Source organism: Streptomyces stoeckheimensis (assembly GCF_045822005.1).
GTDB lineage: Bacteria > Actinomycetota > Actinomycetes > Streptomycetales > Streptomycetaceae > Streptomyces > Streptomyces stoeckheimensis.
The window spans coordinates 5,429,839-5,660,524 of the sequence record NZ_CP169550.1; the positions used below are offsets into that span (position 1 = coordinate 5,429,839).

A 230,686-nucleotide genomic window follows, 5' to 3' on the forward strand; every position below is an offset into this window, starting at 1 on the left:
GCCCGAGTCGCAGGGCCGTCGTCCCGCCTGGTGACACAGGGACCTGGTCACCGGTACGGGCCACCTATCCTGGTGTCGTCGGACAGCGCGGTCCGCACGGGCAGCCCGAGCTGCGCATCAGGAGCGGTGGCTCCGCCGGACCCAGGTCCGGGCGGGCACCACCGCGCGTATCCGGGGCCCACCTCCCAGTAGCGCTCGAAACACTGCAAGGAGCCGCACCTGTGAGCAGTGCCGACCAGGCCCACTCGACCACCGCCCCGGCGACGACCCCCGCCGGCGCGGCCAACGCCGAGCTGCGCGCGGACATCCGCCGCCTCGGCGACCTCCTCGGCGAGACCCTCGTACGCCAGGAGGGCCAGGACCTCCTCGACCTAGTCGAAAAGGTGCGCGCCCTGACCCGCACGGACGGCGAAGCCGCCGCCGAGCTGCTCGGCGACACCGACCTGGAGACCGCCGCCAAGCTGGTGCGCGCCTTCTCCACGTACTTCCACCTCGCCAACGTCACCGAGCAGGTGCACCGCGGCAAGGAGCTGCGCGCCCACCGCGCCGCCGAGGGGGGCCTGCTGGCCCGCACGGCCGACATGCTCAAGGACGCGGACCCCGAGCACCTGCGCGAGACGGTCAAGAACCTCAACGTCCGCCCCGTCTTCACCGCGCACCCGACCGAGGCCGCCCGCCGCAGCGTCCTGAACAAGCTGCGCCGCATCGCGGCCCTCCTGGAGGAGCCCGTAGCGGGCGCCGGCGAGCGCCGCCGCCACGACCTGCGCCTCGCGGAGAACATCGACCTCGTCTGGCAGACCGACGAACTGCGCGTGGTCCGTCCCGAGCCCGCCGACGAGGCCCGCAACGCGATCTACTACCTCGACGAGCTGCACGCCGGCGCCGTCGGCGACGTCCTCGAGGACCTCGCCGCCGAGCTCCAGCGCGTCGGCATCGAGATCCCGGCCGGCACCCGCCCGCTCACCTTCGGCACCTGGATCGGCGGCGACCGCGACGGCAACCCCAACGTCACCCCCGACGTGACCCGGGACGTGCTGATCCTCCAGCACGAGCACGGCATCACCGACGCCCTGGAACTCATCGACTTCCTGCGCGGACTGCTGTCGAACTCCATCCGCTACACCGGTGCCACCGAGGAACTCCTCACCTCCCTCCAGGCCGACCTGGAGCGCCTCCCCGAGATCAGCCCGCGCTACAAGCGGCTGAACGCCGAGGAGCCGTACCGCCTCAAGGCCACCTGCATCCGGCAGAAGCTCCTCAACACCCGCGAGCGCCTCGCCAAGGGCACCCCGCACGAGGAAGGCCGCGACTACCTCGGCACCGCCGAGCTGCTCACCGACCTCACCCTCATCCAGACCTCCCTGCGCGAGCACCGCGGCGCGCTCTTCGCCGACGGCCGCATGGACCGCACCATCCGCACGCTGGCCGCCTTCGGCCTCCAGCTCGCCACGATGGACGTGCGCGAGCACGCGGACGCCCACCACCACGCGCTGGGCCAGCTCTTCGACCGGCTCGGCGAGGAGTCCTGGCGCTACGCGGACATGCCCCGCGACTACCGCGGCCGCCTCCTGGCCAAGGAGCTCCGCTCGCGGCGCCCGCTGGCGCCCACCCCGGCCCCGCTCGACGCGGCCGGCCAGAAGACGCTCGGCGTGTTCGGCGCGATCAAGGACGCCTTCGAGAAGTTCGGCCCCGAGGTCATCGAGTCCTACATCATCTCGATGTGCCAGGGCGCCGACGACGTCTTCGCCGCGGCCGTCCTCGCCCGCGAGGCCGGCCTCATCGACCTGCACGGCGGCTGGGCCAAGATCGGCATCGTGCCGCTCCTGGAGACCACCGACGAGCTCAAGGCCGCCGACGTCATCCTCGACGAGATGCTCGCGGACCCCTCCTACCGGCGCCTCGTCTCGCTGCGCGGCGACGTCCAGGAGGTCATGCTCGGCTACTCCGACTCCTCCAAGTTCGGCGGCATCACCACCTCCCAGTGGGAGATCCACCGCGCCCAGCGCCGGCTGCGCGACGTGGCCCACCGCTACGGCGTGCGCCTGCGCCTCTTCCACGGCCGCGGCGGCACCGTCGGCCGCGGCGGCGGCCCCTCGCACGACGCGATCCTCGCGCAGCCCTGGGGCACCCTGGAGGGCGAGATCAAGGTCACCGAGCAGGGCGAGGTCATCTCCGACAAGTACCTCGTACCGTCGCTGGCCCGCGAGAACCTGGAGCTGACCGTCGCGGCCACCCTCCAGGCCTCCGCCCTGCACACCGCCCCGCGCCAGTCCGACGAGGACCTGGCCCGCTGGGACGCGGCCATGGACACGGTCTCGGACGCCGCGCACGACGCGTACCGCGAGCTCGTCGAGGACCCGGACCTGCCGGCGTACTTCTTCGCCGCCACCCCCGTGGACCAGCTCGCCGACCTGCACCTGGGCTCGCGCCCCTCGCGCCGTCCCGACTCCGGCGCCGGCCTCGACGGCCTGCGCGCCATCCCGTGGGTCTTCGGCTGGACCCAGTCCCGCCAGATCGTCCCGGGCTGGTACGGGGTCGGCTCGGGCCTGAAGGCCCTGCGCGAGGCCGGCCAGGGCGACGCGCTGGCCGAGATGGGCGAGCGCTGGCACTTCTTCCGCAACTTCCTGTCCAACGTCGAGATGACGCTGGCCAAGACGGACCTGCGGATCGCCCGCCACTACGTCGACACCCTGGTGCCCGACGAGCTCAAGCACGTCTTCGCCCGCATCGAGGCCGAGCACGAGCTCACCGTCCGCGAGGTCCTGCGGATCACCGGGGGCGAGAAGCTCCTCGACTCCAACCCGGTCCTCCAGCAGACCTTCTCGGTCCGCGACGCCTACCTGGACCCGATCTCCTACCTCCAGGTCTCCCTGCTGGCCCGCCAGCGGGCGGCCGCCGAGCGCGGCGAGGAGGCGGACCCGATCCTGTCCCGGGCCCTGCTCCTCACCGTCAACGGCGTGGCGGCCGGCCTGCGCAACACCGGCTGAGGTTTCGTACGGCACGGCAGAGGGCCCGCACACCGCAAGGCGTGCGGGCCCTCTGCCCGTACCGGCCGTGGCAGCCGTCGGCCGTGTCAGCTGTTGTAGGTGGACTGCGCGCGCTCCAGGCCCTCCTGGATCAGGCACTCCACGGCATCCGCCGAACGGTCGACGAACCAGTCCAGCTCCTTGCGCTCCGTTGAGGAGAAGTCCTTCAGCACGAAGTCCGCGACCTGCATCCGGCCCGGCGGCCGGCCGATGCCGCAGCGCACGCGGTGGTAGTCCGGCCCCATCGCCTTGGTCATCGACTTCAGCCCGTTGTGGCCGTTGTCCCCGCCGCCCAGCTTCAGCCGCAGCGTCGGGTAGTCGATGTCCAGCTCGTCGTGGACGGCGATGATCCGGTCCAGGGGCGCCTTGTAGAAGTCCCGCAGCGCCGTCACCGGGCCGCCGGAGAGGTTCATGAACGACATGGGCTTGGCCAGCACCACGCGCCGGTTCAGCGGTCCCGGCGGGCCCATCCGGCCCTCGACCACCTGGGCGCGGGCCTTGTGCGCCTTGAACTTGCCGCGCATCCGCTCCGCCAGCAGGTCGGCGACCATGAAACCGATGTTGTGGCGGTTGCCCGCGTACTCCGCACCCGGGTTCCCGAGACCCACGATCAGCCAGGGCGCCGCGTCGTCCGACATCAAAAGCTCCTTATACGAAGACGACCGCCGTCCCGCTCCAGTGGAGCCGGACGGCGGTCGTTCAGCAAGTGCTGAAGGTGAGCGGTGAGGCTCAGGCCTCGGTGCTCTCGGCGGCCGGCTCCTCGGCGCCCGCGCCGATGACCTGCAGGACGGCGATGTCGCCGTCGACGGCCAGGGTGGTGCCGGCCGGGAGGACCAGGTCGGAGGCGGTGATGGTGGCACCGGCCTCCAGGCCCGCGATCGAGACGGTGACCTCGGTCGGGATGTGCGTGGCCTCGGCCTCGACGGAGATGGTGTTCTGGAGGGTCTCCAGCATGTTGCCGCCCGGGGCCAGCTCGCCCTCGGTGACGATCGCGACGTCGACGGTGACCTTCTCGCCCTTCTTGACGATCAGGAAGTCGACGTGGGAGATCGAACGCTTCAGCGGGTGCTTCTGAACGGCCTTCGGGATGACCAGCTCGGTGCCGGCGCCCGCGATATCCAGGGAGATCAGGACGTTCGGGGTGCGCAGCGCCAGCTGGAGCGCGTGGGCGTCCACGTTGACGTGCTTCGGGTCGGTGCCGTGGCCGTAGATGACCGCGGGGGTCAGGGCGTCACGACGCGCCTGACGGGCGGAACCCTTGCCGAAGTTCTCGCGGACCTTCGCGGAAAGCTTGATCTCGGACATGCTCACTCCTCGTGGGGTGACGGAAATGGACGACAGTCACCCGGCCGGAACACGGCCTGCTACGAAGAGCGCGTCGATAACGGAGCATCCCTACCCGCCTGAAAACGGGTACGGCCTCCCTCGCCGAGCAACTCAAGGAGTGTACCCGGCGGGGAGGCCGTACCCAAAAACGATCTAACGTGCTGCGGGCGTGCTTACTGCTGCTCTTCGAACAGGCTGGTGACCGAGCCGTCCTCGAAGACCTCGCGCACGGCGCGGGCGATCATCGGGGCGATGGACAGCACCGTGATCTTGTCGAGCTCCAGGTCGGACGGGTCCGGCAGGGTGTTCGTGAACACGAACTCGCTGACCTTGGAGTTCTTCAGGCGGTCGGCGGCCGGGCCCGACAGGATGCCGTGCGTGGCCGTCACGATGACGTCCTCGGCGCCGTGCGCGAAGAGCGCGTCGGCGGCGGCGCAGATGGTGCCACCCGTGTCGATCATGTCGTCGACCAGGACGCAGACGCGGCCCTTGACCTCACCGACGACCTCGTGGACGGTCACCTGGTTGGCGACGTCCTTGTCGCGGCGCTTGTGCACGATCGCCAGGGGGGCGTCCAGGCGGTCGCACCAGCGGTCGGCGACGCGTACGCGGCCGGCGTCCGGGGAGACGATCGTCAGCTTGGAGCGGTCGACCTTGGCGCCGACGTAGTCCGCGAGGACCGACAGGGCCGAAAGGTGGTCGACCGGGCCGTCGAAGAAGCCCTGGATCTGGTCGGTGTGCAGATCGACCGTGAGGATGCGGTCGGCACCCGCGGTCTTCAGCAGGTCGGCGACCAGGCGGGCCGAGATCGGCTCGCGGCCCTTGTGCTTCTTGTCCTGGCGGGCGTACCCGTAGGACGGGACGATCACGGTGATGGAGCGTGCCGACGCGCGCTTGAGCGCGTCGATCATGATCAGCTGCTCCATGATCCACTTGTTGATCGGAGCCGTGTGGCTCTGGATCAGGAAGCAGTCCGCGCCACGCGCCGACTCCTGGAAGCGGACGTAGATCTCGCCGTTCGCGAAGTCGAAAGCCTTGGTCGGCACGAGGCCGACACCGAGCTGGTGCGCGACCTCCTCGGCCAGCTCGGGGTGGGCGCGGCCGGAGAAGAGCATCAGCTTCTTCTCGCCGGTCGTCTTGATCCCGGTCACAGCACTGTCTCCTCAGACGTGGGAAAGCTGCTCGCCCCCATGTGCGTCCGTCCCGCACACGGTGAGCCAGCCGAATTGCGTTCACCTATCACGGTACGCCGTCTCGGGCGTAGCCGTTTCCGGTCAGTTCACCTCAGCGTTCGTCGGAGTCCTCGTGGACCGCCGACTGAGCCGCCGTTGCGGCGGCACTTCCCGGACGCTTGCGGGCCACCCAGCCCTCGATATTCCGCTGCTGGCCACGGGCCACGGCCAGGGCGCCGGGCGGCACGTCCTTCGTGATCACGGAGCCGGCGGCCGTGTAGGCACCGTCCCCGATGGTGACGGGAGCCACAAACATGTTGTCCGAGCCCGTCTTGCAGTGTGAGCCGACGGTGGTGTGGTGCTTGTGCTCACCGTCGTAGTTCACGAACACGCTGGCGGCGCCGATGTTCGTGTACTCGCCGATCGTCGCGTCGCCGACGTAGGACAGGTGCGGGACCTTGGTGCCCTCGCCGATCGTGGCGTTCTTCATCTCCACGTACGTACCGGCCTTGGCCTTCGCGCCCAGGTTCGTGCCCGGACGCAGGTACGCGAAGGGGCCGACGCTCGCCGAGGCGCCGACGACGGCGGTGTCCGCCACGGTGTTGTCCACCCGGGCGCCCGCACCGACGTGCGTGTCCTTCAGGCGGGTGTTGGGGCCGACCTCGGCCTGCTCGGCGATGTGCGTGGTGCCGAGCAGCTGGGTGCCGGGGTGCACGATCGCGTCCTGGCCGAAAGTCACCGTCACGTCGACGAGCGTGCTCGCCGGGTCGACGATGGTCACGCCGGCGAGCATGGCGCGCTCCAGCAGGCGGGCGTTCAGCAGGGCGCGGGCCTCGGCGAGCTGGACCCGGTTGTTGATCCCGAGGATCTGCCGGTGGTCCGCGCCCACGGCCGCGCCGACGCGGTGGCCGGCCTCGCGCAGGATGCCGAGCACGTCGGTGAGGTACTCCTCGCCCTGGCTGTTGTCGGTGCGGACCTTGCCGAGGGCGTCCGAGAGGAGGGCGCCGTCGAAGGCGAAGACCCCGGAGTTGATCTCGCGGATGGCGCGCTGGGCGTCGGTCGCATCCTTGTGCTCGACGATGGCGGTGACCGCCCCGTCGGTGCCGCGGATGATCCGGCCGTAGCCGGTGGAGTCGGGCACCTCGGCGGTCAGCACGGTGACGGCGTTGCCGTCGGCCTCGTGCGTGGCCGTCAGTGCGGCCAGGGTCTCGCCGGTCAGCAGCGGGGTGTCGCCGCAGACGACGACCACGGTGCCGGTCGGCCGGTCGCCGAGCTCTTCGAGGGCCATCCGGACGGCGTGCCCGGTGCCGTTCTGCTCGTACTGGACCGCGGTGCGGACGTCGGCGTCGATCGTGGCGAGGTGCGCGACGACCTGCTCGCGGGCGTGGCCGACGACGACGACGAGGTGGGTGGGGTCCAGCTCGCGGGAGGCGGCGACGACGTGACCGACGAGCGAGCGCCCGCTGATCTCGTGCAGAACCTTGGGTGTGGCCGACTTCATGCGGGTGCCTTCACCCGCTGCGAGTACGACGACGGCTGCCGGGCGGTTGGCGCTCACGGGTGTGCCCTTCGGCTTCGGGTGGTGGACCCGTGAAGGATACCGGTGGGTTTAAGGCCCTAAACGAGGGTGGGTCCCGACTGCGAAGTCAGGACCCGGACCGTGGGCTCCCCTGTCAGGACTCGAACCCGAACATAAGGCACCAAAAGCCTCAGTGCTGCCAATTACACCACAGGGGATTAATCGACTGAACCGGACATTAAGCCCTGGTGGTCGAGCCGACGGGACCTACTATGCCGCACCAGGCGCCCTGAATGCGACGGTACAAATCCGAGCCCTTCAGCGGGATTTCCGGTCGCCTCCGGACCGGGGCCGCTGCGTAGGCTGGACCGCATGACCAGTACGGGGGAAGAGCAGGGAGAGGCGGGGGCCGGGCGGGACGGGCCCCTGTGGTGGGAGCGGCGCAGGTCGGCCGTGTTGGACGTGGGGCTCGGCGCGGTCTCGGCCGTCGAGTGCGGGGTGGAGGGCGTCGGGTTCGCCCGCGAGGCCGGGATCCCGGTCTTCGCCGGAGTGCTGTTCGGGTTGCTGATCGGGTCGGTGCTCGTACTGCGGCAGCGCTGGCCGATCGTGGTGGTGCTCGTCGGCATCGCCGTGTCGCCGGCGGCCATGGGCTTCCTGCTCGGGGTGGTCGGGCTGTACACGCTGGCCGCCTCCGAGGTGCCCCGGCGGATCACCGCGACGCTGGCGTCGATGTCGCTGGCCGCGACCTTCGTGGTGATGTACGTGCGGACCCCGGTGGACGGTGAGGTCAGCCGCACCCTCGTGATCACCCTGTCCGTGTTCGTGGCGGTGGCGCTGACCGTGCCGCCGGTGCTGCTGGGGTTGTACACGGCGGCCCGCAGACGGCTGATGGAGAGCCTGCAGGAGCGGGCGGACTCGCTGGAGCGGGAGCTGTCGCTGCTCGCGGACCGGGCCGAGGAGCGGGCCGAGTGGGCCCGTACGGAGGAGCGGACCCGGATCGCGCGGGAGATGCACGACGTCGTGGCGCACCGGGTGTCCCTCATGGTGGTGCACGCGGCGGCGCTCCAGGCGATCGCCGCCAAGGACCCGGCGAAGGCGGCGAAGAACGCCGCGCTGGTCGGGGACATGGGACGGCAGGCGCTGACGGAGCTGCGCGAGATGCTCGGCGTGCTGCGGGCGGAGGCGCCGAAGCCGGCGGCCGTGACGGCGCCGGTGGCACTGGTGGGGAGCTTCGACGACGGGCCGACGCTGGCCGAGCTGGAGGTGCTGGTCGGGCAGTCGCGGGCGGCCGGGATGATCGTGGAGCTCGACGTGCGCGGCGAGTGCTCCGCGTACGTGGCGGAGGTGGAGCAGACCGCCTACCGCGTGGTGCAGGAGGCGCTGACCAACTGCCACAAGCACGCTCCGGGCGCACGGGTCGTCGTACGGCTGGCGCACCGGGAGGGCGAGGTGGCCATGCAGGTGGAGAACGGCCCCTGCGACGGCAAGGCGGCCGAGCCGGGGCTGCCGAGCGGCGGGAACGGCCTGGTCGGCATGCGCGAGCGGGTGCTCGGCCTGGGCGGGGTGTTCGTGTCCGGCCCGACGGACGAGGGTGGCTTCAAGGTCTCGGCGGTCCTGCCGAGCGGACGGGGGTAGCGGGGATGGCCTGGGATCCGGTGGCGGCGCTGACGGACGAGGACCGGAAGAGGTTCGTGAGGCCCGGGGAAGAGGCCGAGCGGCTGTGGCTGAACGTGCCCGGGCCGTTCTACACGGGCGAGACGGACAACTGCTGGACGGGCCGGATGGAGGCCCCGGACAACGTGCTGTACGCGGCGGATAGCGCGTACTGCAGGGAGTACGTGTTCCGGCAGCCGCGCGATCCTGCGGAGGTCCGGGCGGTGGCCAAGGCGGCCTGGGCCGATCCCTACGGGGAGTACTACTGCGACGGCGACCTGCGCTGGACTCCGGCCGGCGTGCGCGCGTGGTGGGCGGACCGGGGGCGGGTCGCCCTGCATCTGACCGAGTCGCTCGTGGACTTCGGGGAGGGCGGCTCGGTTGCCGACGCCGATGCGGCCGCCGGCGTACGGGACTTCCGGTCGTATCTGGACGGTGGCCTCGCCGTCGATCTGCGGGCGTATCTTTTCCGGCTGGAGGAAGGCCGGTACCCGGAGGCCGGGGAGCGGCTGCCGCAGCTGTGAGGCGCGGCGGAGAGGGGGAGAGCGGGATGACGGTGGGCTGGGATCCGGTGGCGGAGCTGACGGACGAGGACCGGAAGCTGTTTCAGGGGCGGTGGGAGAAGCGGCTCTGGCTGAACGTGCCGGGGCCCTTCTACACGGGCGAGACGGACACGTGCTGGACCGGGCGGCTGAACGCGCCCGGCAACGTGATGTACGCGGCGAGCACCGAGGGCACCCTCGAGTACGTCTTCCGACAGCCGCGGAACCCGGCCGAGGTGCGCGAGGTGGTGAACGCGGCGGACGAGGAGCCCTTCCAGGAGTACGCGTACGACGGGGACCGCTGGTGGACCCCGGAGACGGTGCGCCGGTGGTGGGCCGGGCGCGGCCGGGTCCAGGAGCACCTGGCGCTCACGCTGGCCGAGTACGGGGACAGCGTCCATCCCGCCGACCGGGACGCCGCCGTGGGGGCGCGCGAGTTCCGGGCCTACCTGGAGGGCGGGCTCGCCGCCGATCTGCGGGCCTACCTCTTCCGGCTGGAGGAGGGCCGCTACCCGGTGGCCGGGGAGCGGCTCCCCGAGCTCGGTTAGGACCCCCTAGCCCGTCGTCAGGCGGGTCGGCTGGAGGCCGGTCAGGAGGAGGGTGAGGGCCTCGTCGAGGCTCGCACCGAGGTACCAGTCGCCGGTGTGGTCCACGCAGTAGACGCGGCCCTCGCGGTCGAGGGCGAGGTGCGAGCCCCCGCCGGCCAGGTGCGTGTCCGCCTCGACGCCGAGCGGGCAGAGCTGCGTGGAGAGGGCGCGGCCGAGGTCCGCGAAGGTCCGGGCGAGGTGGAGGCCCGTGAGGGGGTCCATGCGGACCGCGGTGGGCGCGATCTGGCGCCCGGGCCCCGGGGCGGTGACGGTGAGGTTCCCGAACTCCGCCCAGGCCTCGACGGCGGCCGGGAAGACGGTGTGCCGGTGCCCGGCGGGGGTGGTGTGGTCGCGCAGGGCGTCGGCCCAGTACTCGGCCTGCTTGATGTCCCAGCGGCCCGGCTCCCAGCCTGCGGTGCGCAGGGCGGAGTCCACGGCGACGGGGAAACGGGTGGCCGAGGAGCGGGCGTACGAAGCGGATGCGGTGGTCATGGCGGCTACTCGGGGGGGGAGAGGTCGACGGGGCGTACGCCGAAGTGGGTGAGGAGGGCCTCGCAGGATCGGCAGGGCGGTGCGTAGCTGCCGTGGAGCGGGTCGCCGTCCTCGCGGATGCGGCGGGCGGTGATCTTGGAGTGCTTCAGCGAGCGGCGGGCCTCGCTGGGGGTGAGGGGCTTGCGCGAGGCACGCTTGCTGCGGGCGCCCTCCACGGTGGCGAGGTGGCGGGAGAGCAGGATCGCCTCCGGACACCGGCCGGTGAAACGTTCGCGCTGGCCGCTCGTGAGGGTGTCGAGGAAATCCTGTACGAGGGCGTGCAGTACGGGGGGCTGGTCGGCCTTGCCGGCGGTGCCGGTGAGGGTTTCGCCGCGTACGGACAGGGCGGCGGCCACGGTGGGCAGGATCCCGTCCCGGCGGAAGCGCAGCGTGGGCACGGCGGGGCGGCCGTCCCCGCCGCCGCCCCAGCGCAGGCGGGGATCGCCCGCACCCTGGTCGGCAGCAGCGCCCGGCTGCGCCGGGACGGCCTCCGGGCCGCCGGTTCCGGCGGCGTCGCCGGACCCCGCAGGGCCCGCGGGGTTCGCGGATCCCCGGGCTCCCGCGCCTCCTGAGTGGGCGTCGGCCGCTGCTGTGCGTGTTGCCGTGTTCTGCATGGTTGCGCTTTCCCTCCCGTGGCCGCGGTGCTGACCGCTGTCGCGCACGCCCCCGTGCTGTGGGGACAGCCTGTCAAATGTCTCCTCGCCTGTGGAAGCGGGGTCGAATATTCGTATCAATTCGGATCTTCCCGGCCGTCCCGCGGGGTCCCCGCACACGTGCGGGTGACGTCCTCGCCGGAGCACATAGGCTGTGGTGAACCAGCCAGATCCAGCAGGGGGCTACCGCCATGACGACAGGTCGGCTCGGGCATCAGGCCGCGCCACCCAACGCCGCTTACTCGGGGCAGGTCGTGCATTTCCCGGACCCCGTCCGGGCCGCGCGCCATCCCCACGGAGTCCGCATCGACGCGAACGGACATCCCGACCTCGCGCCGTACGCGCGCGCGGCCGTCGAGATCGCCGAACCCCCGGAGGGCTTCGGCGTGGACGAGCTGCGCCTGACCGACTGCGTGTCCGCGAACGCGGCCATGCGGGCGACCGGCCACGAACTGTGGGACACGGTCGGCCCGGTGTCGACCCCGCACGGCTGGACCTGGCACCACGTGTCCGGCACGCGCCGGATGGAGCTGGTCCCCGTCGAGGTGAAGTGCCTGCTGAGGCATCACGCCGGTCTGGCCACGGCGGCGGTGGACCACGGCAAGCGCGGCACGCGGCCGTTGCAGGAAGTGCGCCCGGTGCACCTGGGACTGCCCAAGACGGTGGTCTCGGTGTCCGAGCAGCAGGTCCAGGGCGTCGAGGAGGACCTCGGCTACCGGCTCCCGGAGGCGTACCGCTCCTTCCTGAAGGCGGCGGGCGGCTGCGCGCCGGTGGGCACGGGGCTCGACGTGGAGCTGGGACTGCTGGTGGACCAGCCGTTCTTCACGGTGCGCGAGGAGGCGGCGGTCAACGACCTCGTCTACGTCAACAAGTGCCTGCGGGACCACCTGACGAAGGACTACCTGTGCGTGGCCTTCGCCCAGGGCGGGCTGCTCGCGGTGAAGGTGCGCGGGGACGCCGTCGGTTCGGTCTGGTTCTCTCCGTACGACGATGCGCGCGACCAGGACGGCTGGTCGGTGCAGGAACGCGTGGAGCGGTTGCTGCTGCCGTGCGGTACGGATTTCGACGCCTTCCTGGAGCGGCTGGCGGGCAATCCGCCGGAGCTGGAAACGGTGGCCGGTCTGATGGTGGACGGCGGATTCGCGCGCTCGGTTCCCGTGACGGGGCAGGGCTCGGGTCCGGGTTCGAGTGCGGGTTCGGCGGAGCGTTCGGTTCCGGGTGCCGGGCCGGCAGCGGCACCGGTGGAAGGGTGACGGCGCGATGGTGACGTTTGCGCAGGCGCAGGAGCGCGCCGAGGAATGGATCAACGGGGACGTGCCCGCGTACCAGCACCGCGAGGTGCGCGTACGGGAGTTCGGACTCGGTTTCGTGGTGTGGGCGGAAGACCGCCCCGCGGGCCCGGTGTCCGGGGGCGGCCGGCAGCGGCTCGTCATCGCGCGGGACAGCGGGGAGGTGACGCTCTGGCCCGGCCTGCCGGTGGGTGAGGTGATCCGCCGATACGAGGAGGAGTACGGGGCGTCGGCCGCGCAGGCCGAGGCTTCGGTGCCGGTGCCGCGCATCGACTCGGAGCAGACCTCGTTCATGCTGAGTCCGCCCGAGTGGCTCCAGGAGGCGGCGGACCGGGCCGGGATCCCGGCTGCGCCGGCGGCTTCGGCTGCTCCCGCGAACCCGGTGGCTCCGGTGGTTCCGGCGGCTTCTTCGGCGCCGGTCGGGCAGGCGGCTCCGGCCGCTTCCGGGGCGGGCTCTTCGGAGCCGGATCCGGAGCCCGTGCCGCTGCGGCGCGGGGGAGAGGTCCCCTACGAGCCGACCGCCAACGACGGGGTGCCCGCCGCGGTCCCGACCGGGGCCACGCCCTGGGCCGGGACCGACGTGAACCCCGGTGCGGACTCCGTGTCCGTACCGCTGCCCGCGACGGTGTTCGCGCCGCCGCTCTCCGGGTCGGACCTGGACGACGCCCCGGCGCCGTCGGGGCCGGGGCCGGAGGCGCGCACGACCCTGATGCCCAGGGGCAGTGAACTGCCGAAGACCGCCGTCGTGCCCGCGCTGGACCCGCAGTCGGGGTCGGGGCGGGGTCAGGCGTCCGGTCCCGGGCCGGCGTCCGGTCAGGGCCCGTCGTCCGGTTCCGCTTCCGGTTCGGTGTCCGGCGGGGACATCGCCGACGCGCCGACGAGCAAGGCCCGGGTCAACCGGCCCGGGGCCCCCGCACCCGTGACCCCGCCGGGTCCGCCCGGTGCGCCGGGCGGCGGCGCGGAGTCGCCTTCGTACGCCGCCACCATGCTGGCCGGTCCGGGCGGGCCGCAGCAGCCGGGTCCGCCCGGTCCGCCCGGAGCTCCGGGTGCGCCCGGCGTTCCCGGTGGCGGGCTGGACCACGCCGCGACGATGCTGGCGGGTCCGGCCGTGTCGGGGCAGCCCGCGCCTCCCGGTCCGCCGGGGGCTCCCGGGGCGTCCGGTGGGCGCGGAGACGCGTACGCGGCCACGATGCTGGCCGGTCCCGGCGTACCCCAGCCGCCCGGTCCGCCCGGCCCGCCCGGTGTTCCGGGTGCGGGGCAGCCGCCCGCGCCGCCCGGTCCCCCCGGCGTTCCCGGTGGCGGGCTGGACCACGCCGCGACGATGCTGGCGGGTCCGGCCGTGTCGGGGCAGCCCGCGCCTCCCGGTCCGCCGGGGGCTCCCGGGGCGTCCGGTGGGCGCGGAGACGCGTACGCGGCCACCATGCTGGCCGGTCCCGGCGGGCCGCAGCAGCCGGGTCCGCCCGGTCCGCCCGGTGTTCCGGGTGCGGGGCAGCCGCCCGCGCCTCCCGGTCCCGCGCCGCAGTCACCCGTACACGCGCCGCAGGCACCCGCGCCGCAGGCCTCCGCCCCCGGGGTCCCCACGGTCGGCCCCGGCTACCAGGCCGTGCTGCGCTACCGCGCGCCCGACGGCTCCGAGCAGCAGCTCATCCGCCGTTCCGCGCCCGGCACCCCGCACCCGGAGTGGCAGATCCTGTACGAGCTGCGGGCGATGAACGTGCCCCCGCAGCAGGTACTGGAGCTGCACACCGAGCTGGCCTCGTGCGAGCTGCCCGGCGGCTACTGCGCGCGCATGATCCGCGAGACCTGGCCGCAGGTCCGGATCACCAGCGTGGCCCCGTACGGGACGGACCACGCGGGCCGGCAGCAGGGCATGCGGCACCTGCTGACCCACCAGGGCGAACTGCACCAGGTGGCGGACGGACCGGCGCGCCCCGCGCCGGTGCGCGCACCGCTGCCGCAGGTGCCCTTGCAGCCGGCGATCCCGCTGGACGCGATCGCGCAGGAGCTGGCGGGGGCGTTCGGTCCGCAGGGGGTGTTCCGCTTCGAGCAGCGCGCCGTGTCCCGGCAGGGCGTGCCGGAGATCGTGGCGCAGACGCTGATGTGGTCCGGACTGCCGGTCGATTTCGGGCCGTTCTTCTGGGCCCAGGCCGTACCGGGTGCCCCGCTGCCGACGCTGGCCGAACTGGCGGCGCAGCGACAGGTGCAGCCGGCCTCGGACGCGGGCTCGTACCTGGTGGTGGGCAGCGATTTCGGCAAGGCGCTGTGCGTGCAGTACGGGACCGCGCACATCGTGGCGGTGCCGGTGGAGAGCGGACCGGGCGGGGCGCCGGTGCCCCCGCAGTTCGTGAACTCCTCGCTGCCGCAGTTCGTACGCTCCCTGGCGATGCTGGGTCACATGTGGCGGCTGCGCCAGCATCTGACGCCGGAGCAGGCGGGCCGCTGGACCGTCGATTTCCAGGCGAATCTGGCAGGGCTGGACAGTGCGGCGCTCGCGTCGCCGGAGAACTGGTGGTCGGTGCTGCTGGAGCAGATGTGGGACGGGCTCCTCTGACCGGATTCTGCTGATCTCGCGCGGATCTTCCGCTGATCCGGATGGCCGGGTCGCGACCCTCGAACAGGGTCTCGGCCCGGCCATTCGGGCTTCTGTGAGCAAATGACGCATCCTTGGCAGGAACCCCCGCGAGAGAGGCGCTTCCAGGATGAGTGCACCCTTTACGACCGTGCGTGGCCGTGGCTACCGGGCGGAAGAGGTGGACCGGTACCTCGCCCGGCTGTCGGGGAGCCGGGACGAGGCCTGGGAGCGGGTGGCCCGGCTGACCGTGCTGGCCAAGCAGATGGAGGCGGAGGCGGAGCGGCTGCGCGTGGAGGTCTCCGGACTGGCCCCGCAGACGTACGAGGAGCTCGGCGAGCGCGCCCGCCGGATCCTGCTGCTGGCCGAGGAGGAGTCCGAGACCCTACGGGGCGACGCGCGGGCGGACGCGCTGGCGGCGGCGGGCGCCGCCGAGGCGCACGCCGACCGGGTGGCGGAGCTGGCGCGCGGCGACGCGGCGGCGGTGCGCGACCAGACCGAGGTCAGGGCCCGGCAGGCACTGCTGCGGGCGGGGCGCGAGGCGGACGACGCGCGGACCGAGGCGCGGGACGACGCGGCGGCCTGGCGGGCGGAGGCGCAGGCGGTGCTGGCGGACACGGCCCGCAGGGCGGACGCGCTGCTCGCGGAGCGCGAGCAGGAACACGCGGAGCGCTGGGATGCGGCGGAGCGGGAGCTGGCGGCGCGGGAGGCGGAGCTGGCGTCCCGGCACGCGGAGCTGGAGCGGTACGCGGAATCCCGGCTGGCGGAGGCGAAGCGGGCCTTCGCGCAGGCCCAGGAGACCGCCCGGCACGGTCAGGAGGACGCGGAGGCGAGGGCGGCGGAGCTGATCGCGGAGGCGCGGGTCCGGGAGGAGCGGGTCGGGCGGGAGACGGAGCGGATCCTCCGGGAGCACGGGGAGTCCCAGGACGAGATGCGGGCCCACATGAACCACGTCCGCTCCAGCCTGGCCGCCCTGACGGGCCGCGCCCCGGCGGAGGGCTGACCCGGCCGGATCCGCGCGCCGCCGCTGCCGGGGACCAGTCCCCGGACCCCTGCTCCTCAAACGCCGGAGGGGCTGGATTTTCGCTGGCGTCCGGCTGGATTTTGTACGTGCCCGCACATGCAGGCTGCGCCCGGCCACATCCAGCCCCTCCGGCGTTTGAGGAGCGGGGTCTGGGGCGGAGCCCCAGGAGGGGTCCGGGCGCAGCCCGGGGAACGGGCGAAGGGCGGGTAGGGGAACTCCGCCCCGCGCAGCGGACCCGTCAGGACGGCTGCTCGGGCAGCGGGGCGGACGGCTGCTCGGGCAGCGGGGCGTACGGCGCCGGGTCGCTGCGGAGGCCGTGGGCGGTGACCACCACCGCGAAGGCGGGCGGCGCCGTCGCGGGGAGGGCCACGGTCAGGGCCCCGGACGGGGTGACGGTCGTCGGGAGGGCCGTGCCGTCGACCTCGACCCGCGGGTTGTCCCCGAAGCCGCCGCCCTCGACCGTCAGGAGACCGTCCGTCACGGACACCCTCGTGATCACGGGATTCCCCCGCACCGCCATCTTGTTCAGGAGGTAGGCCCCGGCCGGCGCCCCGGTCAGCGCCCACATCTCCGCCGGCAGCTTCGGCAGCCCGCCGCCCACGTCCGTCAGGAAGAACGCCACCACGTACAGCATCGTGACCGCGCTGAGGGCGACGTACTGCAGGTCGACCAGGTCGGTCCGCCCGCCGTCGTTCGAGATCAGGTCGTGCACCGGGCGCCGCTCCGTGCCCTTCGGCGCCGGTTTGGCCATGGAGCCCCGCTCCACCCGCATGCCGACCACCGCCTTCGCCGCGATGAGGGCGGCGTACGGGCCTCCGAGCAGCGGGAGGTAGACGGTCGTCAGGGCGGACAGGGGCCCCTCGGGGCCCTGGAACCAGTCGACGCCGCCGCCCGCGGTGAGTCCGTAGCCGAGGGTCGCCAGGAGCAGCCAGACCAGGATCACCGTCCAGGCCAGGGCGAGCGTGGTCGAGGTGGAGAGGCGCCCGTCGCGGCCGGTGACGAAGCCGGGGTGGCGGAGCAGGCGCAGGACGATCGGGCCCGCCAGGGCGGCGAGTAAGGCGAGTGCGAAGAGCGCGGACGTCATGTGTGGTCCCCCCGGAAGTGCGGCGTCTCCGCAGAGGGTTACCGACTCAGCCCGAGCATGACAAGTTCCCGGCCCCTCCGCGGCAGCGACTTCGCGCCAACCCGGCCGCACCCGCCCGCACCGCCGCCCTCAGCCCTCCCGCTGCTCCGGCAGCACCGGGAACCGGCGCGGCGCCACCAGCAGCAGCACCAGCGCCGACGCGGCCGCCGCCAGGCTCGCGCCGAGGAAGATGTGGTCCCCGGCGGCGGCCACCGCCCGGCGCAGGTACTCGGCGGCCTCCGGGGGGAGGAGGCCGGGGTGGCTCAGGGCCCTGGACACGTCGTCCAGGTTCGAGGGGAGCCCGGGCACCGGTGCCTGCGACAGCCGGGAGGCGATGGTGGCGTTGGCGACGGCCCCGAGCAGCGCCGCTCCGACGCTCTGCCCGACGTTGCGGCAGAACAGCACCGAGGCCGTCGTGGTTCCGCGCTCCTCCCAGCCCACCGTGGACTGGACCCCCACGATCAGCGGGAGCTGGAAGAGGCCGAGGGCGGCGCCCAGCAGCAGCATGATCAGAACCGGCTGCCAGGCCGCGGCGGGGTAGGGGAGCAGGGCGAAGGAGCCGAGGATCAGGGCGGCCAGCCCGACCCCGGTGGCGGCGGTGTTGCGGAAGCCGATGCGCCGGTAGACGTGCTGCGCGAGGGCGGCGCTGATGGGCCAGCTCAGGGTCATCGCGGAGGCGACCAGGCCGGCGCCGGTGGGGCCGAGGCCCAGTACGGACTGGGCGTACGTCGGCATGAACAGCATCGGGGCGACCATCAGCAGGCCGAGCCCGGCCATGGCCAGGTTGACGGCGGCGATGGTGCGCCGGCGCCACACCCAGCCGGGCAGGATGGGCTGTTCGGCCCGGCGTTCGATCCGGACGACGAGCACGCCCAGCGCCGCGGCGGCTCCGAGCAGGACCAGCGAGGGCGCCGACAGCCAGGGCCAGGCGACCCCGCCCTGCACGAGCGCGAAGAGCAGCAGCCCCCCGCAGGCGAAGACGGCCACGGCTCCGGGCCAGTCGACGGGGCCGGTGCGGCCGGGGGGCCGGGTGGGCTCGACCAGGTGGCGGCTGATGATCCACAGGGCGGCGGCGGCCAGCGGCAGGTTGAGCAGGAAGATCCAGCGCCAGTCGGTGTACGAGGCGATCAGCCCGCCGAGCGCGGGGCCGGCCAGCGCCGAGCCGGCCCAGACCACGGACATCCGGGACTGGATGCGCGGCCGGTCCTTGAGGGGGTACAGATCGGCGGCCAGGGTCTGCACGGTGCCCTGAAGGGCACCGCCGCCCAGGCCCTGGAGGATCCGGAAGGCGATGAGGGCGGCCATGTTCCAGGCGGCCGCGCACAGCAGGGAGCCGAGGAGGAAGAGGCTGATGCCGAGGAGCAGGACGGGCTTGCGGCCGTAGGTGTCGGAGAGCTTGCCGTAGACGGGCAGGGTGACCGTTCCGGCCAGGATGTAGCCGGAGAAGATCCAGGAGAAGACGGCGAAGCCGCCGAGGTCGCCGACGATCTGCGGGACGGCGGTGGCGACGATGGCGCCGTCGAGGGCGACGAGGCCCATGGTCAGCATCAGGGCGGCGACGACGGCCTTGCGGGGCCGCCCGGGCGGGGATGCCGCCTGCGGACCCGTTCCCGTACCCGCGCCCGTGCGGGTACCCGTACCCGTACCCGCGCCCGTGCCGGTATCCGCGCCCGCCTTGGCGGAGGCTTGGTTTCCGGATCCGGCCCGGTCGGCCCGGTCGGCCCGGTCATCCTCGGGTATGCCACCGGCACTGTCGTCAGTACTCGCGCCCGTGCTCTCCCCTGAGCCCATGAAAAACCCTTCACCCCGTGCTTACCTGCGCGGACACCTTCTCACTGCGGCATTACGGGGTGGTATCCCCCGAGGGCGCCTCGTCCCAACGGGCGAGATCCCCTAGGGGTTGGTCCTCATAAGGGTCCAGGGGCGCTTCGTCCCGGGGGAGGACGAGGAAAGGCGGTGGCCGTCCTTAACTGGTCACTACAGGGCGGGAGTCCGGGGGGTAGGGCTAGCACCCCTATGGATACGGCGATTGGCACCAGCGCGCCGCGGCACCCCTCCCGACAGACTTCGAATGAAGCGCATCACAGCGCACGCACCGACGACCAGACGCATCAGAACGAGGGGAAACACCGTGACAACGGCTATGACCGAAACCAGGCACGGGGGTACTGGAGGGCATGAGGCCGTCGCGGCGCGGGCACGGAAGGTCGTCAAGGCCTACGGCTCCGGCGAGACGCGGGTCGTCGCCCTCGACGCGGTGGACGTGGACATCCACCGCGGCCAGTTCACCGCGATCATGGGGCCCTCGGGCTCCGGCAAGTCCACGCTCATGCACTGCCTGGCCGGTCTGGACACGGTCACGAGCGGCCAGATCTTCCTGGACGACACCGAGATCACCGGTCTGAAGGACAAGAAGCTCACGCAGCTCCGCCGCGACCGGATCGGCTTCATCTTCCAGGCCTTCAACCTGCTGCCGACGCTCAACGCCCTGGAGAACATCACGCTCCCCATGGACATCGCCGGCCGCAAGGCCGACGCGGAGTGGCTGAACCGGGTCGTGGAGACCGTGGGTCTGGCGGGTCGCCTCAAGCACCGGCCGACCGAGCTCTCCGGAGGCCAGCAGCAGCGCGTGGCGGTCGCCCGCGCCCTGGCCTCCCGGCCCCAGATCATCTTCGGCGACGAGCCCACCGGAAACCTCGACTCCCGGGCCGGCGCGGAGGTCCTCGGCTTCCTGCGCCGTTCGGTGAACGAGCTGGGCCAGACCATCGTCATGGTCACCCACGACCCGGTCGCCGCCTCCTACGCGGACCGCGTCATCTTCCTCGCGGACGGCCGGATCGTGGACGAGATGTACACGCCCACCGCCGACCAGGTCCTGGACCGCATGAAGGACTTCGACGCCCGTGGGCGGACGTCATGACCGTCATGAAGACCGCGCGGCGCAACTTCTTCGCGCACAAGGGACGCATGGCGCTCTCCGCCGTGGCCGTCCTGCTCTCCGTCGCCTTCGTCTGCGGGACGCTGGTGTTCACGGACACCATGAACACCACCTTCGACAAGCTGTTCGCGGTCACCAACTCCAATGTCACGATCACCCCGAAGGAGGCCGAGGACACCGGGGAGACCCCCGACACCGGCAAGCCGCAGGCGCTGCCCGCCTCGGTCGTCGAGCAGGTGAAGAAGACCGAGGGCGTACGGTCCGCCGAGGGCGGCGTGTCCTCGATGGCGGTCACCGTCGTCAACTCCAAGAACGAGAACCTCGGCTCGACCACGGGAGCCCCGACCTTCGCGGGCAACTGGACCGAGAACGAGCTGCGGTCGATGAAGATCATCGAGGGGCAGGCCCCGCGCGGCCCCACCGACGTGATGATCGACAGCGACACGGCGAAGAAGCACCACCTCAACCTCGGCGACGACATCCGCACCATCGCCGTCACCGGTGACATCCGCTCCAAGATCACCGGCATCGCCGCCTTCACCGTGACCAACCCGGGTGCGACCGTCGTCTACTTCGACACCGCCACCGCGCAGCAGAAGCTGATCGGCGCCCCGAGCACCTTCACCCACGTGAACGTCACCGCCAAGGACGGGGTGAGCGACGCGCAGCTGAAGCAGAACGTCGCCTCCGCGCTCGGCGCCGACACCTACAAGCTGCAGACCGCCAAGGAAGCCGCGGACGACAACCGCAAGAACATGGACTTCCTCGACATCATGAAGTGGGTGATGCTCGGCTTCGCCGCGATCGCCTTCCTCGTCGGGATCTTCCTGATCTTCAACACCTTCTCGATGCTGGTCGCCCAGCGCACCCGGGAGATCGGCCTGATGCGGGCCATCGGCGCCGACAGCGGCCAGGTCCTCAAGTCGGTGGTCATCGAGGCCTTCCTGCTCGGTGTGGTCGGCTCGATCCTCGGCGTCGCCGCCGGCATCGGACTGGCCGTCGGCCTGATGCAGCTCATGAGCCAGCTCGGCATGAGCCTGTCCACCGAGGACCTGACCATCGCCTGGACCACCCCGGTCATCGGCATTGTCCTCGGCGTCGTCGTCACCGTCGTCTCCGCCTTCATACCGGCCCGCCGGGCCGGCAAGGTCTCCCCGATGGCCGCCCTGCGCGAGTCCGGCACCCCCGGCGACAAGAAGGCGGGCCGGATCCGTGCCGCCCTGGGCCTGGGCCTCACCGGCATCGGCGCCGCGGCCCTGTACCTCGCCGGTACCGCTGACGCCGCCGGGACCGGAGCGCAGTGGCTGGGTCTGGGCGTGCTGTTCACCCTCATCGGGTTCATCGTGATCGGCCCGCTCCTCGCGAGCGTCGTGGTCCGGGCCCTGTCCGCCCCGGTGCTTCGGCCCTTCGGCTCCATAGGCCGCCTCGCCGAGCGCAACGCGCTGCGCAACCCGCGCCGCACCGGCGCCACCGCCGCCGCGCTGATGATCGGCCTCGCGCTGGTCGCCTGCCTGTCGGTGGTCGGCTCCTCGATGGTGGCCTCGGCCACCGACGAGCTCGACAAGTCGGTCGGCGCGGACTTCATCGTCCAGTCCCAGACCGGGCAGCCGGTCGTACCGCAGGCCGAGCAGGCGCTGCGGGCCACGCCGGGCCTGGCACACGTCACCGCCTACCGGGAGGTCGACGCCAAGATCACGGCCCCCGACGGCAGCACCGAGTCCGACGGCCTCGGGGTCCAGGACCCCACCTACGCCCAGGACGTCCGCCGCAAGACCACCGCCGGCCAGCACGCCGACGCGTACAAGCCGGGCTCGATGTCGGTGGGTTCCGAATACGCCACCAAGCACCAGGTCAAGCTCGGTGACGAGCTGACGGTCGCCTTCACCGGCGGCAAGACCGCCAAGCTCAAGGTCGCGGCGATCACCAGCGACGAGGGCAACCTCGACAAGGGCATGAAGTACGTCAGCACCGCCGTCGCCGAGGCGAACCTGCCGGCCGACAAGATGCCCCGGCCCTTCATGGTGCTGGCCACCGCGAAGGACGGCCAGGACGACGCCGCCTACGCGGCCGTCAAGTCGACGCTGGCCGAGTACCCGCAGTACCAGGTGCTCAACCAGACGGACTACAAGCAGGCGCTGAAGGACCAGGTCGGCCAGCTCCTGAACGTGGTCTACGCCCTCCTCGCCCTCGCGATCATCGTCGCGGTCCTGGGCGTGGTGAACACCCTGGCCCTCTCGGTGGTCGAGCGGACCCGCGAGATCGGCCTGATGCGCGCCATCGGCCTCTCCCGCCGCCAGCTCCGCCGCATGATCCGCCTGGAGTCCGTGGTCATCGCCCTCTTCGGCGCCCTGCTGGGCCTCGGTCTGGGCATGGGCTGGGGCGCCACCGCCCACCAGCTCCTCGCACTGGAGGGCATGAAGATCCTCGAGATCCCGTGGCCCACCATCCTCGGCGTGTTCGCCGGATCCGCCCTGGTCGGCCTGCTGGCCGCCCTGGTCCCCGCCTTCCGGGCGGGCCGGATGAACGTACTGAACGCGATCGCCAGCGAGTAGCCGCCGCCGGTCGTACGGGGGAAGACCCGGCCCCGCCTCACCCGTTCGGGTGGGGCGGGGCCGGGGTCGTTTCGGTCGGAGGGTCCCTGTCCGCCGGACCTTCCCCGCGAGCGGGACGACCTCGGCCACCGGCTCTCCGGCCTTGCTGATGATGACCCCTTTGCCGGTGGCGACGGGACTCGAATCCCACGCGCGGGTGTCGGACCCGCGTCGTAGGGTGGGAACCCCCGGCCCGTTCGACGTGTCGGGTCCTTCGCGTTGCCGCCTCGCGGGGACGCACCGCACCTCATCGGATGGAAAGCCGCCTTCATGAGCCTGCACGGACTGCTCGACGCCGTCACCCGGGACCCCGCACTCGCCGAGGCGGTCACCGCGGCCGGGGACGGCAACCGCATGCACGTGGACCTCGTCGGCCCGGCTGCCGCGCGGCCCTTCGCCATCGCCGCGCTGGCCGCCCGTACCGGGCGCACCGTGCTCGCCGTCACCGCCACCGGGCGGGAGGCGGAGGACCTGGCCGCCGCACTGCGCTCGATGCTCAACCCCGACGAGGTCGCCGAGTACCCGTCCTGGGAGACGCTCCCGCACGAACGGCTGAGCCCGCGCAGCGACACCGTGGGCCGCCGGATCGCGGTGCTGCGCCGGCTCGCGCACCCGAGCAAGGACGACCCCGCCGCGGGACCGGTCTCCGTGGTCGTCGCCCCGATCCGCTCCGTGCTCCAGCCGCAGGTCAAGGGGCTCGGGGACCTGGTGCCGGTGAGCCTTCGGCAGGGCGAGAGCGTGGACCTCGGGGCGGTGACGCAGGCACTCGCCGCGGCCGCGTACGCCCGCGTGGAGCTCGTCGAGAAGCGCGGCGAGTTCGCGGTGCGCGGCGGCATCCTCGACGTGTTCCCGCCCACCGAGGAACACCCGCTGCGCGTGGAGTTCTGGGGCGACGAGGTCGAGGAGATCCGCTACTTCAAGGTCGCCGACCAGCGCTCCCTGGAGATCGCCGAGCACGGCCTGTGGGCCCCGCCCTGCCGGGAACTGCTCCTCACCGACCAGGTGCGCGAACGCGCCGCGGCCCTCGCCGAGCTCCACCCCGAGCTCGGCGAACTGCTGCACAAGATCGCCGAAGGGATCGCCGTCGAGGGCATGGAGTCCCTGGCCCCGGTCCTGGTCGACGACATGGAGCTGCTGATCGACGTCCTGCCCGCCGGGTCGATGGCCGTCGTGTGCGACCCGGAGCGGGTGCGGACGCGCGCCTCGGACCTGGTGGCGACCTCCCAGGAGTTCCTGATGGCCTCCTGGGCCGCCACCGCCGGCGGCGGAGAGGCCCCCATCGACGTGGGCGCGGCCTCGCTGCGCGGGATCGCCGACGTACGGGAGCACGCGCGCGAGCTCGGCATGATGTGGTGGTCGGTGTCCCCGTTCGCGGCGGACGAGGACGCTGCGGTCCACGGAGACACCCTCACCCTCGGCATGCACGCCCCCGAGGCCTACCGCGGCGACACCGCCCGGGCGCTCGCCGACACCAAGGCCTGGATCGCCGACGGCTGGCGCACCGTCTTCCTGACCGAGGGCCACGGCCCGGCCGCCCGTACCGTCGAGGTGCTCGGCGGCGAGGGCATCGCGGCCCGCCTGGAGGCGGACGTCACCGTCCTGGAGCCCTCGCTGGTCCACGTCTCGTGCGGCTCCCTCGACAACGGCTTCGTCGACCCGGTCCTCAAGCTCGCCGTCCTCACCGAGACCGACCTGACCGGCCAGCGCACCGCCACCAAGGACCTCGGCCGGATGCCGACCCGGCGCCGCAAGACGATCGACCCCCTCACCCTGGAGGTCGGCGACTACATCGTCCACGAGCAGCACGGCGTCGGCCGCTACATCGAGATGGTGCAGCGCACCGTGCAGGGCGCCACCCGCGAGTACCTGCTCGTCGAGTACGCGCCGGCCAAGCGCGGCCAGCCCGGCGACCGCCTCTACATCCCCACCGACCAGCTGGAGCAGGTCACCAAGTACGTCGGCGGCGAGGCCCCGACCCTGCACCGGCTCGGCGGCGCCGACTGGACCAAGACCAAGGCGCGCGCGAAGAAGGCGGTCAAGGAGATCGCCGCCGACCTGATCAAGCTCTACAGCGCCCGCATGGCGGCCCCCGGCCACACCTTCGGCCCGGACACCCCCTGGCAGCGCGAGCTGGAGGACGCCTTCCCGTACGCGGAGACCCCCGACCAGCTCACCACCATCGCCGAGGTGAAGGAGGACATGGAGAAGTCGGTCCCCATGGACCGCCTGATCTGTGGCGACGTCGGCTACGGCAAAACCGAGATCGCGGTGCGTGCGGCCTTCAAGGCCGTCCAGGACGGCAAGCAGGTCGCCGTCCTCGTCCCGACCACGCTGCTGGTGCAGCAGCACTTCGGCACCTTCTCCGAGCGGTACGCACAGTTCCCGGTCAAGGTGAAGGCGCTGTCGCGCTTCCAGAGCGACACCGAGTCCAAGGCGACGCTGGAGGGCCTGCGCGAGGGCTCCGTCGACATCGTCATCGGCACGCACCGGCTGTTCTCGCAGGAGACCAAGTTCAAGGACCTGGGCCTGGTCATCGTCGACGAGGAGCAGCGGTTCGGCGTCGAGCACAAGGAGCAGCTCAAGAAGCTGCGCGCCAACGTCGACGTGCTGACGATGTCCGCGACCCCCATCCCGCGCACCCTGGAGATGGCGGTGACCGGCATCCGCGAGATGTCCACGATCACCACCCCGCCCGAGGAGCGCCACCCGGTCCTGACCTTCGTCGGCCCCTACGAGGAGAAGCAGATCGGCGCCGCGATCCGCCGCGAGCTGCTCCGCGAGGGCCAGTGCTTCTACATCCACAACCGGGTCGAGTCCATCGACCGGGCGGCCGCCAAGCTCCGCGAGATCGTGCCCGAGGCGCGCATCGCGACGGCGCACGGCCAGATGTCGGAACAGGCCCTGGAACAGGTCGTGGTGGACTTCTGGGAGAAGAAGTTCGACGTCCTGGTCTCGACGACGATCGTCGAGTCGGGCATCGACATCTCCAACGCCAACACCCTCATCGTCGAGCGCGGCGACAACTTCGGCCTCTCCCAGCTCCACCAGCTGCGCGGCCGCGTGGGCCGTGGCCGCGAGCGCGGGTACGCGTACTTCCTGTACCCGCCGGAGAAGCCGCTGACCGAGACCGCGCACGAGCGGCTCGCGACGATCGCCCAGCACACCGAGATGGGCGCGGGCATGTACGTGGCGATGAAGGACCTGGAGATCCGCGGCGCGGGCAACCTGCTCGGCGGCGAGCAGTCCGGCCACATCGCGGGCGTCGGCTTCGACCTCTACATCCGGATGGTCGGCGAGGCCGTTGCCGACTACCGGTCGGCCGTGGACGGAGGGGTCGAGGAGGAGCCGCCGCTGGAGGTCAAGATCGAGCTGCCGGTCGACGCGCACGTTCCGCACGACTACGCGCCGGGCGAGCGGCTGCGCCTCCAGGCGTACCGGTCCATCGCGGCGGCCAACTCCGAGGAGGACGTCAAGGCGGTCCGCGAGGAGCTCACCGACCGCTACGGCAAGCTGCCGGAGCCGGTGGAGAACCTGCTGCTGGTGGCCGGACTGCGGATGCTCGCCCGTGCCTGCGGGGTCGGCGACATCACCCTCCAGGGGCCCAACATCCGCTTCGGGCCGGTGGAGTTGCGCGAATCGCAGGAACTGCGGCTGAAGCGGCTCTACCCGGGCTCGGTGATCAAGCCGGCCGCCTCGCAGGTGCTGGTGCCGCGACCGAAGACCGCCCGGGTGGGTGGGAAGCCGCTGGTCGGACGGGAACTGCTGGGCTGGACCGGGGAGTTCCTCGCCACGATCCTCGGCTCGTAGGCGTGTAGGCGTGTAGGCGTGTACTGACGCCCCGACACGGCGACGGCCGCGGCGGTGACCTTCCGGTCCCCGGTCGCGGCCGTTCGCGTTCCCGCTGGGGTTACTTGTTCGGGTCGTCGTCGATGCCGAGCTTCTCTTCCATCTGCTGCTGTGCCTTGTCGACTTGGTCGGCGTACTTGTTGCCGGTCTTCTCGTTGACCTCTTGCTCGAGGTTGTCCGAGATGTCCTTGCCCTTGTCCTTGAACCTGTCGAAAATCCCCATGCTCCGGCTCCTTCCGTAATCCCGTTTGCGACGCTACGCCCGTTTGAGGTGGTTCGCTCGCTGGAGAGTCGGAACGTCCCGTAAAGGGATGGAGTTTATGATCTTGTCCTATGCGTCCCCACCTGCTGTTTCCCGCCCTGCTGCTCGCCTCCGCCGTCGCGCTCTCCGGCTGCACGGTGCTCCCCGGGCCGGGCGCCGGTGCGGGTGCGAACGCCCCAGGCCCGGCCAACGGCCCGGTGGCCCTGGCCTCGGTGGACGGGCTCGCGGTCAAGGGGCGGGCGCCGAAGACGGGGTACGCGCGCGAGCAGTTCGGCAAGGGCTGGCTGGACACGGACGGCAGCGGCTGCGGGACCCGCGAGGACATCCTCAAGCGGGACCTCGCCCGGACCACGTTCAAGGACGGCTGCAAGGTGCTGACCGGGGTGCTGGAGAAGGACCCCTACACCGGGGCCCGCATCACGCACGAACGGGGCCGCACCGGCGTGGACATCGACCACATCGTGGCCCTCTCCGACGCCTGGCAGAAGGGGGCCGGCGGCTGGGACAAGGGCAAGCGGATCGCCTTCGCCAACGATCCGCTGAACCTCCTGGCGGTCGACGCCGCGGCCAACCGCAAGAAGGGGGACGGCGACGCGGCCACCTGGCTCCCGCCCGACCGCGGGTACCGCTGCCGTTACGTCGCTGCCCAGATCGCGGTCAAGCGGAAGTACGGTCTGTGGGTCACGGCCGGTGAGCGCGATGCGATGAAGCGCGTGCTGACCGGCTGCCCCGGGGAGCGCCTGCCGACCGGGGGCAACCCCACCCGCCCGCCGGAACGGCTGCGCTGATCCACCCCCGGGTCGGGTCCAGGGCCGCCCTGTGGGTCGGGCCCGGACCACCCCCCTGCATCAGGTCCTGGGCCACCCCGTGGGTCGGGCCCGGACCACCCCCTGCATCAGGCCTGTGATCAGGCCTTCTTCCAGTCCTGGCAGTCGACGGTCGTGAAGAAGCCGTCCCCGGCCTCGATCGTCACGACGGCCTGGCCCTCGGGGTTCTCGTTCGCGATGATCGTGTCGACGCTGCCGGACGCGTCCTTGGTGCGCTCCCAGTAGCAGCCGGTGCCGTCCTCGGTGGAGCCCGCGGACTTGTAGGTGCCCGGGGCGACGTCGACGCCGACCTTGAGCATGCCGGCCTTGCCGGACATCTCGGCCTTCGGGGTGCCCGTGGCCTTCGGGTCCACGAGCTCCCAGCCCTTGCAGCCCTCGGTCTTGAAGATCTTGTCGGTGGCGGCGATGGCCACGTACGTGGAGCCCACGGCGTTGGCGTTGTCGATGAGCGACTCCGCCTCGCCCTTGGAGTCCTTGGCGCGCTCCCAGTAGCAGTTGTCGTCGGCCTTGTTGCCCGTCGAGCGGTAGAGGCCCGGCTGGACGTCGGAGCCGACCTGGAAGGTGCCGCTGCCCTTGATGGCCGACTTGGCCTTGCCCGCGTCGGGGGCCGGGGCGCTGCTCGCCGCCGCCGGCTTCGAGGCGGCCGCGTCGGCGCCCTTGTCGGCAGTGGTGTCCGCGCCGCTGCACGCGCTGAGCGTCACGAGGGCGATGGCCGCGCCGCAGCTCGTCAGGACCTTGGTGCGGGTGGTGCGGGCGATCCAACTGGTGCGCGTGGTCTGGGACATGCGTGTGGCTCCTACCTGATCTGACGGCCTGTTCGGTGTGATCATCACAGCAGAGCCTGTGAACCGAGTCAACGAGTTTTTGAGGGGCTGTTAAATTCACGCTGTGAATGGGTCTCTCCTCTTTGCAGCGGTATGCTCGCGCACATGCCGGAGCAGAAGCCCCCCACCGCGGCCCCAGCCACCCCCACAGCCCCTACCGCCCCCGAAGCCCGCGAATCACCCGAAGTCGCCACCCCCGAAGTCGCCCCCGAGGTGACCGCCGCGGAGATCGCCCGCCTCGCCGGAGTCGGCCGCGCCGCCGTGAGCAACTGGCGCCGCCGCCACGCCGACTTCCCCCGCCCCGTCGGCGGCACCGAGACCAGTCCCTCCTTCGCGCTCGCGCAGGTCACCGACTGGCTCCGGGCCCAGGGAAAGCTCGCCGAAGTCCCGCTGCGCGAGCGCGTCTGGCAGTACGTGACCGCCCACCCCGGCGGCTCCGTGGCCGCGCTCGTCAAAGCCGGGAGCGCGCTGCTCCTCGTACGCGACCGGCCCAGGGAGTGGTTGGAGGCCGCGGCCGTCTCCGACGAGCGGATGGCCACCCTGCTGGCGCCCGCCCTCGACCGGGTGCTCGCCCTGCGGTTCGGGCCCGCGCACCCGCTCGGAGCCACCGCCCCGCTGCCGGCCGCCTCGGTGCCCTTCCTGCGGGCCGCGGCCGAGCTCGCCGCCGAACTCGGCACCAGGGGAGCCTTCGAGTTCCTGCTCGGCCGCCATCTCGAAGCCAACCCCCGCCAGTACACGCTCACTCCGGACGGCCTCGCCCTCCTCATGGCCGCCCTCGCCGGCCCCGTCTCCGGCGCGAGCCCCGGCTCCTCCGGAGCGGCCGGCGCCGTGCCCTTCACGGTCCTGGACCCGGCCTGCGGCACCGGCACCCTGCTGCGGGCCCTCCCCGGGGCCACCATCCGCTACGCGCAGGACAGTTCGCCCGAGCTCGCCTCCCTCGCCGCCCTGCGCCTCGCCCTGCAGTCGGACGCCCCGGTCCGCGCCGCCGCCGCCGACAGCCTGCGCGCCGACGCCTTCGCGCGGCCCGCCGCCGAACCGGTCGACGCCGTGCTCTGCCACCCGCCGTTCAACGAACGCAACTGGGGCCACGAGGAGCTGGCCTACGACCCGCGCTGGGAGTACGGACTGCCGGCCCGCGCGGAATCCGAACTCGCCTGGGTCCAGCACGCCCTGGCCCACCTGCGCGAGGGCGGCACCGCCGTCCTGCTCATGCCGCCCGCCGCCGCAGCCCGCCGCTCCGGCCGCCGGATCCGGGCCGACCTGCTCCGCCGGGGCGCGCTGCGGGCCGTCGTCGCCCTCCCGGCCGGCGCCGCGCCCCCGTACGGGATCCCGCTGCACCTGTGGGTGCTGCGCAGGCCTGCCCCGCAGGCGGCGCCCCCCGCGGGGCTGCTCCTCGTGGACACCGCCGCACTCGCCGACGGGCCCGGGCAGGGCCCGGGGCGGGCCGGGTGGGCCGCCGTGCACAGTGCGGTGGAGGAGGCCTGGACGGCGTACGAGCGCGGCGGACCGGCCCCGGACGTCCCGGGCGTGCGCCGCGTGGTGCCCGTCGTGGACCTGCTCGACGACGATGTGGACCTGACCCCGGCCCGCCACCTGCCGCCGCCCGCCGCGGGCGGCGGCCTGGCCGAGCTGACCGCCGTACGGGACCGGCTGGACTCGACGCTGACCCGTGCGGCCCGGCTCACCCCGCCCGCCCCGCCCGCCGACGCGAAGGACCGGCCCGCCGCCGCGCCCGCCCGGCTGCCGCTGACCACCGTCGGCGAACTCGCCCGCGCCGGAGCCCTGCTCCTGTACACGGGCACGGGCAGCGGAGCGGGCCGGGCCCCCGTCCTGACCGAGTACGACGTGAGCGCCGGCACCGGGCCGTCCGGCACCCTGGCCGCCGCCGCCGAGCAGCCCCTGCTGACCGCACCCGGTGACGTGGTGGTCCCCCTCACCGGAGGCGCCGGCGTGGCCCGCGTGGTCGACGCGGCCACCGCCGGGGCGGCGCTCGGCCGGGGCCTGCAGCTGCTGCGGCCCGATCAGGCCGCGCTGGACCCCTGGTTCCTGGCCGGGTTCCTGCGCGCCACCGCCAACAACCGCCGCGCCAGCAGCCACGCCTCCACCACGACCCGGCTCGACGTGCGCCGCCTCGAACTGCCCCGGCTGCCACGGACCGAGCAGGAGGTCTACGGGGCGCGGTTCCGGGCGCTGGCCGAGTTCGAGGACGCCCTGAGGCTGGCCGCCCGGCTCGGGGAGCAGCTCGTCCAGGGCCTGTACGACGGACTGTCGGACGGCACGGTCCGGCCCGAATGAGCCTGCGGGGCCCGGCCGGGCTGCGACCGTACAACGGTTGAGTGCATCCCCTCACTCCCGGCCGGGAACGCTGTATACCCTCATACCCCCAAACACTGAATCCTTCACCCTCCCTCCGCACGGCCCGTCAGGAGCAGCGATGCACGGCCCCGGCACCCCGCCGCCCCACGGTCACCAGCCCAGCACCGGGGGCGTGGTGGCGCTCCGCGTGCTGTTCGCGCTGCTGCCGATCCTGAGCTGCGGGTTCCTCGCCTGGGGGACGATGCTGCGGCTCGCCCTGGTCACCCGCAAGAGCCGGGACTGGTGGCTGCTCGCGGCCTCCGGCGTGGCCGAGGTCGCGTTCCTGGCGCTGATCGGTGAGGACCCGACCCCGGACGCCAGCGGCTGGCAGGGCAACACGGGGGCCTTCGGCACGCTCCTGAACGGCCTCGCGGTGTGCATCTACTACCTCGTCGCCGAGATCCGGCACTTCGAGGCGCTCAAGGCCGGGCCCGCCGCGGCCGGCTGGTACCCGCCGCCCGCCTCCCCCTACGTACCGCCCCAGCAGCAGGCCGGGCCCGCCTACGGATACCCGCCGGTGGCCCAGACCGGCCCGCAGCAGCACGCGCAGCCGCACCAGCACCAGCACCACCAGCCCGCGCCGCAGCAGGCCCCCGAGCCCGCGCCCGCCCCGACGCCGCCCCCGCGCATCGGGCAGGTCCGCGCCGAACTCGACGAGCTCAGCGAACTCCTGCGCCGCCAGCAGCCGCCCCAGGGCGAGGACCCCCGCCCGTGACGGACCGGCTCATCGGGGACCGCTACCAGCTCGCCACCATCCTGGGCCAAGGTGGCATGGGCCAGGTGTGGACGGCGTACGACCGGCGCCTGGACCGCCGCGTCGCGGTCAAACTGCTGCGCCCCGACAAGGTGGCCGGCCCCGGCTCCGTGGCCGAGGAGCTGCGCCGCCGCTTCGTGCGCGAATGCCGGGTCACCGCTCAGGTCGACCACCCCGGGCTGGTCACCGTGCACGACGCGGGCAGCGACGGGGACGAGCTGTACCTCGTCATGCAGTACGTGGAGGGCGCCGACCTCGCGGACCACCTCGCCGAGCACGACCCCTACCCGTGGCCGTGGGCGGTCTCGGTGATCGCGCAGCTGTGCTCGGTGCTCTCGGCCGTGCACGCGGTGCCGATCGTGCACCGGGACCTGAAGCCGCGCAACGTCATGGTCCGCCCCGACGGGACCGTGCTGGTCCTCGACCTCGGTGTCGCCTCCGTGATGGACACCGACACCACCCGCCTCACCAGCACCGGTTCGCCGATCGGCAGCCCCGCGTACATGGCCCCCGAACAGGCCATGGGCGGGGCCGTCGGCCCGCACACCGACCTCTACGCGCTCGGCGTGGTCCTGTACGAGCTGCTGTCCGGCAACGTCCCCTTCGCCGGCTCCACGGCGCTCGGGGTGCTCCACCGGCACCTGTACGAACCCCCGCTCCCGGTGCGCCAGTTGCGCCCCGAGGTCCCGCAGCAGCTGGAAGCCGTACTCCTGAAGCTGCTGGCCAAGGACCCGCAGGACCGGCCCGCCTCCGCGCAGGCGGTGTACGCGGCCCTCGCGCCGCTGCTGCCCCACCACGGCTCGGGCGCCCCCACCGGCCCCCTCGACCCGACCCGCCCCTTCCTGCGCCCGCAGGCCCCCTGGCCCGACCGCGCCACCGTGATCCCGCCCCGGCCCGCGACCCCGCCCCCGCCGCCCAGGCCGGACGTCCCGGCAGCCGTCGAGGAGGCCAAGAAGCTCCTCGACCAGGGCATGCTCACCCAGGCCGTGGACATCCTCGGCGGCATCCTCCCGGCGGCGGCCGAGCAGCACGGCGCGCACTCGCCGGTGGTCCGCTCCCTGCGCAAGCAGTACGCGGCCACGCTGATGGACGACGGTCAGTACCGCCGGGCCCTGCCCGAACTTCGCCGGCTCGCGGAGGAGTTCCCGGCCGGCGACCCGCAGTCCCTGCGCTTCCGCTACGACGCGGCCCAGTGCCTGGAACAGCTCGGCGAACCGGCGGCCGCCCTCGCCGAGTACCGGGCGCTCCTGCCGCTCTTCGAGAACCACTACGCGAACCCGGACCCGGGCCTCCCGCTGGAGGTCCGCCGCCGCATAGCGCACCTGCTGCTCTCGCTCGGCGACCGCCCGGCGGCCCACGACACCCTGGCCCGCCTCCTCTTCGACGCGGAACGCCTGCACGGCCCGAACCACCCCTTCACCGAGGAGGTCCGCCGCACCCTGCTCTGGCTGGGTCAGGTCCGCTGACGCCGCCGGCCGGCCGCGAGCGCGCCGGGCCGGCCCGGCAGTCCCAGCAGGACCGCCAGGACCAGCAGGGCCGCCCCCGCGACCGCCGCCCCCGGGATGAGGCCCGGGGGTCGGAAGGTGCAGCCGATGCTGGTGGTGCGGCCGTCCAGCGGGACCGCGACCAGGCCCAGCCGGCCCGCTGCCGGGCGGCCGTTGCAGGTCCAGCCCGCGATCGCGGGGGCGGCGAGCACCGCCGTGCCCGTGCTGCCCGGCGGGAGCACGGCGCGGACGCCCGAGGAGCCGACCCGTACGGACACCGCCGCCGTGGCGCGCAGTCGGGCGACGGCCGCGGTCAGCAGGGAGCGGTCCAGGCAGGACAGCTGCCAGTGCGCCGGAGCCGCCTGCTCGAAGACCAGCGCCGAGACCGGGCCGCGGGAGACCCCCAAGGGTTGGAGGGCGGCCCTGTTGCGCGGCGGGTTGGCGTTCAGCCGGAAGGCCGGTCCGTCCGCGAGGCGGGCCGTCCCGTTGTACTCCGGGGCCGACAGGAAGGCCTCCGTCCCCGCCCGGCAGACCCCGGGGGAGAGCGGATCCTCGTACACCCGAGCGCCCAGCAGGAGCTCCTGGTTGGCGAAGGGCGAGGCCCCGTACGCCGGCTGCGCGCCGGGCGGGCGGACGGTGACCAGCGGCGGGACCTCGGCCCGCGCGACCGTGCCGTCGGGCCGCAGCCGGGCGCCGACGGAGAACACGGCGTCCGTCACCGGGTTGTCGAGGCTCTGCACGTTGCGGCCGCGCGAGGTCCAGCCCGCCCCGAGGGCCACCATGGTCCGCGTGAACAGGTCCGGGGTGTGGCTGCTGTAGTACGCGCCGCCCTCCCCGCCCAGCAGCATCGGGTCGTTGCCGGTCAGCGCGGGCCGCCCGGCGTCCGTGCGGTACGCGGGCCAGCCCTCGGCGCCCTTCAGTGCATCGGCCCGCGCGGTGTGCGCCGCCCCCCACACCGGGTAGTCGTCCAGGCCCGCCAGCTTGCCCCGCTCCCCGTGGGCGGTGGTCGCCGCCGCCTGCGCCAGCAGGACCAACGCCAGCACGGCCGCCGCCGGCAGCACCAGGCGCCGGTGGCGCAGGGCCCACCAGGCGGCGCCCGCCAGGGCCAGCCCGCCGCCGAAGAGGGCGAGTCCCCACGGGGTCGCGAGCCGGCTCCCGCTCGCCGCGAGCAGGACGGCCGCCAGCACCGCCGCACCGCCCGCCAGCGCCCACGGCCGGGGCGGGCCGGCCGACAGCCCCGCCCAGGCGGCCATCACCACGATCCCGGCCAGCACGAAGGTCTGCCGGTACGGGCTGCCGTTGGGCGTCGCGAAGAGGTGCCAGGCCAGGTGCGTCGGCATCCACTGGAAGGACAGCAGCACCAGCAGGACGAGCCCCGTCCACACCAGCCGCTCCCGCCCCGGCACGGCCCGGTGGAAGGGCAGGGCCGCCACGAGCAGCAGGGTCCCGGTGCCGACGAACAGGGCGGGGGAGGAGAAGGAGTAGGTGGCGGGCAGCAGCCGGGCCAGCAGATCCTCGGTGGCCACCGGCACGAAGGGCTTGAACCACCCCGGGTAGGCCTGCTCCGAGCTGAGGAAGAGGGGCAGGAGCACCGGCATCGACAGGGCGACGCCCAGGACGGTGGTCAGGGCCGCCCGCGCGAGGACCCGTACCCGTGCTCCCGCTCCCTCCCGGGTGAGGAGCAGCCGGACCAGCAGCACCAGGACCGCGCCCAGCGTCGCCATGTAGGCGGTGTAGAAGTTCGCCGTCCAGCAGAGCGCCACCACCACGACGGCCGCCGCCGGCCGGCGCGAGCGCAGCGCCCACTCACCCGTCAGACACAGGAGCGGGAAGGCGATCAGCCCGTCCAGCCACATCGGGTTGTACGAGGCCTCGATCACCGACCAGCCGCACAGGGCGTACGAGGCCCCGAGCAGCCCCGCCGCCCACACCGGCCCGCGCCGCTGGGTGCGCAGCAGCCAGGCCATCGCCGCCGCCGCGGCCGCCGTCTTGAGCACGGTGACCACGTACACCGCGAGGTCGATGTCCTGCCGCGGGAACAGCCCGACCAGGACCGCGAACGGGCTGGTCAGGTAGGTCCCGAAGTCGGGCAGGAAGCTGGTGCCGTAGCCGGACTGCCAGTTCAGCAGCAGCCCGCCCCCGGCGCGTCCGTGCAGCAGGTCCCACAGGTGCGCGTGGAAGGGCACGAACTGATTGCCGAGGTCGTTGACGCTGCGGTGGCGGGGCCCGTACGGGAAGACGCGCGCCACGGCGTCTCCAGCGCCCACGGCCACCACCGTGACCAGGGCGGCGAGCGCCGAGCCGAGCAGACCGGGGCGACGCGGGGAGCGGTGCGGTGTCGACATGGTGGGCCGACCCTGGCACTCCCGGTGGGCCGAAGGATGGCCATCGGTGGACGCGAACCCCAACACCCCCGGAATCGTTGGTCGAACCAGTGGCTCTGATCACCTCGACTGCATAACATCGATCACCGCACGGCCCTTGTGCACCGAAGCACAATCTCCCGGCCCTGGAGGCTCCTTTGCACCGTCGCACAGCGCTCTCCGTTTCCGCCGCCCTGCTCCTGGCGGCCCCTCTGCTGTCCGCGTGCTCGGGCGAAGCCCGCCCCGGCACCGCGGCCGTGATCGGCGGCGAACGGATCACCACCTCCGCGCTCCAGGCCCAGGTGAACGACGTCCGCACCGCACAGAACCGCTCCGAACACGCGGCCGAGCTCATCGCGGCCGTCCCCCAGCTCGACCGGGTCAAGCTCAGCACGATGCTGCAGAGCCGCATCCTCGACCGGATGGCGAAGGACGCCGGGATCACCGTCACCCCCAAGGAGCTCCAGGACGCCCGCAAGGCCTACGACGAGGGCAACCGCGGGGCCGCCGCCTTCGAGGAGGCGATCCTGCAGAAGGCCGCCGTCGCCCCCGACCAGATCGAGCGCTGGGTGCGGGACCAGGTGCTCTTCGAGAAGCTGAACGCCAAGTACGGCGAGGGCAAGCTCGCCGAACCCGCCGCGAAGGCCGCGGCCGGGCTCGGCATCGAGGTCAACCCGCGGTACGGCGTCTGGGACCCCCAGCGGGTCACCCTCGGCGAGCACTCCACCCCGTGGATCACCCAGGTCACCCGGCCCGAGCAGCCCCCCACCGGCGCCTAGGCCGTCCCCCGGGGGAGGTAGGTTCGGAGGGTGACTGACGACGTGTCCTCCGAGCCCACCGGCCGCATCGTGCTGCTGACCACGAGCCACCGGGTGGCCCCCGGCGTGCTGTCCTGGCCTGCCTGGCAGACCCTGCGGACCGCCGACCGGGTGCTGTGCGCCGACCCGGCACACGTCCAGCTCCCCTACCTCCGCGAGGCGGGCGTAGAGGTGGCCCTGGAGGCCCCCGACGCCCAGGCGCTGATCGAGGAGTGCGCCGGCGGGCACACGGTCGTCGTCCTGCTCGGCGGTGAGGGGGACCGGCGGCTCACCGACGGGCTGGCCCGGTTCGCCGGCTCCGGCCGGTTCGCCGTACCGGACCTGGAGCTGCTGCCGGGCTCGTACGACCTGCCCGGCGCACGCCTGCTCGACCTCGTCCAGGTCATGGACCGGGTCCGGCGCGAATGCCCCTGGACCTCGGAGCAGACCCACGAGGGACTGGCGAAGTACGCCATCGAAGAGGCCTACGAGCTGGTCGAGGCCATCGAGGCCGGGGACCGCGAGGAACTGCGCGAGGAACTCGGGGACGTCCTGCTCCAGGTGGTCTTCCACGCGCGCATCGCGGAGGAAGGCGGTCCCGGTGAAGAGGACGAGCCGTTCTCCATCGACGACGTGGCCGGGGCCCTCGTCGAGAAGCTGATCCACCGGCACCCGCACGTCTTCGGCGACGCCACGGCAAAGACCCCGGAGGACGTGAACGCACACTGGCAGCGCACCAAGCAGGTGGAGAAGCAGCGGGAGTCGGTGACCGACGGGATCCCGCTCGGCCAGCCCGGTCTCGCGCTCGCGTCCAAGCTGGCGGGCCGCGCCCGTGCGGGGGCGGTGCCCGTGGAACTGCCCCGCGGAGAGGGCGTCGGGTACGAACTGCTGGAGCTGGCGGCGCGCGCCGAGGCGGCGGGGACCGACCCCGAGACCGCGCTGCGCGCTGCGGCCCGGACCTACCGGGACGCGATCCGTGCGGCCGAGGGCGTCGGCGAGTAGCCCTCAGCAGCGGGAGGTCCCGCAACGGCGTCAGGCAGCGATGTTCTCAATACTCCCGGGGCGCGCGGCCGGACGGGTTGTGCCAGTGCGGGTCGGGGCGGTTCAGGAACCACTCGCCGAAGCCCATCGGGCGGCTTCCGTCGTCCTGGCTCTTGCCACTGGCAGGTACGGAGTCGTAGAAAATCCGGTCGGGGCGCGCGCCGAGCTCCTCCAGGAGGTACGAGGTCTCCCGGATGAACTGCGGCGGACCGCTCAGGTAGACGTCCTGGTCGGGCCAGAGCCCTCGGTTGCTGAGCGCGGTGGCCAGCCGGTCGGTTGCCTGGTTGCGGTGCTGGCCGGGGGCTGGGGTGATGTAGGTGACGCTCAGCCAGCCGAGTGAGTCCGCGTACGCGTCGATGAGCGGGCGGTCGTAGAGGTGCGCGGCGTCCCGTGCGACCACGAAGAGCCGCACGTCCTGATCGGGAGGGTGTTCCGCCAGGTCCTCCAGCATGGCGCGGACCGGGGCCCAGCCGGTGCCGGCGGCTATGAAGCTGACCGGGCGGTCCTCGCGGCGGAAGGTCATCTGTCCGCCGGCCGCGCCGAGCCGCAGTACGTCCCCGGGCTGCGTCTCGCGGATCAGGGCGGTGCTGAGGCGGCCGCCCTCGATCCGGCTGACGTGCAGGTCGAGCGTCCCGTCGGCGCGGGGGGCGTTCCCCAGGGAGTACGTGCGCCAGGTGGTCGGCACCCGGTCGCTGCTCACGCTCGTGTACTGGCCGGGGAGGTGGGGGAAGTGCTGGTGCGGGCGGAGGGTGAGGACGCCGATGTCCTCCCCGTACAGCAGGTGGCGTACGACTTCCGCGTCCCACCAAGGTGGATCGTCGCTGGCGGCGGCGCCCGCCATCATCGCGTCGGCGATCACCTGATACGCCTCTGACCAGGCCTTTTCCGCCTGGGGGTGCCAGGCGGACCCGGAGGCCTCGGCGAGCGCGGCGATGAGGCTGGTGCCCACGGCCGCGTAGTGCTCGGGCCCCGCCAGGAACTTGCGGTGGTCGCGGCCGAGGTCGCGCAGATAGGGGACGAGCGTCTCGTTCTCCAGGTGGGCGATCACATGGGTGAGCGCGGCGAAGAGCCGGTCCCGCTGTCGCTCCATGTCTTCGAAGGAGGCCGGGAAGAGATCACGGACTCCGGGGTTGTGCCAGAAGAGGTGGGAGTAGAAGAACTTGACCGCGTGCTCGGCCCGTCTCTCCACCACCGCGAAGCTGCTTTTCAAGATCCTCACATCCACAAAACCGAAAGTAGGAACGCCGGGCAACGTGAGGTCAAGCCAGAGACGATCTACGGACAGCCGCGACAACCGACCCATATGGGGTGACGGGTGGAGGGCGGGATACGGTCTCCGGGTGCACGAGCAGACCCCCGCAGTCCCCGAAGAGCCCGCCGCCGACCAGTCCGTGGACGCATCCGCGGGCGGATCCGCAGACCCCGCGGACGGATCCGCCCCACCGCCGACCCTGTTCGACTGGGAGTTCGCGACCGACCCGTACCCGGCGTACGCCTGGCTGCGCGAGCACGCGCCCGTGCACCGCACCACGCTCCCCAGCGGGGTCGAGGCCTGGCTCGTCACCCGGTACTCCGACGCCCGCCAGGCCCTCGCCGACCAGCGGCTCAGCAAGAACCCGGCCCACCACGAGGGCTCCGCACACGCCAAGGGCCGGACCGGGATCCCGGGGGAGCGCAAGGCGGAGCTGATGACCCACCTCCTCAACATCGACCCGCCGGACCACACCCGGCTGCGCCGGCTGGTGTCGAAGGCGTTCACCCCGCGCAGGGTCGCCGAGTTCACCCCGAGGGTGCAGGAACTGACCGACCACCTCATCGATCAGTTCTGTGAGAAGGGGGAGGCCGACCTCATCCACGAGTTCGCCTTCCCGCTCCCCATCTACGCCATCTGCGAGATGCTCGGAGTACCGCGAGAGGACCAGGACGACTTCCGCGACTGGGCGGGCATGATGATCCGGCACGCGGGTGGCCCGCGCGGCGGCGTGGCTCGCGCGGTCAAGCAGATCCGCAGCTACCTCGTCGAACTGATCCGCCGCAAGCGCGACGACCTGGGCGACGACCTGATCTCTGGACTGATCCGGGCGAGCGACCACGGCGAGCACCTCACCGAGAACGAGGCCGCCGCCATGTGCTTCGTGCTACTTTTCGCCGGGTTTGAGACAACGATCAACCTCATCGGCAACGGGACCTACGCCCTGCTGCAGAACCCGGACCAGCGTGAACGCCTCCAGGCTTCCCTCGCTGCGGGAGAGACCGACCTGCTCGAAACCGGTATCGAGGAGCTGTTGCGCTACGACGGCCCCGTGGAAATGGCCACCTGGCGGTACGCGACGGAGCCGCTGACTCTGGGCGGCCAGGACATCCCGGTCGGCGACCCCGTTCTCGTCGTTCTCGCGGCAGCCGACCGCGACCCGGAGCGGTTCAGTGAACCGGACACGCTCGACCTTGCCAGGAGCGACAACCAGCATCTGGGGTACGGCCACGGCATTCACTACTGCCTGGGAGCACCCTTGGCTCGTCTCGAAGGCCAAACAGCCCTCGCTGAGCTGCTGACCCGGCTGCCGGACCTGGAACTCGCCGAGGACCCGTCAGAACTGCGCTGGCGTGGTGGGCTCATCATGCGCGGCCTGCGCGCCCTGCCGGTCCGCTTCACGCCCAGCCCTGTCCTGGAGGCGCGAAAGGCCCGCTGACGGGCTCTTGCTGAGGCGGTGGTCGGCAGCGGCCTGGAAGTCATCGCCTTCCCGGACGGGCGAAGCGCCGGGTTTCCCCCACGGGCAGCTTCCGAGGCGCCTACGCTTTGGAAACGCCAAGACCCCGGAGCGTCCCGCTAAGAAGGCTCCAGGGTCTGACTTGCCAGTCGGGAAGGACTGACCGTGCGTGATTCAACCCTGCCCAAGAAGAGCAAAGCAAGTGGAGTCAGGACCGGCAAGGCCAGGAACGGCGCCCTCCAGGTCGATCAGCAGGTCCGGACTCAAGCAGCAAGAGAAGGACTGCCGGTCGTGGCTCGACAGCCATCTGCGAGACGCCCCCTACGAGATCGTCGGCGTCTTCGCGGACGGTGTCTCCGGAAAGCTCGATCAGCGCGATGACAAGGCGCTCATCGAAGGTCTCGTCCGGGCCGGAAAGGTCGATCTGGCCATCGCGCAGAAGCTGGACCGTTACGGCCGCACCGCCCGGGTCATCCGTGACTGGGTCCGGGAGATGGTCGACAAGGGCACCCGCGTAGTCACCTCGGACGGCCGGATCGATTCGGACGACGCACTCGAGTTCCAGGTCGCCATGCCGACATGGCGCACCTCGCCGAGCTGGAACACGAGCTGATCTTCTCGAGGACCTGGAGCGGCAGGGAATGGAAGCTACAGGCGGGCGGCTGGGCAGGTGGGCCACCGCCGTACGGCTTCGAGTTGTTGAACAAGGGGCGGCGCGGATCGACCATCGTTCTGTGCGAGGAGGAAGTCCGGACTCTGGGCATGGCAGCGCACTGCCTGATCGATCTCGAGCTGAACTACTCCGAGACTTGCGCGCACCTCAATGGCAACAACAGGGTCACCCGTAGCGGGCGTCCCTGGACCGTCGCAAACCTCATCAAGCGTCTCGGCAGTGAGCCCGTCCTTGACCTCTGCGTCACCTACCGGAAGGAAGGCGGCAAGACAGCGGTCGGTGAGGACGGACAGCGCAAGTACGGAGATGCCGTCAAGATCCCCATGCCGGAGGTCTTCGACGCGGCACGTCGCGCGCAGCTCCGTTCCGCCGTGGAAGGACTTAGCCTCGAGTCCCGTCGTGAGAACTCCCTGTACCCCCTGTCCACGCGGATCAAGGGCAACTGCGGTGAGGTCTACACCGGCGGAGGGGGCCGAGGCCGAGAGACACGCCTGTACCGCTGCAAGGGAAACGTCCGTGGATGTGACGACGTTTACCTGAACGCGGACGAGGTCGAGAGCGAGGTCTGGGAACAGCTCGCTGAGTCCCTTGGCGAGGAGCGCTTCCAGGAGTGGCCTTCCGGCAGGCGGCTGAGCCCGGGGGCTCCCGGCTTGGAGGAGAAGGCGGAACTGTTCAGCCTGTTCGATGTGCAGGTCGAGGCCGAGAATCACCGCTTCAAGAAGAAGTCAGGCCCGGCTGATGTGGCGGAGGAGGAGTGGGCCGGCGTGCGGAGCGTCCTGGAAGCGATCTACCCGCCTGCGTCGTTCACCAAGACCAAGATCGACCTGCGGTTGGCGCTGAACGGCATGCTGCACCGGTTGCGTACGGGGATCACCTGGACGGAGATCCCCGCGAAATTCGGGCCGGCGCAGCGCGTCCGTGAGCGACAGCTGTCGTGGTGGCAGCGCGGGGCATGGCCGCTGCTGGTGGCGTGGCTGAACGAGCGGTGTGCGGGGACGCCCGTGTACGTCCGCCCCACCATCCCGCCGTTGCGCGTGACGGTGCGCGGCGCCGAGACCATGGGACCGCTTTCCGGCTCGCGACCCCGCTGACGCGGCTGCCCGACCTGGAACTGGCAGTGCCTCCCGAGGAGCTGAGGTGGCGCGGTGGGCTCATCATGCGGGGGCTGCGGACGCTCCCGGTCCGCTTCACTGCCGAATCCACCGCCCAAAACGCCTGAAACCGGCCTGACCTGAAGTCAGTTGACTGCCCAAACTTGTGACAGGCGTTCGAAGGCGGCTAGGTTCTGCCGTTACCCCGCCGTTATGCGAAAGGTGCAGCCTCATGCGTTCCGGGAACGGCCGCCACAGACGCCCCCGACAAGTGCCCGCACTTGTCGTCACCGCCGGAGTCACCGGCACCGCACTCGCCCTGCCGCTGCTCGCGGCCACCGGCGCGAGCGCTGCGGAGACCTCCACATGGGACAAGGTCGCCGAGTGCGAGAGCGGTGGCACGTGGAGTGCCAACTTCGGCGGCGGCACCTATGGCGGGCTGCAGTTCAGCCAGGAGCAGTGGAAGAACGCGGGCGGGCTCGACTTCGCCGAGCGCGCCGACCTCGCCAGCCGCTCCCAGCAGATCGCCGTGGCCGAACGGGTCCTGGCTTCCCAGGGCCCCCAGGCGTGGCCGCTGTGCGGCGTGCCGGCCGGGCTGACGCAGGACGCGCCCGCCGCCGTGGTCGACCCGGGTCTGCCCGGCGGTTCCGGATCCGCCACCCCCGCCCCGTCCCGCCCGGACGACTCCGTGCCCCACGCCGGCTCGGGCGAGCCGTCCACGGACTTCGGGGCCCCGACGCCGAAGAGCCCGGCTCCGTCGGAATCGCCGCTGCCCGACTACCCGATCGGCGTGCCCGGCGAACTGCCCGTCATGCCCGCGCCGGACCTCCAGACGCCGCCTCCCGGACTCCCGGGCGACCCGACGGCTCCCACGAGCCCCCTGGACCCCACCGCCCCGGTGGGCCCCGTCGCCCCGGTGGACCCCACGACTCCGGCGCCGCCGTCCGTGGACCCGACCGTGCCGGTGGACCCGACGGCTCCCGTGCCCCCGTCCGGCCCGGGGGACGCCACGAACCCGATAAACCCGGGCAATCCAGTGATCCCCGGCGATTCGGCGAACCCGGTCATTCCGGTCAACCCGCTTGACCCCACGGCCCCGACGACTCCGGCCGCACCCGGCGATTCCGCCGCCCCGAGCGCTCCGGCGACCCCCGGCTCGACCGAGGGCGGCGGCAAGCACCGCGGCCAGGCCGCGGTCGAAACGCCCGCCGCATCTGATGCCGCGTCGGAGCCGACGTACACCGTGAAGGCGGGCGACAGCCTCGCCGAGATCGCGGACGCCAATGGCGTGAAGGGCGGCTGGAAGGGGCTCTACGAGGCCAACGAGCAGGTCATCGGCGGAGATGCGGACCTGATCAAGCCCGGCCAGAACCTGGATCTAACGCACCAATAAGGGCACTTAAGGCGTCCGGAACCAGCTGATTGTCCGTTTTCTGTAAGTGAGACATGTGTCTCTTCAGGTCAACTGGCGTGTCTGGCCCGGACGGTTCCGCAAACCCCGCCCTCACCTGCGCAAACGTCCTTCCGGAGGGCGCAAGTAGGCACCGTTTCCTCCCGATGTCCCTCGTTGAACATCGGGGGGAGACCTGTCTACCTTCTGAATCGCTCGCCACCGCGGGCTCCTTCGACCGCATCGCCGAATCCTGCCGGCGGACGGAGGGAACACTCGTCGCGTAAAGCGCCGAAGGCAGGAGCGGGGGAACCAAGGTAGGCGCCGGAACCGGCCGTTGAGAGACGGTCACGGAACCGGCTAGGGGTTAAGCCAAGCGCTAGGTCGCTCGGCCGGGCACTCACTCGCCCGAACCCGACAGCTCACCTCGTAGGCGTCGGTGAGGAGAACTCCATGCTGCTTTCGGGCAAGGGCAAGCACCGTCGCGGCTCCAAGGCCGTCCGCATCGTCACGCTCGCAGGTGTCGCAGGTGTCGCCGTGGCCGCGCCGCTGATGGCCGCGGGCACCGCTTCCGCCGCGACCGCCGGTGAATGGGACCGCGTCGCCGCGTGCGAGTCCGGCGGCAACTGGTCCATCAACACGGGCAACGGCTACTACGGCGGCCTGCAGTTCTCGTCCTCCACGTGGGCCGCGTACGGCGGCAAGGCGTACGCCGCGCAGGCCAACCAGGCCTCCAAGTCGCAGCAGATAGCCATCGCCGAGAAGGTCCTCAAGGGCCAGGGCAAGGGCGCCTGGCCGTCCTGCGGCGTCGGCCTGTCGAACTCCTCCTACACCGGTGGCTCGGCGGAGACCCCCTCCAAGCCGAAGACCCAGCCGAAGCCGGCGCCGAAGCAGGAGAAGAAGGCCGAGTCGAAGAAGGAGACCAAGCGCGTCGAGGCTCCGACCACTCGCTCCGAGCGTCCGGCCGCCGCTGCCGCGCCGAAGACCGAGGCCCCCAAGACGGGCAACGGCTCGTACGAGGTCAAGTCCGGCGACACGCTGGGTGCGATCGCCGACGCGAACAAGGTGTCCGGTGGCTGGGAGAAGCTCTTCGAGCTGAACAAGGACATCGTCTCGGACGCCGACCTGATCTACCCGGGTCAGAAGCTGAACCTCGGCTGAACCCCCGTCGAAAGCTCTGAGAACGGCCGCGGCCGTTTTCGCGACGCGCAGTAATTCCGGCGCGTAGATCCACCACGCAATTCCACCGCCCGGCGCGCAACCCCCTTCGCGCCGGGCGGTGCTGTGCGCGGGCGCATCTGGCCTGACTGACCCTCCGGAATCCCGATGATCAAGGGTCCTATGTCCTGTAAGAGGGGCATTCAGGCCCTTTTTCGTCCCAGGGACCGGGCGGTCGGCTGGCCGAGTGCCCGGAGGCGGTTAGGCTCTAAGCGGCAAGGCCATCCCACGGCCTGACACGCCACCGCACACCCAGCGTCACATCCCAGAAGGAGATGCTCGTGCCGTCCATCGACGTCGTCGTAGCCCGGGAAATCCTGGACTCCCGAGGCAATCCCACGGTCGAGGTCGAGGTGGGCCTCGACGATGGCAGCACCGGCCGTGCTGCAGTCCCGTCCGGCGCCTCCACCGGAGCGTTCGAAGCCGTAGAGCTCCGCGACGGTGACCCCAACCGCTACATGGGCAAGGGCGTCGAGAAGGCGGTCCTCGCCGTCATCGAGCAGCTCGGCCCGGAGCTCGTCGGCTACGACGCCACCGAGCAGCGCCTGATCGACCAGGCGATGATCGACCTGGACGCCACCGAGAACAAGGGCTCCCTCGGCGCCAACGCCATCCTCGGTGTCTCCCTCGCCGTCGCGCACGCCGCGTCCGAGGCCTCCGACCTCCCGCTCTTCCGCTACCTCGGCGGTCCGAACGCGCACCTGCTGCCCGTTCCGATGATGAACATCCTGAACGGTGGGTCGCACGCCGACTCCAACGTCGACATCCAGGAGTTCATGATCGCCCCGATCGGCGCGGAGTCCTTCTCCGAGGCCCTCCGCTGGGGTGCCGAGGTCTACCACACCCTCAAGAAGGTCCTGCACACCAAGGGCCTCTCCACCGGTCTGGGCGACGAGGGCGGCTTCGCGCCGAACCTCGAGTCGAACCGCGCCGCGCTCGACCTCATCGTCGAGGCCATCAAGCAGGCCGGTTACGTCCCGGGCACCCAGATCGCGCTCGCGCTCGACGTCGCCGCGTCCGAGTTCTACAAGGACGGCAACTACGAGTTCGAGGGCAAGTCCCGCTCGGCCGCCGAGATGACCGACTACTACGCCGAGCTCGTCGAGGCGTACCCGCTGGTCTCCATCGAGGACCCGCTGTTCGAGGACGACTGGGACGGCTGGAAGACCCTCACCGACCGCCTGGGCTCCAAGGTCCAGATCGTCGGCGACGACCTCTTCGTCACCAACCCCGAGCGTCTCGCCCGCGGCATCGAAGAGGGCTCGGCGAACGCCCTGCTCGTCAAGGTGAACCAGATCGGTTCGCTGACCGAGACCCTGGACGCCGTCGAGATGGCCCAGCGCAACGGCTTCAAGTGCATGATGTCGCACCGCTCCGGTGAGACCGAGGACGTCACCATCGCCGACCTCGCGGTCGCCGTGAACTGCGGCCAGATCAAGACCGGCGCCCCGGCCCGCTCGGACCGCGTCGCCAAGTACAACCAGCTGCTGCGCATCGAGGAGATCCTCGACGACGCCGCGGTGTACGCGGGCCGCAGCGCGTTCCCGCGCTTCAAGGGCTGATCAGTCCTTTAGGGCGCAAGCCTCCCTACGTCCCCGCACTCGGTCCCGTACCGTGTGCGGGGACGTAGTGCGTCGTGCGCATATAGGGGAGGCGGATCAATGGCCGGGAACCGGGACCGGTTCGCCACGTTCTCGACCGCGACCAGGCTCAAGCAGCTCGGCGAGCGGACCGCGGCGCACGTGTACCGCTCGCAGTCCCGCCGGCAGGTCCGCCGCAGCCGGCTCACCGGCCGGGCCGCCCTGCTCGTCCTCGTCCTCTGTACCCTGGTCGTCGCGCTCGCGTATCCGATGCGCCAGTACGTCTCCCAGCGCTCGGAGATCGCGAAGCAGCAGAAGGACGCCGTCTCCGCGCGGGACCGGCTGGAGCGGCTGCGCGACGAGAAGGCCCGCTGGCAGGACAACGCGTACGCCGAGCAGCAGGCGCGCAAGCACCTGCACTTCGTCCGGCCGGGGGAGATCAGCTACATCATGACCGACCCCGGAGCCGCCGCGGGAGAGCAGCGCCGCAGCGGACAGGCCGCCACCGACCGGCCCTGGTACTCCAACGTCTGGGACGGCGTCGACAAGGCCGACCGCCCGGGCGACTGAGTCCCACCCATCCACGAGAACGAAAAGACTTCCTCCAGGCATGCAGACGCCCCCGCCCCAGACCGACCGGACCGAGCCGACCGCCGCCGACATCGAGGCGTTCGAACAGCAGCTCGGCCGCCCCCCGCGCGGGCTCCGCGCCATCGCGCACCGCTGCCCCTGCGGGCAGCCGGACGTGGTGGAGACCGCACCGCGGCTCCCCGACGGCACCCCCTTCCCGACGCTGTACTACCTGACCTGCCCGCGGGCCGCCGGTGCGATCGGCACGCTGGAGGCCAACGGCGTGATGAAGGAGATGCAGGCCCGTCTCGCCGTGGACCCGGAGCTGGCCGCCGCCTACCGGGCCGCGCACGAGGACTACATCACCCGCCGCGACGCCATCGAGGTGCTCCAGGGCTTCCCGAGCGCCGGCGGCATGCCGGACCGGGTGAAGTGCCTGCACGTGCTGGTCGGCCACTCCCTGGCCGCGGGCCCGGGCGTGAACCCGTTCGGCGACGAGGCCCTGGCGATGCTGCCCGAGTGGTGGGCCAAGGGCGCCTGCGTCACCCCGTGCGGCGAGAAGAAGGCCGAGGAGAAGAAGGCCGAGGAGACGAAGACCGAAGAGACCTCCGCGGCGGAGGCGGGCGCGTGACCCGCGTCGCGGCCGTCGACTGCGGTACGAACTCCATCCGGCTCCTCGTCGCCGACCTCGACCCCGCCACCGGCGAGCTGATCGAGCTGGACCGCCGGATGATCGTCGTCCGGCTCGGCCAGGGCGTCGACAAGACCGGCCGGCTGGCCCCGGAGGCGCTGGAGCGCACTTTCGCGGCCTGCCGCGAGTACGCGGCGGTCATCAAGGAGCTCGGAGCCGAGCGGGTGCGCTTCGTGGCGACCTCGGCCTCCCGGGACGCCGAGAACCGCGACGACTTCGTCCGGGGGGTCCTGGACATCCTGGGCGTCGAGCCCGAGGTGATCAGCGGGGACCAGGAGGCCGAGTTCTCCTTCACCGGTGCCACCGGCGAGCTGACCGGCCGCACCGACCTGGAGCGGCCCTTCCTGGTCGTGGACATCGGCGGCGGCTCCACGGAGTTCGTGGTCGGCACCGAACACGTGCGGGCGGCCCGCTCCGTCGACGTGGGCTGTGTCCGGATGACGGAGCGCCACCTGACGGTGGACGGGGTCGTCACCGACCCGCCGACCGCGGAGCAGATCGCCGCGATACGGGCCGACATCGAGGCCGGGCTGGACCTGGCCTCCGAGACGGTTCCGCTGGCCGAGGCGCGCACCCTGGTGGGCCTGGCCGGGTCGGTGACCACGGTCGCCGCGATCGCGCTGGGCCTGGAGGCGTACGACTCGGCGCGGATCCACCACTCCCGGATCCCGTACGAGACGGTCCGCGAGGTCAGCGAGCGGATGCTGACGCTGACGCACGCCGAGCGCGCGGCCATCCCCGTGATGCACCCGGGACGGGTCGACGTGATCGGCGCGGGCGCCCTGGTCTTGCTGGCGATCATGGAGCGGGTCGGCGCCTCGGAGGTCGTGGTCTCGGAGCACGACATCCTCGACGGAATCGCCTGGTCCATCGCCTGACGCCCGTCGCACACGCACGGCCCGGTGCCCCCGGCGGATCCATCCCGCCGGGGGCACCATCGTGTGCGGGGGCGCCTACGCGTCCAGCCGGACCGGCATCAGGAGCGAGAAGGTCTCCTCGTCGTCGGGGCGGCGGACCACCACGGGGGCCTTGGGGGCGCCGAGCTCCAGAATCAGCCGGTCGCGGTCCCCGGCGGCGAGGGCGTCCAGCAGGAACGCGCGGTTCAGGCCGACGTTGGTCGGGTCGTCGTCCTCGTCGCCGCAGAGGGCCACCTGCGACGCCTGCGACACCTCGTCCCCGTCGGTCACCTTGAGCACGCTGACGTCGCCGGTCGCGCCGTCCTGCTCGCGTTCGGCCGGGCGGACGGGACCCGTTTCCAGGGCCTCGCGGAAGGCCGGCACGTCGACGAGGACCCGGCGCCCCGCGGGCAGGCTGACGAGGCGGCGGTAGTCGGGGAACTCGTGGCCCAGGCAGCGGCCGGCCGCCTGGCGGTCCGCCGTCTCCGTCTCCAGGGCCACGCGGTCTCCGTCCACGGTGAGCAGGACCGGGGCGTCCTCGCTCAGCAGCGCCCGCATCGCGTCCGCGAGCGGGGCGGGTACGAGGAGCTGCAGGCGGGGGCCGGTGTGTCCGGTGGCCCCGGCGCGTGCGACGGCCAGGCGGTACCGGTCGGTGGCCACCACGCGCAGCGCCCCGCCCTCGATGTCGAACAGGATGCCGCCGAGGACCGGCAGCTCGGGGTCGGAGCCGACGGCGAACCGGACGGCGTCCAGGGCGGCGGCCAGTTCGGGCGCCGCCAGGGTGAGCCGGGCGGTCGTGGCGGCGGTGGCGAGGGGCGTGCTCATGGGGTTCTCCCTGTGTTCGAGGAGTGCGTGGACCGCGGAGAGCTCGCTGCGCGCATCGGACAGGCCCCGTTCGAGCCGGAGCAGGTGCGCCCGGAGCAGGCGCGCACCAGATCGGTATCCGCGCCGGCCCAGCCGGCCAGGACGAGCCGGATGTCCGCCAGGGGCATGCCGGCCCTCCGGAGCCGGGCCAGCAGCCGGGCCTCCTCGACCTGCTCGGGCCCGTACCAGCGGTACCCGCTCGCCGGGTCGACCAGGACGGGCACCAGTACGCCGGCCCCGTCGTAGAACCGCAGGGCACTCACGCTCAGGCCGCTGTCGCGGGCGGTCTCGCCGATACTGCGCATCTCGTTCTCCACGCCCCGCACACTGCTCCCTCGACCAGGTCGAGGGTCAACAGCAGGGGTCGGCGGTAGGGGTCCCCAGGGCTCTCGGAGGGTCGTTCGGGGGCCTTAGGTCCCGTCGTCCACATGAACTTCGTGAAGTTCTTCACAAGGAAAAGGTGCCTGTGAGGGCTCTGGAGGAGCCTTTTGGGCGAGTCCGGAGCCTCCTGGGCCTTCTTTTTGCTCGCGTTCGTGCGATTGCCGGACCTCGCGCACCTCTGGCGGTAGGTATCCACGAAGGCGGTGGTCTACTCCGCTTGAGGGCTTGGAGGCCAGTTCAGGACTGGTGTTCAACGACTCCCGTTACACCCTGGTTCCCGCCCCGCGCCATGACCTCGGTCACGTGGGCGGCGGAGTGTAGCAGAGGGGCCCGAGGTCCTTGTGAAGGGGCTCACGAGCGTCACCCCTGAGGGTGCTGGATACTCGTTCCATGAGCACCACGGAGCGTCCCAGGATCCTCGTTGTAGGAGGTGGGTACGTAGGCCTGTACGCAGCCAAGCGCATCATGAAGAAGATGCGTTACGGCGAGGCGACCGTCACGGTCGTCGACCCGCGCTCGTACATGACCTACCAGCCCTTCCTCCCCGAAGTGGCCGCAGGCAGCATCTCGCCTCGGCACGTAGTCGTACCTCTGCGACGCGTGCTTCCGAAGGCTGAGGTCCTCACCGGCCGGGTCACGAACATCGACCAGGACCGCAAGGTCGCCGTCGTCACGCCGCTGGTCGGCGAGGCGTACGAGCTGCCCTTCGACTACCTGGTGATCGCGCTCGGCGCCATCTCCCGCACCTTCCCGATCCCCGGCCTCGCCGAACAGGGCATCGGCATGAAGGGCGTGGAAGAGGGCATCGGCCTGCGCAACCACGTACTCGAGCAGCTCGACAAGGCCGAGTCCACGACGGACGAGGACGTCCGCCGCAAGGCGCTCACCTTCGTCTTCGTCGGCGGCGGCTTCGCCGGCGCCGAGACGATCGGCGAGGTCGAGGACATGGCCCGCGACGCCGCGAAGTACTACACCAGCATCAAGCGCGAGGACATGCGCTTCATCCTGGTCGACGCGGCCGACAAGATCCTTCCCGAGGTCGGGCCCAAGCTCGGCACCTGGGGCAAGGAGCACCTCGAGTCGCGCGGCATCGAGATCTACCTGAACACCTCCATGGACTCCTGCGTGGACGGCCACGTGGTGCTGAAGAACGGCCTCGAGGTCGACTCCAACACCCTGGTGTGGACCGCGGGCGTCAAGCCCAACCCGGTGCTGGCCCGCTACGGCCTGCCGCTGGGCCCCCGCGGCCACGTGGACGCCGAGCCGACCCTCCAGGTCAAGGGCACGGACTACATCTGGACCGCCGGCGACAACGCCCAGGTGCCCGACCTCGCCGCCCGCAAGGCCGGCGTGGAGAACGCCTGGTGCCCGCCGAACGCCCAGCACGCGCTGCGCCAGGCCAAGGTCCTCGGCGACAACGTCATCTCGGGCATGCGCGGCTTCCCGCAGACCGAGTACTCGCACTCCAACAAGGGTGCGGTGGCGGGCCTCGGCCTCCACAAGGGCGTGGCGATGATCGTCATGGGCGGGATGAAGATCAAGCTCAAGGGCCGGCTCGCCTGGTACATGCACCGTGGCTACCACGGCATGGCCATGCCGACCTGGAACCGCAAGATCCGCGTCTTCGCCGACTGGACCCTCGGCATGTTCCTCAAGCGCGAGGTCGTCTCCCTCGGTGCGCTGGAGACCCCCCGCGAGGAGTTCTACGAGGCCGCCAAGCCGGCGCCGGCTCCGGCCGTCGCGGCCCCGGCCGAGAAGGCCAAGGCCTCCTGACCCCGTAGGGGCCGACAGGACCAGCGATACCGGCAGGACCAGTTCGGCCAGTAGGACCAGTTCGACCCAGCGTGTCCCGAAGGGGCCGCCCGCCATCCGTGGTGCGGGCGGTCCCTTCGGCATATTCGGGACCGGATCCGGGTATGCCGTGCGGTCGGAACTTATCGGAGCTCGTCGGAGCCTGTTGGAGGGTCCCGCATGAACGACGCCGCGCCGCGGCTGGCCGCTTTAGCCGAAACCCTGTTGGGAGCCCCTCTCCCCGTCCGGATCCGGGCCTGGGACGGCAGCGAGGCCGGCCCGCTCGGCGGTCCCATCCTGGTCCTGAACAACCGCCGCGCCCTGCGCCGGATCCTGTGGAAGCCGGGCGAGCTCGGCCTGGCCCGCGCCTGGGTGGCCGGGGACCTCACCGTCGACGGTGACCTGTTCGAGCTGCTGGACCGGGTCGGCGGGCTGCTCTGGGAGCGGGACCGCGAGCCCGCCGCGGAGGAGGCCGCCAAGGCAGCCAAGGCAGCCAAGACCGCCAAGACCAAGGCCGCCGGTCCCGCCGCCCGGCTGCGCGATCCGCGCGCCCGGGCCGCCGTACGGGGCCTCGTGGGCCTGGCGCGGCCGTGGACCAAGCCGGCCCCGCCGCCCGAGGAGGCCCACCGCCGCGGCGGTGGCCCCCGGCACACCAAGGGGAGCGACCGGCAGGCCATCAGCCACCACTACGACGTGGGCAACACCTTCTACGAGCGGGTGCTCGGCCCGTCGATGGTGTACTCCTGCGCCTACTGGACCCCCGGCGGGAGCCTGGAGGACGCCCAGCGGGACAAGCTGGACCTGGTCTGCCGCAAGCTCGCCCTGGGCCCGGGGGACCGGCTCCTGGACGTCGGCTGCGGCTGGGGCTCGATGGCCCTGCACGCGGCCCGGGAGTACGGGGCGAAGGTCACCGGGATCACGCTCTCGCGCGAACAGGCCGCCTACGCCCGCAAGCGGGTCGCGGACGAGGGCCTGGCCGACCTCGTCGAGATCCGGGTCCAGGACTACCGGGACGTCAAGGACGGCCCGTACGACGCCGTTTCCTCCATCGGGATGGCCGAACACGTGGGCGCCGACCGCTACCGCACGTACGCCCGCACGCTGTACGGCCTGCTGCGACCGGGCGGGCGGCTGCTGAACCACCAGATCGCGCGGCGCCCCGAGCCGGATGAGGAGGCGTACCGGATCAACGCGTTCATAGACGCCTACGTCTTCCCCGACGGGGAGCTGTCCCCGCTGGGCACCACCGTCGGCGAGCTGGAACGGGCCGGCTTCGAGGTCCGCGACGTGGAGGCGCTGCGCGAGCACTACGCGCTCACCCTGCGGGCCTGGGTGGCCCGGCTGGAGGAGCACTGGGAGGAGGCGCAGCGGCTCACCTCGCCCGGGCGGGCCCGGGTCTGGCAGCTGTACATGGCCGCCTCGGCGCTCGCCTTCGAGCACAACCGGCTCGGCGTCAACCAGGTGCTCGCGGTGCACACGGGGACCCGCTCGGCCTCCGGGATGCCGCTGCGCGCCCGGGAGTGGCCGGTGTAGCCCGTACGGGCCGGGAAACGCCGCAGGGCCCCGCGACGGGATGTCGCGGGGCCCTGCGGCTTCGTGCGGGTGTGCTCGTACGGCTGCTACTCCGTCTTGATCGCGGTCAGCATGTTCAGCCGGGCCGCGCTGCGGGCGGGCCACATGGCCGCCAGGGCGCCGACGATGCCGGCCAGCAGCATGAAGATCGCGATCCGGTCGAAGGGGATCACCAGGGCGTAGTTCGGGATCGAGCCCTTGATGGTCTCGCCCACGGCCCAGGCGATGAAGGTGCCGAGGGCCACGCCGATCACCGCGCCGAAGAGCGAGATCACGATGGCTTCCAGCCGGATCATGTTCTTGACCCGGCCGCGGTCCAGGCCGATGGCCCGCAGCATGCCGATCTCCTGCGTCCGCTCGTACACGGACATCGCCAGGGTGTTGACGACGCCGAGGACCGAGATGATCAGTGCCATGGCGAGCAGGCCGTACATGATGTTCAGGGCGGTGTTGATCATGCCGCCCATCTCGTTGCGGATGTCCTGCTGGGTGGCGAAGGTGATCGCCGGGTTCTTGCCGAGGGCGTCGACGAGGGCCTTCTCGCCCTTCTCGGAGGCGCCGCCGTCCACCTTGACGAAGACCTCGCGGATGTACGGCTCCTCGCTGTGCTCGGTGAGGATCTTGTAGTCGATCACGTAGGGGGAGAGCATGCCCTCCATGTCCTTGTAGATCGCGCCGACCTTCAGGTCCGCCTTCTTGTTGTCGCCGAAGGTGGCGTTGAGGGGGGAACCGACCGACAGCCCCTGCTCCTTCGCGGTCTTCTCGGCGACGGCCACCTCGCCCTTGGCGAGGCTGGTGAGCTGACCGCTGACCACGTCGAAGTTGAGGAGCTGCCCGATGGTGGCGGGGTTGACTCCGGAGACGGAGCGGTAGTCGTCGCCGACCCGGATGCTGCCGGCCTGCTGCGGGGAGACGGCCTTGACGCCCGGGGCCTTCTCCAGCGCGGGGAGCACGGAGGGGTCCATGCTGCCGAAGGCTTCGCCCATGGAGACCTTGTAGTCGGCCTTGAGGTTGTCCGTCGTCATCCGGTCGATGGCCTTGCCCATCGTGATGCCGAGTACCGACAGGGCGGTGACCAGGGTCAGGCCGATGGCCAGCGAGGCGGCGGTGACGGCGGTGCGGCGCGGGTTGCGGACCGCGTTCTGCGCGGCCAGCTTGCCGGCGACGCCGAAGACCTTCTCCAGCAGCGGGCGGACCGCCGCGATGACCGGGCGGGAGAGGGCCGGCAGCAGGATGATGATGCCGATCATCGTGAGGAAGGCGCCGGCACCGATGAGCATCTTGCCGTCCTTCCCGCTCATCGCTCCGCCGAGGATGCCCAGCAGACCGAGGAGGGTGACGGCGCCGCCGATGCTGTTGCGCAGCACCAGGGACTTCGAGGAGGCCGGCAGGTGGGCGCTGCCCATGGCGGCGACCGGGGAGATCTTGGCGGTGCGGCGCGCGGGCAGCCAGGCGGCGAGCATCGTGACGACGACGCCGATGACGATCGCGGCGGCGATGGTGACGGGGGCGACGACCAGCGGGCCGGCCGGGATCTTGACGTCGAAGGCGTTCATCGCGGAGCGCATGCCGACGGCGAGCCCGACGCCGACGATCAGGCCGATGGCGGAGGAGATCACGCCGACGACCAGGGCCTCGGCCAGGACCGAGCGCTTGACCTGGCCGCGGTTGGCGCCGACGGCGCGCAGCAGGGCCAGCTCCTTCGTGCGCTGGGCGACCAGCATGGTGAAGGTGTTGTAGATCAGGAAGATGCCCACGAAGAGGGAGATCAGCGCGAAGGTCAGCAGCATCTGGTTCATGCTGTTCATGCCGGCTTCGATGTCCTTGGCCTGCTGGGCGGCGAGCGCCGCGCCGGTCTGGGCCTTGGCGTCCTTGCCGACGAGCGGCTTGATCTCGGTGAGCAGCTGGTCGGCGGAGGTGCCGGCCTTCGCGCTGACCGCGAGCTCGTCGTAGTAGCCCGGCTCCAGGTAGAGCTGCTGGGCGGTCGGGGTGTCGAACAGGACGAGCGAGCCGCCCGCGTTGACCGCGCCGTCCTCGGTGGTGAAGACGCCGGTGAGCGTGTACTCCTTGGCCGGGCCGTTGTCGGCCACCCGGACCTTGTCGCCCACCTCGTACTTGCCGCGCTTGGCCGTCTCCTGGTCGAGGGCGATCTCGCCGGCCTTGGCCGGGCCGTTGCCCTCGGTGAAGGCGTAGCGGGGGTCCTTGCCGTCCTTGAGGGGGACGAAGTTGGCGCCGGTGTTGGACCAGCCGTTGCCGATCAGCTTGCCGTCCTGGTCGCCCACGGCGGCGAAGCCGTGGACGCGGCCGGACGCGGAGTCGACGCCGCCGAGGGCCTTGACCTTGTCCAGGGTCTGCTGGCTGATGCCCGGCTCGCCCTCCTTGACGCCCTCGTCGTTGCGGGGGGCGCCGTAGGAGGTGACCGAGACGGCCACGCCGTCGAAGCTCTTGGCGGACTGGTTCGACATCGCCTTGCCGACGGTGTCGGTGAAGACGAGCGTGCCGGAGACGAAGGCGACGCCGAGGACGACGGCGAGCACCGTCATCAGCAGCCGGGCCTTGTGCGCGAGCACGTTGCGCAGGGCGGTACGGAACATGGTGGAGGAATCCCAGGGGTGTTCGGGGGTCAGCGGGGACGGGGAGGGTGCGTCCCTCAGCTGGTGCGGCCCTTGGCGTCGAAGGCCTTCATGCGGTCGAGCACGCCGTCCGCGGTGGGCTGGATCATCTCGTCGACGATGCGGCCGTCGGCGAGGAAGATGACGCGGTCCGCGTAGGAGGCGGCGACCGGGTCGTGGGTGACCATGACGACGGTCTGGCCGAGCTCGCGCACGGAGTTGCGCAGGAAGCCGAGGACCTCGGCGCCGGAGCGCGAGTCGAGGTTTCCGGTGGGCTCGTCGCCGAAGATGATCTCGGGGCGGGAGGCCAGGGCGCGGGCCACGGCCACGCGCTGCTGCTGGCCGCCGGAGAGCTGGGTGGGGCGGTGGGAGAGGCGGTCGGAGAGGCCGACCATGTTGATCACCGCGTCCAGCCACTGCCGGTCGGGCTTGCGGCCGGCGATGTCCATGGGGAGCGTGATGTTCTCCAGGGCCGTCAGGGTCGGCAGCAGGTTGAAGGCCTGGAAGATGAAGCCGATCTTGTCCCGGCGCAGCTGCGTGAGCTGCTTGTCCTTCAGCGTGGACAGCTCGGTCTCGCCGATGCGGACGGACCCGGCGGAGAAGGTGTCCAGGCCGGCGACGCAGTGCATCAGCGTGGACTTGCCGGAGCCCGAGGGGCCCATGATCGCGGTGAACTGGCCCGCCGCGAAGTCCACGGAGACGTTGTCCAGAGCGACCACCTGGGTCTCGCCCTGGCCGTACACCTTGGAGAGGCCGGTGGCGCGCGCGGCGACGGCCTGGGAGGTGTGCGGGGCGTAGTTCATGGTGGTCACGGAGGCGACTCCTCAAGGGGCGGACCGGGCTCACGGTCCGCGGTTGGCGGGACTCCTCCATCGTCGCGGCGCCCACCCCCGCTCCGGATCAGCCGTGATGCCCGTTCTCCGGTCCACCGGAGACTGACCACGGAGGGCCGCGCCTCCTCCTTTGGTATGACGGCAGCCCGGGGGAGGGGCGGGGGAGGCCGCCGGGCGGGCGGCGCGGGAGCGGGGAGCGGAAGCCGGGGCGCGCGGCGGAGCGGAGCCGGAGACGGAGCCGGAAACGGGGTGGAACCGGAGGTGGAAACGGCCCGGAAGCGGAGCCGGGCCGAGGGGGTGGCGCACGGGGTGGCGTGCGGGGTGGCGCGGGCCATCGAAATCCCGTCAATCCCGTGGCGGCCATGATCGACGCCCGGAACGTACCGACCGTGGCTTCTGTCCCCTGACGAGCCATCAAGCGCCAATAAAATCAGACAACATCGGCGAGACGCCCAGGTGGGGGCGTAAGCGTTCCGGATAGGCTCGGCGTAGCGTTCAAGGCTTTTCCTACGGGGCCGCTACGCCCTGCCCGGATGGTGGAATGCAGACACGGCGAGCTTAAACCTCGCTGACCCTCGGGTCGTGCCGGTTCAAGTCCGGCTTCGGGCACGCTGATGGTGAGGATGTTCCGTTTCAGGCCGGAACACGCGGAGGGCGGGGGCGCCACGAGTGCCCCCGCCCGTCCCGCGGAGCGGGGCCCGTACCAGTCCCGTACCAGTGGGGAAAGATCCTCCTCCAGCAGTAGGGCGATTTCTTTGCGTTCGCATTACTCTTGATTCCAAGGCCGCGCACGGTGGCCATGGAGGAGTGAGATGAGGAGCAGCAACCCGGTCTTCTCGCGACGGGGGTTCAGCCGCGACAACGGTGCTTATGCGGGCTTCGGCACGCAGCAGCCCCAGGCCCAGGCCGGGACCGCCACCAACCCGTACGCGACCAACCCCTACGCGACCGACCCGGCCACGGGCATGCCGCAGGCTCCGGTCCGCGGCAACGCGATGACCATCGACGACGTCGTGAGCCGTACGGCTCTGACGCTCGGCACGGTCATCCTGACGGCGGCCGTCTCCTGGATCGCGCTTCCGGTCGACCCGGCCAACATCAACAAGTCGTACGGCATCGCCATCGGCGCCGCGCTCATCGCGTTCGTCTTCGCGATGGTCCAGTCGTTCAAGGCCAAGCCCGTCCCGGCGCTGATCCTGGCGTACGCGGCCTTCGAGGGCGTCTTCCTCGGCGTCATCAGCTCGGCCGTCAGCACCTACGTCGGTCCCGGCACGGTCGTCCAGGCCGTCATGGGCACGATGTGCGTCTTCGCCGGCGTGCTGATCGCGTACAAGATGCGCTGGATCACCGTGAACCGGCGCTTCGTCGGCTTCGTGACGGCGGCCGCCATCGGCTTCATGCTCCTGATGGTCGTCAACCTGCTGTTCTCGGTCTTCGCGGGCGGCGACGGCCTCGGCTTCCGCAGCGGCGGCCTCGGCATCCTCTTCGGTGTCATCGGCATCATCCTCGGTGCCGCCTTCCTCGCCATGGACTTCAAGATGGTCGAGGACGGCGTGACCTACGGCGCCCCCCGCGAGGAGTCCTGGCTGGCGGCCTTCGGCCTCACCATGACCCTGGTGTGGATCTACATGGAGATGCTGCGCCTGATCTCCATCCTCAAGGGCGACTAGTACGCACTGCTTGAGCTGAGGAAGGCCCCGCGAGCAAGCGCTCGCGGGGCCTTCCCGCATGTCGGGGGCTACGGACGGGGGCGGGGGCCGGGTCAGCCGAACTTGCGGGCGGCCCTGCGCAGGTCGTACTCGTGGATGATCGCCTTGGCCTGGCCGTACGACAGCTCGTGCGCGCCGAGCAGCCAGCTGACCTTCTCTTCGAACCGGACGAGGGAGGGGCCGTCGTCCACGGCCCGGAGCCAGTCGGAGAGTTCACGACCGGTGGTCTGAGGGATTCTGTCGATCATGTTGCGGTGGGTCTGTTCGGAGAACTCGACGGACATGGGCGCCTCCGGGGGTATCGCCGTGCTGTGCTGTTCTCTTCACGCCACCGTGCCGGAGAGTTCGCCCGTTGGCAATGGCGCCGCGGCGGCGCGTAAGGTCGGCCGGGTGCTCGATACCTCACCCCTGACCGCCGCCGTGGAACGTTTCGCCGACCGGCTGCGGGCGGCGCCGCAGAGCCGGCTCCAGCAGGGCGCCGCCGAGGTGGCGCTGGACCTGGCCCGGGAGCTCTCGCTGAGGGCGCAGCGGCTGGAGGCGGCCTCCTCGGGCGCCGGGGACGCGGCGGGGGCGGCTCCGGCGCGGACGATGCCCGACGCCGGGATCTTCGTCGTCGGCGACCAGCTGGCCGTGGCCGGGCTGGACCTCGCCGAGGCCCTGCACGCCGCGGTGGCGGGCCCCGCGGGTGCCCCGGGTCCGGATGCGGCGAAGGCCCCGTCCGAGGAGCTGGACGAGGCCGTTCGGCTGGTGGATCAGGCGGAAGCCAGGGCGCTGCGGTGACGCGGAGCGATGCGGGGACTCAGAGCGAGGCGATGACGCGGTCGGCGAGGATGTAGACGTTGCTGTCCGGGTCCTCGGAGTCGCCGCAGGAGAAGGTCAGGGCGTAGGCGCCGGAGATGCCCGAGCCGCCCAGCAGGACCGGTGCGCTGCCCGAACGCAGGGCGTCGGCGAGCCGCTCGGCGGTCTCCCGGTGGCCCGGGGTCATGCAGAGCGTGGTGCCGTCGGTGAAGACGTACACGTCCAGGGTGCCCAGCGGGCCGGGGCGGACGTCCGCGAGGGCCGTACGGGCCTCCGCGAGCTCCTCCAGGCGGTTGACCGTGCGCTCGTGGTCGGCGCCGGGGTGCGAGGCCTGCACGGGGACGAAGTCCGGGTGCGAGGGGTGGCGCCGGCGGGCGGCGGCCAGCTCGGGCGAGTCCTCCGGGTAGCTCTGGTAGTCCTCGGCGTCGTCGCCCGGGAGCGGCTCCAGGCCGACCATGTCCGCCTGCCGGGGCAGGAAGACGGGGCTCTCCTCGCCGAGGCCGGACAGGCCGCCCAGCAGCGAGGGGGCGTCGGCGGCGTCACGGGCCTCCTGGGCGGCCCAGAAGGCGCGCGCCTCGGCGAGCTCGCGCTCGCGCTCCTCGGCCAGGGCCTCGGCGACGGCGGCTCGTATCTCGGCGGCGGGGGACTCCACGGCGCTGCGGGCGTGCGGGACGGTGGCGCCACGGGGGTGCGAAACCGTCAGCTCACCGCGCAGTGCGGTGACCTGCTTGCGCAGGCCGTGGACGGCGTGCAGCGCAGCAGCGCCGACGGCCGTGGCAGCGGCCGTGGTCAGCAGTAGGGCAAGAGACATGGCGCTCACTGACTAACTCCTGATTGATTCGATCCCCCGACTTCCTACATCAGCTTGTCCTGCCCTGGGAATGGCTTGCAGTGCATTACGTCATGAATTGGACAGGCCTTTCGTCCCGAGAGCCCCACCCGAACCAGGCCTGACCTGCGAAAACAAGGATCCCCCAGGACTAAGGTCACATCCTGGGGGACATTTGGTCACAGAATGGCCGCGAGAGGATTAGATTTGGTGTCAGTACGCCGTATGGGATCAAGCGGATCCCTTACGGCGTCTGGCCTCGGCTCTTGATCCCGACGGCCCTGCTAGCCGCGGACTAGCTGAGACGCTCGATGATCATGGCCATGCCCTGGCCGCCGCCGACGCACATGGTTTCGAGGCCGAACTGCTTGTCGTGGAACTGCAGGCTGTTGATCAGCGTGCCCGTGATGCGCGCGCCGGTCATCCCGAAGGGGTGACCGATGGCGATGGCCCCGCCGTTGACGTTCAGCTTCTCCAGCGGGATCTCGAGGTCCCGGTAGGAGGGGATCACCTGGGCCGCGAAGGCCTCGTTGATCTCGAAGAGGTCGATGTCGCCGACGGTCAGACCCGCCCGCTTCAGCGCCTGCTTGGAGGCCTCGACCGGGCCCAGGCCCATGATCTCGGGGGAGAGGCCGGTCACGCCGGTGGAGACGATCCGGGCCAGCGGGGTCAGGCCCAGCTCGCGCGCCTTGGTGTCGCTCATGACGACCAGCGCCGCGGCGCCGTCGTTCAGCGGGCAGCAGTTGCCGGCCGTGATCAGACCGTCGGGGCGGAAGACGGGCTTGAGGCCCTGGACGGCCTCCAGGGTGACCCCGGCGCGCGGGCCGTCGTCCTGCGAGACGACCGTGCCGTCCGGGGTGGTGACCGGGGTGATCTCGCGGGCCCAGAAGCCGTTCTTGATGGCTTCCTCGGCCAGGTTCTGCGAGCGCACGCCGAACTCGTCCATGTCGGCGCGGGTCACGCCCTTGAGGCGGGCCAGGTTCTCCGCGGTCTGCCCCATCCCGATGTACGCGTCGGGGGTGCGGCCGTCCTCGCGCGGGTCGTGCCAGGTGGAGCCGGTGGACTCGGCCACCTCCTTGGTACGGGCCTCGGACTCGGCGAAGAGCGGGTTGTGGGTGCCCGGGATGCCGTCGGAGGAGCCGTTCACGGACCGGGAGACCATCTCCACGCCCGCGGAGATGAAGACGTCGCCCTCGCCCGCCTTGATGGCGTGCAGCGCCATCCGGGAGGTCTGGAGCGAGGAGGCGCAGTAGCGGGTGATCGTCGTGGCGGGCAGGTGGTCCATGCCCATCTGCACCGCGACGATCCGGCCCAGGTTGTGGCCCTGCTCGCCGCCCGGGAGGCCGCAGCCCAGCATCAGGTCGTCGATCTCGCGCGGGTCCAGCCCGGGAACCTTGGCGAGGGCGGCCTGGATGACCGTGGCGGTCAGGTCGTCCGGGCGGACGTCCTTGAGGGATCCCTTGAAGGCGCGACCGATCGGCGAACGGGCGGTGGAAACGATGACGGCTTCGGGCATCGGGGCTCCAAGGGAGGTGGTGTCGTACCGGGACCGCATGCGAAGTTACCGCCCCGTACCGTCGAGGTCACTGCCCTTGCGATGTGACTCCGGTCGCTCTGGGCGCATCCGCCGCACCGCCCGCCGGGGCGTCCGGCGCGCCGTCCGGCCCGGCTCCTCCAGTCTGCTCCGTTCCGGTCCGCTCCGTGAGGTCCTCGCCCGGCACCCGGCGCCTGCGCCGGTACTTGAGCAGCGCCCACGCGCCGCGGGCCCCGGTCACCTCGGTGCCGGCCTGGCCCGCCGCGGCCGAGGCGGCCTTGGCCAGCGGGAGCATGTCCTCGTTGCGCGAGACGTCCAGCCGGTCCGACTCGGGCCAGACGCCCAGGGCCGCGCACAGGGTCGGCAGTATGGCCATCGCCGCGGTCGCGTACCCCTCCGCCGACGGGTGGTAGGAGTCCGGTCCGAACATCTCGCGGGGGTTCGCCGCGAACTCCGTCCCCATCAGGTCGCCGATCGAGACGGTACGGGCGCCCAGTGCGAGCACTCCGATCGTCTGGGCGGCCGCGAGCTGGCGCGAGACCCGGCGGGCCAGCCACCGCAGCGGCTGGTAGACCGGCTCGATGGTGCCGAGGTCCGGGCAGGTGCCGACCACCACCTCGGAGCCCGCGAGCCGCAGCCGGCGTACGGCCGCGGTCAGCAGCCGCACCGACTGGGTGGGCGGCATCCGGCGGGTCACGTCGTTGGCGCCGATCATGATCACGCACACGTCGGGGGGCGGGCCGTCGCCGTCCAGCAGCAGCCCCGTCTGGCGGTCCAGGTCGTCCGACATGGCACCCGAGAGCGCCACGTTGCGCAGCTCGACCGGCCGCTCGGCCACCGCCGCCAGCCCCGAGGCCAGCAGGGCTCCCGGAGTCTGCCGGGCCCGCCGCACCCCCAGCCCGGCGGCCGTGGAATCACCCAGTACGCCGAACCGCAGCGGGCCCGGACTCAGCTCCGGGCCGCCGAACTCGCTCCCGTACAGCCCGTCCGCGCGCGGCGGATCCGGCAGGCCGGTGCCGACCGTCCGCTTCGCGAACTGCATCTCCGCGACCACCAGCCCGACCGCGGCGGCTCCTACGAGCCCGAGCCCGCCACCGCCGTACGCCGCTCCCGCCGCGATGCGGCGGGCCGTCCTCGCCCTGGACACCCTTCAAGCCACCTTCTCGGTCCCTTTGGCCGGATCCCTGCGCCGTCCCTGCAGACCCCGCCGTCCTGTTGACCTACCTGCCCCGTACGGACGGTCGGCCAATCCCTTTCCGCATAGTCTGGCGGTGCCTCCCGGAGAACCCGTGGAGTCCCCTCCTTGGAGAACATGGTGCAATTCCACGACTCGATGATCAGCCTCGTCGGCAACACCCCGCTGGTGAAGCTCAACCGTGTGACCGAAGGCCTCCAGGCCACCGTCCTTGCCAAGGTCGAGTACTTCAATCCCGGCGGATCCGTGAAGGACCGGATCGCCGTCAGGATGATCGAGGCCGCCGAACAGAGCGGAGCACTCAAGCCCGGCGGCACCATCGTGGAGCCCACGAGCGGCAACACGGGTGTAGGACTCGCCATCGTGGCCCAGCAGAAGGGCTACAAGTGCATCTTCGTCTGCCCCGACAAGGTCTCGGCTGACAAGATCAACGTCATGCGCGCGTACGGCGCCGAGGTCGTGGTCTGCCCGACCGCCGTCGACCCCGAGCACCCGGACTCGTACTACAACGTGTCCGACCGCCTCGTGCGCGAGACCCCGGGCGCCTGGAAGCCCGACCAGTACAGCAACCCGAACAACTCGCGCTCGCACTACGAGACCACCGGCCCCGAGCTCTGGGAGCAGACGGCCGGGAAGATCACCCACTTCGTCGCCGGCGTCGGCACGGGCGGCACGATCTCGGGCACCGGCCGGTACCTCAAGGAGGCCTCCGACGGCCGCGTGAAGATCATCGGCGCGGACCCCGAGGGCTCGGTCTACTCCGGCGGCTCGGGCCGCCCGTACCTCGTCGAGGGCGTCGGCGAGGACTTCTGGCCCACCGCCTACGACCCGAACGTGACCGACGAGATCATCGCGGTGTCCGACAAGGACTCCTTCCAGATGACCCGCCGCCTCGCCAAGGAGGAGGGCCTGCTCGTCGGCGGCTCCTGCGGCATGGCGGTCGTCGCGGCGCTGCGGGCGGCCGAGGGCCTCGGCCCGGACGACGTGGTCGTCGTCCTGCTCCCGGACAGCGGGCGCGGCTACATCAGCAAGATCTTCAACGACGAGTGGATGGCCGGACACGGCTTCCTGGAGGACACGGGCCCCTCCGCCCGCATCCGGGACGTGCTCGCGGACAAGGCGGGCGGCATCCCCTCCCTGGTCCACATGCACCCCGAGGAGACCGTCGGCGAGGCCATCGAGGTGCTGCGCGAGTACGGCGTCTCGCAGATGCCGATCGTCAAGCCGGGCGCCGGTCACCCCGACGTGATGGCCGCCGAGGTCATCGGCTCGGTGGTCGAGAAGGAGCTGCTGGCGGCGCTGTTCGCCGGCGGCGCCTCGCTCGGCGACCCGCTGGAGAAGCACATGAGCGCGCCGCTGCCGCAGGTCGGATCGGGCGAGCCCGTCTCCGAGCTGATGGCGGTGCTCGGCGAGGCCGACGCGGCGATCGTGCTGGTCGAGGGCAAGCCGACCGGTGTGGTGAGCCGTCAGGACCTGCTGGCGTTCCTGGCCAAGGGCGCCAAGTAGTCCGTGGCCGAGTAGGCCGTACGGGTGCGTGCGCGCGGACGACGCGCAAACGGTACGGGCCCGACACGTGACGGCAGCACCCGCTTAACAAGGCTCCGGCACAGTGGTGGTTGTCGGCAGGGAAGCCCGGGAAACCGGGACCCGGCCGGCACCACGAACGGCGTCGGCGCACCTCCGGAGCGGCTCCCGGACCGCGTTGGACGCCATGGACGCGCGGACGGCCCTGACCCGGCCCGTGTCCTGCGCGGGGACCGCCGTCGTCCCGCCCCCGGGAAACCGGGGTGCGGCGGTCCCCGCGCATAAACATGTGCGCGGGGACCCAGGGCGTGTCTTCGGGCCCTTCCGGCCGCCGCCCCTGCTGCCTGCCCGTCAGTCCAGCGCGTCGGTACCGCGCTCGCCGAGGTGGCGGCGGCGGAACTTCGCCGCGTGGACGTAGTTGACGCCCAGGATGCCGAGCCAGGCGACGATCAGACCGCTGAGATGGGCCTGGGCGGCGCCGATCGCGGAGAGCGGGATCGCCAGCACCAGGGTGATGATCGCGAAGCCGAAGCGCTCGCCGAAGTTGCCCTCGAGGGAGTCCGCCGCGCCCGGATGGGGGCCGCGGGCCGCGGAGAGCCGCTCCTCCGCGAGGCGCCGGCGCACCTGCGTGTCGACCTTCTCCACGAACGAATCCACCAGCGCGGCCTCGTACTCCGACCCCAGCTCCCGCCGGGCGTCGAGCGTGGCGGAGAGTTCCTTCTTCAGCTCCTGCGACTCCATCCCGTCACCCTAGGAGCCGCCGTCCTCGCAGGCACTGGGGCTAGCCCCCGTATCGCGGGACGGCCCCGCATCGCGCCGCACGAGCCCGCGGACGGGACGGACGACGACGAGGGCCAGGGCGCAGCCGAGGCTGATCGCGGCGCCGGCCAGCAGGAGCGGGCGGACGCCGACGAGGCTGCTCGCCGGGCCCGAGAGGACCTGGCCGAGCGGGATGGCGAGGATGGAACCGCCCACCTCGTACGCCGTCACGCGGTTGAGCCGGTCCTCGGGGATCTGGGTCTGCACCGTGGTGGACCACTGCACGCCCCAGAACGCCCAGCCCACACCGCTGATCGCGTAGCCGAGCATGAGCAGCGGCAGGGCCGGGACCAGAGCCGCGGCCAGCGGCATCATCGGGAACAGGAACATCGCGAAGCCGCCGCCGAGCAGCGGGCGGACCGGGCGGATGCGGATCGCGACGAGCCCGCCGAGGACGCAGCCGGCCCCGAAGGCGCCCTCCGCGTACCCGAAGGCGGCCTTGCCGTGCTCGGCGATGATCGAGGCCGCGCCGAGCGGGGTGAGCGGCCCCCAGACGAAGACCCCGAGCACCCACCAGATCAGGATCACCGCCCACAGCCAGGACCTGGAGCGGAACTCGTCCCAGCCCTCCCGCAGGTTCGTGAGGGTGGACTGCGAGCGGTCGGGTGCGAAGCGGGGGAGCCGCAGCGCCAGCAGGCAGACCCCGCTGATCGCGAAGGTGGCGGCGTCGATCACGAAGACCCAGGCCGTCGAGGTGGCGGCGACCAGCACGCCGGCGAGCGCCGGCCCGGCCATCGTGGCCATCCCCTGGCTCACCCGCAGCACCCCGTTGGCCTGGGTGGGGTCGGTGGAGACCTGGGGGACGAGGCTGGAGGTGCCCGGCTGGAACATCGCGGTCGCGATGCCGCCGAGGACCGATCCGCCGATGACGAACCACAGGGTGGGTTGGCCGAGCCAGAGGTAGACGGCGAGGGAGCCCTGCGCCACGCACCGGACCGCGTCGGCGCCGATCATCTGCGGCAGGGGGTGGAAACGGTCCGCGATCACCCCGCCGAAGACGATGAAGAGGGCGAAGGACCCCATCCAGGCGCCCAGCGCGTACCCGATGCCGCTCACCCCGTAGCCGAGCGAGATCATGGCGACGGCCAGGGCGACCGGCATCATCGTGTCGCCCAGCATCGACACGATGCGGGCGGTGAAGAACAGGCCGAAGTTCCTGGTCCACAGGCGGGTTGCGGGCAGCGGTGGGGCGGAGACGGACGAAGACACCATGGGGGCCAATTCGCTTGAATTCGGTGGGGGGTTGACCGGGTGGATCTCGGCGGCCGGCCCTTGAGGATCAAGCGCCTTCGGCGGGCCGGTCAAGCGAATTGCCCAGGGGCCGCGGCGGCGCCGGGAGGTCTCGGATGACGGGATCGGGTTGCCGTCCTGCATAGCCGCATGCAGAGTGCTCGGTGACTGAATATCCCGTCGGTGGCCGCCCGGCCGCCGGGTGGACGGGACGGAGGGGAACGGGATGAGCGAGAGCCCTGCGGCTCGGCTGCAGAAGCTGTTCGAAGGGCACCGGCTGACGCCGACCCAGCGGCGGATCGCGCACTGCATGGTGCGCGGCGCGGCGGAGGTGCCGTTCCTGTCGAGCGTGGAGCTCGCCGAGCTGGCCGGGGTGAGCCAGCCGTCGGTGACCCGGTTCGCGGTGGCGCTGGGCTTCGACGGCTATCCCGCGCTGCGCCGGCACCTGCGCGAAGTGGCCCCCGCGGAGCGGGCCGGGGGCGGGGAAGAGGACGCGTACAACGAGTACCAGCAGGCCGTACAGGGCGAGATCGAGAACCTGCGGCAGCTCTCCGCGATGCTCGCCGACCCGGCGCCGGTGCGGGAGGCGGGGCGGCTGCTGGCAGGGTCGAGCCCGCTGCCCGTACTGGGGCTGCGCGCGGCCTCCTCGCAGGCGCGCGGGTTCGCGTACTTCGCCGCGAAGGTCCATCCGGACGTCCGGCTGCTCGACGAGGGCGGCTCGATGCTCGCCGACCGGATCGACGCGGCCGCGGGCGCCGGGGCCTCGGCCCTGCTGTGCTTCGCGCTGCCGCGCCATCCGAAGGAGGTCGCCGAGGCGCTGGCGCACGCGCGGGGGGCCGGGCTGACGGTGGTCACCGTCGCCGATTCGGCCTTCGCGCCGGTGGCCCGCCACTCCGACCTGCTGATCCCGGCACCCGTCGGCACCGGCCTGGCCTTCGACACGGCGTGCGCGCCGATGCTGCTGGGGCGGGTGCTGCTGGAGGCCATGGCCGACGCCCTCCCGGACGCCCAGGCCCGCCTGGAGGCCTTCGACGCGAGGGCTGCGGCGCGGGGGCTGTTCGTGGAGTAGGGCTGGGGTCGGCGTCTGCCTGTACGTGGTGGGGGTCTGCGGGCTGCGTCGGGTGGGTCGGTGCCGGGGCCGGGGTGGGGTGTCGGCCTGGACTGCATGATTTAGGCGCCCTGTCCTCTACTCCGACAGGGCGAAGGGTGTTCTCGCGCCACAAATCACGCTCTACGTCCAGGCCGACACCCCACCCCGTCCCCGTCCCCGCCCCGGGCCGCCGCCCTCCGACCCCGGCCGGGCGGCGAGTCTTTCAGCCGCCCGGGCGCAGCAAGTTCAGCCGTCCGGCGTTTGGGGACCGGGTCAGGGCAGCGCCCGGGGACACTCCCAGCCTCGCCGGCGTTTGAGGCGCGGGTCCGGGCGGAGCCCGGGGAACGGTGGAAGGGCGGGTAGGGGACTTCGCCCCGCGCAGCGGGTTCCCGGGGGCGCAGCTCCCGGGCGCAGCCGCCGGGTCGGGCTCCCGGGCGTAGCCCCAGGGGCGGGCTCCCGGGCGTAGCCCCAGGGTCGGGTCCCCGGGTGGGCCCGCCGGGGTGGGTTCGGGCGGCCACGGGGGTTAGAGGAGGGCGTCCGGGGTGGATGCGCCCGCTTCTGGGGGGATGGAGGGGATGGGCTGGGCTGGGCGGGCCAGGGTGAAGCGGACCCCCGAGGGGGTCACCGTGTAGCCGTGTACCGCCGGGCGGGGCAGGCTGTTGTAGCCGTAGTGCGCGGTGAAGGCGTATGCCCCCGTGTCGGGGACGCAGACCAGGTCTCCCGGGGCCAGGAGCGGGAGCTCCCGCGCGGCCGCCAGCAGGTCACCCGCGAAGCACGCCGGTCCGGCGATGTCCTGGGCGACCGGGGGTCCGGTCAGCGGAGTCCCCTTCGGGGAGTAGGGGAGGATGCGTAGCGGCCAGGCCGCGGGGGCGTAGACCGTACGGGTCGCCAGCTGGACCCCCGCGTGCGTGAGCGCGATCGCCCGGCCGCCCGCGGTCTTCGTGTACTCCACCCGTGAGAGCACCAGCCCGTGTTTGGCCGTCAGCGACCGCCCGAACTCCGTGACCAGCCCGTACGCCCCCGAGAAGAGCCCGGGGACGGCCGAGCGCAGCGCGCTCACGTAGTCCTCGTAGGTGGGGGTGGCCGCGTCCGAGGCGAAGTTCACCGGCAGCCCGCCGCCGATGTCCAGGGTGTCGACCTGCCGCCGCCCGGCCGCCGCGTTGATCTCCTCGGCCAGCGCGTACAGCTCCCGCACCCCTTCGGCGATCAGGGCCAGCGGTACCCCCTGGGAGCCCGAGTGGGTGTGCAGCCGGGTGAGCCACGGCCGGTCCAGGTAGGCCCGTACGAGCCACTCGCGCGCGCCCGGATCGCGCAGGGCGATGCCGAACTTCGAGGTGGCCGTGGCGGTGGAGAGGGCGTCGATGGTGCCGGCACCGGTCTGGGTGTTGATCCGTACGCCGATCGGGGAGGTGGTGGGCGCCGTCGCGACGAGGGTGTCCAGGCGTTCCAGCTCCTGGCGGTTGTCGGCGTTCAGGGCGACGCCCAGGGCGAGGGCCTCCCGCAGCTCGGCGGCCGTCTTCGCGGGGGAGTCGAGGACGATGCGCTCCGGAGCGACCCCGGCCGCGCGGGCCAGGGCCAGCTCGCCGGGGCTGGCCACCTCGCAGCCGAGCCCGGTGTCGGCGAGCAGCCGCAGCACCGGGACGAGCGGGGCCGCCTTGACGGCGAAGGCGTGCAGGACGGGGGTGCCGGGGGCGAGGGCCCGGGCGAAGGCGCCGGTCAGGGCGGCGGCGGAGGCGCGGATGCCGGCCGTGTCGAGCAGGCACACGAGGGGTGCGTCCTCGTCGATCAGACCCTGCTCCACGGCGGCCCGTACGGCCAGGTCCCGCCGCCGGGCGGAGCGCTCGGAGCCGTCCTCGGCTGAGCCTCCGGCGGCGTGCGCGTGTGCGTCGACTGCCATGTCCGCCATCCCATCACCCGGCGCGTCCCCCCGCAGCTGTTGACTGAATCTATTCAGGACGCAAGGATGTGAATAGATAGACCAACAACGGAGGAGGCACCGCCATGTCAGGACCCCGCCCCGTACGGGCCGCACGAGGTACCGAGCTGAGCACCCTGGGATGGCAGCAGGAGGCCGCGCTGCGGATGCTCCAGAACAACCTCGACCCCGAGGTCGCCGAGCACCCCGACAAGCTCGTCGTCTACGGCGGCACCGGCAAGGCCGCCCGCGACTGGCGCTCGTACGACGCGATGGTCCGCACCCTCCAGACCCTCAAGCAGGACGAGACGATGCTCGTCCAGTCCGGCCGCCCGGTCGGCGTGATGCAGACCCACGAGTGGGCCCCGCGCGTGCTCCTCGCGAACTCCAACCTGGTCGGCGACTGGGCCAACTGGGAGGAGTTCCGCCGCCTGGAGAACCTGGGCCTGACCATGTACGGCCAGATGACGGCCGGTTCGTGGATCTACATCGGCACCCAGGGCATCCTCCAGGGCACCTACGAGACCTTCGCCGCCGTCGCCGCCAAGAAGTTCAACGGGACCCTGGCCGGCACCATCACCCTCACCGCCGGCCTCGGCGGGATGGGCGGCGCCCAGCCGCTGGCCGTGACGATGAACGACGGCGTCGCCATCTGCGTCGACGTGGACCCGCGCGCCATCGACCGCCGCATCGAGCACCGCTACCTCGACGTCAAGGCGAACGACCTGCGCCACGCGCTGCAGCTCGCCGTCGAGGCCCGCGACGCCCGCAAGCCGCTCTCCATCGGGCTGCTCGGCAACGCCGCCGAGCTGCTCCCGCAGATGCTCGCCGAGGGCGCGCCGATCGACATCGTCACCGACCAGACCTCGGCCCACGACCCGCTCGCGTACCTGCCCGTGGGCGTCGACTTCGACGACATGGCCGCCTACGCCGCCAAGGACCCGGCCGGGTTCACCACCCGCGCCCGCGAGTCCATGGCCACGCACGTCGAGGCCATGGTCGGCTTCATGGACGCGGGAGCCGAGGTCTTCGACTACGGCAACTCCATCCGCGGCGAGGCCCAGCTCGCCGGCTACGACCGCGCCTTCGCCTTCCCCGGCTTCGTCCCCGCCTACATCCGCCCCCTCTTCTGCGAGGGCAAGGGCCCCTTCCGCTGGGCGGCCCTGTCCGGCGAGGCCTCGGACATCCACAAGACCGACAAGGCGATGCTGGAGCTCTTCCCCGAGAACGAGTCCCTGCACCGCTGGATCAAGATGGCCGGCGAGCGCGTCCACTTCCAGGGACTGCCCGCCCGCATCTGCTGGCTCGGCTACGGCGAGCGCGACAAGGCCGGCGAGCGCTTCAACGAGATGGTCGCCGACGGCACCCTCGCCGCCCCCCTCGTCATCGGCCGCGACCACCTGGACTGCGGCTCGGTGGCCTCCCCGTACCGCGAGACCGAGGCCATGCTCGACGGCTCCGACGCGATCGCCGACTGGCCGCTGCTCAACGCCATGGTCAACGTGGCCTCCGGCGCCTCCTGGGTCTCCATCCACCACGGCGGCGGCGTCGGCATGGGCCGCTCCATCCACGCGGGCCAGGTCACGGTCGCCGACGGCACGAAGCTCGCGGGCGAGAAGATCCGCCGCGTCCTGACCAACGACCCGGGCATGGGCGTCATCCGCCACGTCGACGCCGGCTACGACATCGCCGAGACGGTCGCCGACGAGCGCGGCGTCCGCATCCCGATGCGCGAGGGTGACCAGGCGTGACACCTTCAGCCTCGCCGGCGTTTGAGGCGCGGGGGTCCGGGGGCGGAGCCCCCGGGAACGGTGGAAGGGCGGGGCGGGGAGAATCCAGCTTCCACAGCATGTGGGCGGACCTCGCACCCATCGGCCGGCACGCGGACTCCGGCGGGTACCGGCGCCACGCCTGGACCGGCGCGGACGCCGACTGCCGGACCTGGTTCCAGGCGGAAGCCGAGAAGCGCGGGCTCGCCTACGAGACCGACCGCAACGGCAACCAGTGGGCCTGGCTCGGCGACCCCGAAGCCGGTGACGCCGTCGTCACCGGCTCCCACTTGGACTCCGTCCCCGACGGCGGGGCCTTCGACGGCCCCCTCGGGGTGGTGTCCTCCTTCGCGGCCCTGGACGAACTCCGCAGGAGGGGAGCGGAGTTCTCCAGGCCCCTGGCCATCACCAACTTCGGTGACGAGGAAGGGGCCCGCTTCGGCCTCGCCTGCGTCGGCTCCCGGCTCAGCGCCGGGCAGCTGACCAAGGAGAAGGCGTACGAGCTCCGCGACGCGGACGGGATCTCCCTCCCGCAGGCCATGGAGGCGGCCGGCTACGACCCCGAGACCATCGGCGCCGACCCCGAACGCCTCTCCCGCATCGGCGCCTTCGTCGAACTGCACGTGGAACAGGGCCGCGCCCTCGACCTCTCCGGGGACCGGGTCGGCATCGCCTCCGCGATCTGGCCGCACGGCCGCTGGCGCTTCGACTTCCGCGGCGAGGCCAACCACGCCGGCACCACCCGGCTGGCCGACCGCCGCGACCCGATGCTCACGTACGCGCAGACCGTGCTCGCGGCCCGCGCCGAGGCGGCCCTCGCCGGGGCCGTGGCCACCTTCGGGAAGATCGCCGTCGAGCCCAACGGGGTCAACGCCATCCCCTCCCTGGTACGCGGCTGGCTCGACTCCCGCGCCGCCGACCAGGCCACCCTCGACACGGTCGTGACCGCGATCGAGAAGGCCGCCCGCGAGCGCGCGGACGCGGAGGGGATCGACCTGGACGTGGTCCGGGAGTCCTTCACCCCGGTCGTCGAGTTCGAGCACGCCCTGCGCGAGGAGATGAACCGGATCCTCGGCGGGTCCGTCCCCGTGCTCGGCACGGGTGCGGGACACGACGCCGGGATCCTCTCGGCGGCCGTCCCGACCGCCATGCTGTTCGTGCGCAACCCCACCGGGGTCTCGCACTCCCCGCGGGAGTTCGCCGCCGAGGACGACTGCGTGGCGGGCGTCCTCGCCCTCGCCGACGTACTGGAAGGCCTGGCATGCGGTTCAAGGGGCACGTGTTGAAGACGTACTGGCTGGAGCACGCCTGGCTCGGCACCCATGTCGAGCCGGGCGTCGCCCTGGACGTAGCGGACGACGGGCGGATCTCCGCCCTGCGGACCGGGGCCGAGACCCCGCCCCCGGGAGCGGAGGTCCTGCGCGGCCTGACGGTCCCGGGCCTGGCCAACGCGCACAGCCACGCCTTCCACCGGGCCCTGCGCTCGACGGTGCAGGTCGGCTCGGGCACCTTCTGGACCTGGCGCGACTTCATGTACAAGGTCGCCCAGAACCTCACGCCCGACAGCTACTTCGCGCTCGCCCGCGCCGTCTACGCCGAGATGGCGCTGGCCGGCATCACCGCGGTGGGCGAGTTCCACTACGTCCACCACGCCCCCGGCGGAGTCCCGTACGCCGACCCCAACGCCATGGGCGAGGCCCTGATCGCGGCCGCCGCCGAGGCCGGCATCCGCATCACCCTCCTCGACACGGCGTACCTGTCGGCGGGCTTCGGGGAAGCACCCAACCCCCACCAGCTGCGCTTCTCCGACGGCACCGCGGACGCCTGGGCGGAGCGGGCCTCGGCCCTCAAGCCCCGCGAGCACGCCCTGATCGGCGCCGCGATCCACTCGGTCCGCGCGGTACCGGCGGACCAGCTCGCCACGGTCGCCGCCTGGGCGTCCGAACGCCGGGCGCCGCTGCACGTCCACCTCTCGGAGCAGACCGCCGAGAACGACGCCTGCCTGGCGGCCCACGGCCTGACCCCGACCCAACTGCTCGCCGAGCACGGGGTGCTCGGCCCGCGCACCACCGGGGTGCACAACACGCACCTCACCGACGCGGACATCGCGCTCCTGGGCTCCACCACCACCGGCACCTGCATGTGCCCCACCACCGAACGCGACCTCGCCGACGGCATCGGTCCGGCCGTACGCCTCCAGCGCGCGGGCAGTCCGCTCTCGCTGGGCAGCGACAGCCACGCGGTGATCGACCTGCTCGAAGAGGCGCGGGCGATGGAACTGAACGAGCGCCTGAGCAGCCGTACGCGGGGGCACTGGACGGCGAACGCCCTGCTCACCGCCGCCACGGAGGACGGGCACGCCGCCCTCGGCTGGTCGGAGGCGGGCCGCCTGGAGGCGGGCGCGCTCGCGGACTTCACCACGATCGCGCTCGACTCCGTCCGCACGGCCGGCGCGCTGCCCCGCCTCGGCGCGGAGACGGCCGTCTTCGCCGCCTCGGCGGCGGACGTCCGCCACACGGTCGTGGGAGGCCGCCACATCGTCCGCGACGGGTCGCACACCCTGATCGAGGACGTCCCGTCCACCCTGGCGGCCACCATCGCCGCCCTCCGCGGCTAACGCCTCAGCCCAACGTCTCCGCCTGCGGCGGGTCTTCCCCCACCCCGCCCCTTCCCGAAACCGGGGGCTCCGTCCCCGAACCCCCGCGCCTCAAACGCCGGCGGGGCTGACTTTCAGCCCGCGCGGCGTTTGAGCGCACCGGGCGCGAAGCGCCCGGAACGGGGCCCGGGGCGGAGCCCCGGTTTCGGGAAGGGGCGGGGTGGGGGAAAGAACCGTCCCGACCACCCCGAGGAACCATGGCCACGACCACCATCACCAACATCGGCAGCCTCGTCACCAACGACCCCGCCCTGGGCGACGGCACCCCCCTCGGCCTCATCGGGAACGCCGCAGTCGTCATCGAGGACGACAGGATCACCTGGGTCGGCCCCGCCGACAAGGCCCCCGCCACGGACACGGCGTACGACGCCGAGGGCCGGGCGGCCATCCCGGGCTTCGTCGACTCCCACTCCCACCTCGTCTTCGCGGGCGACCGCACCGCCGAGTTCAACGCCCGCATGTCCGGCCGCAGCTACTCCGCCGGAGGCATCCGCACCACCGTCGCCGCCACCCGCGCCGCCTCCGACGCCGCGCTCGAAGCGAACCTGGTGCGCCACCTCCACGAGGCCCGCCGCCAGGGCACCACCACCTTCGAGACCAAGTCCGGCTACGGCCTCACGGTCCAGGACGAGGCACGGGCCCTGCGCATCGCCGCCGCGCACACCGAGGAGGTCACCTACCTCGGCGCGCACATCGTCTCCCCGGACTACGCCGACGACCCGGCGGGCTACGTCGAGCTCGTCACCGGCGAGATGCTGACCGCCTGCGCCCCGTACGCCCGCTGGGTGGACGTGTTCTGCGAGAAGGGCGCCTTCGACGGCGACCAGGCCCGTGCGATCCTCACCGCCGGCGCCGCCGCCGGGCTGATCCCGCGCGTCCACGCCAACCAGCTCTCGTACGGCCCCGGCGTCCAGCTCGCCGTCGAGCTGGAAGCCGCTTCCGCCGACCACTGCACCCACCTCACCGACGCCGACGTGGACGCCCTCGCCCAGGCGGCCGGCACCACCGTCGCCACGCTGCTGCCCGGTGCGGAGTTCTCCACCCGCGCGCAGTGGCCCGATGCCCGCCGGCTCCTGGACGCGGGGGCCACCGTGGCGCTGTCGACGGACTGCAACCCGGGCTCCTCCTACACGAGTTCGATGCCGTTCTGCATCGCCCTCGCCGTCCGCGACATGGGGATGACCCCGGACGAGGCCCTGTGGTCCGCCACCGCCGGCGGCGCCCGCGCCCTGCGCCGCACCGACATCGGCGTCCTGACCCCCGGCGCCCGCGCGGACCTGGCCCTGCTCGACGCCCCCAGCCACGTCCACCTCGCCTACCGGCCGGGCGTTCCGCTGGTCTCGGCCGTCTGGCAGAAGGGCCTCAAGACGGCCTGAAACAGGCTGAATCCGGACTGTTGATACGGCCCTGTCCTTTGTCTTCCCTCCGTAGGGCCCCGGGGCTACCTTGAGCCACCAATCTGATGTGCCGTCAGTAACTTGTGGCCCAAGGTTCGAGGGGAAGACGAAGGTGTCCGACCGGAAACGCTCCACCGCGCTCGCGCTGGCCTCCGCGCTGGCGGGGGCGGCGGTACTGCTGGCCGCCCCCGCAGCCCATGCGGCCGTTGTCGACGTCCAGTACGACTGCAAGACCCCCATCGGGGACAAATCGGCGGTCTCGCCGATCGAGATCAAGGGAGTCAAGGAGGGCAACGGCTACAAGCTGACGATGTCCTTCCAGAAGGGCGTCTCCTCCAGCCCCATCGAGCTCGGCAAGGGCGCGATGACGCCCAGTGCCGTGATCATGGTCGACGGAGCGGAGAAAGCGTCGGTACCGGTCTCCGGTCCGCCCAACGCCGAGGCCGTACCCGCCAACACCCCCATCAAGATCAGCGACCTCTCGGGCACGTACACGCCCAAGAAGTCCGGCAAGGTCACGCTCACCGCCGGTGTGCTCACGATCAAGGCGATGGGTACGACCACCACCTGCACCCCGGGCAACAGCCCCAAGCCGTCCCTCGAACTCGACGTGACGGCCCCCGGCGGCGGCAGCGCCACCGGCTCCACCGGATCGACCGGATCCACCGGGGACAGCCTCCCGCAGACCGGCCCCGAGGACTCCGCCATCGCCCTCGGAACCCTCGGAGCCACCGTGATCCTCTCCGGCGCGGCCGGCGTGCTCTGGCTGACCCGCCGCGGCCAGCGGGCCCGGTCCTGAACGGAGCGCACCCGGTCATGTCCGTGCTCCGTTCGCCCCGAAGGCCCGGCGGGCTGCTCCGCGCAGCCCTCGCCGCCGTGGCCGCCGCCGTGCTCTCCTGCGCGATGGCGGCCCCGGCCGCCGCCGACGAGCCCGGCTGGACCGCCGAGCCCGTCGCCGGGAGCGCGCCGGCGGCGGCGAAGTCCGGGGCCCGCCCGTACTTCTACCTCTCGGGTACCTCCGGCACGGTGCTGGAGGACCGCCTCGCCCTGGCCAACACCAGCGACCAGGAGCACACCATCACCCTGCGCGGCGCCGACGCCTACAACACGGCGGACGGCGCCTTCGCCGTGCGCTCCGCCAGGGAGTCGACCGGCGCGGGCCTCTGGATCAGCTTCGGCGCGGTCACCACGGTCAAGGTCCCGGCGCACACCCGCGCCGTGGTCCCCTTCACCGTGACCGTGCCGCCCGGCTCCGCGCCCGGGGACCACCCGGCCGCCGTCGTCGCCACCGAGGCCGGGCGCGAGGTGGGCGTACGGGTCCACCTGCGCGTCGACGGCCCGGCGCTGGCGGCGCTCACGGTCGAGGACGTCGCCGTACGGGGCAAGGGCGCGACCGCGCGCGTCACGTACACGCTGGTCAACCGCGGCAACGTGGCCCTCGCGCCCGAGCTCGCCATCAGCGCCGAGGGAACCCTCGGCAAGGTCGCGGGCCGCAGCATCCGCAGCCTGCCGGTCGAGGTGCTGCCCGGCCAGCGCGTCGAGCTGACCGAACCCTGGCCCGGCGCGCCCGTGTTCGACCGGGTCGCCCTGACCCTCACCGTCACGGCCCCCGGCGGCGCCCGCGCCACGGGGAGCACCTCGGCCTGGTTCGTGCCCTGGGGCATCGCGGGCGCGACCGGCCTCGGGCTGCTGGGCCTCGGCGCCGTCGCGGCGGCCGCGCTGCTCCTGGAACGCAAGCGGCGGACCCGGTCCGGAGAGGGACCCGGATCCGGGCCCGCACCGCACGGGAGCGCCGTACCCGAAGAAGCCCCAGCGCCGGAACACGAGTTGACGGGAGCACCCAGGTGAGCGCCAAGGCCGGTGGGAGACACGGCGGCAAGGTCAGGGCCCTGGTCGCCGCGGGACGCGCGGGGCTGGCGGCGGGGCTGGCGGTGTGCGCGCTGGCGCTGTTCACCGCGGCCCCGGCCGCCGCGGACGACGGGGCCAAACCCGCCGTGGCCCTCTCGCTCAAGGAGGCCGCCAAGGGCACGGAGATAGCCGTCACCGGAACGGGCTGGCGGGCCAAGACCATGGTGATGCTGCTGGTCTGCGGGCAGAACATGATCGGCGGAACCAACAGCTGCGCCAACGCCGACGGCGTGGCCGTCTCGGTCGCCGACGACGGGCACTTCTCCGCCCAGCTCCCGGTGGTCGCCCCGCCCAAGCCCTGCCCCTGCGTGGTCAACGTGACCTCCGTCAACGGGGACCAGTCCACCGTCGGGGCCCCGCTGAAGATCACCGACCACCCGGTGGCCGACCTGCCCGCCGAGGGCGGCACGGCCCGGCTGGCGCTGCTCACCGGGGTCCGGCTCAAGGGCGGGGACGGGGTGCTGACCTGGTTCGGTGCTCCGGCCGGCCGGAAGTTCACGGTCACCGTGGGCAATCTCGGCTCCGCCGCGGTCAAGGACCCGGTCTTCCAGCTCGGCACCGCCCACGGGGTGTTCGCGCCGACCTGGGAAGAGGTCCGCTGGAAGGGCACCGTCCCGCCCGGCGGCAAGGCGGAGGTCTCCCTCGACGCCACCCTGCCGGCCGGCGCCCACGGCGACTACACCCTCTCCCTCAAGTACGGGGAGACGGTCCTGGCCACGCAGCCCTGGGGCGTGGCCCGCCCGTACGGGGTGCTGCTGTTCTGGGGCCTGCTCCTGCTGGTGATCCCGGCCGCGATCTTCCGGATCGGCATGGCCGTCGTCGACAAGGTCCGCCCGCGCGCGGGTCTCGCGGCGAGCGGCCGCCACCGCGGCCCCCGGCCGCAGCCCGACCCGGCGGCGGCCGTGACCGCCCGGCTGCCCCGGATCCCGGCGGTACGGGGGCCCGCGCGGGGCCCCGTACGAGGACCGCTGGCCCGCTCCGGCCAGCCGGCCGAACCCCCACAGACCACCACGGCGGCACTGCCGTGGTTCACCCCGGACAGCGCGCCGGGGACACAGGAAACAGAAGCACCTGCACCACAGACGTCCGCACCGTCTGAGAACAGTCCGACGACGAAGGGACTTCAGTGAAAACCCAACGGAGGGCGAGCGCGGCCGCGGTCGCGCTGCTGCTCGGCGGCGCGGGCATCGCCATGGGGGCCACGCCGGCTCAGGCGGCCGTGGTCGACGTGCAGTACAAGTGCAAGACGCCCATCGGCGACAAGGAGGCGGTGTCGCCGATCGACATCAAGGGCGTCAAGGAGGGCGGCGGCTACAAGCTGACGATGTCCTTCCAGAAGGGTGTCTCCTCCAGCCCCATCGAGCTCGGCGCGGGCGCGATGACTCCCAGCGCCGAGATCGTGCTCGGCGGCGCGGAGCAGGGGAAGGTCGCGGTGCAGGGCGCGCCCAACGCGGAGCCGATCCCCGCCAACACGCCCATCAAGATCAATGACCTGACGGGCACCTACACGCCCAAGAAGTCGGGCAAGGTGACCTTCACCGCCGGCGTCCTGCTGATCAAGGCGATGGGTACGACCACGACCTGTACCCCGGGCAACAACCCCGGGCCCTCCCTCGAACTGGACGTGACGGCCGGCGGCGGCTCCCCGTCGCCCAGCAGTCCGCCGCCGACCAGCAAGCCGCCCACGAGCCCGCCGCCCACCAGCAAGCCCCCGACCACCCCTCCGCCCACCACGGCTCCGCCCACCAGCCCCGGGCCCTCCCCGACCGGCGGGGGCCAGACGGACTTCCCGGGCCAGCCCGTCGACGTCACCTTCGACTGCGGGACCTTCATGCCGAACGGCCCCCTGAACGGCAAGGTGACGATCAGCGCGAAGAAGAACGGCGGCAGCTACGACCTGACGGCCACGACCGCCAAGGGCGTGATGAACAGCCCGGCGGACCTTCCGGCGGGCGCGCTCCAGCCCGCGCTGGACATCAAGCTCGGCGGCGCCGACAGCGGCATCGTCAAGGTCAGCGGCCCGGGCAACCCCGCGCCGATCAAGGCCGGCACCCCGGTCAGCCTCAGTGACATGAAGGGCACCTACAAGCCGGGCAAGACCGGCAAGACCACGCTGACCCCGGACAAGCTGACGATCAACGTGGTGATGGCTCCGGGCGCCGCCCCGATCGTGGTGCCCTGCGCCGCCACCAAGAGCGCCGTCTCGCTCACGCTCGACACCGCCGCCCAGCCCGGCGGCTCCGGCACCTCGGGCGGGAGCACCTCGGGCGGCACCTCCGGCAGCACCTCGGGCGGCCTCGCCCAGACCGGAGCGTCGGACGACGGCGGCATCAAGGCCCTGGCCCTGGTCGCCGGCACGGTCATGCTGCTCGGCGCGGCGGTCTTCACCTTCACCCCGTGGCGCCGCCTGCGCGGCCAGCGGTAACGGATAGGCGACCGCACCCGGGAACGGGAACGGGAACGGCCCGGCACACCTTTGGGTGTGCCGGGCCGTTCCGCGGGGTCGGACGCGTCAGTGGACGGTGCCCATCAGCGACTGGACCTTCTTGCGGTACGAGTAGACCGCGATGCCCGCGACCACCGCCGCCAAGGCCTCGAAGCCGATGATCCAGGTGCCGTTCAGGTCCACCTTGGCGATGGAGAGCAGGCTGGTGATGCAGTCACCGGCGGTGACCGCGAGGAACCAGACGCCCATCATCTGGGAGGCGTACTTCTGGGGGGCCATCTTCGTGGTGACGGAGAGGCCGACCGGGGAGACGCACAGCTCACCGATGGTCTGGATCATGTAGATCGAGACGAGCCACATCGGGGAGACCTTGACGTCGCCGCCCGCCATGTTCATCGGGACGATGAAGACGAAGAACGAGGCGCCGATCAGGACCAGACCCATCGCGAACTTCACGATGGTGTTCGGCTCCTGGTTCTTGCGGGCCAGCCACAGCCACAGCCAGGCGAAGACCGGGGCCAGGGCCATCACGAACAGCGGGTTCAGCGACTGGTACCAGGTGGCCGAGAAGCCGAGGCCGAAGACGGTGTCGGCGGTCTTGTCGTCCGCGAACAGGGACAGCGTGGAGCCACCCTGGTCGTAGATCATCCAGAAGACGGCGGCGGCGATGAAGAAGAAGATGTACGCGGTCATCTTCGACTGCTCGGTGACCGACAGGTCCTTGTCGCGCTTGATGCGCGTCAGCACGGCGATCGGGATGAACAGGCCGGCCAGCGTCAGCGGGACCAGGGCCCAGTTCAGCGTGTAGGCACCCAGGGCGACCACGGCGCCGTAGAAGACGGCGACACCGAGAACGGCGAGGGCGACCTTCGTGAGGACGGCCTTGCGCTCCTCCGGGGACAGCGGGTTCGGGACCAGGCTGCTCTTCGGGCTCAGGTGCTTGGTGCCGAGCAGGAACTGGGCCAGACCCAGGGCCATGCCGACGGCGGCGAGGGCGAAGCCCAGGTGCCAGTTGTGCTCCTTGCCGACCGTACCGACGACCAGCGGGGCGACGAAGGCACCGAGGTTGATGCCGATGTAGAAGAGCGTGAAGCCACCGTCACGGCGCGGGTCCTCGGGGCCGTCGTACAGGTGGCCGACCATCGTGGAGATGTTGGCCTTCAGCAGACCGGAACCGGCTGCGACGAGGATCAGACCGACGAAGAACATCGCCTGGCCCGGCACGGCCAGCGACACGTGACCGGCGATGATCACGAAGCCGGCGATGGCGACCGTCTTGCGGGCGCCCCAGACGCGGTCACCGAACCATCCGCCCGGCATGGCCATCAGGTAGACCATGGAGACGTACACGGAGTAGATGGCCGTGGTCGTCGCCGCGGTCATCGCGAGGCCGCCGCCCTGGCTGCCCGTGGCGGCGTCGGCGCCGCCCGAGACCAGGTAGTACACGAGGAGGGCGCGCATGCCGTAGTAGGAGAACCGCTCCCACATCTCGGTCATGAACAGAGTGGCCAGGCCACGGGGGTGTCCGAAGAAGGTCTTCTCGGTGGAGGGGTCCGCCGAGTCCTTCGTCAGGCTGGAAGCCATGGTCGATCCTTGCTTGCTCGGGACGCGCGGCTTCGTGAGCACAACGGCGCCCGGTGAGGGGTGGCCGGTACCGGCTACGGGTGTTCCGGACCCCACGCCCGGGGGTTCGCTCCGCGGGGGCGAAGACGAAAGAACATCCACAACCGGGATCCACGCCCTGTCGCGCTCCATCGCGCGAAGGGCCCGGCCCATAGGTCATTCACTGTCATCTGCCCGGAACGGGCGGTGCGACAACAATGCCTGCCCGATCAGGGCAGAAATAGAGACTTTCGGCTGGTTTTGGCTCGAAAGTCTCTTGGAGGTAGTGCATCAGGCGTCTCGACACCATACGACACGACAGTGCCGCATATGAAAGTACTTGAGATATGGATCACAGGCTGAGGTGGAACCAACTGGCCACATTCGAAGGCCGTTAGGGCTCCATAAGCCCAGATAGACAGGGCCTTGTCGGCGGGCCTCTTCTTTCCCCCGCCGCGGACTACCATCACCCACATGACGCGTGTACTGCTCGCCGAGGACGACGCATCCATCTCGGAACCCCTGGCCCGCGCCCTGCGCCGGGAAGGGTACGAGGTCGAGGTCCGGGAGGACGGCCCCACCGCCCTGGACGCGGGACTGCAGGGCGGCATCGACCTCGTCGTGCTGGACCTGGGCCTGCCGGGCATGGACGGCCTGGAGGTCGCCCGCCGGCTGCGCGCCGAGGGCCACGGCTTCCCGATCCTGGTCCTCACCGCCCGCGCCGACGAGGTCGACACGGTCGTGGGTCTGGACGCCGGCGCCGACGACTACGTGACCAAGCCCTTCCGGCTCGCCGAGCTGCTCGCCCGCGTGCGGGCCCTCCTGCGGCGCGGCGCCAACGAGGCCTCCCAGGCCCCGGCCACCCACGGGGTGCGCATCGACGTCGAATCGCACCGCGCGTGGATGGGCGAGGAGGAGCTCCAGCTCACGGCGAAGGAGTTCGACCTGCTGCGCGTCCTCGTGCGCGACGCGGGCCGGGTCGTCACCCGCGACCAGCTCATGCGCGAGGTCTGGGACACCACCTGGTGGTCCTCCACCAAGACCCTCGACATGCACATCTCCTGGCTGCGCAAGAAGCTCGGCGACGACGCGGCCAACCCCCGCTACATCGCCACCGTGCGCGGGGTCGGCTTCCGCTTCGAGAAGAGCTGAGAGCGCCTCCGCGAAGAGCTGCAACCACCCGGGACCGTATATCTAGGGCATTCTCGGAGCCATGCGCCGCCGCCTGATCAACTCCACGCTCGCCGTGGTGCTCGTCGTCATCGCCGTCTTCGGGGTCTCCCTCGTCATCGTCGAGACCCGCACCATCACCAGCAGCGCCCAGGACCGCATCGAGTCCGAGGCGCTGCGGCTGGTGGGCATCGTCGAGAGCGACGTCCTGGAGAAGAAGCCGGTCGACGCCGGAGCGCTCGCCGAACAGCTCGACGCCGGCCGGTACGCCCGGATCGCGATCCCCGGCCGGGAACCGGTCGAGATCGGGACGCGCATCACCGACAGCGTCATCCGGGGCACCGCCCGCGGGGAGCAGGGCGAGACCGTGGTCGTCGAGGAGTCCCGCTCCACCGTCACCCGCGAGGTCGGCCGGACCCTGGCCGTGGTCGGCGCCGTCGCCCTGCTCGCCGTCGTGGCGGCCGTCCTGCTCGCCGTACGCCAGGCCAACCGGCTGGCCTCCCCGCTCACCGACCTCGCCGAGACGGCCGAGCGCCTCGGATCGGGCGACCCGCGGCCCCGCCACAAGCGGTACGGGGTTCCCGAGCTGGACCGGGTCGCGGACGTGCTGGACTCCAGCGCCGAGCGGATCGGCCGCATGCTCACCGCCGAGCGGCGCCTGGCCGCGGACGCCTCGCACCAGCTGCGCACCCCTCTCACCGCCCTGTCGATGCGGCTGGAGGAGATCACCGTCACCGACGACCTGGAGACCGTACGGGAGGAGGCGACGATCGCCCTCACCCAGGTGGAGCGGCTCACGGACGTGGTCCAGCGGCTCCTGACGAATTCCAGGGATCCGCGCACGGGCTCGGCCGTCCCCTTCGACCTGGACGAGGTCGTCAAGCAGCAGCTGGAGGAGTGGCGCCCCGCCTACCGCAGCGCCGGCCGGGCCGTCGTCCGCTCCGGGAAGACCGGCATCCGCGCCGTGGGCACCCCGGGCGCGGTCTCGCAGGTCCTGGCGACCCTGGTGGAGAACTCCCTCATGCACGGCGGCGGCACCGTGGCCCTGCGCACCCGCGTGATCGGCAACCAGGCCGTACTGGAGGTCACGGACGAGGGACCGGGCGTCCCGCCGGACCTCGGCAACCGGATCTTCGAGCGGGCCATCAGCGGCCGCAACTCCACCGGCATCGGCCTCGCCGTGGCCCGGGACCTCGCGGAAGCAGACGGCGGCCGCCTGGAGCTGCTCCAGACCCGCCCGCCGGTGTTCGCCCTGTTCCTCAGCCGGACCGCGCCGGAGCGCGCCGAGCCGGAGCAGACGGTCCGCTGAGGGCGGCCGCGGGCGGGGAACCTCAGTTCGCGGCGGTCTCCGGGGTCCGCGCCGCCGCGGCCTGCGCGTCCGCTGGAGACGCGGGGGCCACGTGGGCCGCCGGGGCCTGGCCGTCGCGCTGCTCGACGACCAGCGAGGCCGCGGACGGCGCGGGCAGGGCCTTGAAGACCCACGTGCGGTAGGACCAGAAGCGGAACACGGTGGCGATGCCGATGCCCGTGAACTTGAAGAAGTTCGAGGCGAGCGGCCCGTCCCAGTGGAAGCCGTAGGTGGCCGTGAACAGGATGCCGTTCTCGATCACGAGCCCGATCGCGCTGAACGCGACGAACAGTCCGAGCTCACGGGTGCGGCCCGCTCCGGTCCGGTCGGCCCGGTCCCGGTAGGCGAAGTAGCGGAAGCCCAGGTAGTTCGTGACGATGGCCACCAGGGTGGCTATCACGCTCGCGCGCACCACCTGGAGATCGGTGACCTGCCGGATCAGGTTGAAGACGCCCAGGTTGACCAGGACCCCCAGCCCGCCGACGGCCCCGAACCTGGCGATCTCGCGCGCGAGCCCGCGCACGCGGTCGAGGACGGATCCGTTCTCCGGCTTGCTCATATGAGGCTCAGTCCTGTCTTCGGGGCCCCCGTATGAGGCGTCACACGTCTACTCCACACGTCGACCCGTGCGCGCCCATGCTAAGTGTCGCCCCATCGGTACGTCTGCGCCTTCGGACACCGTGCGACACACGGCACATCCGCCACACCCGACCGCCGGGTACCGGCCAGGGGCGTCCCATGCGGGTCCGGATGGCGCAATACCGCCGGATACCCTGGAGGAGTGACGTTCCCGGTAGTCGGCATGGTCGGCGGCGGACAGCTCGCCCGCATGACCCACGAGGCGGGTATCCCCCTCGGCATCAGATTCAAGATCCTCAGTGACACCCCACAGGACTCGGCGGCCCAGGTCGTGAGCGACGTCGTCATCGGCGACTATCGCGATCTGGAGACCCTCCGCGCCTTCGCGCGCGGCTGTGACGTGATCACCTTCGACCACGAGCACGTGCCCATCGCGCACCTGCGGGTCCTGGAAGCGGACGGCATCCCCGTCCGCCCGGGACCCGACGCGCTGGTGCACGCCGCGGACAAGGGGGTGATGCGCGCCCGGCTCGACGAGATCGGCGCGCCCAGCCCCCGCCACCGGATCGTGAGCGATCCGGCGGACGCGGCGGCCTTCGCCGAAGAGGTCGGCGGGTTCCCCGTCATCCTCAAGACGGTGCGCGGCGGGTACGACGGAAAGGGCGTGTGGTTCGTCCGCACGCAGGCGGACGCCGAGGCCCCGTTCAAGGCGGGCGTCCCGGTCCTGGCCGAGGAGAAGGTGGACTACGTCCGCGAGCTCGCGGCCAACATCGTCCGCTCCCCGCACGGCCAGGCCGTGTCCTACCCCGTCGTGGAGTCCATCCAGGTGGACGGGGTCTGCGACACGGTCATCGCCCCCGCCCCGAACCTCTCGGAGGCCCTCGCCGGCGAGGCCCAGGCCCTGGCCCTGCGCATCGCCAAGGAGCTCGACGTGACCGGCCACCTGGCCGTGGAGCTCTTCGAGACCACCGACGGCCGGATCCTGGTCAACGAACTGGCGATGCGCCCGCACAACAGCGGCCACTGGACGCAGGACGGTGCCATCACCTCCCAGTTCGCCAACCACGTACGGGCCGTCCTGGACCTCCCCCTCGGCGACCCGCGCCCGCGCGCCCGCTGGACGGTCATGGCGAACGTGCTCGGCGGGGACTACCCCGACATGTACGCGGCGTACCTCCACTGCATGGCCCACGACCCCCAGCTGAAGATCCACATGTACGGCAAGGACGTGAAACAGGGCCGCAAGGTCGGCCACGTCAACACCTACGGCGACGATCTGGACGATGTGCTGGAGCGAGCACGTCACGCAGCCGGCTATCTCAGAGGATCCATCACCGAATGAGCACCTCCGCAGCAGCTCCCGTCATCGGCATCGTCATGGGATCGGACTCCGACTGGCCCGTCATGGAGGCCGCGGCCCAGGCCCTCGACGAGTTCGAGATCCCCTACGAGGTCGACGTGGTCTCCGCGCACCGGATGCCGCGCGAGATGATCGCGTACGGCGAGCGGGCCGACGCGCGCGGCCTGAAGGCGATCATCGCGGGCGCGGGCGGGGCGGCCCACCTTCCCGGCATGCTCGCCTCCGTCACCCCGCTGCCCGTCATCGGCGTACCCGTCCCGCTGAAGTACCTCGACGGCATGGACTCCCTGATGTCGATCGTCCAGATGCCGGCCGGGATCCCCGTCGCCACCGTCTCGATCGCCGGCGCCCGCAACGCCGGGCTGCTCGCCGTACGGATGCTGGCCGCGCACGACCCGGAGCTGCGGGCCCGCATGAACGACTTCCTCCAGGACCTCAACGACCAGGCCACCGAGAAGGGCAAGCGGCTGCGCAACAAGGTCGCCGGCCAGGAGTCGTTCGGATTCGGCAAATGACCCCCGTCGACGCCGCGGGCGGGACGGGAGCCGCCCGACACCTGGACGCGGCGCGCGAACTGCTCGCCGAGCACCCGGTCGTCGACGGACACAACGACCTGCCCTGGGCCCTGCGCGAGACGGTGCGCTACGACCTGGACCGGCGGGACATCGGCCGCGACCAGAAGGGCCACCTGCACACCGACATCCCCCGGCTGCGCGCCGGCGGGGTCGGCGCGCAGTTCTGGTCGGTCTACGTGCGCTCCGACTACGCGGGCGACGAGGCGGTCAGCGCCACCCTGGAGCAGATCGACGTCGTCGCCCAGCTGATCGACCGTTACCCGCACGACCTGGTGCGGGCCCTGACGGCCGACGACATGGAGGCGGCGCGCGCCGAGGGCCGGATCGCCTCGCTGATGGGCGCCGAGGGCGGGCACTCCATCAACAACTCGCTCGCCACCCTGCGCGCCCTGCACCAGCTCGGCGTGCGGTACATGACGCTCACGCACAACGACACCATCGACTGGGCGGATTCGGCGACCGACGAGCCCCGGCACGGGGGCCTCAGCGAGTTCGGCCGCGAGGTCGTCCGCGAGATGAACCGGATCGGCATGCTCGTCGACCTCTCGCACGTCGCCGCGACCACGATGCGCGACGCGCTCGCGGTCACGGCGGCGCCGGTGGTCTTCTCGCACTCCTCGGCCCGGGCCGTCTGTGACCACGTGCGCAACATCCCCGACGACGTGCTGGCGCTGCTGCCGGCCAACGGCGGGGTCGCGATGGCCACCTTCGTGCCCAAGTTCATCCTCCCGGCAGCCGTCGAGTGGACCCTGGCCGCCGACGAGAACCTGCGCGCGCACGGCTACCACCACCTCGACACCACCCCCGCGGCGATGGCCCTGCACCGGGCCTTCGAGGAGGCGCGCCCGCGCCCGGTGGCCACGGCCGCGACCGTCGCCGATCACCTCGACCACATGCGCGAGGTGGCCGGCGTCGACCACATCGGCATCGGCGGGGACTACGACGGCACCGCCTTCACCCCGGCCGGGCTGGACGACGTGGCCGGGTACCCCAACCTGGTCGCCGAGCTGCTGGCACGCCGCTGGTCGAAGGCCGACCTGGCCAAGCTGACCTGGTCGAACGCGGTACGGACGCTGCGCGACGCCGAAGCGGTGGCGCGCGAGCAGTCGGCCTCCCGGGGCCCGTCCAACGCGGTGCTCCCGGTGCCCGCCGCTTCCTGACCGGCCCGCCCGGCGGATCCGGCGCACGGGCTGTGACCAGCGAAATCCTGCCGGTTACACCCGAACGCCACATCCGCCGGGCGCCCCCGGCGTCCCACATGTCACGGTGGCACCATCTTCCCTGCTTCTCTCCCGCTGCTTTTCGCACCGACACAGCCGCCGAGACCGGAGCGCACGCCATGGCCGACCTGCAGGACGAACCGCACACGAACCCGGTGACCCCCGTGGGCCCCGGCTCCCTAGGAGCCGAGGATCCCACCGGCGCATTGCTCCCGGGCGCCCTGGACCGGGCTGCCGCACTGCTGAGCGTCCATCCCGTCGTGGATGGCTGCAACACCCTCGTCTGGACCCTCCGCGAGAGTCCCTACCACGACATCGAGACCTCGGACGCGGGCGTCGACACCGACATCCCGCGGCTGCGCGCCGGGGGAGTGGGCGCCCAGTTCTGGTCGCTGCTCATGCCGCGCGAGGCCGGGGCCACCGACCAGGTGGTGTCCGACACCCTCGAACAGATCGACGTGGCGCTGGCCCTGATGCGCCGTTACCCCGACGGCCTCTGCCTCGCGCTGACCGCCGACGACCTGGCGGACGCCCGCAACCGCGGCCGCATCGCCTCCCTCCTCGGCCCCGTGCCCGGCCGCACCCTGACGGACTCGCTGGGCGTGCTGCGCGCCTTCCACGCGCTGGGCGTACGGATCCTCGCGCCGGCCGGAGCGCCGTGGGCGATGGAGGGGCTGACCGCCTTCGGCCACGAGGTGGTCAAGGAGATGAACCGGCTGGCGATGCTGCTGGACCTCCGGGGCTGCCCGCCCGCGCCGGCCTGCCAGCTCGCCGCGGCCTCCAAGGCGCCGGTGATCATCTCGCACACCGGGGCGGCCGCCCTCAATCCGCACCCGGACAACGTGACCGACGAGGTGCTGCTCGCGCTGCGCGCGGCGAACGGCCTGGCGATGGTCGGCTTCGACAGCGTGCTGACCGGGGATTCCCTGCACGCGGTGGCGGACCACGTGGACCACGTACGAGCCGTCGCGGGCCCCCACTGCGTGGGCCTGGGCGCCGGCTTCGGCGCCGAGCCGGGCGTCCCCCGGCCGACGGGACTGACGGATCCCTCGGGCTATCCGCGACTGATCGCGGAACTGCTGGAGCGGGGCTGGCCGGAGACCGACCTGGCATTGCTGACCTGGGGGAACGCCCAGCGGGTGGTGCGGGACGCGGAGTTCACGGCCCGCGCGGCGCAGCACCGTAGGGCGTCCTGAGCGGGATTCAGACGCGCGCCGGGACCTCGGACCCGGCCTTGGACGCCGGGGCCGCCGCGGTCCCGGCGTCCTTCCCGTTCACGGACCCGCTCGCGGGCACGGGGCTCACGCTGGCCCGCCACAGGCGCAGGCAGGACCAGACGGCGGCCCAGGCCAGCAGGCCGTTGCGGAGCACCAGGAGGAACGTGCCGAAGCCGGTGCCCGGGAGGATCTCCGAGCCGTAGGTGAGCGGGTAGATCGCCGTGCTGAGCGCGGTCGAGGCGACGATCAGCCAGGCCACCGGCCGCTGCGTGGTGTGCTTGCAGGTCAGGCAGACGGCCGCGAGGCCGACCAGCCAGATCAGGTACTGCGGGCTGAGTACGCGGCTGGTGATGGTGAAGACGAGGATGGCGCACAGCGCGGCGTCCAGCGGGGTCGCGGTCGTCCAGCGCCGGGCCTTCACCCGCCACAGCAGCAGCCAGGCGAAACCGACGACCGTGAGGCCGACGGAGACCAGGGCGACGCTGGAGACGTACGGGCCGAGGTACTCGTAGGCGCCGTAGCGGACCTCGACCTTCCCGGACCAGGCGCCGACGAGCTTGCCGAGCATCAGGGCGGAGCCGCCGAGGGACTCGACCTGGATGCCGCGGTTGCCCTGGTTGCCCAGGAAGCCGAGGGTGTCGCGGAAGAACAGCGCGAGCACGGCGAGCAGTACGGCCCCGGCCGCCACGGCCGAGACGACGGCGTCGCGGGTGGTGCGGCCGCGCGGGGTGCCGATCAGCGTGAGCAGCGGCCAGACCTTGACCAGGGCCCCGACTCCGGCGAGGACGCCGCCGAGCTTGCGGCGGAAGCGCAGGCACAGCAGCGAGCCGACGGCGAGCAGGGTGACCTGGAGGTCGTAGCGGCCGAAGGGCAGCGACAGCAGCAGCGGCAGCGTGGTCAGCCACAGCACGGCGCCGGCCAGGCTGCCGTCGGCGCGCCGGGCGGCGCGGACCAGGCCGACGGCGATCAGCGCGTCGCAGACCACGGTCAGGGCGACGAAGGCCTGGAAGTAGCTGAGGAAGGGGAGCAGGTCGGGCGACAGGAAGATCGCCGCCGCGGCCGGCGGGTACTGCCACATGACGTCGTCGTGCGGCATGGTCCCCGTGACGAGGACGTCGTACCAGTTGTTGTAGGTCTGGGTGATCTCCACGCGCACCGACGAGGTGCCGTGCAGGTTCACCACCAGGAGGACCACCATCAGCGTCCGGGTGGCCAGCCAGAACCCCGCCATGGCCAGGCGGCCGGCGCGCCCGCGGAGTGCGGAGTCGATGGTCGTGCTCGTACTGGTCATCGGCGGTGAGTCTAGCGATCCATTGCGCGCGGCCCGGCGGCTGCCGCCAACGATCCGGTGACGAGATGTGAAACCGCGCATTCCGGAACGAAGCGGATCAAGGTCCGCCGGGGGCGGATCCGGAGGTCAGGCGCGCGGGCGGCCCATCGCGCGGTAGGTCCAGCCGGCGGCGCGCCACAGGGCGGGGTCGAGGGCGTTGCGGCCGTCGAGGACGAGCCGGTCGGTGACGACCTCGCCGAGGGCCGCGGGGTCCAGGTCGCGGAACTCCCGCCACTCGGTGAGGTGCAGGACCACCTCGGCGCCGCGGGCGGCGTCCAGGGCGGTGTCGGCGTACCCGAGGGTGGGGAAGACGCGGCGGGCGTTGTCCATGCCCTTGGGGTCGTAGACGGTGACCTGGCCGCCCTGGAGGTGGATCTGGCCGGCCACGTTCAGCGCGGGGGAGTCGCGGACGTCGTCGGAGTCCGGCTTGAAGGTGGCGCCGAGCACGGCGACCCGCTTGCCGAGGAAGGAGCCGCCGACGGCATCGCGGGCCAGTTCGACCATGTGGCCGCGGCGGCGCATGTTGATGGAGTCGACCTCGCGCAGGAAGGTCAGCGCCTGGTCGGCGCCGAGCTCGCCGGCCCGCGCCATGAACGCGCGGATGTCCTTGGGCAGGCAGCCGCCGCCGAAACCGATGCCGGCGCGCAGGAACTTCTTCCCGATGCGCTCGTCGTACCCGATGGCCTCGGCCAGCTTCACCACGTCGCCGCCGGCGGCCTCGCAGACCTCGGCCATGGCGTTGATGAAGGAGATCTTCGTGGCGAGGAAGGAGTTGGCGGCGGTCTTGACGAGTTCGGAGGTGGGGAAGTCGGTGACGACCAGCGGCGTGCCCTCGCCCATGGGGGTCGCGTAGACCTCCCGCAGGAGCTTCTCGCCGCGCGCCGAGCTGTTGGTGGTGACCCCGATGACGATCCGGTCCGGGTGCAGGGTGTCCTGGACGGCGAAGCCCTCGCGCAGGAACTCCGGGTTCCAGGCGAGCTCGATCTCCTCGCCGGCCGGGGCGAGCGCGGTCAGCTTCGCGGCGAGGCGCTCGGCGGAGCCGACGGGCACGGTGGACTTGCCGACGACCAGGGCGGGCCGGGTCAGGTGTGGGGCGAGCGATTCCACGACCGCGTCGACGTAGCTCATGTCGCAGGCGTACTCGCCGTGCTTCTGCGGGGTGTTCACGCAGACGAAGTGCACGTCGGCGTCGAAGGCGCCGAGCTCCTCGTAGGAGGTGGTGAAGCGCAGCCGGCCCGTGGAGCCCGGCAGTCCGGCCACGTGGGCGGAGAGCAGCTCCTCCAGTCCCGGCTCGTACATGGGTACGCGGCCGGAGGCGAGCAGGGCGATCTTCTCCGGCACCACGTCCAGTCCGAGCACCTCGAACCCCAGCTCCGCCATTGCCGCGGCGTGCGTGGCGCCGAGGTATCCGGTGCCGATCACAGTGATCTTGAGGGGGGCCATGAGTGCTCCTGGAGGTGCTGGGCCGTTCGCGGCAACCGAGCATAGTCGGGCCGGTGACCGGGGATGCATTCCGGCGTCCGTCACCCGTCCGCCACCCGGTGGCCACACCGTAGCCGCCCGCCCGATGCCCGCGCCGGGCCGGCTGTCATGCAACTCACGTGCGACGCCCGTGTCGCGGTCGGCGCGCGGACACTAAGCTTGGGCTACTTAACGGTAGTTAACACCACGCACCACCTGGGGAGTGAGAGATCTTGGCGGGTTCTGCCGACTTCGACCTGTACCGCCCGGCCGAGGAGCACGACATGCTCCGCGAGTCCGTCCGCGCGCTCGCCGAGGCGAAGATCATGCCCTTCGCCGCCGCGGTCGACGAGGAGTCCCGCTTTCCGCAGGAGGCCCTGGACGCCCTCGTCGCCAGCGACCTGCACGCCGTCCACGTGCCCGAGACCTACGGCGGCGCGGGCGCCGACGCCCTCGCCACCGTGATCGTGATCGAGGAGGTGGCCCGCGTCTGCGCGTCCTCCTCCCTCATCCCGGCGGTCAACAAGCTCGGCTCGCTCCCGGTGATCCTCTCCGGCTCCGAAGAGCTCAAGGCCAAGTACCTCGGCCCGCTGGCCAAGGGCGACGCGATGTTCTCCTACGCCCTCTCCGAGCCCGACGCGGGCTCGGACGCCGCGGGCATGAAGACCCGCGCCGTGCGCGACGGGGACTTCTGGGTGCTCAACGGCGTCAAGCGCTGGATCACCAACGCCGGCGTCTCCGAGTACTACACGGTCATGGCCGTCACCGACCCGGAGAAGCGCTCCAAGGGCATCAGCGCCTTCGTCGTCGAGAAGTCCGACGAGGGCGTCTCCTTCGGCGCCCCGGAGAAGAAGCTCGGCATCAAGGGCTCCCCGACGCGCGAGGTCTACCTCGACAACGTCCGGATCCCCGCCGACCGCATGATCGGCGCCGAGGGCACCGGATTCGCCACCGCGATGAAGACCCTCGACCACACCCGCATCACCATCGCCGCCCAGGCGCTGGGCATCGCCCAGGGCGCGCTGGACTACGCCAAGGGCTACGTCCAGGAGCGCAAGCAGTTCGGCAAGCCGATCGGCGACTTCCAGGGCGTGCAGTTCATGCTCGCGGACATGGCCATGAAGATCGAGGCCGCCCGCCAGCTGACGTACGCGGCCGCGGCCCGCTCGGAGCGCGTCTCCGGCGGCGGCCCGCACGAGGACCTCACCTTCTTCGGTGCCGCGGCCAAGTGCTTCGCCTCGGACGTGGCCATGGAGGTCACCACCGACGCGGTCCAGCTCCTCGGCGGCTACGGCTACACCCGGGACTACCCGGTGGAGCGCATGATGCGCGACGCGAAGATCACGCAGATCTACGAGGGCACGAACCAGGTCCAGCGCATCGTCATGGCGCGCAACCTGCCGTAGGGGCACGACCCCACCGGACGCGAGGTCCCCCGATCCACGGTCGGGGGACCTCGCGTGGTCCGGCCGGCGGGGCACCCCCTAGGCTGTGCGCCGGTCGGCCCCGGGCGCGGGGTTGCGGGGACGGGGTCGCAGGGGGCGGGGAACAGGATGTCCGTAGAACGTCACACGGCGGGGATGCTCCAGCAGATCGCCCGTCAGCAGGAAATCGTCGAGATCGCCCCGCAGGGCACCCCGCAGAAGGCGGCCGCCCTGGCGCACGTGGCGGAGCAGTACGGCTACACGTACGGCACCGCCTACCGGACCGGCTTCAAGAACTCGCTCGTCCAGGTCCGGATGCACCGGGACCCGCGGCCCGAAGCGCGCGTCCGCGAGGCGGCCACCATCACCGCCCATCCACAGGCCGGCAACGGCGGGACGGTGCCGGGGCTGGCGCAGGATTCGCTGAAGCCGCTCCCCGAGGCGGCCGACTCCGTGGCCGTGCTCAAGGACCTCGTCACCTTCGACGTCATGGCCCTGTACGTCGGCGACCGGCGCCAGAAGGTGGTGTGCTACCTCCTCTGCGCGGTCCTGCCCGTCCTCATGCTCATCGACGACAAGTCGCCGGTCGAGGCGTTCCTCTCCGGCGGGCTGGCCGCGCTGCTCGCCACCGTGTCGTTCCAGGTGGGCGTGATCCGCCGAGCGAAGATCACACAGCGGCTGACGGCCGCCGGGTTCCACGAGGTGCTTGACGAGCAGGGCCGCCGGCGATTCCTGCGCCCGGGGCAGCAGTTGCCCGGCCACGCCAACCCGTTCACCGCCTGAGGCCCTGGCCTGCGGCGAAGACGACCGCACACATCGGGCACCAGCCCCCTGGGGACCCCCCGGATGGGCTAAATTTGGACCTTCGTACGCCGGAACCGGTTGGGGAGAACGCAAATGACGGAAGCGATCCTGCTGGTCGGCGGACAGGGGACGCGACTGCGCCCCGTCACGGTGAACACGCCGAAGCCGATGGTCCACACGGCAGGTGTTCCCTTCCTCGCCCACCAGATAGCCCGGGCCGCCGCGGCAGGCGTCACGCACATCGTGATGGCCACCTGCTACCTCGCCGAGGTCTTCGAGCCCTACTTCGGGGACGGGTCCGCCTTCGGCGTCCACCTGGAGTACGTGGTCGAGGACGAGCCCCTCGGCACCGGCGGCGCCATCCGCAACGCGGCGCGGCTGCTCACCGGCGGCCCGGACTCCTCGGTGCTCGTCTTCAACGGGGACATCCTCACCGGCCTGGACATCGCCGGGCTCGTCGAATCGCACAAGGCGGCCGACGCCGACGTCTCCCTGCACCTGGTCCGGGTCGACGACCCGCGCGCCTTCGGCCTGGTCCCCACCGACGCCCACGGGCGGGTGCTGGCCTTCACCGAGAAGCCGCAGACGCCCGAGGAGATCATCACCGACCAGATCAACGCCGGCTGCTACGTCTTCCGGCGCAGCGTGATCGACACCATCCCGGCCGGCCGGTCCGTTTCCGTGGAGCGCGAGACCTTCCCCGGCCTGCTCGCCTCCGGGGCCACCCTGCACGGGGTCACCGAGAACACGTACTGGATGGACCTCGGCAAGCCGGAGGCGATCATCCAGGCCTCCGCCGACCTGGTCCGCGGCGTGGTCCCCTCCCCGGCCGTCCCCGGACGCCGCGGCGAGTCCCTCGTCCTGCCCGGAGCCCACGTCGCGGCCGGGGCCAAGCTGTCGGGGGGCACCGTCGTGGGCGCCGGAGCCCGCATCGAGGCGGGTGCGGTCGTCCAGGGCTCCATCGTGCTGGGGGACGCGGTCGTCGGGCCCGACGCGCAGGTGTCCGCCAGCCTGATCGGCGCCGGCGCCTCGGTGGGCGCACGGACCGTACTGGACGCCGCCGTCATCGGTGACGCGGCCGTCGTGGGGGCCGACAACGAGCTCCGCGCCGGAGCCCGGATCTGGTGCGGGGCGCGGCTGCCCGACGCGGCGATCCGCTTCTCCTCCGACGCCTGAGCCGGGCGGGCGCCCCTGGCCGGGGCGCCCGTGATCAGGCGCCGTGATCAGGCGCCGTGATCAGTTCCCGCGGACGGTGACCTTCTCGTCCTTCTGGATCTGCTGCACCAGCTGCTGCACCTTCGCCTTGTCCCAGACGAGGTTGCCGCCGCGCTGACCGGAGATCGGCATGTTCATGGACACGCCGTCACCGCCGCTGATGCCCTTCATCGCGAAGAACATCGACCCCATGTCCCACAGCCCCATGTCCTTGTCCACGATCAGCGTGTCCAGACCCGCACCCAGCACCGGGTACAGCGTGAACGGATTCATGATCGTCGTCGGGGTCGCCGCCTGGCTGGCCAGCGCCGACAGGAACTTCTGCTGGTTCTTGGTCCGCTGCAGGTCCGACTCGGCGAAGGCGTAGCGGGTCCGTACGTAGGCCAGCGACTGCTCGCCGTTCAGCGTCTGGGTGCCCTCCTTGAAGTCGGCCCCGGACTTCTCGTCCTTGAACCCCTTCTCGATGTTCAGCTCCACCCCGCCCAGCGCGTCCACGATGTTCGCGAAGCCGGCGAAGCCGATCTCCGCGTAGTGGTCGATGCGCAGGCCGGTGTTGAACTCCACCGTCCGCACCAGCAGCTCCGGGCCGTCCTCCGCGTACGCGGCGTTCAGCTTGACCCGGCGCCCCTGGCCCGCGAACTTCTTGCCCGACTCCGAGCCGACGAAGGACGGGATCTCCACGTCCGAGTCGCGCGGCAGGGAGATCATCGTGTTCCCGCTGGAGCACTTGGCGAGGATCATCATCGAGTCGGTGCGCTTGCCCTCGGCCGAGCCGGTGTGGAGCTTCTTCTTGTCCTCGGCGGACATGCCCTCACGGCTGTCGGAGCCCACGATCAGGTAGGTCGTGCAGTCGCCCTCCTTCGGGCGCTCGATGACCTTGGAGAGGTCGACCTCGCGGCGCACGTTGGAGTCGGCCCAGAAGTAGGTGCCGATGCCCGTCACGAGCAGGCCGCCGACCAGCACGATCGAGCCGATCTTGATCCGCTTGCGCCAGTCCGGGGCCGGTCCCGCCGGCCGGGCCGGGCCGCCGGGGCCGCCCGGTCCCTGTCCGCGAGGTCCCGCCGGCGGGCGGCCGCTGCCGCCGCCGTAGACCTGGCCGGTGTTGTAGCCGCTGTCGAAGCTGCCGCCGCTGTACGAGCCGTCCTGCTGCGGAGGCACGTAAGCGGGCCCGGCCGGCGGCTGAGCCGGGCGGCGCGGGGGCTGCTGGGGCTGCTGGGGCTGCTGCGGCTGCCGGGACGCCTGAGGGCCGGGGCCGGGCCGCTGGACGTGCCTCATCCGCCGTGCGCCTTCCGGCTCCGCCTGGCCGCTGCCGCGGCCGTACCCGTCATCGCGGCGGCCGCGCTGGTCCTGCTCGCCGCTCCACCCGTCCCAGTCACTCATGTGCCCAAGAATGCCTGGCCGGGACGGCCGCGGAACACCCCCGGCGGCTCTTCGTACCGGTGCTGTTGCAGAGCTGATGCCCGCAAGCCGCACTTAAGCTGTCTCCATGACAGAGATACCGGGCGAGCTGCGCGGAAAGCCGATCTCGGCTTCCCGCACCACCCTGAGCCACATCATGACCGCCAACGACACCAACCTCCTCGGCACGGTGCACGGCGGCGTGATCATGAAGCTGGTGGACGACGCGGCCGGCGCCGTGGCCGGCCGCCACTCCGGCGGCCCGGCGGTCACCGCCTCCATGGACGAGATGGCCTTCCTCGCGCCCGTCCGGGTAGGCGACCTCGTCCACGTCAAGGCCCAGTGCAACTGGACGGGCCGCTCCTCCATGGAGATCGGCGTACGCGTCCTCGCGGAACGGTGGAACGAGTCCACCCCCGCCACCCAGGTCGGCAGCGCCTACCTGGTCTTCACCGCGGTCGACGCCGAGGGCAAGCCCCGCGAGGTCCCGCAGGTGATCCGGGAGACCGAACGGGACGAGCGGCGCTACCAGGAGGCCCAGATCCGCCGCACGCACCGGCTCGCCCGCCGCCAGGCCATCCGCGACCTGCGGGAGGAGCGCTCCGCGCAGGGGCTGGACGCCGACGTCTAGGGGGTGTCTTTCGGATCAGGCCGGGCTCGCGGCGGCCGGTGCCGCGCCTCGCCGCGTTGTCGTCGGTCGCCAACGCTCCGCGTTGACTCCCTCCTCCGCCTTGCGATGCACGGCACCGGCCGCCGCTCCCTGATCCGGCCCGATCCGAAAGACACCCCCTAGTGCACCCCGACCCACCGCACCCGCACCCGCTCCTGCACGCGGCCCTGCCGCCCCGCTCCACCCGGAAGGCTCCATGAACCGCCGCTCGGCCGTGCTCGCCGGCCTCACCGGCCTCGCGGGAATCGCCGGCCTCGCCGCCGCCGTCCCGATGCTGACGAAGGACTCCCCCCAGGCCCCCGCCGGGGGCGAGCCGTCCCCCGAGGCCTCCCCGGAGCCCTCCTCCGGCACGGGGCGGCCCCGGAAGATCCGCCTCATGCCCCTCGGCGACTCGACGGCCGCCGGCTCGGGAAGCTCCGGCCGCGCCGGCTACCGCCTGCCCCTGGAGATGCTGCTCTCCGGCCAGTCCCGGTACACCGTCGACTTCGTCGGCTCCCAGGAGCAGGGACGCATGACCGACAACCAGCACGAAGGCCATCCCGGCTACACCATCGACCGGATACGCGCCGGAGCGGACCGGTGGATCAGGACGGCCCGGCCGGACGTGGTCCTGCTCTCGGCCGGTCTCAACGACCTGAACCAGGGCGACGACCCCGAGCACGCTGCGGACCAGGCGCAGGACCTGGTCGAGCGGATCTTCGGCCTGCTCCCCGAGGCCACCGTCATCCAGCAGGGACTGGTCCCCTCGACCCCCGGCTCCCGGGGCCTGGACCTCACCGGGCCCATCGCCGTGTACAACCAGCGCCTCAAGCGGATGGAAGCGGAGCTGCAGCAGCGCTCGGGCCGGCACTTCAGGTACGTCAAGCCCCCGTGGCTGACCCCCGCGGACCGGGCGGACGCGTCCATGCCGGCCGAGCTGGCCGACGGCCTGCACCCGAACGACAGCGGGTACGAGAAGGTGGCGGAGGCCTACTTCGAGGCCCTGGAGCAGGCCCGCTCCGACGGCTGGTTCGGCTGAGGGCCGCACCCGGAGCCGCACCCGTATCCGCTCCGGTCAGGGCCGTACCCGCTCCGGTCAGGAGCCGCCGCAGACCACCTGGTCACCGGTGACCACACCGAATTCGCCCTGGTACGGGTCCTCCGCGCGCACCGGCACCACCTTGCGGTAGTCGGCGCCCGCGATCACCACCACGGTCCGCCCCTGCCCCCGCACGGCCCGCAGCTCACTGCCGGGCAGCGCGGTGGACACCGTACGGGCCGACCGGTCCCAGCGCGGGTCGTACGTGATCACCGTGCGCTTGACGTCCCGGCTCGCGCCGTTCCCCGGAGCCCGGGTGGTGTCGAAGCCGGTGGCGCGCAGCGCCGAGTCCACCCGGGTGCCCAGCCCGTCGATCCGGGTGCCGTTCTCCACCTGGATCCGGACCTGCCCCGGGGGCACGTCCACCGGCACCGCCGGCTGCCGGCGCACCGGCTTGCCGGGGGCGGGGGCCTGGGGCGGGGCCATCGGCCGGTCCTCGCGCAGCGCCTGGAAGAGCTTCGCGGCCTTCCCCTCGTCCCATTTCACGGTGGAGCCGATGCCCTTGACCGGGAAGGACGGGTTGCCGACGGGCACGGAGGCGAACTCCGAGGAGGACGGGGTGAAATCGCGCATGGCCTGCCCGAGCGCCAGCATCTGCTCCGAGCCGAAGCCCCGGTCGGCCCGGACCGAGCTCAGCAGGGTGGAGCTGACCTGCTTGAACTTGACGGGGTTGAGCAGGACCCCGCCGCCCGTGGCCTGCTTGATCAGGGCGGCGATGAACCGTTGCTGGCGCTGCATCCGGCCCAGGTCGGAGGCCCCGTCGACATGGCGCGAGCGCACGTACTGCAGGGCCTGGCCGCCGCTGAGCCGGTGGGTGCCGGGGAGCAGGTCCAGTCCGGTGTTGGGGTCGTGCATGGTCTTGGCGGTGCAGATCTCCACGCCGCCCATGGCGTCGACCGTCTTCATGAAGCTGGTGAAGTCGACCTCTAGGTAATGGTCGATCTTCACGCGGGTCATGTTCTCGACGGTGCGCACGGTCAGCTGGGGCCCGCCCTCGGCGTAGGCGGCGTTGAGCTTCACGGGGTGGGGCCCGTGCGGTTTGCCGCTGGAGCCGTCCACGTGCGCGGGCAGCTCCACGAAGCTGTCCCGGGGGAGGCTGACCACGCTGGCCCGCGACCGGTCCGCCGAGAGGTGGACCAGCATCACGGTGTCGGTGCAGTGGCAGGGTGCGCCGCCCAGGCGGTACTCGCGCTTCTCCTCGGCGGTGATCTTGTCGCGGCCGTCGGTGCCGACGAGCAGGAAGTTGACCCCGTGCCCGGCCTGCGGGCGGTTCTTCATGTCCTTGAAGGGGTCCACCCGCTGGATCCCGGTGTCCAGCCCGGTCATCACGGCGTGCCCGAGGGCCCCCGAGCCCAGGACGAGCACCGAGAGCCCCGCGGCGAGCCGGACCCCCCAGCGGGGTCTGTCCGCCGGCCGGTTCCCGCCGGCCCGGGGCCCTGCCGGACCGCCTGGCCGCGGCGCGCGCTGCGACGGCCGGGCGGACCGGGCGGGCAGGGCGGGTCGGGTGGGACGGTGCGGCTGGGGCACGGGGGACACCTCGCACGTTCGGCAGATTCGTCAGAACAGTAGGTCCATACGATCAGCCGTTGTCCTTACTGCTCATCCGGCGCGCACCCGGTTCCCCCGTACGCGGTAACGTGACACCGATACCCGACCTTGAAGGACCACATGCCCGCCCAGCAGCCCGCAGTCTCGGTGATCATGCCGGTACTCAACGAGGAGCGCCATCTGCGCAACTCGGTCCACCACATCCTCGGACAGGAGTACGGGGGTGAGATGGAAGTGGTGATCGCGCTCGGGCCGTCCAGGGACCGTACCGACGAGATCGCCGCAGAGTTGGTACGGGAGGACCCCCGGGTCCACACCGTCCCGAACCCCACCGGCCGGACCCCCGCCGCCCTCAACGCGGCCATCCAGGCCTCGCGCCACCCGATCGTGGTGCGCGTGGACGGCCACGGCATGCTCTCCCCGAACTACATCGCCACCGCGGTCCGCCTCCTGGAGGAGACCGGCGCGCAGAACGTCGGCGGCATCATGCACGCCGAGGGCGAGAACCCCTGGGAGGACGCCGTCGCCGCCGCGATGACCTCACGCATCGGCGTCGGCAACGCCGCCTTCCACACCGGTGGCAAGGCGGGCCCGGCCGACACCGTCTACCTCGGGGTGTTCCGGCGGGAGGCCCTGGAGGCCGCCGGCGGATACAACGTGGAGTTCGTCCGCGCCCAGGACTGGGAGCTGAACTTCCGCATCCGCGACGCCGGCGGGCTGATCTGGTTCTCGCCGGAGCTGAAGGTCCAGTACCGCCCGCGCCCCTCGGTACGGGCGCTCGCCAAGCAGTACAAGGACTACGGGCGCTGGCGCCACGTGGTGGCCCGGTACCACTCGGGCTCCATCAACCTGCGCTACCTCGCCGCACCGGCCGCCGTCTGCGCGATCGCCGCCGGCGTGGTCGTCGGAGCCGCCGTCACCCCGTGGGCCTTCGTCCTCCCGGCGGGCTACCTCGCGGCGATCACCGTCGGCTCCGTCCCGGCCGGCAAGGGGCTGTCGCTCAAGGCCCGGCTGCGGATCCCCGTCGCCCTGGCGACCATGCACGTGTGCTGGGGCTACGGCTTCCTGACCAGCCCGCGCTCGCTCGCCGCCAAGGTCATCGCGAGCCGCCGCCCGTCGGTCCGGCGGGACCCCGCCGAGGCCTGAGCCCGCGTACGCACACCGAAGGGGTGACCCGGTCCTCGGCGGACCGGGTCACCCCTTTCGGTGCTTGAAGGCGTCAGCGTTTCGGCGAGCCCGTCCTTCGGCGTCTCACTTCCACTGGAACGGCGCGTAGATGTCCATGCAGCTGGTGTCCGTGCCGTTGAGCACGTCGGCCGACTCCGGGACCGAACCGGCCTCGGGCGGCGCCTGCACCGGGTAGGTGGCGCCCTCGCGCCAGTCCGCGCCCACCAGGACCGTGATCTTGGTCGCCGCGGCCGACTTCTGCACGGAGGTGCCCGGGATCCCGAGCGCCGCGGCCACGCTCTGCGCGTCGGCCGCCTGGGCGTCGGTGGCGTAGCGGACGACCGTCGCCTTCTCCGGGGTCAGCGCACCGTCCGCCTTGGCCAGCGAGTACCCCTTGGCGACCAGCTCGCCGGCGATGGCCGTGGCCCGCTTGCCCACCGGCGGTGCCCCGACACCCGTGCCGTTGACCACCTGCACGGCGAGCTTCGCGGGGTTGGAGGCCGGCGGCGCGGAGGACGTCTGCGGGGTCGGCTCGGTCGACGTAGCGGGGGCCGAGGGGTCTGCGCCCGGCTGGCCGCTCTCGGTCGGCGCCGGGTCGCCGTTCTTGTCCATGGCGACGTCCTTGCGGAGCATCTCCCACACCTTGGGGGCGTCCGCGGGGTTGAGGACCAGCCGGTTCTCGTCGTTCGGAGCCTGCAGCACCGGGATCGTGGCCGACGTGATGCGGTTGACCGGCACGTCCTTGAGCAGCAGGGCCAGGTCGAGGAGCTTCTTCACCGACCCGATCTCCTCCGACACCTTCAGCGCCTTCGTCGCCGCCTCCGCCAGGCCCGTGAGGCGGGGGAGGTCGGTGAAGGCGTTCTGGCTCTTGAGCCCGCGCATCATCGAGTTCATGTACATGTGCTGCGCCTTGGCCCGGCCCATGTCACTGCCGAAGGCGTGCCGGGTGCGCAGCCATTGGAGCGCCTGCTCGCCCTGGACCCTGTGGGTGCCCGCCGTCAGCCTGAGGCCGGAACCGCCCGTCCCCGACCCGGGCTTCGACTGGTCGAAGACGTTCTGGTTGACGCAGACGTCGACGCCGCCGATGGCGTCGGCCATGCTCACGACACCGGTGAAGTCGATCAGCATCCAGTGGTCGATGTAGACGTTGGTCATCTTCTCCCAGGTGGCCAGGGTGCAGCCGGGACCCCCGCGGGCGAAGCTCTCGTTGATCATCGTCTTGGTGGCTTTGTACTTGGTGCCCGTCGCGGGGTCGGTGCACTCCGGGATGTCCACGATGGTGTCGCGCGGAACGGTGGTGATCGAGGCGTTCTTCCGGTCGGCCGATACGTGGACCAGCATCTGCACGTCGGCCCGCACGGGGCCGCCGATCATGTCCCAGCCACCGCCCAGCTTCGCGTTCGCCTCGTCGCGCAGGTCGGAGCCGAGCATCAGGATGTTGATCGGGCGCCGGCCCGCGGCGTCGGCCTCGCCCCTGGCGACCCCGCTGTCGCCGCTCAGGCGCTGGCCGCTGCGGATGTTGCCGTTGAGGTGGCGGTAGTAGAGGTAACCGGCCGCCGCCGTCCCGAGTATGAGCAGCGCGACGATGGAGGCCGCCCAGCGCAGTATGCGGCGCCGCCCCCGCCGGGTCGGCCGCTTGCCGCCCCCGCTGCCACCGCCGCGGCGGTGGCCGGAGCCGGACCTCGGTGCGGGTACGGCACTGGTGGCCGTCGGTCGGGTGCCGGAGCCGGATATGCCGTCGCCGGCCCGGCCCGGCGCCCCCTCCCCTTGCACGCTGCTGTGCCTCACGCGTCCCCCATTACGATCATTCTGAGTCGGTATTGTGCCGGTCCGACGGGTTCCGGCAGGTCATGTCGTGACCGCGGGGGGCCGGCCGGCCCCCCTGTCGGTCACTTGGCGCAGACGGGCTTGTCCGCCTCGACCCGCTGGATGCCTTCGGGCGCCTGCTGAGGCGCCGTCATGGAGACCCCCGCCCCCTTGAAGTCGGCACCGAGCGTCAGTTTCATCGGCGTCTTGGGCGCGGCGTCGGCCGTACCCATCTTCAGCGCCGTCGCCGGCAGACCCATCATGTCCGCCAACGTCCTGGCCTGGTCGGCCTGGTTGGGCGCGTACTCCAGCTGCGTGGTGTCCACCTTGGCGGGCGCGTTGCCCAGGTTGCTGGACCTCGGCACCCCCTTGGTGTTCTGCAGCCAGTTCAGCGTGCCGGACGCGGATCCGGTCGGGCCGCCGCCGTTGTAGACGTCCACCCGGACGTCCTTGGCCTCCGCGCGGGCGCCCTGCAGGAGGGCGTCGAGCTTGGCCTTCGCGTCGGCGTCCGCCGCGTCCTTCGCCGCCTGTTCCTTCTTCTCGACCTCCGTGAGGGAGACGTCCCCGCGGATCATCTGCAGCAGCGGTTCGGCCTGGGCCTGGTTGACGACCACGGTGGCCTTGACCTTCTCCGCCGGATTGTCGAGCACCGGAAGTGTGGTGAAGGTGATGTTCTTGAGGTCTATGTTCTTCAACTCGCCTGCAAGTTCGGTGAGTTTTCCGATCGACCCTATCCCCGAATCCACGCTCAGCGACTTCGTGGCGGCTTCCGCGAGGGAGAAGAACTTCTTCGGACTCGTGAGCGTTTCCTTGGACTTCATCTCACGCATCATCGAACCGAGGAACTGCTGCTGCGTCTTGATGCGGTCGAGGTCGCTCTCGTTGCCGAAGGCGTGCCGGGTCCGTACGAAGGCCAGCGCCTGCTCGCCCTCCAGCCGGTGCTCGCCCGCCGTCAGCTTGAGCTTGGAGTCCTTGTCGTCGACGTCCTTGGCCACGCAGACCGGCACCCCGCCGACCGCCGTGCTCAGGTTCTTCACCGCGTTGAAGTCGGCCATCATGAAGTGGTCGACCTGGATCCCGGTGAGCTCCCTGACCGTGCGCATCGTGCAGCCCGGGTCGCGGCCCCCCTGTCCGAGGCTGGTGTTGAAGCGGGCACCGCGCTCGCCGGGGATGTCCTTCGTGGAGCCGTCGGGCTGCTTCGTGGGGCAGACCGGCAGGGTGGTGATCAGGTCGCGCGGGATGGACAGCGCCGTGGCGTTGGAGCGGTCCTTCGACACGTGGAAGAGGATCGTCGTATCGGCGTGGCCGACGCTGCCGGCGTCCCCGTACCCCTCGTTGCCCGCGCCGCTGCGCTTGTCCGTGCCGATGACCAGGATGTTGATCGGCTGGTCCTTCTTGAAACCGCCGCTGGTGCCCGCGTCGCCGACGTCGGTGACGACGATGTTGCCGTTCAGGTGCTGGTAATAGAGGTACCCCGCCACGGAGCCGCCGATCAGCAGCACCGCCAGGGTTCCACCCGTGATGGTCAGGGCGCGTTTGCGACCGCCACCGCCCACTTTGCGCGAACGCCCGCCGCGCCGGCCTCCGCCGGGGGGAGGAGCGTCACCGCGGCGCGGTCCGGGAACCGCGGGGGAGGGGGCGGCGGGGGAGCGGGGAGGAACGGGGGTTCTGCGGGGCGCCGCGCGGGGGGCGGACCGCTGCGACGGTGCTTGCGCAGAGGCGTCTTCCAGTCGCAGCTCGTAGTTGCCGGTGCGGGGGTTGAGTACCCATTGATCTGCGGGGTCGATCTCGTCGGCCCGTCCACGGCTTTGCGCATCCACGGTTTGCTCGAATCCTCCGTCGGTGCTTCGCGACGCGCCTCCCCCAGGCGCACGGTCAACGATCCGGCTGCTGGCGCACGGCCTCTGTGCTGGCCGGGCGCCGGATCGCTCACCTTATCCGGACAGGTTCGCCGCAAACCATGCTGGTGATGAATTCCACGCACTTACAACGGGGCAATCGCCCCAACAAGCTCGGCCCGGGCACCGGCTTTTGGGATTGCTTTACCGGCAGTCGGCCACACCGGCCGTGGTGCCGGTGAAGGTGGGGACGGGAGTCGAGGGCTCCGCGGTTCCCGGGCCGTCGCCCGTTCCGTCCCCGGTGCTGCCCTGGGTGCTGTCCTGGGTGCGGTCCGCCTCGTCGTCGGCCGCCGCCTCGTCCCGGGCCCCGTCCGGCCGCTCGACCGGAGCGGGCGTGGCCGTGGCCTTGGCCGCGGGCGGGGCGATGGTGAGCGGCTGGTCCGCCCGCAGCCGCTGGAAGAGCTGGGTCGCGTCCGGCTGGCGCAGTTCGTCCCGGTTCGCGTCGGCTGCGTATGGCCGGCGCGGCACCGTGAGGAACTTGATCTGGTCGGTCGGGATGTCGCGTACGCCCCGGACCAGCTCGTACAGCCCCCGCAGCGAGGCCAGCCCCGGGTCGGTGGTCACCGAGGAGGTCGCCGCGTCCAGCAGCGGGTACAGCCGGGCCGGATTGAGCAGCACCCCGTTGCTCTGCACCTTCTTGACCAGCGACCCGAGGAACGCCTGCTGGCGCTCCATCCGCTCGGTGTCGCTGCCGTTGCCCAGGCTGTAGCGGGCCCGGACGAAGCCCAGCGCCTGCTCGCCCTGCAAGGTCTGCCGGCCCGCCGGCAGCTTCAGCTTGGCCTCGGCGTCGTCCACCGGTCGGCGCAGGCACACCTCCACCCCGCCGATGGCGTCGACCATCTTCTTGAACCCGCTGAAGTCCAGCACCATGTGGTGATCGACCCGGATCCCGGTCATCGCCTCCACCGTACGGATCGTGCAGGCGGTCCCGCCCCACTCGAAGGCCCAGTTGAACTGGGCGAACTGCTCGCTGGTGCGGCTCCCGTCCGCCTTCAGGCACGCGGGTATCTCCGCCATCAGGTCCCGCGGTATCGACACCGCCGTCGCGCTCTTCCGGTCCGCCGGCAGGTGCAGCAGGATCGTGGTGTCCGAGCGCTGCGTGCCCTCGTCCTGCCCGTACGGGGCGTTGCCCGCGCCGGTGCGCGAGTCCGAGCCGATCAGCAGGATGTTCTGCGCGCCGCCCGCCAGGTGGGCCGGGCGCTCCTTGTCGTAGCGCCGCAGCTCGGCGGCGGCGGAGGTGTCCTCGTCGATGTTCCCGTCGAGCTTGGAGTAGATCCACCAGCCCGTGCCCGCCCCGACGACGGCCAGCAGGCCGGTCCCGAGCCCGATCCAGCGCAGCAGCCGGCGCCGCCTGCGGCCGTTCGGAGGCTTCTCCGCGCCTCCGGCCGCATCGGTGCCGCCCGGTATGCCTGCGCTGTCCGTCACTCGCGTTCCGTCCCCTCACCCGAACCGGTACGGGCCGTACGGGTGAGTACGGCCTGTGCCGATCCTGCCCCCGGGTGATCGATGCGGCCCGGGGGCGCGGCCCCGTATAGGGCCATGTGGGTGACAAATAGCCCAGATCCGGCATTGGGCGGTCCGGGTGACGGCGGGGTCAGGCCGTGTGGGTGACCCGCTCGCTCTCGATCCGCTGGGCCAGTGCCCCCTCCGCCAGCCCCTCGGCATTGCGGCACAGCACCACGGAGCCGCCCGTGGCCAGGGCCGCGTAGAGCCCGGCCGAGAGCCCCTCCCAGCTGTCGTAGCCCTGCCGGGACAGCACCCGGGCGCCCTCGCCGAAGCCGAGCTTCGCCGCGTCCTCGCGGGCCCGCTCGCAGATCCGTGCGTACGAGAGCTCCTCGCCGCCGACCACCAGGCCCGGGCCGTCCGCGTCCACGGGCTGGAAGGGCGCGAAGCGGTCGCCCTGCCCCGGCACCTCCACGGCGTAGTCGGCGAACCCGGCCGGCGGCTGCGGGAAGCGCCCGCCCAGCGGCCGCAGCGCGAGCGCCACCCGCTCGCCGGAGCACGCCGCGGCCTCTTCCAGGGTGTCCGGCCCGCTCACCACCAGGTCGGCATCGCCCGGATCCCCTCCCACCTCCACCACGACCCCGACGGAGGCGCAGGCGAGCAGCCACACGGCGCTCTGCCAGTGCGCGGGGAGCAGCAGGGCGAGCCGGTCGCCGGGCTCGGCGCCCAGGTCGCCCTGGAGCAGATTGGCGGTCTTGGCCACCCAATTGGCGAAGGTGGCGACGGACAATTCGACGCGCTCGCCCGTGGCGTCGTCGTAGAAGGTGACGAGGGGGCGGCCGGGATCGGCGGCGAGCGCGGATCGCAGCAGGTCGGCAGGGGTGCGGTCAGTGGCGTTCACGGACCAGAGCCTACGCGGGGGGACCCGCGCGCCTCCTCCGTACGGCCGCAGCACGATCCCCCGTACGGAGGAGGGGTATCGGTACCGCGACCGGACGGTACGTCAGTTCTCGGATGGCGCCGGCCTCCGGGACTCCACACCATCCTTTCCATGCGTGCATTCCTTGCTTCCTCGATCGGCGTCGCGACGGCTGCCGCACTGGCCCTGCCGCTCGCGCTCTCCTCCACGGCCCTCGCACACCCGGCAGCGGCAGCCCCCGCGGCGTCCTCGGCCCCCGCCGGATCCACCCAATCCCTGCCGCTCGTCCCCGTGGGACCCGCGGCGGACCGCACCCCCGGGGTACCCGGCATGAGCACCTCGCCCCGGCTGCCCGAGACGCAGGGCCTGTCCGCGCGCGAGGTCAAGACCTTCTCGCTGGTCGGCGTCGTCTGGGACGACGCGAGCACCCAGCTCGACGGCCGCGTCCAGGTCCGCACCCGCTCCGTGGCCACCTCGACCTGGTCCGAGTGGCAGGACGTCGACACCCACAACAGCGAACACGCCGCCGACCCCGACACCGCGGAACGGGGCACCGGCCGCGTCCGCGGCAGCACCGCCCCCCTGTGGGTCGGGCAGTCCGACGGCATCGAGGTCCGGGTCCAGGCCGAACCGGGCGGCCGCGTGGTGAGCAGCGGGCTCCCGACGGGCATGCGCATCGAACTGGTGGACCCGGGAGACACGACCCGCCCCCAGTCGGACGCGAAGAACGGCACCGCGGAAGCCCCGCCCGTCCTCGACGACGACAAGGGGGAGCTGGCCGCCCTCCCCGGCATGACGATGGAGATGGCGGAGTCCTCCTCCGTCAACGTCCCGATGGCCCCCCTGGGAGCCAAGGAGATCCCCGCCCTCAACAAGGCCGACTCCACGGCCGACGCGGTCCTCGCCGACGAGGCGCTCGCGGCCGCCCCGTACATCGGCCCGCGCCCGAAGATCGTCACCCGGCTGGGATGGGGCGCGGACGAGAGCCTGCGCGAAAAGGGCTTCGTCTACACGAACAGGGTCAAGGCCGCCTTCGTCCACCACACCGCCTCGGGCAACAACTACGCCTGCAAGGACGCCCCGGCCGTCCTGCGCAGCCTGTACCGCTACCACGTGGTCAGCAGCGGCTGGCGCGACATCGGCTACAACTTCGCCGTCGACAAGTGCGGCACCGTCTACGAGGGCCGGGCGGGCGGAGTCGCCAAGGCGGTGCTCGGCGCGCACACCATGGGCTTCAACACGGACAGCATGGGCGTCGCGGTCATCGGCACCTTCGCCTCCACGGCTCCCCCCAAGGCCGCGGTGGACGCGGTGGCCCGCCTCACGGCCTGGAAGCTGGGCCTCTTCGGGGCGGACCCCCGCGCGAAGACCACCCTCAAGTCGGGCGGCGGCAACCTCTACGCGAAGGGCAGCAACGTCAAGCTGAACGTCATCTCGGGCCACCGCGACGGCTTCGCCACGGAATGCCCCGGCCGCCACCTCTATAGCCAACTCCCCCCCACCCGAACCGCCTCGGCCAAACTCCAGGGCCGCCCCTGAGGCACCCCTCCATGACGCGCCGCACTCCTTCTTGACGCGCCGCTCGCACCGCTGCGCGGGCTTCGCGCCGCTGCGCCGGACTCCGTCCGGCGGTGGCCGGTCGGGGCTGTCGCCCCTGCCGACCCGGCTTGGGGTCCGGTGGGCGGGTGCGGCTGGATGGGCCCTGCGGGGCGAGTTCCCCTACCCACCCTTCGCCCGTTCCCCGGGGCTGCGCCCCGGACCCGTTGCCGGGTGCGGCGCCGTTGCCGGGGGCCGGCCCCCGGCCCCCGCTCCTCAAACGCCGGAGGGGCTGATAGATCCAGCCCCGCCGGCGTTTGAGGCGCGGGGTCTGGGGCGGAGCCCCAGGGGGTCCGGGCGCAGCCCGGGGCCCTGCTTTCAGCCCGTCCGGCGTTTGAGGACCGGGTCCGGGCGGCGCCCGGGGAACGGGGGAAGGGCGGGTAGGGGACGGCCCCGCAGGGCTACGCTCAAGGCATGGCTGGCCGCTACGACCCCCTCACCCGCACCGCGATCCGCGGCGGCCGCACCCCCGTGCCCCCGGCCCCGACCACGGGCACGCCAACCCCCGGCACGGGCGCACCCGCAGCCACCGGCACTGGCACTGGCACCGGCACCGGCACCGGCACCGGCACCGGCACCGGCACCACGAAAGCCGCTGGCCCAGGCCCCCGCACCCGCACCTGGACCCCACCCGGCCCCCTGGACCTGGGCCTGGTCCTCGGCCCCCTCAGGCGCGGACCCGCCGACCCCACCTTCCGCACAACCCCCGGCACGGTCTGGCGAGCCACCCGCACCCCCGCCGGCCCGGCCACGCTCCGGGTCGCGCGGGACGGGGCCGGGCCCGGGGTGACCGCCACCGCCTGGGGCCCGGGCGCCGACTGGATCCTCGACGGCCTGCCGGAACTGCTCGGCGCCGCCGACGATCCCGCCGCCTTCGTCCCCCGCCACAGGCTCGTGCACGCCAGCCACCGCCGCCGCCCCGGCCTGCGCCTGACCCGTACCGGCCTGGTCCTGGAGTCCTTGATCCCGACGGTCCTGGAACAGAAGGTCACCGCCGACGAGGCGTACCGCTCCTGGCGCCGCCTCGTACGCCAGTACGGCGAACCGGCTCCGGGCACGGGCACGGGCATGGGCATGGGCCAGGCCCCCGTCCCGGACCTCTACGTCATGCCCGACCCCCGCACCTGGGCGCTCATCCCCTCCTGGGACTGGCACAAGGCCGGAGTCGACTCCAAACGCTCCGCCACCATCGTCCGCGCAGCCCGCCTCGCCGCCCGCCTCGAGGAGGCCGCCGCGATGGACCTGCCCGCGGCCACCGCCCGCCTGGAGGCGATCCCCGGCATCGGCCCGTGGACCTCCTCCGAAACCCTCCAGCGCAGCAACGGCGCCGCCGACGCCGTCACCACCGGCGACCTCCACCTGCCCGGCATCATCGGCTACGCCCTGGCCGGGGACCGGGACGCCGACGACGCCGCCATGCTGGAGCTCCTGGCCCCCTACGCCGGCCAGCGCCACCGGGCGGCCCGCCTCGTCCTCCTGGCCGGCGCCGCCCCGCCCCGCCGGGCCCCCCGGATGCCCCGGGGCGACATCGGCAGGCTCTGACCCGGGCCACTCCGCGGCCCGCGGACCTCACCGGACCTCGATGAACTCCTCCGCCGCCCGCCCCGCCCGCTCCGCCGGAGCGACCGCGGCGTGCCCGACGGCCACCGCACCCATCGGGTCCCAGTCCTCCGGAAGCCCGAGCACCTTGCGCACCACGTCCCGGCAGAACATCGTCGAGGACACCCACGCGGAGCCCAGCCGCTCCCCGGCCAGCGCGACCAGGAAGTTCTGCACGCCCGCGCCCATCGCCACGACGAACATCTCCCGCTCCGCCGCGTCCCGGCGCGCGTGCCCGTAGTCGTGCGCGCCGTCCGTGACCAGACAGGGCACCACCAGGTAGGGCGCGGCCCGCAGGACGTCGCCCCGCCGGACCCGCTTCGCGATGGACTCCTCGGACTTCCCGTCCCGCCGCAGGTCCTCGACCCAGGCGTCCCGCATCGCGTCCAGCAGCTCCAGCCGCGCGCCCGCCGATTCCAGCAGGACGAACCGCCACGGCGTCGTGTGGTGCGGGGCCGGGGCCGTCACGGCCGCCGCCACCGCGCGCCGGACCGCGCCGGGGTCCACCGGCTCGGACGTGAAGGCCCGTACGGTACGCCGCTGCGTCACGGCTTCCCGTACCGCCTCCGAGGTGCCCAGCCGGAACATGTCGTCGGCCGGGGAGCGCACCAGGTCGGCCCCCGAGGAACCCTCGCCCAGTACGTGGGCCAGCCCGCGCACCACCGCCACCGGCAGGCCCTCCGCCTTGCCCTTGACCAGGTCGCCGGCGGCGGCCAGCTCGTCGGCGGTCGCGACGACCGTCGCGCTCAGCGGGTTCCCGTGGGCGTCGGTGCCCCCGCGCAGGTCGTCCAGGACCCGTACGCCGGCGGCGCCGATCGCCACGTCGGTGAGCCCGGTGCGCCACGGCCGCCCGAAGGTGTCCGTCACGATGACGCCCACGTCCACGGACAGCAGCTCCCGCAGCCCGGCCCGGATCGCGGCGGCCGAGGCGTCGGGGTCCTCGGGCAGCAGCAGGACGGTGCCGGCCTCGGTGTTCGAGGCGTCGACCCCGGCCGCCGCCATGACCAGGCCCTGCCGGTTCTCCACGATCCGCAGCGTCCCGCGGCGCGCGACGACCCGTACGGTCTCGGCGTCTATCGCCTCCTCGCGCGAATCGGCACGGACGATCCGGCCCTCCGCCTTGGAGACGATCTTCGAGGTGACGAGCAGGACGTCGCCGTCCCGCAGCTCCGGTCCGGCGGCCGCGATCAGCGCCGCAAGGTCGTCGCCCGGCCGCACCTCCGGGATCCCGCCGAGTGCCCGGACCTCGTACGAGGGCCCGTGCGCGGCGGTCACCGGGAGGCCTCCGCCAGTTCCAGCGCGGCCCGCGCCATCTCCGCCGTGGCGGCCAGGTCGGTCATCATCAGCGGGACCGCCCGGCAGGTGATGCCGGCGGCCTCCACCTCGGTGACGGCCTCCGCGTCGGCGGTGTCGACGAGCCAGCCGTCGAGCAGTTCGGGGCCGTAGTGCAGGGCGACGGCCGCGGCGGTGGACTCGACGCCGACGGCGGCGAGCACCTTGTCGGCCATCCCGCGCACGGGGGCGCCCCCGACGATGGGGGAGAGCCCCACGACGGGCGCCCCGGCGGCGGCCACGGCCTCGCGGATGCCGGGCACGGCGAGGATGGTCCCCACCGACACCACGGGGTTGGACGGCGGGAAGAGGATCACGTCGGCGGCCGCGATGGCCTCCAGGACGCCGGGCGCGGGCTTGGCCTGCTCGGCACCCACGGGTACGACGGCCTCGGCGTCCACCGCGGCGCGCATGCGGACCCAGTACTCCTGGAAGTGGACGACCCGGCGCTCGCCGGTCTGCGAGTCGGTGATCGCGACGTGGGTCTCGACCCGGTCGTCGGACATGGGGAGCAGCCGGACCCCGGGCTGCCAGCGGTCGCAGAGGGCCTCGGTGACGGCGCTGAGCGGGTAGCCCGCACCGAGCATCTGCGTACGGACGATGTGGGTGGCGAAGTCGCGGTCACCGAGGCCGAACCAGGTCGGTCCGACCCCGTACGCGGCGAGTTCCTCCTTGACGGTGAAGGACTCGTCGGTGCGGCCCCAGCCCTGGTCCTCGTTGATGCCACCGCCGAGGGTGTACATCACGGTGTCCAGATCGGGGCAGACCTTGAGCCCGAACAGGTGAATGTCGTCACCGGTGTTGCCGATGACCGTGATGTCCGCGTCGGGAACCGCGGACTGGAGACCTCGGAGGAAACGGGCGCCGCCGATGCCGCCGGCCAGAACAACAATGCGCATGCGGGACAGTCTGTCAGCCGCAGGCCGATCCCTTGAGGGGTGGTGGTCGGGCGGCGGGCGGGACTCTCGGGCGGCGTCCGGGATCAGACGGAGAGGGCCTCGGGCCGGGCCGGAGAGCAGCCGTGCATCGGCATCTGGGTCAGGCCGGGGAAGTACACGTGCAGGCTGACGGCCCCGTCGAGGCTGTCGTTCTGCACCTCGTGGGCGTAGCCGGGGGCGAAGACGCGCTGGGAGCCAGCGCCGAGGGTGAGCGGGCCGCGGGCGGTGTGCTCGGTGAGCTCCCCGTCCAGGACGGTCAGCACGCCCGAGGAGGCGCCGTGGTCGTGCAGGCCGCTGCCCTGGCCGGGGACCCAGCTGAGGAGCCAGACCTCGTAGCCGGGGCCGGTGCGCAGCCGGTGGTACCAGCGGGTCGTGGCGTCGTACTGAACCAGGTGCTCCCACTCGGAGCGGTCGGCGGCGATGGAACGCGCGAGGCCCACGAACTCGGCGACGGTGGCCGGGTGCTCGCGGGCGGGCTGCAGGAGGTGCTGGACGGAGAGGATGTCGCCGGCGATCTGGAGGTCGCTCTCGACGGGCGCCGGGGCGGTGGCCGCGGTGGGGGTGGCGTTCAGGGTGCTGGTGCTGTTCATCGGGGGGTTCCTCGACGGATGTCAGTCATGCGGCGGTTGCTGTGGGGGGCGAGCTGGAGCTCAGGGGAGCCGGAGCTCCCGAGGCATCAACAGCTGCAACAGCAACAGCGAACCTGGGCAGCGCACAGGAACCCACGAATGGGGGTCCGGGTGGCTGCTGAGGGCGCTGACATGCGTACAAGAAGAACGGGTAGGAGGCCGGACTGTCAACCCAATGTCCGATTTGGTAGAAAAGTTTCACCTCATCCGGTTACCGTGCCCGGAGAAAGGTTTGTGCAGTCGGTACCAGGGGATGTGGCGCTGCGAGTCGAGCTGCAGCCGCTGCGACGGCTCTCAAACCCGTAAAGCCGTGCGATGTCCCTCTGTGGCTGAAATGTGATCTGCGCCGCTTCTTCGGCCGGATCGGAACCCCACCACAGAGTGACGCGTCGACTACGGGGGAGGGAGTCCCGCATGTGACACGTGTGGCAAGTGTCACGATTTTTGGCGATATGAACACTTTCTGCATAGGCTTGGTTCCGCAGAGTGAATAAGGGGCCCAATAGCAGATCTCGGCTTGACTGCGCTGGAGCCCCGCACTTGTAATTTCACTCGTGTCGTTACGTAGCGATGAGTGACGACATGACCACGGGGACGCACAGACAGAGCGAGGGGCGCACATGACCGAGCTGGTTCAGGAACTGCTGGTCGAGGAGGCGGACGAAGAGCTCGGATGGCAGGAGCGAGCTCTCTGCGCCCAGACCGACCCCGAGTCCTTCTTTCCCGAGAAGGGCGGCTCGACCCGCGAGGCCAAGAAGGTCTGCCTCGCCTGCGAGGTCCGCTCGGAATGCCTTGAGTACGCCCTCGCCAACGACGAGCGATTCGGCATCTGGGGCGGCCTGTCCGAGCGCGAGCGGCGACGCCTGAAGAAGGCCGCCGTCTGAAGCGCCCAAGGCGCGCACCGAACGGCGCCCACGGCAGGGCCCGCGGTACGGCCCGCGGCACGGCCCACGACATATCCGGCGACATATCCAGCGGCAGACCCGACGGCATAGCCGCCTGTGCACCCGGCCTCACGCACGGCAGCGGCCGAAGTGCACGCACCGGCACAAAACGCACCACGGCGAACGGCACGACCCGCACGGCAACGAGCAGAGCAAACGGTCCGCCTCCTGCACCTTCCCCGCAGGAGGCGGACCGCTGTGTTCCCAGCCGTTAGGGTGGGGCGCTGTCCAGCAGCCTCCGAGGGCACACCACCCCCGGACCCCCGGCCGGAGGGCCCGTACCGCGATGTCCCTGCACAGCCAGTCGAGCGCCTCCCACCAGGCTGCCGCCGCACCACAGTTCCCCCGGCACGTCGTCACCGCGGTCCTCGTCGCCCACGACGGCGCCCGCTGGCTGCCCCGGACCCTCGCCGGACTCCTCGGCCAGGAACGCCCCGCCCAGAGCCACATCGCCGCCGACACCGGCAGCGCCGACGACTCCGCGCGCCTGCTCGGCGAGGCCCTCGGCGAGGACCGCGTCCTGCACCTCGCCCGCCGCACCGGCTTCGGCGCCGCCGTCGACGAAGCCGCCCGCTCCGCCGGCACCCTGACCCCCGAGGAACTCCCGTACCTCAAGCGCCCCTCCGGCTGGGACCCCGTCAGCCGCACCTGGCGCGACGACACGTACGACCTCCCCGACCTGCCCCACGGCGAACCCGTCCAATGGCTCTGGCTGCTCCACGACGACTGCGCACCCGAGCCCGACGCCCTCGCCGAACTGCTGCGCGTCGCCGACGAGAACCCCGACGCCGCCGTCATCGGCCCCAAGCTGCGCGGCTGGTACGACAAGAAGCAGCTCCTCGAAGTCGGCGTCACCATCGCCCGCAGCGGCCGCCGCTGGACCGGCCTCGACCGGCGCGAACAGGACCAGGGCCAGCACGACCAGGTCCAGCCCGTCCTCTCCGTCTCCAGCGCCGGCATGCTGATCCGCCGCGAGGTGTACGACGCCCTCGGCGGCTTCGACCGCCGACTGCCCCTCATGCGCGACGACGTCGACCTGTGCTGGCGCGTCCAGAGCGCCGGCCACACCGTCCTCATCGCCCCCGACGCCGTCCTGCGGCACGCCGAGGCCTCCGCCCGCGAACGCCGCACCGTCGACTGCGTCGGCCGCTCCGCAGCCAGCCCGCACCGCGTCGACAAAGCCGGCGCCGTCTACACGATGCTGGCCAACAGCCCCGGCCGCGCCCTCCCGTACGTCCTGCTGCGCATCCTCTTCGGCACCGTCCTGCGCACCCTCGCCTACCTCGTCGGCAAGGCCCCCGGACAGGCCGTCGACGAGATCACCGGCCTCCTCGCCACCCTGCTCCGCCCCGGCCGGATCCTCGGAGCCCGCCGCCGCAGGGGCCGCCCGGCCGTCCCCGCCAAGGAACTGCGCCCCCTCTTCCCGCCGGCCGGCGCCAGCCTGCGCGCCAACGCCGAACAGCTCGCCGGCTACTTCGGCGCCGACGGCGACACCGAGGCCGCCACCGCCGGACGGCACGGCGGAGCCGTCGAATCGGGACCCGGCGGAGACGACGCCGACTACCTGGAGATCGAACAGTTCGCGCGCCTCAAGCGGATCGCCCGCAAGCCCGCGCCCGTCCTCTTCGCCCTCCTCCTGCTCGTCTCCGTCATCGCCTGCCGCTCCCTCCTCGGCGGCGGCTCCCTCATGGGCGGAGCCCTGCTCCCCGCCCCCGACGGCGGACTCGACCTCTGGCGCGTCTACGGCGACGACTGGCAGCCCGTCGGCACCGGCACCACCGCAGGAGCACCGCCCTACCTCGCCGTCCTCGGCGCCCTCTCCACCCTGCTCCTCGGCTCCACCGACGCCGCCCTGACCCTGCTGCTCGTCTGCTCGGTCCCGCTCGCCGGACTCACCGCCTACTTCGCCTCCCGGCCGCTGGTGGAATCCCGGCTGCTGCGCGCCTGGGCCGCCGTCGCCTACGCCTTCCTCCCCGCCGTCACCGGAGCCCTCGCCGGCGGCCGCCTCGGCACCGCCGTCCTCGCGATCCTGCTCCCGCTCATCGCCCGCTCCGCCGTCACCGCCTTCGGATTCGGCGAAGGGGAGGGCAGCTGGCGCTCCGCCTGGACCTACACCCTCCTGCTGACCCTGGCCACCGCCTTCACCCCCGTCGTCTGGCCGCTCGCCGCCCTCCTCGGAGCCGCCGCGCTGGTCCTGCGCCGCACGCACTGGAAGACGTACGGACCCCGCCTCATCGCGACGCTCGGCGTACCCCTCCTCGTCCTCGCCCCCTGGTCGCTGAGCCTGCTCACCCACCCCGGGAACTTCCTGCGCGAGGCCGGACTGCCCTACGGAGCCGGCTCGGCCACCGCCCTGGACCTGCTCGGCATCAGCCCCGGCGGCCCCCGCACCGCGGGCGGCCTGATCCTCCTCGGCGTCGTCCTCGCCGCCCTGGCCGCCCTGCTGCGCGCCGACCGGCAGTTCGCCGTACGCACCGCCTGGGCCGCCGCGCTCGCCGCGCTCGTCCTGGCCGTCCTCGTCAACCGCACCACCTGGGCCGGCCCCGCCACCCTCGTCTACGGACTCGCCCTGCTGGCCGCCGCCGTCATCGGCGCCGACGGGGCCAAGGAACGCGTCGCCGCCCGCAGCTTCGGCTGGCGCCAGCCCCTCGCCGCCCTGATCGCGCTCGCCGCCGCCGTCGGCCCGCTCGCCGGCGCGGCCGGCTGGATGCTCAGCGGAGCCGCCGGACCGCTGGAGCGCCGCGACCCCGTCCAGGTCCCCGCCTTCGTCGCCGAGGAGAGCGGCACCCGCGACCAGGCCCGCACCCTCGTCATCGGCGCGGACTCCCCGGCCGCCCTCTCGTACAGCCTGGTCCGCGGTTCCGGCGGCCGCCTCGGCGACTCCGAACTCGCCGCCCGGGCCGGCAGCGACGCCCGCCTCGACAAGGTCGTCTCCAGCCTCGTCGCCGGCTCCGGCGCCGACCAGACCGACCAGCTCGGCGGCTTCGCCATCCGCTACGTCCTGGTCCGCGACGGCGCCCCCCAGGAGATCGGCCGCGTCCTGGACGCCACTCCCGGCCTCAGCCGCCTCAGCAAGCTCGAAGGCAGCGCCCTGTGGCGCGTCGACCGGCAGGTCGCCCGCGCCGTCATCGTCTCCGGCAAGCCCGGAGAGGCACCCATCCCCGTCGCCTCAGGCCCCGTCGAGGCGCACACCAAGATCCCGGCGGGCGAGGCCGGACGCGTCCTGCGGATCGCCGACCAGGCCGACCCGGGCTGGCAGGCCACCCTCGACGGCAAGCCGCTCAAGGCCAAGACGCTCGACGGCTGGGCCCAGGGCTTCGAACTCCCGGCGGACGCCGGCGAGCTCGACCTCGTCCACGAAGACGCCCTCACCCGGACCGCCTGGCACGGGGTCCAGGGCCTGCTCGCCCTCGTGCTCCTCGTGATGGCCCTGCCCGGCCGCCGCGCCCGGCTCGACGACGACCTCCCCGAGGAGGAGGCCCCCGCGGCCGAGGAGGCCGGCGAAGGCCGCCGGGCCCGCCGCCTGCGCGAGCAGTCCGAGCAGGAAACGCAGTCCGAGTCCGCCCCCGCCGAGGCGGCCGTCGCGGCCGACCCGTACGCGCAGATCCCGGCGCAGCCGGCGTACGGCGACGACGCGTACGCCTACCAGCAGCCGGCGTACGGAGACCAGAGCGGCTACGCCTACGGCGGCCAGGAGCAGCAGCCGCAGCAGTACGACCAGTACTCCTACGAGCCGCAGCAGTACACCGGCCACCCGGGCACCCCGTACGAGCAGCCGTACCAGCCCGATCAGCAGTACGAGCAGCCGTACATGCCCTACCAGCAGCAGCCCGATCCCCAGACCGGCTACGAGACCTACGGCCAGCACGACGGACAGCAGGGTGGGCAGCACGCCCCGCGTCCGGACGGGAGCCCCCAGCAGTGAAGCAGCGCGTACCCCTCACGCTCGCCGCCGTCACGGCCGCACTGGCCGCCGTCACCGGCCTCGCCACCCTCACCGCACCCGCCGCCGGCGGGGCCTCCGCCGCCGCGGCGGGCAAGCCGGCGGCCCGGATGCCGGTCGAGCGGTCCCTGCTGGTGTGCCCCGCCCCCAGCACCTCCGACATCGCCGAAACCCTGTACACGGCGATCACCCCCGGCGCGGCCGCCGCGGGCGGCACCGGCACGGCCCGGCTCCTGGGCGCGACCAAGGAAGCCAAGCCCGTCCTGGAACTCAAGGAGCCCGGCAAGCCCGTGGGCGCCAAGGCCTCCGGCGCCGAGGCCCCCGCGCTCAGCGGCGTCGCCGACGGGTTCCTCGCCCCCGGCTGGAGCGCGCAGCAGACCACCGTGGTCTCGGTCGGCCGCACCCGCGGCCTGCTCGGCGTCGGCTGCACCCCGCCCGGCACCGACTTCTGGTTCCCCGGCGTGAGCACCGCGAAGGGCCGCGAGGACTACGTCCACCTCACCAACCCGGACGACACCGCGGCCGTGGTGGACATCAAGCTGTTCGGCCCGGACGGCGTGGTCAAGGCCGAAGCGGGCACCAGCGAGAACATCCGCATCGACCCGAAGTCCAGCAAGGCCATCTCCCTGGCCTCCCTCGCCCCCGGCGCCCAGCTCGCGGACGTCACCGCCCACGTGACCACCCGCGCGGGCCGGGTCGGGGCCACCGCCCAGGCGGGCGAGGAAGGCGTCGGCTCCGACTGGCTGCCCGCCTCCGTGGACCCGGCCGGGACCCTGGTCCTGCCCGGCATCCCGGCGGACGCCACCTCCGTACGGCTGGTCGCCTTCGCCCCCGGCGACGAGGACGCGGACCTCAAGGTGAAGCTGGCCGGGCCGACCGGCTCGATCAGCCCCGCGGGCAGCGAGCAGCTCCACGTCAAGGCCGGCATGACCGCGAGCATCGACCTCAAGGACGTCACCCGCGGCGAGCCGGGCTCCCTCGTCCTGTCCCCGGCCGACGACAAGAAGCCCGTCGTCCCGGTGGTCGCCGCCCTCCGGGTGGTCCGCGGCAGCGGAGCCAAGCAGGAGACCGGCTTCATCCAGGCCGCCGCCCCCGTCGGCACGCGGGCGACCATCGCGGACAACCGCCCCGAGGAGAACGCCACCCTGCTGTCCCTGACGGCCCCGCCCGGAGCCGACGCGACGGTCAAGGTGACGGCCTCACCGGGCACGGACGGCGGCGAACCCGCCTCCCAGGACGTCACGGTCAAGGGCGGCACCACACAGACCCTGACCCTCGCCCCGGCGGGCGGCAAGGGTGCCTACGCCCTCACGGTGGAAACCATCTCCGGCGGCCCCGTCCACGCGTCCCGCACCCTGACGATCCCGCGCGACGGCATCCCGATGTTCACCACCCAAACCCTCTCGGACGACCACTCCACGGTCTCGGTCCCGAAGGCCACCCAGGACCTCTCGGTCCTGACCCAGTAAGCAATCTTCAGCCGCCCGGCGCCCCAGGCGGGTCCGGGCGCAGCCCGGCACACACCCAGCCCCGCCGGCGTTTGAGGCGCGGGGTCTGGGCGCAGCCCGGCACACACCCAGCCCCGCCGGCGTTTGAGGCGCGGGTCCGGGCAGAGCCCGGGGAACGGGGGAAGGGCGGGTAGGGGACAGCCCCGCAGGGCCCCCTCCCGGCACCGCCGCCGCGGGGCAGGCGGGCACCGGGGGCCGGAACGGCACGGCCGGGCAGCGCCGACACGGCCGGGCAGCGCCGAAGCGGGCCTGCCAGGGCCGAAGCGGGCCGGGCCCTAGTCCGACCCGTACCGCGGATCCACCGTCTCGGGCGACAGCCCGAGCAACTCCGCGACCTGCTCCACCACGATCTCGTGCACCAGCATCGCCCGCTCATCCCGAGACTTCGCCCGAATCTCCACGGGCCGCCGGAACACCACGATCCGCGCCGCCCGCCCACCCCCGGCCTCCACCAGCGCCCCCAGCTGCACCGCCTCGTCGTTCCAGCCGGTCTCCGCGCCCCCCGGCGGCCCCGGCACGTCGCCGATCATGAACTCCACCTCGGCCAGCTGCGGCCAACGCCGTTCCAGCCGCTCCACGGAGTCCCGTACGAGGTCCCCGAAGAGCTCCCCCCGGCTCGCCGACAGCGGCACCTGCGGAGGGGCCACCGGCCCGCGCATCCCGCGCCCGTGCCGGTCGCGCTTGCGTACCCGCGGCTCACCGGAGGGGGACCCGCCGGGCAGGGAGGCGGCCGGGGGAGCGGGAGGGGGAGGCAGAGCGCTGTCCGTCACCCCCGCAGGGTAGCCCGCACATCCCCGCCGGGGCGGGGGAGATCGGACGACACGGGGGAGCGGCCGGGGGGCGAGTCGTCGCGGCCCGGTCAAGAGTGCGGTACCGTCCAACGTCGTGAGCCTTGTACGTCGCTGTTCGCGCACCGCGTGCGGCCGCCCTGCCGTCGCGACTCTGACGTACGTCTACGCCGATTCGACCGCAGTTCTCGGCCCGCTCGCCACCTACGCCGAACCCCACTGCTACGACCTCTGCGCCGAGCACTCGGAGCGCCTGACCGCCCCGCGCGGCTGGGACGTCGTACGCCTCACCGACGGGTCCGCGCCCTCGCGTCCCACTGGTGACGACCTCGAAGCCCTCGCCAACGCCGTCCGCGAGGCGGCCCGCCCGCCGGAGCGCGCGGCCGGAGCGGGTGGCGCTGGTCAGGGCGGTTCCACCCCCGGGGAGACCCGTCGCGGACACCTGCGCGTCCTGCGTTCGCCGGACTCCTGACATTCACTCGATCTGAAAAGCCGCACTGCGTCCACGGTAGGTTTGCTTCACCGCACATCACCTTACGGAGGGCAGGCAGTGGCCACCGATCTTTCGAACATCGTCAAGGCGTACGACGTACGAGGCGTCGTGCCGGACGAGTGGGACGAGCACCTGGCCGAACTGTTCGGGGCCGCCTTCGTCGAGGTCACCGGCGCCTCGGCCATCGTCATCGGCCACGACATGCGGCCCTCCTCCCCGGCCCTGTCCGCCGCCTTCGCCCGCGGCGCGGCCGCCCGCGGAGTCGACGTCACCCTCATCGGGCTGTGCTCCACCGACCAGCTGTACTACGCCTCCGGCAAGCTGGACCTGCCCGGCGCGATGTTCACCGCCTCGCACAACCCGGCGCAGTACAACGGCATCAAGCTCTGCCGGGCCGGCGCCGCCCCGGTCGGCCAGGACACCGGCCTCTCCACCATCCGCGAGCTCGCCGAGAAGTGGAGCGACGAGGGCGCCCCGGCGATCCCCGCCGGCACCGTCCCGGGCACCGTCACCGAGCAGGACACCCTCACCGGCTACGCCGACCACCTGAAGGGCCTGGTCGACCTCACCGGCATCCGCCCGCTCAAGGTCGTCGTCGACGCGGGCAACGGCATGGGCGGGCACACCGTCCCCACCGTCTTCGCGGGCCTCCCGCTGGACGTGGTCCCCATGTACTTCGAACTGGACGGGACCTTCCCCAACCACGAGGCCAACCCCCTCGACCCGAAGAACATCGTCGACCTCCAGGCCCGCGTGCTGTCCGAGGGCGCCGACCTCGGCATCGCCTTCGACGGCGACGCCGACCGCTGCTTCATCGTCGACGAGCGGGGCGAGGGCGTCTCCCCGTCCGCCATCACCGCCCTGGTCGCGGCCCGCGAACTGGCCCGCAACGGCGGCACCGGCACCGTGATCCACAACCTGATCACCTCCTGGTCCGTGCCCGAGGTCGTCCGCGAGAACGGCGGCACCCCGGTCCGCACCCGCGTCGGCCACTCCTTCATCAAGGAGGAGATGGCCAAGTCCGGCGCCATCTTCGGCGGCGAGCACTCGGCGCACTACTACTTCAAGGACTTCTGGAACGCGGACACCGGCATGCTCGCCGCGCTCCACGTCCTGGCGGCCCTCGGAGGCCAGGACGGCCCCCTCTCGGACCTCGTCTCCTCCTACGACCGCTACGCGGGCTCCGGCGAGATCAACTCGACCGTCGCCGACCAGGCCGGCCGCCTCGCCGCCGTCAAGGAGACCTACGGAGCCGTCGAGGGCGTCACCCTGGACGAACTGGACGGTCTCACCGCGACCGCCGCCGACTGGTGGTTCAACGTCCGCGCCTCCAACACCGAGCCCCTGCTCCGCCTGAACGTGGAAGCCCGCGACGAGACCACCCTCGCCAAGGTCCGCGACGAGGTCCTGGCGCTCATCCGCGCGTAGTACCGCGGACGGCCGGGGCGTGCACACCCCGGCCGCCCGCACATTCGGGCTCGGCCGGGCAAAATCAGCCCCGCCGGCGGGAAAGAATCAGCCCCGCCGGCGTTCGAGGCGCGGGGTCCGGGGCGGAGCCCCGGCAGCGCACCCGCACCCGATCCCCGCGTACCGCCGAGCCGCCCCCAGTGCCAGTGGAGCACCGGCTCCACCCGCCACCGAAGGTGACTCGGCGGTACGCTGACCAGGCCACATCCGCATCCCCGAAGGGAACCGCACATGCCGCTCGAAGCCGGCCTCCTGGAGATCCTCGCCTGCCCCGCCTGCCACTCGCCCCTCGAGGACAAGTCGGCCGACGCGGAGACCCCCGAGCTGATCTGCACCGGAGGCCAGGACTGCGGTCTCGCGTACCCGGTCCGCGACGGCATCCCGGTGCTCCTCGTCGACGAGGCACGCCGTCCCGCCTGAGCCTCCTACCGCCACCCCGCGCAAGCGCCGAGACTGGTTCCGTCCCACACAGGTTCCGTCACAGACACAGCCGGAGGCCGCCATGCTCGACGAGTCGCTCCTCGACGCACCTGACGATCTCGCCCGCGCCGACCGCCGCGGCCTGCTCCGCGGCGCCGCCGACGCCGGCGCACGGGTCCGCACCGCGGCCCGGCACGCCGCCGAGGCCGGCCTCGGCGACCTGCGCCCCGACGGCCGCCCCCGCGCGGTCCTCATCGCCGGGCCCGGCACCGCCGCCACCGGGGTCGCCGACCTGCTCGGCGCGCTCGCCGGAGCCTCCGCGCCCGTCATCCGGCTGCACCCGACCGGCGTCGCGCACGCCGCCGGGGCCCTGCGCTGGACCCTGCCCGGCTGGGCCGGCCCCGTCGACCTGCTGCTCATCGCCACCACCGACGGAACCGAGCCCGGCCTCGCGGTCCTCTCCGAGCAGGCCTACCGGCGCGGCTGCACCGTGGTGGCCGTCGCCCCGGAGCGCTCGCCGCTGAGCGAAGCGGTGGACGGCGCGCACGGGCTCCTCGTACCGATGGCCAAGGCCCCGTACCAGGAGTACGACGAGTCGGCCGCGGCGGGCCCCGGCGCCCTCTGGGCCCTGCTGACCCCGCTGCTGGTGCTCCTCGACCGGGTCGGCCTGGTCACCGCCGCCCCGCACACCCTGCAGCTCGTCGCCGACCGGCTCGACCGCACGGCCGAACGCTGCGGCCCCGCCATCGCCACCTACTCCAACCCGGCCAAGACCCTCGCCGCCGAGCTCGCCGACTCCCTCCCGCTCATCTGGAGCGAGGGCGCCGCCGCCGGACCCGCCGGGCGCCGCTTCGCCGCCACCCTCGCCGAACTCGCCGGCCGACCCGCACTCGCCGCCGACCTTCCCGAGGCCCTCCCGGCCCACGGGGTCCTGCTCTCCGGCGACTTCGCCGCCGGCGCCGACCCCGACGACTTCTTCCGCGACCGAGTGGAAGAACCGCAGGCCCTTCGCGCACGCATCGTCCTGTTGCGCGACCGGCCCGCAGGCGGACTGACAGCCGCCCCTGCCGCCCGCGAGCTCGCCCTCAGCCACGACACGGCCATCAGCGAGCTCGCACCGGAGGAGGGCACCGAGCTGGAACAGCTCGCCGAACTCCTCGCCGTCACGGATTTCGCCACCGCCTACCTGGCGTTGGCCTCCGGGGGACACAGCTGAGGCGCAGCACGCGCGCGCCTCTCACCCAGGAAGACGACCGATGGACCGCCTCACGAACACGATCCGCCCCTACGCCTGGGGATCGACGACCGCGATCCCCGAACTCATCGGAGTCGCCCCCACCGGCGAACCCCAGGCCGAGATGTGGATGGGCGCCCACCCCGGCGCCCCCTCCCGCCTAGACCGCGGAGCAGGCGAGAGCGCCCTCTCGGACGTCATCGCGGCCGACCCCGAAGGCGAACTGGGAGTCGCCGCCGTCCGCAAGTTCGGCCCCAGGCTCCCCTTCCTCTTCAAGGTCCTCGCCGCCGGTGCCCCGCTCTCCCTCCAGGTCCACCCCGATCTCGCCCAGGCGAAGGCCGGGTTCGAGGACGAGGAGCGCCGGGATGTCCCGATCGACGCACCGCACCGCAACTACAAGGACGCCAACCACAAGCCCGAGCTGGTCTGCGCCCTCACCCCCTTCGAGGGCCTGTCCGGCTTCCGCCCGCCGCTGGAGGCCGCCGCCCTGCTGGAGGGCCTCGGCGTCAACTCCCTGAAGCCCTACGCCGACCTCCTGCGGGCACACCCCGAGGAGGCGGCCCTGCGCGAGGTGCTCACCGCCGTCCTGACCGCCGACCGCGCCGAGATGGCCCGTACGGTCACCGAGGCCGCTGCCGCCGCCGAGCGGCTCGGCGGCGCGTACGCCCCGTACGCCGGACTCGTCCACCACTACCCGGGCGACCCGGGCGTCATCGCCGCGATGCTCCTCAACCACGTGCAACTCCAGCCCGGCGAAGCCATGTTCCTCGGCGCCGGCATCCCGCACGCCTACCTCGACGGCCTCGGCGTCGAACTCATGGCCAACTCCGACAACGTCCTGCGCTGCGGGCTCACCCCCAAGCACGTCGACGTGCCGGAGCTGCTGAAGGTCACCCTCTTCGAGCCCGGCGACCCCGGCATCCTGCGCCCGGAGGGCAACGGCGAGGAGGTCTACGAGACCCCCATCGACGAGTTCCGGCTCTCCCGCTTCGTCCTGGCCGCAGGCGGCGCCCCCCGGGTGCTCCCCGACGGCACCGCGCAGATCCTGCTGTGCACGGCGGGCTCCCCGAAGGCGAACTCCCCGAAGTCCGGCGAACTGGCCCTGACACCCGGCGAATCTGTCTTCGTCCCGGCCGGCGAAAAGGTCGAACTGTCCGGAACCGGCACCGTCTTCCGTGCCACCGTGGTGGTCTGACGTACCGTCCCTCTCGGTGGCTGTGAGAATCTGCGGCCGTAGCGCGGCGTCCCGGCCCGGGGCGCCGCACCGAGGAAGGGATACATCGCAACCATGAGCGCGTCGGGCGGTACCAAGGCGATCGTGGCGGCACTCGCCGCCAATCTGGCCATCGCGGTAGCCAAGTTCGTGGCCTTCGTCTTCAGTGGCTCGTCGTCGATGCTCGCGGAAAGCGTCCACTCGCTGGCGGACTCCGGAAACCAGGGCCTGCTCCTGCTGGGCGGCAAGAAGGCCCAGCGCGAGGCGACTCCGCAGCACCCCTTCGGGTACGGGCGCGAGCGCTACATCTACGCCTTCCTGGTCTCCATCGTGCTGTTCACCGTCGGTGGCATGTTCGCCATCTACGAGGGCTACGAGAAGATCCACAACCCGCACGAGATCACGCACTGGTACTGGCCGGTCGGCGTCCTCGTCTTCGCGATCATCGCGGAGTCCTTCTCCTTCCGCACCGCGATCAAGGAGTCGAACGAGATCCGCGGCAGCCTCACCTGGGGCCAGTTCATCAAGCGCGCCAAGGCCCCCGAGCTCCCCGTGGTCCTCCTCGAAGACCTCGGCGCCCTCATCGGCCTCGTCCTCGCCCTCGCGGGCGTGGGCATCGCCCTGCTGACCGGCAACGGCGTCTGGGACGGCATCGGCACCCTGTGCATCGGCGTCCTGCTCATCATCATCGCCATCGTGCTCGCCGCCGAGACCAAGTCCCTGCTGCTCGGCGAGGCCGCCGGCACCGAGGACGTCGAGAAGATCAAGGCCGCCGTCGTCGACGGGGACGTCGTGACCGGCATCATCCACATGCGCACCCTGCACCTCGGCCCCGAGGAGCTCCTGGTCGCCGCGAAGATCTCCGTCCAGAGCGACGACACCGCGACGGAGGTGGCCAACGCCATCAACGCCGCCGAGGCCCGCATCCGCGCGGCGGTCCCGATCGCCCGCGTGATCTACCTGGAGCCGGACATCTACAACGCCGAGGCCGCCGCGAAGGGCACCAACCCGGGCCACTGACCCCGCGCCGGACACGAAGAGGCCCCCCTGCACGTACGCAGGGGGGCCTCTGGCGCTCCCGGAGCGGGGTCAGTGGCCCGGAGCCTGGTGGGCCCAGGCGGCGTGCCCGGCGACGGGCGTGCCCTGCGCGGCCTTCGCCGCCCGTCGCCGGGCCACCAGTGCGCCGACGCCGAGCCCGCCGCCGGTGAGGAAGACGGGGAGGCCCAGTACGCACACCGTCGCTGCGGCCACCAGTGCCGTCGGCGTCGCGACGGGGACCCCCTGCACGGCCGAGACCGGCAGGGTTCCGTGGTTTCCGTCGCCGGTCCTCAGGTGCGAGTCGAACGTGTTCGTGCGGTTGTCGCCCATCACGAAGATCCGGCCCTCGGGCACCGTGACGTCGAAGGGCGCCACCGCCGGAACCGCCGGGTGCTTGAGGTACGGCTCGGTGAGCGGCTTCCCGTTCAGCTTCAGTGCCGCATCGCCCGCGGACCAGGAGATGCGGTCGCCGCCGACGGCGATGATCCGTTTGAGGACGTCCCCGCCGGTTTCCCAGGCGGGCGGCGGCGTGACGAGCACGGGGTCCCCACGCCGTACCTGCGTCGGCACCGCCTGCGCGAACCACACCTGGTCCCCGCGGTCGTACGTCGGTGCCATCGATTCCGAGGAGATCGACCGCTTGCTGTAGCCGTCGCCCCCGAGCACCACGACCAGGACGGTTCCCCCCACGAGGAACACCGAGCCGAGCACGACCAGGACCAGTGCCCAGATCCCCCGCCGCCGCCCTGGCCTGCGCCGATCCCGCCCCATGCGCTTCCCCTCTCCCCACGCCACCGTGTCCGGACCGGGAAGCGTACGCAGCGCACTCGGGCCCCGTACCACCGAGGTGGGGTACGGGGCCCGACACGTTTCCGAGAGGAGGCGCGGCTACTGGATCTCGCGCAGCACGTCCAGGATCTCGGCCTTGCCGGGGGCGGCCTGGAGGCGCTCACGGAAGCCGGTGTCCATCAGCTTGCGCGACAGCAGAGCCAGGATCCGCAGGTGCTCGTCCCCGGCCGCGGCCTCCGGTACGGAGATCATGAAGACCAGCCGGGCCTTCGTCCCGTCCAGCGCGCCCCACTCGATGCCCTCGTCGGACCGGGCGAAGCCCACCGTCGGGCGGGTCACCGCGTCCGTCTTGGCGTGCGGGATGGCGATGGATTCGCCGAGGCCGGTCGTACCCTGCGCCTCCCGGGCCAGGGCGACCCGTACGAGCTCGTCCACGTCGGTGACGTTGCCGGTCGTGGCCAGCATCTCCGCCATCTCGCGGATCGCCGCCTCCTTGGAGCCAGAGGCCAGCTCCGTCTTCACGGTCTGCTCGGTGACGTACCCGGACAGCACCTCGGGCGCTCCGCCCGAGGCCACCGCGGCCGCGGCCGGCTGCGGTGCCCGTACGGCCGTCCCGGCTGCTCCCGCACCCACGGCCGCGCCGCCGCCCACGGGGGCGCCCGCACCGACCAGGGCCGGCTCGGGCGCGAGGCCCCCGGAGCCGGTGCCGGCGCCCGAGGCCACGCCGTCCCGGCGCTGCTTGAACTCGATCAGCGCGTTGGTCGTCAGCGCGGTCACGACCGCACCGGCCGCGATGGCCACGAAGAACATCGCGACGCCGCTGATCGCACCGAACAGCGAGACGATCGGACCGCCGTGCGGCACCGAGTCCTGGACCCCGGCCACACCGGCGATCGCACCGGCCACCGCGCCACCGAGCATGTTCGCGGGGATGACCTGGGCGGGCCGGGCCGCGGCGAAGGGGATCGCTCCCTCGGAGATGCCGAAGAAGCCCATGAACAGGGCGGCGAGCCCGGTCTCCTTCTCCTCGTCGCTGTAGAGCTTGCGGCGCAGCAGCGTGGCCAGGCCCTGGCCGAGCGGCATGACGGGGATGGCCGCGGCGGCCATGCCCATGACGTGGTTGTTGGTGCCGATGAGGCCGACGGCGACGAGGAAGGCGGTCTTGTTGACCGGACCGCCCATGTCGAAGGCGATCATCAGGCCGATGATGGTGCCCAGCACGATCGCGCTGGAGCCGGTCATCCCGTTCAGCCAGCTGGTCAGGTGGGTGAAGACCCAGGAGATCGGTCGCCCGATGACGTAGATGTAGAACAGGCCCAGCGCCACGGTCGACACGATCGGGATCACGATGATCGGCATGATCGGCTGGATGACCTTGGGGACCTTGACCTTCTTGATCCACATGACCAGATAGCCCGCGAGGAAGCCGGTCGCGATGGCGCCCAGGAAGCCGGCGTTCGCATCGGCCCCGTAGATGTGCACGGCGTCCGCGGCGAGGAAGCCGCCGATCATGCCGGGTACGAGGGCCGGCCGGTCGCCCAGCGCGTAGGCGATGTAGCCGGAGAAGATCGGCAGCATCAGCGAGAAGCCGGTCACGCCGAGCTTGTTGACGTAGAACCAGAAGGTCCCGTCGGGAATGACCAGCCCGCCCTTGGCGTCCGCGTGCCCGCCGAGCGACAGGGAGACGGCCAGCAGCAGACCACCCACGACCACGAACGGGATCATGTGGGAGACGCCGTTCATCAGCGCCTTGTAGGCCTGACTGCGCTGGTGGCCACCGCCACCGCCACCGCCACCGGCGCCCCCGCTGCCCGCCGCCGCCGAGGTTCCGGCCTGCACCGGCGCGCTCTGCGCGCGCCGGATCAGTTCCTCCGGCTTGTGGATGCCGTCCGCGACGCCCGTGGACAGCACCCGCTTGCCGGCGAACCGGTCGAGGTCGACTTCCTTGTCGGCGGCGATGATCACGGCGTCCGCTTCCCTGACATCGTTGTCAGAGAGCACGTTCTCGGCTCCGATCGAGCCTTGGGTCTCCACCTTGATGGAGATGCCGAGACGGTCGCCGGCCTGCTGGAGCTTCTCCGCGGCCATGTACGTGTGCGCGATCCCGGTGGGGCACGCGGTAACGGCGACGATCTTCACGGGCTTGCGCCCGCTCGCGTCCCCGCCTTCGGGAGGGCCTGCCGGACTGGTCACTGGAATCTCCTCACGACACGTGCGTTGTCCTGCCGGGATCGCGCGTACAACCCGACCCAACGGCATCGTCGCGCATGTAAGGGGTGGATCAAAAGTCCGAAAGGCCCTGAATCCTTCGCCGTAGGCCCCGAACCCCGGAGCCGACTTGCCTTCAGATCACCTGGGCCGCGCTCCGCCGATCGGTGTAGATTCGTCATCAGTGTCAGGCGTCGCTGCTGATGGCGGTCGGGCGGTCTTCGAGACCGGCCGAGGGGAGAGAGGACCCCCGACGGACTGAGCGCCACGTGCGACGTCTTGACGACGGTGCACAGCTCAGCCGTACCCACCTCTCTACAGCACGAGGAGCAGCACCCACATGACTGCCGCTTTCACCGACTTCAAGGTCGCGGACCTCTCCCTCGCCGTCTTCGGACGCAAGGAGATCACCCTCGCCGAGCACGAGATGCCCGGTCTGATGTCGATCCGCCGGGAGTACGCGGCCACCCAGCCGCTGGCCGGCGCCCGCGTCACCGGCTCCCTGCACATGACCGTGCAGACCGCCGTCCTCATCGAGACCCTCGTCGCCCTCGGCGCCGACGTCCGCTGGGCCTCCTGCAACATCTTCTCCACCCAGGACCACGCGGCCGCCGCCATCGCGGTCGGCCCGAACGGCACCCCGGAGAACCCGCAGGGCGTCCCCGTCTTCGCCTGGAAGGGCGAGACGCTGGAAGAGTACTGGTGGTGCACGGAGCAGGCGCTGACCTGGCCGAACACCCCCACCGGCGGCCCGAACATGATCCTCGACGACGGTGGCGACGCCACCCTCCTCGTCCACAAGGGCGTCGAGTTCGAGAAGGCCGGCGCCGCCCCGGACCCGTCCACCGCGGACTCCGAGGAGTACGCCCACATCCTCACCCTCCTCAACCGCACCCTGGGCGAGAACCCGCAGAAGTGGACGCAGCTCGCGTCGGAGATCCGCGGTGTCACGGAGGAGACGACCACGGGTGTTCACCGTCTGTACGAGATGATGTCGGAGGGCACGCTGCTGTTCCCGGCGATCAACGTGAACGACGCCGTGACGAAGTCGAAGTTCGACAACAAGTACGGCTGCCGGCACTCCCTCATCGACGGCATCAACCGTGCCACGGACGTCCTCATCGGCGGTAAGACGGCCGTGGTCTTCGGCTACGGCGACGTCGGCAAGGGCTGCGCGGAGTCGCTGCGCGGCCAGGGTGCGCGTGTCATCGTGACGGAGATCGACCCGATCTGCGCGCTGCAGGCGGCGATGGACGGCTACCAGGTCGCGACGCTCGACGATGTCGTCGCGACGGCGGACATCTTCATCACGACGACGGGCAACAAGGACATCATCATGGCCGCCGACATGGCCAAGATGAAGCACCAGGCCATCGTGGGCAACATCGGTCACTTCGACAACGAGATCGACATGGCGGGTCTCGCGAAGATCGAGGGGATCGTCAAGGACGAGGTCAAGCCGCAGGTCCACACGTGGAAGTTCCCCGACGGCAAGGTTCTCATCGTCCTGTCCGAGGGTCGTCTGCTGAACCTGGGCAACGCCACGGGTCACCCGTCCTTCGTGATGTCGAACTCCTTCGCGGACCAGACCCTGGCCCAGATCGAGCTCTTCACCAAGCCGGCCGAGTACCCCACCGACGTGTACGTGCTTCCCAAGCACCTCGACGAGAAGGTGGCCCGTCTGCACCTCGACGCCCTCGGTGTCCGTCTGACCACCCTGCGCCCGGAGCAGGCCGCCTACATCGGCGTGGACGTCGCGGGCCCGTACAAGCCGGACCACTACCGCTACTGATCCCCACGGATCAGCGGCACCCACGCGTCAGGTCAGGCCCCCGGCATCCGTGCCGGGGGCCTGCCCCGTACCCGCCCGAAACCCAGGAAGACGCCCCATGCCCCGCGGCCGCTACGCGCTCCACGACCCGCACGACCACACCCCCCTCGGCGAGGAGCACTTCCACTGCGCCCCGGGCCCCTCCGGCTGGCGCTACGTCTCCCAGCTCACGGCGCCCGACGGTGCGCACCGCGGCTCCGTCGACCTGGCCGTCGACGAACTGGGCCGCCCCATCCGCCTCGAGGTCAACGCCTCCAGCTGGCAGGTCCGCGGCGCCGCCATCGACGGGATCACCTGGGTCCGCACCGACCCCGCCGGAGCCGAAGCCACCGAGGGCAACGTCCCCGGGGCCGCCGGCTTCACCGGCACCTCCCCGGCCTTCCTCGTCGCCACGGCCCGGCTGCTGCGCCTGACCCCCGGCGCACCCGCCACCCGCGTCCGCCTCGTCGCCCTGACCGACCCCGTCCTGGCGGCCCGTACGACCGACCAGGCCTGGGCCCTCCTGGACCGCGCGGAGCACCCCACGGACAGCGGCCCGCTCCTGGTCGACGAGTACCGGGTCACCGCCCTGGACACCGGCGAGGTCCGCACGGTCCACATCGCCGGGGACGTGGTCCTCTCGGCTCCCGGCATCGAACTCGAACACCTGGAGACCCCGCCGTCGGCCTTCCCCGACTAGCCGGTCAGGCGGGCGGCGCGAACCCGGTCGCCTTCGGCGGCTCCACGGGTACCGGTACCGGTACGGGAGCCACCGGAGCCGCGGGCGCCGCGACGGGCACCACCGCGGGCTCCGCCACCGCCGGCATCACCACGGGCGCGGGCCGACCGTACGGAACGGGAGCCGCCCCGGGAGCCGGCTGCTGCCGGAAGGCCCGCGCGGCGTCCCGCGACTGCCGCTCGTGCACCACGGCCATCAGGAACGCGGCGGCGGGCACCCCGACCGGCGGCGGAGCCCCCGTACGCGCCACCAAGTCGTCCGCGAGCCGGGCCGCCATCGAGGCCCCCACCTGCGGATCCAGCTGGTCCATGCGCGTCAGGTACTGCCGGATCGCGAGCCACAGCCCGTCCGGCACCGCGGACAGATCCAGCCCGCCGAACCGCCCGGCCAGCCACGGGGGCGGCGGAGGCACCGGCATCACCCGAGCCCCCGGCACCCGCTCCCGGATGACCAGCGTCCCCGCGAACACGTCCCCGAGCCGCCGCCCGCGCTCGGAGAACAGCGAGGCGATGCACGCCACCGACCCGAGGGTCATCAGCAGCTCGAAGACCCCGAAGGCCCCGCGCACCAGCGCGTGCCGGAACCGGATCGGCCCGCCGTCGTCGCGCACCACGCGCAGCCCGCACGCGAGCTTGCCCAGCGACCGCCCGTGGCTCAGCGTCTCCACGGCGATCGGCACGCCGACCAGGACGAGGACGAACGAGGCCACCGACACGGCCGCCCGGGCCGCCCCGTCGAGCGAAGCGGTGGCCAGGACCAGCCCGACGGAGATCAGCAGGTACCCGGCGACGTACACGACCAGGTCGAGCAGGATCGCCAGCGCCCGGCTCGGCAGCCTCGCCGGCCGCAGCCCCAGGACCACCGCGTCCCCCGTCACCAGATCGCTCACCGACGCACACACCCCTTCACGTTCACGTGACCTGCCCCGCCCCATCGGCCTCCAGTCTGCCAAGCTGACGAAGCAAGCAGTAGGAGAAACCGGTAGGGACCAGGGGCAGGGGAGCGCCAACCGCATGGATCTCGACGTCTTCGTTGCGGCCCACCAGGCCGAGTGGGCCCGCCTGGAACAGCTCCTGGGCCGGGGCCGCCGCCTCACGGGAGCCGAGGCCGACGAGCTCGTCGCGCTCTACCAGCGCACGGCCACCCACCTCTCCCTCGTCCAGTCCAGCACCCCCGACCCGATGCTCACGGGCCGCCTGACCCAGCTCGTGGCCCGCGCCCGCGCCACGGTGACGGGCACCCGCCGCTCCGGCTGGCGCGACGCGGCCCGCTTCTTCACGTCGGGCTTTCCGGCCGCCGTCTACCTCACCCGCCGCTGGTGGATACCCACGGCACTGATCTCCACCGCCGTCGGCGTGCTCGTCGGCTGGTGGATAGCCACCCATCCGGAGATCCAGAACGCGATCGGCGCTCCGGAGGACCTGAAGGCGATGACTAAGCCGGGCGGCGGGTACGAGACGTACTACTCCAGCCACCCCGCGGCCTCCTTCGCGGCCCAGGTCTGGACGAACAACGCCCAGGCGGCCGCGATCTGCCTGGTCCTGGGCGGCTTCCTGGGCCTGCCGGTCCTGTACATCCTGTGGCAGAACATGCTGAACCTGGGCGTCGGCATCGGCCTGATGTCCTCGGCCGACCGCCTAGACGTCTTCCTCGGCCTGATCCTTCCGCACGGCCTGCTCGAACTGACGGCCGTCTTCGTGGCCGCCGGTACGGGCCTTCGCCTGGGCTGGACGGTCATCGACCCAGGCCACCGCACCCGCCGCGTGGCCCTGGCCGAGCAGGGTCGCGCGGCCCTCGGCATGGCCATCGGCCTGGCCGCGGTCCTGTTCCTCTCGGGCCTGATCGAAGGCTTCGTCACCCCCTCGGGCCTGCCCACGTGGGCCCGCATCACCATCGGCGTGGCCGCCGAGGCGGCCTTCCTGCTCTACGTCTACGTCCTGGGCGGCCGCGCGGCCCGCGCCGGCGACGTGGGCGACGTCGAACGGGCCGACCAGACGGCGACGCTGCCCACCGCGGCCTGATGTGCGTACGAGCATGCTGAGCTGCTAGTCTCCTCGTCGTCCCGCAAACACCGTTGACACGGCGGCTGCGGGGAGGTAGATTCGAACGGTTGCCTCGAACTGGACAAGTTCGGCAGTGATGGTTTAAAGTCTTTCTCGCCCCCAGGAATTGAATTCCAAGCGGGCACACCCAACTCTTCATTCAGGAAACTGAAGCCGGGAAATCCGGTGGAAAACTTCTGATAGAGTCGGACTCGCCGGAAAGGGAAACGCGAAAGCGAAGAACTGGAAGGCGGAAAAAAAGCGAGACAGACTCTGATAGAGTCTGAAACGCAAGAACAGAACAGAACGAAAGCCCGGAGGAAAGCCCGAGAGGGTGAGTACAAAGGAAGCGTCCGTTCCTTGAGAACTCAACAGCGTGCCAAAAATCAACGCCAAAAAGTTGATACCCCGTCCATTTCGGTGGATGAGGTTCCTTTGAAAAAGACCTGTGAGGTCGCAGCTTCGGCTGTGGTGCTTGCAGGCAATTACACAGCGAGGACGCAGTGGACGGTCGGTCTTATTCCGACATGACTGTCCCGCTCTAAGTGCGTGTGCACCCGATTACGGGTAAACATTCATGGAGAGTTTGATCCTGGCTCAGGACGAACGCTGGCGGCGTGCTTAACACATGCAAGTCGAACGATGAAGCCCTTCGGGGTGGATTAGTGGCGAACGGGTGAGTAACACGTGGGCAATCTGCCCTTCACTCTGGGACAAGCCCTGGAAACGGGGTCTAATACCGGATAACACTCCTGCCTGCATGGGCGGGGGTTAAAAGCTCCGGCGGTGAAGGATGAGCCCGCGGCCTATCAGCTTGTTGGTGGGGTAATGGCCCACCAAGGCGACGACGGGTAGCCGGCCTGAGAGGGCGACCGGCCACACTGGGACTGAGACACGGCCCAGACTCCTACGGGAGGCAGCAGTGGGGAATATTGCACAATGGGCGAAAGCCTGATGCAGCGACGCCGCGTGAGGGATGACGGCCTTCGGGTTGTAAACCTCTTTCAGCAGGGAAGAAGCGAAAGTGACGGTACCTGCAGAAGAAGCGCCGGCTAACTACGTGCCAGCAGCCGCGGTAATACGTAGGGCGCAAGCGTTGTCCGGAATTATTGGGCGTAAAGAGCTCGTAGGCGGCTTGTCACGTCGGATGTGAAAGCCCGAGGCTTAACCTCGGGTCTGCATTCGATACGGGCTAGCTAGAGTGTGGTAGGGGAGATCGGAATTCCTGGTGTAGCGGTGAAATGCGCAGATATCAGGAGGAACACCGGTGGCGAAGGCGGATCTCTGGGCCATTACTGACGCTGAGGAGCGAAAGCGTGGGGAGCGAACAGGATTAGATACCCTGGTAGTCCACGCCGTAAACGTTGGGAACTAGGTGTTGGCGACATTCCACGTCGTCGGTGCCGCAGCTAACGCATTAAGTTCCCCGCCTGGGGAGTACGGCCGCAAGGCTAAAACTCAAAGGAATTGACGGGGGCCCGCACAAGCAGCGGAGCATGTGGCTTAATTCGACGCAACGCGAAGAACCTTACCAAGGCTTGACATATACCGGAAAGCATTAGAGATAGTGCCCCCCTTGTGGTCGGTATACAGGTGGTGCATGGCTGTCGTCAGCTCGTGTCGTGAGATGTTGGGTTAAGTCCCGCAACGAGCGCAACCCTTGTCCTGTGTTGCCAGCATGCCCTTCGGGGTGATGGGGACTCACAGGAGACCGCCGGGGTCAACTCGGAGGAAGGTGGGGACGACGTCAAGTCATCATGCCCCTTATGTCTTGGGCTGCACACGTGCTACAATGGCCGGTACAATGAGCTGCGATACCGTGAGGTGGAGCGAATCTCAAAAAGCCGGTCTCAGTTCGGATTGGGGTCTGCAACTCGACCCCATGAAGTCGGAGTTGCTAGTAATCGCAGATCAGCATTGCTGCGGTGAATACGTTCCCGGGCCTTGTACACACCGCCCGTCACGTCACGAAAGTCGGTAACACCCGAAGCCGGTGGCCCAACCCGTAAGGGAGGGAGCTGTCGAAGGTGGGACTGGCGATTGGGACGAAGTCGTAACAAGGTAGCCGTACCGGAAGGTGCGGCTGGATCACCTCCTTTCTAAGGAGCACAGTACCGATTGCAGACAAACGTTCTGCACGGTCAGCTCAGGGTGGAACGTTGATTAGTTGGCACGGTTTCCAAAACCTTCTGTGAGTACTGCTTCGGCGTGGAAAACGGTTTGAGTGGCGGGGATCGTGCTTGGCACGTTGTTGGGTATCTGAGGGTACGGCCGTAAGGCTTTATCTTCGCGATGCCGGCCCCAGTGAACTCGCCAGCTTGTCTGGTGGGGTGATGGGTGGCTGGTCGTTGCTTGAGAACTACACAGTGGACGCGAGCATCTGTAGGCCAAGTTTTTAAGGGCGCACGGTGGATGCCTTGGCACCAGGAACCGATGAAGGACGTGAGAGGCCGCGATAGGCCCCGGGGAGCTGCCAACTGAGCTTTGATCCGGGGGTGTCCGAATGGGGAAACCCGGCAGTCGTCATGGGCTGTCACCCACTGCTGAACACATAGGCAGTGTGGAGGGAACGCGGGGAAGTGAAACATCTCAGTACCCGCAGGAAGAGAAAACAACCGTGATTCCGGGAGTAGTGGCGAGCGAAACCGGATGAGGCCAAACCGTATGCGTGTGATACCCGGCAGGGGTTGCGCATGCGGGGTTGTGGGAATTCTTTTGATCGGTCTGCCGGCCGGTCGGCGAGTCAGAAACCGTTGATGTAGTCGAAGGACATGCGAAAGGTCCGGCGTAGAGGGTAAGACCCCCGTAGACGAAACATCAGCGGCTTGCTTAAGAATCTCCCAAGTAGCACGGGGCCCGAGAAATCCCGTGTGAATCTGGCGGGACCACCCGCTAAGCCTAAATATTCCCTGGTGACCGATAGCGGATAGTACCGTGAGGGAATGGTGAAAAGTACCGCGGGAGCGGAGTGAAATAGTACCTGAAACCGTGTGCCTACAAGCCGTGGGAGCGTCGCTGTATGTGCTTGCACATACAGTCGTGACTGCGTGCCTTTTGAAGAATGAGCCTGCGAGTTAGCGGTGTGTAGCGAGGTTAACCCGTGTGGGGAAGCCGTAGCGAAAGCGAGTCCGAATAGGGCGATTGAGTTGCACGCTCTAGACCCGAAGCGGAGTGATCTAGCCATGGGCAGGTTGAAGCGGAGGTAAGACTTCGTGGAGGACCGAACCCACCAGGGTTGAAAACCTGGGGGATGACCTGTGGTTAGGGGTGAAAGGCCAATCAAACTCCGTGATAGCTGGTTCTCCCCGAAATGCATTTAGGTGCAGCGTCACGTGTTTCTTGCCGGAGGTAGAGCACTGGATAGGCGATGGGCCCTACCGGGTTACTGACCTTAGCCAAACTCCGAATGCCGGTAAGTGAGAGCGTGGCAGTGAGACTGTGGGGGATAAGCTCCATGGTCGAGAGGGAAACAGCCCAGAGCATCGACTAAGGCCCCTAAGCGTACGCTAAGTGGGAAAGGATGTGGAGTCGCAGAGACAACCAGGAGGTTGGCTTAGAAGCAGCCACCCTTGAAAGAGTGCGTAATAGCTCACTGGTCAAGTGATTCCGCGCCGACAATGTAGCGGGGCTCAAGCGTACCGCCGAAGTCGTGTCATTGCAGCAATAGGGCCAACGCCTGCTGTGATGGGTAGGGGAGCGTCGTGTGCCGGGTGAAGCAGCAGCGGAAGCTAGTTGTGGACGGTTCACGAGTGAGAATGCAGGCATGAGTAGCGATACACACGTGAGAAACGTGTGCGCCGATTGACTAAGGGTTCCTGGGTCAAGCTGATCTGCCCAGGGTAAGTCGGGACCTAAGGCGAGGCCGACAGGCGTAGTCGATGGACAACCGGTTGATATTCCGGTACCCGCTTTGAAACGCCCAATATCGAATCAGGCGATGCTAAGCCCGTGAAGCCGTTCCGGACCCTTCGGGGAAAGGAAAGTGGTGGAGCCGGCGAACCAGACTTGTAGTAGGTAAGCGATGGGGTGACGCAGGAAGGTAGTCCAGCCCGGGCGGTGGTAGTCCCGGGGTAAGGGTGTAGGCCGAGGGGTAGGCAAATCCGTCCCTCATATAAGGCTGAGACCTGATGCCGAGCCGATTGTGGTGAAGTGGATGATCCTATGCTGTCGAGAAAAGCCTCTAGCGAGTTTCATGGCGGCCCGTACCCTAAACCGACTCAGGTGGTCAGGTAGAGAATACCGAGGCGTTCGGGTGAACTATGGTTAAGGAACTCGGCAAAATGCCCCCGTAACTTCGGGAGAAGGGGGGCCAGTCCTGGTGATCGGATTTACTCCGTGAGCTGGGGGTGGCCGCAGAGACCAGCGAGAAGCGACTGTTTACTAAAAACACAGGTCCGTGCGAAGCCGTAAGGCGATGTATACGGACTGACGCCTGCCCGGTGCTGGAACGTTAAGGGGACCGGTTAGTCACATTTCGGTGTGGCGAAGCTGAGAACTTAAGCGCCAGTAAACGGCGGTGGTAACTATAACCATCCTAAGGTAGCGAAATTCCTTGTCGGGTAAGTTCCGACCTGCACGAATGGCGTAACGACTTCTCGACTGTCTCAACCATAGGCCCGGTGAAATTGCACTACGAGTAAAGATGCTCGTTTCGCGCAGCAGGACGGAAAGACCCCGGGACCTTTACTATAGTTTGATATTGGTGTTCGGTTCGGCTTGTGTAGGATAGGTGGGAGACTTTGAAGCGGCCACGCCAGTGGTTGTGGAGTCGTCGTTGAAATACCACTCTGGTCGTGCTGGATGTCTAACCTCGGTCCGTGATCCGGATCAGGGACAGTGTCTGATGGGTAGTTTAACTGGGGCGGTTGCCTCCCAAAAAGTAACGGAGGCGCCCAAAGGTTCCCTCAGCCTGGTTGGCAATCAGGTGTTGAGTGTAAGTGCACAAGGGAGCTTGACTGTGAGACCGACGGGTCGAGCAGGGACGAAAGTCGGGACTAGTGATCCGGCGGTGGCTTGTGGAAGCGCCGTCGCTCAACGGATAAAAGGTACCCCGGGGATAACAGGCTGATCTTCCCCAAGAGTCCATATCGACGGGATGGTTTGGCACCTCGATGTCGGCTCGTCGCATCCTGGGGCTGGAGTCGGTCCCAAGGGTTGGGCTGTTCGCCCATTAAAGCGGTACGCGAGCTGGGTTTAGAACGTCGTGAGACAGTTCGGTCCCTATCCGCTGTGCGCGTAGGAATATTGAGAAGGGCTGTCCCTAGTACGAGAGGACCGGGACGGACGAACCTCTGGTGTGCCAGTTGTCCTGCCAAGGGCATGGCTGGTTGGCTACGTTCGGGAGGGATAACCGCTGAAAGCATCTAAGCGGGAAGCCTGCTTCAAGATGAGTATTCCCACCTCCTTGAGAGGGTAAGGCTCCCAGTAGACGACTGGGTTGATAGGCCAGATGTGGAAGCCCGGTAACGGGTGGAGCTGACTGGTACTAATAGGCCGAGGGCTTGTCCTCAGTTGCTCGCGTCCACTGTGTTAGTTCTGAAGTAACGAACTGTGTTCATATCCGGTTGGTTAACTTCATAGTGTTTCGGTGGTCATAGCGTTAGGGAAACGCCCGGTTTACATTCCGAACCCGGAAGCTAAGCCTTTCAGCGCCGATGGTACTGCAGGGGGGACCCTGTGGGAGAGTAGGACGCCGCCGAACAATCATTGTGGGAAAGCCCCGCACCAGCCCTTACGGGTTCGGTGCGGGGCTTTTCTGCGTTTACGGGCCTTTCGGGACCCGGCCCCCTGCGGATTCGGCCGGGGCCGGCCTCCTACCAGTCGGCGGGGTAGCTCTTGAGGGTGCTGGTGTCGAGTGTCCAGCGGCCGGCGGCGACGGTGTCCCCGAAGGAGTAGGGAACCGTCTTGCGGTAACGGATGCCGTCGGGTCCTTCCGAGGGGTCGCTGTGCACCGTGGCGGTCTTCTTGTCCTTGCGGGGGTCCACCACGACGTAGAGCGGGACCCCCATCTTCGGGTAGTCGTGAAGCTTGTCGCGGATGTCGGTGAGGGAATTCGTACGGGAGACGACCTCCACCACCATCAGGACATCGCGCGAGTTGACCACCTTCGCCGTGTCGTCGGTGTCTTCCTCGGCGATGACCATGAGGTCGGGGACCTTGGTCAGGCCTGTCACGGGATCGCCCATGCTCGTGTCGTTGAGGGCCATGACCTCGGGCGTCTGGGCCTCGATCTGACGGCGTAGCCGCACCACGTTCAGCCCGTGGGGAGCCGTGGGGCTCATCATGGTTAGGGAGATCTGGCCTTCGGTCGTCTGCACCTTCCACTGGTCTTCCTGGTGCTCGGCCAGCTCCGAGAGCTGCTCCGCGAAGTCGTGCATGCGGCGCATCTGCTCCGGGGTGAGGTCGGCCATGATGTCCTCCTGGTGGGTGCCGCGCCCAGCGTATCCAGATCGGGACGGCACGTCCCCGTGGAGAGACGGCCGGGGTCAGAGGCGGCCGGCGGCTTTGAGGGCCAGGTAGGCGTCTGCCAGGGCCGGGGCCAGGGTGTCCGGGGTGGCGTCGACCACGTGGACGCCGTGGCGGGTGAGCTGTTCGGCCGTGCGGCGGCGGGCGGACTGGGACTGGGTGCCCGCGGCGGCTTCGTAGACGGCTTCGACGGTGCCGCGGGCGGTGGTCATCTCCGCCACGTGGGGGTCGGAGACCGAGGCCAGGAGGACCGTGTGGCGCTGGGTGAGGCGGGGGAGGAGCGGGAGCAGGCCCTCTTCGACGGGGGCCGCGTCCAGGCTGGTCAGGAGGACCACCAGGGAGCGGCGCGGGGCGCTGCGCAGGATGGTGGAGACCAGGGTGCGGGTGTCCGTCTCGACCAGTTCCGGTTCGAGGGTGGCCATCGCGTTCACGAAGGCGGGCAGGGTGTCGGCCGCCGAGCGGGCCTGGACCTGGGCGCGGGGGCGGCGGTCGTGGGCCAGGAGGTCCACGCGGTCGCCCGCGCGGGTGGCCAGCGCGGTGAGGAGCAGGGCCGCGTCCATCGCGGAGTCGAGGCGCGGGGCGTCGCCGACGCGGCCCGCCGCGGTGCGGCCGGTGTCGAGGCAGATCAGGATGTGGCGGTCGCGTTCCGGGCGCCAGGTCCGGACGGCGACCTTGTGCTGGCGGGCGGTGGCCCGCCAGTCGATGGAACGGGTGTCGTCGCCCGGTACGTAGTCGCGCAGGCTGTCGAACTCCGTTCCCTCACCGCGGGTCAGGACGCTGGTGCGGCCGTCGAGTTCGCGCAGGCGGGCGAGGCGGGAGGGGAGGTGCTTGCGGCTCGCGAAGGGCGGCAGGACGCGGACCGTCCAGGGGACGGTGTGGTGGCCCTGGCGGGCCAGCAGGCCGAGCGGGCCGTACGAGCGGATCGTGACGCGGGCCGCCTGGCGGTCGCCGCGGCGGGTGGGCCGCAGCCGGGTGGTGAGGCGGCGGCGTTCGCCCGACGGGACCGTCAACGTGTGCCGGGAGGCGGCGACTTCGGTGCCCTGCAGCCAGCTGCTCGGGGGCCAGGCGTCGCGGATCCGGGCGCGGAGCGTACGGGGGGAGGGGTTCGTGATCGTGAGGTGGACGTCGGCGGATTCGCCGAGGCGTACCGACGTGTCGCCGGAGCGGGCCAGTTGGAGCGGGCGGACCGGCGCCGCGAGGGCGTAGTCGATCGCGCAGGCCAGGGCGATGGGGGCGTTGACCGCCAGCATCCCCGTCCAGCTCGGTCCGAGGACGCCGACGGGGATGCTGCCGAGGGCCGCGAGCAGGGCGGCGCGTCCGGTGAACGCCATCAGCGCGGGACGGGGACGTGGGTGAGGATCGCGGTGATGACCGCGTCGGCCGTGACGCCCTCCATCTCGGCCTCGGGGCGCAGTTGGACGCGGTGGCGCAGCGTCGGCAGGGCGAGGGCCTTCACGTCGTCGGGGGTGACGTAGTCGCGGCCCACGAGCCAGGCCCAGGCGCGGGCGGTGGCCAGCAGCGCGGTGGCGCCGCGCGGGGAGACGCCGAGGGTGAGGGAGGGGGATTCGCGGGTGGCGCGGCAGATGTCGACGACGTACGCGGTGATCTCCGGGGAGACGGCGGTGGCCTCGACGGCCTTGCGGGCGGCTTCCAGTTCGGCGGGGCCGGCGACGGCGCGGAGGCCGGCGGAGTGCAGGTCGCGGGGGTTGAAGCCGGCCGCGTGGCGGGTCAGTACGCCGATCTCGTCCTCGCGGGAGGGGAGGGGGACGGTGAGCTTCAGGAGGAAGCGGTCGAGCTGGGCCTCGGGGAGGGGGTACGTGCCCTCGTACTCGACCGGGTTCATGGTGGCGGCGACGAGGAACGGCTCCGGGAGCTTGCGGGGCGTGCCGTCGACGGTGACCTGGCGCTCCTCCATCGCTTCGAGGAGGGAGGACTGGGTCTTGGGGGGCGTGCGGTTGATCTCGTCGGCGAGGAGCAGGTTGGTGAAGACCGGGCCGTTCTGGAAGGAGAACTCCGCGGTGCGGGCGTCGTAGACGAGGGAGCCGGTGACGTCGCTCGGCATCAGGTCGGGCGTGAACTGGACGCGCTTGGTGTCGAGTGCGAGGGAGGCGGCGAGTGCCCGTACGAGGAGGGTCTTCGCGACGCCGGGGACGCCTTCGAGGAGGACGTGGCCGCGGCAGAGGAGGGCTACGACGAGACCGGTGACGGCGGAGTCCTGGCCGACCACGGCCTTGCCGATCTCGGTGCGGAGCGCCTCCAGGGCGGAGCGGGCGCTGTCCGTGGTGGCCGTCATGAGGTGCGGACCTCCCTTTCGAGGGCGTCGAGGTGGTCGGCGAGCGCGATGAGCGCCGCGTCGGTGGTGGGGGTCGTGCCGAAGAGCAGGGTGGCCGGGTCCGGGTCCTGCGGGGGCCCGGCCGTGAGGCGGGCCGCGACCGCGGGGACCAGGGAGGCGGGGTCGTGTGCCTGGGCGGCCGGTACGCCGACCAGTGCGGCCAGGCGTTCGCGGGCGGCGGCGCGCAGCACGGTGGCCGCGCGGTCGCGGGCGCCGGCCCTGCGGTACAGGCGGGCGCGGCCCTCGGTGGCCTCGGAGGCGCGGACGAGGACGGGCAGGCGTTCGGTGACGAGCGGGCCGAGGCGGCGGGCGCGCCAGAGGGCGGCGACGGCGGCGGCCAGGAACAGCTGGAGCAGGGCCCAGCTCCAGCCTGCGGGGATCAGGTCGAGGAAGCTCTGTTCCTCGCCGGTGCGGTCGCCTTCGGTGCTGCTGTCGGCGTGGGACGGCAGGTACCAGACGAGGTGCGGGCGGGAGCCGAGGAGTTGGAGCGCGAGGGAGGCGTTGCCCTCTTGGGCGAGGGTCTTGTTGAGGAAGATGCCCTCGGAGCCGAGGAGGACGGTGTCGCCGCCGCGGATGCCGGTGGGCAGGACGAGGAGCGTGGGGTGGCCGGAGCTGGGGTAGCAGCCGGTGGCTCCGGTGCTGCTGGTGGTGTAGCGGTGGCCGCCGCCGGTGGCGGCGCGGCCCGCGGTGGTGGCGGCGGGGAGGGTGCAGGTGCTGCCCGGGTCGAGGTTCGCGTCCGGGGCGGGGGAGTCGCCGTCGATGCGGGTGCCGGGGGCCAGGGCGGGGAGGCTGAGGGTGCTCGGGGCGAGCAGGACGGTGCGGCCGCCGGAGAGGTCGATCGCGGTGCGGATGTCGCGGAGCTGGGTCTCTCCGAGCCGGTCGGGGTCGGTGACCAGCAGGGTGGTGTCGGGGCCGGCGGCGTCGGCGGCCTCCGCGGCGGTGGTGACGACCCGGGTGGTGACCCCGCGTTCCTTGAGCAGCTCGGCCACGGCCCGGCTGCCGGAGGGGTCGGCGGAGCGGGGGTCGAGGTAGCCGTGCCGGGCACCGGAGTTCAGGGCGGCGAGGGCCAGCCCGGCGGCGAGGAGCACCGCGAGCGCGAGGAGGAACCCGCGGGAGCGGGTCCAGAGGTCCCGCGGCGATGCGCCTCCGGCGGTGGTACGGGGAGGAGCGGCGGGCCCGCCGGACGCCGCGGCGAGGACTCCGGCGGACGCTTCTGCGCCGCCGTCCCAGCGGGCCGGGGCTGCGCCCGGGGTCGGGTGGCCGGGGCCGGAGGCTGCGCCTGGGGCCGCACTGGTGCCCGGGGCGTCCGCTCCCATGTCCGGGACGGTGCCGGGGCCTGCGCCGGTGCCCGGGGCTGCGCCCGCGCCGGCGTCGGGGCCTGTGACCGTGCTCGGGGCCGCGCCCGCGCCGGTGCCGGGGCCTGTGACCGTGCTCGGGGCCGCGCCCGCGCCGGTGCCGGGGCCTGTGACCGTGCCCGGGGCTGTTCCCGCGCCGGTGCCGGGGGCTGTTCCCACACCGGTGCCCACACCGGTGCCCACACCGGTCCCTGTGCCGGTGCCCGGGTCCGGGTCCGGGTTCCGGTTGGGGTCCGGGTTCCGGTTCGGGTCCGGGTTCCGGTTCGGGTTCGGGTTCGGGGTGGCGGTCATGGGGTGGGGTCCGGTAGGAGGGGCTTGGTGTGGGACAGGGCCTGGTCCAGGGTGGTGAGGGCGGCGTACATCTCGGGGGTGGCCGGGTGGGCGCCGTAGGTGACGTCGTCGAAGGTGCGTGCCGCCGTGCGCAGGGCCGCGGCGTGGGACGGGAGGGAGACGGCCGCTTCGGCCGCCGCCTCGTCCGCGGTGCGGCCCGGGCGGGGGTCGAGGAGGGTGCGCTCCTCCAGGGAGCGGACCACGGCGCGCATGCGCTCCTGGACGGCTTCGCTCCAGCGGCCCGCGCCGGCCAGGGCCTCGGCGGTGGCGCGGTGGTCCGCCGCGCTGCGGATGCCGTCGTCGAAGAGGGTGCCCGCGGCGCGGGTGGCCGTACGGCGGGGGGCGCCCAGGCGCCACCACAGGGCGGCGATGACGAGGAGGGCGAAGACGGCGACGGCCAGCAGGCCGAGGGCTCCGCCCGGGGTCGCGCCGGAGGCGCGGTCGAAGAGGTCGCCGACCCAGTCCCAGAAGCGGTTCAGGGCCCTTTCGAACAGCCCCGGGTCGTTCTGGTGGTACGCGGGTTCCGCCAGCTCGGCGCGGGCCGCCTCGCGGGCGGCCTCGCGGCCGATGGTGACGGGTGGGGTGGGTGGTGGTGTGAGCAGGCCCCCCGTGCTCCTCATTCCCGCGTCAGCCTCCGGTCGGCGGCGTGGTCGTGCCGTAGTTCTCGATGCCCGCCGCCCGGGCCAGCTCCAGGTCGAGGGCCTCGCGGCGGATGCGCTGGTCGACGTAGAGGAGGACCGTGACGCCCGACTGGATCGGCATGGTGATCGCCAGGGCGATGATCCCGCCGATGGCCGTGCTGATCAGGTAGCCCCAGCTCGTGGTTCCGGTGCCGTCGGCCATGCCTTCGAGGCCGCCGCCGAACGCCAGGCCGCCGACGAGGGTGAGGGGGAGGACGATCAGGCCCGCGACGAAGGTCGTGATGATGCCGGTGAGGAGGGTGATGCCGAAGATCCGCCACCAGGAGCCCTTGACCAGCTTGGAGGAGCGGACGAGGGACTTGCGCACCGTCGCCTGCTCCAGCATCAGGGCGGGCGAGGCCAGGGAGAACTTGATCCAGAGCCAGACGATCAGGCCGAGGGCGATGAGACCGCCGAGGGCGGCGAGGGCGGCCTGTCCGGCGAGGACGCCGGGCAGGACCAGCACGGCGAAGACGAGGGCCGAGCCGAGGCCCAGGAGGAGGGTCAGGCCGAACAGCCGGGCCAGCTGCGGGCGGGCCTCGCGCCAGGCGGTGCCGATGGAGGAGGCGTGGCCGAGCACCGCACGGCTGAAGATCATGGTGAGCATCGCGGTGGCCACGATGGCTCCGATGAGCTGGATGAAGCCGTCCACCGCGGACACGCCCACGAGGGAGCCGAGGGCGTCGATCTGCTCGTCCAGGGGTGCGTCGCTCGACTGGTCCAGTACGACGTCGCCGAACGCGTACTTCTGCAGGAGCACGCTCGCCACCTGGACGACGACGGCCACGGCCAGGGTGATGGGCAGTACCGCGCGCCAGTGCTTGCGCATGGTGGTGACGGCCCCGTCGAGGATCTCGCCGATCCCGAGCGGGCGCAGCGGGATCACGCCGGGCTTCACCGCCTGGGGCTGGTTGCCCCAGCCGCCGGGGTTGCCGCCGCCCTGCGCACCCCAGCCCGCGCCCGGCTGGGGTGCCGCGGGCGGCTGCTGCGGGTTCGGCGGGGTCTGGCCCGGGGTCGGGCTCGACCACTGACCGGGGGGCGGCTGCTCGGCGGACCACTTGGAATCGCCGGAACCGCCCGCGGGCGGCTGCGTACCGTGGGAGCCCTCACCGTCGGACGGGGAGGATCCGGGCGTAGCCCAGCCCGGAGAGTCGTTCATCGTCGCTCCTTCACGTGCACTGCGGGGTACGGGGCGCTTGGTACGGCTGCCATCGTGCCATGTGACAACCTCGAACGGACCAGACGTCCCGAACGGACCAGGGGGTCTCCTGCATACCGGGACGTTCGTGCCTTCGTACGGCGGCCGGATCCGGGGCACACTGGGCGTCCTGATCTCCACGCAGGTCCGAGGGACGATTTCCAGCCCCTTTGGCTGTGGGACAGCTCACCGCCGGGTAACGATTAGCTAATGGGATGATGTCAACCATGAAGGGACGCGTCCTTGTCGTCGACGACGACACCGCGCTGGCCGAGATGCTCGGCATTGTGCTGCGTGGAGAAGGTTTTGAGCCGTCGTTCGTAGCGGACGGCGACAAGGCACTGGCTGCCTTCCGGGAGGCGAAGCCGGATCTCGTGCTGCTCGACCTCATGCTGCCCGGTAGGGACGGCATAGAGGTGTGCAGGCTGATCCGCGCCGAGTCGGGCGTACCGATCGTCATGCTCACCGCCAAGAGCGACACCGTGGACGTGGTCGTGGGCCTGGAGTCCGGGGCCGACGACTACATCGTCAAGCCGTTCAAGCCGAAGGAGCTGGTGGCCCGCATCCGGGCCCGCCTGCGCCGTTCGGAAGAGCCCGCGCCCGAGCAGCTGACCATCGGTGACCTGGTCATCGACGTGGCCGGGCACTCGGTCAAGCGGGAAGGCGCCTCGATCGCCCTGACCCCGCTGGAGTTCGACCTGCTGGTCGCGCTCGCCCGCAAGCCCTGGCAGGTCTTCACCCGCGAGGTGCTGCTGGAACAGGTCTGGGGCTACCGCCACGCGGCCGACACCCGCCTGGTCAACGTGCACGTCCAGCGACTGCGCTCCAAGGTCGAGAAGGACCCGGAGCGCCCCGAGATCGTCGTGACCGTGCGCGGGGTCGGCTACAAGGCCGGACCGAGCTGACATGACACCCGGCAAGCCCCGTGGCCGCTCCCGCTGGGGAGCGCTGCGGGGCGGTCGGCTGCTCCGTCTCGACACGGTAGGAGCGCCCGGCGGCCCCGTGCTGCGGCTGTTCGTACGCCTCGTGCGTCGGCCGTTGCTTCCGGCTGTCCGGCTGTGGCGGCGCAACATCCAGCTCCGGGTGGTCGCCGCCACCCTGCTGATCTCCCTCGCCGTGGTCCTCGCCCTCGGGTTCGTGGTCATCGCGCAGGTCAGCAAGGGCCTCCTCGACGCCAAGGAGGAGGCCGCGCAGAGCCAGGCCGCGGGCGGCTTCGCGGTCGCACAGGAGAAGGCCAACACGCCCTATACGGCGGACGGGCCCGACGCCTCTGACAACAAGGTCGGCCGGGACGCCAGTACCTGGATGAACTCCCTGGTCAAACAGCTCGCCAGTGGCGGGCAGAGCGCCTTCGAGGTGGCGGCGCTGGGCGCCGGCAGCGGAACCGGCGAGGAACGGCCGGCCCGCGGAGCCCTCGGCGGCGTCCGCGGAGCACGCGCCTCCGGCAACGTGGACCCGAACGCCAGCGTGCCGCTGGGGCTGCGCCGCAACGTGAACCACGCGACCGGCGCCTTCAAGACCTTCTCGCAGATCCGCTACACCGACGCCGGGGACAAGCTGCCCGAGCCCGCGCTCGTCATCGGCAAGCGGCTCACGGACATCAACGGCGACCCGTACGACCTGTACTACCTCTTCCCGCTCACCCAGGAGGAGGAGTCCCTCAACCTGGTCAAGGTCACCATCGCCACCGCCGGGCTGTTCGTCGTGGTCCTCCTCGGCGGGATCGCCTGGCTGGTCGTGCGCCAGGTCGTCACCCCCGTCCGGATGGCCGCGGGGATCGCCGAGCGGCTCTCGGCGGGGCGGCTCCAGGAGCGGATGAAGGTCACCGGCGAGGACGACATCGCCCGCCTGGGCGAGGCCTTCAACAAGATGGCCCAGAACCTCCAGAACAAGATCCAGCAGCTGGAGGACCTCTCCCGGCTGCAGCGCCGCTTCGTCTCGGACGTCTCCCACGAGCTGCGCACCCCGCTCACGACGGTACGCATGGCCGCGGACGTCATCCACGACGCCCGCGCCGACTTCGACCCGGTCACCGCGCGCTCCGCCGAGCTCCTCGCCGGACAGCTCGACCGCTTCGAGTCCCTCCTCGCCGACCTGCTGGAGATCAGCCGGTTCGACGCGGGCGCGGCCGCCCTGGAGGCGGAGCCGATCGACCTGCGGGACGTCGTGCACCGGGTCATCGACGCGGCCAAGCCGCTCGCCGATCACAAGAACACCCGGATCCGCGTCCTCGGAGACACCCAGCCGGTGATAGCCGAGGCCGACGCCCGGCGCGTGGAGCGGGTCCTGCGCAACCTGGTCGTCAACGCCGTCGAGCACGGCGAGGGCCGCGACGTGGTCGTCCGGCTCGCCTCGGCGGGCGGGGCCGTGGCCGTGGCCGTACGGGACTACGGAGTCGGGCTCAAGCCCGGCGAGGCCACCCGCGTCTTCAACCGCTTCTGGCGGGCGGACCCGGCGCGGGCGCGCACGACCGGCGGTACCGGCCTCGGCCTGTCCATCGCCGTCGAGGACGCCCGGCTGCACGGCGGCTGGCTCCAGGCGTGGGGCGAGCCCGGCGGCGGCTCGCAGTTCCGCCTGACGCTGCCGCGCACCGCCGACGAGCCGCTGCGCGGGTCGCCGATCCCGCTGGAGCCCGAGGACTCCCGGGCCAACCGGGCCAGGGCCGCGGCGGAGGGCTCCGCGGCCGCCGGACAGCGGGCGCAGGAGGCGCAGCAGGCGGCCGGGCGCGGTGACCGGGCGCCGATGCCGCCCAGGTCGCCCGTTGCGGGTGCGGTGCCGGTACCGGCCGACCCGACGGCACTGCCGGGCAACGGGGCACGGGTCGTGACCCGGCCGGGGCCGGCGGAGCAGGGACACGGTTCCGGGGGCGGGGCGGCGGGCACGGGGTCCGGCGGGACGGCGGGAGCAACCGACCGAGAGGGTGGCAGCGGTGGAGCGGGCGGAACCGGCGCATCGGGTGGAGCGGGCGCAGCGGGTGGATCAGGCGGATCGGGCGGAGCGGGTGGATCGCATGGGCGCTGAGCCGGGCCGGTCGCGGCGGCTCGCGCCGCGCGCCCTCGGCGCCCTCAGGGCCTGCGCCTTCGGGGCGGCAGGGCTGCTGCTCGCCGGCTGCGCCTCGATGCCCGACCACGGCGAGGTCCGTCCCGTGGAGGCCTCGCAGGGCGTCGACTCCCAGGTCCGCGTGTTCGGCGTGCCGCCGGCCGACAAGGCCAGTCCGCAGGAGATCGTCGACGGCTTCCTGGAGGCCATGACCAGCGATGATCCGCAGCTGCAGACCGCCCGCAAGTACCTCACCGAGGACGCGGCGAAGAACTGGAAGCCCGGAGCGGCCGTCACCGTGCTCGCCGCCGGCCTCGACCGGTTCTCCGTACAGGGCGAGAAGGACCCGGCGGCGCCCCGGTTCAAGATCACGGGCAAGATGCTGGCCACGGTGGACGAGCGCAGCGCGTACCAGCCGGAAACCGGCGACCGGCGCTACGAGGAGTTCCTCCAGCTCCAGCAGAAGGACGGCCAGTGGCGGATCGCGACCCCGCCCAGCAGCCTGGTGCTGAGCGAGTCCGACTTCCAGCGCATCTACCGGCCCGTCAACAAGTACTACTTCGCGGGCTCCACGCTCGTCGCCGACCCCGTCTACGTGCGCCAGCGCAGCGACCCCGACTCCCGGATGGACCCCACCACCCAGACCGTCACCTCGCTGCTGAACGGCCCCTCCAAGTGGCTCGGGCCGGTCGTCACCTCCAGTTTCCCCACCGGCACCGAGCTGCGCGAGGGCACCAAATCCCTGTCGGTCGACGGTCAGAACACGCTGCGGGTACCGCTGAGCAAGCAGGTGGACGACACCCCGGAGCCGCTGTGCCAGCGGATGGCCACCCAGATCCTGTACACGGTCAAGGACCTGACGGGTTCCCGGGTCGACCGGGTCGACCTCCTGCGCTCCGACGGCACCACGCTGTGCCAGGTGACCGAGGTGGCCGCGGCCACGATCGCCAACCGGCCGCCCTCGCCCGGCCACCAGTACTACGTGGACGCCGAGGACCGGCTCCAGCGGCTCCAACTGGACCCCAACCGCGAGGAGCAGCAGGACCCGCCGACACCGGTTCCCGGGCCGCTGTCCGGGAACCCGGCCTTCAAGGTGGGCTCCGCGGCCGTGTCCTACGACGAGAAGCGTGCCGCGGTGGTCTCCGAGGACGGGCACGGGCTGTACGTGGTGAACCTGACCACCGCCGGAGCGATGCCGCCGCCGCTGCTGACCGGAAAGGGGGCCAAGCCCAACGGGCTCGCCACCCCGACGTGGGACGCGGCGGGCGACCTGTGGGTCGCCGACCCCGACCCGCAGGACCCGACGCTGTGGCGGATCCCCCACGGCACCGGGGCACCCGAACGGGTCGAGGTGTCCGGGCTGGCCGGCGGGCGGATCACCGGGGTGAAGGCCTCGCCCGACGGGGTGCGGATCGCGCTGGTGGTGGCGAAGGAGAGCCGCAAGTCCCTGTACACCGGGCGGATCGAGCGGCCCGACGGGAAGGGCGACTCCTCGGCGGTCTCGGTGCGCGAGCTGCGCCCGGCCGCTCCGCAACTGGCGGACGTGACGGCGATGAGCTGGGCGCCGCGCGGCCGCCTGCTGGTGGTGGGCCGGGAGAGCGGCATGGTCGTGCAGGCCCGCTACCTGCTGGCCGACGGCTCGATGGTCGGGGGCGGGCTGCCCGGGGCGACCGGGCTGGTGGCGGTCGCGGCGAGCGAGGACGAGAAGAAGCCGGTGGTCGCCGAGTCGCTGGAGGACGGCATCGTGTGGCTGCCGCCGGGGGCGCAGTGGCGCACGGTGGTGGCCGGCGGACGGGCTCCGATCTACCCGGGCTGACGGCGGCGGGCGGCGGGCCGGACCCCGGACCGGGGTGAACCGCGTCTTCCGTGGTTGTCCACAGGGGTGGTGGGGTGCCGCCCGCGCCCGGCAGGGTGGATGCCATGCGGGAGTGGTGGCGGGTGCTGGCCGGTGAGCTCGCCGGGCTGGTGCTGCCGGTCGGGTGCGCCGGCTGCGGTGCGGGGCGCGCGGTGCTGTGCGGAGCCTGCCGGTCGGCGCTCAGTGGGGCCGGGGCGGGCCCGGTACGGCCGTCTCCGTGCCCGGCGGGGCTGCCCGTGGTCCATGCGGCCACCGCGTACCGGGAGGCCGTACGAGCCGTCGTGCTGGCCCACAAGGAGCGCGGCGCGCTGCCGCTGGCCGCCGTCCTCGGCGCCGCCCTGGCGGCCGCGGTCCGCGCGGGCGGGGCGGGGGGAGGGGGCGTGGCACTGGTTCCCGTGCCCTCCGCGCGGCACCGGGTGCGGGCGCGCGGGCACGATCCGGCGCGCAGGATCGCGCTGGCCGCCTCGGCGCGGCTGCGGCGGGAGGGCGTGCCCGCGCGCGTGACGCCCGTACTGCGGCTGCGGCGTGCGGTGGCCGACCAGGCGGGCCTGGGGGCGGTACAGCGCCGGGAGAACCTCGCCGGGGCCCTGGAAGCGCGGCCCGGGGCCGGCCGGGTGACGGGGTGGGCGGCCCGGATCGTCATCGTGGACGACCTCGTCACCACCGGATCGACCCTGGCGGAGGCGGCGCGGGCACTGCGCGCGGCCGGGATCGGGGCGGCCGGGGCTGCGGCTCTGGTGGCCGCCGTGGTGGCGGCGCCGGCGGACTCCTTCGTGCGCCGCGGCCCGGGTGCAACTCGTACAGACCAAAAAACGTGTGAATAGATTTGGAACTGGAAGGGAAGGCGCATCGTTGCAGGTAGTAAGAGGGAACGGCCACCTGAACGGAGGTACGTTCCGGTAGCGGGTGCCGACAACCGGCATAGAGGGATATGTTCGGTTGTAAGGAATTGGCGAACCTTGGGCCCCACGCATCGGAGCGCACGTTTCGAGCGTCTGTACGTTTCGGAAACTTCGTGTCAGAGGTTGTCCCTCGACTCCGAAGTCGGTGGGGTGTAGATCTTGCCGATGGGGGAGGAGGAGGTGGAAGTCGCCAAGTCCGAGGCTCCGGTGTTCACCGGGGTCTGGTGCGAAAGGGAGACGCTTCGCCCCTGGGGCGTGGCTATCCGGGAACGGAGTTCTGCGTGGACATCGTCGTCAAGGGCCGTAAGACCGAGGTGCCCGACCGGTTCCGCAAGCACGTCGCCGAGAAGCTGAATCCGGAGCGGATCCAGAAGCTCGACGCCAAGGTGATCAGCTTGGACGTCGAGGTGTCCAAGGAGCACAACCCGCGCCAGGCCGACCGTTCCGACCGCGTGGAGATCACCCTGCGTTCGCGGGGCCCGGTGATTCGTGCCGAGGCTTCCGCCGCCGACGCATACGCGGCGCTCGACCTCGCTCAGGACAAGCTGGAGGCCCGGCTGCGCAAGCAGCACGACAAGCGCTACACCCGCCGTGGAGCGGGCCGCATCTCGGCGGCCGAGGTCGCCGACGTGGTACCGGACGCCGCAACCCTGAACGGCAACGGTGAGCCCGTCAACGGCGAGAAGGCGGACGCGATTCCGACCATCCGGATCGGATCGCTGGAAGTGCAGGGCGAAGGCCCGCTCATCGTTCGCGAGAAGACCCACTCGGCCGCACCCATGTCGCTCGACCAGGCCCTCTACGAGATGGAACTGGTCGGTCACGACTTCTATCTGTTCGTCGATTCCGACACCAAGATGCCGAGCGTCGTCTACCGGCGCCACGGTTACGACTACGGCGTGATCCACCTCAACGCCTCCGACGCCGCCTCCAGCTCAGGTGGGCTCGACGGCGCGGGAGCGGGTGGCGCGCTCGGAGGCTGAGCCGCTGATTCGGGACTGATTCCGGACTGATTCCGGGCTGGATCCGGAGGTTCGTGCGGTGCCGGTGTGGTGCCCCCGCGTTCGCCCAGGCGGGCGCGGGGGCACTCGTGTGAGGTGACGGCTGCGAAGCGGTGGCTTGTATGGGTCGGCCGGTAACCGTCGGCCCCCGTTCGGTTACTCGGGCATGGAATCATGTCGGGCAGTCAGCCGGCGGCCGCTCTCGTCGGATTGACCCAGCAGCTCAGCACCGTGGTGCAGGGGGAGGAACGATGGCCGACAGCTTCGGGCCGGTGCGCGACGACAACGGTGCGGGCTGCCGTGAGGAGGACCGGGTGGCAGAGCCGATCCGGGTGCTCGTGGTCGACGACCATGCGCTCTTCCGGCGCGGGCTGGAGATCGTCCTCGCACAGGAGGAGGACATCCAGGTCGTCGGCGAGGCGGGTGACGGGGCGGAGGCCGTGGACAAGGCGGCGGATCTCCTGCCCGACATCGTGCTGATGGACGTGCGGATGCCGCGCCGGGGCGGCATCGAGGCGTGCACCTCGATCAAGGAGGTGGCGCCCTCCGCGAAGATCATCATGCTGACGATCAGCGACGAGGAGGCGGACCTCTACGACGCGATCAAGGCGGGGGCCACCGGGTACCTGCTGAAGGAGATCTCCACGGACGAGGTCGCCACGGCGATCCGGGCGGTGGCGGACGGGCAGTCGCAGATCAGTCCGTCGATGGCGTCGAAGCTGCTGACGGAATTCAAGTCGATGATCCAGCGGACGGACGAGCGGCGGTTGGTGCCGGCGCCGCGGCTGACGGATCGGGAGCTCGAGGTCTTGAAGCTGGTGGCCACCGGGATGAACAACCGCGACATCGCGAAGGAGTTGTTCATCTCCGAGAACACCGTGAAGAACCACGTGCGGAACATTCTGGAGAAGCTGCAGTTGCACTCCAGGATGGAGGCGGTGGTGTACGCGATGCGGGAGAAGATCCTCGAGATCCGGTAGGTCCCCATCCGGTGGGTCCCCTAGGTCCCGTTACCGGGTGCGGGTGGGTGGCCCTGCGGGGCTGTCCCCTACCCGCCCTTCCACCGTTCCCCGGGCGCTGCCCGGACCCCCTGGGGCTCCGCCCCAGACCCCGCGCCTCAAACGCCGGCGAGGCTGGGGTTGTCCCCGGTTCAGAGGGTGGACAGTTCCGCCGTGACTGCTTCCGCTTCCGCAGGAGAGCTCGCGCGGTCGATGCGGATCGTGTCGCAGCCGACCCAGGTGGCGGCTTCGCGGAGGGCTTCGGCCATGGGGCGGGCCGCCTTCGGGGTGGTCAGGGAGAGTTGGCGGGCCACCAGGGTGGTGCCCTCGCGGGCCGGGTCCACGCGGCCCTGGAGGCGGCCTCCGGCCAGCAGCGGCATCGCGAAGTAACCGTGGATCCGCCGGGGCTTGGGGACGTACGCCTCCAGGCGGTGGGTGAAGCCGAAGATCCGCTCCGTGCGCGGGCGCTCCCAGATCAAGGAGTCGAACGGGGAGAGGAGGGTCGTGCGGTGGCGGCCCCGGGGGAGGGACGCCAGGGCCGCGGGGTCCGCCCAGGCCGGCTTGTCCCAGCCCTCCACCTCCACCGGGACCAGGCCCGCGTCCTCGACCACCTCGTCGAAGTCCTGCTTCTTGAGGCGGTGGTAGTCCGCGATGTCGGAGCGCGTGCCCACGCCCAGGGACTGCCCCGCGAGGGCCACCAGGCGGCGCTTGCACTCGCGGTCGTCCAGCTCGTCGTGGAGCAGGGCGGCGGGGACCGCGCGCTCGGGGAGGTCGTAGACGCGCTTCCAGCCGCGGCGCTCGGTGCAGACGACCTCGCCGACGTCGAGGAGCCACTCCACCGCGATCTTCGTCTCCGACCATTCGAACCACTCGCCGCCGTTCTTGGCGCCGCCCAGTTCGGTCGAGGTCAGAGGGCCTTCGGTGGCGAGGCGGTCCAGGACCGTCTTCGTGGAGTGGCGCTTGTCCTCCAGGATGTGCCAGCGGTGGCCGCGGGCCTTGTTGGCCCGGCGGCGGAAGGCGAAGTGCGGCCATTCCTCCATCGGCAGGATGCAGGCCGCGTGCGACCAGTACTCGAAGGCGTGGTTCTCCGACCAGTACGAGGCTTCGACGGCGGAGCGCCCGACCGCGCCGAGGCGCGCGTACGGGACGAGTTCGTGGGACCGGGCCAGTACGGAGATGGTGTCGAGCTGCACGGCGCCCAGGTGGCGCAGGACGCCCCGCACACCACCGCGCCGGTCGGGGGCCCCGAGGAAGCCCTGTGCGCGCAGCGCGATGCGGCGGGCCTCGTCGGCGGACAGGGACAGCGTGGGTGTGGGCGTGGGCGCGGTCGTCATGGCGGAACCCTAGGGCGTGGCACTGACAGGCGAGGGAAGGTACGGGAGGCGGGAGGGCAGGCCCAGGTCCGAGGGGAGCATGGCGCCGGTCCAGCAGTCCCGCAGGGTCCCGCGGTGTTCCATGCCCGCGCGCGCCACGCCTTCGACGGCGAAGCCGACCTTCTCGGCGACCCGGCGGGAGGCGTGGTTGCCGACCCCGGCGCGCCAGATCATCCGTGGGCAGCCGAGCTCGGTGAAGGCCCAGCGCAGGACGGCGGGCAGTGCCTCGGGCAGGTAGCCGAGGCCGCGGTGCTCGGAGACGGCCCAGTAGCCGAGCTCGTGCGCGTGCTCGCCCTCCGGTGCGACCCCGACGCAGCCGACCAGCGGGCCGCCGGCGCCCAGCCGGATCCCGAAGTTGTACTCCGAGCCGGTCTGCCCGCCCGGGACCCGGGTCACGAAGGACTCGGCGTGCGTGCGCTCGTACGGGACGGAGACCGGTATCCAGCGCTGGATCGCGGGGTCCTGCAGCGCCGCGTACACCTCGTCGGCGTCCGAGGCGTCGAGGGGGCGCAGCACGAGGCGCTCGGTGGTCAGCGTGATCGGTTCCATGGGGAGATTCTGCTGTGGGAGGACGGCGGGGGCGAAGCGGATTTCCGGAAGAGGGACCGCCCATACCGGCACCTTCCGTGCCCCTCACACGTTCTCATTTCCGGGCAGTCCAGCCCCGCGGCAGTGCGGACCTCCCGACGCGACCGCGTCCTCGCTTACGATGGCCGTTGCGGTGGGGCCCACCCTCCGTGCCCGTGCACGAAAACAGTGCCAGGCCCGACCGGCAAGGAGACAAACCTCGGTGTCCGTCTTCAACAAGCTCATGCGTGCAGGCGAAGGCAAGATCCTCAAAAAACTGCACCGCATCGCGGACCAGGTCAACTCCATCGAAGAGGACTTCGTCAACCTCTCCGACGCCGACTTGCGTGCGCTCACGGACGAGTACAAGCTGCGCTTCCAGGACGGCGAGAGCCTGGACGACCTGCTGCCCGAGGCCTTCGCGACGGTCCGCGAGGCCGCCAAGCGCGTCCTCGGCCAGCGTCACTACGACGTCCAGATCATGGGCGGCGCCGCCCTGCACCTCGGCTACGTGGCCGAGATGAAGACCGGTGAGGGCAAGACCCTCGTCGGCACGCTGCCGGCGTACCTGAACGCGCTGTCCGGCAAGGGCGTCCACCTGATCACGGTGAACGACTACCTCGCCGAGCGCGACTCCGAGATGATGGGCCGGGTGCACAAGTTCCTCGGCCTGCAGGTCGGGTGCATCCTCGCGAACATGTCGCCGGCGCAGCGCCGCGAGCAGTACGCGAGCGACATCACGTACGGCACGAACAACGAGTTCGGCTTCGACTACCTCCGCGACAACATGGCGTGGTCGCAGGACGAGCTCGTCCAGCGCGGCCACAACTTCGCCGTGGTCGACGAGGTCGACTCGATCCTCGTCGACGAGGCCCGTACCCCGCTGATCATCTCGGGCCCGGCCGACCAGGCCACCAAGTGGTACGCGGACTTCGCGAAGCTGGTGACGCGCCTCACCAAGGGCGAGCCCGGCCAGCCCCTCAAGGGCATCGAGGAGACCGGCGACTACGAGGTCGACGAGAAGAAGCGCACCGTCGGCATCCACGAGTCCGGTGTCGCGAAGGTCGAGGACTGGCTCGGCATCGAGAACCTCTACGAGTCGGTGAACACCCCGCTCGTCGGTTACCTCAACAACGCCATCAAGGCCAAGGAACTCTTCAAGAACGACAAGGACTACGTCGTCATCGACGGCGAAGTCATGATCGTCGACGAGCACACCGGCCGCATCCTCGCCGGCCGCCGCTACAACGAGGGCATGCACCAGGCGATCGAGGCGAAGGAAGGGGTGGACATCAAGGACGAGAACCAGACCCTCGCCACGATCACCCTGCAGAACTTCTTCCGCCTGTACTCGAAGCTGTCGGGCATGACCGGTACGGCCATGACCGAGGCCGCGGAGTTCCAGCAGATCTACAAGCTCGGTGTCGTCCCGATCCCGACCAACCGCGACATGGTCCGCAAGGACCAGGCGGACCTGATCTACCGCACCGAGGTCGCGAAGTTCGCCGCCGTCGTCGACGACATCGCGGAGAAGCACGAGAAGGGCCAGCCGATCCTCGTCGGTACGACGTCGGTCGAGAAGTCCGAGTACCTCTCGCAGCAGCTCTCCAAGCGGGGCATCCCGCACGAGGTGCTGAACGCGAAGCAGCACGAGCGCGAGGCCTCGATCGTCGCCCAGGCCGGCCGCCGCGGCGCCGTCACGGTCGCCACGAACATGGCCGGTCGCGGTACCGACATCAAGCTCGGCGGCAACCCGGACGACCTCGCAGAGGCCGAGCTGCGCCAGCGCGGCCTGGACCCGGAGGAGCACATCGAGGAGTGGGCGCACGCCCTTCCCGAGGCGCTCACGCGGGCCGAGGCGGCCGTGAAGGCGGAGTTCGAGGAGGTCAAGGACCTCGGCGGGCTGTACGTGCTGGGCACCGAGCGCCACGAGTCGCGCCGCATCGACAACCAGCTGCGCGGCCGTTCCGGCCGACAGGGCGACCCGGGCGAGTCCCGTTTCTACCTGTCGCTCGGCGACGACCTGATGCGCCTGTTCAAGGCGCAGATGGTCGAGCGCGTCATGTCGATGGCGAACGTGCCGGACGACGTGCCGATCGAGAACAAGATGGTCACGCGGGCCATCGCCTCGGCCCAGTCGCAGGTCGAGACCCAGAACTTCGAGACGCGCAAGAACGTCCTGAAGTACGACGAGGTGCTGAACAACCAGCGCACCGTCATCTACAAGGAGCGCCGCCGGGTGCTGGAGGGCGAAGACCTCCAGGAGCAGATCCGGCACATGATGGACGACACGATCGACGCGTACATCACGGCCGAGACGGTCGAGGGGTTCGCGGAGGAGTGGGACCTGGACCGGCTGTGGAACGCCTTCCGGCAGCTCTACCCGATCAAGGTCACGGTGGAGGAGCTGGAGGATGCCGCGGGCGACCGCGCGGGCATCACCGCCGAGTTCATCGCGGAGTCCGTCAAGGACGACATCCACGAGCAGTACGAGGCCCGCGAGGCGACGCTCGGCTCCGACATCATGCGCGAGCTGGAGCGCCGCGTGGTGCTGTCGGTGCTGGACCGCAAGTGGCGCGAGCACCTGTACGAGATGGACTACCTGCAGGAGGGCATCGGCCTGCGGGCGATGGCCCAGAAGGACCCGCTGGTCGAGTACCAGCGCGAGGGCTTCGACATGTTCAACGCCATGCAGGAGGGCATCAAGGAGGAGTCCGTCGGCTACCTGTTCAACCTGGAGGTCCAGGTCGAGCAGCAGGTCGAGGAGGTCCCGGTCTCGGCGGACGCCGGTCCGTCGCTGACCAAGCCGGAGATCCGGGCGAAGGGTCTGGACGCCCCGCAGCGGCCGGACCGGCTGCACTTCTCCGCGCCCACGGTCGACGGTGAGGGCGGCGTCGTCGAGGGCGACTTCGAATCGGATTCCGGTGACGACTCGGACGGGATGACGCGCGCGGAGCGCCGCAAGGCCGCGAAGGCCACGGGCGGCCGTCGCCGCAAGAAGTAACCCGCGCCGTTCGCGGGATCACCGCCGGGGCCGGACACCACGCTGTGCGTGGGGTCCGGCCCCGGCGGCGTTCGGGGGCGGGGGCCCGGGTCACGGGCGGGGGCCGTGGAGTTCCACGGCGGCGCAGCGCCAGCGCAGGTCGGGGCCCTGTTCCAGACGGAAGGCCAGCGCGGTGAGGCGGTCGCCCGTCGCGATGCGGGCGAAGGCCTCGATGACCCCGGGGCCCGGGGTGAAGCGGCCGCATCCGTGCAGGACGGGGCTGAGCCGGCGGGCGTCGTACGCGTGCTCGTGCGGGGGGTCGGCGGGGGCGAGGGTGATCAGCTGGTCGTAGGCCGGGCCGATGGTGTGGCCGATCAGGGAGTGCACGGGGCGGCGTCCGCTGAGGACGGCGAGCAGCCGTTCGGCGAACCAGTGGTGCGGGCCGCTGCCGCGGTGGACGGCGGTGGGCGGCCGGCGCCGGTCGTGGCGGCGGCCGGGCCGCGAGGCGCCGGGGCCGGGGCCGGTGCCCGTCGGCCTCGCGGAGCCGCGGCCGGGGCCGGTGCCGGCGCTGCTCCCGCTCCCGCCACCGGTCCCGCCACCGCGCCCGCTCCCAGTGGTTCCGGGGCGCCGGGCGGCCCCGTTCCCGGGCCGGGCCCCGGTGGGTGCGGTGCTCGTGGGCCGCGCGGGGTCGGTGGTGGTGCTTCCGGTGGCGCTCTCGGTGGCGCTCTCGGTGGTGCGGGGTGTGCTGGTGGGCATCGCGGCCGTCCCTGGGGTCGTGCCCGGGTTGGTACCGGGCGGTAACTTCGTAGGGACTTCTACGGGGCTGCGAACACGCTCCGCAACGGCGCCGCGGGGCGCCCCCGCACCCGTCCCGCCTTCACCTATCCGGGTCGGCCCCCGGCCCCGCCGGGCCCCGCCCCGGATCCCGCCGGGAGCGAGGTGGACGCCGCCGGGCCCCGCCGCGGCACCCCGAAGGGGGACGCGGGCCGTCACGGACGGAGTCCGGCCCGGGACCCCGGGGCGGACTCGGGCGAAGGGGGCATCGGGGAGGAGGGGAGGCGGGCCGCGGTCGTATCCTGGGGGCGTTTCCGACTACCGAAAGCAGCCGGCCATGCGCGTGTACGTCCCCCTGACCCTGCCCGGGCTCGCCGAGGCGCACCAGGCGGGTGAGCTGGGCCCGGCTCCGCTGCGGGCGTACGCCGTCACGCCCGGACTGCGCGAGTGGTACGTGTCGGACGACATCGAGGAGCTGGAGTACGCCGCCCTGACCCGGGCCGCCGCCGCCTCGCTGCGGATGATCGCCGAGGACGGGGCCGCGCCCCGCAAGCGGGTCGTGGTGGCCGTGGACGTGGACGACAAGGCCGCCACCGCCACCCCCGGCGTCGACGAGGCCACGCTGGGCCAGGTGGCCCTGGCCGGGGCCGTACGGCTCTCGGTGGCGGCCGCGGTGCACGTGGACGCCGAAGAGGCCCTGGAGGACGTGAGCGCCGCCGTGGCGGCCGTCCCCGCCGCGGACGGGGGCGACGAGGACGCGCGCTTCACCGTCGACGGAGCCGAGGACCACGAGCTGCTGTGGTTCGGTGTCCAGGAGATCCCGGGGCTGCTGAAGTGAGCGCGGCACCCGAGAACCCCGCAGCCGAGGGCGCGCCGCTCGTGGTCCCGACGCCCGAGGGCCCCGCGCTCGCGGCCCGACGCCCGTGACCGCCGCGCCCGTGGGCCCGGCCGCACCGGTCCCCGCGCCCGCGGCCCCGCACATCGTCTGGGACTGGAACGGCACGCTGCTCCACGACATCGACGCCGTGATAGCCGCCACCAACGCCTCCTTCGCCGAGCTCGGCCTGGCGCCGATCACGCTGGAGCGGTACCGCGAGCTGTACGTCGTACCGGTGCCGAAGTTCTACGAGCGCCTGATGGGCCGGCTCCCCACGGACGCCGAATGGCTGGTCATGGACGAGGCCTTCCACCGGCACTACTGGGTGGCCGCCGAGGACGCCGGGCTCGCCGAGGGGGCCCGCGAGCTGCTGCGCGACTGGCAGCAGGACGGGCTCACGCAGTCCCTGCTGTCCCTCGCGCCCCACGACAAGCTCGTGCCGCTCGTCCGGGCGCACGGGATCGACACGCACTTCCTGCGCGTCGACGGGCGTACCGGGCCCTCCCACACCACCAAGGCCGGACATCTCGTACGTCATTTGGCGGCCCTGGACGGGACGGGAGTGACGGCCGGCCGTACGGTCCTCATCGGGGACGCCGTGGACGACGCGCTGGCCGCCGCGCACGTGGGCGCGCGGGCCGTCCTCTACACGGGCGGTTCGCACAGCCGGGGCAGTCTGGAATCAGCCGGTGTCCCCGTCGTGGACAGCCTGGCGGAGGCCGTACGCACTGCTCGCGAGCTGGCCGGATAGCGACCGGGGCATGAGCGGAGAGCGACCGCGCACCGGCCTGGCACGCATGACCGGGCCGGACCCTGTCCAGAGTGTCAAAGTTACCCCCCCTCTTTTGTACACATACAGCTCATGACGAGCCGGGGGTGGAGCGAGATAGCCTGGTACCCGTGATCAGCGCGATAGTTCTCGGAGGCACCGAAGCCTCCGCCCGGCGCCCGGCGCACCACGGTGCCCGGGCCCTCGCTGATCCCCGCCCCCGGGACCTCCTGCCGATCATGGCCGATTTCCTCCCGGTGGGCTCTCTCGACGGCATAGCGTCGATCCCGAACGGACACCGAAACCCCGCCTCGCGGTGCTATGCCATTCCTTCCTTCACCTACGTCACGCAATGGCGCGCGACAGGAGCCAGAGGACATGCAGACCAAGCTGGACGAAGCAAAGGCCGAGCTGCTCGCGCGGGCGGCACGGGTAGCTGAGAACAGCCCGGCCGGGGGGCTACTTCCGACTGGGTCCGAGCAGGGGGAGCGTCCCGACCGGGACACGACTCTCGCCTACCTCCAGCGCTACTACCTGCACACCGCCCCGGAGGACCTGCTCGACCGGGACCCGGTCGACGTGTTCGGGGGCGCGCTCTCGCACTACCGGCTCGCGGAGAACCGTCCGCAGGGCACCGCGAACGTGCGGGTGCACACGCCCACGGTGGAGGAGAACGGCTGGACCTCCAGCCACTCCGTCGTCGAGGTGGTCACCGACGACATGCCGTTCCTCGTGGACTCCGTGACGAACGAGCTGTCCCGCCACGGGCGCGGCATCCACGTCGTGATCCACCCGCAGGTCGTCGTCCGCCGCGACGTCACCGGCAAGCTCATCGAGATCCTCGGCCCCGACTGCGACGCTCACGGTCCCCGCACCGCGCGCCCCCACGACTCCCTCGTCGAGTCCTGGATCCACGTCGAGATCGACCGCGAGACCGACAAGGCCGACCTCAAGCAGATCACCGCCGATCTGCAGCGCGTCCTGTCCGACGTCCGCGAGTCCGTCGAGGACTGGGAGAAGATGCGCGACGCGGCGCTGCGCATCGCGCAGGAGCTCCCCGAGGAGCCGACCGCCCCGGACCTGCGCGAGTACGAGCTCGAAGAGGCCCGCGAGCTGCTGCGCTGGCTCGCCGACGACCACTTCACCTTCCTCGGCTACCGCGAGTACAACCTCGTCGACGGCGACGCCCTGGCCGCCGTGCCCGGCACCGGCCTCGGCATCCTGCGCTCCGACCCGGTGCACCACGGCCAGGACGAGGCGCACCCCGTCTCGCCGTCCTTCAACCGGCTGCCGGCCGACGCCCGTGCCAAGGCCCGCGAGCACCGCCTGCTGGTGCTGACCAAGGCCAACAGCCGCTCCACCGTGCACCGCCCCTCGTACCTCGACTACGTCGGCGTCAAGAAGTTCGACGCCGAGGGCAACGTCGTCGGCGAGCGCCGCTTCCTCGGCCTGTTCTCCTCCGCCGCGTACACCGAGTCGGTGCGCCGGGTCCCGGTCATCCGCCGCAAGGTCGCCGAGGTCCTCGAGGGCGCCGGCTTCGCCCCGTCCAGCCACGACGGCCGCGACCTGCTCCAGATCCTGGAGACCTACCCGCGCGACGAGCTGTTCCAGACCCCGGTCGACCAGCTCCAGGCCATCGCCACCTCCGTCCTGTACCTCCAGGAGCGCCGCCGGCTGCGGCTGTACCTGCGCCAGGACGAGTACGGGCGCTACTACTCCGCGCTCGTCTACCTGCCGCGCGACCGGTACACCACCGGCGTGCGGCTGCGGCTGATCGCGATCCTGCAGGAGGAGCTCGACGGCATCAGCGTCGACTTCACCGCCTGGAACACCGAGTCGATCCTCTCCCGCATCCACTTCGTCGTCCGCGTCCCGCAGGGCACCGAGCTGCCCGTGCTGACCGACGCCGACGTCGAGCGGATCGAGGGCCGGCTGGTCGAGGCCGCCCGCTCCTGGGCCGACGGCTTCGGCGAGGCGCTCGTCGCGGAGCTGGGCGAGGAACGCGCCGCGGAGCTGCTGCGCAAGTACGCGAACTCCTTCCCCGAGGGCTACAAGGCCGACCACTCGCCGCGCTCGGCCGTGGCGGACCTGTGCCACCTGGAGCGGCTGTCCGCGAGCGACCGCGAGTTCGCGCTCTCGCTGTACGAGCCGGTCGGCGCGGGCCCCGGCGAACGCCGGTTCAAGATCTACCGCACGGGCGAGCAGGTCTCGCTCTCCGCGGTCCTGCCGGTCCTCCAGCGCCTGGGCGTCGAGGTCACCGACGAGCGGCCGTACGAGCTGCGCTGCACCGACCGCACCAACGCGTGGATCTACGACTTCGGTCTGCGGATGCCGCTGGCGAGCGGCAACGGCGACTCCGCCGGGACCGCCAACTACCTCGGCGACGACGCGCGCGAGCGGTTCCAGGACGCCTTCTCGGCGGTCTGGCAGGGCGACGCCGAGAACGACAACTTCAACACCCTGGTGCTGGGCGCCGGACTGACCTGGCGCCAGGCCGTGGTCCTGCGCGCGTACGCCAAGTACCTGCGCCAGGCCGGGGCCACCTTCAGCCAGGACTACATGGAGGACACCCTCCGCAACAACGTCCACACCACCCGGCTGCTGGTCTCCCTCTTCGAGGCCCGGATGTCGCCGGGCCGCCAGTCCGCGGGCACCGAGCTCGTCGACGCGATGCTGGAGGAGCTGGACGGGGCCCTGGACCAGGTCGCCTCCCTGGACGAGGACCGGATCCTGCGGTCCTTCCTCACCCTCATCAAGGCGACGCTGCGCACCAACTTCTTCCAGCTCAACGCCGCGGGCGAGCAGCACTCCTACGTGTCGATGAAGTTCGACCCGCAGGCCATCCCCGACCTGCCGGCGCCGCGTCCGGCCTTCGAGATCTGGGTCTACTCCCCGCGCGTCGAGGGCGTCCACCTGCGCTTCGGCAAGGTCGCCCGCGGTGGCCTGCGCTGGTCCGACCGCCGCGAGGACTTCCGTACGGAGATCCTCGGCCTGGTCAAGGCGCAGATGGTCAAGAACACCGTCATCGTGCCCGTGGGCGCCAAGGGCGGCTTCGTCGCCAAGAACCTCCCCGACCCGTCGGTCGACCGGGACGCCTGGCTCGCCGAGGGCATCGCCTCGTACAAGATCTTCATCTCGGCGCTGCTCGACATCACCGACAACATGGTCGGCGGCGAGGTCGTGCGGCCCAAGGGCGTGGTCCGCCACGACGAGGACGACACCTACCTCGTCGTCGCCGCCGACAAGGGCACCGCGACCTTCTCCGACATCGCCAACGGGGTCGCGGAGTCCTACGGGTTCTGGCTGGGCGACGCCTTCGCCTCCGGCGGCTCGGCCGGCTACGACCACAAGGGCATGGGCATCACCGCCCGCGGCGCCTGGGAGTCCGTCAAGCGGCACTTCCGCGAGCTGGGCCACGACACCCAGACGCAGGACTTCACGGTCGTCGGCGTCGGCGACATGTCCGGCGACGTCTTCGGCAACGGCATGCTGCTCTCCGAGCACATCCGCCTGGTGGCGGCCTTCGACCACCGGCACATCTTCATCGACCCGAACCCGGACGCGGCGACCTCCTACGCCGAGCGCCGGCGCCTGTTCGACCTGCCGCGCTCCTCCTGGGCGGACTACGACAGCTCCCTGCTGTCGGCCGGCGGCGGGATCCACCCGCGCAGCGCGAAGGCCATCCCGGTCAACGCGCAGGTCCGCGAAGCCCTCGGCATCGAGGCCGGCGTCACCAAGATGACCCCGGCCGACCTGATGAAGGCGATCCTGCAGTCCCCGGTGGACCTGCTGTGGAACGGCGGCATCGGTACGTACGTCAAGGCGACGGCCGAGACGCACGCGGACGTCGGCGACAAGGCCAACGACCCCATCCGCGTCAACGGCTCCGACGTGCGGGCCAAGGTCATCGGCGAGGGCGGCAACCTGGGCCTGACCCAGCTCGGCCGCATCGAGTTCGCGCACGTCGGCGCCGGCGGCGAGGGCGGCAAGGTCAACACCGACGCCATCGACAACAGCGCGGGCGTGGACACCTCCGACCACGAGGTGAACATCAAGATCCTGCTGAACTCGGTGGTCGCCGACGGGGACCTGACCGTCAAGCAGCGCAACAAGTTCCTCGCCGAGATGACCGACGAGGTCGGCCGTCTGGTGCTGCGCAACAACTACGCCCAGAACGTGGCGCTGGCCAACGGCGCCGCCCAGGCCCCCAGCCTGCTCCACGCCCAGCAGCGCTTCATGCGCCGCCTGGGCCGTGACGGCCTGCTGGACCGCGCCCTGGAGTTCCTGCCCAACGACCGGCAGATCCGCGAGCTGCTCAACAACGGCAGGGGCCTGACCCAGCCGGAGCTGGCCGTCCTGTTCGCCTACACCAAGATCACGGTGGCGGACGAGCTCATCCACACCGAGCTCCCGGACGACCCGTACCTCGACCGCCTGCTGCACGCCTACTTCCCGGGCGCGCTGCTCGCGAAGTTCCCGGAGCAGGTCGACGGGCACGCGCTGCGCCGCGAGATCATCACCACGGTGCTGGTCAACGACACCGTCAACAGCGGTGGCTCGACCTTCCTGCACCGCCTGCGCGAGGAGACCGGAGCCTCCCTGGAGGAGATCGTCCGGGCGCAGCTCGCGGCCCGCGAGATCTTCGGCCTGGCCGGCGTGTGGGACTCGGTCGAGGACCTCGACAACGAGGTCGCCGCCGACGTCCAGACCCGGATCCGGCTGCACTCGCGGCGCCTGGTCGAGCGCGGTACGCGCTGGCTGCTCAACAACCGGCCGCAGCCGCTCCAGATCACCGAGACCATCGAGTTCTTCGCCGAGCGGGTGGAGCAGGTCTGGTCGGACCTGCCGAAGCTGGTGCGCGGCGCGGACCTGGAGTGGTACGAGGCGGTCATGGCCGAGCTGATCGGCGAGGGCGTGCCGGAGGAGCTGGCGGCCAAGGTGGCCGGGTTCTCCTCCGCCTTCCCGACGCTGGACATCGTCGCGATCTCGGACCGTACGGGTGTCGATCCGCTGGCGGTCGCCGAGGTGTACTACGACCTCGCCGACCGGCTGGACATCACCCAGCTGATGGACCGGATCATCGAGCTGCCGCGGGCCGACCGCTGGCAGTCGATGGCCCGCGCGTCCATCCGCGAGGACCTGTTCTCGGCGCACGCGGCGCTGACCGCGGACGTGCTGGCGGTCGGGAACGGGACCTCGACTCCCGAGGAGCGCTTCAAGGCGTGGGAGGACAAGAACGCGGCGATCATCGGGCGTGCGCGGACGACTCTGGACGAGATCCAGGGGTCGGACGACTTCGACCTGGCGAACCTGTCCGTCGCCATGCGGACGATGCGGTCGCTGCTCCGGGCGCACGCGTAGCCCTGGCGGGCCGGCTTGACGGAACGGGCCGGGCCCGGGACCCTCTTGGGGGTTCCGGGCCCGGCCCGTTCGTGTTCCGGTCCGTCGTGGGCGGGTGCGGCGCCGTTGCCGGGGGCCAGCCCCCGGACCCCCGCTCCTCAAACGCCGGAGGGGCTGGATTTGGCCGTCAGCGGCTGTTCGTGAATTGCTCGTACGCGTCGCAGACCTCTTCCGAGGGGCCGTCCATGCGCAGGACGCCTGATTCGAGCCAGATCGCGCGGTCGCAGGTTTCGCGGACCGTGCCGATGCCGTGGCTGACGAGGAAGACGGTGCCGGCCCGTTCGCGGAGCTCCTCGATGCGGGCCTGGCTGCGGCGCTGGAAGGCGGCGTCGCCGGTGGCCAGGGCCTCGTCGATCATCAGGACGTCGTGGTCCTTGGCGGCGGCGATGGAGAAGCGCAGCCGGGCGCCCATGCCGGAGGAGTAGGTGCGCATGGGCAGGGAGATGAATTCGCCCTTCTCGTTGATGCCGGAGAAGTCGACGATGCCCTGGTAGCGCTCGCGGACCTGTTGTTTGGTCATGCCCATCGCGAGGCCGCCGAGGACCACGTTGCGTTCGCCGGTCAGGTCGTTCATCAGGGCGGCGTTCACGCCGAGCAGCGACGGCTGGCCGTGCGAGAAGATCCGGCCGCGCGCGACCGGCTGGAGGCCGGCGATGGCGGACAGCAGGGTGGACTTGCCCGAGCCGTTGGTGCCGATCAGGCCGATGGCCTCGCCCTTGTACGCGGTGAAGCTGACGCCCTTGACGGCGTGCACCTCGCGGATGCCGGGGGCGGGCTTGCGGGAGAAGAGCCGACTCAGGGCGGCGGTGGCGCCGCCCTTGCGGCCGCCCGAGCCGTGCACCTTGTAGATCACGTGGACCTCGTCGGCGATGACGGTCGGGACCCGCGTTTCGATGGCGGTTGCGGTGTCAGCCACGGCCGTACTCCTCCTCTGCCTTCCAGAAGAAAACGAACCCGCCGACGCCGACGACCAGGGCCCAGCCCAGGGCGATCAGCCAGACGTGCGGCGGGAGCTGGCTCGCCGTATAGGTGTCGATGAGCGCGAAGCGCATCAGGTCGATGAAGACGGCGGCGGGGTTGAGCTTGAGGGCCGTCGAGACCCACTGCGGCAGGTGGTCGGTGCGGAGCATCTGGTCGATCGACCACATGACGCCCGAGGCGTACATCCAGGTCCGCAGGACGAACGGCATCAGCTGGCTGACGTCCGGGCTCTTCGCCCCGATCCGGGCCATGATCATGGCGCAGCCGGCGCAGAAGGAGGCCATGAGGAGGAGGGTGGGGAAGGCGAGCAGCCAGTTCAGGGTGGGGGTCTGGCCGAAGACGAACAGCAGGATGATCAGCGCGCCCATCGTGACCATCAGCTGCTGGAAGAGCTGGACCACCGTGGACAGCGGCAGGGAGGCGCGCGGGAAGTGCAGGGCGCGCACCAGGCCGAGGTTGGACTGGACGGAACGGGTGGCGGCGTTGATGCAGCTTCCGATGAAGTCCCAGACGAAGACGCCGGTGATCAGGAACGGCAGGTAGTTCGGCACGTTGTGGCTGGCGTGCATGACGATGCCGAAGATGAAGTAGTAGACGGCCGCGTTGAGCAGCGGCGTCACCAGGTGCCAGACCTGGCCGAGGCTGGCCTCGCTGTACTGGGCGTGCATCCGGGCGGTGGCGTACGCGGTCACGAAGTGGCGCCGGCCCCAGAGCTGCGCGATGTAGCGGGGGAGGGTCGGGCGGGCGCCGCTGAGGGTCAGGTCGTGGGCCGCCGCCAGTTCGGCGATGGGGTCCGGGGCCTTGTCCTTGGCGCTGCTCTTGGGCTTCGCCGGAGCGGGGGCCGGTGGCGCGGTGGTCACTGTCACGGGAGTCGCTTTCGACGGGGTCGGGGCGTCGCTGGCGATGGGACGGGTCCGTATCGTCGCTACGGTGAGGTTAGGTCGTTCGACGTCGGAACGCAACCGTATCGTCGTCTCGGGTTATGCTCTGCTTATGACGCCTGAGCCTGCTGCCGCCGCCCCTGCCCCCGCCGCCCGTAGAGCCCCCGCCGGGGCCGCCGTTCTCCGTGAGGACGTGACCGAGGCGATCCGGGCGGCCGTGGTCGAGGAGCTCGCCACCGTGGGCTTCGCGCGGATGTCGATCGAGGGCATCGCGCGGCGTGCGGGCGTCGGGAAGACGGCCGTGTACCGCCGGTGGAAGTCGAAGCTGCACCTGGTGCTGGACCTGGTGGGCGCCTTCGCCGTGGAGGGACTGCCGGTGCCGTCGACCGGGTCGCTCTACGGGGACGTACGAGCCCTGCTGGAGGTGATGTCACACGTGCTGCGGCATCCGGTGGCCTCGGCGGTGATCCCCGACCTGCTGGTCGAGGCGGCGCGGAATCCGGAGATCGCGGATGCGGTGCGGGGCGCTCTGCTGGAGGGGCAGCGGCGGATGGCGGAGGGGATCATCTCCGAGGCGGTGTCGCGCGGCGAGCTTCCCGTGGGGGTGGATGCGGGGAGGGCGCTCGATCTGGCGATCGGGCCGCTGTACTGGCGGCAGGTGGTCGTGCGGGACGCCGTCCCGGGGGGATACCTGGACGACCTCGCGCGGTCGGTGGTCGCCGGGCTGACGGCCGGGCCGGCCTAGGGCTCCGCTGCGCGGGGCAAGGTCCCCTACCCGCCCTTCGCCCGTTCCCCGGGCTGTGCCCGGACCCCCCTGGGGCTCCGCCCCAGACCCCGCGCCTCAAACGCCGGCGAGGCTGGATTTGGCAGACCCCGCGCCTCAAACGCCGGCGAGGCTGGATTTGGCAGACCCCGCGCCGCAAACGCCGGCGAGGCTGGATTTGGCGACGGCTGGATTGGTGCAGGCTGGTTAGGGCCAGCGCGACGTGGTCAGGTGGGCGAGGGTGGGTTCCGGGGTGGCGGAGGGGGCCGGTGGGGTGGGGCGGCGGTCTTCCAGAGGGGTGATGGGGGCCGTGGGCTGGCTCAGGAAGACGCGGCGGACCACGCGTTCGGCCGCCTGGCCGTCGTCGTGCGTGCAGAACCGGGTCCGGAAGGACGCGCGGAGCTGCGCGGAGCGCGAGCCCTGCCAGTGGCCGGTGGAGAAGATGTCCACCAGCTCGTCCTCGGTGCGGGCGATCGCGCCCGGAGGGAAGGCCCGCAGGTCGAAGTACGTGCCGCGGGAGGCCTCGTACGCCTCCCAGTCGTCCGCGTGGATCACGATCGGGCGGTCCAGGGTCGCGTAGTCGAACATCAGCGACGAGTAGTCCGTCACCAACGCGTCCGAGGCCAGGCAGAGTTCCTCGACCGAGGGGTGGGAGGAGACGTCGAGGAGGCGCGGGTGGGGGTCGGGGGCGGGTGAGCCCGCGTACGTGAGGTGGGTGCGGGTCAGGATCGTGTAGCGCGGCCCCAGGTCGCGCAGGATGCGGTCGAAGTCCGGGTGGGCCGGGCGGCTGCGCCGGTAGTCGCGGTGGGTCGGTGCGTACAGGATCGCCGTGGAGCCCGGCGGGATGCCGAGGCGTTCGCGCAGTTCCAGGACGTCCGCCTGGGTGGCCCGGTGGAACACGTCGTTGCGGGGGTAGCCGTACTCGAGCGTGGTGTACGAGGACGGGACCGCCTTCTCCCAGACGAGCGTGGAGTGGCGGTTCGAGGAGAGCAGGTAGTCCCACTGGTCCGCGCCGCGGAGCAGGCCCGCGAAGTCCGTGGTGGGCGTGGCCGCCGGGCGGTCCTGGAGGTCGAGGCCGACCCGCTTGAGCGGGGTGCCGTGCTGCGTCTGGACCAGGATCTGGCCGGGCCGCTTGGCCAGCGCACGCTCGAAGTTGACGTTCGTGACGAGGTAGGTGGCGCGGGCCAGGGCCGTCCAGTACGCCGCCGAGCCCGGGCGGAGCGGGGTGGTGCCGCGCGGCAGGGTCGAGGCGTGCGCGGGATCGCAGATCCAGGCCGTCCGCATGCGCGGGGCGAGTTCGCGCAGCTTGGCCTCGATCGCCGCCGGGTTGCAGGCGTAACCGCCGTGCCAGTACGCGGAGAAGACCGCCAGTTCCGGGCGGAGCGGGAGCAGGCGCTGCGCGCGGTAGTGCAGGCGCAGGACGGTTTCGCGCAGGCCCCGGCCCAGGGTGCCCCCGGCGCGGCCCGCGGTGAGCGAGGCCGAGCGGAGCAGGGAGAGGACGCGGTACGCGCGCCTCGTGCCCAGCCGCATCAGGAGGTGGCGGGTGCGGTCCGTCCGGCTCAGGGACAGCGGCCGGGGGCCCGGCACCCGGTAGCGGCGCAGCAGGGCCGAGGCCCGGGCGAAGAACTCGGCCCGGGCGGCGCGCGGGAGCCGGCGCGGGTCCGCGTACAGGGCGCAGAAGTGCTCGGCCATCCGCCGGTGCACGGCGGGCCGCCAGCGCTCCAGTTCGGGGCGGGTGGCGAGGTAGCCGAAGACGCGGTCGTACTGGTCGAAGACGTCCAGGTGGCGGCGGGTGGAGGTGGTCAGGATCGAGCCCGTGCGGCGCTGGCGGTAGTGCACGCAGACCTGGTCGAGGACGGCGACCGACTCCGCCGCCAGGAGCGCCGGGTAGGTCCAGGGGGTGTCCTCGTAGAAGCCGGGCGGGAAGGAGAGGCCCTCGCGCTCCACGTACTCGCGGCGGTAGGCCTTGTTCCACACCACCATCAGCATGCCGAGGAGGGCGGGGCGGTCGGCGAGGCGGAAGCTGGCCGGACCCTCCTCGGAGAGGCGGTGGGACTGGCTGTTGCGGACCAGCTCGCCGGTCCAGTAGGTGCGCGCGTAGTCGTAGACCAGGACGTCCGGGGAGCCGGTGGCCTTCAGCCGGTCGGTGATGGCCTGCAGGGCGCCGGGGGCCAGGGTGTCGTCGCCGTCGAGGAAGAGCACGTAGTCGCCGGTGGCCCGGGCCAGGCCCGCGTTGCGGGCCGGGCCCAGGCCCAGGTTGTGCGCCAGGTGCACGGCGGTGACCCGGGGGTCGCGGGCCGCGCATTCGTCGATGATCGAGCCGCAGGCGTCCGGGGAGGCGTCGTCGACCACGATCAGTTCGAGATCCGGGTACGACTGGGTCAGGACCGAGTCCAGACTCTCCTGGAGGTACGCCTGGACCTTGTACGCGGGCACGATGACGCTGAACCGGGGCACGGCACATCCAGGGGTCGGCGCGGGCATATGGCCCAGGAACCCCCGGCGTGGTGATCGGGTTACGCAGGGTGCGGCATTCGGGTTACGGAGCGTCAACCACGCACGTCAATGCCGTGATCCACACCGCTCTACTTGATCGCTCCCGCCATCACCCCCGAGACGAACTGCCGCTGGAAGGCGAAGAAGACGACGAGCGGCACCACCATCGACAGGAAGGCGCCGGGCGCCAGCACGTCGATGTTGTTCCCGAACTGCCGCACCTGCTGCTGGAGCGCCACCGTGACGGGCGGGTGCGCCGAGTCCGCGAAGACCAGGGCGACCAGCATGTCGTTCCACACCCACAGGAACTGGAAGATGCCGAGCGAGGCGATCGCCGGACCGCCCAGCGGCAGCACCACCCGTGCGAACAGCCGCAGTTCGCCCGCCCCGTCCAGACGGGCCGCCTCCAGCAGCTCGCGCGGGATCTCCGCGAAGAAGTTGCGCAGCAGGAACACGGCGAACGGCAGCCCGAAGGCGGTGTGGAAGAGGACCACGCCCGCCGTGGTCTCGAACAGGCCGATGGAGCCGAAGAGTTCGGAGACCGGGATCAGCGCCACCTGGACGGGTACGACGAGCAGCGCGACCACGATCAGGAACAGCCAGTCGCGGCCGGGGAACTCCAGCCAGGCGAACGCGTATCCGGCGAACGCCCCCAGCGCCAGGACGAGCAGGGTCGCCGGAACGGCGATGGCCGCAGTGTCGATCAGCGAGCCCGTGACGGTCTCGTTGGCCAGCAGCCGCTCGTAGTTGTCGGCCGTCAGCCGGGAGGGCGCCGTCAGCGCCTGCCACCAGCCGCCGTCGTTCAGCGCGGTGGGGGAGAGGAAGGAGGAGACCAGCAGCCCGAGCGTGGGCAGCAGCCAGAACAGGCCCGCCAGGACCAGGAAGACGCGCAGCGCCCCGCCGGCCGCCCGGGAGGCGAGGGAACGCGCGGTGGGCAGTGTGCTCATCGGCGGGCCTCCCGGCGCATCCGGCGGATGTTGTAGGCCATGACGGGAGCCACCAGCACCAGCAGCAGCACCGCGATGGCGCTGCCCAGCCCCGGATCGGCGTCCGTGCCGAAGGAGGTCCGGTACAGCTGGAGCGCCAGGACGTTGGCGTCGTCCTGCACGGCGCCCGGGGCGATCACGAAGACCAGGTCGAAGACCTTCATGACGTTGATGACGAGGGTCACCAGCACGACGGCCAGGACGGGCGCCAGCAGCGGCACCGTGATCCGCCGCAGCACCTGCCACTCGCTCGCCCCGTCCACCCGCGCCGCCTCCAGCAGTTCGCGCGGTACGGCGGCCAGCCCGGCCCCGATCAGCACCATCGCGAACCCGGCCCACATCCACACGTAGGCTCCGATCACCGCCGGGGTCACCAGGGTCGGGCCGAGCCACTCCACGCCCCCGTAGGCCTCCCGGAAGTTCGAGGCGGGCAGCCGCAGCAGGGCGCCGTCGGCCGCGGCGGACAGGGTGAAGGTGCCGTCGGCCCGGGTCCGCGCCGAGTCGACCACCCGGCCGTCCTTGACCGCCTCGACGCGCAGCCCCGACAGGGCGGACTCGGTGGGGTCGACCGTGTTCGTCGTACCGCCCCCGCCCCGGGTGAAGTCCTGCCAGGCGGTGCCGGTGACCTTCCCGGGGCCGGGGGCTGCCGCCTTCGCCGTGGCGGTGCCCTCGGGCAGGGCCTCCGGGGCGATCCCGACCAGCGGGAGGAGCGCCGGCACGCCCGCCCGTACCGGATCGCGGGTCACGTACGCGCCCCCGTCGGCCGGGAGCAGCGGCGAGTCCCGGCCGGGGCGGGCCTTGGGGAAGGCGGAGGACTCGGCGAAGGTGTCGTGGACGCCGACCCAGACGGCGTTGGCCACGCCCCGGTCGGGGTCGGCGTCGTAGACGAGCCGGAAGATGATGCCCGCCGCGAGCATCGAGATGGCCATCGGCATGAAGACGATCAGCTTGAAGGCCGTTCCCCAGCGCACCCGTTCGGTCAGCACGGCGAAGAGCAGACCGAGTGCGGTGGCGGTGACCGGGGCCAGCACCACCCAGATCGCCGTGTTCCCGAGCGCGGTGCGGATCGTGTCGTCGCGCAGGATCTCCCCGTAGTTCCCGGCGCCCACGAACTCCTCGCCGGAGCGGTCGAAGAAGCTGCGGTAGAGCGAGTAGCCGATGGGGTGCACGACGAGCGCGCCGAGCAGGACGAGGGAGGGGAGGAGGAACGCCGCGGCGGTCAGCCGGCGGCGCCGGGTCTCCTTGCCCTTCGGGGAGCGGGGGCCGGTGGCGGGGCCCGCCACCGGGGTGGTCGCGGGGGAGGCCATCGGGATCAGTTCCCGTAGGCCTTGGCCGCGTCCGCCTCCAGCCTCGCCTGCGTCCCCGCGATGTCGGCCGGGTTCGCCAGGAAGTCCTGGAGCGCCTTCCACTCGCCCGCGCCCGGGGTCCCGCCGAAGGCCGCCGGAGCCTGGTCCGACATGTCGAAGCGGAAGTTGTCGCCCGCCGCGATCAGGGCCTCGGCGATGCCGCGCTGGATGTCGTTCGGGTACGCGTCCGGTGCGAGCGCCTTGTTCGGGGAGAGGAAGCCGCCCTCACGGGCATGGATCCGTGCCGAGTCCACCGAGGCCAGGAACGTCAGCAGCGCCTGCGCGCCCTTCGAGGCCTTCAGCGCGACCGCCACGTCCCCGCCCGAGACCACCGGCGCCTTGGCGCCGACCGCCGGGAAGGGGAAGACCAGGGCGTCCGTGCCCAGCTTCGCGTCCGTCTGGGCGATGTTGACCGCCACGAAGTCGCCCTCGTAGACCATCGCGGCGGCCGGCCGGTCGCCGCCGGTGAAGGTCTGCGTCACCGACTTCGGGAACTCGGTCGCCAGCGCCCCGCTCTGGCCGCCCGCCAGGAAGTCCTTGCGGCCGAACAGCTCGGCGAGCGAGGTCAGCGCCTGCTTCACGCTGTCGTCCGTCCACTTGAGCTCGTGCTTGGCCAGCTGGTCGTACTTCTCCGGGCCCGCCTGCGAGAGGTAGACGTTCTCGAACCAGTCGGTCAGGGTCCAGCCGTCGGCCCCCGCCACCGAAACCGCCGGGGTACCGGACGCGGACAGGGTGTCGGCGGCCGTCAGCAGCTCCTTCCAGGTCGCCGGGGGCCGGACGCCCGCCGCCTCGAAGGCCTTCGCGTTGTACCAGATCAGCGACTTGTTGGCGGCCTTGTAGTAGACGCCGTACTGGGTGCCGTCGACCGCGCCCAGCTTCTTCCAGCCGGGCGAGAAGTTCTGGTCCAGCTGGGCCTGCGCGTCGGCGCCGACCGGCTGCGCCCACTTGTTCTTGACCGCCGCGACCAGCGCCCCGACCTGCGGGAGCAGCGCCACGTCCGGCGGGGCGCCGCCCGCGATCTTGGAGCCGAGGAAGGTGACGATCGGGTCCTGCGCCGGGACGAAGGTGACCGTGGCACCCGTACGCCGCTCGAACTCCTTCAGGACCTTGACGAAGTTCGCCTGCTCCGCGCCCGTCCAGACGGCGGCGACCTCCAGCTTCTCCCCGTCGAGACGGGGTAACGCGACGGACGGCCCGCCCGAGGTGTCGGGGCCGTCCGTGCCCTTCGCCGGCTCCTTGCCGTCGCCGCCGCACGCGCTGAGCGCCAGCGCGCCCACCACGGCCAGAGCGGCCCACGTGTGCCGTCGGCGCTGGGATGTCCGGAGTGTCGTGCGGCTCGTTCCGTGCGTGCGCATGGCGGTGCCCCCGATGCCTCGCTGGCGATGGTGTGTCCCGTGCCACAAGGTCTACGCCGCCCCGCCCACCCCCGCAATACCGCCTCGCGGCGTACGGGGGTGGGCGGGGGACCGCTCGGGGGGCCGGTCAGGGACGGCCCGGGGGCCGGTTCAGGGCGCCGGCGGGAACAGCACCGGTACCGCCGACACCAGGTGCGAGGCCCGGTCCAGGGCGCTGGCCAGGAGCGCCAGGTCGGTCGGGCCGTTGCCCAGCTCGCGGACCGGGCGACGGGCCGGCGGATCGCCCATCCGCTCCCACTCCACCGGCACCACCGTCGGCCGCAGCGTGGCCGTCCGGGGGATCCGGCCGGTGACCCGGCCGCCCTGGAACGGAACCGCGCGCCCGTCGGCGTACCGGAGCACGCCCCGGCCCGGCCCCGGCTGGTCGGGGGCGTCGAGCTCCACGCGCAGGGTCGTGAGCCGGGCCAGCTCGGTGTCGGCCGTCCGGTCCGGGCGGGCACTGGTGGCCACCAGGTGCACCCCGAGCCGGGCTCCCTCGCGGGCCACCGCCTCCAGCGCGCGGACCACCGAACCGGCGGCGGGCCGGCCCGTACTGCCCAGGCCCGGCGCGACCAGCGCGTCGAAGTCGTCCACGAGCACGACGAGGCGGGGCAGCGGGCTGGGCCCGGCCGCCGGATCGGTACGGGTGGCCGAGGAGCGCAGCCGCAGGGTGCCGGAACGCTGGGGTTCGAGATCGCCGCGCAGCTCGCCGGGGGTGGGCTGGCGGGGGGAGACCATCCGGTCGGAGACCTCGCACATGGCGTGCCACTCGGAGAACGGCACCCCGTCCAGGAGCTCGGACCGCCGCTTCAGCTCGGCGCCCAGCGCCTGCGCGAACTCCCGCATCCGCAGCGGGTCCGAGGCGACCAGGTGCGCCGAGACGTGCGGCAGCTCCGTACAGGGCAGCAGGCCGTCGCCGCGCTCGCCGCCGGCCCCGTCGAGCAGGACCAGGCCGAGCCGGTCGGGCCGGGCGGCCGCCGACAGGGAGGCCGCCACGGAGCGCAGCAGTTCCGTACGGCCGCTGCCGGCGGGCCCCTCGATCAGCACGTGCGGCCCGTCGGTGACCAGTTCGGCGCCCACCGGCCCGCGCCGGCCGGTGCCCAGGACTATCTCCGCGAGCCCGCCGACGCGCTGCCCCTGGTCGGTGGCGGCGGCCCAACGGGCCATCAGCGAAGCCGGGGTGGCCCGGGCCAGGCCCAACTCGTCCAGCAGCCGGGCGGTCTGGGGCAGGTTGGCGGCAGCCGGCCGGTAACCGCCCTCCGCGACCGGGGAGTCCGCCTTCAGCGGGGCCAGGGCGCGGGCGAACCGCTCCGCCCAGGCCGCCGAAACGGCGTCCGCCGTGGCCGTACCGCCGGACCCGGTCGGTGTGCCGCCCGAGACCGCGAAGGTCCGTACGGTCGTGGCCACATCACCGCTGAGCAGCGCCGCCGTCGAGCAGTCCCGGAAGGCGGGGGCGGCCGCGCAGGCCGCCTCGTAGGTCTCGGCGACGGGCGACGCGGGCGTCGCGGCCGGCGCCTCGGCCAGGACCAGCACGTGGATCCCGGCGGCCGGCCCGTGCGAGGTCAGCCGGCCGGTGATGTCCCGGAGCGCCCCCGGACCTGGGTCCCCGTCGAGGACCAGGAGGGTGTACGGGCCCCGGTAGGCGGACGAGGCCTCGCGCACCGCGTCCGGGCCTGCCGTGGCCCAGTGGGTGCCGAGGGGGCCGTCGTCGAGCCGCCGGGTCAGCTCCCCGGCGCGGGCGGCCGCCTGATCGCGGTCGTACGCGAGCAGCAGCCGGCAGTCCTGCCCGTGCGCCGGGCGTACGTGGGGCAGCCAGCCGAGCCAGCCCCAGTCGCGGCGGCGCTCGGCGAGCGGGCGGGCCCGGTCGGTGGAGATCAGCACGATCTCCAGGCGCTGGCCGGGGGCGTGCAGGGCCGCCAGCCGTGCGATGACGGAGCGGGCCACACCGGTCAGCCGGGCCCGGGGTCCGGCGATTCCGAGCGCCCCGGTCTCGCGGAGCGCGACCTCGCTGCCCGCGCCGAGCGTGACGTGGAGCCCGGCGGGCCCGGCCCACAGCCGCGGGGCCGGCCCGAGGGCGGTGAGCAGCAGGGCCGCGGGATCGTCGGAGCCGGGCCGCGCCACGACGGCGGCCGCGGGCTCGGCGACCGCCTCCACCTCGGCGGCATCCGCCCCGCGCACCCACTTGCGCGCCCAGGCGCCGATGCCGCGACGCCCTGCGCGCCGGGGTTCGGCCTCGCGGGCCGCCTCGGGCTCCTCCCAGCCGCCGGCCCCGTGATGCTCGACCCCGGTCCGCTGCACGGCCCCGGGCCCGGCCCCGCCGTGACCGTACGGGTCGGCGGCTCCGCCTCCGTGGGCCGCTCCGGCGTACGGGCCTGCGGCTCCGCTTCCGCGCTGTGCTCCGGCGTACGGGTCCTTGGTTCCGCTTCCGTGGGCTGCTCCGGTGTACGGGCTTGCGGCTCCGGCCCCGTGGGCCGCTCCCGCGTACGGGTCTGTGGCTCCGGCCGGGTGCGGTGCTCCGGCGTGCCGCCCGGGGGTTGCTGCGGGGTGTGCCGCGTCGGCGTGCTGACCGGGGGCCGCAGCGGGGTGCTGCCCAGGGGTGTGGTCGGCGTGCGGTGCTCCGGCGTGCCGCCCCGGGGTTGCTCCGGGGTGGTGTGCCGGTCCGCCGTAGGGGCCCGTGGCTCCAGGGGCTACGCCCGGGTGTGCCGGTACGCCGTACTGGCCGGCGGCGCCGGAACGGTCGGGGACCGGGTGGTGTCCGGCGCCCGGGGCTCCGGACCCGGACCCGGACCCTGATCCGGGCCTGGCGATCCGGCCGGCGCGCAGTGGGTCGGCTTCGCCGCCCTGGCCGGCCTCGCCGTACGGCCAGGGGTCCGGGGAGGCGGAGCCGGACGCGTTCCAGCCGCCTCCGGCGTGGTGTTCGGTGCCCCGGGCGGCGGGGACCACTCCGGCGCCGCCGTCCCGGTGCGCCCCGGGCGCGGGCCGGACGGGGTCGGGGGCGGAGCCCCCGTTTCGGGAAGGGGCGGGGTGGGGGATCTGCCCTTGCGCTCCCAGGCTCTGCCCACCGGGGTACGCCCCACGGCTCCGGTCGCCGCCGTCGGAGTGCGACCCGGCCGGGCTGCCGGGCGTAGCCCCGGTCCACCCTTCGCCAGGGGCGTCGGGGTACGACCCGGCCGCGGTGCCCGACGTAGCGCCGGTCCAGGCTCCGCCGGAGGTGCCGCCGTCGGAGTGCGACCCGGCCGCGGTGTCGGGCGTGGCGCTGCTCCGGGCTTCGCCAGGGGCGCCGGGGTGCGAACCGGCCGCGGTGCCCGACGTAGCGCCGGCCCACGCCCCGTCGGCGTCGCCTTCGGGGTGCGACCCCGCAGCGGGGTGGCCCGGGAGGGAGACCGAGAGGTGGCCCTCCAGGTCCGGGGTGAGGGGGAGCGGGACGGGGGCCGGACCCATGGCCAGGCGGAGCGTGGATTCGCCGACCCGCAGCAGCGCCCCCGGCGCGAGCGCCACCCGCTCCGCGCCGACCACCGCGCCGTCGAGCGTCGTGCCGTTCGTCGACCCGAGGTCGGCCACCGCCACCCGCCCGTCGGGGAGCACCGTCACGGTGCAGTGCAGGCGGGACACGTCGGGATCGTCCAGCGGGACGTCCGCGTCGGCCGAGCGCCCGATCCGGATCGCCCCGGGGTGCAGCAGGTGCACCCCGCCGGCGTCCGGCCCGGCCACGACGTGCAGCTGCGGCCCGTCGCCGAGGGCGGCCGCGGTCCCGTCCGTCCGTACGTCGGGGCCGGGCACGTTCAGCGACAGCACCGCCCCGTCCACGAGCGGCGGCTCGCCGAGCGCGCAGCGCGCGGGGTCCAGGCGCTCCGTACCGGCGTACAGCACGACCGTGCCACCGGTGTCGGGTCCGCCGACGGTCGCCGCGAGCCCGGAGGCCACCGCGGACAGGGCGGTACCGGCGGGCGCGGTGACGAGCACGTCACAGCTCGACGGCGCGCCTCCTCCGCCGGTACCCCCGCCGGAGGCGGTCGCGGTGGCGGTCTGGTGGCCGCTGCGCGACCCCGACCCAAGGACGGTCAGCCGGATCTGCATCGCCGTCAGCGGTCCCTTCTGCGCGGTGCGCGGTGTGTGCGCCCGGCAGGGACCTGCGGGACGGATCACCCGTGCCCGTTCGCACGCGGTGCCCGCCCGTCCGCCCCCACCCGGCACGGACGCGTCGTCCGGTCAGGTCTGCCCGGAAGGCGGGGCTCCCGTCCCGGCCGTTCCGTACGGGTGCATCCTCGCACCTGTCGTCCTCAACACGCCCGCCACCCACCGGGAAGTGATCTTGATCGGTCGCGGTCCGGCGCCGGACCTGCAAGCGGGCCGATCGGATTCCGACAGGATGGCGGCGAAAATCGCCCCCGGCATACGCCGCAAACATCACCCTTCGTGCATATGTGCGGCAACCAACCTCCCTCACCCCGCGTCTTCCCTCGGGACAAGCCCTAGAGTGGGCCGGAAAACCATTTCGCAGATCAGGCCTGGATCACGTGTGGATCATGCGTGGACCACTCGCCGGAATCGACGACAGCAGGGAGCGCGCGACGTGCGGCCAGTCGGCAGCAAGTACCTGCTCGAGGAGCCGCTCGGGCGCGGCGCCACGGGCACCGTCTGGCGCGCCCGCCAGCGTGAGGCGGCCGGTGCGGAGGCGGCGGTGGCCGGCCACCCCGGCGAGACCGTGGCCATCAAGGTCCTCAAGGAGGAGCTGGCCCAGGACCCCGACATCGTCATGCGCTTCCTGCGCGAACGCTCGGTCCTGCTGCGCCTGACCCACCCCAACATCGTCCGCACCCGCGACCTCGTCGTCGAGGGCGATCTCCTCGCCCTCGTCATGGACCTCATCGACGGCCCGGACCTGCACAAGTACCTGCGCGAGAACGGCCCCTTCAGCCCGGTCGCCGCGAGCCTGCTCACCGCCCAGATCGCGGACGCGCTCGCCGCCAGCCACGCCGACGGCGTGGTCCACCGCGACCTGAAGCCCGCCAACGTCCTCGTCGACGAGCGCGACGGCCAGATGAAGCCGATGCTCACCGACTTCGGCATCGCCCGCCTGGCGGACTCCCCGGGCCTGACGCGCACGCACGAGTTCGTCGGCACTCCGGCCTACGTCGCCCCCGAGTCCGCCGAGGGCCGCCCGCAGACCTCCGCCGTCGACATCTACGGCGCCGGCATCCTGCTCTACGAGCTCCTCACCGGCCGGCCGCCCTTCGCCGGCGGTACCGCGCTGGAGGTCCTGCACCGCCACCTCAGCGAGGAGCCGCAGCGCCCGCCGAACGTGCCCGAGCCGCTGTGGACGGTCATCGAGCGCTGCATGCGCAAGGAGCCCTACGAGCGCCCGAGCGCGGAGACCCTGGCGCGCGGCCTGCGCGTGGTCGCCTCCGGCATCGGCGTGCACTCCACGGCCGCCGAGGTCGAGGCCGCCCTCGGCGTCGGCGCGCTCCTCGCGCCCGACCCCTCGCCCGCGCCGGTGCCCGAGACCCCGGGCGCCGCGGATGCGACGCAGATGCTGCCCGGCCGGCCCGGAGCCTCCCCGATGGGGGCCTACGACCCCAACGCCATGACCAGCGTGATGCCGCCGGTCGGCGCGGCCGACGCCACTTCCGTGCTCCCGAGCACCGGTGCGCCCGGCGCCGACCCGACCTCGGTGATGCCGCCCGTGCAGCGGCCGGACCAGCCGCACCCGTGGCAGTCGCAGATGCAGGCGGCCCGCGACCGCAACGAGCAGACGCAGATGCACTACCTGGACCCGAGCGAGGACCCCCTGCGCCGCCGGCCGCAGCGCCAGGGCCCGCCGCCGCAGCAGCAGTACCAGCAGCCGCAGCGACCCCCGCAGCCGCAACAGCGACCGCAGCAGCCTCCGCAGCAGCAGCCGTACCGGCAGGCCCCGCCGCCGCAGCAGTACCAGCAGCCTCAGCAGTACCAGCAGCAGCAGTACGCGCCGCAGCACTATCAGCCGCAGGGGCAGCACCCCCAGCAGTACCAGCAGCCTCAGGGGCAGCCCCAGTACCGCCAGCCCCAGCCGCCGCCCCAGCAGCAGCCCCCTCAGGGTCCGCCGCCGGGCCGCCAGCCGGAGCGGCGGGAGCCCCGCGCGCCCCGCGAGCCGCGCCGCAGCGCGAACCCGATCAAGATCCCGGGGCTGGGCTGCCTCAAGGGCTGCCTCGTCATGATCGTGCTGTTCTTCGTCGCGGGCTGGCTGATCTGGGAGTTCAGCGGACTCCAGGAGTGGGTCGGCACCGGACGCGGCTGGTGGGACCAGGTGTGGACCTGGGGCTCGGACGCCGTGGACTGGGTCACCACGATCGGCGACGCCGCGGGCGGTACGGGCTCCTGATCCCTTCCCCCCTCGGCCGGGAACGCCGTACCGGCGCAATCCGCTCGAACCGGGCCTTGTACCGGTGACTTCGTGGATTTGTCGACTTCCAGGACGTGATTTCGCCCGCAGAAGTGAAGGTCGCCGCGATCCGTGGACTCCAACACCCACCTGGCCGCGTAGCTTTGGTGCGTACGCCAGCCGCTGAGGGAGCAGTTGTGGCACGGAAGATCGGCAGCCGGTACACCGCGCACCAGATCCTTGGACGCGGCAGCGCGGGCACGGTGTGGCTGGGCGAGGGGCCTGACGGCCCCGTCGCCGTCAAACTGCTGCGCGAGGACCTCGCGTCCGACCAGGAGCTCGTCGGACGGTTCGTCCAGGAGCGCAGCGCGCTCCTGGGCCTGGAGCACCCGCACGTCGTCTGCGTCCGCGACCTCGTCGTGGACGGCAACGACCTCGCCCTCGTCATGGACCTCGTCCGCGGTACGGACCTGCGCACGCGCCTCGACCGCGAGCGGCGGCTCGCCCCCGAGGCGGCCGTCGCCATCGTCGCGGACGTCGCCGACGCGCTGGCCGCGGCGCACGCGGCCGGGGTCGTGCACCGGGACGTGAAGCCGGAGAACGTCCTGCTCGACATGCAGGGCCCGCTCGGACCGGGCGGCGCGCACCCGGCGCTGCTCACCGACTTCGGCGTGGCCAAGCTCATCGACTCGCCGCGGCGCTCCACCGGCGGCCGGGCCTCGGCCCCCACCACCCGGATCATCGGCACGCCCGACTACCTGGCGCCGGAGATCGTGGAGGGGCTGCCGCCGCGCGCGGCCGTGGACATCTACGCCCTGGCCACCGTGCTGTACGAACTGCTCGCCGGTTTCACGCCGTTCGGCGGCGGGCATCCCGGGGCGGTGCTGCGGCGCCACGTGACGGAAACCGTCGTACCGCTGCCCGGCATCCCCGACGAGCTGTGGCAGCTGATGGTCCAGTGCCTGGCGAAGGCCCCCGCCTCGCGGCTGCGGGCCTCCGAGCTCTCCCTGCGGCTGCGGGACCTGCTGCCGCTGCTGGCGGGGATGCCGCCGCTGGACGTGGACGAGCCGGACGAACCGGAGCAGGCGGAGTTCGCGGAACCGGAGGCGGTCGCCGATCCGGTGCGGCGGCGGGGCGTGGTTCCGCTGGTCCCCGGCTCCTCCACGGATTCCAACCGGGACACCCACACCTCGATGCGGGTGCCGGGGCCGGACGAGCTGGCGGGCGGAGCCCTGGGCACGGCGCGGGTCCCGCGCCCTGCGGGCGGGCACCGGCCGGGCTCGGCCCGGCACCGGGCGGAGACCGTCCGCAAGCGGCGGCTCGCGCTGTCCGCTGCCGCGGTGGCGCTGGTCGCGGCGGTCGGAGTCGGCAGCTGGCTGGCCGTCTCCTCCGACTCGGCGCCGCCCCAGGACAACAAGCAGTCGGGCTCGACGACCCCGTAACCGTTGGCGCTGCCGTGCCCCGCGGGGCGAGGTCCCCTACCCGCCCTTCGCCCGTTCCCCGGGGCTGCGCCCCGGACCCGTTACCGCGTGCGGCGCCGTACCCGGGGGCCGGCCCCCGGACCCCCGCTCCTCAAACGCCGGAGGGGCTGGATAAACCCAGCCTCGCCGGCGTTTGAGGCGCGGGGTCTGGGGCGGAGCCCCAGGGGGTCCGGGCGGAGCCCGGGGAACGGTGGAAGGGCGGGTAGGGGACAGCCCCGCAGGGCTCCCCGGCTCCGCCCCCGGGGCCACGGCCCCCCGGGGCCGCCCGGCCACCGCCCCCCCCGGGGGCTTCGGGGCTACGCCCCGGTCAGTTCGGGGTGCCAGCGTCGCGCCACCGCCGGGTGGGCGCGGACCCAGCCCTTCAGCTCGTTGCGGCCGTACTCCGCGTGCAGCGGGTTCGACGCGTCGTGCGCTATCCCCGGCGCCGCCTCCAGGTAGTCGCCCGGGACCGTCTCGATGACGGCGTCCAGGCGCGGGTTGTAGAAGAACGGCACCGAGAACCGCTCCACGCTCCCCGCCGGGCTCACCACACGGTGGTCCGTCGCCGTCAGGTACCCCTCCGTCGCGATCTCCAGCAGCTCGCCCAGGTTGACCACGAAGGCCCCCGGCATCGGGGGGACGTCCAGGAAGGCCCCGTCCCGGACCACCTGGAGCCCGCCCACCGAGTCCTGGAGGAGGAGGGTCAGGAACCCGTAGTCCTTGTGGGCCCCGACCCCCTGGTCGGTGCCCGTCGGGGCGGATCCCGGGTAGCGGATCAGCTTCGTGTGCAGGTGGGGCCGGTCCGCGAAGGCGTCGTCGAAGAAGTCCGCCGGTGCGCCGATCGAGGCGAGCAGCTCCCGGAGCAGGCGGTGGGCCACGGCCGCCAGCCGGGACTGCCACTCCAGCACCGCGTCCCGCAGTTCCGGAAGGGCCGCGGGCCACTGGTTCGGGCCCTCCAGCCACAGGTACGCCGGGTCGTCCGGTCCCACGTCCCGCGCTGCCCGCTCCGCGCCCACGTCGAGCTGGTCGCGCCAGTCGGAGGCGCCGCCGGTCAGCTCGTGCCCGATGCGCGTGTACCCCCGGAAGTGCGGGGAGTTGAGATTGCTCACGGCCAGCCGGTCCGCCTCCGGGAGGGCGAAGAACTCCCTGGTCAGCGTCAGGATGCGGGCGGTCTCGGCGGCAGTGACCCCGTGCCCCACGAGGTGCAGGAAACCGCTGTCCCGGGCGGCCGCGTGCAGGTCCTTGCGGAAGGAATCGCGCAGCGCCGGATCGTCGGCCTGCGAGAGGTCCAGGACCGGGAGGGAGGGGGCCTCGGGCGAAGCGGAGGAGGAGGACGCGGAGGGAGAAGCGGAGGAAGAAGGAGAAGAAGGAGAAGGGTGCGCGGACGGCATGACGGCTCCGTTTCGGGATGTCACGGGGTCCTGTCCCCAGGGGTGGCGGGGGCCGCGGCCGGGGAGGGCCGCCGGCAGGGTTGGCGCCGGGACCGCGAGGCCGCGTACAGGACCAAGTCGGATCGGGGTGGATCAGGCTTGGGGTTGGTCCGGCGGCGGACAGCTCGTCGTCGTGACACGCATGTGGTCCACATGGCGGCGCTTGACGAGGAAGACGGTCATATCGTGAGCGTACGCCCGTCCGACCCGCCATTAGTACGGGTGATTCGGCCTGCCCGGAGAGCGCCCCCCGGGGACCGGCTACGCTGGACCCGTGGCAGTCGTCGATGTTTCCGAAGAGCTGAAGTCCCTCTCCTCGACCATGGGGTCGATCGAGGCCGTCCTGGACCTCGACAAGCTGAGGGCAGAAATCGCCGTGCTCGAGGAGCAGGCCGCCGCGCCGTCCCTGTGGGACGACCCGGAGGCCGCCCAGAAGATCACGAGCAAGCTTTCGCACCTCCAGGCGGAGGTCCGCAAGACCGAGAGCCTGCGAGGGCGCATCGACGACCTCGCGGTGCTGTTCGACCTCGCCCAGGAGATGGACGACGCGGACACCCTCGCCGAGGCGGAGACCGAGCTGATCTCCGTGCGCAAGGCGCTGGACGAGATGGAGGTCCGCACCCTGCTCTCCGGCGAGTACGCCGAGCGCGAGGCGCTGGTCAACATCCGTGCCGAGGCCGGCGGCGTGGACGCCTCCGACTTCGCCGAGCGCCTGCAGCGCATGTACCTGCGCTGGGCCGAGCGGCACGGCTACCCGACCGAGATCTACGAGACCTCGTACGCGGAAGAGGCCGGCATCAAGTCGACCACCTTCGTGGTCAAGGCCCCGTACGCTTACGGCACCCTCTCCGTCGAGCAGGGCACCCACCGCCTCGTCCGGATCTCGCCCTTCGACAACCAGGGCCGCCGCCAGACCTCCTTCGCGGGCGTCGAGGTGCTGCCGGTCGTCGAGACCAGCGACCACGTCGAGATCGACGAGACGGAGCTGCGCGTCGACGTGTACCGCGCCTCGGGCCCCGGCGGCCAGGGCGTCAACACGACCGACTCCGCGGTGCGCATCACGCACCTGCCGACCGGCATCGTGGTCTCGTGCCAGAACGAGCGCTCGCAGATCCAGAACAAGGCCAGCGCGATGAACGTCCTCCAGGCCAAGCTGCTCGAGCGGCGCCGCCAGGAGGAGAAGGACAAGATGGACGCCCTCAAGGACGGCGGAAGCTCCTGGGGCAACCAGATGCGGTCCTACGTCCTGCACCCGTACCAGATGGTCAAGGACCTCCGGACGGAGTTCGAGGTCGGCAACCCGCAGGCGGTGCTCGACGGCGAGATCGACGGCTTCCTGGAGGCCGGCATCCGCTGGCGCAAGCAGCAGGAGCAGACCGCGTAGGCACGTAGAACAGCCGGAAGGGCCCGGACGCCGTGAGGTGTCCGGGCCCTTCCGTTCGTGCTCTTCTGCGTCTGATCGGGACGTGGCGGCTGAGGAAACTACGCCGATTGCAACTACGCCGTCTGCTGAGCCACCAGTGCCAGCGCGGCCACCAGGATCACCAGCAGCGCGACGAGCGCCACCGGGTTGATGCCACCGGAGAAGGGGCCCTCCTGCTGGAGGCGCTCCCGGTTCGCCCGGCACACCCGGCAGCGGCCCTGACTGACGGGTCCGGCGCAGTTCGCGCACACGAGCCGGTCATATGTCATGCGCTCCTCCTCTCGTCCCCTCGGTTACAACGGTTGCGGGAACCGGTCCGTTCCCCCTCCCACTGTGCCAGCTTCGATGACATTCGGCGCGGCCCCTCCGGGCAATCGCGGTCGTGCACCTCTCGGACCAGGGGATATATCGGGCAACTCCGGACGCCGGGTCCACACCTCGCGCCTGTTCGCGTATGGTCACGCACACCTACTCCCGGCGACCGTGGTGCACCCGTGATCCGATTCGACAACGTCTCCAAGTCCTACCCGAAGCAGAGCCGCCCGGCACTCAGAGATGTCTCCCTGGACATTTCGAAGGGCGAGTTCGTCTTCCTGGTCGGCTCCTCCGGCTCCGGCAAGTCCACCTTCATGCGGCTCATCCTGCGCGAGGAGCGGGCGAGCCACGGCCAGGTGCACGTCCTGGGCAAGGACCTCGCCAAGCTCTCCAACTGGAAGGTTCCGCAGATGCGGCGCCAGCTGGGGACCGTATTCCAGGACTTCCGACTCCTGCCCAACAAGTCGGTGGCCGACAACGTGGCCTTCGCCCAGGAGGTCATCGGCAGACCGCGCGGCGAGATCAAGAAGGCCGTTCCCCAGGTTCTGGAGCTCGTCGGCCTCGGCGGCAAAGAGGACCGGATGCCCGGCGAGCTCTCCGGCGGTGAGCAGCAGCGCGTGGCCATCGCCCGTGCCTTCGTCAACCGGCCGGCTCTGCTGATCGCGGACGAGCCCACCGGCAACCTGGACCCCCAGACCTCCGTCGGCATCATGAAGCTGCTGGACCGGATCAACCGGACCGGCACCACCGTGATCATGGCGACCCACGACCAGCAGATCGTCGACCAGATGCGCAAGCGCGTCATCGAACTCGAGCAGGGCCGTCTCGTCCGCGACCAGTCGCGCGGCGTCTACGGCTACCAGCACTGAAAGGCTCCTGAGACGCGATGCGCGCCCAGTTCGTCATGTCGGAGATCGGGGTCGGTCTCCGCCGCAATCTGACCATGACCTTCGCGGTCATCATCTCCGTGTCCCTCTCGCTGGCCCTGTTCGGCGGGTCCCTGCTCATGCGCGACCAGGTGAGCAAGATGAAGGGGTACTGGTACGACAAGGTCAACGTCTCCATCTACCTCTGCAACAAGAGCGACGCCGAGGCGACCAACGGGGCCTCCTGCTCCAAGGGCGCGGTGACCCCGGAGCAGAAGCAGGCCCTGGAGACCGAGCTCAAGGGCATGGACCTCGTCGAGGCCGTCACCTACGAGTCCTCCGACGAGGCCTTCAAGCACTACAAGGAGCAGTTCGGGCACACCGCCCTGGCCGCGTCCATCACCCCGGACCAGATGCCCGAGTCCTTCCGGGTGAAGCTCAAGCAGCCGGAGAAGTACAAGGTCATCACGACCTCCTTCTCCGGGCGCGACGGGGTCCAGTCGGTGGAGGACCAGCGCACCGTGCTGGACAACCTCTTCAGACTCCTCGGCTACCTCAACTGGGCCGCCCTCGGCATCATGCTGATCATGCTGGTCGTGGCCCTGCTGCTGATCGTCAACACGGTGCGCGTCTCGGCCTTCAGCCGTCGGCGCGAAACCGGGATCATGCGCCTGGTGGGCGCCTCCAGCTTCTACATCCAGGTGCCGTTCATCATGGAGGCCGCGTTCGCCGGTCTGATCGGCGCGCTGCTCGCCTGCGGGATGCTCGGCGCGGGCCAGTACTTCGTGATCGACCACGGCGCAGCACTGCGCGACAAGATGGAGCTCATCAACTTCATCGGCTGGGACTCGGTCCTCACGAAGCTGCCGCTCGTCCTGGTCATCGGCGTACTGATGCCCTCGCTGGCCGCCTTCATCGCGTTGCGCAAGTACCTGAAGGTGTGACGAGCGCCCCGCGAGCTGTACGGCCAACCACCCGTACCGCTGCGGGCCTTGTCCTAGACTCGGCGCCATGCTGGGCTTGCCGAGTATTCCCGCCTCCTGTCTCCGGCCCCGCGACGTGCGTCGCGGGGCCGTTTTGACGTTGGTCTTCCTCGCCGCCGTGGGGGCCGGTGCGTGCACCGGGAGCTGGGGCCACTCCGGCCCCGAGCCCTTTGCGGGGCCCGCCGCCCTGTTGGTCGGTACGGAGCCCTCCGCGGCCGTGCCCGGGCCGCGGGCGCCGGCGCAGGCGCACCGCCGGGCGGCCACCGCCGACCGGGACGAGGTGGCCCGCGCGGCCGCCGAGGCCGTCGCCGAGGGCAAGTCCGCCAAGTCGGCGGCCCAGGACGTGGTCAGCCGCAGCGGGGACCGCTGGGCGGCGGTGTACGACCAGGGCGAGTACGAGGCCTTCGCCGACGACCTGGACGGCCAGTGGACGGGCGTGGGCCTGTGGGCCGGGCGGCTGCGCGACGGCCGCATCGAGATCGACCGGGTGCAGCCCGACAGCCCCGCTGCGCGGGCCGGGATGCGGGCCGGGGACCGGCTGCTCAGCATCGACGGGCAGGGCGTGACCGGGCTCAAGGTGGCCGAGGTGGTGGCCCTGCTGCGCGGCGAGGCCGGCACCCCCGTGGAGCTGAAGCTGACCCGCGGCGGGGCCGACGTCACGGAGACCGTGCGGCGCGAGAAGCTGCGCAGCGAGTCCGTGACGGTACGGGAGCTGCCCGGCGGGATCACGGTCATCAAGGTCGCCTCCTTCACCCGGGGTTCCGGCGACCGGGTGCGCTCCGCGGTCCGCGCGGCCCCGGCCGGCGGCGGGGTCATGCTCGACCTGCGCGGCAACACCGGCGGCCTGGTCACCGAGGCCGTGACGGCCGCCTCCGCCTTCCTGGACGGCGGGCTGGTGGCGACGTACGACGTGCGCGGTGCACAGCGCGCCCTCTACGCGACCCCGGGCGGCGATACGGCCCGGCCGCTGGTGGCGCTGATCGACGGCGGCACGATGAGCGCGGCCGAACTGGTCACCGGAGCCCTCCAGGACCGCGGCCGCGCGGTGGCGGTCGGCACCCGCACCTTCGGCAAGGGCTCGGTGCAGATGCCGACGGAGCTGCCGGACGGCTCGGTGGCGGAGCTGACGGTGGGGACGTACCGCACTCCGGCGGGCCGCAGCCTGGACGGCGCGGGCATCACCCCGGACCTGGCCGCGGCGGACCGGGTCGAGGAACGGGCCCGCACGGTATTGAGTGGCATCGGAGTGGGTCCGTAGTGCGAAAATGACCGCACTATGGCTAAGGAAACAGGGCGCAAGCTGATCGCCCAGAACAAGAAGGCGCGGCACGACTACACGATCATCGACACCTACGAGTGCGGCCTCGTGCTCACGGGTACCGAGGTCAAGTCCCTGCGTCAGGGCCGTGCCTCGCTGGTGGACGGCTTCGTGTCGGTGGAGAGCGGCGAGGCCTGGCTCTACAACGTGCACGTGCCGGAGTACAGCCAGGGCACCTGGACCAACCACAGCGCGCGCCGCAAGCGCAAGCTCCTCCTGCACCGCGAGGAGATCGACAAGCTGGACTCGAAGACGGGGGAGACCGGCAACACGATCGTGCCGCTCGCCCTGTACTTCAAGGACGGCCGGGCGAAGATCGAGATCGCGCTGGCGAAGGGCAAGAAGGAGTACGACAAGCGGCAGGCGCTGCGCGAGAAGCAGGACACGCGCGAGACGAACCGGGTGATCTCGGCCGTGAAGCGCAAGGAGCGCGGCCAGCTTTAATGTCCTGGCACGCGGTGGTCCACTTCGCGTACCATGGCGTCAGCACCACGCGCTTGCGGGTGGTGCCGGTCGGTCGGAACGCATGGAGAGCGCCGGCGGATCTCATAACTGAACAGCGTGAAACATGGGGATGATCGGTTTCGACAGCGGATGTCGATGTAGGGGAAGCGAGCCGAGAAAGCGGCAATGATCTCGTTAACCATATGTCGCAAACAATAATCGCCAACTCCAAGAGCGATAACTCCCGCTTCACCCTCGCTGCCTAATAACAGTGAGCTGAAGCCTCTGTGAGGAGCGTCAGCCCGGAAGTGGTCCCGGTCCGGATCCTGGCGTCAATTAGGGATCTAAACCTCTAACTCCGGTCACGGGGGATAGAGGGAAATCAAACAGTGACTGAGCCCGTCGGAGACTTGTCCGTGTGATCTCCGGGGCCGAGAAAAGCGCAGCGGAATGCGCTCGGAGAAGCCCTACTTCTGCACCGTTGGACGCGGGTTCGATTCCCGCCATCTCCACAACCCCCATGTTGGGTGAAGGCCCCGCGGCCGTCAGGCTGCGGGGCCTTTGTCGTGCCCTGTCAGTAGTGGTAGCGGGCCTTGAGGATCTTCACTTCCTTCTCGTCCGCCCGGTAGACGAGCCGGTGTTCGTCGTCGATCCGGCGGGACCAGTAGCCCGAGAGCTCGCCCTTCAGGGGTTCGGGTTTGCCGATCCCGCCGAACGGGTCCCGCTGGATCTCGCCGATCAGGCGGGTGATCCTGCGGGCCGTCTTCCGGTCCGATGCAAGCCGGAAGAGGAAATCGTCCCAGGCCGCCGGGTCGAAGCGGACGCTCCTCACTCCTCGCCCCCGGCCATCTCCTTCAGCTCGTCCAGTGTCCTGGCGACGGTGGCCGCACCCTCGCGGTCGCGGGCCACGGCTTCCGTCAGGCGCTTCGCGTTCTCCGGCGAGCGGAGGAGGTAGACGGTCTCCTGCCAGGAGTCGTAGTCGTCTGCGGCCATGAGGACGGCGTCGCCGCTCTTGGACGTGATGCGCACCGGAGTGTGGTCGGTGTTGACGCGCTCGATGAGCGGGAACAGGGTCGCTCGGGCCTCGCTGGCGCTTATGGACATGGCGTCACTCCATTCTCGACGGTACCTGACTACCGTACCGGTCTCGTACGGAAAACTGGTACGAGTCGCCCGCTGCCCAGGGGGAGGGCCAATAGGGCTGCCGCCGCCGGGAGGGCGTACGGGGCGGTCGTGCCGAGGTGGTCGATCGCGGAGCCGGCGGTCGCCGAGCCCAGCGCGATGCCCGCGAAGATCGCGGTGACGGCCAGGGTCATTCCTTCGTTGAGCCGGCCCGACGGGATCACGGCGTGGATCCGGGACATCGCGGTGACCATGACCGGGGCCGTGGCCATGCCGGCCGTGAGCAGGGCCGCCGCGAGGGCCGGGACCGAGCCGGTGGCCGCCGCGGCCCAGGGCAGTGCCATCGCCCCGGCCAGGACGGCCAGGCAGGCCGGCAGTCCGCGCGGGCGCAGGGTGCCGTAGAGCAGGCCGGCCAGGCAGGAGCCGGCCGCCTGAAGGGCGATGACCGGGCCCGAGAGCGCGCCGAGGCCGTGGCCGCCGAGGTGGGCGACGGAGGTGATCTCCAGCGAGCCGAACATCGTGCCCAGGACGAAGAAGAGGGGGAGGAGACGTCCCAGGGCCCGCAGCGGGGACTTGCCGCGGACCGGGACCGCCGCCGGGGGCTCCGTGGCGCGGTGGGCCGTGAAGACCAGCATCCCGGTCAGGAGCAGCGCGGCGCCGGCGAGCGTGCCCGCTTCCGGGAAGACGGTGGTGCACAGGAACGCGGCGACCACCGGTCCGAGCATGAACGCCAGCTCGTCCGCGGCCTGTTCGAAGGACATCGCGGTGTGGTGCGCCGCGGGGTCGCCCTTCAGCAGGTGCGTCCAGCGGGCGCGGGACATGCCGCCGATGTTGGGGGTGGTCGCGGTGGCGGCGTAGGAGGCGAAGAGGGTCCAGGCGGGGGCCTCGGTACGGACGCACGCGACGAGCGAGAGCGAGCCGAGTACGGCGATCAGGGTGGCGGGTACGGCGACGCGGGCCTGCCCGTGCCGGTCGACCAGCCGGGCCGTCCAGGGGGCCACGACCGCGGTGGCCGCCAGACCGGCCGCGACGACCCCGCCGGCGAGGGCGTACGAGCCGCGCTGGCCGGCGATCATCATGACGGCGCTGATCCCGAACATGCCCATGGGAAGCCGGGCGATGAGGTTCCCGGTGGTGAAGCCGCGCGTACCGGGGAGCGCGAAGAGCCGGCGGTACGGGCCCGGGGCGCGGGTCGGCCGCGACGCCGCCCGGGCCGGCCGCGCCGGGGCGGCGGCGAGCACCAGCGTGGTGCCGGTGACGGCCATGAGCGGGGCGGACGCGGCCGGGTCGGCGCGGCGGGCAGGTCGGGCGGACCGGGCGGACCGGGCGGACGACGGCCCGGCGGCGACCGGCGCGGTGGGCGGGGTGGCGGACGGCGTGGCGGACGGCGTGGACGTGGTGGGCATGGGGCAAGGCTCGGGCCGGGGCCCGTCCGCGGTCCAACACCTGTTCGGGGGCCATTCACCGCTTCCTGTTGTTAGTCTCCGCAGGTGACGCCCCGAGACGTGGAACCCCGCCTGCTGCGCGCCTTCCTCGCCGTGGCCGAGGAGCTGCACTTCACCCGTGCCGCCGCCCGGCTCTACGTGGCCCAGCAGGCCCTCAGCCGGGACGTGCGCCGGCTCGAACAGACCCTGGGCGCGCCCCTGTTCGTCCGTACCACCCGCGCCGTGGAACTGACCCCGGACGGGGAGCGGCTGCTGCCCCTGGCCCGGGGCGTGCTGCGGGCCCACGAGGAGCTGGCCGGGGCGTTCGCGGGGCCCCGGCCGCTGCTCGTCGACCTCAACACCGACGGCCCCGGCACCGCCCGCACCGTCCTGGACCGGGCCCGCGAACTCGCCCCCGACTGCGAGCTGATGGCCCGCTTCGAGTCCGGGCTCACCCACGCCGCCGCCGAGATCGCCGCGGGCCGCCTCGACGTCTCCTTCGGGTACGCCGACGGCCTCGACCCGGCGCTGCGGTCCCGCCTGGCGCGGACGCCCGTACGGTACGAGCCCCTCGCCGTGCTGCTGCCCGAGGGGCACGCGCTGGCCGCGCTGGACGCCGTACCGCTGGACGCGCTGCGCGGCGAGACGGTCTACACCGGGGCCGGGAACCCGCGGACCCGGGAGTGGACCGGGCTGGCGCGCGAGCTGTTCGCCGGGCGGGGCATCAAGTCCGCGCCCCCCGCGCCGGTGGCGGTGGGCAAGGAGGAGTTCCGCCGGGTCATGGCCAAAACGGGCTGCCCAGTCCTCGCCACGGTGGGCTTCGTCGACATGCCCGGCTGCGTCAAGCGGCCGCTGACCGCCCCGGTACCGCTGTCGCCGCTGTCCATGGTGTGGCGGAAGGGGGCGAGCCATCCCGGGCTGGACGCGCTGCGCCGCGCCGCCGCGGAGCTCGGGGCGGGGCACGGCTGGCTGGAGGTGCCCCCGGACAGCTGGCTGCCCGCGCTCACACCCGACCCGGGCGGCGGGTGAGTGCAAGGTTTCCCGACGGTCATCCGGCGGGGACCGGGGCCGAAACGAGCCCTTCCTACGGTCGTCACCACGGACGAGACGCGACGAGCCCGAACAGGCCTGGCAGGCCTGTCAGGCCCGCCAGGCCGACGAGCGCGACGTGATCGCAGCAGCTGTGGAGGCGTGTGATGACCAGTACGACCGCACCGCGCAAGGGTGGCCGCTGGATCGAGCGGTGGGACCCCGAGGACGAGACCTTCTGGCGGGAAACGGGTGAGAAGACCGCCCGCCGGAACCTGATCTACTCCGTGCTCTCCGAGCACATCGGGTTCTCGATCTGGTCCCTGTGGTCGGTGATGGTGCTCTTCATGGGCCCGAAGTACGGGATCGACCCCGCCGGGAAGTTCTTCCTCATCGCCACCGCCACCTGCGTCGGCGCCCTGGTCCGCGTGCCCTACACCTTCGCCGTGGCCCGCTTCGGCGGCCGCAACTGGACGGTCGTCAGCGCCCTGCTGCTGCTCGCGCCGACGGTCGCCGCCTGGCTGGTGATGGAGCCCGGGACCTCGTACAACACCTTCCTGCTGGTGGCCGCGCTGACCGGCGTCGGCGGCGGCAACTTCGCCTCCTCGATGACGAACATCAACGCCTTCTTCCCGCTGCGCAAGAAGGGCTGGGCGCTCGGCCTCAACGCGGGCGGCGGCAACATCGGCGTCCCCGTCGTCCAGCTCGTCGCCCTGCTGGTCATCGGCACGGCCGGGGCCGGGCACCCCCGGATGCTGCTCGGCGCCTACATCCCGCTCATCGTGATCGCGGCGGCGCTCGCCGCCCTGCGCATGGACAACCTGGCGCCCGTGCGCAACGACACCGGAGCCGTACGGGACGCGGCCCGCGACGGCCACACCTGGATCATGGCGTTCCTGTACATCGGCACCTTCGGCTCCTTCATCGGCTACAGCTTCGCCTTCGGCCTGGTGCTCCAGACGCAGTTCGGCCGCACCCCGCTCCAGGCGGCCTCGCTCACCTTCATCGGACCGCTGCTCGGCTCGCTGATCCGGCCCGTCGGCGGGGCCCTCGCGGACCGCTTCGGCGGCGCACGGATCACCCTGGGCACCTTCGTGGCGATGGCCGCGGCGACCGGAGTGGTGATCCTGGCCTCCGTACGGGAATCCCTGCCGGTGTTCCTGGTCGGCTTCGTGGGGCTGTTCGTCCTCAGCGGACTCGGCAACGGCTCCACCTACAAGATGATCCCCGGCATCTTCCAGGCGAAGGCGCTGGCCCGCGGGATGAGCGGCGAGGACGCGGCCGCGTACGGGCGGCGGCTGTCCGGCGCCTCCATGGGACTCATCGGCGCGGTCGGCGCGCTCGGCGGACTCGGCATCAACCTGGTCTTCCGGGAGGCGTTCTTGAGCTCCGGCTCGGGCACGGCGGCCTTCGTGACCTTCCTCGGCTTCTACGCGGTGTGCTGCGCCGTCACCTGGGCGGTATACCTTCGCCGGCCCGCCCAGGTGATGATCCCCACGGCCGGTGCGGAGGCGAAGCCGCAGCTCACCTCGGTGTAACGGCGAGCACACGTCGGTTAACGGCACCGAAATACGCGTGAACCGAGCCTGATACGCCCCCAGGGCAGGCTCGGTTCACGCGAACGTCACGCATGCGGGTGACCGCGACACCGGACCCCGATATCGGACCCCGACACCGGACCCGACCACTGCGCGAGGCAGGTCACCATGCACGACCACGACACCCCCACCGGTCCGCCGGCCGGACCGCTCGCCGGATTCACCGTCGGGGTCACCGCCGCCCGGCGGGCCGACGAGCTCATCGCCCTGCTGCGCCGCCGCGGGGCCACCGTGCTGCACGCGCCCGCCCTGCGGATCGTGCCGCTCGCCGACGACGCCGAACTGCTGTCCGCCACGAAGGAGCTGATCGGCTGCGCGCCCGACGTGGTGGTGGCGACCACCGCCATCGGCTTCCGCGGCTGGATCGAGGCCGCCGACGGGTGGGGGCTCGGCGAGGAACTGCTCGGGCGGCTGCGGGAGACCGAACTGCTGGCGCGCGGACCCAAGGTGAAGGGGGCGATCCGGGCCGCCGGGCTCGTGGAGACCTGGTCCCCGCGCTCCGAGTCGCTCGCCGAGGTGCTGGACCGGCTGCTCACGGCCGGGGTGGCGGGCCGGCGCATCGCCCTCCAGCTGCACGGGGAGCCGCTGCCCGGGTTCATCGAGGCCCTGCGGGCGGGCGGGGCCGAGGTGGTCGGCGTACCCGTCTACCGGTGGATGCCGCCGGAGGACCTCGGGCCGCTGGACCGGCTGCTCGACGCGGTGGCCGCGGGCGGGGTGGACGCGGTGAGCTTCACCTCCGCACCGGCGGCGGCCTCCCTGCTGACGCGGGCCGCGGAGCGGGGCGTACGGGAACCCGTGCTCGCGGCGCTGACCGGCGGGTCGGTGCTGTCGGCGTGCGTGGGCCCGGTGACGGCCCTGCCCCTGCAGGCGGAAGGCGTGCCCACGGTGCAGCCCGAGCGCTTCCGGCTCGGACCCCTCGTGCAGCTCCTGTGCCAGGAACTCCCGGGCCGGGCCCGCGTGCTCCCGGTGGCCGGACACCGGCTGGAGCTGCGCGGCCACGCGGTCCTCCTCGACAGCGAGCTGCGGCCCGTACCGCCGGCCGGCATGGCCCTGCTCAGGGCCCTGTCCCGGCGCCCGGGCTGGGTCGTGGCCCGTTCCGAACTCCTGCGCACCCTGCCGGGCGCGGGCCGCGACGAGCACGCGGTGGAAACGGCGATGGCCCGCCTGCGCGTGGCCCTGGGCGCCCCCAACCTGATCCAGACCGTCGTCAAGCGCGGCTACCGGCTCTCCCTGGACGCGGCCGCCGAAACGAAGTACGGGGACGACTGAGGGGCGCCGGCCGGAGGGCACGGGCCTGGTCGGGGCCCGGACCCGTCGGTTAGCGTGCCGGGATGATCGTTGACGGTGTGGAGATGAGGGAGATCCGGGAGGCGGACGCCGCCGGGCTCGCCGAAGTGCTGGACCGGAACCGGGCGTACATGGCCCCCTACGAGCCCGTGCGGGACGAGGGGTTCTACACCGCGGCCGGGCAGCTGGAGCGGATCGAGGCGCTGCTCGCGGACCGGGACGGCGGACGGGTGCGGCCGTACGTGCTGATCGGCGGCGGGGTGCCGATCGGGGCCATCACCCTGAACACCATCGTCCTCGGGGCGCTGCGCAGCGCCGCCATCGGCTACTGGGTGGACCAGGCCTGGGCCGGCAGGGGGGTGGCCACCGCCGCGCTGGAGGAGCTCTGCCGGATCGCCCGCGACGAGGTGGGGCTGCACCGGGTCGAGGCGGGCACCAGGGTCGAGAACCTGGCCTCGCAGCGGGTGCTGGCGAAGGCGGGCTTCGAGCAGTACGGGCTCGCGCCCCGCTACCTGCACGTCGGCGGGGACTGGCAGGACCACCGCCTCTTCCAGCTGCTGCTGAACGACGAGCCGCCCGCCCTGTAAGCGCACGCCCGGCTGCGCGCCCTCTAGCCGCCGGCCCCGGAGACGGGCACTCTGGGGGCACGCCCCGAGAGGGAGGCGGTGACGGGCATGTGGTTCGACTCCGGGCGGGTCTGCCTGGACCTGGTGGCTACTTTTGCGCCTCTCGCGAAGACCGAGGGCATCCGTGACGGCGACGGGCTGTGCCTGTGGCTCACCGGAGCCGGGCTGGTGCCCGACCGGACGCCGCTGACCCGGGTCGGGGACGACTGGGTGCACGCCTTCCGGGTGCTGCGCGCCGACGTCGAGAGCCTCGTACGGGCCGAGCTGGCCGGCGCCGCGCCGCCCGGGCCCGCGCTGGCCCGGGTCAACGCGGCGGCCGCCGGTCCACCCCCGGGACTGTGTGCAGTGCAGGACCAAGAAGGTCACCTCGTACGGGAGTTGTGCGGCGGCGTCGAATGCGCCGGCCTGCTCGCCGCCGTGGCCCGGGACGCCGTCGAACTGCTCACCGACCCAGGCGAACGGGAACTGCTGCGGGCCTGCGAGGGCGACGGCTGCGCCCGCGTCTACCTCGACACCTCGCGCGGCCACCGCCGCCGCTGGTGCTCCAGCGAGCTCTGCGGCAACCGCGAGCGCGTGGCCCGGCACCGGCGGCGCGTCCTCGAATCCCGCCCCGGCTGATCCCGCCCGAGGAACCCGCCGGGCGTGATCTTCGTCCTGATCCGCGAGCCGTCCCGGAAGGGGCGTGCGCACACGGGCCCCTTCGCGTACGGTTGACGGCTGCCCATGCACGTCAGAAAGGGGCCTTGGTGGCCGCGCAGAATGCCGCTGTCGACAGCACGGCGGATTCCGTCCGCGATCGGGAGATCGCGGTCGAGCAGACGCATCTCGATCACGTGTACCGACGCCTTGAGGAGAAGATCCACGAGGCGGAGTTCCTGATGAACGACGCCGCCAAGCGTGGCCAGGTCGGCACGCCCGGCGCCCTCGCGGAACGGGACGCGCAGGTGTTCCGCGCCGGGATCCACCTCAACCGTCTCAACAACGAGTTCGAGGACTTCCTGTTCGGCCGCATCGACCTGGTCCTCGGCAAGGACGGGGAGCGGGGCCCCGACGGCGCCTTCACCTCCGTCGAGCCCGCCGACGACGCGATCCGCACCGACCTCACGGCCGACATCGCCGAGACGCTCCACATCGGCCGCATCGGGGTCCTCGACTCCGACTACGCGCCGCTCGTCATCGACTGGCGCGCCCCCGCGGCCGCGCCGTTCTACCGCTCCACCCCCAAGGAGCCCGGCCGCGTCGTGCGCCGCCGGGTCATCCGCTCCAAGGGGCGCAAGGTGCTCGGCGTCGAGGACGACCTGATGCGGCCCGAGGTCACCGCCTTCCTGGACGGGGACGAGCTGCCGGTCATCGGCGACGGCGCCCTGATGGCCGCCCTCGGCCGGGCCCGCACCCACTCGATGCGCGACATCGTCTCCTCCATCCAGGCCGAGCAGGACCTCGTCATCCGGGCGCCCGCCGCCTCGGTCGCCGAGGTCGCCGGCGGACCCGGCACCGGCAAGACCGCCGTCGCCCTGCACCGCGCCGCCTACCTGCTCTACCAGGACCGGCGGCGCTACTCCGGCGGCATCCTGATCGTCTCCCCGACCCCGCTCCTGGTCGCCTACACCGAGGGCGTCCTGCCCTCCCTCGGCGAGGAGGGCCAGGTCGCCATCCGGGCGCTCGGCTCGCTCGTCGACGGGGCCGAGGCGACCACGTACGACGACCCGTCCACCGCACGCATCAAGGGCTCGTCCCGGATGCTGAAGGTGCTGCGCAAGGCCGTGCGCGGAGCCCTGGAGTTCGGCGGTCCCGGCGGGGCCCCCGCTCCCGACCGGCTGCGCGTGGTGGCCTTCGGGCGCCGCCAGGAGCTGGAGGCCCCCGACCTCGACCGGATCCGGCAGAACGTCCTGTCCGGCACCGCCCCGGTCAACCTGCTGCGCCCGCGCGCCCGCAAGCTCCTGCTGGACGCGCTGTACTCGAAGTCCGGCGGGGCCGGCCGGCACAGCGACCCGGAGCTCGCCGCCGAGCTGCGCTCCGCCTTCGACGAGGACATCTCGACGGAGGACGCGTTCATCGACTTCCTGAACGCCTGGTGGCCCGAGCTGACCCCGCGCGGGGTCCTGGCCTCCATGGCGGACGAGCGGCGCCTGGCGCGCTGGTCGCGCCGGGACCTGAACCCGCGCGAGACCCGGCAGGTGGCACGCTCCCTGCGCCGGGTGGGCCCGGACGGCAAGGGCGCCCTGTCGGTGCACGACGTGGCGCTGCTGGACGAGCTCCAGCAGCTGCTGGGCGCGCCCGCGCGGCCCAAGCGGAAGCGCGAGCTGAACCCGCTGGACCAGCTGAGCGGGCTGGAGGAGCTGATGCCCACCCGCGAGGAGACCCAGTGGGAGCGGGCCGAGCGGCTCGCGGCGGAGCGCACCGAGTACGCGCACGTCATCGTCGACGAGGCGCAGGACCTGACGCCGATGCAGTGGCGGATGGTCGGCCGGCGCGGCCGGGGCGGCACGTGGACCGTGGTCGGCGACCCGGCGCAGTCCTCGTGGACCGATCCCGAGGAGGCGGCCGCCGCGCGCGACGAGGCGCTGGGCACGCGGCCGCGGCGCAAGTTCACCCTCACGGTGAACTACCGCAACCCGGCCGAGGTCGCGGAGGTCGCCTCGCGGGTGCTGAAGCTGGCGGCGCCGGGCACGGAGCCGCCGACGGCCGTGCGCTCCACGGGCCTGCAGCCGCGCTTCACGGCGGTGGCGCCCGAGGGGGACCTGCGCTCCACCGTCGTGGAGGAGACCCGGCGGCTGCTGGAGCAGGTGGACGGCACGGTCGGCGTGGTCGTGGCCATGGACCGGCGCGCGGAGGCCGCGGGCTGGCTCGCGGACCTGGGGGAGCGGGCGGTCGCCCTGGGCAGCCTGGAGGCGAAGGGCCTGGAGTACGACGCCACGGTGGTCGTCTCCCCGGCGGAGATCGCGGACGAGTCCCCGGCGGGCCTGCGGGTGCTCTACGTGGCCCTCACCCGTGCGACCCAGCAGCTGACGGTCATCTCCACCGGCCGGGACGCCCCGGACGCCGAGGGGGTCGCGGCGCTGCTGCAGCCGTAGGCCCGGCACAGGGCATAGGGCCGGTTGGTCGGCGGCCAACGGCGTGGTCCCGCAACCGGTCGCCGGTGGGGGGATCACTTCGCGCGAACCTTTGTTAGCCTGGGTTACGGCACCGACTCGATCCAAGCCCCCGGGCCCAACCTTAGTCGCCTAGAGCGACCACTTGCCGCGAGGCGAGCATGGCGGGTCGGTGTCATAGACGTAGGAAGCACCAGGTCCGCGCCCTTCACTCAGTGGAGGGCGCGGACCTTTTTTGTATGGGCCACCCATTCCCCGGGCGCCACTTATCTCGTATGGTGGAAGAGTTCTTCCGAAATTTGTAGCTGGTTACCTTGTACCGGCTGGTAGGTGGGACGATCGGACAACAGGTCCTGCCGCACCTGCCACGTTTCGGCCGGAGCAGAGCTGGGCCCTGTGTAAAAAAGAACCAGGGACAGAAGAGGAACACGGCCATGGCAACGGCGCCCAGCGTCTCGTACTCGATGACGGTCCGCCTGGAAGTGCCCGCGAGCGGAACCGCGGTCTCCCAGCTCACCACCGCCGTGGAGTCCTCCGGTGGCTCGGTCACCGGCCTCGACGTGACCGCATCCGGTCACGAGAAGCTCCGCATCGACGTGACCATCGCGGCGACGTCCACCGCGCACGCCGACGAGATCGTCGAGAAGCTCCGCGGGATCGAGGGCGTCAGCCTCGGCAAGGTCTCCGACCGCACCTTCCTGATGCACCTCGGCGGCAAGATCGAGATGCAGTCGAAGCACCCCATCCGCAACCGGGACGACCTCTCGATGATCTACACCCCGGGCGTGGCCCGCGTGTGCATGGCGATCGCCGAGAACCCCGAGGACGCCCGCCGCCTGACCATCAAGCGCAACTCCGTCGCAGTCGTGACGGACGGCAGCGCCGTGCTGGGCCTCGGCAACATCGGCCCGATGGCCGCGCTGCCCGTCATGGAGGGCAAGGCGGCCCTCTTCAAGCGCTTCGCCGGCATCGACGCCTGGCCGATCTGCCTCGACACCCAGGATTCCGACGAGATCGTCGCCATCGTCAAGGCGATCGCCCCGGGCTTCGCGGGCATCAACCTGGAGGACATCTCCGCGCCGCGCTGCTTCGAGATCGAAGCCCGGCTGCGCGAGGCCCTCGACATCCCCGTCTTCCACGACGACCAGCACGGCACCGCCATCGTGGTCCTCGCCGCCCTCACCAACGCACTGCGCGTGGTGGGCAAGGCCGTTGGCGACGTCAAGGTGGTCATGTCGGGCGCCGGCGCCGCCGGTACCGCCATCCTCAAGCTGCTCCTCGCCGCGGGCGTCAAGAACGCCGTCAGCGCCGACATCCACGGCGTCGTGCACGCGGACCGCCCCGACCTCGTCGACGCGGCCGCGGACTCGCCGCTGCGCTGGATCGCCGACAACACCAACCCCGAGGGCTACACGGGCACCCTGAAGGAGGCCGTGGTCGGCGCCGACGTGTTCATCGGCGTCTCGGCCCCCAACGTCCTGTCCGGCGAGGACGTGGCCGCCATGGCGGAAGGCGCGATCGTGTTCGCGCTCGCGAACCCGGACCCCGAGGTGGACCCGGCGATCGCCCGCCAGACCGCCGCCGTCGTGGCCACCGGCCGTTCCGATTTCCCGAACCAGATCAACAACGTGCTGGTCTTCCCGGGCGTCTTCCGCGGCCTGCTGGACGCCCAGTCCCGGACCGTGAACACCGACATGATGCTGGCCGCCGCGAGCGCCCTGGCCGACGTGGTCGGCGAGGACGAGCTGAACGCGAACTACATCATCCCGTCGGTCTTCAACGACAAGGTCGCCGGCGCGGTCGCCGGAGCCGTCCGCAAGGCCGCCTCCGCGGCCGTGACGGCGCCCACCTCCGTCTGATCCCCGGCGCGTCGCGGGATGCGGGCCCCCCGGGCCGCCCATAGGGTTGCGGGGATGCCCGCGTGGCCCGCGGTCCGCGTCTGACGGACGTCATCCGGAGACCCTCCGGACGGCTTCCGGTGCGGACGGAGCGTCACCGCGGCGTGACTGTGGCGCTTTTCGTGTGACCCCGGCGGGTGCCGGATTGGCTTTCCCGCCGGTGGTGGGGGCAGGATGCGTAACCGGGCGAGAGGGTCTGACGTCAGACCCGGGTCCGGGGACTGTCCTAGGGCCCTGGCAGCATCGGCTTCGATCTCACGCCTCTAAGGCACGTTGAACACGGGAGTACAACATGAACCGCAGTGAGCTGGTGGCCGCTCTGTCCGAGCGCGCCGAGGTGACCCGCAAGGACGCCGACGCCGTTCTGGCCGCGCTCGCCGAGACCGTTGGCGAGATTGTCGCCAAGGGCGACGAGAAGGTCACCATCCCCGGCTTCCTGACCTTCGAGCGCACCCACCGTGCCGCTCGCACCGCGCGCAACCCGCAGACCGGCGACCCCATCCAGATCCCGGCCGGCTACAGCGTGAAGGTCTCCGCGGGCTCCAAGCTCAAGGAAGCCGCCAAGGGCAAGTAGTCCGCCCTTGTGCCGAGGGCCGCACAGGCCCCCGGGACGGCAGGAGTACGTAAGTACTTCGACAAGCACAGAGGCGGCCACCCGGCACCGGGTGGCCGCCTCTCGGCGCTCCCGGGGCCGCGAGTGGCCCCCGGGAGCCAGAACGCCCCCACAGGCCCTGTACGGGGCCTGTGGGGGCGTTCTGGGTCGGTCTGTGCGGATCTCCGGCGTGCCGGCGGACCGGAACGCCGGTCAGACGAGGTCGCCGCCCGGGAGCTCGACCTTGGCGCCCAGTTCCACGAGCTTCTCCATGAAGTTCTCGTAGCCCCGGTTGATCAGGTCGATGCCGTGCACCCGCGAGGTCCCCTCGGCGGCGAGCGCCGCGATCAGGTACGAGAACCCGCCGCGCAGGTCGGGGATGACCAGGTCGGCGCCCTGGAGCTTGGTGGGGCCCGAGACGACGGCCGAGTGCAGGAAGTTGCGCTGGCCGAAGCGGCAGGCGCTGCCGCCCAGGCACTCCCGGTAGAGCTGGATGTGCGCACCCATCTGGTTGAGCGCGGAGGTGAAGCCCAGGCGGGACTCGTAGACCGTCTCGTGGACGATCGAGAGGCCGGTGGCCTGGGTCAGCGCCACGACCAGCGGCTGCTGCCAGTCGGTCTGGAAGCCCGGGTGGACGTCGGTCTCCAGTGCGATGGCCTTGAGCGGGCCGCCCGGGTGCCAGAAGCGGATGCCGTCGTCGTCGATCTCGAACGCCCCGCCGACCCGGCGGAAGGTGTTCAGGAAGGTCATCATCGAACGCTGCTGCGCGCCGCGCACGTAGATGTTGCCGCCGGTGGCCAGCGCCGCGGACGCCCAGGAGGCGGCCTCGAGCCGGTCCGGGAGCGCCTTGTGGTTGTAGCCGCCGAGGCGGTCGACACCGGTGATCCGGATGGTCCGGTCGGTGTCCATGGAGATGATCGCGCCCATCTTCTGCAGGACGCAGATGAGGTCTTCGATCTCCGGTTCGACGGCGGCGTTGCTGAGCTCGGTGACGCCCTCGGCCAGGACGGCCGTCAGCAGCACCTGCTCGGTCGAGCCGACCGACGGGTAGGGCAGACGGATCTTGCAGCCGCGGAGGCGCTGGGGGGCCTCCAGGTACTGGCCGCCCTCGCGCTTCTCGATGGTCGCGCCGAACTGGCGGAGCACCTCGAAGTGGAAGTCGATCGGCCGGCCGCCGATGTCGCAGCCGCCGAGGCCGGGGATGAAGGCGTGGCCGAGGCGGTGCAGCAGCGGACCGCAGAACAGGATCGGGATGCGCGAGGAGCCCGCGTGGGCGTCGATGTCGGCGACGTTCGCGCTCTCGACGTGCGAGGGGTCGAGCACCAGCTCGCCCGGTTCGTCACCGGGGCGGACGGTCACCCCGTGCAGCTGGAGCAGCCCGCGCACGACCCGGACGTCCCGGATGTCCGGAACGTTGCGCAGCCGACTGGGCTCACTGCCCAGCAGGGCCGCGACCATCGCCTTGGGTACGAGGTTCTTCGCGCCGCGGACACGGATCTCGCCCTCGAGCGGAGTTCCGCCGTGGACAAGCAGTACATCGTCACTGATGCCGGTCATGAATCTCGCGTTCCGGAGAGGGGTGGGCAGGGGGCCAGTGAAAAGGGTAAGGGGCATGACCCCCCTGTTCGTAAGGCTGACGGGGCCGTAGGACTGTCATGAATTCGGCACAACACCCTGGGTGCCCGCCAGGTGGCGGAGCGTCTCCTTCCGGCTGGGGTCCGGCCGGGGAGCCGTGCGCGCCCCGTACTGCCGCGGTGCGCCCTGAGCTGCGTACGGTCCGGATGCGCCGCCCACTCCCCCTCACGGGCGAATGTGCGAGATCATGGCGCCATGACCGAGGTGTCCTCCCTCACAGGGCGGCTGCTCGTGGCCACCCCCGCCCTCGCGGACCCGAATTTCGACCGCGCGGTGGTGCTGCTGCTCGACCACGACGAGCAGGGCTCGCTCGGCGTTGTCCTCAACCGGCCCACCCCGGTGGGCGTCGGTGACGTCCTGCTGCCGTGGGCTCCGCTGGCCAAGGATCCCGGAGTGGTCTTCCAGGGCGGCCCGGTGGCGCTGGACTCCGCGCTGGGGCTGGCGGTCATCCCGGGCGAGGAGGGGCCGCTCGGCTGGCGCCGGGTGCACGGGGCGATCGGTCTGGTGGACCTGGAGGCCCCGCCCGAACTCCTCGCGGCGGCCCTGGGGGGCCTGCGCATCTTCGCCGGGTACTCCGGCTGGGGACCGGGGCAGCTGGAGGAGGAACTGGGTGTGGGCGCCTGGTACGTCGTCGACTCCGAGCCGGGCGACGTCTCCTTCCCGGATCCGCAGCGGCTGTGGCGCGCCGTGCTGCGGCGCCAGCGCAGCGAGCTGGCCATGGTGGCCACGTACGCGGACGACCCGTCGCTGAACTGAGCCCGGGGCCGGGCCGGCCGGTGCGGATCCCTCGCGCGCGAGGGACTCGGTACCCTGGCAGTCATGAGCACTCTTGAGCCCGATCGCGGGACTGGTACGGGGACCCTCGTAGAGCCGACGCCGCAGGTGTCCCACGGCGACGGCGACCACGAGCGCTTCGCCCACTACGTCCAGAAGGACAAGATCATGGAGAGCGCGCTCGGGGGCACCCCCGTCGTCGCGCTCTGCGGCAAGGTCTGGGTGCCGGGCCGGGACCCGAAGAAGTACCCGGTCTGCCCCATGTGCAAGGAGATCTACGAGTCCATGGGCCCCGGCGGGGACAAGGACAAGGGCGGCAAGGACGGGAAGTAGTCCTTCGTCCCGCTTCAGGAGGGCCCCCGGTGCGCGGTTTTGCGTACCGGGGGCCTTTTCCGTGCCCTCGGGGCGGGCTAGGGTCGGCCGCGACGAGCACGGTGCGGAACGGGCGTTGCGCACTGTGCAACAGGCTGGCTGCTGTGAAGGGCTGACGCATGGACCTGATCCCCGTACCCCAGGTCGCGGTTCCGGACGGGGACGGCCGCCGCCTCGTCCTGGGGCCCGGGCCGGTGCTGGACACCGGACCGGGCACCGAGGGTGTCGCCCGGTGGCTGCGCAGGGAGCTGGGGTCCGCCACCGGCTGGAGCCTGCCGCCGGCCGCGGCCGGCGCGCGCGCCGACGTACGGCTGCGGATCGACCCCGACCGTGCCGGTGAACTGGGGCCGGAGTCGTACGGGATCACCGTCGGCGCCGACGGCGTGGAGCTGACCGGCGCGAGCCCGGCCGGACTGTTCTGGGGCGCCCAGACGCTGCGTCAGCTGCTGGGTCCCGACGCCTACCGGAAGGCCCCGCTGCCCGGCCGGACCTGGAGCCTGCCGTACGTCGACATCGCCGACGGCCCCCGTTTCGGCTGGCGCGGGCTGATGCTCGACGTGGCCCGGCACTTCCTGCCCAAGGACGCGGTGCTGCGGTACGTCGACCTGCTCGCCGCCCACAAGCTCAACGTGCTGCACCTGCACCTGACGGACGACCAGGGCTGGCGGGTCGAGATCAAGCGCTACCCGCGGCTCACCGAGGTCGGCGCGTGGCGGTCCCGCAGCCGGTGGGGCCACCGGGCCTCCCCGCTGTGGAACGAGACCCCGCACGGCGGCTTCTACACCCAGGACGACCTGCGCGAGATCGTCGCGTACGCGGCGGAGCGGCACGTGCGGGTGGTGCCGGAGATCGACGTGCCGGGGCACTCGCAGGCCGCGATCGCCGCGTACCCGGAGCTGGGGAACACCGACGTGGTGGACACGGCGGCGCTGGAGGTGTGGGACGACTGGGGCATCAACGAGAACGTGCTCGCTCCCACCGAGGCGGTCCTGCGGTTCTACGAGGGGGTCTTCGAAGAGCTGCTGGAGGTGTTCCCGGCGGAGGTCTCGCCCTTCGTGCACGTGGGCGGGGACGAGTGCCCCAAGGCGCAGTGGAAGGCCTCCGGGGTCGCGCAGGCGCGGATCGCGGAGCTGGGGGTCGGCGGCGAGGACGGTCTGCAGTCCTGGTTCATCCGGCACTTCGACGGCTGGCTCGCGGAGCGCGGCCGCCGGCTCATCGGCTGGGACGAGATCCTGGAGGGCGGACTGGCCCCCGGAGCGGCCGTGTCCTCCTGGCGCGGCTACGCGGGCGGCATCGCCGCCGCCGAGGCCGGCCACGACGTGGTGATGTGCCCCGAGCAGCAGGTGTACCTGGATCACCGTCAGACGGACGGCGAGGACGAGCCGATGCCCATCGGGTACGTCAGGACATTGGAGGACGTGTACCGGTTCGAGCCGGTACCGCCGAAGTTGTCCGAAGAGGCCGCCGCCCACGTGCTGGGCGCGCAGGCCAACGTGTGGACCGAGGTGATGGAGGACCAGAGCCGCGTCGACTACCAGGTGTTCCCGCGCCTTGCGGCCTTCGCCGAGGTGGTGTGGTCCCGGCTGCCGCTGCCCGAGGAGCGCGACCACGCGGACTTCGAGGCGCGGATGACGGCGCACTACCGCCGCCTGGACGCCCTCGGGGTCGACTACCGGCCGCCCGGTGGCCCGTTGCCGTGGCAGCGCAGGCCCGGGGTGCTCGGCCGCCCGATCGAGGGAGCGCCCCCGAACGTGTGACGAGCCCCCTGCGGGGTGAGCGCGAGCTCCCCGTGCGGAGGGGATCGAGCGGCGGCGCCGGGTCGGGAACGGGGCGCCGCCGGCGCGGGATCGAAGCCGGATCGAGGCCGGAGCGAGACCGGGTCACGGCCCGATCGCGGCCGGATCACGGCGGGATCGCGCGGGAGGCGCGGGGCCCGTGCGGGGGGCCGTGCGTGGGCTCTTGCGGGGGTGGTGCGCCGGTGGTGCGCGGGCGGTGGACCCTCGCGTCCGGTGCTCCGGAAGATGTGCCAGAGTTGCCACGTCCCGGCGGTGAGCACGTACCGTACGGCGGACAGGCGTGAGCGCCGGGACCGGGACATCGGGAAGGGGCAGCTGGGTTGACCACGCACGCACCGCACGCACCGCAGGCACGGGACTCGTCCCAGGGGCCCCGCAGCGACCCGCGGGCGGGGAACGCGGCGCAGTCCGTGACGCTGCCGGCCTCGCTCGACGAGGCCGTGGCGGCGCTCGCGGCCATGCCCGCCGCCGTCCCCGTGGCGGGCGGCACCGACCTCATGGCCGCCGTCAACGCGGGACTCCTGCGCCCCGCCGCCCTCGTGGGCCTCGGCCGGATCAACGAGATCCGCGGCTGGCAGTACCAGGACGGCCACGCGCTCCTCGGCGCCGGGCTCACGCACGCGCGCATGGGCCGACCGGACTTCGCCGCCCTCATCCCGGCCCTGGCCGCCGCCGCGCGCGCCGCGGGCCCGCCGCAGATCCGCAACGCCGGCACGCTCGGCGGCAACATCGCCACGGCCGCGCCGACGGGTGACGCGCTCCCCGTGCTGGCCGCGCTGGAGGCCGTGCTCGTCATCGTGGGGCCCGGCGGATCGCGGCGCGAGATCCCGGTCTCGCACCTGCTCGCCGGCCGGGAGATGCTCCGCCCCGGAGAGCTGATCGGCTTCGTGCGCGTGCCGTTGCTGCACGCGCCGCAGGTGTTCCTCAAGGCCACGGGCCGTACGGGGCCGGGGCGCGCGACGGCGTCCGTGGGGCTCGTACTGGACCCCGCGCGCCGGGGTGTGCGCTGCGCGATCGGCGCGGTCGCCCCGATGCCGCTGCGGCCGCTGGAAGCCGAGCAGTGGGTTGCTTCGTTGATCGACTGGGACGGGGACCGCAGTCTGGCCCCCGAGGCGCTCGAAGCCTTCGGCGATTACGTCGCGGCGGCCTGCGTGCCCGACCAGGGGGAGCCGGTGGCTCCCGCAGTACTGCATTTGCGGCGGACGGTGGCCGTGCTGGCACGGAGGGCCCTGGGGAGGGCACTGAGCTCATGAGTGAGAACGAGAACACGGGTACCGCGGGTCCGGCGGGGTCCACGGGACCCAACTGGGGCTGGGAGCCGGTGCCGCACGGCGGCGAGTACGACTCCGACGCGACGGCCTTCGTGAAACTGCCGCAGGACATGCTGGACGCGCTCGGCACCGGGGAGCCCCTCGCGGCCCCCGGGCACGGCTACGTGCCGCCCCCGATGATCGTGCCGCTCGGTACGGGGAGTACGGATCCTGCGGCCACGGGCACGTGGACGATCCCGGTGCAGTGGCCGGAGGCGGGCGCGGCGGCCCCGGCGGACACCGGTGCGGGGGCTTCGGGGGCCGCGGCGCGCGCGCCGATCCCGGCGTCGGTGCCCATTCCGGCTTCGGTGGCCGCGGCGTTCGCGGAACCGGCGGCGGAGCCGGTGGCCGAGCCCGTCGCGGAGTCCTTCGGGGAGTCCTTCGCTGAGCCTTTCGCCGAGTCCTTCGCCGAGCCCTTCGCGGGGGACCGGGCGGCCGCGCACGAGTCGGGGACGACCGCCGAGTGGCGGTTCCCCGAGGCGGCGGCGAGCGACGTGTGGACCCCGGGAGGCGCCGGCGACACGGGCAGCTTCGGGCAGCTCGCGGCCGCGGCCGACTGGAGCCAGGCCCCCGCGACGCTGCCCGGCGGGGCCGCGGCCCCGTGGGCGACCCATCCGGACTTCGAGGGTGCGCGCGGGTACGTGGCGCAGCAGCCCGGTTCCGACGGTGCGGGCTCCGACGGGCAGGGTTTCGCCGTGCCGGGTGCCGACCCGCTGGGCTCCGGGGTGTTCCCCGGGGTGTCCGCACCGGCCGTCGGATCCTTCGGCTCGACCCCGGGACGCGGACCGCGCGTGCTGGGCGGCCCGGGAGTCGGCACCCCGCTGGACGGGGAGCCGGGCTACCCGGCCCCGCACGACATCGAGGCCGCCCACGGGCCGGCGCAGGTCCCGGACTCGGGGGAGCGGCAGCATCCGGGGAACGAGGGCGAAGCCCGGGATGGCGTCGAAGCCCGGGATGGCGTCGAAGCCCGGGATGGCGTCGAAGCCCGGGTGGAGGCCGAAGCCCGGGGCGCGGGCGAAGCCCGCGGTGAGAGTGAACCCTGGGGTGAGGCCGAAGCCCGCGGTGAGGCCGCAGCCGAGGCCGCCGACGACCGCGGATCGGCCGAAGCCGGGGATCAGGGCGCGCACGAGGACCGGGGCGGGTCCGGAGCCGGGGCCGTGGAGGCGGAGCAGGGTGACGGCGGAGCCGTGCCGGCCGCCGGCGGAGCCGGGGCCGCGCCCGCGCCGGGTGCGGACGACGCCGACCTCGCTGTCGAGACGGCTCCGGCGGGGACGGCCGAAGGGGTTCCGGGCGAGGGGGCGACGTACGAGGAAGAGGTCGCCGACGGAGCGGACGCCGCGGCCGTCGCCCACCACGAGCACCCGTCGGCCTCCTACGTCCTGCGCGTCAACGGGGCCGACCGCCCCGTCACCGGTGCGTGGATCGGCGAGTCCCTCCTCTACGTGCTGCGCGAGCGCCTCGGCCTCGCCGGCGCCAAGGACGGCTGCTCGCAGGGCGAATGCGGTGCCTGCGCCGTGCAGGTCGACGGCCGGCTCGTCGCCTCCTGCCTGGTCCCGGCCGCCACCGCGGCGGGCAGCGAGGTCCGCACCGTGGAAGGTCTCGCGACCGACGGGGAACTGTCGGACGTACAAGAGGCGTTGTGCAGGTCGGGTGCGGTGCAGTGCGGGTTCTGCGTGCCCGGCATGGCCATGACCATCCACGATCTGCTGGAAGGCAACCACGCCCCCAGCGAGCTGGAGACCCGCCAGGCGCTGTGCGGCAACCTCTGCCGCTGCTCCGGGTACTCCGGCGTCATCGAGGCGGTGCGCGAGGTCGTGGCCGAGCGCGGTTCGGCGGCGGAAGCGGCCGCCGCGGCCTCGGCCGAGGCCCGGATCCCGCACCAGGCCCTGCCGGGCGAGGGCGGCGTCCACGGGATGCAGGGCAATCAGGGGAACCAGGGGAACCACGGGATGCAGGGCGACCAGGGCAGCCAGGGCAACCACGAGGGGGGCACGGCGTGAGCGCCCACGACGCGGCGACGGTCCCGGTGACGGTCTCGGCACCGGTCTCCGAGGGCACGGAGCCGTCGGAGTCGGCGGTCCCGCGCGGCATCGGCGCGTCCGTCCCGGCCACCGACACCCGGGCCAAGACCGAGGGCACCTTCCCCTACGCCGCCGACCTGTGGGCCGAAGGCCTCCTCTGGGCCGCCGTCCTGCGCTCCCCGCACGCCCACGCCCGCATCCTGTCCATCGACACCTCCGCCGCCACCGAAATGCCCGGCGTGCGGGCCGTCGTCACGCACGCCGACGTCCCCGGCGCCACCACGCACGGCCGCCGCATCGCCGACCGGCCCGTCTTCGCGCACGACGTGGTCCGCCACCACGGCGAGCCCATCGCCGCCGTCGCCGCCGACCACCCGGACACCGCACGCCTCGCGGCCGCCGCGATCGCCGTCGAGTACGAGCTCCTCGACCCGGTCACCGACCCCGAACAGGCCTTCGGCGCCCCCGACCTGCACCCCGACGGCAACCTGATCCGCCACATCCCGCTGCGCTACGGCGACCCCGAAGCCACCGGCGACGTCGTCGTCGAGGGCCTCTACCGCATCGGCCGCCAGGACCCCGCCCCCATCGGCGCCGAGGCCGGGCTGGCCGTGCCGCGCCCCGACGGAGGCGTGGAGATCTACACCGCCTCCACCGACCCGCACACCGACCGCGACCTGGCCGCCGCCTGCTTCGGGCTGGAACCGGACCGCGTACGGGTCGTGGTCACCGGGGTCCCGGGCGCGACGGCCGACCGCGAGGACGCCGCGTTCCAGCTCCCGCTCGGCCTGCTCGCCCTGCGCACCGGCTGCCCGGTGAAGCTGGCCGCCACCCGCGAGGAGTCCTTCCTCGGCCACCCCCACCGCCACCCGACGCTGCTGCGCTACCGCCACCACGCGGACGCGGACGGCCGGCTGGTCAAGGTCGAGGCCCAGATCCTGATGGACGCGGGCGCGTACGCCGACGCTTCTTCGGAGTCCCTGGCCGCGGCGGTGGCCTTCGCCGGCGGCCCGTACGTGGTCCCGCACGCCTTCGTGGAAGGCTGGGCGGTCCGTACGAACAACCCCCCGTCGGGCCATGTGCGCGGCGAGGGGGCGATGCAGGTCTGCGCGGCCTACGAGGGCCAGATGGACAAGCTGGCGGCCGCCCTCGGCATCGACGGCGCCGAGCTTCGCCTGCGCAACGTCCTGGCCACCGGCGACCTGCTCCCGACGGGCCAGACGGTCACCTGCCCCGCCCCCGTGGCGGAACTCCTGCGCGCGGTCCGCGACCACGAGCTGCCCGCCCTCCCGAAGGACACCCCGGAGGAGGACTGGCTGCTTCCGGGCGGCCTGGAGGGCGCGGGGGAGCCGGGCGCGGTACGGCGCGGAGTCGGGTACGGGGTCGGCATGGTCCACATGCTCGGCGCCGAGGGCACCGACGAGGTGTCCACGGCCACGGTGAAGATCGTCGGCGGCGCGGCGACGGTCATCTGTGCCGCCGTCGACACCGGCCAGGGCTTCTCCACGCTCGCCCGCCAGATCGTCCAGGAGACCCTGGGCGTCGACGAGGTCGTCACCGCCCCCGTCGACACCGACCAGCCGCCGGCGGGCCCCTCCGCCCACGGCCGCCACACCTGGGTCTCGGGCGGCGCGGTGGAACGCGCCGCGAAGATGGTCCGTACGCAGCTCCTCCAGCCGATGGCACACAAACTCGGCATGTCCACCGAACTCCTCCAGATCGCGGATGGCCGGATCACGTCGTACGACGGCGCCTTCTCCACGACGGTCGCGGAGGCGATGGAGGGCAAGGAACTCTGGGCCACGGCCCAGTGCCGCCCGCACCCCACGGAGCCGCTGGACGGCGACGGCCAGGGCGACGCCTTCGTGGGCCTCGCCTTCTGCGCGATCCGCGCGGTGGTCGACGTGGACATCGAGCTCGGCTCGGTGCGCGTCGTCGAACTCGCCGTCGCCCAGGACGTGGGCCGCATCCTCAACCCCCGCCAGCTGGAAGCCCGTATCGAAGCGGGCGTCATCCAGGGCGTGGGCGCGGCCCTGACGGAAAACCTCCGTACGGCCGCGGGCCTGATCCGCCACCCCGACCTCACGGGCTACGCCCTGCCCACCTCCCTGGACGCCCCGACGGTCCGCATCGTCAAACTCGTCGAAGAACGCGACGTGGTGGCCCCCTTCGGGGCGAAGCCGGCGAGCGCGGTCCCGGTGGTCACGGCCCCGGCGGCAGTGGCCTCGGCGGTCCGCGCGGCCACGGGCCGCCCGGTCAACAGGCTCCCGATCCGGCCATCTGCGGCGGTGTCGGCGCCCAACTCGTAACCTTGTGACCCTGATTGCACCTGCAACCCGGAACTTGGGCCTGTCGGCCTCTGTCGATAGAGTGTTTGTGGACACTGGCGACATGCGTGTGCGAATGCCGCGCGAAGCGGGTGCGAACGGGGACGACGGGGAGTCGGGGAGGCCATCGTGGCAGTGGACTATGGGCCGGGCGTGTTCGGGCTGGATTACGGCGTGGGCGTGGCCTCGCCGGCGGCTCTGGGCGCGCTCCAGGTCGAATACGAATCGCTGACCGACTACAAGAAGCGGGTCGACGGCCTGCTGGAGAAGCTGGACGGCTCCCCGGCGAGCGACAAGAAACTGGCCGACGGCACCCTCCCGGAAAACTCCCTCGGCGAGGGCTTCGCGGAGGCCAAGCGGCTGTTCACGGCCTACTCGACTGTGCACACGCAGTTGCTTGCGCTGTCTAAGGGGCTGGCGGACCAGATCGAGGGGCTCAGCATCGCGATCCAGACGAGCGGCCGTGGTTTCGAGGGCGTCGACGAGGAAACGAAGCGGCGGATGCTGGCGATCAGCAAGCAGGCCGACGCGAACTACGTCCCGGAACGTGACCCGTTGGCGCCTCCGCCCCCGCACAGTTCGGCTTCGCAGGGTGGTTCGTCGGCCGGAACTCAGGGAGAGGGCTTCTGATGGCGACGAACTTCGAGAGCCACACGCACCAGCAGCTGCTGGCCATGCTCGCCTCGGCGAACGCGGAGACCCTCAAGGCGCGCGGCGCCCAGCTGACGGACGCCGCGGCGACCATCAAGGAGATCGGCGAAAGCCTCAAGGACCACCGGGTGACCGGCTGGGAAGGCGAATCGGCGACGGCCTTCCAGGACTGGGTCAGCCGCACGGGCAACGCGACGCTGCGCCTGAGCGAGTACAGCGCCGAGGGCGGCAAGCAGCTGACGCAGGCCGGCCAGGTCGTCATCGAGGTCAAGGCCAACATGCCGACCTACGACGCAGCGGCAGCCGCCAACCTCGAAGCGTCCCGCGAGTACCGCAACGACCCCGACGCACAGCAGATCGGCCAGCAGGCCCACTCGAAGCTGAGCGGCGACCGGCAGCTGGCGATCCAGCAGATGACGAAGCTGGCGCAGGGGTATGAGGCTTCGGCTACTGGGATGGAGATGGCGGAGGTTCCGACGTTTCCCCGGCTGCCAGAACCTTTCGTCCCACCGCATGTCGACGGTACCGAGACGATGGCGCGGCCTGGTGGTTCCTCTGGTGCAGGGGAGTCCTCATACGCGCCAGTGACGCCAGGTCCCAGCGGCTCATCGTCGGGCTTTGGCCCACCTTCCGGGGCGCCAGCAGGGCAGGGCGGTACATCGACGGGTGAGACGACCCCGACACCGGGCCCCGTTCCGGTACCCCCGGACCGCAGCATCGGTACTGGTCTCGACACTGTCGGACCGACGCCGAGTACGACCCTTCCCCCGGCCCCGGGAGTACCCGGAGGCCCGAATCCTGTCGGACCCGGCGGTGGCGGTCCGGGTGTCACCCCTGGCGGGTTCGTCCCGCCCTTGACGCTTCCGCCGGGAGTCGGCGTACCGAAGCCGATCGGCGGTGTCGGCCCCGGCGGGACCATTCCCGGGCCCGGCGGGGTTGGCGGGAAGGGCGGTGGACTGGGCGGTGTTGCCGGGCTGCCCCCGCGCGACAGCGGGATTACGGGTGGCCGACCGGTCACGCCCGGCGGGCCGGGCGCGAGCATCCCACGCGGCACGGTCATCGGTGCGGAGGGCGCCCAGGCGGGCGGTCGCAGCATGGGCATGGGCGGTGGCATGGGTATGGGTGGTGGCGGAGCGCACGGCGGTCTTGGTAATCCCATGGCAGGACGCCGTCTCGCCACTGAACCGGGTGGCGCCTTCGGTGGAGGGCAGCCGGGTGCGGGTGGTCGCTCCATCACTGGCGGTCAGCCGTTTACGCAGGGCGGCTCCGGACTGGTTCGCGGCGGTTCGGGCGCTGGTCCGGTAGGCGGGCCCATGGGTCACGGCGGTGCTGGTGCGCATGCGCCGGGCCGACGGGGAGATGGTCGGCAGGGCGAGCGCCCTGACTACCTGGCTGAGGACGAAGAGACGTGGCAGGGCGATGCTCGTGTCGTCCCGCCGGTGATCGACTGAGTGGAGCGGACGTTGCACGGGATGCGTATGCGTATGCGTAGGGCGAGCGCGGTCTTGGCGGGCTTCCTGCTGGCGGGGGTCGCAGCGACCCCCGCCCACGCGGAGACAATTCGGTCGCAGCAGTGGCATCTCACGTCGATGAAGGCAGAGGACATCTGGAAGACCAGCACAGGAAAAGGTGTCACGGTCGCCATCATTGACAGCGGTGTTGACCCCATCCCAGAGCTGGAAGGCCAAGTTCTGCCGGGCAAGGACTACGCCACGAGTTACAAGGGTGATGAGCGAACGGATTGGAACAACCACGGCACAACCATGGCCGCGATTATCGCGGCTACTGGGAAACATCCCAGTGGCGATGGATCGTTCGGACTCGCGCCTGGAGCCAAGGTTCTCCCGATTCGTGTGCCGCAGGGGGAGAACGCAGCCAATCCGATCTGGACCGAAGCGATTCGGTATGCGGCCGACTCGGACGCAAAGATCATCAACATCTCCATGGCTACATCGGTAGAAGATCCGGCACGCGTTGATGCGGTGAAGTACGCCCTCTCCAAGGGGAAGCTGATCTTTGCTGGTGTGGGTAACAACGGGGATGCGGGGAACCGGGTCCTCTACCCGGCTGCAACGCCAGGAGTGGTGGGGGTTGGTGCCGTCGACAAAAATGGGAAAGCAACTGCGGAATCACAGCACGGTTCTCAGGTCGACTTGACTGCCCCGGGTGCCGACATCGTTACTGCTTGCGCCAGCGATACCAAACTGTGCAAGAACCACGGCACGAGTGACGCCACCGCCCTCGCCTCCGCCTCCGCCGCGCTGATCTGGTCCGCCCACCCCGACTGGACCAACAACCAGGTACTCCGAGTCCTCATGAACACCGCGGGCAAGCCCGTCGACGGCGCCGAGCGCAGTGATTTCATCGGCTACGGAACCGTCCGCCCCCGCATCGCGGTACCCAACCCCGGCGACCCCGGCCCCGCGGACGTCTACCCGCTCCCCGATCTCGCCGCAGCCGGCGGAGGGACGGGGACGAAGGCCCCCTCGGCCCCCTCCCCGTCCAGCCCTGGGGCCTCCGCCTCCGCCCCCGCTCCTCAGGCCGACGTGAAGAAGGACGACGGCGTCGGCGGCAGCCATCTCCCTTACGTCGGGCTCGCGCTCGGCCTCGGGGCGGCTCTGCTCATCGGCGGGGCCGTCACCGCGGTCGTCGTCCGGCGCCGGAGCCGCTGAACCGCGTACCACGACCGTCAGAGTCAGAAGGGAAGGCTGCTCCATGTCGTTCGACGAGGAATGGTCCACGGCCCGGAGCGCCGCCGCAAACGTCTCCACGCGGCTCAACAGCGTGCCGGCCGCGCCCGGCCCCGGCGGCGGCAGCGCCGATCTGGAGCTGAACCAGGACCACATCGGCGAGGTCGGATCCGAGGCCTACAAGCTCCACACCCGGCTCTCCACCGACGGCAAGCACGCCGCCGCCTCCACCGCCGAGGCGGCCGGCGCGCTCACGCGCGAGGGCTTCGCGAGCGGCGCGGCCCTGCTCAAGGTCAACACGCGCTGGGAGAGCCAGCTCAAGACCCTCGTGGCCGCCTGCGCGAACATTTCCAACGGCCTGAACTACTCCCTCTCCTCCCACGCCAAGGAAGAGCAGCAGCTGCACGCCGATTTCACTGCATCCAAGATCGACCAGCTCCTCAAGTAGCGAAGGCAGGCGGACACGTGCTGACGTACGAGAACGTCATGAACGCGCCCCTGGGCCCGCTCCAGACCGCGATCACCGACTGGGCCGCGATGGTCAAGAAGCTGGACGAACTGGCGGAGTCGGCCCGCGACGGCATGAAGGCCAAGTCGGACAAGGCCCAGTGGAGCGGCGTCACCGCGGGCGTCGCCCGCTCCCTCGTCGACAAGACGGCCAAGGAGTTCGACGACGCGGCCCGCGAGGCCAAGGGCATCCACCTCCTGCTCACCGACGGGCACGCCACCCTCAAGGCGGTCCAGGAGCAGATCAAGAAGCTGGTCGCGGACGCGCCGGCCGCCGGGTTCCGCATAGACGAGACCGGGCGGGTGTCGGCCATACCGCTCTCCGACCCGCAGGATCGTTACGCCGCCCAGCACGACCCGGACTATCAGGAGAGCCTCCGCAGGAACCGGGGCCTGTGGCAGGACCGGGTCAACCGGGCCGTGGAGGACGCCCAGGACGCGGACGACTCCCTCGTGCGCGCGCTCCAGGCCAATGTCACGGACGACAACAACTTCACCGCGCCGAAGTACGAAACCCTCGATGCCGAACAAGTCGACCGGGCTGCCGACCTGATGAAGAAGGTCACCGGCGACGGGGGCACGGCCCGCAACCCCGAGGCGCTGCGCGAGCTGGAGGACCTGCTCGACGACAACCGCGAGGATCCCGAGTTCGCGACGGGCTTCTACCGGACGATCGGCGCCGAGGGCACGCTGGAGATGTACGCCACCATGTCCCTGGACGCCACGAGCCTCGGCGCCGCGGGCAAGGACCGCGCGCTGACGGTCGCGAACATCCAGAGCGACATGGGCGCGATGCTCGGCCTGGCGACGCACAAGGACGTGCCGAACCACCTCGACGCTGCGTGGACGACCCAGCTGATGAAGGCCGGCCGCAAGGAGATGCAGGTCACCGGCGGTGTGACGACGATCTACGGCTACCAGGCGCTCGGTGCGCTGATCCGCGAGGGCACGTACGACAAGGAGTTCCTGACCTCGGTCGGCCGCGACATGGTCGCCATGGACCGCAAGGATCCGAAGGCCTGGGAGTACCACACCCCGTACGGCCTGGACTCGGTCCTCAACCAGGGCGAGGGCGGAGGCCGGGGCTTCTACCCGCTGACGGGTCTGATGGAGGCCCTCGGCAACCACCCGGACGCGGCGACCGCGTTCTTCAACGAGCCGGTCCGCGAGGACTCGAACGGCGACGGCATCGTCACCAAGGACGACAAGCCGGTCGGCGGTCAGCACGGCAAGGACCAGGGCATGGTCGACTACATGCTCGACAAGAAGCCGTACGCGGACGGCTTCGACATGGCGAGGGCCGGCGACCCGCACGCGGCGCAGGAGGCGCTCGGCGGCGCCCTGGAAGCGGCCGTGTCGGGTCGCGCGGCGGGCGACGAGGACGCGAAGCCCGTACCGCACACCGGCCCGATGACGGATGTCATGGAACGGGTCGTCGCGAAGATCAGCGACAACCCGGAGTTGGTCGCCGCGAAGCCGGGTGGGGACGAGAAGGCCCCGCTGGCCGCGCTGTCCGGCCAGTTCGGCCAGATGGCCGCCGAATACGTACCCGACCTGCAGGCGTCCGCCGCCCACCATTCCGCACAGATCAAGGTGAGCGGTGAGATGGCGGAGTTCAACAAGGCCGACATGGCCCGCTTCCTGGGGGCGGTCGGCCAGGATCCGGGAGCGTACGGAGCGATCGTCAACGCCAACCAGGCCTTCACCGGGGTTCTCGTCAACGACGTCATCGTGCACCGCGCGGAGCACGGGCACTTGGACACGGCGATTGAGAACGCAGTGTTCCCGGGTGGGCAGATCACCGGGATGCTGACGGAGGCCCGGGCCCAGAACATGCACTCCGAGACCGCTCACAGCAACGAGGAGTACGTCAAGGGCGTCGAGGACACTGCGAAGTGGATCAACCGAGGTATCACCGCGGCGGGCGGCAAGTACGTCGAGTTGGTACCGCTCGCCGGTGACGTCCTGGAGTGGGTCCAGGAGGACGTCACCGAGCACTTCGTGGAGGATGCGAAGAAGGAGGGCGAGGACAAGACGGCCGAGACGGAGAAGAAGGTGGCCACGATGTACGCCGCTGCCGAAGAGAGGTCGAGCAGGGCGGCGGACGCCGCCGTCCACCACGCGGCGGCCGGGTCGGGCATGTCGGCGGCGGATGTCGACACGCTGGCGACGGCCGCGTCCAAGGAGTCCGCCGTCGGCCACTCCGTCGGCCGGGATCTCGTGGCGTCTTCGGCAAGTCGGTCGTGAACGGTGGATTCGATGCTGCCGGTTCGAAACGTGAAGGGGACGCTGTGATGGCGTGGGTGCAGGCGGTTCGCGTCACGGGGGTTGTGGCGGGGTTGGTGTTCGTGGCCGGATGCGGGGGTTCGGACCCTGAGGTGAAGGCTCCTGCCGTGAAGAATCCCGAGGTCGCGGCGACCGAGGCGTGTTCCGGGCTCCTCGGGGAGGCGGGCGCGGACGCGCTGGGGCGGGTCCTGCAGTCCTGGTACCTGGTCCCGGACGCCAAGGGGGCCGTGGGAGCCGCGGCCATGGCCAAGGCCGTGGGGGAGGCCCGGGCTGTGCCGTCATGCGTGGTGACCGGCCGGATCGGGTCAGGGAAGCGCGTCGCGGAGGTCCGGCCGTCGGTGGAGGGTGCCGCAGGGGGCGGGGTGCGGGTGGTGCGCGCCGACAAGCAGAGGGCGGTGGCGTTCGACTGCGTCAGCGCCCGGGCCGGGGCCGCGGGCTCCGTGCGGCTCAGCGTCGCCTTCGAGGACCAGTGGGACAGCGAGGGTGAGACCAAGCTCGCGAACGACTACCTCGTCATCGCTCACTCTGCCGCACGCGCGCTGGCCAAGGAGCTGGGCTGCCGCGACGGTGGCGGGCTCCCCGAGCAGGCCTCGGCGCTGCCGGCCGGCTGATCGCGGCCCCTCGCAGGGACGGACGGCGAAGGCCGGTCAGGGGAAGGCCTTCCCCTGACCGGCCTTCGCCGTAGAAGCCGTGACCGGAATCGAACCGGCGTAACTCGCTTTGCAGGCGAGTCCCTCAACCACTCGGGCACACGGCTGGGTGGTGGTGATGTGTATGACCGTACGAGGGTGCGGGAGGGTGGGGAAGGGGTACGCGGGGCGTGCAATGCGACTGCCATGCCGCGTTCACAGAGGGGGCGGGGAGCGGGTGGTCGGGACCTTTGGCCTAGGGCTGGGGGAGGGGGTGGGATCGGTCGGAATGACAGGGCCGAAAGAGCAGTTCGAGCCTTACTCTGGGGCGATGAGCGTCCTCCCGCAGAGAGCTGCTGCCGCACCCGCCGAAGTGATACCCGACGACCCGAAGGGCGGGATCTTCGGGTCCGCGTACCGGACGCTCAGCATCGGGATCATCTCCGTTATTTTTCTGATCGCCTTCGAGGCCACCGCCGTCGGGACCGCCATGCCGGTGGCGGCCCGGGAGCTGGACGGGATCGCGCTCTACGCCTTCGCCTTCTCCGCCTACTTCACGACCAGCCTCTTCGGCATGGTGCTCTCCGGGCAGTGGGCCGACCGGCAGGGGCCGCTGCGGCCGCTGACCGTGGGGATCGGGTCCTTCGCCGCGGGGCTGGTGTGTTCCGGGACCGCCGGGGCGATGTGGATGTTCGTGCTCGGGCGGGCCGTGCAGGGGTTCGGGGGCGGGCTGGTCATCGTCGCGCTCTACGTGGTCGTCAGCCGGGCCTACGAGGAGCGGCTGCGGCCCGCGATCATGGCGGCCTTCGCTGCGAGCTGGGTCGTGCCCTCGATCGTCGGGCCGTTGGCGGCGGGGACCGTGACCGAGCACCTCGGGTGGCGCTGGGTCTTCCTCGGGATACCCGCGCTGGTCTTCGTACCGCTCGCGGTGGCGCTGCCCGCGATCCGGCGGAACGCCTCCGGGCCGGTGGACCCCGAGGCTCCGCCCGTGGCGTTCGACCGGCGGCGGATCCGGCTGGCGCTGGGGATCTCGGTCGGTGCGGGGCTGCTGCAGTACGCCGCGCAGGATCTTCGGTGGCTGTCGTTGCTGCCGGGGCTCGTGGGGGCGGCCCTGCTGGTGCCCGCCGTGCTGGGGCTGCTGCCGCGCGGGACCTATCTGGCGCGGCGCGGGCTGCCGTCGGTGGTGCTGCTGCGGGGCGTGGCCGCGGGGTCGTTCATCGCGGCGGAGAGCTTCGTACCGCTGATGCTGGTCACCCAGCGGGGGCTGAGCCCGACGATGGCCGGGTTCTCGCTCGCCCTGGGCGGGGTGACGTGGGCGGCCGGCTCGTGGGTGCAGTCGCAGGGGCGGGTGGCGCCGTACCGGGAACGGCTGATGGTGCTCGGCATGATCATGGTCGCCGCGGCGATCGCCGGGGTGCCGGCGGTGCTCGTGGAGTGGGTGCCGGTGTGGATCCTGGCGCTGGTGTGGGCGATGGGGTGCCTGGGGATGGGGCTCGTCATCGGCTCCACGAGCGTGCTGCTGCTGAAGCTGTCGGCGCCGGAGGAGGCGGGGGCGAACTCCGCCTCGCTGCAGATCTCGGACGCGCTGGCGAATGTGGTGCTGCTGGCGGCGGGCGGGGCGGCGTTCGCCGCGCTGGGCGGGGGAGCGGTGGGGGCGGCGCACTCCGTGGCGGAGGGGGCCGGGGCTTCGCACCCCGGTGCGTTCGTCGTGGTGTTCCTGCCGATGGCCTGCGTGGCGCTGGTGGGGGCGTGGGTCGCCACCCGGCTGGATGCGGAGCCCGCGCGGGGCTGAGGGTCGCTGGCCGGGTGCGGCGCCGTTGCCGGGGCCAGCCCCGGGACCCGGCGCCTCAAACGTCGGCGGGGCTGGATGTGGGCTGGTGTCGGCCCTGCGGGTGCGGGCCCGGGCCTGTGGGCCTGTGCGGCGCCGTTGCCGGGGGCCAGCCCCCGGACCCCGCGCCTCAAACGCCGGCGGGGCTGGATGTGGGCTGGTGTCGGCCCTGCGGGTGCGGGCCCGGGCCTGTGGGCCTGTGCGGCGCCGTTGCCGGGGGCCAGCCCCCGGACCCCGCGCCTCAAACGTCGGCGGGGCTGGATGTGGCCGGCGTCGGACTGCGCGTGCGGGATGTGGCCGGCGTCGGACTGCGCGTGCGGGGTGGGGGCGGCGTCGTAAAGCGGGCGCATGCCCGGGGTGGGGCTGGCTAGCATCCGGGGATGAGTGAGCTGATCATCGACATGCCCGACGCCGAGCGGGCGGAGCTGGCCGATCTGGCCGATGCCACCGGGCAGAGCGTCGAGGAGGCCGTGCTGGCCGCCGTGCGGGGCTGGGTACGGGGGGAGCGGGAGCGGGCCGGGGGCGAGGCCCTGCGACTGGCCGGGCGGCACGCCGGGCTGCTGAGGCGGCTCGGAGAATGAGCGGGATCGCTGGAACCGGCGGGATCAGCGAAATGGGCGGGACCGGCGGAATCGGCGGAGTGGACGGAATCGGCGGGATGGACGGCATCGGCACCAGGTACCTCGCCCTCCGGGAGGTCCTCGACCTTGCGCGGCACGCCTGTCTCGCCCAGGACCAGCCCGTCGAGCTGCGTGCCCCCGGGCTGCTGGAGTCGGCCGTGCACCGGCCGCGGGCTCGGATGTTCGGGACTTCCGCGTACGAGGACACCTTCGAGCAGGCGGCCGCCCTGCTGCACGGGATCGCGACGAACCACCCCCTCGTCGACGGGAACAAGCGCACCGCCTGGCTCGCCGCCGCCACCTTCCTCGCCCTCAACGGAGTCGATCTCGGTGACGCCGACGAGGACGCCGCGTACGACCTGGTCATCGACGTGGCGTCGGGCGACGAGGAGCACATCGGGCGGATCGCGGAGCGGCTGCGCGGGCTGAACCCGCGAATGTGACGCTCGCCGCACGCGCCGAGGTCACGGGCCTGTCCCTCCGCGAGGGGCGGGCCCGGGCCGGTAAGGTGGCCCGGTTGTCCTACGTACGACTGCCCGTACCGCTGGCCGTACCGATGCCCGGAATGCACGCCCGGAACGGATACGCCGCCGAGAGCCCGAACCGGAGACCGTGACTACTACCGCCTCCCACCACCTCTCACCCGCCTTCCCCGGCCGCGCGCCGTGGGGTACCGCCAGCGCCCTGCGAGCTTGGCAGCAGGGTGCGCTGGACCGGTACCTGGAGACCCAGCCGCGCGACTTCCTCGCCGTCGCGACCCCCGGCGCCGGAAAGACCACCTTCGCGCTGACGCTCGCGTCCTGGCTGCTGCACCACCACGTGGTGCAGCAGGTGACCGTCGTCGCGCCCACCGAGCACCTGAAGAAGCAGTGGGCGGAAGCCGCCGCCCGGATAGGGATCCGGCTGGACCCGGACTACTCCGCCGGCCCGCTCAGCAAGGACTACCACGGGGTCGCCGTCACGTACGCGGGTGTGGGCGTGCGCCCGATGCTGCACCGCAACCGGTGCGAGCAGCGCAAGACCCTGGTGATCCTGGACGAGATCCACCACGCCGGTGACTCGAAGTCCTGGGGCGAGGCCTGTCTGGAGGCCTTCGACCCGGCGACCCGGCGGCTCGCCCTCACCGGCACGCCCTTCCGGTCCGACACCAATCCCATTCCCTTCGTGGCCTATGAAGAGGGGAACGACGGGATTCGGCGGTCCTCCGCCGACTACACCTACGGCTACGGGAACGCCCTGGGCGACGGGGTCGTGCGGCCCGTCATCTTCCTCTCCTACAGCGGCAACATGCGCTGGCGCACCAAGGCGGGCGACGAGATCGCCGCGCGCCTCGGCGAGCCGATGACCAAGGACGCCATCTCGCAGGCCTGGCGCACGGCCCTCGACGCGCGCGGCGACTGGATGCCGAACGTGCTGCGCGCCGCCGACCAGCGGCTGACCGAGGTCAGGAAGGGCATCCCGGACGCGGGCGGGCTGGTCATCGCCGCCGACCAGGACTCCGCGCGCGCCTACGCCAAGCTGATCCGGGAGATCACGGGGACCAAGGCCACCGTCGTGCTGTCCGACGACACCGGCGCCTCGAAGCGGATCGACGAGTTCGCCGCGAGCAACGACCGCTGGATGGTCGCCGTCCGCATGGTGTCCGAGGGCGTCGACGTGCCGAGGCTCGCGGTGGGCGTGTACGCCACCACCATTTCGACCCCGCTGTTCTTCGCGCAGGCCGTCGGGCGCTTCGTGCGTTCGCGCCGGCGCGGCGAGACGGCCTCGGTGTTCCTGCCGACCATTCCCTACCTGCTGGGTTTCGCCAACGAGATGGAAGTCGAGCGCGACCACGTCCTCGACAAGCCGAAGAAGCAGGGCGAGGAAGACCCGTACGCCGACTCCGAGAAGGAGATGGAGGAGGCGAACAAGCAGGAGGACGAGGACACCGGCGACGAGGAGCAGATGTCCTTCGAGGCACTGGAGTCCGACGCCGTCTTCGACCGGGTGCTGTACGACGGCGCCGAGTTCGGCATGCAGGCGCATCCGGGGAGCGAGGAGGAGCAGGACTACCTCGGCATCCCCGGGCTGCTGGAGCCCGACCAGGTGCAGATGCTGCTCCAGAAGCGGCAGTCGCGGCAGATCGCGCACAGCAAGCGCAAGCCCGACTCGGAGGCGGACCTGCTGGAGCTGCCGGCCGACCGGCGCCCGGTGGTCTCCCACAAGGAACTGCTGGAGCTGCGGAAGTCGCTGAACACGATGGTCGGTGCGTACGTCCACCAGAGCGGCAAACCGCACGGGGTGCTCCACACCGAACTGCGCCGCGTGTGCGGCGGACCGCCGAGCGCGGAAGCCACGGCGGGACAGCTGCGCGAGCGGATCAAGAAGGTCCAGGAGTGGGCCACCCGGATGCGGTGATTTCCTACGGAATACGGCACGGGCGGCGGGGAGAGATTTGTACGGTCCCCGCCCGCCCGGGGCGTCGTAGTGGTCGCGCCGCACCCGTGGTGGGAGGCCCTGCGGGGCCGCGCGGGACCGCCCGGGACCGCGGGCCGAGGCCAGGGGCCGAAGGTCACGAATTGGCGGCGATGCGCGTTTTCAACCGGCATAAAAGGGCAGTAGGCGCCCGGATTCTGGACGAGCCCTTCCGCTGAGCGGACCCGCTCGCTAGTGTCCCCGCATCGAACGCCCCGTGGCAGCGCCGCTGCGGGAGCGCAGCCGGTGCCATGGCCGCTACCGGCGGCCTCTCCGTGCGTCGCCGAGGGACCGGCGGCGCTATCCCCAGAGAGTCACCGCCGCCCACCGAAAGAGGGAGAGGCGTCGTGACCGCGGAAACCTCCCAGACTCTCGACCGAGGACTCCGAGTTCTCAAACTGCTCGCCGACACCGACCACGGTCTGACCGTCACCGAGCTCTCCAACCGCCTCGGTGTGAACCGCACCGTGGTCTACCGCCTCCTGGCCACCCTCGAACAGCACGCCCTGGTCCGCCGTGACCTCGGCGGCCGCGCCCGCGTCGGGCTCGGGGTGCTGCGCCTGGGCCGCCAGGTGCACCCGCTCGTGCGCGAGGCCGCGCTGCCCGCGCTGCGCTCCCTCGCCGAGGACATAGGCGCCACCGCGCACCTGACCCTCGTGGACGGAACCGAAGCGCTCGCCGTGGCGGTCGTCGAGCCGACCTGGACCGACTACCACGTGGCCTACCGCCCCGGCTTCCGCCATCCGCTGGACCGCGGGGCAGCCGGCCGGGCCATCCTGGCCGCCCGTCAGGGCACGCTCATCGAGCCCGGGTACACGCTCACCCACGGGGAGCTCGAAGCGGGCGCCAGCGGCGCTGCTGCGCCCCTCGTGGGCATCACCGGGCTGGAGGGCAGCGTGGGCGTCGTCATGCTGGCCGACGCCGTGCCCGAGCGGGTCGGCCCGCGCGTCGTGGACGCCGCCCGCGAGGTGGCCGACGCCCTGCGCTGAGCCGCGCAGCAGGACATCCGGCAGGACGTCCAGCAGGACACCGAGCCGCGCCCCCGACCGCCGGGGGCGCGGCTCGACCCGTTCGGGGGCACCCGCGCTAGATTGGCCCGGTGCTCTCTCGCCTCACACGTCTGCCGCGTCCCGCCGCCCTCGCCGTCTGCGCCGTGCCCGTGCTCGCGCTGTTCGCCGTCGCGGCCTTCGCCCCGCTGCCCTTCGTGATCGCGCAGCCGGGCCTCACGGCCGACGTGCTCGGCTCCCGCGACGGCAAGCAGGTCATCGCCATCACCGGGGCGCCCACCCGCGAGACCACGGGCCAGCTGCGGATGACCACCATCCAGGCGACCGGCCCGTCCACCTCCGTCACCCTCCCCGAGCTGGTCGGCGACTGGTTCGACACCTCCCGGGCCGTCATGCCCAGGGAGTCGGTGTACCCGTCGGGCGGAAGCGACAAGGAGATCGAGGAGCACAACCTGGAGGAGATGACCAAGTCGCAGTCGACGGCCTCCGAGGCCGCCCTCGGCTACCTCCACAAGGACCCGAAGGACGTGAAGGTCGAGCTGAACCTCGCCGACGTCGGCGGTCCGAGCGCCGGACTGCTCTTCTCCCTCGGCATCGTCGACAAGCTCGACGGGAACGGCAGCGGCGGCGATCTCACCGGCGGCAGCACCATCGCCGGTACGGGCACCATCACCGCGTCCGGCGAGGTCGGCGCGGTCGGCGGGGTGGCCCTGAAGACTCAGGCCGCGCGGCGCGACGGGGCGAGCGTGTTCCTCGTACCGGCGGCGGAGTGTTCGGACGCCAAGTCCGAACTGCCCGAGGGGCTGCGGCTGGTCCCCGTCACTTCGCTGACGGATGCGGTTGACGCGCTGCGGGCTCTGCAGAAGAAGGGCGAATCGGTTCCGTCCTGCTGAGCAGGGGGGCCGCCGGCGCCGCCTCCATGCTGCGCCAGGACGGGAACACCAGCGGCGAGAGCGTGGCGAGGAAGTAGATCCCGCCGAACACCAGCAGCGCCCGCGTCACCCCGAACCCGTCGATCAGCAGCCCGGCGGCCAGACCGCCCAGCGGCATCGTCAGCTCGCAGCCCGCCTGGGTCACGCCCGAGACCCGGCTGCGCAGCGCGTCGGGCACCTTCTCCAGCATCACGGTGGTCAGGATCGGATTGAGCACGCCCGCGCCCAGCCCGGACAGGGCCATCGTCACCGCGAGCGGCAGTGAGGTGTCGGTGAAGGCGGCGACCACGTAGCGCGGTGCCCCGCACAGCAGGAACGCCGCGGCGAAGACGGTTCTACGGGGGAACCGCTCGCCCCAGGCTCCGTAGAGCAGGGCCCCCAGCAGCGCGAACCCGCCGAAGAGGGCGACCAGCAAGCCGAGCGCGGTGGCTCCGCCGAGGGCCTCGCGGCCGTGCACGGGCAGCAGGACCGAGGACCAGCCCTGGTCGAGGCCGTTGGTCATCATCACCATCACCGTGACGCCCAGCAGCAGCCGGGTCCGGGTCAGGAACCGCATGCCCTCGGCGAGTTCGGCCCGGTAGCCGGCCAGTGACACCTTCCCGGCGGCACGCTGCGGCTCGGCGGCCGGTATCCCGCGGACGAAGGCGGCGACCAGAGTTGCGGAGGCGCAGAAGGTGGCAGCGTCCAGGAGCAGGACCGACTCGGCGCCGACCGTGGCGATCAGTACGCCGGCCAGCGCGGCCCCGATCATGCGGGCTCCGCGCGAGACGGCGTCGTAGAGGCTGGCGGCGCGGGCGACGGTGGTGCCGGCGTGCTCGGCGAGATGGGGGAGTAGGACGTAGCGCGCGGCCAGTCCGGGGGTGTGCACGAGGCCGCCGACGGCCATCAGCGCGCACAGCATCCAGAACTCCAGCAGCCCGGCGTAGTGCAGCAGCGGGATCGCGCCCACGGACAGCCCGCAGATCAGGTCGGAGACGGCCGAGACCCGGCGGCGCCCGATCCGGTCGATGACCGGGCCCCCGACGAGGGCGGCGATCGCGACGGGCAGGGTGGCGCAGAAGGCGACGATCCCGGCCCGGCCGGCGCTGCCCGTGGTCTGGAGCACGAACCACGGGACCCCGATGAGGGTCAGTGAACTCCCGGCTATCGAGATGGTGTTGGCGATCAGGACGGCGGTGAAGGGGCGACGGCTCACGCGATGCCGCCGTGCGGGCGGGAGAGCGGGGTGCTGCGGGTGATGCGCGCCTGCAGGTGGGCGGGCTGGATCAGGCGGATGCCGGCGGAGATCAGGGCTTCGCCGGCCCGGTTGCGCAGGGCGGAGGCCGGGTGGTGGCAAAGGTGCGGTGCGGCCGCCCGCGCACGGCGCCAGGCAGCGGCCTCGGCGGTGCGGGTGGCGTGGATCGCGGCGTGGTTCTGGGCATGGCTGAAGGCGTGCACGGCAGGACTCCTTCTGCGAAAGGGGGTGAGAGGGGCGCTGCTCGGTGGCGCTACTTGGTGCGCACCGGGAAGGCGTGGGTGTGGAAGCGGACCGTCTCCGTGTCCTCGGAGGGCGGCAGGTCGCGGTAGCTGTTGATCAGGTCGTGGAGCTTGAGGACCAGCTCGTGGCTCTGCTCGGGGGTCAGCTGGAGCGAGAAGTCGCTGAGCTCCGAACTCCGGCGCCACTCCAGCGACCAGGTGTGCGCCTCGCCCAGCCAGGAGGACAGCTCCTGTTCGTGGATCTTCACGACCTCCGCGAGGAAGACCTCCGCGGCACCGCGCGTGGCCGGGTCGGTGTCGTAGACCAGGGCCTCGTCGAAGATCGTGCCGTCCTGGGACGGCCGCCACCAGCGCTCACGGCCCTTGCCGTGCTCGGGGGCGTCCTCGACGAACCCGTACGCGGCCAGCTGGCGCAGGTGGTAGCTGGTGGCACCGCTCGACTCCCCGAGGCGCTCCGCCAGTTGCGAGGCGGTGGCCGGCCCGTGCAGGCGCAGGTCGCCCAGCAGGCGGATGCGCAGCGGGTGGGCGAGGCCGCGCAGGGAGTGGGCGTCGAGCTTGCGGAGCTGGGGTGCGGCGGGCTTCTCGTTCTCGGGCATGCCTCAACAGTAGAGTTGCAAAGAAGTCTCTGCAAGAGTTTCTTTGCAACTACTTCTTTGCATCCGTTCCTTTGGAACTCGCCCGGACTCAGCCCTCCTTGATGAACCCCTCCGCCACCAGCCACTCCTTCGCCACGTCGTGCGGGTCCTGCCCCTCCACGTCCACCAGCGCGTTGAGCCGCTGCGCCGTCTCCGTCGTCAGCCGCTTCGACAGGGGGTCCAGGAGGCCGGCGATCGCCGGGTACTTCTCCAGGGTCTTGGCGTGCAGCTCCGGCGCCGCGTTGTAGTTGGGGAAGAAGTGCCGGTCGTCGGCGAGGGTGTCCAGGTTCATGGCCTTGATCCGGCCGTCCGTGGTGAACGCCTCGCCCAGCAGGCAGGAATCGGACTTCGAGACCTGCGTGTAGATGATTCCGGCGTCCATCTTCATGACGTTGCCCGCCGGGATCTTCATCCCGTACGCCTTCTCCATCCCCGGCAGCCCGTCCTCCCGCGAGGCGAACTCGTTCTCCACGCAGACCGTCACCGCCTTGGGGTCGCGCCGCGACAGCTCCGCCACGTCCGACAGGGTCTTCAGGCCGTACTTGGCGTTGTTCTTCTTGCTGATGGCCAGCGTGTAGGTGTTGTTGAGCGTGGACGGCGGCAGCCACGCCACGCCGTTCTTCACGTCCGCGTCCCGCACCGCCTCCCACTGCTCGTACGGGTCCGTGATCGGCTCGTCGTTGCCGAGGTAGGTGATCCACGCCGTGCCCGTGTACTCGTACATGGCGTCCGCGTCGCCCTGGATGATCGCCTCGCGGGCGCTGATCGACCCGGGCAGGTTGGTGCGGTCCAGCACCTCCGCGCCGGCCGCCTTGAAGATCAGGCCGATCATCTGGCCGAGCACGATGTTCTCGCTGAAGTTCTTCGAGGTGACCGTGAGCGAGGCGCCCTTGAGGGGCTGCCCCTGCCCGACCGAGCCCGGCAGGACGTCGTCCACCATCGGGGACCCGCTCTTGAGCCCGCAGCCGGCGAGCGCGAGCAGGGGCAGCAAGGCGGCAGCGCAGGCCGCGGTCGTCCGTAGGGCGAGCTTGCCCATCTACGCCTCCAGCCCGCGCGGGGTCAGGACCGTCTCGGCCAGGGAGGCCAGCCAGTCCACGAACAGCGCCAGCGCCACCGTCAGCACCGAGCCCAGCACCAGCACCGGCATCCGCTGGGTCTGGATCCCGGAGGTGATCAGGTCGCCGAGGCCCCCGCCGCCGCCGAAGGTGGCCAGGGTCGCGGTGCCGACGTTGAGGACGAGGGCCGTCCGTACGCCCGCCAGGATCAGCGGGACGGCCAGCGGCAGTTCCACCTTCATCAGGGTTCCCATGGAGGACATCCCGATCCCGCGCGAGGCCTCCACCAGCTGAGGGTCGATCCCGCGCAGCCCCGCGACGGTGTTGGACAGCACGGGCAGGACGGCGTAGGCGACCATGCCGATGATCGCCGTCGAGGGGCCGATGCCGAGCCAGATGACCAGCAGGGCCAGGAGGCCGATGGCCGGGGTGGCCTGGCCGATGTTGGCGACGGCGGTGACCAGCGGGGCCGCCCGGCGCAGGCCGCGGCGGGTGAGGGCGATGCCGAGCGGGATCGCGATGATCAGCACCCAGAAGGTGGAGATCGCGGTGAGCTGGACGTGCTGCCACAGGCGGAGTTCGACGTTGCCGTCGGCGAGGGAGTTCTCGGCGATGGTGTCGAGGGTGGCGTTGGTGATCCACAGGTACGTGGCCAGCAGCACCAGCGCCAGCACGATGGGCAGCGTCACCAGCCGGGCCCAGGTGAGCCGGCGCCCGGGGCGGGGCGGCGCGATGGAGGCCATGACCTCCTCGCCGGGCTCGGGCTCCTCCGGATCGCGGAAGACGTGGCCCTTGAGCTCGTGCTCGCCGGGCGGGCGTTCGGGGGAGACCGGGTTCCGCGGGCTCATGAGCCCTCCGAACCGTCCCGGAGCCCCTCCAGGTCCCGCTCGACGCGGTGGTGGCGCAGCTCCTCCAGGTCGTGCGCGTGCTCGGCCGCCGTCAGCCGGTCGGCCTCCAGCATCTCGTGCACGGAGTTCATCAGGGTCTCCATGTCCACGACGCCGATGTACTCGCCGCGCCGCCCGGTGACGGCCACCCGGCCGCCGCTGTCGGTGAGTACGGCCTCCAGGGCGTCGTGCAGGGTCGCGTCCCGGGTCACCGTGTCGTGCACGAGCTGGCCGGCCCGGGCGAGGGAGCCCTTGGCGCGCATCAGGTCGCCGCGGCGCAGCCATTTGTACGGGCGGCCGCGCCGGTCCAGCATCAGCAGCTCGTTGCCCTGGCCGGCGCGCAGGGTGTTGAAGATCTGCTGGAGCGGGTCGTCCACGGACACGGTCGGGAACTCGGCGATCTCCACGTCCCGCACCCGGGTCAGGTTGAGCCGCTTGAGGGCCGCCCCGGCGCCGACGAAGCCGGAGACGAAGTCGTCGGCGGGGTTGGTGAGGATCGCCTCGGGGGTGTCGAACTGCGCGATGTGCGAGCGCTCGCGCAGGACGGCGATCCGGTCGCCCAGCTTGATGGCCTCGTCGAAGTCGTGGGTGACGAAGACGATCGTCTTGTGCAGCTCGTGCTGGAGCCGGATCAGCTCGTCCTGGAGGTGGTCGCGGGTGATGGGGTCGACGGCGCCGAAGGGCTCGTCCATCAGCAGGACGGGCGGGTCGGCGGCGAGCGCCCGGGCCACGCCCACGCGCTGCTGCTGGCCGCCGGAGAGCTGGCGCGGGTAGCGGCCGTGGAACTCGCGCGGGTCCAGGCCGACCAGGTCGAGCATCTCCTCCACCCGGTCCTTCGCGCGGGACTTGGACCAGCCGGTCATCTTCGGGACCAGGGCGATGTTCTCGGCGACCGTCATGTGCGGGAAGAGCCCGGAGGACTGGATCGCGTACCCGATCTTGCGGCGCAGTTTGACCGGGTCCATGTCGGTGACGTCCTCGTCGCCGATGCGGATCCGGCCGGAGGTGGGCTCGATCAGCCGGTTGATCATCTTGAG

At 71.9% G+C, this 230,686-nt stretch carries 176 protein-coding genes, 3 tRNA genes, 3 rRNA genes, 1 other RNA gene, 2 pseudogenes and 1 riboswitch (1 of these 186 cut by a window edge); of the genes and pseudogenes, 116 read left to right on the forward strand and 69 right to left on the reverse strand.

Features of this window, described 5'->3' with window-relative positions; translation table 11 throughout:
• The first annotated feature begins 221 nt into the window (after nucleotides 1–221).
• On the forward strand, nucleotides 222–2,987 hold the full coding sequence (ppc, locus tag ACE1OC_RS24715; protein ID WP_407838855.1) for a phosphoenolpyruvate carboxylase: 2,766 nt from the start codon (nucleotides 222–224) through the stop codon (nucleotides 2,985–2,987).
• Nucleotides 2,988–3,073: 86 nt separating this feature from the next.
• On the opposite strand, the gene pth is transcribed toward ppc, so the two are convergent.
• From pth to ACE1OC_RS24740, 5 genes are all read right to left on the reverse strand, one after another.
• Nucleotides 3,074–3,664, reverse strand: coding sequence for an aminoacyl-tRNA hydrolase (pth, locus tag ACE1OC_RS24720; protein WP_407838856.1), 591 nt, complete (start codon nucleotides 3,662–3,664; stop codon nucleotides 3,074–3,076).
• Between the two features lie 91 nt (nucleotides 3,665–3,755).
• A complete protein-coding gene (locus ACE1OC_RS24725) occupies nucleotides 3,756–4,331 on the reverse strand; it encodes a 50S ribosomal protein L25/general stress protein Ctc (RefSeq protein ID WP_250737437.1) in 576 nt (191 codons plus the stop codon).
• A gap of 194 nt (nucleotides 4,332–4,525) precedes the next feature.
• Complete coding sequence (locus ACE1OC_RS24730) at nucleotides 4,526–5,503, reverse strand: ribose-phosphate diphosphokinase (protein WP_112451977.1); 978 nt, start codon at nucleotides 5,501–5,503, stop codon at nucleotides 4,526–4,528.
• Nucleotides 5,504–5,636: 133 nt separating this feature from the next.
• Nucleotides 5,637–7,082, reverse strand: coding sequence for a bifunctional UDP-N-acetylglucosamine diphosphorylase/glucosamine-1-phosphate N-acetyltransferase GlmU (glmU, locus tag ACE1OC_RS24735; protein WP_407838857.1), 1,446 nt, complete (start codon nucleotides 7,080–7,082; stop codon nucleotides 5,637–5,639).
• 107 nt (nucleotides 7,083–7,189) lie between these two features.
• Nucleotides 7,190–7,261: transfer RNA gene (locus ACE1OC_RS24740), tRNA-Gln, on the reverse strand.
• Between the two features lie 154 nt (nucleotides 7,262–7,415).
• Here ACE1OC_RS24740 and ACE1OC_RS24745 point away from each other — a divergent pair.
• The 3 genes from ACE1OC_RS24745 to ACE1OC_RS24755 are packed head-to-tail and all read left to right on the forward strand — an operon-like array spanning nucleotide 7,416 to nucleotide 9,786.
• Nucleotides 7,416–8,678, forward strand: a complete 1,263-nt coding sequence (locus tag ACE1OC_RS24745; protein WP_407838858.1) for a sensor histidine kinase — start codon at nucleotides 7,416–7,418, stop codon at nucleotides 8,676–8,678.
• 5 nt (nucleotides 8,679–8,683) lie between these two features.
• A complete protein-coding gene (locus ACE1OC_RS24750; RefSeq protein ID WP_407838859.1) occupies nucleotides 8,684–9,220 on the forward strand; it encodes a hypothetical protein in 537 nt (178 codons plus the stop codon).
• A 26-nt stretch (nucleotides 9,221–9,246) separates the two neighbouring features.
• Nucleotides 9,247–9,786 (forward strand): hypothetical protein, encoded by a 540-nt coding sequence (locus ACE1OC_RS24755; protein ID WP_407838860.1) that lies wholly within the window; start codon nucleotides 9,247–9,249, stop codon nucleotides 9,784–9,786.
• 6 nt (nucleotides 9,787–9,792) lie between these two features.
• On the opposite strand, the gene ACE1OC_RS24760 is transcribed toward ACE1OC_RS24755, so the two are convergent.
• Complete coding sequence (locus ACE1OC_RS24760; RefSeq protein WP_407838861.1) at nucleotides 9,793–10,317, reverse strand: SUKH-3 domain-containing protein; 525 nt, start codon at nucleotides 10,315–10,317, stop codon at nucleotides 9,793–9,795.
• 5 nt (nucleotides 10,318–10,322) lie between these two features.
• Nucleotides 10,323–10,970: a YwqJ-related putative deaminase gene (locus ACE1OC_RS24765; protein WP_407838862.1), complete on the reverse strand. Its 648-nt coding sequence runs from the start codon at nucleotides 10,968–10,970 to the stop codon at nucleotides 10,323–10,325.
• A 230-nt stretch (nucleotides 10,971–11,200) separates the two neighbouring features.
• Here ACE1OC_RS24765 and ACE1OC_RS24770 point away from each other — a divergent pair, with 230 nt between their 5' ends.
• The 3 genes from ACE1OC_RS24770 to ACE1OC_RS24780 all read left to right on the forward strand — a co-directional run bounded on the left by ACE1OC_RS24770 (nucleotide 11,201) and on the right by ACE1OC_RS24780 (nucleotide 15,870).
• Nucleotides 11,201–12,262, forward strand: coding sequence for an SMI1/KNR4 family protein (locus ACE1OC_RS24770; protein ID WP_407838863.1), 1,062 nt, complete (start codon nucleotides 11,201–11,203; stop codon nucleotides 12,260–12,262).
• 7 nt (nucleotides 12,263–12,269) lie between these two features.
• Entirely contained in the window at nucleotides 12,270–14,849 is a 2,580-nt protein-coding gene (locus ACE1OC_RS24775; RefSeq protein WP_407838864.1) for an SUKH-4 family immunity protein, read from the forward strand.
• Nucleotides 14,850–14,997: 148 nt separating this feature from the next.
• Nucleotides 14,998–15,870: a DivIVA domain-containing protein gene (locus ACE1OC_RS24780; RefSeq protein WP_407838865.1), complete on the forward strand. Its 873-nt coding sequence runs from the start codon at nucleotides 14,998–15,000 to the stop codon at nucleotides 15,868–15,870.
• A 259-nt stretch (nucleotides 15,871–16,129) separates the two neighbouring features.
• On the opposite strand, the gene ACE1OC_RS24785 is transcribed toward ACE1OC_RS24780, so the two are convergent.
• Together ACE1OC_RS24785 and ACE1OC_RS24790 are read right to left on the reverse strand one after the other, a co-directional pair.
• The gene (locus tag ACE1OC_RS24785) at nucleotides 16,130–16,975 is read right to left on the reverse strand and encodes a hypothetical protein (RefSeq protein ID WP_407838866.1); all 846 of its coding nucleotides are present in this window, start codon (nucleotides 16,973–16,975) and stop codon (nucleotides 16,130–16,132) included.
• Between the two features lie 129 nt (nucleotides 16,976–17,104).
• The gene (locus tag ACE1OC_RS24790; protein ID WP_407838867.1) at nucleotides 17,105–18,805 is read right to left on the reverse strand and encodes an MFS transporter; all 1,701 of its coding nucleotides are present in this window, start codon (nucleotides 18,803–18,805) and stop codon (nucleotides 17,105–17,107) included.
• 352 nt (nucleotides 18,806–19,157) lie between these two features.
• Between ACE1OC_RS24790 and ACE1OC_RS24795 the strand changes: the two genes are divergently transcribed.
• The 3 genes from ACE1OC_RS24795 (at nucleotide 19,158) to mfd (ending at nucleotide 26,350) form a co-directional block, all read left to right on the forward strand.
• Nucleotides 19,158–19,934: an ABC transporter ATP-binding protein gene (locus ACE1OC_RS24795; RefSeq protein ID WP_284715691.1), complete on the forward strand. Its 777-nt coding sequence runs from the start codon at nucleotides 19,158–19,160 to the stop codon at nucleotides 19,932–19,934.
• Nucleotides 19,931–22,504 (forward strand): ABC transporter permease, encoded by a 2,574-nt coding sequence (locus tag ACE1OC_RS24800; protein WP_407838868.1) that lies wholly within the window; start codon nucleotides 19,931–19,933, stop codon nucleotides 22,502–22,504. The genes ACE1OC_RS24795 and ACE1OC_RS24800 overlap by 4 nt, the downstream gene beginning before the upstream one ends.
• 309 nt (nucleotides 22,505–22,813) lie before the next feature.
• Entirely contained in the window at nucleotides 22,814–26,350 is a 3,537-nt protein-coding gene (mfd, locus tag ACE1OC_RS24805; protein ID WP_407838869.1) for a transcription-repair coupling factor, read from the forward strand.
• Between the two features lie 100 nt (nucleotides 26,351–26,450).
• On the opposite strand, the gene ACE1OC_RS24810 is transcribed toward mfd, so the two are convergent.
• Nucleotides 26,451–26,612 (reverse strand): Rv0909 family putative TA system antitoxin, encoded by a 162-nt coding sequence (locus ACE1OC_RS24810; protein WP_250737350.1) that lies wholly within the window; start codon nucleotides 26,610–26,612, stop codon nucleotides 26,451–26,453.
• 110 nt (nucleotides 26,613–26,722) lie between these two features.
• On the opposite strand from ACE1OC_RS24810, the gene ACE1OC_RS24815 reads away from it, so the two are divergent.
• Nucleotides 26,723–27,439 (forward strand): HNH endonuclease family protein, encoded by a 717-nt coding sequence (locus ACE1OC_RS24815; protein WP_407838870.1) that lies wholly within the window; start codon nucleotides 26,723–26,725, stop codon nucleotides 27,437–27,439.
• A gap of 119 nt (nucleotides 27,440–27,558) precedes the next feature.
• Here the strand turns inward: ACE1OC_RS24815 and ACE1OC_RS24820 are convergent, their stop codons facing one another.
• Nucleotides 27,559–28,263, reverse strand: coding sequence for a hypothetical protein (locus ACE1OC_RS24820; protein WP_407838871.1), 705 nt, complete (start codon nucleotides 28,261–28,263; stop codon nucleotides 27,559–27,561).
• A gap of 252 nt (nucleotides 28,264–28,515) precedes the next feature.
• Here ACE1OC_RS24820 and ACE1OC_RS24825 point away from each other — a divergent pair, with 252 nt between their 5' ends.
• The 3 genes from ACE1OC_RS24825 to ACE1OC_RS24835 all read left to right on the forward strand — a co-directional run bounded on the left by ACE1OC_RS24825 (nucleotide 28,516) and on the right by ACE1OC_RS24835 (nucleotide 32,877).
• Entirely contained in the window at nucleotides 28,516–30,597 is a 2,082-nt protein-coding gene (locus tag ACE1OC_RS24825) for an N-6 DNA methylase (protein ID WP_407841671.1), read from the forward strand.
• 139 nt (nucleotides 30,598–30,736) lie between these two features.
• On the forward strand, nucleotides 30,737–31,372 hold the full coding sequence (locus tag ACE1OC_RS24830) for a hypothetical protein (RefSeq protein ID WP_407838872.1): 636 nt from the start codon (nucleotides 30,737–30,739) through the stop codon (nucleotides 31,370–31,372).
• The gene (locus ACE1OC_RS24835; RefSeq protein ID WP_407838873.1) at nucleotides 31,369–32,877 is read left to right on the forward strand and encodes a protein kinase domain-containing protein; all 1,509 of its coding nucleotides are present in this window, start codon (nucleotides 31,369–31,371) and stop codon (nucleotides 32,875–32,877) included. Before ACE1OC_RS24830 ends, ACE1OC_RS24835 begins: the two co-directional genes overlap by 4 nt.
• Here ACE1OC_RS24835 and ACE1OC_RS24840 read toward each other — a convergent pair.
• On the reverse strand, nucleotides 32,865–35,240 hold the full coding sequence (locus tag ACE1OC_RS24840) for a YfhO family protein (protein WP_407838874.1): 2,376 nt from the start codon (nucleotides 35,238–35,240) through the stop codon (nucleotides 32,865–32,867). The two genes, ACE1OC_RS24835 and ACE1OC_RS24840, sit on opposite strands and share 13 nt — an antisense overlap.
• 176 nt (nucleotides 35,241–35,416) lie before the next feature.
• Between ACE1OC_RS24840 and ACE1OC_RS24845 the strand changes: the two genes are divergently transcribed.
• Entirely contained in the window at nucleotides 35,417–36,037 is a 621-nt protein-coding gene (locus ACE1OC_RS24845) for a SurA N-terminal domain-containing protein (RefSeq protein WP_407838875.1), read from the forward strand.
• Nucleotides 36,038–36,067: 30 nt separating this feature from the next.
• Nucleotides 36,068–37,057 (forward strand): nucleoside triphosphate pyrophosphohydrolase, encoded by a 990-nt coding sequence (locus ACE1OC_RS24850; protein WP_407838876.1) that lies wholly within the window; start codon nucleotides 36,068–36,070, stop codon nucleotides 37,055–37,057.
• Nucleotides 37,058–37,103: 46 nt separating this feature from the next.
• Here the strand turns inward: ACE1OC_RS24850 and ACE1OC_RS24855 are convergent, their stop codons facing one another.
• Entirely contained in the window at nucleotides 37,104–38,315 is a 1,212-nt protein-coding gene (locus ACE1OC_RS24855) for a globin domain-containing protein (RefSeq protein ID WP_407838877.1), read from the reverse strand.
• Nucleotides 38,316–38,487: 172 nt separating this feature from the next.
• Between ACE1OC_RS24855 and ACE1OC_RS24860 the strand changes: the two genes are divergently transcribed.
• The 10 genes and pseudogenes from ACE1OC_RS24860 to ACE1OC_RS24905 all read left to right on the forward strand — a co-directional run bounded on the left by ACE1OC_RS24860 (nucleotide 38,488) and on the right by ACE1OC_RS24905 (nucleotide 47,895).
• Nucleotides 38,488–39,786 carry a cytochrome P450 family protein gene (locus ACE1OC_RS24860; protein ID WP_407841672.1) on the forward strand — a complete coding sequence of 433 codons (1,299 nt, stop codon included), beginning with the start codon at nucleotides 38,488–38,490 and terminating at the stop codon, nucleotides 39,784–39,786.
• A 220-nt stretch (nucleotides 39,787–40,006) separates the two neighbouring features.
• On the forward strand, nucleotides 40,007–40,417 hold the full coding sequence (locus tag ACE1OC_RS24865; RefSeq protein ID WP_407838878.1) for a recombinase family protein: 411 nt from the start codon (nucleotides 40,007–40,009) through the stop codon (nucleotides 40,415–40,417).
• 383 nt (nucleotides 40,418–40,800) lie between these two features.
• Nucleotides 40,801–41,568 (forward strand): transposase, encoded by a 768-nt coding sequence (locus tag ACE1OC_RS24870; RefSeq protein ID WP_407841673.1) that lies wholly within the window; start codon nucleotides 40,801–40,803, stop codon nucleotides 41,566–41,568.
• A pseudogene (locus ACE1OC_RS24875) lies at nucleotides 41,553–41,696 on the forward strand (cytochrome P450); the annotation flags it as partial. The gene ACE1OC_RS24870 and the pseudogene ACE1OC_RS24875, both read left to right, overlap by 16 nt.
• 143 nt (nucleotides 41,697–41,839) lie before the next feature.
• Nucleotides 41,840–42,961 (forward strand): transglycosylase family protein, encoded by a 1,122-nt coding sequence (locus tag ACE1OC_RS24880; protein ID WP_407838879.1) that lies wholly within the window; start codon nucleotides 41,840–41,842, stop codon nucleotides 42,959–42,961.
• Between the two features lie 276 nt (nucleotides 42,962–43,237).
• Nucleotides 43,238–43,409: riboswitch (cyclic di-AMP (ydaO/yuaA leader) on the forward strand.
• A gap of 2 nt (nucleotides 43,410–43,411) precedes the next feature.
• The gene (locus ACE1OC_RS24885; protein WP_407838880.1) at nucleotides 43,412–44,119 is read left to right on the forward strand and encodes a transglycosylase family protein; all 708 of its coding nucleotides are present in this window, start codon (nucleotides 43,412–43,414) and stop codon (nucleotides 44,117–44,119) included.
• A gap of 338 nt (nucleotides 44,120–44,457) precedes the next feature.
• Nucleotides 44,458–45,738, forward strand: a complete 1,281-nt coding sequence (eno, locus tag ACE1OC_RS24890; protein ID WP_407838881.1) for a phosphopyruvate hydratase — start codon at nucleotides 44,458–44,460, stop codon at nucleotides 45,736–45,738.
• A gap of 99 nt (nucleotides 45,739–45,837) precedes the next feature.
• Nucleotides 45,838–46,326: an FtsB family cell division protein gene (locus ACE1OC_RS24895; protein ID WP_250737322.1), complete on the forward strand. Its 489-nt coding sequence runs from the start codon at nucleotides 45,838–45,840 to the stop codon at nucleotides 46,324–46,326.
• Nucleotides 46,327–46,366: 40 nt separating this feature from the next.
• Nucleotides 46,367–46,957, forward strand: coding sequence for a DUF501 domain-containing protein (locus ACE1OC_RS24900; RefSeq protein ID WP_407838882.1), 591 nt, complete (start codon nucleotides 46,367–46,369; stop codon nucleotides 46,955–46,957).
• A complete protein-coding gene (locus tag ACE1OC_RS24905; RefSeq protein WP_407838883.1) occupies nucleotides 46,954–47,895 on the forward strand; it encodes an exopolyphosphatase in 942 nt (313 codons plus the stop codon). The genes ACE1OC_RS24900 and ACE1OC_RS24905 overlap by 4 nt, the downstream gene beginning before the upstream one ends.
• Nucleotides 47,896–47,970: 75 nt before the next feature.
• On the opposite strand, the pseudogene ACE1OC_RS24910 reads toward ACE1OC_RS24905, so the two are convergent.
• Nucleotides 47,971–49,082: pseudogene (locus ACE1OC_RS24910) on the reverse strand (MerR family transcriptional regulator).
• Nucleotides 49,083–49,548: 466 nt separating this feature from the next.
• Between ACE1OC_RS24910 and ACE1OC_RS24915 the strand changes: the two are divergent.
• Together ACE1OC_RS24915 and ACE1OC_RS24920 are read left to right on the forward strand one after the other, a co-directional pair.
• Nucleotides 49,549–50,931, forward strand: coding sequence for an NAD(P)/FAD-dependent oxidoreductase (locus ACE1OC_RS24915; RefSeq protein WP_250737314.1), 1,383 nt, complete (start codon nucleotides 49,549–49,551; stop codon nucleotides 50,929–50,931).
• A 198-nt stretch (nucleotides 50,932–51,129) separates the two neighbouring features.
• Entirely contained in the window at nucleotides 51,130–52,482 is a 1,353-nt protein-coding gene (locus ACE1OC_RS24920; RefSeq protein WP_407838884.1) for a class I SAM-dependent methyltransferase, read from the forward strand.
• Between the two features lie 86 nt (nucleotides 52,483–52,568).
• Here ACE1OC_RS24920 and ACE1OC_RS24925 read toward each other — a convergent pair whose 3' ends face one another.
• A complete protein-coding gene (locus ACE1OC_RS24925) occupies nucleotides 52,569–55,115 on the reverse strand; it encodes an ABC transporter permease (protein WP_407838885.1) in 2,547 nt (848 codons plus the stop codon).
• Between the two features lie 56 nt (nucleotides 55,116–55,171).
• Nucleotides 55,172–55,936, reverse strand: coding sequence for an ABC transporter ATP-binding protein (locus ACE1OC_RS24930; RefSeq protein ID WP_407841674.1), 765 nt, complete (start codon nucleotides 55,934–55,936; stop codon nucleotides 55,172–55,174).
• 557 nt (nucleotides 55,937–56,493) lie between these two features.
• Here ACE1OC_RS24930 and ACE1OC_RS24935 point away from each other — a divergent pair.
• Both ACE1OC_RS24935 and ACE1OC_RS24940 read left to right on the forward strand, forming a co-directional pair.
• Nucleotides 56,494–56,575, forward strand: a tRNA-Leu gene (locus tag ACE1OC_RS24935).
• A gap of 203 nt (nucleotides 56,576–56,778) precedes the next feature.
• Nucleotides 56,779–57,636 (forward strand): Bax inhibitor-1/YccA family membrane protein, encoded by an 858-nt coding sequence (locus ACE1OC_RS24940; protein ID WP_407838886.1) that lies wholly within the window; start codon nucleotides 56,779–56,781, stop codon nucleotides 57,634–57,636.
• A 92-nt stretch (nucleotides 57,637–57,728) separates the two neighbouring features.
• Here the strand turns inward: ACE1OC_RS24940 and ACE1OC_RS24945 are convergent, their stop codons facing one another.
• Nucleotides 57,729–57,959 (reverse strand): DUF4287 domain-containing protein, encoded by a 231-nt coding sequence (locus tag ACE1OC_RS24945; protein ID WP_250736957.1) that lies wholly within the window; start codon nucleotides 57,957–57,959, stop codon nucleotides 57,729–57,731.
• Nucleotides 57,960–58,065: 106 nt separating this feature from the next.
• On the opposite strand from ACE1OC_RS24945, the gene ACE1OC_RS24950 reads away from it, so the two are divergent.
• Nucleotides 58,066–58,455 carry a hypothetical protein gene (locus tag ACE1OC_RS24950; RefSeq protein ID WP_407838887.1) on the forward strand — a complete coding sequence of 130 codons (390 nt, stop codon included), beginning with the start codon at nucleotides 58,066–58,068 and terminating at the stop codon, nucleotides 58,453–58,455.
• Between the two features lie 19 nt (nucleotides 58,456–58,474).
• Here ACE1OC_RS24950 and ACE1OC_RS24955 read toward each other — a convergent pair whose 3' ends face one another.
• From ACE1OC_RS24955 to ACE1OC_RS24965, 3 genes are all read right to left on the reverse strand, one after another.
• Complete coding sequence (locus ACE1OC_RS24955; protein WP_407841675.1) at nucleotides 58,475–59,284, reverse strand: hypothetical protein; 810 nt, start codon at nucleotides 59,282–59,284, stop codon at nucleotides 58,475–58,477.
• A 313-nt stretch (nucleotides 59,285–59,597) separates the two neighbouring features.
• Nucleotides 59,598–60,818 carry an acetyl-CoA C-acetyltransferase gene (locus tag ACE1OC_RS24960; RefSeq protein WP_254387615.1) on the reverse strand — a complete coding sequence of 407 codons (1,221 nt, stop codon included), beginning with the start codon at nucleotides 60,816–60,818 and terminating at the stop codon, nucleotides 59,598–59,600.
• Nucleotides 60,819–60,885: 67 nt separating this feature from the next.
• Complete coding sequence (locus ACE1OC_RS24965) at nucleotides 60,886–61,983, reverse strand: SGNH/GDSL hydrolase family protein (RefSeq protein WP_407838888.1); 1,098 nt, start codon at nucleotides 61,981–61,983, stop codon at nucleotides 60,886–60,888.
• 168 nt (nucleotides 61,984–62,151) lie between these two features.
• Between ACE1OC_RS24965 and ACE1OC_RS24970 the strand changes: the two genes are divergently transcribed.
• The gene (locus ACE1OC_RS24970) at nucleotides 62,152–63,537 is read left to right on the forward strand and encodes a cystathionine beta-synthase (RefSeq protein ID WP_407841676.1); all 1,386 of its coding nucleotides are present in this window, start codon (nucleotides 62,152–62,154) and stop codon (nucleotides 63,535–63,537) included.
• 369 nt (nucleotides 63,538–63,906) lie between these two features.
• Here the strand turns inward: ACE1OC_RS24970 and ACE1OC_RS24975 are convergent, their stop codons facing one another.
• The gene (locus ACE1OC_RS24975) at nucleotides 63,907–64,296 is read right to left on the reverse strand and encodes a hypothetical protein (RefSeq protein WP_407838889.1); all 390 of its coding nucleotides are present in this window, start codon (nucleotides 64,294–64,296) and stop codon (nucleotides 63,907–63,909) included.
• 9 nt (nucleotides 64,297–64,305) lie between these two features.
• A complete protein-coding gene (locus ACE1OC_RS24980) occupies nucleotides 64,306–65,586 on the reverse strand; it encodes an MFS transporter (protein ID WP_407838890.1) in 1,281 nt (426 codons plus the stop codon).
• Nucleotides 65,587–65,830: 244 nt separating this feature from the next.
• Between ACE1OC_RS24980 and ACE1OC_RS24985 the strand changes: the two genes are divergently transcribed.
• Nucleotides 65,831–66,673: a MurR/RpiR family transcriptional regulator gene (locus tag ACE1OC_RS24985; RefSeq protein WP_407838891.1), complete on the forward strand. Its 843-nt coding sequence runs from the start codon at nucleotides 65,831–65,833 to the stop codon at nucleotides 66,671–66,673.
• Nucleotides 66,674–67,217: 544 nt separating this feature from the next.
• On the opposite strand, the gene ACE1OC_RS24990 is transcribed toward ACE1OC_RS24985, so the two are convergent.
• Nucleotides 67,218–68,591, reverse strand: a complete 1,374-nt coding sequence (locus ACE1OC_RS24990) for a diaminopimelate decarboxylase (protein WP_407838892.1) — start codon at nucleotides 68,589–68,591, stop codon at nucleotides 67,218–67,220.
• 104 nt (nucleotides 68,592–68,695) lie between these two features.
• On the opposite strand from ACE1OC_RS24990, the gene hutU reads away from it, so the two are divergent.
• The 8 genes from hutU to ACE1OC_RS25030 all read left to right on the forward strand — a co-directional run bounded on the left by hutU (nucleotide 68,696) and on the right by ACE1OC_RS25030 (nucleotide 78,764).
• Complete coding sequence (gene hutU / locus ACE1OC_RS24995) at nucleotides 68,696–70,360, forward strand: urocanate hydratase (protein WP_407838893.1); 1,665 nt, start codon at nucleotides 68,696–68,698, stop codon at nucleotides 70,358–70,360.
• A 98-nt stretch (nucleotides 70,361–70,458) separates the two neighbouring features.
• Nucleotides 70,459–71,664, forward strand: coding sequence for an allantoate amidohydrolase (locus ACE1OC_RS25000; RefSeq protein ID WP_407838894.1), 1,206 nt, complete (start codon nucleotides 70,459–70,461; stop codon nucleotides 71,662–71,664).
• Nucleotides 71,640–72,995: a formimidoylglutamate deiminase gene (locus ACE1OC_RS25005; RefSeq protein WP_407838895.1), complete on the forward strand. Its 1,356-nt coding sequence runs from the start codon at nucleotides 71,640–71,642 to the stop codon at nucleotides 72,993–72,995. The genes ACE1OC_RS25000 and ACE1OC_RS25005 overlap by 25 nt, the downstream gene beginning before the upstream one ends.
• Before the next feature lie 236 nt (nucleotides 72,996–73,231).
• A complete protein-coding gene (gene hutI / locus ACE1OC_RS25010) occupies nucleotides 73,232–74,410 on the forward strand; it encodes an imidazolonepropionase (protein WP_407838896.1) in 1,179 nt (392 codons plus the stop codon).
• A 133-nt stretch (nucleotides 74,411–74,543) separates the two neighbouring features.
• Nucleotides 74,544–75,230 carry an LPXTG cell wall anchor domain-containing protein gene (locus tag ACE1OC_RS25015; protein WP_407838897.1) on the forward strand — a complete coding sequence of 229 codons (687 nt, stop codon included), beginning with the start codon at nucleotides 74,544–74,546 and terminating at the stop codon, nucleotides 75,228–75,230.
• Between the two features lie 17 nt (nucleotides 75,231–75,247).
• Entirely contained in the window at nucleotides 75,248–76,279 is a 1,032-nt protein-coding gene (locus tag ACE1OC_RS25020) for a hypothetical protein (RefSeq protein ID WP_407838898.1), read from the forward strand.
• 77 nt (nucleotides 76,280–76,356) lie between these two features.
• Entirely contained in the window at nucleotides 76,357–77,469 is a 1,113-nt protein-coding gene (locus ACE1OC_RS25025; protein WP_407841677.1) for a hypothetical protein, read from the forward strand.
• On the forward strand, nucleotides 77,466–78,764 hold the full coding sequence (locus tag ACE1OC_RS25030) for a hypothetical protein (RefSeq protein WP_407838899.1): 1,299 nt from the start codon (nucleotides 77,466–77,468) through the stop codon (nucleotides 78,762–78,764). The genes ACE1OC_RS25025 and ACE1OC_RS25030 overlap by 4 nt, the downstream gene beginning before the upstream one ends.
• Nucleotides 78,765–78,851: 87 nt before the next feature.
• Here ACE1OC_RS25030 and ACE1OC_RS25035 read toward each other — a convergent pair whose 3' ends face one another.
• Entirely contained in the window at nucleotides 78,852–80,369 is a 1,518-nt protein-coding gene (locus ACE1OC_RS25035) for a peptide MFS transporter (RefSeq protein WP_274553012.1), read from the reverse strand.
• 492 nt (nucleotides 80,370–80,861) lie between these two features.
• Here ACE1OC_RS25035 and ACE1OC_RS25040 point away from each other — a divergent pair, with 492 nt between their 5' ends.
• Together ACE1OC_RS25040 and ACE1OC_RS25045 are read left to right on the forward strand one after the other, a co-directional pair.
• Nucleotides 80,862–81,539 (forward strand): response regulator transcription factor, encoded by a 678-nt coding sequence (locus tag ACE1OC_RS25040; RefSeq protein WP_250736849.1) that lies wholly within the window; start codon nucleotides 80,862–80,864, stop codon nucleotides 81,537–81,539.
• A 61-nt stretch (nucleotides 81,540–81,600) separates the two neighbouring features.
• A complete protein-coding gene (locus ACE1OC_RS25045) occupies nucleotides 81,601–82,866 on the forward strand; it encodes an ATP-binding protein (RefSeq protein ID WP_407838900.1) in 1,266 nt (421 codons plus the stop codon).
• Nucleotides 82,867–82,888: 22 nt separating this feature from the next.
• Here ACE1OC_RS25045 and ACE1OC_RS25050 read toward each other — a convergent pair whose 3' ends face one another.
• Complete coding sequence (locus tag ACE1OC_RS25050; protein ID WP_407838901.1) at nucleotides 82,889–83,464, reverse strand: GtrA family protein; 576 nt, start codon at nucleotides 83,462–83,464, stop codon at nucleotides 82,889–82,891.
• Nucleotides 83,465–83,686: 222 nt separating this feature from the next.
• Between ACE1OC_RS25050 and ACE1OC_RS25055 the strand changes: the two genes are divergently transcribed.
• From ACE1OC_RS25055 to ACE1OC_RS25070, 4 genes are all read left to right on the forward strand, one after another.
• Complete coding sequence (locus tag ACE1OC_RS25055) at nucleotides 83,687–84,826, forward strand: 5-(carboxyamino)imidazole ribonucleotide synthase (RefSeq protein WP_407838902.1); 1,140 nt, start codon at nucleotides 83,687–83,689, stop codon at nucleotides 84,824–84,826.
• Nucleotides 84,823–85,359: a 5-(carboxyamino)imidazole ribonucleotide mutase gene (purE, locus tag ACE1OC_RS25060; RefSeq protein WP_407838903.1), complete on the forward strand. Its 537-nt coding sequence runs from the start codon at nucleotides 84,823–84,825 to the stop codon at nucleotides 85,357–85,359. The genes ACE1OC_RS25055 and purE overlap by 4 nt, the downstream gene beginning before the upstream one ends.
• A complete protein-coding gene (locus tag ACE1OC_RS25065; RefSeq protein WP_407838904.1) occupies nucleotides 85,356–86,579 on the forward strand; it encodes a dipeptidase in 1,224 nt (407 codons plus the stop codon). The genes purE and ACE1OC_RS25065 overlap by 4 nt, the downstream gene beginning before the upstream one ends.
• Nucleotides 86,580–86,758: 179 nt before the next feature.
• A complete protein-coding gene (locus ACE1OC_RS25070; RefSeq protein WP_407838905.1) occupies nucleotides 86,759–87,835 on the forward strand; it encodes a membrane dipeptidase in 1,077 nt (358 codons plus the stop codon).
• A gap of 7 nt (nucleotides 87,836–87,842) precedes the next feature.
• Here the strand turns inward: ACE1OC_RS25070 and ACE1OC_RS25075 are convergent, their stop codons facing one another.
• Together ACE1OC_RS25075 and ACE1OC_RS25080 are read right to left on the reverse strand one after the other, a co-directional pair.
• Entirely contained in the window at nucleotides 87,843–89,147 is a 1,305-nt protein-coding gene (locus ACE1OC_RS25075; RefSeq protein WP_407838906.1) for a glycosyltransferase 87 family protein, read from the reverse strand.
• A 126-nt stretch (nucleotides 89,148–89,273) separates the two neighbouring features.
• Nucleotides 89,274–90,629 (reverse strand): UDP-glucose dehydrogenase family protein, encoded by a 1,356-nt coding sequence (locus tag ACE1OC_RS25080; protein ID WP_407838907.1) that lies wholly within the window; start codon nucleotides 90,627–90,629, stop codon nucleotides 89,274–89,276.
• A gap of 251 nt (nucleotides 90,630–90,880) precedes the next feature.
• Here ACE1OC_RS25080 and ACE1OC_RS25085 point away from each other — a divergent pair, with 251 nt between their 5' ends.
• The 3 genes from ACE1OC_RS25085 (at nucleotide 90,881) to ACE1OC_RS25095 (ending at nucleotide 94,051) form a co-directional block, all read left to right on the forward strand.
• Nucleotides 90,881–92,053, forward strand: coding sequence for an acyl-CoA dehydrogenase family protein (locus tag ACE1OC_RS25085; protein ID WP_250736830.1), 1,173 nt, complete (start codon nucleotides 90,881–90,883; stop codon nucleotides 92,051–92,053).
• A 147-nt stretch (nucleotides 92,054–92,200) separates the two neighbouring features.
• Complete coding sequence (locus ACE1OC_RS25090) at nucleotides 92,201–92,854, forward strand: hypothetical protein (RefSeq protein ID WP_407838908.1); 654 nt, start codon at nucleotides 92,201–92,203, stop codon at nucleotides 92,852–92,854.
• Nucleotides 92,855–92,968: 114 nt separating this feature from the next.
• Nucleotides 92,969–94,051 carry a nucleotidyltransferase family protein gene (locus ACE1OC_RS25095; RefSeq protein WP_274553003.1) on the forward strand — a complete coding sequence of 361 codons (1,083 nt, stop codon included), beginning with the start codon at nucleotides 92,969–92,971 and terminating at the stop codon, nucleotides 94,049–94,051.
• Nucleotides 94,052–94,111: 60 nt separating this feature from the next.
• Here ACE1OC_RS25095 and ACE1OC_RS25100 read toward each other — a convergent pair whose 3' ends face one another.
• Entirely contained in the window at nucleotides 94,112–95,470 is a 1,359-nt protein-coding gene (locus ACE1OC_RS25100; protein WP_407838909.1) for an LCP family protein, read from the reverse strand.
• A gap of 106 nt (nucleotides 95,471–95,576) precedes the next feature.
• On the opposite strand from ACE1OC_RS25100, the gene ACE1OC_RS25105 reads away from it, so the two are divergent.
• Together ACE1OC_RS25105 and ACE1OC_RS25110 are read left to right on the forward strand one after the other, a co-directional pair.
• Nucleotides 95,577–96,119, forward strand: a complete 543-nt coding sequence (locus ACE1OC_RS25105) for an acyl-CoA thioesterase (protein ID WP_250736822.1) — start codon at nucleotides 95,577–95,579, stop codon at nucleotides 96,117–96,119.
• Nucleotides 96,120–96,354: 235 nt separating this feature from the next.
• Nucleotides 96,355–97,176, forward strand: coding sequence for an SGNH/GDSL hydrolase family protein (locus ACE1OC_RS25110; RefSeq protein ID WP_407838910.1), 822 nt, complete (start codon nucleotides 96,355–96,357; stop codon nucleotides 97,174–97,176).
• A gap of 57 nt (nucleotides 97,177–97,233) precedes the next feature.
• On the opposite strand, the gene ACE1OC_RS25115 is transcribed toward ACE1OC_RS25110, so the two are convergent.
• The gene (locus ACE1OC_RS25115; RefSeq protein ID WP_407838911.1) at nucleotides 97,234–98,601 is read right to left on the reverse strand and encodes an LCP family protein; all 1,368 of its coding nucleotides are present in this window, start codon (nucleotides 98,599–98,601) and stop codon (nucleotides 97,234–97,236) included.
• 303 nt (nucleotides 98,602–98,904) lie between these two features.
• On the opposite strand from ACE1OC_RS25115, the gene ACE1OC_RS25120 reads away from it, so the two are divergent.
• Entirely contained in the window at nucleotides 98,905–99,930 is a 1,026-nt protein-coding gene (locus ACE1OC_RS25120; RefSeq protein WP_407838912.1) for a glycosyltransferase family 2 protein, read from the forward strand.
• Nucleotides 99,931–100,035: 105 nt separating this feature from the next.
• Here ACE1OC_RS25120 and ACE1OC_RS25125 read toward each other — a convergent pair whose 3' ends face one another.
• The 4 genes from ACE1OC_RS25125 to ACE1OC_RS25140 form a co-directional block, all read right to left on the reverse strand.
• Nucleotides 100,036–101,739, reverse strand: a complete 1,704-nt coding sequence (locus tag ACE1OC_RS25125; protein ID WP_407838913.1) for an LCP family protein — start codon at nucleotides 101,737–101,739, stop codon at nucleotides 100,036–100,038.
• Nucleotides 101,740–101,840: 101 nt separating this feature from the next.
• The gene (locus tag ACE1OC_RS25130) at nucleotides 101,841–103,577 is read right to left on the reverse strand and encodes an LCP family protein (protein ID WP_407838914.1); all 1,737 of its coding nucleotides are present in this window, start codon (nucleotides 103,575–103,577) and stop codon (nucleotides 101,841–101,843) included.
• 222 nt (nucleotides 103,578–103,799) lie between these two features.
• Entirely contained in the window at nucleotides 103,800–105,080 is a 1,281-nt protein-coding gene (locus ACE1OC_RS25135) for an LCP family protein (RefSeq protein ID WP_407838915.1), read from the reverse strand.
• A 169-nt stretch (nucleotides 105,081–105,249) separates the two neighbouring features.
• A complete protein-coding gene (locus tag ACE1OC_RS25140; protein WP_407838916.1) occupies nucleotides 105,250–105,999 on the reverse strand; it encodes a TIGR03089 family protein in 750 nt (249 codons plus the stop codon).
• A gap of 150 nt (nucleotides 106,000–106,149) precedes the next feature.
• On the opposite strand from ACE1OC_RS25140, the gene ACE1OC_RS25145 reads away from it, so the two are divergent.
• Both ACE1OC_RS25145 and ACE1OC_RS25150 read left to right on the forward strand, forming a co-directional pair.
• On the forward strand, nucleotides 106,150–107,556 hold the full coding sequence (locus ACE1OC_RS25145) for a peptidoglycan recognition protein (protein ID WP_407838917.1): 1,407 nt from the start codon (nucleotides 106,150–106,152) through the stop codon (nucleotides 107,554–107,556).
• A 471-nt stretch (nucleotides 107,557–108,027) separates the two neighbouring features.
• The gene (locus ACE1OC_RS25150; RefSeq protein WP_407838918.1) at nucleotides 108,028–109,155 is read left to right on the forward strand and encodes a DNA-3-methyladenine glycosylase family protein; all 1,128 of its coding nucleotides are present in this window, start codon (nucleotides 108,028–108,030) and stop codon (nucleotides 109,153–109,155) included.
• Nucleotides 109,156–109,182: 27 nt separating this feature from the next.
• Here ACE1OC_RS25150 and ACE1OC_RS25155 read toward each other — a convergent pair whose 3' ends face one another.
• The 3 genes from ACE1OC_RS25155 to ACE1OC_RS25165 all read right to left on the reverse strand — a co-directional run bounded on the left by ACE1OC_RS25155 (nucleotide 109,183) and on the right by ACE1OC_RS25165 (nucleotide 112,072).
• Nucleotides 109,183–110,487, reverse strand: coding sequence for a coenzyme F420-0:L-glutamate ligase (locus tag ACE1OC_RS25155; protein ID WP_250736797.1), 1,305 nt, complete (start codon nucleotides 110,485–110,487; stop codon nucleotides 109,183–109,185).
• A complete protein-coding gene (gene cofD / locus ACE1OC_RS25160; protein ID WP_407838919.1) occupies nucleotides 110,484–111,443 on the reverse strand; it encodes a 2-phospho-L-lactate transferase in 960 nt (319 codons plus the stop codon). Before cofD ends, ACE1OC_RS25155 begins: the two co-directional genes overlap by 4 nt.
• A gap of 83 nt (nucleotides 111,444–111,526) precedes the next feature.
• On the reverse strand, nucleotides 111,527–112,072 hold the full coding sequence (locus ACE1OC_RS25165; RefSeq protein ID WP_407838920.1) for a cysteine dioxygenase: 546 nt from the start codon (nucleotides 112,070–112,072) through the stop codon (nucleotides 111,527–111,529).
• Nucleotides 112,073–112,731: 659 nt separating this feature from the next.
• Here ACE1OC_RS25165 and ACE1OC_RS25170 point away from each other — a divergent pair.
• From ACE1OC_RS25170 to ACE1OC_RS25180, 3 genes are all read left to right on the forward strand, one after another.
• Entirely contained in the window at nucleotides 112,732–112,995 is a 264-nt protein-coding gene (locus tag ACE1OC_RS25170) for a WhiB family transcriptional regulator (RefSeq protein ID WP_112450237.1), read from the forward strand.
• 346 nt (nucleotides 112,996–113,341) lie between these two features.
• Complete coding sequence (locus ACE1OC_RS25175; protein WP_407838921.1) at nucleotides 113,342–116,980, forward strand: glycosyltransferase; 3,639 nt, start codon at nucleotides 113,342–113,344, stop codon at nucleotides 116,978–116,980.
• Complete coding sequence (locus tag ACE1OC_RS25180) at nucleotides 116,977–118,467, forward strand: DUF5719 family protein (protein ID WP_407838922.1); 1,491 nt, start codon at nucleotides 116,977–116,979, stop codon at nucleotides 118,465–118,467. The genes ACE1OC_RS25175 and ACE1OC_RS25180 overlap by 4 nt, the downstream gene beginning before the upstream one ends.
• A gap of 314 nt (nucleotides 118,468–118,781) precedes the next feature.
• Here the strand turns inward: ACE1OC_RS25180 and ACE1OC_RS25185 are convergent, their stop codons facing one another.
• On the reverse strand, nucleotides 118,782–119,276 hold the full coding sequence (locus ACE1OC_RS25185; protein WP_407838923.1) for a metallopeptidase family protein: 495 nt from the start codon (nucleotides 119,274–119,276) through the stop codon (nucleotides 118,782–118,784).
• 115 nt (nucleotides 119,277–119,391) lie between these two features.
• Between ACE1OC_RS25185 and ACE1OC_RS25190 the strand changes: the two genes are divergently transcribed.
• The 6 genes from ACE1OC_RS25190 to ACE1OC_RS25215 all read left to right on the forward strand — a co-directional run bounded on the left by ACE1OC_RS25190 (nucleotide 119,392) and on the right by ACE1OC_RS25215 (nucleotide 125,141).
• Nucleotides 119,392–119,766, forward strand: coding sequence for a DUF3499 domain-containing protein (locus ACE1OC_RS25190; RefSeq protein ID WP_274552987.1), 375 nt, complete (start codon nucleotides 119,392–119,394; stop codon nucleotides 119,764–119,766).
• 78 nt (nucleotides 119,767–119,844) lie between these two features.
• Nucleotides 119,845–121,215 carry a phosphomannomutase/phosphoglucomutase gene (locus tag ACE1OC_RS25195; RefSeq protein ID WP_407838924.1) on the forward strand — a complete coding sequence of 457 codons (1,371 nt, stop codon included), beginning with the start codon at nucleotides 119,845–119,847 and terminating at the stop codon, nucleotides 121,213–121,215.
• A 270-nt stretch (nucleotides 121,216–121,485) separates the two neighbouring features.
• Entirely contained in the window at nucleotides 121,486–121,674 is a 189-nt protein-coding gene (locus ACE1OC_RS25200) for a Trm112 family protein (RefSeq protein WP_274552984.1), read from the forward strand.
• An 82-nt stretch (nucleotides 121,675–121,756) separates the two neighbouring features.
• Nucleotides 121,757–122,890 (forward strand): SIS domain-containing protein, encoded by a 1,134-nt coding sequence (locus ACE1OC_RS25205; protein WP_407838925.1) that lies wholly within the window; start codon nucleotides 121,757–121,759, stop codon nucleotides 122,888–122,890.
• Nucleotides 122,891–122,930: 40 nt separating this feature from the next.
• Nucleotides 122,931–124,103, forward strand: coding sequence for a mannose-6-phosphate isomerase, class I (gene manA, locus ACE1OC_RS25210; protein ID WP_407838926.1), 1,173 nt, complete (start codon nucleotides 122,931–122,933; stop codon nucleotides 124,101–124,103).
• A 93-nt stretch (nucleotides 124,104–124,196) separates the two neighbouring features.
• Complete coding sequence (locus tag ACE1OC_RS25215; RefSeq protein ID WP_407838927.1) at nucleotides 124,197–125,141, forward strand: cation diffusion facilitator family transporter; 945 nt, start codon at nucleotides 124,197–124,199, stop codon at nucleotides 125,139–125,141.
• A gap of 69 nt (nucleotides 125,142–125,210) precedes the next feature.
• On the opposite strand, the gene lepB is transcribed toward ACE1OC_RS25215, so the two are convergent.
• Both lepB and ACE1OC_RS25225 read right to left on the reverse strand, forming a co-directional pair.
• Nucleotides 125,211–125,930, reverse strand: coding sequence for a signal peptidase I (gene lepB / locus ACE1OC_RS25220; protein WP_407838928.1), 720 nt, complete (start codon nucleotides 125,928–125,930; stop codon nucleotides 125,211–125,213).
• A 117-nt stretch (nucleotides 125,931–126,047) separates the two neighbouring features.
• A complete protein-coding gene (locus ACE1OC_RS25225; RefSeq protein ID WP_407838929.1) occupies nucleotides 126,048–128,141 on the reverse strand; it encodes a fructose-specific PTS transporter subunit EIIC in 2,094 nt (697 codons plus the stop codon).
• A 355-nt stretch (nucleotides 128,142–128,496) separates the two neighbouring features.
• Here ACE1OC_RS25225 and ahcY point away from each other — a divergent pair, with 355 nt between their 5' ends.
• Both ahcY and ACE1OC_RS25235 read left to right on the forward strand, forming a co-directional pair.
• A complete protein-coding gene (ahcY, locus tag ACE1OC_RS25230) occupies nucleotides 128,497–129,948 on the forward strand; it encodes an adenosylhomocysteinase (protein ID WP_407838930.1) in 1,452 nt (483 codons plus the stop codon).
• 97 nt (nucleotides 129,949–130,045) lie between these two features.
• Nucleotides 130,046–130,666 carry a hypothetical protein gene (locus ACE1OC_RS25235; protein WP_407838931.1) on the forward strand — a complete coding sequence of 207 codons (621 nt, stop codon included), beginning with the start codon at nucleotides 130,046–130,048 and terminating at the stop codon, nucleotides 130,664–130,666.
• A 4-nt stretch (nucleotides 130,667–130,670) separates the two neighbouring features.
• Here ACE1OC_RS25235 and ACE1OC_RS25240 read toward each other — a convergent pair whose 3' ends face one another.
• Nucleotides 130,671–131,594, reverse strand: coding sequence for an RDD family protein (locus tag ACE1OC_RS25240; RefSeq protein ID WP_407838932.1), 924 nt, complete (start codon nucleotides 131,592–131,594; stop codon nucleotides 130,671–130,673).
• 124 nt (nucleotides 131,595–131,718) lie between these two features.
• Here ACE1OC_RS25240 and ACE1OC_RS25245 point away from each other — a divergent pair, with 124 nt between their 5' ends.
• The 4 genes from ACE1OC_RS25245 to rrf all read left to right on the forward strand — a co-directional run bounded on the left by ACE1OC_RS25245 (nucleotide 131,719) and on the right by rrf (nucleotide 138,448).
• The gene (locus ACE1OC_RS25245) at nucleotides 131,719–132,726 is read left to right on the forward strand and encodes a stage II sporulation protein M (RefSeq protein ID WP_250736758.1); all 1,008 of its coding nucleotides are present in this window, start codon (nucleotides 131,719–131,721) and stop codon (nucleotides 132,724–132,726) included.
• A 595-nt stretch (nucleotides 132,727–133,321) separates the two neighbouring features.
• A 16S ribosomal RNA gene (locus tag ACE1OC_RS25250) occupies nucleotides 133,322–134,846 on the forward strand.
• A 286-nt stretch (nucleotides 134,847–135,132) separates the two neighbouring features.
• A 23S ribosomal RNA gene (locus ACE1OC_RS25255) occupies nucleotides 135,133–138,256 on the forward strand.
• Between the two features lie 74 nt (nucleotides 138,257–138,330).
• Nucleotides 138,331–138,448 (forward strand): 5S ribosomal RNA (gene rrf / locus ACE1OC_RS25260).
• The 16S, 23S and 5S rRNA genes sit together here, the layout of an rRNA operon.
• Before the next feature lie 112 nt (nucleotides 138,449–138,560).
• Here rrf and ACE1OC_RS25265 read toward each other — a convergent pair.
• The 6 genes from ACE1OC_RS25265 to ACE1OC_RS25290 all read right to left on the reverse strand — a co-directional run bounded on the left by ACE1OC_RS25265 (nucleotide 138,561) and on the right by ACE1OC_RS25290 (nucleotide 145,068).
• The gene (locus ACE1OC_RS25265; RefSeq protein ID WP_407838933.1) at nucleotides 138,561–139,157 is read right to left on the reverse strand and encodes a Uma2 family endonuclease; all 597 of its coding nucleotides are present in this window, start codon (nucleotides 139,155–139,157) and stop codon (nucleotides 138,561–138,563) included.
• Nucleotides 139,158–139,232: 75 nt separating this feature from the next.
• Nucleotides 139,233–140,543, reverse strand: coding sequence for a DUF58 domain-containing protein (locus ACE1OC_RS25270; RefSeq protein WP_407838934.1), 1,311 nt, complete (start codon nucleotides 140,541–140,543; stop codon nucleotides 139,233–139,235).
• A complete protein-coding gene (locus ACE1OC_RS25275) occupies nucleotides 140,543–141,505 on the reverse strand; it encodes an AAA family ATPase (protein ID WP_407838935.1) in 963 nt (320 codons plus the stop codon). Before ACE1OC_RS25275 ends, ACE1OC_RS25270 begins: the two co-directional genes overlap by 1 nt.
• Nucleotides 141,502–143,190, reverse strand: coding sequence for a DUF4350 domain-containing protein (locus ACE1OC_RS25280; RefSeq protein WP_407838936.1), 1,689 nt, complete (start codon nucleotides 143,188–143,190; stop codon nucleotides 141,502–141,504). Before ACE1OC_RS25280 ends, ACE1OC_RS25275 begins: the two co-directional genes overlap by 4 nt.
• Nucleotides 143,187–143,849 carry a DUF4129 domain-containing protein gene (locus ACE1OC_RS25285; RefSeq protein WP_407838937.1) on the reverse strand — a complete coding sequence of 221 codons (663 nt, stop codon included), beginning with the start codon at nucleotides 143,847–143,849 and terminating at the stop codon, nucleotides 143,187–143,189. Before ACE1OC_RS25285 ends, ACE1OC_RS25280 begins: the two co-directional genes overlap by 4 nt.
• Before the next feature lie 7 nt (nucleotides 143,850–143,856).
• Nucleotides 143,857–145,068, reverse strand: a complete 1,212-nt coding sequence (locus ACE1OC_RS25290) for a hypothetical protein (RefSeq protein WP_407838938.1) — start codon at nucleotides 145,066–145,068, stop codon at nucleotides 143,857–143,859.
• A 254-nt stretch (nucleotides 145,069–145,322) separates the two neighbouring features.
• Here ACE1OC_RS25290 and mtrA point away from each other — a divergent pair, with 254 nt between their 5' ends.
• The 6 genes from mtrA to ACE1OC_RS25320 all read left to right on the forward strand — a co-directional run bounded on the left by mtrA (nucleotide 145,323) and on the right by ACE1OC_RS25320 (nucleotide 152,884).
• Nucleotides 145,323–146,012 carry a two-component system response regulator MtrA gene (gene mtrA, locus ACE1OC_RS25295; RefSeq protein WP_274552971.1) on the forward strand — a complete coding sequence of 230 codons (690 nt, stop codon included), beginning with the start codon at nucleotides 145,323–145,325 and terminating at the stop codon, nucleotides 146,010–146,012.
• Nucleotide 146,013: 1 nt separating this feature from the next.
• Nucleotides 146,014–148,128, forward strand: coding sequence for an MtrAB system histidine kinase MtrB (mtrB, locus tag ACE1OC_RS25300; RefSeq protein ID WP_407838939.1), 2,115 nt, complete (start codon nucleotides 146,014–146,016; stop codon nucleotides 148,126–148,128).
• Nucleotides 148,118–149,962, forward strand: coding sequence for an LpqB family beta-propeller domain-containing protein (locus ACE1OC_RS25305; protein WP_407838940.1), 1,845 nt, complete (start codon nucleotides 148,118–148,120; stop codon nucleotides 149,960–149,962). Before mtrB ends, ACE1OC_RS25305 begins: the two co-directional genes overlap by 11 nt.
• A gap of 104 nt (nucleotides 149,963–150,066) precedes the next feature.
• Nucleotides 150,067–150,825, forward strand: coding sequence for a ComF family protein (locus tag ACE1OC_RS25310; protein ID WP_407838941.1), 759 nt, complete (start codon nucleotides 150,067–150,069; stop codon nucleotides 150,823–150,825).
• Between the two features lie 359 nt (nucleotides 150,826–151,184).
• Nucleotides 151,185–151,886: a ribosome hibernation-promoting factor, HPF/YfiA family gene (gene hpf / locus ACE1OC_RS25315; RefSeq protein ID WP_407838942.1), complete on the forward strand. Its 702-nt coding sequence runs from the start codon at nucleotides 151,185–151,187 to the stop codon at nucleotides 151,884–151,886.
• A 269-nt stretch (nucleotides 151,887–152,155) separates the two neighbouring features.
• Nucleotides 152,156–152,884 (forward strand): response regulator, encoded by a 729-nt coding sequence (locus ACE1OC_RS25320; RefSeq protein ID WP_250751046.1) that lies wholly within the window; start codon nucleotides 152,156–152,158, stop codon nucleotides 152,882–152,884.
• 170 nt (nucleotides 152,885–153,054) lie between these two features.
• Here ACE1OC_RS25320 and ACE1OC_RS25325 read toward each other — a convergent pair whose 3' ends face one another.
• Together ACE1OC_RS25325 and ACE1OC_RS25330 are read right to left on the reverse strand one after the other, a co-directional pair.
• Complete coding sequence (locus ACE1OC_RS25325; RefSeq protein ID WP_407838943.1) at nucleotides 153,055–154,236, reverse strand: winged helix-turn-helix domain-containing protein; 1,182 nt, start codon at nucleotides 154,234–154,236, stop codon at nucleotides 153,055–153,057.
• 9 nt (nucleotides 154,237–154,245) lie between these two features.
• The gene (locus ACE1OC_RS25330; RefSeq protein WP_407838944.1) at nucleotides 154,246–154,824 is read right to left on the reverse strand and encodes a GNAT family N-acetyltransferase; all 579 of its coding nucleotides are present in this window, start codon (nucleotides 154,822–154,824) and stop codon (nucleotides 154,246–154,248) included.
• 241 nt (nucleotides 154,825–155,065) lie between these two features.
• Between ACE1OC_RS25330 and secA the strand changes: the two genes are divergently transcribed.
• On the forward strand, nucleotides 155,066–157,846 hold the full coding sequence (gene secA, locus ACE1OC_RS25335) for a preprotein translocase subunit SecA (RefSeq protein ID WP_407838945.1): 2,781 nt from the start codon (nucleotides 155,066–155,068) through the stop codon (nucleotides 157,844–157,846).
• A gap of 90 nt (nucleotides 157,847–157,936) precedes the next feature.
• Here secA and ACE1OC_RS25340 read toward each other — a convergent pair whose 3' ends face one another.
• Nucleotides 157,937–158,581 (reverse strand): Rv3235 family protein, encoded by a 645-nt coding sequence (locus tag ACE1OC_RS25340; protein WP_407838946.1) that lies wholly within the window; start codon nucleotides 158,579–158,581, stop codon nucleotides 157,937–157,939.
• Nucleotides 158,582–158,936: 355 nt separating this feature from the next.
• On the opposite strand from ACE1OC_RS25340, the gene ACE1OC_RS25345 reads away from it, so the two are divergent.
• The 3 genes from ACE1OC_RS25345 to ACE1OC_RS25355 all read left to right on the forward strand — a co-directional run bounded on the left by ACE1OC_RS25345 (nucleotide 158,937) and on the right by ACE1OC_RS25355 (nucleotide 165,606).
• A complete protein-coding gene (locus ACE1OC_RS25345) occupies nucleotides 158,937–159,437 on the forward strand; it encodes a DUF6912 family protein (RefSeq protein ID WP_274552965.1) in 501 nt (166 codons plus the stop codon).
• An 85-nt stretch (nucleotides 159,438–159,522) separates the two neighbouring features.
• The gene (locus tag ACE1OC_RS25350; protein WP_407838947.1) at nucleotides 159,523–160,227 is read left to right on the forward strand and encodes an HAD family hydrolase; all 705 of its coding nucleotides are present in this window, start codon (nucleotides 159,523–159,525) and stop codon (nucleotides 160,225–160,227) included.
• Nucleotides 160,228–160,623: 396 nt separating this feature from the next.
• Nucleotides 160,624–165,606 carry an NAD-glutamate dehydrogenase gene (locus ACE1OC_RS25355; protein ID WP_407838948.1) on the forward strand — a complete coding sequence of 1,661 codons (4,983 nt, stop codon included), beginning with the start codon at nucleotides 160,624–160,626 and terminating at the stop codon, nucleotides 165,604–165,606.
• A 166-nt stretch (nucleotides 165,607–165,772) separates the two neighbouring features.
• Here ACE1OC_RS25355 and ACE1OC_RS25360 read toward each other — a convergent pair whose 3' ends face one another.
• Nucleotides 165,773–166,561 (reverse strand): ABC transporter ATP-binding protein, encoded by a 789-nt coding sequence (locus ACE1OC_RS25360; RefSeq protein ID WP_407838949.1) that lies wholly within the window; start codon nucleotides 166,559–166,561, stop codon nucleotides 165,773–165,775.
• On the reverse strand, nucleotides 166,554–167,492 hold the full coding sequence (locus ACE1OC_RS25365; RefSeq protein ID WP_407838950.1) for an ABC transporter permease: 939 nt from the start codon (nucleotides 167,490–167,492) through the stop codon (nucleotides 166,554–166,556). The genes ACE1OC_RS25360 and ACE1OC_RS25365 overlap by 8 nt, the downstream gene beginning before the upstream one ends.
• Nucleotides 167,493–167,619: 127 nt before the next feature.
• Here ACE1OC_RS25365 and ACE1OC_RS25370 point away from each other — a divergent pair, with 127 nt between their 5' ends.
• On the forward strand, nucleotides 167,620–168,252 hold the full coding sequence (locus ACE1OC_RS25370; RefSeq protein WP_407838951.1) for a TetR/AcrR family transcriptional regulator: 633 nt from the start codon (nucleotides 167,620–167,622) through the stop codon (nucleotides 168,250–168,252).
• Between the two features lie 225 nt (nucleotides 168,253–168,477).
• Here the strand turns inward: ACE1OC_RS25370 and ACE1OC_RS25375 are convergent, their stop codons facing one another.
• The 5 genes from ACE1OC_RS25375 to ACE1OC_RS25395 form a co-directional block, all read right to left on the reverse strand.
• Nucleotides 168,478–170,727: a bifunctional glycosyltransferase/CDP-glycerol:glycerophosphate glycerophosphotransferase gene (locus tag ACE1OC_RS25375; protein WP_407838952.1), complete on the reverse strand. Its 2,250-nt coding sequence runs from the start codon at nucleotides 170,725–170,727 to the stop codon at nucleotides 168,478–168,480.
• A 128-nt stretch (nucleotides 170,728–170,855) separates the two neighbouring features.
• Nucleotides 170,856–171,713 carry a carbohydrate ABC transporter permease gene (locus ACE1OC_RS25380; protein WP_407838953.1) on the reverse strand — a complete coding sequence of 286 codons (858 nt, stop codon included), beginning with the start codon at nucleotides 171,711–171,713 and terminating at the stop codon, nucleotides 170,856–170,858.
• Nucleotides 171,710–173,059: a carbohydrate ABC transporter permease gene (locus ACE1OC_RS25385; RefSeq protein ID WP_407838954.1), complete on the reverse strand. Its 1,350-nt coding sequence runs from the start codon at nucleotides 173,057–173,059 to the stop codon at nucleotides 171,710–171,712. Before ACE1OC_RS25385 ends, ACE1OC_RS25380 begins: the two co-directional genes overlap by 4 nt.
• 5 nt (nucleotides 173,060–173,064) lie before the next feature.
• The gene (locus tag ACE1OC_RS25390; protein ID WP_407838955.1) at nucleotides 173,065–174,453 is read right to left on the reverse strand and encodes an ABC transporter substrate-binding protein; all 1,389 of its coding nucleotides are present in this window, start codon (nucleotides 174,451–174,453) and stop codon (nucleotides 173,065–173,067) included.
• Nucleotides 174,454–174,603: 150 nt separating this feature from the next.
• Nucleotides 174,604–178,569, reverse strand: coding sequence for an FHA domain-containing protein (locus tag ACE1OC_RS25395; RefSeq protein WP_420497901.1), 3,966 nt, complete (start codon nucleotides 178,567–178,569; stop codon nucleotides 174,604–174,606).
• 496 nt (nucleotides 178,570–179,065) lie between these two features.
• Between ACE1OC_RS25395 and ACE1OC_RS25400 the strand changes: the two genes are divergently transcribed.
• Both ACE1OC_RS25400 and ACE1OC_RS25405 read left to right on the forward strand, forming a co-directional pair.
• Nucleotides 179,066–180,850 (forward strand): serine/threonine-protein kinase, encoded by a 1,785-nt coding sequence (locus ACE1OC_RS25400; protein ID WP_407838957.1) that lies wholly within the window; start codon nucleotides 179,066–179,068, stop codon nucleotides 180,848–180,850.
• Between the two features lie 197 nt (nucleotides 180,851–181,047).
• Nucleotides 181,048–182,292 (forward strand): serine/threonine-protein kinase, encoded by a 1,245-nt coding sequence (locus ACE1OC_RS25405; protein WP_407838958.1) that lies wholly within the window; start codon nucleotides 181,048–181,050, stop codon nucleotides 182,290–182,292.
• Between the two features lie 335 nt (nucleotides 182,293–182,627).
• Here the strand turns inward: ACE1OC_RS25405 and ACE1OC_RS25410 are convergent, their stop codons facing one another.
• Nucleotides 182,628–183,701 (reverse strand): isopenicillin N synthase family dioxygenase, encoded by a 1,074-nt coding sequence (locus tag ACE1OC_RS25410; RefSeq protein ID WP_407838959.1) that lies wholly within the window; start codon nucleotides 183,699–183,701, stop codon nucleotides 182,628–182,630.
• A 313-nt stretch (nucleotides 183,702–184,014) separates the two neighbouring features.
• Between ACE1OC_RS25410 and prfB the strand changes: the two genes are divergently transcribed.
• Entirely contained in the window at nucleotides 184,015–185,124 is a 1,110-nt protein-coding gene (prfB, locus tag ACE1OC_RS25415; protein WP_407838960.1) for a peptide chain release factor 2, read from the forward strand.
• A 113-nt stretch (nucleotides 185,125–185,237) separates the two neighbouring features.
• Here prfB and ACE1OC_RS25420 read toward each other — a convergent pair whose 3' ends face one another.
• On the reverse strand, nucleotides 185,238–185,432 hold the full coding sequence (locus tag ACE1OC_RS25420; protein WP_407838961.1) for a hypothetical protein: 195 nt from the start codon (nucleotides 185,430–185,432) through the stop codon (nucleotides 185,238–185,240).
• 225 nt (nucleotides 185,433–185,657) lie between these two features.
• Between ACE1OC_RS25420 and ftsE the strand changes: the two genes are divergently transcribed.
• The 5 genes from ftsE to ssrA all read left to right on the forward strand — a co-directional run bounded on the left by ftsE (nucleotide 185,658) and on the right by ssrA (nucleotide 189,604).
• Nucleotides 185,658–186,347: a cell division ATP-binding protein FtsE gene (gene ftsE / locus ACE1OC_RS25425; RefSeq protein ID WP_250741064.1), complete on the forward strand. Its 690-nt coding sequence runs from the start codon at nucleotides 185,658–185,660 to the stop codon at nucleotides 186,345–186,347.
• Nucleotides 186,348–186,364: 17 nt separating this feature from the next.
• Nucleotides 186,365–187,288, forward strand: coding sequence for a permease-like cell division protein FtsX (ftsX, locus tag ACE1OC_RS25430; protein ID WP_250741071.1), 924 nt, complete (start codon nucleotides 186,365–186,367; stop codon nucleotides 187,286–187,288).
• A 67-nt stretch (nucleotides 187,289–187,355) separates the two neighbouring features.
• Entirely contained in the window at nucleotides 187,356–188,585 is a 1,230-nt protein-coding gene (locus tag ACE1OC_RS25435) for a S41 family peptidase (protein ID WP_407838962.1), read from the forward strand.
• Between the two features lie 18 nt (nucleotides 188,586–188,603).
• Nucleotides 188,604–189,089 carry an SsrA-binding protein SmpB gene (gene smpB, locus ACE1OC_RS25440; protein WP_250741074.1) on the forward strand — a complete coding sequence of 162 codons (486 nt, stop codon included), beginning with the start codon at nucleotides 188,604–188,606 and terminating at the stop codon, nucleotides 189,087–189,089.
• Nucleotides 189,090–189,215: 126 nt separating this feature from the next.
• Nucleotides 189,216–189,604, forward strand: a transfer-messenger RNA (tmRNA) gene (gene ssrA / locus ACE1OC_RS25445).
• 59 nt (nucleotides 189,605–189,663) lie between these two features.
• Here the strand turns inward: ssrA and ACE1OC_RS25450 are convergent.
• From ACE1OC_RS25450 to ACE1OC_RS25460, 3 genes are read right to left on the reverse strand one after another with little or no spacing between them, the layout of a single operon-like run.
• A complete protein-coding gene (locus ACE1OC_RS25450; protein ID WP_388505344.1) occupies nucleotides 189,664–189,921 on the reverse strand; it encodes a Txe/YoeB family addiction module toxin in 258 nt (85 codons plus the stop codon).
• Complete coding sequence (locus tag ACE1OC_RS25455; RefSeq protein ID WP_407838963.1) at nucleotides 189,918–190,193, reverse strand: type II toxin-antitoxin system Phd/YefM family antitoxin; 276 nt, start codon at nucleotides 190,191–190,193, stop codon at nucleotides 189,918–189,920. The genes ACE1OC_RS25450 and ACE1OC_RS25455 overlap by 4 nt, the downstream gene beginning before the upstream one ends.
• A 29-nt stretch (nucleotides 190,194–190,222) precedes the next feature.
• Complete coding sequence (locus tag ACE1OC_RS25460) at nucleotides 190,223–191,476, reverse strand: MFS transporter (RefSeq protein WP_407841678.1); 1,254 nt, start codon at nucleotides 191,474–191,476, stop codon at nucleotides 190,223–190,225.
• A gap of 225 nt (nucleotides 191,477–191,701) precedes the next feature.
• On the opposite strand from ACE1OC_RS25460, the gene ACE1OC_RS25465 reads away from it, so the two are divergent.
• From ACE1OC_RS25465 to ACE1OC_RS25500, 8 genes are all read left to right on the forward strand, one after another.
• Complete coding sequence (locus ACE1OC_RS25465; RefSeq protein ID WP_407838964.1) at nucleotides 191,702–192,664, forward strand: LysR family transcriptional regulator; 963 nt, start codon at nucleotides 191,702–191,704, stop codon at nucleotides 192,662–192,664.
• Between the two features lie 167 nt (nucleotides 192,665–192,831).
• Nucleotides 192,832–194,202 carry a nitrate/nitrite transporter gene (locus tag ACE1OC_RS25470; RefSeq protein WP_407838965.1) on the forward strand — a complete coding sequence of 457 codons (1,371 nt, stop codon included), beginning with the start codon at nucleotides 192,832–192,834 and terminating at the stop codon, nucleotides 194,200–194,202.
• A 168-nt stretch (nucleotides 194,203–194,370) separates the two neighbouring features.
• A complete protein-coding gene (locus ACE1OC_RS25475; RefSeq protein ID WP_407838966.1) occupies nucleotides 194,371–195,531 on the forward strand; it encodes a uroporphyrinogen-III synthase in 1,161 nt (386 codons plus the stop codon).
• 62 nt (nucleotides 195,532–195,593) lie between these two features.
• Nucleotides 195,594–196,136, forward strand: coding sequence for a GNAT family N-acetyltransferase (locus tag ACE1OC_RS25480; RefSeq protein WP_407838967.1), 543 nt, complete (start codon nucleotides 195,594–195,596; stop codon nucleotides 196,134–196,136).
• 87 nt (nucleotides 196,137–196,223) lie between these two features.
• Nucleotides 196,224–196,793 (forward strand): CGNR zinc finger domain-containing protein, encoded by a 570-nt coding sequence (locus ACE1OC_RS25485; RefSeq protein WP_274553171.1) that lies wholly within the window; start codon nucleotides 196,224–196,226, stop codon nucleotides 196,791–196,793.
• Between the two features lie 128 nt (nucleotides 196,794–196,921).
• On the forward strand, nucleotides 196,922–199,249 hold the full coding sequence (locus tag ACE1OC_RS25490) for a HelD family protein (RefSeq protein WP_407838968.1): 2,328 nt from the start codon (nucleotides 196,922–196,924) through the stop codon (nucleotides 199,247–199,249).
• A 452-nt stretch (nucleotides 199,250–199,701) separates the two neighbouring features.
• Nucleotides 199,702–201,126 carry an NAD-dependent malic enzyme gene (locus ACE1OC_RS25495; RefSeq protein WP_385376797.1) on the forward strand — a complete coding sequence of 475 codons (1,425 nt, stop codon included), beginning with the start codon at nucleotides 199,702–199,704 and terminating at the stop codon, nucleotides 201,124–201,126.
• Between the two features lie 331 nt (nucleotides 201,127–201,457).
• Complete coding sequence (locus ACE1OC_RS25500) at nucleotides 201,458–201,739, forward strand: HU family DNA-binding protein (protein ID WP_007264399.1); 282 nt, start codon at nucleotides 201,458–201,460, stop codon at nucleotides 201,737–201,739.
• Between the two features lie 231 nt (nucleotides 201,740–201,970).
• Here ACE1OC_RS25500 and murA read toward each other — a convergent pair whose 3' ends face one another.
• Complete coding sequence (gene murA, locus ACE1OC_RS25505) at nucleotides 201,971–203,314, reverse strand: UDP-N-acetylglucosamine 1-carboxyvinyltransferase (RefSeq protein WP_250741087.1); 1,344 nt, start codon at nucleotides 203,312–203,314, stop codon at nucleotides 201,971–201,973.
• A gap of 273 nt (nucleotides 203,315–203,587) precedes the next feature.
• Between murA and ACE1OC_RS25510 the strand changes: the two genes are divergently transcribed.
• From ACE1OC_RS25510 to ACE1OC_RS25565, 12 genes are all read left to right on the forward strand, one after another.
• Nucleotides 203,588–204,148, forward strand: coding sequence for a YqgE/AlgH family protein (locus ACE1OC_RS25510; protein WP_250741088.1), 561 nt, complete (start codon nucleotides 203,588–203,590; stop codon nucleotides 204,146–204,148).
• 63 nt (nucleotides 204,149–204,211) lie between these two features.
• The gene (locus tag ACE1OC_RS25515; protein ID WP_243337322.1) at nucleotides 204,212–204,499 is read left to right on the forward strand and encodes a DUF3039 domain-containing protein; all 288 of its coding nucleotides are present in this window, start codon (nucleotides 204,212–204,214) and stop codon (nucleotides 204,497–204,499) included.
• Between the two features lie 158 nt (nucleotides 204,500–204,657).
• Nucleotides 204,658–206,295 carry a beta-N-acetylhexosaminidase gene (locus tag ACE1OC_RS25520; RefSeq protein ID WP_407838969.1) on the forward strand — a complete coding sequence of 546 codons (1,638 nt, stop codon included), beginning with the start codon at nucleotides 204,658–204,660 and terminating at the stop codon, nucleotides 206,293–206,295.
• A 359-nt stretch (nucleotides 206,296–206,654) separates the two neighbouring features.
• Nucleotides 206,655–207,587 (forward strand): FAD binding domain-containing protein, encoded by a 933-nt coding sequence (locus ACE1OC_RS25525; RefSeq protein ID WP_407838970.1) that lies wholly within the window; start codon nucleotides 206,655–206,657, stop codon nucleotides 207,585–207,587.
• Nucleotides 207,584–209,644, forward strand: a complete 2,061-nt coding sequence (locus tag ACE1OC_RS25530; RefSeq protein WP_407838971.1) for a (2Fe-2S)-binding protein — start codon at nucleotides 207,584–207,586, stop codon at nucleotides 209,642–209,644. Before ACE1OC_RS25525 ends, ACE1OC_RS25530 begins: the two co-directional genes overlap by 4 nt.
• Before the next feature lie 26 nt (nucleotides 209,645–209,670).
• The gene (locus ACE1OC_RS25535; RefSeq protein WP_407841679.1) at nucleotides 209,671–211,974 is read left to right on the forward strand and encodes a xanthine dehydrogenase family protein molybdopterin-binding subunit; all 2,304 of its coding nucleotides are present in this window, start codon (nucleotides 209,671–209,673) and stop codon (nucleotides 211,972–211,974) included.
• 147 nt (nucleotides 211,975–212,121) lie between these two features.
• Entirely contained in the window at nucleotides 212,122–212,622 is a 501-nt protein-coding gene (locus ACE1OC_RS25540; RefSeq protein WP_407838972.1) for a hypothetical protein, read from the forward strand.
• Nucleotides 212,622–214,094, forward strand: a complete 1,473-nt coding sequence (locus ACE1OC_RS25545; RefSeq protein WP_407838973.1) for a WXG100 family type VII secretion target — start codon at nucleotides 212,622–212,624, stop codon at nucleotides 214,092–214,094. The genes ACE1OC_RS25540 and ACE1OC_RS25545 overlap by 1 nt, the downstream gene beginning before the upstream one ends.
• Before the next feature lie 138 nt (nucleotides 214,095–214,232).
• Entirely contained in the window at nucleotides 214,233–215,315 is a 1,083-nt protein-coding gene (gene mycP / locus ACE1OC_RS25550; RefSeq protein ID WP_407838974.1) for a type VII secretion-associated serine protease mycosin, read from the forward strand.
• A gap of 43 nt (nucleotides 215,316–215,358) precedes the next feature.
• Nucleotides 215,359–215,781 carry a hypothetical protein gene (locus ACE1OC_RS25555; protein WP_407838975.1) on the forward strand — a complete coding sequence of 141 codons (423 nt, stop codon included), beginning with the start codon at nucleotides 215,359–215,361 and terminating at the stop codon, nucleotides 215,779–215,781.
• A 38-nt stretch (nucleotides 215,782–215,819) separates the two neighbouring features.
• Nucleotides 215,820–218,087: a hypothetical protein gene (locus ACE1OC_RS25560; RefSeq protein WP_407838976.1), complete on the forward strand. Its 2,268-nt coding sequence runs from the start codon at nucleotides 215,820–215,822 to the stop codon at nucleotides 218,085–218,087.
• A gap of 146 nt (nucleotides 218,088–218,233) precedes the next feature.
• Nucleotides 218,234–218,737: a hypothetical protein gene (locus ACE1OC_RS25565; protein ID WP_407838977.1), complete on the forward strand. Its 504-nt coding sequence runs from the start codon at nucleotides 218,234–218,236 to the stop codon at nucleotides 218,735–218,737.
• 74 nt (nucleotides 218,738–218,811) lie between these two features.
• On the opposite strand, the gene ACE1OC_RS25570 is transcribed toward ACE1OC_RS25565, so the two are convergent.
• Nucleotides 218,812–218,883: transfer RNA gene (locus tag ACE1OC_RS25570), tRNA-Cys, on the reverse strand.
• 203 nt (nucleotides 218,884–219,086) lie between these two features.
• Between ACE1OC_RS25570 and ACE1OC_RS25575 the strand changes: the two genes are divergently transcribed.
• From ACE1OC_RS25575 to ACE1OC_RS25605, 7 genes are all read left to right on the forward strand, one after another.
• Nucleotides 219,087–220,547, forward strand: coding sequence for an MFS transporter (locus tag ACE1OC_RS25575; protein WP_407838978.1), 1,461 nt, complete (start codon nucleotides 219,087–219,089; stop codon nucleotides 220,545–220,547).
• Nucleotides 220,548–220,963: 416 nt separating this feature from the next.
• Complete coding sequence (locus ACE1OC_RS25580) at nucleotides 220,964–221,164, forward strand: hypothetical protein (RefSeq protein ID WP_382976293.1); 201 nt, start codon at nucleotides 220,964–220,966, stop codon at nucleotides 221,162–221,164.
• A gap of 77 nt (nucleotides 221,165–221,241) precedes the next feature.
• Complete coding sequence (locus ACE1OC_RS25585) at nucleotides 221,242–221,646, forward strand: type II toxin-antitoxin system death-on-curing family toxin (protein ID WP_407841680.1); 405 nt, start codon at nucleotides 221,242–221,244, stop codon at nucleotides 221,644–221,646.
• A complete protein-coding gene (locus tag ACE1OC_RS25590) occupies nucleotides 221,643–221,819 on the forward strand; it encodes a hypothetical protein (RefSeq protein ID WP_266957777.1) in 177 nt (58 codons plus the stop codon). Before ACE1OC_RS25585 ends, ACE1OC_RS25590 begins: the two co-directional genes overlap by 4 nt.
• The gene (locus tag ACE1OC_RS25595; protein WP_266957779.1) at nucleotides 221,816–223,600 is read left to right on the forward strand and encodes a DEAD/DEAH box helicase; all 1,785 of its coding nucleotides are present in this window, start codon (nucleotides 221,816–221,818) and stop codon (nucleotides 223,598–223,600) included. Before ACE1OC_RS25590 ends, ACE1OC_RS25595 begins: the two co-directional genes overlap by 4 nt.
• 404 nt (nucleotides 223,601–224,004) lie before the next feature.
• A complete protein-coding gene (locus ACE1OC_RS25600) occupies nucleotides 224,005–224,646 on the forward strand; it encodes an IclR family transcriptional regulator (protein ID WP_054222485.1) in 642 nt (213 codons plus the stop codon).
• A gap of 110 nt (nucleotides 224,647–224,756) precedes the next feature.
• Nucleotides 224,757–225,557 (forward strand): S16 family serine protease, encoded by an 801-nt coding sequence (locus tag ACE1OC_RS25605; RefSeq protein ID WP_250741104.1) that lies wholly within the window; start codon nucleotides 224,757–224,759, stop codon nucleotides 225,555–225,557.
• On the opposite strand, the gene ACE1OC_RS25610 is transcribed toward ACE1OC_RS25605, so the two are convergent.
• The 6 genes from ACE1OC_RS25610 to ACE1OC_RS25635 form a co-directional block, all read right to left on the reverse strand.
• Nucleotides 225,484–226,791, reverse strand: a complete 1,308-nt coding sequence (locus ACE1OC_RS25610; protein WP_407838979.1) for an MFS transporter — start codon at nucleotides 226,789–226,791, stop codon at nucleotides 225,484–225,486. The genes ACE1OC_RS25605 and ACE1OC_RS25610 overlap by 74 nt on opposite strands.
• Nucleotides 226,788–227,033 (reverse strand): hypothetical protein, encoded by a 246-nt coding sequence (locus ACE1OC_RS25615; protein WP_407838980.1) that lies wholly within the window; start codon nucleotides 227,031–227,033, stop codon nucleotides 226,788–226,790. The genes ACE1OC_RS25610 and ACE1OC_RS25615 overlap by 4 nt, the downstream gene beginning before the upstream one ends.
• Before the next feature lie 50 nt (nucleotides 227,034–227,083).
• On the reverse strand, nucleotides 227,084–227,668 hold the full coding sequence (locus ACE1OC_RS25620; protein WP_407838981.1) for an ArsR/SmtB family transcription factor: 585 nt from the start codon (nucleotides 227,666–227,668) through the stop codon (nucleotides 227,084–227,086).
• A gap of 88 nt (nucleotides 227,669–227,756) precedes the next feature.
• Nucleotides 227,757–228,743 carry a glycine betaine ABC transporter substrate-binding protein gene (locus ACE1OC_RS25625; RefSeq protein ID WP_407838982.1) on the reverse strand — a complete coding sequence of 329 codons (987 nt, stop codon included), beginning with the start codon at nucleotides 228,741–228,743 and terminating at the stop codon, nucleotides 227,757–227,759.
• Nucleotides 228,744–229,610, reverse strand: coding sequence for an ABC transporter permease (locus tag ACE1OC_RS25630; RefSeq protein WP_407838983.1), 867 nt, complete (start codon nucleotides 229,608–229,610; stop codon nucleotides 228,744–228,746).
• Nucleotides 229,607–230,686, reverse strand: partial view of a betaine/proline/choline family ABC transporter ATP-binding protein gene (locus tag ACE1OC_RS25635; protein ID WP_407838984.1) — the 3' portion only. The gene runs 213 nt beyond the window's last position; 1,080 of the gene's 1,293 nt are visible here — the last part of the coding sequence; its start codon lies beyond the right edge, outside the window — the gene reads right to left on this strand; its stop codon occupies nucleotides 229,607–229,609. Before ACE1OC_RS25635 ends, ACE1OC_RS25630 begins: the two co-directional genes overlap by 4 nt.

Excerpts from the sequence above, each read along its gene's own strand:
- ACE1OC_RS24940 (WP_407838886.1), top strand. The coding sequence starts at position 56,779 with ATGAGGAGCAGCAACCCGGTCTTCTCGCGACGGGGGTTCAGCCGCGAC.
- ACE1OC_RS25245 (WP_250736758.1), top strand. The coding sequence starts at position 131,719 with ATGGATCTCGACGTCTTCGTTGCGGCCCACCAGGCCGAGTGGGCCCGC.
- ACE1OC_RS24920 (WP_407838884.1), top strand. The coding sequence starts at position 51,130 with ATGAACGACGCCGCGCCGCGGCTGGCCGCTTTAGCCGAAACCCTGTTG.
- ACE1OC_RS25095 (WP_274553003.1), top strand. The coding sequence starts at position 92,969 with ATGACGGAAGCGATCCTGCTGGTCGGCGGACAGGGGACGCGACTGCGC.
- ACE1OC_RS25545 (WP_407838973.1), top strand. The coding sequence starts at position 212,622 with ATGGCGACGAACTTCGAGAGCCACACGCACCAGCAGCTGCTGGCCATG.
- ACE1OC_RS24815 (WP_407838870.1), top strand. The coding sequence starts at position 26,723 with ATGCGTCCCCACCTGCTGTTTCCCGCCCTGCTGCTCGCCTCCGCCGTC.
- ACE1OC_RS24945 (WP_250736957.1), bottom strand. The coding sequence starts at position 57,959 with ATGTCCGTCGAGTTCTCCGAACAGACCCACCGCAACATGATCGACAGA.
- ACE1OC_RS24870 (WP_407841673.1), top strand. The coding sequence starts at position 40,801 with ATGCCGGAGGTCTTCGACGCGGCACGTCGCGCGCAGCTCCGTTCCGCC.
- ACE1OC_RS25330 (WP_407838944.1), bottom strand. The coding sequence starts at position 154,824 with ATGGAACCGATCACGCTGACCACCGAGCGCCTCGTGCTGCGCCCCCTC.
- ACE1OC_RS25170 (WP_112450237.1), top strand. The coding sequence starts at position 112,732 with ATGACCGAGCTGGTTCAGGAACTGCTGGTCGAGGAGGCGGACGAAGAG.
- manA (WP_407838926.1), top strand. The coding sequence starts at position 122,931 with ATGGACCGCCTCACGAACACGATCCGCCCCTACGCCTGGGGATCGACG.
- ACE1OC_RS25470 (WP_407838965.1), top strand. The coding sequence starts at position 192,832 with ATGACCAGTACGACCGCACCGCGCAAGGGTGGCCGCTGGATCGAGCGG.
- mtrB (WP_407838939.1), top strand. The coding sequence starts at position 146,014 with ATGACACCCGGCAAGCCCCGTGGCCGCTCCCGCTGGGGAGCGCTGCGG.
- ACE1OC_RS25555 (WP_407838975.1), top strand. The coding sequence starts at position 215,359 with ATGTCGTTCGACGAGGAATGGTCCACGGCCCGGAGCGCCGCCGCAAAC.
- ACE1OC_RS25285 (WP_407838937.1), bottom strand. The coding sequence starts at position 143,849 with ATGAGGAGCACGGGGGGCCTGCTCACACCACCACCCACCCCACCCGTC.
- ACE1OC_RS25560 (WP_407838976.1), top strand. The coding sequence starts at position 215,820 with ATGAACGCGCCCCTGGGCCCGCTCCAGACCGCGATCACCGACTGGGCC.
- ACE1OC_RS24765 (WP_407838862.1), bottom strand. The coding sequence starts at position 10,970 with ATGCAGAACACGGCAACACGCACAGCAGCGGCCGACGCCCACTCAGGA.
- ACE1OC_RS25080 (WP_407838907.1), bottom strand. The coding sequence starts at position 90,629 with ATGGCCCCCCTCAAGATCACTGTGATCGGCACCGGATACCTCGGCGCC.
- ACE1OC_RS25355 (WP_407838948.1), top strand. The coding sequence starts at position 160,624 with ATGCAGACCAAGCTGGACGAAGCAAAGGCCGAGCTGCTCGCGCGGGCG.
- ACE1OC_RS24760 (WP_407838861.1), bottom strand. The coding sequence starts at position 10,317 with ATGACCACCGCATCCGCTTCGTACGCCCGCTCCTCGGCCACCCGTTTC.
- ACE1OC_RS25580 (WP_382976293.1), top strand. The coding sequence starts at position 220,964 with ATGAGTGAGCTGATCATCGACATGCCCGACGCCGAGCGGGCGGAGCTG.
- ACE1OC_RS25175 (WP_407838921.1), top strand. The coding sequence starts at position 113,342 with ATGTCCCTGCACAGCCAGTCGAGCGCCTCCCACCAGGCTGCCGCCGCA.
- ACE1OC_RS25340 (WP_407838946.1), bottom strand. The coding sequence starts at position 158,581 with ATGCCCACCAGCACACCCCGCACCACCGAGAGCGCCACCGAGAGCGCC.
- ACE1OC_RS25200 (WP_274552984.1), top strand. The coding sequence starts at position 121,486 with ATGCCGCTCGAAGCCGGCCTCCTGGAGATCCTCGCCTGCCCCGCCTGC.
- ACE1OC_RS25390 (WP_407838955.1), bottom strand. The coding sequence starts at position 174,453 with ATGCGCACGCACGGAACGAGCCGCACGACACTCCGGACATCCCAGCGC.
- ACE1OC_RS24795 (WP_284715691.1), top strand. The coding sequence starts at position 19,158 with ATGACCGAAACCAGGCACGGGGGTACTGGAGGGCATGAGGCCGTCGCG.
- ACE1OC_RS25090 (WP_407838908.1), top strand. The coding sequence starts at position 92,201 with ATGTCCGTAGAACGTCACACGGCGGGGATGCTCCAGCAGATCGCCCGT.
- ACE1OC_RS24900 (WP_407838882.1), top strand. The coding sequence starts at position 46,367 with ATGCAGACGCCCCCGCCCCAGACCGACCGGACCGAGCCGACCGCCGCC.
- ACE1OC_RS25510 (WP_250741088.1), top strand. The coding sequence starts at position 203,588 with ATGACCGAGGTGTCCTCCCTCACAGGGCGGCTGCTCGTGGCCACCCCC.
- ACE1OC_RS25235 (WP_407838931.1), top strand. The coding sequence starts at position 130,046 with ATGCCCCGCGGCCGCTACGCGCTCCACGACCCGCACGACCACACCCCC.
- lepB (WP_407838928.1), bottom strand. The coding sequence starts at position 125,930 with ATGGGGCGGGATCGGCGCAGGCCAGGGCGGCGGCGGGGGATCTGGGCA.
- ACE1OC_RS25520 (WP_407838969.1), top strand. The coding sequence starts at position 204,658 with ATGGACCTGATCCCCGTACCCCAGGTCGCGGTTCCGGACGGGGACGGC.
- ACE1OC_RS25495 (WP_385376797.1), top strand. The coding sequence starts at position 199,702 with ATGGCAACGGCGCCCAGCGTCTCGTACTCGATGACGGTCCGCCTGGAA.
- ACE1OC_RS25625 (WP_407838982.1), bottom strand. The coding sequence starts at position 228,743 with ATGGGCAAGCTCGCCCTACGGACGACCGCGGCCTGCGCTGCCGCCTTG.
- ACE1OC_RS24830 (WP_407838872.1), top strand. The coding sequence starts at position 30,737 with ATGCACGGCCCCGGCACCCCGCCGCCCCACGGTCACCAGCCCAGCACC.
- ACE1OC_RS25165 (WP_407838920.1), bottom strand. The coding sequence starts at position 112,072 with ATGAACAGCACCAGCACCCTGAACGCCACCCCCACCGCGGCCACCGCC.
- ACE1OC_RS25280 (WP_407838936.1), bottom strand. The coding sequence starts at position 143,190 with ATGACCGCCACCCCGAACCCGAACCCGAACCGGAACCCGGACCCGAAC.
- ACE1OC_RS25585 (WP_407841680.1), top strand. The coding sequence starts at position 221,242 with ATGGACGGCATCGGCACCAGGTACCTCGCCCTCCGGGAGGTCCTCGAC.
- ACE1OC_RS25275 (WP_407838935.1), bottom strand. The coding sequence starts at position 141,505 with ATGACGGCCACCACGGACAGCGCCCGCTCCGCCCTGGAGGCGCTCCGC.
- ACE1OC_RS24820 (WP_407838871.1), bottom strand. The coding sequence starts at position 28,263 with ATGTCCCAGACCACGCGCACCAGTTGGATCGCCCGCACCACCCGCACC.
- murA (WP_250741087.1), bottom strand. The coding sequence starts at position 203,314 with ATGACCGGCATCAGTGACGATGTACTGCTTGTCCACGGCGGAACTCCG.
- ACE1OC_RS24775 (WP_407838864.1), top strand. The coding sequence starts at position 12,270 with ATGGTGACGTTTGCGCAGGCGCAGGAGCGCGCCGAGGAATGGATCAAC.
- ACE1OC_RS24745 (WP_407838858.1), top strand. The coding sequence starts at position 7,416 with ATGACCAGTACGGGGGAAGAGCAGGGAGAGGCGGGGGCCGGGCGGGAC.
- pth (WP_407838856.1), bottom strand. The coding sequence starts at position 3,664 with ATGTCGGACGACGCGGCGCCCTGGCTGATCGTGGGTCTCGGGAACCCG.
- ACE1OC_RS25310 (WP_407838941.1), top strand. The coding sequence starts at position 150,067 with ATGCGGGAGTGGTGGCGGGTGCTGGCCGGTGAGCTCGCCGGGCTGGTG.
- ACE1OC_RS25290 (WP_407838938.1), bottom strand. The coding sequence starts at position 145,068 with ATGAACGACTCTCCGGGCTGGGCTACGCCCGGATCCTCCCCGTCCGAC.
- ACE1OC_RS25050 (WP_407838901.1), bottom strand. The coding sequence starts at position 83,464 with ATGAGCAAGCCGGAGAACGGATCCGTCCTCGACCGCGTGCGCGGGCTC.
- ACE1OC_RS25110 (WP_407838910.1), top strand. The coding sequence starts at position 96,355 with ATGAACCGCCGCTCGGCCGTGCTCGCCGGCCTCACCGGCCTCGCGGGA.
- ACE1OC_RS25575 (WP_407838978.1), top strand. The coding sequence starts at position 219,087 with ATGAGCGTCCTCCCGCAGAGAGCTGCTGCCGCACCCGCCGAAGTGATA.
- ACE1OC_RS25205 (WP_407838925.1), top strand. The coding sequence starts at position 121,757 with ATGCTCGACGAGTCGCTCCTCGACGCACCTGACGATCTCGCCCGCGCC.
- ACE1OC_RS25005 (WP_407838895.1), top strand. The coding sequence starts at position 71,640 with ATGCGGTTCAAGGGGCACGTGTTGAAGACGTACTGGCTGGAGCACGCC.
- ACE1OC_RS25070 (WP_407838905.1), top strand. The coding sequence starts at position 86,759 with ATGGCCGACCTGCAGGACGAACCGCACACGAACCCGGTGACCCCCGTG.
- ACE1OC_RS25380 (WP_407838953.1), bottom strand. The coding sequence starts at position 171,713 with ATGAGCACACTGCCCACCGCGCGTTCCCTCGCCTCCCGGGCGGCCGGC.
- ACE1OC_RS24925 (WP_407838885.1), bottom strand. The coding sequence starts at position 55,115 with ATGTTCCGTACCGCCCTGCGCAACGTGCTCGCGCACAAGGCCCGGCTG.
- ACE1OC_RS25455 (WP_407838963.1), bottom strand. The coding sequence starts at position 190,193 with ATGTCCATAAGCGCCAGCGAGGCCCGAGCGACCCTGTTCCCGCTCATC.
- ACE1OC_RS24750 (WP_407838859.1), top strand. The coding sequence starts at position 8,684 with ATGGCCTGGGATCCGGTGGCGGCGCTGACGGACGAGGACCGGAAGAGG.
- ACE1OC_RS24885 (WP_407838880.1), top strand. The coding sequence starts at position 43,412 with ATGCTGCTTTCGGGCAAGGGCAAGCACCGTCGCGGCTCCAAGGCCGTC.
- ACE1OC_RS24930 (WP_407841674.1), bottom strand. The coding sequence starts at position 55,936 with ATGAACTACGCCCCGCACACCTCCCAGGCCGTCGCCGCGCGCGCCACC.
- ACE1OC_RS25395 (WP_420497901.1), bottom strand. The coding sequence starts at position 178,569 with ATGCAGATCCGGCTGACCGTCCTTGGGTCGGGGTCGCGCAGCGGCCAC.
- ACE1OC_RS25120 (WP_407838912.1), top strand. The coding sequence starts at position 98,905 with ATGCCCGCCCAGCAGCCCGCAGTCTCGGTGATCATGCCGGTACTCAAC.
- ACE1OC_RS24790 (WP_407838867.1), bottom strand. The coding sequence starts at position 18,805 with ATGGGCTCAGGGGAGAGCACGGGCGCGAGTACTGACGACAGTGCCGGT.
- ACE1OC_RS25065 (WP_407838904.1), top strand. The coding sequence starts at position 85,356 with ATGACCCCCGTCGACGCCGCGGGCGGGACGGGAGCCGCCCGACACCTG.
- ACE1OC_RS25530 (WP_407838971.1), top strand. The coding sequence starts at position 207,584 with ATGAGTGAGAACGAGAACACGGGTACCGCGGGTCCGGCGGGGTCCACG.
- ACE1OC_RS24990 (WP_407838892.1), bottom strand. The coding sequence starts at position 68,591 with ATGGCAGTCGACGCACACGCGCACGCCGCCGGAGGCTCAGCCGAGGAC.
- ACE1OC_RS25320 (WP_250751046.1), top strand. The coding sequence starts at position 152,156 with ATGGCCGACAGCTTCGGGCCGGTGCGCGACGACAACGGTGCGGGCTGC.
- ACE1OC_RS24975 (WP_407838889.1), bottom strand. The coding sequence starts at position 64,296 with ATGGAGTCGCAGGAGCTGAAGAAGGAACTCTCCGCCACGCTCGACGCC.
- ACE1OC_RS25215 (WP_407838927.1), top strand. The coding sequence starts at position 124,197 with ATGAGCGCGTCGGGCGGTACCAAGGCGATCGTGGCGGCACTCGCCGCC.
- hutI (WP_407838896.1), top strand. The coding sequence starts at position 73,232 with ATGGCCACGACCACCATCACCAACATCGGCAGCCTCGTCACCAACGAC.
- ACE1OC_RS25045 (WP_407838900.1), top strand. The coding sequence starts at position 81,601 with ATGCGCCGCCGCCTGATCAACTCCACGCTCGCCGTGGTGCTCGTCGTC.
- purE (WP_407838903.1), top strand. The coding sequence starts at position 84,823 with ATGAGCACCTCCGCAGCAGCTCCCGTCATCGGCATCGTCATGGGATCG.
- ACE1OC_RS25410 (WP_407838959.1), bottom strand. The coding sequence starts at position 183,701 with ATGCCGTCCGCGCACCCTTCTCCTTCTTCTCCTTCTTCCTCCGCTTCT.
- ACE1OC_RS25485 (WP_274553171.1), top strand. The coding sequence starts at position 196,224 with ATGTGGTTCGACTCCGGGCGGGTCTGCCTGGACCTGGTGGCTACTTTT.
- ACE1OC_RS25385 (WP_407838954.1), bottom strand. The coding sequence starts at position 173,059 with ATGGCCTCCCCCGCGACCACCCCGGTGGCGGGCCCCGCCACCGGCCCC.
- ftsX (WP_250741071.1), top strand. The coding sequence starts at position 186,365 with ATGCGCGCCCAGTTCGTCATGTCGGAGATCGGGGTCGGTCTCCGCCGC.
- ACE1OC_RS24725 (WP_250737437.1), bottom strand. The coding sequence starts at position 4,331 with ATGTCCGAGATCAAGCTTTCCGCGAAGGTCCGCGAGAACTTCGGCAAG.
- ACE1OC_RS24985 (WP_407838891.1), top strand. The coding sequence starts at position 65,831 with ATGAGCGAGAGCCCTGCGGCTCGGCTGCAGAAGCTGTTCGAAGGGCAC.
- ACE1OC_RS24960 (WP_254387615.1), bottom strand. The coding sequence starts at position 60,818 with ATGCCCGAAGCCGTCATCGTTTCCACCGCCCGTTCGCCGATCGGTCGC.
- smpB (WP_250741074.1), top strand. The coding sequence starts at position 188,604 with ATGGCTAAGGAAACAGGGCGCAAGCTGATCGCCCAGAACAAGAAGGCG.
- ACE1OC_RS25000 (WP_407838894.1), top strand. The coding sequence starts at position 70,459 with ATGTGGGCGGACCTCGCACCCATCGGCCGGCACGCGGACTCCGGCGGG.
- ACE1OC_RS25480 (WP_407838967.1), top strand. The coding sequence starts at position 195,594 with ATGATCGTTGACGGTGTGGAGATGAGGGAGATCCGGGAGGCGGACGCC.
- mtrA (WP_274552971.1), top strand. The coding sequence starts at position 145,323 with ATGATGTCAACCATGAAGGGACGCGTCCTTGTCGTCGACGACGACACC.
- ACE1OC_RS24770 (WP_407838863.1), top strand. The coding sequence starts at position 11,201 with ATGACGACAGGTCGGCTCGGGCATCAGGCCGCGCCACCCAACGCCGCT.
- ACE1OC_RS25515 (WP_243337322.1), top strand. The coding sequence starts at position 204,212 with ATGAGCACTCTTGAGCCCGATCGCGGGACTGGTACGGGGACCCTCGTA.
- ACE1OC_RS25620 (WP_407838981.1), bottom strand. The coding sequence starts at position 227,668 with ATGCCCGAGAACGAGAAGCCCGCCGCACCCCAGCTCCGCAAGCTCGAC.
- ACE1OC_RS25105 (WP_250736822.1), top strand. The coding sequence starts at position 95,577 with ATGACAGAGATACCGGGCGAGCTGCGCGGAAAGCCGATCTCGGCTTCC.
- ACE1OC_RS25265 (WP_407838933.1), bottom strand. The coding sequence starts at position 139,157 with ATGGCCGACCTCACCCCGGAGCAGATGCGCCGCATGCACGACTTCGCG.
- cofD (WP_407838919.1), bottom strand. The coding sequence starts at position 111,443 with ATGCGCATTGTTGTTCTGGCCGGCGGCATCGGCGGCGCCCGTTTCCTC.
- ACE1OC_RS24955 (WP_407841675.1), bottom strand. The coding sequence starts at position 59,284 with ATGTCTCTTGCCCTACTGCTGACCACGGCCGCTGCCACGGCCGTCGGC.
- ACE1OC_RS25370 (WP_407838951.1), top strand. The coding sequence starts at position 167,620 with ATGACGCCTGAGCCTGCTGCCGCCGCCCCTGCCCCCGCCGCCCGTAGA.
- ACE1OC_RS24785 (WP_407838866.1), bottom strand. The coding sequence starts at position 16,975 with ATGACGTCCGCGCTCTTCGCACTCGCCTTACTCGCCGCCCTGGCGGGC.
- ACE1OC_RS24840 (WP_407838874.1), bottom strand. The coding sequence starts at position 35,240 with ATGTCGACACCGCACCGCTCCCCGCGTCGCCCCGGTCTGCTCGGCTCG.
- ACE1OC_RS24980 (WP_407838890.1), bottom strand. The coding sequence starts at position 65,586 with ATGGTGTCTTCGTCCGTCTCCGCCCCACCGCTGCCCGCAACCCGCCTG.
- ACE1OC_RS25075 (WP_407838906.1), bottom strand. The coding sequence starts at position 89,147 with ATGACCAGTACGAGCACGACCATCGACTCCGCACTCCGCGGGCGCGCC.
- ACE1OC_RS25145 (WP_407838917.1), top strand. The coding sequence starts at position 106,150 with ATGCGTGCATTCCTTGCTTCCTCGATCGGCGTCGCGACGGCTGCCGCA.
- ACE1OC_RS25150 (WP_407838918.1), top strand. The coding sequence starts at position 108,028 with ATGGCTGGCCGCTACGACCCCCTCACCCGCACCGCGATCCGCGGCGGC.
- ACE1OC_RS24895 (WP_250737322.1), top strand. The coding sequence starts at position 45,838 with ATGGCCGGGAACCGGGACCGGTTCGCCACGTTCTCGACCGCGACCAGG.
- ACE1OC_RS25345 (WP_274552965.1), top strand. The coding sequence starts at position 158,937 with ATGCGCGTGTACGTCCCCCTGACCCTGCCCGGGCTCGCCGAGGCGCAC.
- ACE1OC_RS25035 (WP_274553012.1), bottom strand. The coding sequence starts at position 80,369 with ATGGCTTCCAGCCTGACGAAGGACTCGGCGGACCCCTCCACCGAGAAG.
- ACE1OC_RS24915 (WP_250737314.1), top strand. The coding sequence starts at position 49,549 with ATGAGCACCACGGAGCGTCCCAGGATCCTCGTTGTAGGAGGTGGGTAC.
- ACE1OC_RS25270 (WP_407838934.1), bottom strand. The coding sequence starts at position 140,543 with ATGGCGTTCACCGGACGCGCCGCCCTGCTCGCGGCCCTCGGCAGCATC.
- ACE1OC_RS25475 (WP_407838966.1), top strand. The coding sequence starts at position 194,371 with ATGCACGACCACGACACCCCCACCGGTCCGCCGGCCGGACCGCTCGCC.
- ACE1OC_RS25500 (WP_007264399.1), top strand. The coding sequence starts at position 201,458 with ATGAACCGCAGTGAGCTGGTGGCCGCTCTGTCCGAGCGCGCCGAGGTG.
- ACE1OC_RS25435 (WP_407838962.1), top strand. The coding sequence starts at position 187,356 with ATGCTGGGCTTGCCGAGTATTCCCGCCTCCTGTCTCCGGCCCCGCGAC.
- ACE1OC_RS24810 (WP_250737350.1), bottom strand. The coding sequence starts at position 26,612 with ATGGGGATTTTCGACAGGTTCAAGGACAAGGGCAAGGACATCTCGGAC.
- ACE1OC_RS25100 (WP_407838909.1), bottom strand. The coding sequence starts at position 95,470 with ATGAGTGACTGGGACGGGTGGAGCGGCGAGCAGGACCAGCGCGGCCGC.
- ACE1OC_RS24755 (WP_407838860.1), top strand. The coding sequence starts at position 9,247 with ATGACGGTGGGCTGGGATCCGGTGGCGGAGCTGACGGACGAGGACCGG.
- ACE1OC_RS24780 (WP_407838865.1), top strand. The coding sequence starts at position 14,998 with ATGAGTGCACCCTTTACGACCGTGCGTGGCCGTGGCTACCGGGCGGAA.
- mycP (WP_407838974.1), top strand. The coding sequence starts at position 214,233 with ATGAAGGCAGAGGACATCTGGAAGACCAGCACAGGAAAAGGTGTCACG.
- mfd (WP_407838869.1), top strand. The coding sequence starts at position 22,814 with ATGAGCCTGCACGGACTGCTCGACGCCGTCACCCGGGACCCCGCACTC.
- ACE1OC_RS25040 (WP_250736849.1), top strand. The coding sequence starts at position 80,862 with ATGACGCGTGTACTGCTCGCCGAGGACGACGCATCCATCTCGGAACCC.
- ACE1OC_RS25460 (WP_407841678.1), bottom strand. The coding sequence starts at position 191,476 with ATGGCCGTCACCGGCACCACGCTGGTGCTCGCCGCCGCCCCGGCGCGG.
- ACE1OC_RS25420 (WP_407838961.1), bottom strand. The coding sequence starts at position 185,432 with ATGACATATGACCGGCTCGTGTGCGCGAACTGCGCCGGACCCGTCAGT.
- ACE1OC_RS25020 (WP_407838898.1), top strand. The coding sequence starts at position 75,248 with ATGTCCGTGCTCCGTTCGCCCCGAAGGCCCGGCGGGCTGCTCCGCGCA.
- ahcY (WP_407838930.1), top strand. The coding sequence starts at position 128,497 with ATGACTGCCGCTTTCACCGACTTCAAGGTCGCGGACCTCTCCCTCGCC.
- hutU (WP_407838893.1), top strand. The coding sequence starts at position 68,696 with ATGTCAGGACCCCGCCCCGTACGGGCCGCACGAGGTACCGAGCTGAGC.
- ACE1OC_RS25305 (WP_407838940.1), top strand. The coding sequence starts at position 148,118 with ATGGGCGCTGAGCCGGGCCGGTCGCGGCGGCTCGCGCCGCGCGCCCTC.
- ACE1OC_RS25325 (WP_407838943.1), bottom strand. The coding sequence starts at position 154,236 with ATGACGACCGCGCCCACGCCCACACCCACGCTGTCCCTGTCCGCCGAC.
- ACE1OC_RS25630 (WP_407838983.1), bottom strand. The coding sequence starts at position 229,610 with ATGAGCCCGCGGAACCCGGTCTCCCCCGAACGCCCGCCCGGCGAGCAC.
- ACE1OC_RS24800 (WP_407838868.1), top strand. The coding sequence starts at position 19,931 with ATGACCGTCATGAAGACCGCGCGGCGCAACTTCTTCGCGCACAAGGGA.